The sequence below is a fragment of the Dyadobacter koreensis genome (genome assembly GCF_900108855.1).
In the GTDB taxonomy this organism is placed as follows: Bacteria; Bacteroidota; Bacteroidia; order Cytophagales; family Spirosomataceae; genus Dyadobacter; species Dyadobacter koreensis.
Window position 1 is genome coordinate 1 of sequence record NZ_FNXY01000007.1, and the last position, 230,686, is coordinate 230,686.

188 protein-coding genes, 3 tRNA genes and 5 pseudogenes (1 of these 196 cut by a window edge) are annotated in these 230,686 nt (G+C 41.7%); 80 read left to right on the forward strand and 116 right to left on the reverse strand.

Annotated elements, in window-relative coordinates; all coding sequences use genetic code 11:
- The 4 genes from BMY70_RS21380 to BMY70_RS21395 all read left to right on the forward strand — a co-directional run.
- Positions 1-251: ATP-binding protein (locus BMY70_RS21380; RefSeq protein WP_177197092.1), on the forward strand; the 251-nt coding region annotated here is incomplete at its 5' end.
- Positions 252-273: 22 nt separating this feature from the next.
- On the forward strand, positions 274-1,050 hold the full coding sequence (locus tag BMY70_RS21385) for a LytR/AlgR family response regulator transcription factor (RefSeq protein ID WP_229209742.1): 777 nt from the start codon (positions 274-276) through the stop codon (positions 1,048-1,050).
- 71 nt (positions 1,051-1,121) lie between these two features.
- The gene (locus tag BMY70_RS21390) at positions 1,122-2,141 is read left to right on the forward strand and encodes a neutral zinc metallopeptidase (RefSeq protein ID WP_090338353.1); all 1,020 of its coding nucleotides are present in this window, start codon (positions 1,122-1,124) and stop codon (positions 2,139-2,141) included.
- A gap of 39 nt (positions 2,142-2,180) precedes the next feature.
- On the forward strand, positions 2,181-2,849 hold the full coding sequence (locus tag BMY70_RS21395; protein ID WP_090338354.1) for a porin family protein: 669 nt from the start codon (positions 2,181-2,183) through the stop codon (positions 2,847-2,849).
- 143 nt (positions 2,850-2,992) lie between these two features.
- Here the strand turns inward: BMY70_RS21395 and BMY70_RS21400 are convergent, their stop codons facing one another.
- The 3 genes from BMY70_RS21400 to BMY70_RS21410 all read right to left on the reverse strand — a co-directional run bounded on the left by BMY70_RS21400 (position 2,993) and on the right by BMY70_RS21410 (position 5,590).
- Complete coding sequence (locus BMY70_RS21400; protein WP_090338355.1) at positions 2,993-3,745, reverse strand: SDR family NAD(P)-dependent oxidoreductase; 753 nt, start codon at positions 3,743-3,745, stop codon at positions 2,993-2,995.
- Positions 3,746-3,824: 79 nt separating this feature from the next.
- A complete protein-coding gene (locus BMY70_RS21405) occupies positions 3,825-4,775 on the reverse strand; it encodes a helix-turn-helix domain-containing protein (protein WP_090338356.1) in 951 nt (316 codons plus the stop codon).
- A gap of 71 nt (positions 4,776-4,846) precedes the next feature.
- The gene (locus BMY70_RS21410; protein ID WP_090338357.1) at positions 4,847-5,590 is read right to left on the reverse strand and encodes an SDR family oxidoreductase; all 744 of its coding nucleotides are present in this window, start codon (positions 5,588-5,590) and stop codon (positions 4,847-4,849) included.
- A gap of 91 nt (positions 5,591-5,681) precedes the next feature.
- On the opposite strand from BMY70_RS21410, the gene BMY70_RS21415 reads away from it, so the two are divergent.
- Both BMY70_RS21415 and BMY70_RS21420 read left to right on the forward strand, forming a co-directional pair.
- Positions 5,682-6,104, forward strand: coding sequence for a winged helix-turn-helix transcriptional regulator (locus BMY70_RS21415; protein ID WP_090338358.1), 423 nt, complete (start codon positions 5,682-5,684; stop codon positions 6,102-6,104).
- 601 nt (positions 6,105-6,705) lie between these two features.
- Positions 6,706-7,338 (forward strand): FISUMP domain-containing protein, encoded by a 633-nt coding sequence (locus tag BMY70_RS21420; protein WP_090338359.1) that lies wholly within the window; start codon positions 6,706-6,708, stop codon positions 7,336-7,338.
- A 501-nt stretch (positions 7,339-7,839) separates the two neighbouring features.
- On the opposite strand, the gene BMY70_RS21425 is transcribed toward BMY70_RS21420, so the two are convergent.
- On the reverse strand, positions 7,840-11,406 hold the full coding sequence (locus BMY70_RS21425; protein ID WP_090338360.1) for a carboxypeptidase regulatory-like domain-containing protein: 3,567 nt from the start codon (positions 11,404-11,406) through the stop codon (positions 7,840-7,842).
- A gap of 821 nt (positions 11,407-12,227) precedes the next feature.
- Positions 12,228-14,768 (reverse strand): excinuclease ABC subunit UvrA, encoded by a 2,541-nt coding sequence (gene uvrA / locus BMY70_RS21430; RefSeq protein WP_090338794.1) that lies wholly within the window; start codon positions 14,766-14,768, stop codon positions 12,228-12,230.
- Between the two features lie 668 nt (positions 14,769-15,436).
- Between uvrA and BMY70_RS31110 the strand changes: the two genes are divergently transcribed.
- A complete protein-coding gene (locus BMY70_RS31110) occupies positions 15,437-15,607 on the forward strand; it encodes a hypothetical protein (RefSeq protein WP_218148663.1) in 171 nt (56 codons plus the stop codon).
- A 546-nt stretch (positions 15,608-16,153) separates the two neighbouring features.
- Here the strand turns inward: BMY70_RS31110 and BMY70_RS21435 are convergent.
- The 7 genes and pseudogenes from BMY70_RS21435 to BMY70_RS21460 all read right to left on the reverse strand — a co-directional run.
- Positions 16,154-16,980: pseudogene (locus BMY70_RS21435) on the reverse strand (MFS transporter); the annotation flags it as partial.
- A gap of 136 nt (positions 16,981-17,116) precedes the next feature.
- Positions 17,117-18,388: a polysaccharide pyruvyl transferase family protein gene (locus BMY70_RS21440; RefSeq protein ID WP_090338361.1), complete on the reverse strand. Its 1,272-nt coding sequence runs from the start codon at positions 18,386-18,388 to the stop codon at positions 17,117-17,119.
- Between the two features lie 54 nt (positions 18,389-18,442).
- Positions 18,443-18,565 (reverse strand): RagB/SusD family nutrient uptake outer membrane protein, encoded by a 123-nt coding sequence (locus BMY70_RS31115; protein ID WP_143072143.1) that lies wholly within the window; start codon positions 18,563-18,565, stop codon positions 18,443-18,445.
- A 295-nt stretch (positions 18,566-18,860) separates the two neighbouring features.
- Positions 18,861-21,008 (reverse strand): outer membrane protein assembly factor BamB family protein, encoded by a 2,148-nt coding sequence (locus BMY70_RS21445; protein WP_090338362.1) that lies wholly within the window; start codon positions 21,006-21,008, stop codon positions 18,861-18,863.
- Positions 21,009-21,057: 49 nt separating this feature from the next.
- On the reverse strand, positions 21,058-21,963 hold the full coding sequence (locus BMY70_RS21450; protein WP_090338363.1) for a sugar phosphate isomerase/epimerase family protein: 906 nt from the start codon (positions 21,961-21,963) through the stop codon (positions 21,058-21,060).
- Between the two features lie 20 nt (positions 21,964-21,983).
- Positions 21,984-23,078, reverse strand: a complete 1,095-nt coding sequence (locus tag BMY70_RS21455; protein ID WP_090338364.1) for a Gfo/Idh/MocA family protein — start codon at positions 23,076-23,078, stop codon at positions 21,984-21,986.
- 10 nt (positions 23,079-23,088) lie between these two features.
- The gene (locus BMY70_RS21460; protein ID WP_090338365.1) at positions 23,089-23,922 is read right to left on the reverse strand and encodes a phytanoyl-CoA dioxygenase family protein; all 834 of its coding nucleotides are present in this window, start codon (positions 23,920-23,922) and stop codon (positions 23,089-23,091) included.
- Positions 23,923-24,084: 162 nt separating this feature from the next.
- Between BMY70_RS21460 and BMY70_RS21465 the strand changes: the two genes are divergently transcribed.
- Positions 24,085-24,972, forward strand: coding sequence for an AraC family transcriptional regulator (locus BMY70_RS21465; RefSeq protein ID WP_090338366.1), 888 nt, complete (start codon positions 24,085-24,087; stop codon positions 24,970-24,972).
- Positions 24,973-25,034: 62 nt separating this feature from the next.
- Here the strand turns inward: BMY70_RS21465 and BMY70_RS30980 are convergent, their stop codons facing one another.
- Positions 25,035-25,187, reverse strand: coding sequence for a hypothetical protein (locus tag BMY70_RS30980; RefSeq protein WP_177197099.1), 153 nt, complete (start codon positions 25,185-25,187; stop codon positions 25,035-25,037).
- Positions 25,188-25,531: 344 nt separating this feature from the next.
- Positions 25,532-25,968, reverse strand: a pseudogene (locus BMY70_RS31705) (GMC family oxidoreductase).
- A gap of 575 nt (positions 25,969-26,543) precedes the next feature.
- Between BMY70_RS31705 and BMY70_RS31490 the strand changes: the two are divergent.
- Positions 26,544-26,672: a hypothetical protein gene (locus BMY70_RS31490; RefSeq protein ID WP_262485753.1), complete on the forward strand. Its 129-nt coding sequence runs from the start codon at positions 26,544-26,546 to the stop codon at positions 26,670-26,672.
- A gap of 408 nt (positions 26,673-27,080) precedes the next feature.
- On the opposite strand, the gene BMY70_RS21475 is transcribed toward BMY70_RS31490, so the two are convergent.
- From BMY70_RS21475 to BMY70_RS21495, 5 genes are all read right to left on the reverse strand, one after another.
- Complete coding sequence (locus BMY70_RS21475; RefSeq protein ID WP_090338367.1) at positions 27,081-29,489, reverse strand: ABC transporter permease; 2,409 nt, start codon at positions 29,487-29,489, stop codon at positions 27,081-27,083.
- Positions 29,490-29,830: 341 nt separating this feature from the next.
- Positions 29,831-30,001, reverse strand: coding sequence for a site-specific integrase (locus BMY70_RS30985; RefSeq protein ID WP_177197100.1), 171 nt, complete (start codon positions 29,999-30,001; stop codon positions 29,831-29,833).
- A 40-nt stretch (positions 30,002-30,041) separates the two neighbouring features.
- Positions 30,042-30,398, reverse strand: coding sequence for a phage integrase SAM-like domain-containing protein (locus tag BMY70_RS21485; RefSeq protein ID WP_177197101.1), 357 nt, complete (start codon positions 30,396-30,398; stop codon positions 30,042-30,044).
- Between the two features lie 192 nt (positions 30,399-30,590).
- A tRNA-Lys gene (locus tag BMY70_RS21490) sits at positions 30,591-30,663 on the reverse strand.
- Positions 30,664-30,941: 278 nt separating this feature from the next.
- Positions 30,942-32,216, reverse strand: coding sequence for an MFS transporter (locus BMY70_RS21495; RefSeq protein ID WP_090338370.1), 1,275 nt, complete (start codon positions 32,214-32,216; stop codon positions 30,942-30,944).
- Between the two features lie 190 nt (positions 32,217-32,406).
- Between BMY70_RS21495 and BMY70_RS21500 the strand changes: the two genes are divergently transcribed.
- The gene (locus BMY70_RS21500) at positions 32,407-33,117 is read left to right on the forward strand and encodes a GNAT family N-acetyltransferase (protein WP_090338371.1); all 711 of its coding nucleotides are present in this window, start codon (positions 32,407-32,409) and stop codon (positions 33,115-33,117) included.
- A gap of 12 nt (positions 33,118-33,129) precedes the next feature.
- On the opposite strand, the gene BMY70_RS21505 is transcribed toward BMY70_RS21500, so the two are convergent.
- From BMY70_RS21505 to BMY70_RS21535, 7 genes are all read right to left on the reverse strand, one after another.
- Positions 33,130-33,969: an N-acetylmuramoyl-L-alanine amidase gene (locus BMY70_RS21505; RefSeq protein WP_090338372.1), complete on the reverse strand. Its 840-nt coding sequence runs from the start codon at positions 33,967-33,969 to the stop codon at positions 33,130-33,132.
- Positions 33,970-34,233: 264 nt separating this feature from the next.
- Positions 34,234-34,371, reverse strand: a complete 138-nt coding sequence (locus BMY70_RS30990) for a hypothetical protein (protein ID WP_177197103.1) — start codon at positions 34,369-34,371, stop codon at positions 34,234-34,236.
- 311 nt (positions 34,372-34,682) lie between these two features.
- Complete coding sequence (locus tag BMY70_RS30995) at positions 34,683-34,853, reverse strand: hypothetical protein (protein WP_177197104.1); 171 nt, start codon at positions 34,851-34,853, stop codon at positions 34,683-34,685.
- A 181-nt stretch (positions 34,854-35,034) separates the two neighbouring features.
- Positions 35,035-37,365, reverse strand: a complete 2,331-nt coding sequence (locus BMY70_RS21515; RefSeq protein WP_090338374.1) for a S9 family peptidase — start codon at positions 37,363-37,365, stop codon at positions 35,035-35,037.
- 789 nt (positions 37,366-38,154) lie between these two features.
- Positions 38,155-39,834, reverse strand: a complete 1,680-nt coding sequence (locus BMY70_RS21525; protein ID WP_090338376.1) for an ArnT family glycosyltransferase — start codon at positions 39,832-39,834, stop codon at positions 38,155-38,157.
- Positions 39,835-40,052: 218 nt separating this feature from the next.
- Complete coding sequence (locus BMY70_RS21530) at positions 40,053-40,823, reverse strand: oxygenase MpaB family protein (RefSeq protein ID WP_090338377.1); 771 nt, start codon at positions 40,821-40,823, stop codon at positions 40,053-40,055.
- 126 nt (positions 40,824-40,949) lie between these two features.
- Entirely contained in the window at positions 40,950-43,085 is a 2,136-nt protein-coding gene (locus tag BMY70_RS21535) for a hypothetical protein (RefSeq protein ID WP_090338378.1), read from the reverse strand.
- Positions 43,086-43,698: 613 nt separating this feature from the next.
- Here BMY70_RS21535 and BMY70_RS21540 point away from each other — a divergent pair.
- A pseudogene (locus BMY70_RS21540) lies at positions 43,699-44,874 on the forward strand (acyltransferase family protein).
- Between the two features lie 70 nt (positions 44,875-44,944).
- Here the strand turns inward: BMY70_RS21540 and BMY70_RS21545 are convergent.
- The 7 genes from BMY70_RS21545 to BMY70_RS21575 form a co-directional block, all read right to left on the reverse strand.
- On the reverse strand, positions 44,945-47,782 hold the full coding sequence (locus tag BMY70_RS21545; protein ID WP_090338379.1) for a M16 family metallopeptidase: 2,838 nt from the start codon (positions 47,780-47,782) through the stop codon (positions 44,945-44,947).
- A 245-nt stretch (positions 47,783-48,027) separates the two neighbouring features.
- The gene (locus tag BMY70_RS21550) at positions 48,028-49,521 is read right to left on the reverse strand and encodes a capsule assembly Wzi family protein (protein ID WP_229209719.1); all 1,494 of its coding nucleotides are present in this window, start codon (positions 49,519-49,521) and stop codon (positions 48,028-48,030) included.
- Between the two features lie 94 nt (positions 49,522-49,615).
- Positions 49,616-52,717, reverse strand: a complete 3,102-nt coding sequence (locus BMY70_RS21555; RefSeq protein ID WP_090338380.1) for an efflux RND transporter permease subunit — start codon at positions 52,715-52,717, stop codon at positions 49,616-49,618.
- A 9-nt stretch (positions 52,718-52,726) separates the two neighbouring features.
- Positions 52,727-53,824 (reverse strand): efflux RND transporter periplasmic adaptor subunit, encoded by a 1,098-nt coding sequence (locus tag BMY70_RS21560; RefSeq protein ID WP_090338381.1) that lies wholly within the window; start codon positions 53,822-53,824, stop codon positions 52,727-52,729.
- Between the two features lie 27 nt (positions 53,825-53,851).
- Positions 53,852-55,150 carry a TolC family protein gene (locus tag BMY70_RS21565; protein ID WP_090338382.1) on the reverse strand — a complete coding sequence of 433 codons (1,299 nt, stop codon included), beginning with the start codon at positions 55,148-55,150 and terminating at the stop codon, positions 53,852-53,854.
- Between the two features lie 108 nt (positions 55,151-55,258).
- Positions 55,259-56,611, reverse strand: a complete 1,353-nt coding sequence (locus tag BMY70_RS21570) for a sensor histidine kinase (protein WP_090338383.1) — start codon at positions 56,609-56,611, stop codon at positions 55,259-55,261.
- A gap of 337 nt (positions 56,612-56,948) precedes the next feature.
- Positions 56,949-57,455, reverse strand: coding sequence for a response regulator (locus BMY70_RS21575; RefSeq protein ID WP_090338384.1), 507 nt, complete (start codon positions 57,453-57,455; stop codon positions 56,949-56,951).
- Between the two features lie 160 nt (positions 57,456-57,615).
- Here BMY70_RS21575 and BMY70_RS21580 point away from each other — a divergent pair, with 160 nt between their 5' ends.
- Positions 57,616-58,071 carry a response regulator gene (locus tag BMY70_RS21580; RefSeq protein ID WP_090338385.1) on the forward strand — a complete coding sequence of 152 codons (456 nt, stop codon included), beginning with the start codon at positions 57,616-57,618 and terminating at the stop codon, positions 58,069-58,071.
- Between the two features lie 62 nt (positions 58,072-58,133).
- Here BMY70_RS21580 and BMY70_RS21585 read toward each other — a convergent pair whose 3' ends face one another.
- Positions 58,134-58,358, reverse strand: a complete 225-nt coding sequence (locus tag BMY70_RS21585) for a YtxH domain-containing protein (RefSeq protein ID WP_090338386.1) — start codon at positions 58,356-58,358, stop codon at positions 58,134-58,136.
- 499 nt (positions 58,359-58,857) lie between these two features.
- Here BMY70_RS21585 and BMY70_RS21590 point away from each other — a divergent pair, with 499 nt between their 5' ends.
- Both BMY70_RS21590 and BMY70_RS21595 read left to right on the forward strand, forming a co-directional pair.
- On the forward strand, positions 58,858-59,157 hold the full coding sequence (locus tag BMY70_RS21590) for a hypothetical protein (RefSeq protein ID WP_090338387.1): 300 nt from the start codon (positions 58,858-58,860) through the stop codon (positions 59,155-59,157).
- An 85-nt stretch (positions 59,158-59,242) separates the two neighbouring features.
- The gene (locus tag BMY70_RS21595) at positions 59,243-59,716 is read left to right on the forward strand and encodes an Hsp20/alpha crystallin family protein (protein ID WP_090338388.1); all 474 of its coding nucleotides are present in this window, start codon (positions 59,243-59,245) and stop codon (positions 59,714-59,716) included.
- A 137-nt stretch (positions 59,717-59,853) separates the two neighbouring features.
- Here the strand turns inward: BMY70_RS21595 and BMY70_RS31120 are convergent, their stop codons facing one another.
- Positions 59,854-60,060, reverse strand: coding sequence for a hypothetical protein (locus BMY70_RS31120; RefSeq protein WP_090338389.1), 207 nt, complete (start codon positions 60,058-60,060; stop codon positions 59,854-59,856).
- Positions 60,061-60,498: 438 nt separating this feature from the next.
- On the opposite strand from BMY70_RS31120, the gene BMY70_RS21605 reads away from it, so the two are divergent.
- Entirely contained in the window at positions 60,499-61,827 is a 1,329-nt protein-coding gene (locus BMY70_RS21605; protein ID WP_090338390.1) for a rhamnogalacturonidase, read from the forward strand.
- Positions 61,828-61,888: 61 nt separating this feature from the next.
- On the opposite strand, the gene katG is transcribed toward BMY70_RS21605, so the two are convergent.
- Positions 61,889-64,159 carry a catalase/peroxidase HPI gene (gene katG, locus BMY70_RS21610; protein ID WP_090338391.1) on the reverse strand — a complete coding sequence of 757 codons (2,271 nt, stop codon included), beginning with the start codon at positions 64,157-64,159 and terminating at the stop codon, positions 61,889-61,891.
- A 419-nt stretch (positions 64,160-64,578) separates the two neighbouring features.
- Here katG and BMY70_RS21615 point away from each other — a divergent pair, with 419 nt between their 5' ends.
- On the forward strand, positions 64,579-65,433 hold the full coding sequence (locus BMY70_RS21615) for a hypothetical protein (RefSeq protein ID WP_090338392.1): 855 nt from the start codon (positions 64,579-64,581) through the stop codon (positions 65,431-65,433).
- A gap of 92 nt (positions 65,434-65,525) precedes the next feature.
- Here the strand turns inward: BMY70_RS21615 and BMY70_RS21620 are convergent, their stop codons facing one another.
- Positions 65,526-66,389 (reverse strand): SGNH/GDSL hydrolase family protein, encoded by an 864-nt coding sequence (locus BMY70_RS21620; protein ID WP_229209720.1) that lies wholly within the window; start codon positions 66,387-66,389, stop codon positions 65,526-65,528.
- Positions 66,390-66,634: 245 nt separating this feature from the next.
- On the opposite strand from BMY70_RS21620, the gene BMY70_RS21630 reads away from it, so the two are divergent.
- Positions 66,635-67,093 carry a lipocalin family protein gene (locus BMY70_RS21630; RefSeq protein WP_143072144.1) on the forward strand — a complete coding sequence of 153 codons (459 nt, stop codon included), beginning with the start codon at positions 66,635-66,637 and terminating at the stop codon, positions 67,091-67,093.
- Between the two features lie 34 nt (positions 67,094-67,127).
- Here the strand turns inward: BMY70_RS21630 and BMY70_RS21635 are convergent, their stop codons facing one another.
- Both BMY70_RS21635 and BMY70_RS21640 read right to left on the reverse strand, forming a co-directional pair.
- Positions 67,128-68,879, reverse strand: coding sequence for a hypothetical protein (locus BMY70_RS21635; protein WP_090338395.1), 1,752 nt, complete (start codon positions 68,877-68,879; stop codon positions 67,128-67,130).
- Positions 68,880-69,151: 272 nt separating this feature from the next.
- Positions 69,152-69,940 carry a methyltransferase, TIGR04325 family gene (locus tag BMY70_RS21640; RefSeq protein ID WP_090338396.1) on the reverse strand — a complete coding sequence of 263 codons (789 nt, stop codon included), beginning with the start codon at positions 69,938-69,940 and terminating at the stop codon, positions 69,152-69,154.
- A gap of 182 nt (positions 69,941-70,122) precedes the next feature.
- Between BMY70_RS21640 and BMY70_RS21645 the strand changes: the two genes are divergently transcribed.
- The 3 genes from BMY70_RS21645 (at position 70,123) to BMY70_RS21655 (ending at position 72,489) form a co-directional block, all read left to right on the forward strand.
- Positions 70,123-71,109 carry a glycosyl transferase gene (locus BMY70_RS21645; protein WP_090338397.1) on the forward strand — a complete coding sequence of 329 codons (987 nt, stop codon included), beginning with the start codon at positions 70,123-70,125 and terminating at the stop codon, positions 71,107-71,109.
- 17 nt (positions 71,110-71,126) lie between these two features.
- Positions 71,127-71,513 (forward strand): sugar 3,4-ketoisomerase, encoded by a 387-nt coding sequence (locus BMY70_RS21650; RefSeq protein ID WP_090338398.1) that lies wholly within the window; start codon positions 71,127-71,129, stop codon positions 71,511-71,513.
- Positions 71,514-71,619: 106 nt separating this feature from the next.
- Positions 71,620-72,489, forward strand: coding sequence for a glycosyltransferase family 2 protein (locus BMY70_RS21655; RefSeq protein ID WP_090338399.1), 870 nt, complete (start codon positions 71,620-71,622; stop codon positions 72,487-72,489).
- Positions 72,490-72,491: 2 nt separating this feature from the next.
- Here the strand turns inward: BMY70_RS21655 and BMY70_RS21660 are convergent, their stop codons facing one another.
- The 3 genes from BMY70_RS21660 to BMY70_RS21670 are packed head-to-tail and all read right to left on the reverse strand — an operon-like array spanning position 72,492 to position 74,833.
- The gene (locus BMY70_RS21660; protein ID WP_090338400.1) at positions 72,492-73,199 is read right to left on the reverse strand and encodes a glycosyltransferase family 2 protein; all 708 of its coding nucleotides are present in this window, start codon (positions 73,197-73,199) and stop codon (positions 72,492-72,494) included.
- Positions 73,192-74,052 carry a glycosyltransferase family 2 protein gene (locus BMY70_RS21665; protein ID WP_090338802.1) on the reverse strand — a complete coding sequence of 287 codons (861 nt, stop codon included), beginning with the start codon at positions 74,050-74,052 and terminating at the stop codon, positions 73,192-73,194. The genes BMY70_RS21660 and BMY70_RS21665 overlap by 8 nt, the downstream gene beginning before the upstream one ends.
- Complete coding sequence (locus tag BMY70_RS21670) at positions 74,036-74,833, reverse strand: glycosyltransferase family 2 protein (RefSeq protein WP_090338401.1); 798 nt, start codon at positions 74,831-74,833, stop codon at positions 74,036-74,038. The genes BMY70_RS21665 and BMY70_RS21670 overlap by 17 nt, the downstream gene beginning before the upstream one ends.
- An 815-nt stretch (positions 74,834-75,648) precedes the next feature.
- On the opposite strand from BMY70_RS21670, the gene BMY70_RS21680 reads away from it, so the two are divergent.
- Together BMY70_RS21680 and BMY70_RS21685 are read left to right on the forward strand one after the other, a co-directional pair.
- Positions 75,649-75,864 carry a hypothetical protein gene (locus BMY70_RS21680; RefSeq protein WP_090338403.1) on the forward strand — a complete coding sequence of 72 codons (216 nt, stop codon included), beginning with the start codon at positions 75,649-75,651 and terminating at the stop codon, positions 75,862-75,864.
- 349 nt (positions 75,865-76,213) lie between these two features.
- A complete protein-coding gene (locus tag BMY70_RS21685; protein ID WP_090338404.1) occupies positions 76,214-77,092 on the forward strand; it encodes a DUF808 domain-containing protein in 879 nt (292 codons plus the stop codon).
- Positions 77,093-77,358: 266 nt separating this feature from the next.
- Here the strand turns inward: BMY70_RS21685 and BMY70_RS21690 are convergent, their stop codons facing one another.
- Complete coding sequence (locus BMY70_RS21690; protein WP_090338405.1) at positions 77,359-78,210, reverse strand: helix-turn-helix domain-containing protein; 852 nt, start codon at positions 78,208-78,210, stop codon at positions 77,359-77,361.
- Between the two features lie 233 nt (positions 78,211-78,443).
- Between BMY70_RS21690 and BMY70_RS21695 the strand changes: the two genes are divergently transcribed.
- Complete coding sequence (locus BMY70_RS21695) at positions 78,444-78,980, forward strand: carboxymuconolactone decarboxylase family protein (RefSeq protein ID WP_090338804.1); 537 nt, start codon at positions 78,444-78,446, stop codon at positions 78,978-78,980.
- 242 nt (positions 78,981-79,222) lie between these two features.
- On the opposite strand, the gene BMY70_RS21700 is transcribed toward BMY70_RS21695, so the two are convergent.
- From BMY70_RS21700 to BMY70_RS21725, 5 genes are all read right to left on the reverse strand, one after another.
- Positions 79,223-81,472 (reverse strand): response regulator, encoded by a 2,250-nt coding sequence (locus BMY70_RS21700; protein ID WP_090338406.1) that lies wholly within the window; start codon positions 81,470-81,472, stop codon positions 79,223-79,225.
- 13 nt (positions 81,473-81,485) lie between these two features.
- Positions 81,486-82,085 carry a DUF6436 domain-containing protein gene (locus BMY70_RS21705; RefSeq protein ID WP_218148664.1) on the reverse strand — a complete coding sequence of 200 codons (600 nt, stop codon included), beginning with the start codon at positions 82,083-82,085 and terminating at the stop codon, positions 81,486-81,488.
- 652 nt (positions 82,086-82,737) lie between these two features.
- Positions 82,738-83,091: a hypothetical protein gene (locus BMY70_RS21715; RefSeq protein WP_090338408.1), complete on the reverse strand. Its 354-nt coding sequence runs from the start codon at positions 83,089-83,091 to the stop codon at positions 82,738-82,740.
- A 15-nt stretch (positions 83,092-83,106) separates the two neighbouring features.
- Positions 83,107-84,501 carry a purple acid phosphatase family protein gene (locus BMY70_RS21720; RefSeq protein WP_090338808.1) on the reverse strand — a complete coding sequence of 465 codons (1,395 nt, stop codon included), beginning with the start codon at positions 84,499-84,501 and terminating at the stop codon, positions 83,107-83,109.
- 457 nt (positions 84,502-84,958) lie between these two features.
- On the reverse strand, positions 84,959-86,014 hold the full coding sequence (locus tag BMY70_RS21725; RefSeq protein ID WP_218148665.1) for an endonuclease/exonuclease/phosphatase family protein: 1,056 nt from the start codon (positions 86,012-86,014) through the stop codon (positions 84,959-84,961).
- 667 nt (positions 86,015-86,681) lie between these two features.
- Here BMY70_RS21725 and BMY70_RS21735 point away from each other — a divergent pair.
- From BMY70_RS21735 to BMY70_RS21745, 3 genes are all read left to right on the forward strand, one after another.
- Positions 86,682-87,023: an aldo/keto reductase gene (locus BMY70_RS21735; protein WP_090338410.1), complete on the forward strand. Its 342-nt coding sequence runs from the start codon at positions 86,682-86,684 to the stop codon at positions 87,021-87,023.
- Between the two features lie 264 nt (positions 87,024-87,287).
- Positions 87,288-88,106 (forward strand): SDR family NAD(P)-dependent oxidoreductase, encoded by an 819-nt coding sequence (locus tag BMY70_RS21740; RefSeq protein WP_090338411.1) that lies wholly within the window; start codon positions 87,288-87,290, stop codon positions 88,104-88,106.
- A 91-nt stretch (positions 88,107-88,197) separates the two neighbouring features.
- Positions 88,198-89,088 carry a helix-turn-helix domain-containing protein gene (locus BMY70_RS21745; RefSeq protein ID WP_090338412.1) on the forward strand — a complete coding sequence of 297 codons (891 nt, stop codon included), beginning with the start codon at positions 88,198-88,200 and terminating at the stop codon, positions 89,086-89,088.
- Positions 89,089-89,144: 56 nt separating this feature from the next.
- Here BMY70_RS21745 and BMY70_RS21750 read toward each other — a convergent pair whose 3' ends face one another.
- The 5 genes from BMY70_RS21750 to BMY70_RS21770 form a co-directional block, all read right to left on the reverse strand.
- Positions 89,145-89,798 carry a hypothetical protein gene (locus BMY70_RS21750; RefSeq protein ID WP_177197105.1) on the reverse strand — a complete coding sequence of 218 codons (654 nt, stop codon included), beginning with the start codon at positions 89,796-89,798 and terminating at the stop codon, positions 89,145-89,147.
- A 2-nt stretch (positions 89,799-89,800) separates the two neighbouring features.
- Positions 89,801-90,313, reverse strand: coding sequence for an RNA polymerase sigma factor (locus BMY70_RS21755; protein WP_090338413.1), 513 nt, complete (start codon positions 90,311-90,313; stop codon positions 89,801-89,803).
- A gap of 306 nt (positions 90,314-90,619) precedes the next feature.
- A complete protein-coding gene (locus tag BMY70_RS21760) occupies positions 90,620-90,988 on the reverse strand; it encodes a VOC family protein (RefSeq protein ID WP_090338414.1) in 369 nt (122 codons plus the stop codon).
- Between the two features lie 84 nt (positions 90,989-91,072).
- Positions 91,073-91,630 (reverse strand): Crp/Fnr family transcriptional regulator, encoded by a 558-nt coding sequence (locus BMY70_RS21765; RefSeq protein WP_090338415.1) that lies wholly within the window; start codon positions 91,628-91,630, stop codon positions 91,073-91,075.
- Between the two features lie 109 nt (positions 91,631-91,739).
- A complete protein-coding gene (locus tag BMY70_RS21770; protein WP_090338416.1) occupies positions 91,740-92,114 on the reverse strand; it encodes a hypothetical protein in 375 nt (124 codons plus the stop codon).
- Positions 92,115-92,408: 294 nt separating this feature from the next.
- On the opposite strand from BMY70_RS21770, the gene BMY70_RS21780 reads away from it, so the two are divergent.
- The gene (locus BMY70_RS21780; RefSeq protein WP_090338418.1) at positions 92,409-93,284 is read left to right on the forward strand and encodes an alpha/beta fold hydrolase; all 876 of its coding nucleotides are present in this window, start codon (positions 92,409-92,411) and stop codon (positions 93,282-93,284) included.
- Between the two features lie 117 nt (positions 93,285-93,401).
- Here BMY70_RS21780 and BMY70_RS21785 read toward each other — a convergent pair whose 3' ends face one another.
- The 6 genes from BMY70_RS21785 to BMY70_RS31380 all read right to left on the reverse strand — a co-directional run bounded on the left by BMY70_RS21785 (position 93,402) and on the right by BMY70_RS31380 (position 101,747).
- Entirely contained in the window at positions 93,402-94,457 is a 1,056-nt protein-coding gene (locus tag BMY70_RS21785; protein WP_090338419.1) for a proline iminopeptidase-family hydrolase, read from the reverse strand.
- Between the two features lie 89 nt (positions 94,458-94,546).
- A complete protein-coding gene (locus BMY70_RS21790; RefSeq protein ID WP_090338420.1) occupies positions 94,547-95,185 on the reverse strand; it encodes a Crp/Fnr family transcriptional regulator in 639 nt (212 codons plus the stop codon).
- Positions 95,185-95,997 carry an alpha/beta fold hydrolase gene (locus tag BMY70_RS21795; RefSeq protein ID WP_090338421.1) on the reverse strand — a complete coding sequence of 271 codons (813 nt, stop codon included), beginning with the start codon at positions 95,995-95,997 and terminating at the stop codon, positions 95,185-95,187. The genes BMY70_RS21790 and BMY70_RS21795 overlap by 1 nt, the downstream gene beginning before the upstream one ends.
- Before the next feature lie 154 nt (positions 95,998-96,151).
- Positions 96,152-97,012 carry a helix-turn-helix transcriptional regulator gene (locus BMY70_RS21800; RefSeq protein WP_229209721.1) on the reverse strand — a complete coding sequence of 287 codons (861 nt, stop codon included), beginning with the start codon at positions 97,010-97,012 and terminating at the stop codon, positions 96,152-96,154.
- A gap of 170 nt (positions 97,013-97,182) precedes the next feature.
- On the reverse strand, positions 97,183-98,544 hold the full coding sequence (locus BMY70_RS21805; protein ID WP_090338422.1) for a sigma-54-dependent transcriptional regulator: 1,362 nt from the start codon (positions 98,542-98,544) through the stop codon (positions 97,183-97,185).
- A gap of 20 nt (positions 98,545-98,564) precedes the next feature.
- Positions 98,565-101,747, reverse strand: a complete 3,183-nt coding sequence (locus BMY70_RS31380; RefSeq protein ID WP_090338423.1) for a sigma-54-dependent Fis family transcriptional regulator — start codon at positions 101,745-101,747, stop codon at positions 98,565-98,567.
- A gap of 326 nt (positions 101,748-102,073) precedes the next feature.
- Here BMY70_RS31380 and BMY70_RS21815 point away from each other — a divergent pair, with 326 nt between their 5' ends.
- From BMY70_RS21815 to BMY70_RS21855, 9 genes are all read left to right on the forward strand, one after another.
- Positions 102,074-104,386 carry a tetratricopeptide repeat-containing sensor histidine kinase gene (locus BMY70_RS21815; protein ID WP_090338424.1) on the forward strand — a complete coding sequence of 771 codons (2,313 nt, stop codon included), beginning with the start codon at positions 102,074-102,076 and terminating at the stop codon, positions 104,384-104,386.
- A gap of 176 nt (positions 104,387-104,562) precedes the next feature.
- A complete protein-coding gene (locus BMY70_RS21820) occupies positions 104,563-105,258 on the forward strand; it encodes a hydrolase (RefSeq protein WP_090338814.1) in 696 nt (231 codons plus the stop codon).
- Between the two features lie 4 nt (positions 105,259-105,262).
- The gene (locus BMY70_RS21825; RefSeq protein ID WP_090338425.1) at positions 105,263-107,044 is read left to right on the forward strand and encodes an amidohydrolase; all 1,782 of its coding nucleotides are present in this window, start codon (positions 105,263-105,265) and stop codon (positions 107,042-107,044) included.
- Complete coding sequence (locus tag BMY70_RS21830; protein WP_090338426.1) at positions 107,025-108,425, forward strand: alginate export family protein; 1,401 nt, start codon at positions 107,025-107,027, stop codon at positions 108,423-108,425. Before BMY70_RS21825 ends, BMY70_RS21830 begins: the two co-directional genes overlap by 20 nt.
- Positions 108,426-108,599: 174 nt before the next feature.
- Complete coding sequence (locus BMY70_RS21835) at positions 108,600-109,106, forward strand: nuclear transport factor 2 family protein (protein WP_229209722.1); 507 nt, start codon at positions 108,600-108,602, stop codon at positions 109,104-109,106.
- A gap of 146 nt (positions 109,107-109,252) precedes the next feature.
- The gene (locus BMY70_RS21840; RefSeq protein WP_090338428.1) at positions 109,253-110,116 is read left to right on the forward strand and encodes an alpha/beta fold hydrolase; all 864 of its coding nucleotides are present in this window, start codon (positions 109,253-109,255) and stop codon (positions 110,114-110,116) included.
- 125 nt (positions 110,117-110,241) lie between these two features.
- Complete coding sequence (locus BMY70_RS21845) at positions 110,242-111,225, forward strand: type I glyceraldehyde-3-phosphate dehydrogenase (RefSeq protein WP_090338429.1); 984 nt, start codon at positions 110,242-110,244, stop codon at positions 111,223-111,225.
- Between the two features lie 37 nt (positions 111,226-111,262).
- Positions 111,263-111,898 (forward strand): pyridoxamine 5'-phosphate oxidase family protein, encoded by a 636-nt coding sequence (locus BMY70_RS21850; protein ID WP_229209723.1) that lies wholly within the window; start codon positions 111,263-111,265, stop codon positions 111,896-111,898.
- Between the two features lie 428 nt (positions 111,899-112,326).
- Entirely contained in the window at positions 112,327-112,962 is a 636-nt protein-coding gene (locus BMY70_RS21855) for a hypothetical protein (protein ID WP_090338431.1), read from the forward strand.
- 321 nt (positions 112,963-113,283) lie between these two features.
- On the opposite strand, the gene BMY70_RS21860 is transcribed toward BMY70_RS21855, so the two are convergent.
- The 3 genes from BMY70_RS21860 to BMY70_RS21870 form a co-directional block, all read right to left on the reverse strand.
- Positions 113,284-114,609 (reverse strand): Gfo/Idh/MocA family protein, encoded by a 1,326-nt coding sequence (locus BMY70_RS21860; protein ID WP_090338432.1) that lies wholly within the window; start codon positions 114,607-114,609, stop codon positions 113,284-113,286.
- A gap of 563 nt (positions 114,610-115,172) precedes the next feature.
- Positions 115,173-116,234, reverse strand: a complete 1,062-nt coding sequence (locus BMY70_RS21865; protein WP_090338433.1) for an NAD(P)-dependent alcohol dehydrogenase — start codon at positions 116,232-116,234, stop codon at positions 115,173-115,175.
- 511 nt (positions 116,235-116,745) lie between these two features.
- Positions 116,746-117,141, reverse strand: coding sequence for a winged helix-turn-helix transcriptional regulator (locus BMY70_RS21870; protein ID WP_229209724.1), 396 nt, complete (start codon positions 117,139-117,141; stop codon positions 116,746-116,748).
- Between the two features lie 698 nt (positions 117,142-117,839).
- On the opposite strand from BMY70_RS21870, the gene BMY70_RS21875 reads away from it, so the two are divergent.
- The 13 genes from BMY70_RS21875 (at position 117,840) to BMY70_RS21940 (ending at position 134,241) form a co-directional block, all read left to right on the forward strand.
- Positions 117,840-118,280, forward strand: a complete 441-nt coding sequence (locus BMY70_RS21875) for a nuclear transport factor 2 family protein (protein WP_090338434.1) — start codon at positions 117,840-117,842, stop codon at positions 118,278-118,280.
- Positions 118,281-118,938: 658 nt separating this feature from the next.
- A complete protein-coding gene (locus tag BMY70_RS21880) occupies positions 118,939-122,097 on the forward strand; it encodes a SusC/RagA family TonB-linked outer membrane protein (RefSeq protein ID WP_090338435.1) in 3,159 nt (1,052 codons plus the stop codon).
- Positions 122,098-122,110: 13 nt separating this feature from the next.
- Positions 122,111-123,820, forward strand: a complete 1,710-nt coding sequence (locus BMY70_RS21885) for a RagB/SusD family nutrient uptake outer membrane protein (protein WP_090338436.1) — start codon at positions 122,111-122,113, stop codon at positions 123,818-123,820.
- A 78-nt stretch (positions 123,821-123,898) separates the two neighbouring features.
- On the forward strand, positions 123,899-125,401 hold the full coding sequence (locus BMY70_RS21890) for a glycoside hydrolase family 32 protein (RefSeq protein ID WP_090338437.1): 1,503 nt from the start codon (positions 123,899-123,901) through the stop codon (positions 125,399-125,401).
- A gap of 783 nt (positions 125,402-126,184) precedes the next feature.
- Positions 126,185-126,907: a hypothetical protein gene (locus BMY70_RS21900; protein ID WP_090338439.1), complete on the forward strand. Its 723-nt coding sequence runs from the start codon at positions 126,185-126,187 to the stop codon at positions 126,905-126,907.
- 49 nt (positions 126,908-126,956) lie between these two features.
- Positions 126,957-127,331: a DMT family protein gene (locus BMY70_RS21905; protein ID WP_090338440.1), complete on the forward strand. Its 375-nt coding sequence runs from the start codon at positions 126,957-126,959 to the stop codon at positions 127,329-127,331.
- Positions 127,328-128,536, forward strand: a complete 1,209-nt coding sequence (locus BMY70_RS21910; protein WP_090338441.1) for an MFS transporter — start codon at positions 127,328-127,330, stop codon at positions 128,534-128,536. Before BMY70_RS21905 ends, BMY70_RS21910 begins: the two co-directional genes overlap by 4 nt.
- A 17-nt stretch (positions 128,537-128,553) precedes the next feature.
- On the forward strand, positions 128,554-129,228 hold the full coding sequence (locus BMY70_RS21915; RefSeq protein ID WP_218148666.1) for a hypothetical protein: 675 nt from the start codon (positions 128,554-128,556) through the stop codon (positions 129,226-129,228).
- A 32-nt stretch (positions 129,229-129,260) separates the two neighbouring features.
- On the forward strand, positions 129,261-129,944 hold the full coding sequence (locus BMY70_RS21920) for a response regulator transcription factor (protein WP_090338443.1): 684 nt from the start codon (positions 129,261-129,263) through the stop codon (positions 129,942-129,944).
- The gene (locus BMY70_RS21925) at positions 129,941-131,263 is read left to right on the forward strand and encodes a sensor histidine kinase (RefSeq protein ID WP_090338444.1); all 1,323 of its coding nucleotides are present in this window, start codon (positions 129,941-129,943) and stop codon (positions 131,261-131,263) included. The genes BMY70_RS21920 and BMY70_RS21925 overlap by 4 nt, the downstream gene beginning before the upstream one ends.
- A 271-nt stretch (positions 131,264-131,534) precedes the next feature.
- Positions 131,535-131,990: a hypothetical protein gene (locus BMY70_RS21930; protein WP_090338445.1), complete on the forward strand. Its 456-nt coding sequence runs from the start codon at positions 131,535-131,537 to the stop codon at positions 131,988-131,990.
- Positions 131,991-132,003: 13 nt separating this feature from the next.
- Positions 132,004-132,273, forward strand: coding sequence for a hypothetical protein (locus BMY70_RS21935; RefSeq protein ID WP_090338446.1), 270 nt, complete (start codon positions 132,004-132,006; stop codon positions 132,271-132,273).
- Positions 132,274-132,534: 261 nt separating this feature from the next.
- On the forward strand, positions 132,535-134,241 hold the full coding sequence (locus BMY70_RS21940) for an alpha-amylase family glycosyl hydrolase (protein WP_090338447.1): 1,707 nt from the start codon (positions 132,535-132,537) through the stop codon (positions 134,239-134,241).
- A 15-nt stretch (positions 134,242-134,256) separates the two neighbouring features.
- Here BMY70_RS21940 and BMY70_RS21945 read toward each other — a convergent pair whose 3' ends face one another.
- Complete coding sequence (locus tag BMY70_RS21945) at positions 134,257-135,270, reverse strand: AI-2E family transporter (RefSeq protein WP_090338448.1); 1,014 nt, start codon at positions 135,268-135,270, stop codon at positions 134,257-134,259.
- Between the two features lie 210 nt (positions 135,271-135,480).
- Here BMY70_RS21945 and BMY70_RS21950 point away from each other — a divergent pair, with 210 nt between their 5' ends.
- From BMY70_RS21950 to BMY70_RS21965, 4 genes are all read left to right on the forward strand, one after another.
- Entirely contained in the window at positions 135,481-138,159 is a 2,679-nt protein-coding gene (locus tag BMY70_RS21950; RefSeq protein WP_090338449.1) for a cation-translocating P-type ATPase, read from the forward strand.
- A gap of 132 nt (positions 138,160-138,291) precedes the next feature.
- Positions 138,292-138,651: a cupin domain-containing protein gene (locus BMY70_RS21955; RefSeq protein ID WP_090338450.1), complete on the forward strand. Its 360-nt coding sequence runs from the start codon at positions 138,292-138,294 to the stop codon at positions 138,649-138,651.
- On the forward strand, positions 138,644-139,837 hold the full coding sequence (locus tag BMY70_RS21960; protein WP_090338451.1) for an acetate/propionate family kinase: 1,194 nt from the start codon (positions 138,644-138,646) through the stop codon (positions 139,835-139,837). Before BMY70_RS21955 ends, BMY70_RS21960 begins: the two co-directional genes overlap by 8 nt.
- Positions 139,838-139,846: 9 nt before the next feature.
- Positions 139,847-140,968: a phosphoketolase family protein gene (locus BMY70_RS21965; protein ID WP_090338452.1), complete on the forward strand. Its 1,122-nt coding sequence runs from the start codon at positions 139,847-139,849 to the stop codon at positions 140,966-140,968.
- A gap of 633 nt (positions 140,969-141,601) precedes the next feature.
- On the opposite strand, the pseudogene BMY70_RS21975 reads toward BMY70_RS21965, so the two are convergent.
- Positions 141,602-141,724: pseudogene (locus BMY70_RS21975) on the reverse strand (transposase); the annotation flags it as partial.
- Between the two features lie 562 nt (positions 141,725-142,286).
- On the opposite strand from BMY70_RS21975, the gene BMY70_RS21980 reads away from it, so the two are divergent.
- Positions 142,287-142,976, forward strand: coding sequence for a hypothetical protein (locus tag BMY70_RS21980; protein ID WP_177197106.1), 690 nt, complete (start codon positions 142,287-142,289; stop codon positions 142,974-142,976).
- 620 nt (positions 142,977-143,596) lie between these two features.
- Positions 143,597-144,136, forward strand: a complete 540-nt coding sequence (locus BMY70_RS21995; protein WP_090338456.1) for a hypothetical protein — start codon at positions 143,597-143,599, stop codon at positions 144,134-144,136.
- 200 nt (positions 144,137-144,336) lie between these two features.
- Here BMY70_RS21995 and BMY70_RS22000 read toward each other — a convergent pair whose 3' ends face one another.
- On the reverse strand, positions 144,337-144,777 hold the full coding sequence (locus tag BMY70_RS22000) for an energy transducer TonB (RefSeq protein WP_090338457.1): 441 nt from the start codon (positions 144,775-144,777) through the stop codon (positions 144,337-144,339).
- A gap of 582 nt (positions 144,778-145,359) precedes the next feature.
- On the opposite strand from BMY70_RS22000, the gene BMY70_RS22005 reads away from it, so the two are divergent.
- On the forward strand, positions 145,360-145,914 hold the full coding sequence (locus tag BMY70_RS22005; protein WP_090338458.1) for an antirestriction protein ArdA: 555 nt from the start codon (positions 145,360-145,362) through the stop codon (positions 145,912-145,914).
- Positions 145,915-146,108: 194 nt separating this feature from the next.
- Positions 146,109-146,432 carry a helix-turn-helix domain-containing protein gene (locus BMY70_RS22010; RefSeq protein WP_090338459.1) on the forward strand — a complete coding sequence of 108 codons (324 nt, stop codon included), beginning with the start codon at positions 146,109-146,111 and terminating at the stop codon, positions 146,430-146,432.
- Positions 146,433-146,753: 321 nt separating this feature from the next.
- Here the strand turns inward: BMY70_RS22010 and BMY70_RS22020 are convergent, their stop codons facing one another.
- The 5 genes from BMY70_RS22020 to BMY70_RS22040 form a co-directional block, all read right to left on the reverse strand.
- Positions 146,754-148,046, reverse strand: coding sequence for a site-specific integrase (locus tag BMY70_RS22020; protein ID WP_090338461.1), 1,293 nt, complete (start codon positions 148,044-148,046; stop codon positions 146,754-146,756).
- Positions 148,047-148,272: 226 nt separating this feature from the next.
- Positions 148,273-148,345, reverse strand: a tRNA-Lys gene (locus tag BMY70_RS22025).
- Between the two features lie 23 nt (positions 148,346-148,368).
- Positions 148,369-148,452: transfer RNA gene (locus BMY70_RS22030), tRNA-Leu, on the reverse strand.
- Positions 148,453-148,823: 371 nt separating this feature from the next.
- Positions 148,824-149,159: a cupin domain-containing protein gene (locus BMY70_RS22035; RefSeq protein WP_090338462.1), complete on the reverse strand. Its 336-nt coding sequence runs from the start codon at positions 149,157-149,159 to the stop codon at positions 148,824-148,826.
- A gap of 189 nt (positions 149,160-149,348) precedes the next feature.
- Positions 149,349-149,678 (reverse strand): hypothetical protein, encoded by a 330-nt coding sequence (locus BMY70_RS22040; RefSeq protein ID WP_090338463.1) that lies wholly within the window; start codon positions 149,676-149,678, stop codon positions 149,349-149,351.
- A 625-nt stretch (positions 149,679-150,303) separates the two neighbouring features.
- Between BMY70_RS22040 and BMY70_RS22045 the strand changes: the two genes are divergently transcribed.
- Positions 150,304-151,398 carry a PDZ domain-containing protein gene (locus BMY70_RS22045; protein WP_177197107.1) on the forward strand — a complete coding sequence of 365 codons (1,095 nt, stop codon included), beginning with the start codon at positions 150,304-150,306 and terminating at the stop codon, positions 151,396-151,398.
- 131 nt (positions 151,399-151,529) lie between these two features.
- On the opposite strand, the gene BMY70_RS22050 is transcribed toward BMY70_RS22045, so the two are convergent.
- The 5 genes from BMY70_RS22050 to BMY70_RS22075 all read right to left on the reverse strand — a co-directional run bounded on the left by BMY70_RS22050 (position 151,530) and on the right by BMY70_RS22075 (position 159,898).
- Complete coding sequence (locus tag BMY70_RS22050) at positions 151,530-152,744, reverse strand: MFS transporter (protein ID WP_090338818.1); 1,215 nt, start codon at positions 152,742-152,744, stop codon at positions 151,530-151,532.
- 240 nt (positions 152,745-152,984) lie between these two features.
- Complete coding sequence (locus BMY70_RS22055) at positions 152,985-155,174, reverse strand: sialate O-acetylesterase (RefSeq protein ID WP_090338465.1); 2,190 nt, start codon at positions 155,172-155,174, stop codon at positions 152,985-152,987.
- 483 nt (positions 155,175-155,657) lie between these two features.
- Positions 155,658-156,503, reverse strand: a complete 846-nt coding sequence (gene xth, locus BMY70_RS22065; protein ID WP_229209725.1) for an exodeoxyribonuclease III — start codon at positions 156,501-156,503, stop codon at positions 155,658-155,660.
- A 20-nt stretch (positions 156,504-156,523) separates the two neighbouring features.
- On the reverse strand, positions 156,524-157,408 hold the full coding sequence (locus BMY70_RS22070) for a DUF4249 domain-containing protein (RefSeq protein WP_229209726.1): 885 nt from the start codon (positions 157,406-157,408) through the stop codon (positions 156,524-156,526).
- Positions 157,409-157,510: 102 nt separating this feature from the next.
- Entirely contained in the window at positions 157,511-159,898 is a 2,388-nt protein-coding gene (locus BMY70_RS22075; protein ID WP_090338468.1) for a TonB-dependent receptor, read from the reverse strand.
- A gap of 571 nt (positions 159,899-160,469) precedes the next feature.
- Between BMY70_RS22075 and BMY70_RS22080 the strand changes: the two genes are divergently transcribed.
- The 4 genes from BMY70_RS22080 (at position 160,470) to BMY70_RS22095 (ending at position 167,508) form a co-directional block, all read left to right on the forward strand.
- Positions 160,470-161,057, forward strand: a complete 588-nt coding sequence (locus BMY70_RS22080; RefSeq protein WP_090338469.1) for an RNA polymerase sigma factor — start codon at positions 160,470-160,472, stop codon at positions 161,055-161,057.
- Between the two features lie 95 nt (positions 161,058-161,152).
- Positions 161,153-162,355 carry a FecR family protein gene (locus BMY70_RS22085; protein ID WP_090338470.1) on the forward strand — a complete coding sequence of 401 codons (1,203 nt, stop codon included), beginning with the start codon at positions 161,153-161,155 and terminating at the stop codon, positions 162,353-162,355.
- A 215-nt stretch (positions 162,356-162,570) separates the two neighbouring features.
- Positions 162,571-165,996, forward strand: coding sequence for a TonB-dependent receptor (locus BMY70_RS22090; protein ID WP_090338471.1), 3,426 nt, complete (start codon positions 162,571-162,573; stop codon positions 165,994-165,996).
- 30 nt (positions 165,997-166,026) lie between these two features.
- Positions 166,027-167,508 carry a RagB/SusD family nutrient uptake outer membrane protein gene (locus BMY70_RS22095; protein WP_177197108.1) on the forward strand — a complete coding sequence of 494 codons (1,482 nt, stop codon included), beginning with the start codon at positions 166,027-166,029 and terminating at the stop codon, positions 167,506-167,508.
- Positions 167,509-167,589: 81 nt separating this feature from the next.
- On the opposite strand, the gene BMY70_RS22100 is transcribed toward BMY70_RS22095, so the two are convergent.
- Entirely contained in the window at positions 167,590-169,746 is a 2,157-nt protein-coding gene (locus BMY70_RS22100) for a GH92 family glycosyl hydrolase (RefSeq protein WP_090338473.1), read from the reverse strand.
- A 500-nt stretch (positions 169,747-170,246) separates the two neighbouring features.
- Between BMY70_RS22100 and BMY70_RS22105 the strand changes: the two genes are divergently transcribed.
- Both BMY70_RS22105 and BMY70_RS22110 read left to right on the forward strand, forming a co-directional pair.
- Positions 170,247-171,662 carry a glycoside hydrolase family 125 protein gene (locus tag BMY70_RS22105; RefSeq protein WP_090338474.1) on the forward strand — a complete coding sequence of 472 codons (1,416 nt, stop codon included), beginning with the start codon at positions 170,247-170,249 and terminating at the stop codon, positions 171,660-171,662.
- An 83-nt stretch (positions 171,663-171,745) separates the two neighbouring features.
- Entirely contained in the window at positions 171,746-172,348 is a 603-nt protein-coding gene (locus BMY70_RS22110; RefSeq protein ID WP_090338475.1) for a short chain dehydrogenase, read from the forward strand.
- Positions 172,349-172,422: 74 nt separating this feature from the next.
- Here the strand turns inward: BMY70_RS22110 and BMY70_RS22115 are convergent, their stop codons facing one another.
- Positions 172,423-173,178 carry an MBL fold metallo-hydrolase gene (locus BMY70_RS22115; RefSeq protein WP_090338476.1) on the reverse strand — a complete coding sequence of 252 codons (756 nt, stop codon included), beginning with the start codon at positions 173,176-173,178 and terminating at the stop codon, positions 172,423-172,425.
- Between the two features lie 189 nt (positions 173,179-173,367).
- Here BMY70_RS22115 and BMY70_RS22120 point away from each other — a divergent pair, with 189 nt between their 5' ends.
- Positions 173,368-174,279, forward strand: coding sequence for a ThuA domain-containing protein (locus BMY70_RS22120; protein ID WP_090338477.1), 912 nt, complete (start codon positions 173,368-173,370; stop codon positions 174,277-174,279).
- 31 nt (positions 174,280-174,310) lie between these two features.
- On the opposite strand, the gene BMY70_RS22125 is transcribed toward BMY70_RS22120, so the two are convergent.
- A complete protein-coding gene (locus BMY70_RS22125; protein WP_262485754.1) occupies positions 174,311-174,832 on the reverse strand; it encodes a DinB family protein in 522 nt (173 codons plus the stop codon).
- Positions 174,833-175,080: 248 nt separating this feature from the next.
- Here BMY70_RS22125 and gap point away from each other — a divergent pair, with 248 nt between their 5' ends.
- The 3 genes from gap to abc-f all read left to right on the forward strand — a co-directional run bounded on the left by gap (position 175,081) and on the right by abc-f (position 178,866).
- Positions 175,081-176,061: a type I glyceraldehyde-3-phosphate dehydrogenase gene (gap, locus tag BMY70_RS22130; RefSeq protein WP_090338479.1), complete on the forward strand. Its 981-nt coding sequence runs from the start codon at positions 175,081-175,083 to the stop codon at positions 176,059-176,061.
- Positions 176,062-176,082: 21 nt separating this feature from the next.
- On the forward strand, positions 176,083-177,096 hold the full coding sequence (locus BMY70_RS22135; protein WP_090338480.1) for a GlxA family transcriptional regulator: 1,014 nt from the start codon (positions 176,083-176,085) through the stop codon (positions 177,094-177,096).
- A gap of 180 nt (positions 177,097-177,276) precedes the next feature.
- Positions 177,277-178,866 (forward strand): ribosomal protection-like ABC-F family protein, encoded by a 1,590-nt coding sequence (gene abc-f, locus BMY70_RS22140; RefSeq protein ID WP_090338481.1) that lies wholly within the window; start codon positions 177,277-177,279, stop codon positions 178,864-178,866.
- 77 nt (positions 178,867-178,943) lie between these two features.
- On the opposite strand, the gene BMY70_RS22145 is transcribed toward abc-f, so the two are convergent.
- From BMY70_RS22145 to BMY70_RS22160, 4 genes are all read right to left on the reverse strand, one after another.
- The gene (locus BMY70_RS22145) at positions 178,944-179,378 is read right to left on the reverse strand and encodes a DoxX family protein (protein ID WP_090338482.1); all 435 of its coding nucleotides are present in this window, start codon (positions 179,376-179,378) and stop codon (positions 178,944-178,946) included.
- Between the two features lie 98 nt (positions 179,379-179,476).
- A complete protein-coding gene (locus tag BMY70_RS22150; protein WP_090338483.1) occupies positions 179,477-179,905 on the reverse strand; it encodes a GNAT family N-acetyltransferase in 429 nt (142 codons plus the stop codon).
- A gap of 5 nt (positions 179,906-179,910) precedes the next feature.
- Entirely contained in the window at positions 179,911-180,564 is a 654-nt protein-coding gene (locus tag BMY70_RS22155; protein ID WP_090338484.1) for an FMN-dependent NADH-azoreductase, read from the reverse strand.
- Between the two features lie 70 nt (positions 180,565-180,634).
- Positions 180,635-181,081 (reverse strand): carboxymuconolactone decarboxylase family protein, encoded by a 447-nt coding sequence (locus BMY70_RS22160; RefSeq protein ID WP_090338485.1) that lies wholly within the window; start codon positions 181,079-181,081, stop codon positions 180,635-180,637.
- A gap of 95 nt (positions 181,082-181,176) precedes the next feature.
- On the opposite strand from BMY70_RS22160, the gene pdxR reads away from it, so the two are divergent.
- Positions 181,177-182,607 carry a MocR-like pyridoxine biosynthesis transcription factor PdxR gene (gene pdxR, locus BMY70_RS22165; RefSeq protein ID WP_090338486.1) on the forward strand — a complete coding sequence of 477 codons (1,431 nt, stop codon included), beginning with the start codon at positions 181,177-181,179 and terminating at the stop codon, positions 182,605-182,607.
- 1,115 nt (positions 182,608-183,722) lie between these two features.
- Here the strand turns inward: pdxR and BMY70_RS22175 are convergent.
- The gene (locus tag BMY70_RS22175; protein ID WP_090338488.1) at positions 183,723-184,061 is read right to left on the reverse strand and encodes a winged helix-turn-helix transcriptional regulator; all 339 of its coding nucleotides are present in this window, start codon (positions 184,059-184,061) and stop codon (positions 183,723-183,725) included.
- Between the two features lie 119 nt (positions 184,062-184,180).
- Between BMY70_RS22175 and BMY70_RS22180 the strand changes: the two genes are divergently transcribed.
- The 5 genes from BMY70_RS22180 to BMY70_RS22200 all read left to right on the forward strand — a co-directional run bounded on the left by BMY70_RS22180 (position 184,181) and on the right by BMY70_RS22200 (position 192,736).
- Positions 184,181-184,579 (forward strand): DoxX family protein, encoded by a 399-nt coding sequence (locus tag BMY70_RS22180; RefSeq protein ID WP_090338489.1) that lies wholly within the window; start codon positions 184,181-184,183, stop codon positions 184,577-184,579.
- 285 nt (positions 184,580-184,864) lie between these two features.
- Positions 184,865-185,824, forward strand: coding sequence for a response regulator (locus BMY70_RS22185; protein ID WP_090338490.1), 960 nt, complete (start codon positions 184,865-184,867; stop codon positions 185,822-185,824).
- Positions 185,825-185,945: 121 nt separating this feature from the next.
- Complete coding sequence (locus BMY70_RS22190) at positions 185,946-188,615, forward strand: tetratricopeptide repeat-containing sensor histidine kinase (RefSeq protein ID WP_090338491.1); 2,670 nt, start codon at positions 185,946-185,948, stop codon at positions 188,613-188,615.
- Between the two features lie 674 nt (positions 188,616-189,289).
- Positions 189,290-191,584, forward strand: a complete 2,295-nt coding sequence (locus tag BMY70_RS22195) for a TonB-dependent siderophore receptor (protein WP_218148667.1) — start codon at positions 189,290-189,292, stop codon at positions 191,582-191,584.
- A gap of 12 nt (positions 191,585-191,596) precedes the next feature.
- Complete coding sequence (locus BMY70_RS22200) at positions 191,597-192,736, forward strand: PepSY-associated TM helix domain-containing protein (RefSeq protein ID WP_090338492.1); 1,140 nt, start codon at positions 191,597-191,599, stop codon at positions 192,734-192,736.
- A gap of 142 nt (positions 192,737-192,878) precedes the next feature.
- On the opposite strand, the gene BMY70_RS22205 is transcribed toward BMY70_RS22200, so the two are convergent.
- The 12 genes from BMY70_RS22205 to BMY70_RS22260 form a co-directional block, all read right to left on the reverse strand.
- Positions 192,879-193,796 (reverse strand): helix-turn-helix domain-containing protein, encoded by a 918-nt coding sequence (locus tag BMY70_RS22205; RefSeq protein WP_090338493.1) that lies wholly within the window; start codon positions 193,794-193,796, stop codon positions 192,879-192,881.
- Between the two features lie 43 nt (positions 193,797-193,839).
- Positions 193,840-194,736 (reverse strand): SDR family oxidoreductase, encoded by an 897-nt coding sequence (locus BMY70_RS22210; RefSeq protein ID WP_090338494.1) that lies wholly within the window; start codon positions 194,734-194,736, stop codon positions 193,840-193,842.
- Positions 194,737-194,893: 157 nt separating this feature from the next.
- The gene (locus BMY70_RS22215) at positions 194,894-195,886 is read right to left on the reverse strand and encodes a pectinesterase family protein (RefSeq protein WP_090338495.1); all 993 of its coding nucleotides are present in this window, start codon (positions 195,884-195,886) and stop codon (positions 194,894-194,896) included.
- A 306-nt stretch (positions 195,887-196,192) separates the two neighbouring features.
- Positions 196,193-197,290: an NAD(P)H-dependent flavin oxidoreductase gene (locus BMY70_RS22220; protein WP_090338496.1), complete on the reverse strand. Its 1,098-nt coding sequence runs from the start codon at positions 197,288-197,290 to the stop codon at positions 196,193-196,195.
- A 4-nt stretch (positions 197,291-197,294) separates the two neighbouring features.
- Positions 197,295-197,684, reverse strand: a complete 390-nt coding sequence (locus BMY70_RS22225) for a nuclear transport factor 2 family protein (RefSeq protein ID WP_229209727.1) — start codon at positions 197,682-197,684, stop codon at positions 197,295-197,297.
- A 68-nt stretch (positions 197,685-197,752) separates the two neighbouring features.
- Entirely contained in the window at positions 197,753-198,499 is a 747-nt protein-coding gene (locus BMY70_RS22230; RefSeq protein WP_090338825.1) for an SDR family NAD(P)-dependent oxidoreductase, read from the reverse strand.
- A 23-nt stretch (positions 198,500-198,522) separates the two neighbouring features.
- Complete coding sequence (locus BMY70_RS22235) at positions 198,523-198,738, reverse strand: tautomerase family protein (protein ID WP_090338497.1); 216 nt, start codon at positions 198,736-198,738, stop codon at positions 198,523-198,525.
- 10 nt (positions 198,739-198,748) lie between these two features.
- Complete coding sequence (locus BMY70_RS22240; protein ID WP_090338498.1) at positions 198,749-199,285, reverse strand: YceI family protein; 537 nt, start codon at positions 199,283-199,285, stop codon at positions 198,749-198,751.
- A gap of 90 nt (positions 199,286-199,375) precedes the next feature.
- On the reverse strand, positions 199,376-199,954 hold the full coding sequence (locus BMY70_RS22245; protein ID WP_090338499.1) for a Crp/Fnr family transcriptional regulator: 579 nt from the start codon (positions 199,952-199,954) through the stop codon (positions 199,376-199,378).
- A 525-nt stretch (positions 199,955-200,479) separates the two neighbouring features.
- Positions 200,480-202,147 carry a PepSY-associated TM helix domain-containing protein gene (locus BMY70_RS22250; RefSeq protein ID WP_090338500.1) on the reverse strand — a complete coding sequence of 556 codons (1,668 nt, stop codon included), beginning with the start codon at positions 202,145-202,147 and terminating at the stop codon, positions 200,480-200,482.
- A complete protein-coding gene (locus tag BMY70_RS22255) occupies positions 202,137-202,436 on the reverse strand; it encodes a hypothetical protein (protein ID WP_090338501.1) in 300 nt (99 codons plus the stop codon). The genes BMY70_RS22250 and BMY70_RS22255 overlap by 11 nt, the downstream gene beginning before the upstream one ends.
- A 4-nt stretch (positions 202,437-202,440) precedes the next feature.
- Entirely contained in the window at positions 202,441-202,725 is a 285-nt protein-coding gene (locus BMY70_RS22260) for a hypothetical protein (RefSeq protein ID WP_229209728.1), read from the reverse strand.
- 504 nt (positions 202,726-203,229) lie between these two features.
- Between BMY70_RS22260 and BMY70_RS22265 the strand changes: the two genes are divergently transcribed.
- Positions 203,230-203,610 (forward strand): response regulator, encoded by a 381-nt coding sequence (locus tag BMY70_RS22265; protein WP_177197109.1) that lies wholly within the window; start codon positions 203,230-203,232, stop codon positions 203,608-203,610.
- Positions 203,611-203,862: 252 nt separating this feature from the next.
- Here BMY70_RS22265 and BMY70_RS22270 read toward each other — a convergent pair whose 3' ends face one another.
- Entirely contained in the window at positions 203,863-205,467 is a 1,605-nt protein-coding gene (locus BMY70_RS22270) for a MutS-related protein (RefSeq protein ID WP_229209729.1), read from the reverse strand.
- A gap of 426 nt (positions 205,468-205,893) precedes the next feature.
- On the opposite strand from BMY70_RS22270, the gene BMY70_RS22275 reads away from it, so the two are divergent.
- Positions 205,894-206,253 carry a response regulator transcription factor gene (locus BMY70_RS22275; RefSeq protein WP_090338505.1) on the forward strand — a complete coding sequence of 120 codons (360 nt, stop codon included), beginning with the start codon at positions 205,894-205,896 and terminating at the stop codon, positions 206,251-206,253.
- A gap of 14 nt (positions 206,254-206,267) precedes the next feature.
- Positions 206,268-206,777 carry a DUF892 family protein gene (locus tag BMY70_RS22280; RefSeq protein ID WP_090338506.1) on the forward strand — a complete coding sequence of 170 codons (510 nt, stop codon included), beginning with the start codon at positions 206,268-206,270 and terminating at the stop codon, positions 206,775-206,777.
- A 115-nt stretch (positions 206,778-206,892) separates the two neighbouring features.
- Here the strand turns inward: BMY70_RS22280 and BMY70_RS22285 are convergent, their stop codons facing one another.
- The 4 genes from BMY70_RS22285 to BMY70_RS31000 form a co-directional block, all read right to left on the reverse strand.
- Entirely contained in the window at positions 206,893-207,807 is a 915-nt protein-coding gene (locus BMY70_RS22285) for a helix-turn-helix domain-containing protein (protein WP_090338507.1), read from the reverse strand.
- A gap of 41 nt (positions 207,808-207,848) precedes the next feature.
- The gene (locus BMY70_RS22290) at positions 207,849-208,616 is read right to left on the reverse strand and encodes an SDR family NAD(P)-dependent oxidoreductase (RefSeq protein ID WP_090338508.1); all 768 of its coding nucleotides are present in this window, start codon (positions 208,614-208,616) and stop codon (positions 207,849-207,851) included.
- Between the two features lie 193 nt (positions 208,617-208,809).
- A complete protein-coding gene (locus BMY70_RS22295) occupies positions 208,810-210,510 on the reverse strand; it encodes a GH39 family glycosyl hydrolase (protein WP_090338509.1) in 1,701 nt (566 codons plus the stop codon).
- 50 nt (positions 210,511-210,560) lie between these two features.
- The gene (locus BMY70_RS31000; RefSeq protein ID WP_177197110.1) at positions 210,561-210,719 is read right to left on the reverse strand and encodes a hypothetical protein; all 159 of its coding nucleotides are present in this window, start codon (positions 210,717-210,719) and stop codon (positions 210,561-210,563) included.
- An 807-nt stretch (positions 210,720-211,526) separates the two neighbouring features.
- Between BMY70_RS31000 and BMY70_RS22305 the strand changes: the two genes are divergently transcribed.
- Positions 211,527-212,291 carry a helix-turn-helix domain-containing protein gene (locus BMY70_RS22305; protein WP_090338511.1) on the forward strand — a complete coding sequence of 255 codons (765 nt, stop codon included), beginning with the start codon at positions 211,527-211,529 and terminating at the stop codon, positions 212,289-212,291.
- Between the two features lie 174 nt (positions 212,292-212,465).
- Complete coding sequence (locus BMY70_RS22310; RefSeq protein WP_090338512.1) at positions 212,466-212,855, forward strand: DUF1398 domain-containing protein; 390 nt, start codon at positions 212,466-212,468, stop codon at positions 212,853-212,855.
- 323 nt (positions 212,856-213,178) lie between these two features.
- Here BMY70_RS22310 and BMY70_RS22315 read toward each other — a convergent pair whose 3' ends face one another.
- A complete protein-coding gene (locus tag BMY70_RS22315) occupies positions 213,179-214,150 on the reverse strand; it encodes a zinc-binding alcohol dehydrogenase family protein (protein WP_090338513.1) in 972 nt (323 codons plus the stop codon).
- Positions 214,151-214,507: 357 nt separating this feature from the next.
- Positions 214,508-215,113, reverse strand: coding sequence for a Crp/Fnr family transcriptional regulator (locus BMY70_RS22320; RefSeq protein ID WP_090338514.1), 606 nt, complete (start codon positions 215,111-215,113; stop codon positions 214,508-214,510).
- A 263-nt stretch (positions 215,114-215,376) separates the two neighbouring features.
- On the opposite strand from BMY70_RS22320, the gene BMY70_RS22325 reads away from it, so the two are divergent.
- Positions 215,377-216,051 carry a hypothetical protein gene (locus BMY70_RS22325; protein ID WP_090338515.1) on the forward strand — a complete coding sequence of 225 codons (675 nt, stop codon included), beginning with the start codon at positions 215,377-215,379 and terminating at the stop codon, positions 216,049-216,051.
- A gap of 386 nt (positions 216,052-216,437) precedes the next feature.
- Here BMY70_RS22325 and BMY70_RS22335 read toward each other — a convergent pair whose 3' ends face one another.
- From BMY70_RS22335 to BMY70_RS22395, 14 genes and pseudogenes are all read right to left on the reverse strand, one after another.
- A complete protein-coding gene (locus BMY70_RS22335) occupies positions 216,438-216,947 on the reverse strand; it encodes a heme-binding domain-containing protein (protein ID WP_090338517.1) in 510 nt (169 codons plus the stop codon).
- Positions 216,948-216,984: 37 nt separating this feature from the next.
- On the reverse strand, positions 216,985-218,085 hold the full coding sequence (locus BMY70_RS22340) for a VIT1/CCC1 transporter family protein (RefSeq protein WP_090338518.1): 1,101 nt from the start codon (positions 218,083-218,085) through the stop codon (positions 216,985-216,987).
- A gap of 57 nt (positions 218,086-218,142) precedes the next feature.
- Positions 218,143-219,276, reverse strand: a complete 1,134-nt coding sequence (locus tag BMY70_RS22345) for an efflux RND transporter periplasmic adaptor subunit (protein WP_090338519.1) — start codon at positions 219,274-219,276, stop codon at positions 218,143-218,145.
- Positions 219,277-219,283: 7 nt separating this feature from the next.
- Positions 219,284-220,519 (reverse strand): TolC family protein, encoded by a 1,236-nt coding sequence (locus tag BMY70_RS31710; RefSeq protein WP_374754721.1) that lies wholly within the window; start codon positions 220,517-220,519, stop codon positions 219,284-219,286.
- 81 nt (positions 220,520-220,600) lie between these two features.
- Positions 220,601-223,641, reverse strand: a pseudogene (locus BMY70_RS31715) (efflux RND transporter permease subunit); the annotation flags it as partial.
- 39 nt (positions 223,642-223,680) lie between these two features.
- Positions 223,681-224,244 carry a YceI family protein gene (locus BMY70_RS22355; RefSeq protein ID WP_229209730.1) on the reverse strand — a complete coding sequence of 188 codons (564 nt, stop codon included), beginning with the start codon at positions 224,242-224,244 and terminating at the stop codon, positions 223,681-223,683.
- A complete protein-coding gene (locus BMY70_RS22360; RefSeq protein WP_090338520.1) occupies positions 224,234-225,154 on the reverse strand; it encodes a DUF5777 family beta-barrel protein in 921 nt (306 codons plus the stop codon). Before BMY70_RS22360 ends, BMY70_RS22355 begins: the two co-directional genes overlap by 11 nt.
- Positions 225,155-225,160: 6 nt before the next feature.
- Positions 225,161-225,601, reverse strand: coding sequence for a Rieske 2Fe-2S domain-containing protein (locus BMY70_RS22365; RefSeq protein WP_090338521.1), 441 nt, complete (start codon positions 225,599-225,601; stop codon positions 225,161-225,163).
- Positions 225,602-225,867: 266 nt separating this feature from the next.
- Complete coding sequence (locus BMY70_RS22370; protein ID WP_090338522.1) at positions 225,868-227,241, reverse strand: sensor histidine kinase; 1,374 nt, start codon at positions 227,239-227,241, stop codon at positions 225,868-225,870.
- A gap of 10 nt (positions 227,242-227,251) precedes the next feature.
- Positions 227,252-227,920 (reverse strand): response regulator transcription factor, encoded by a 669-nt coding sequence (locus BMY70_RS22375; protein WP_090338523.1) that lies wholly within the window; start codon positions 227,918-227,920, stop codon positions 227,252-227,254.
- Between the two features lie 355 nt (positions 227,921-228,275).
- The gene (locus BMY70_RS22380; protein ID WP_218148668.1) at positions 228,276-228,863 is read right to left on the reverse strand and encodes a TlpA family protein disulfide reductase; all 588 of its coding nucleotides are present in this window, start codon (positions 228,861-228,863) and stop codon (positions 228,276-228,278) included.
- A gap of 310 nt (positions 228,864-229,173) precedes the next feature.
- Positions 229,174-229,317, reverse strand: coding sequence for a hypothetical protein (locus BMY70_RS31005; RefSeq protein WP_177197111.1), 144 nt, complete (start codon positions 229,315-229,317; stop codon positions 229,174-229,176).
- A gap of 244 nt (positions 229,318-229,561) precedes the next feature.
- Complete coding sequence (locus BMY70_RS22390; RefSeq protein WP_090338525.1) at positions 229,562-230,071, reverse strand: DUF6691 family protein; 510 nt, start codon at positions 230,069-230,071, stop codon at positions 229,562-229,564.
- Between the two features lie 384 nt (positions 230,072-230,455).
- On the reverse strand, positions 230,456-230,686 hold the final stretch of the coding sequence (locus BMY70_RS22395) for a YeeE/YedE family protein (protein WP_090338526.1). Its footprint extends 333 nt past the window's final position; only the last 231 of its 564 coding nucleotides appear in the window; its start codon lies beyond the right edge, outside the window; its stop codon occupies positions 230,456-230,458.

Genomic DNA, 230,686 nt, shown 5'->3' on the forward strand with positions numbered 1-230,686 from the left:
ATATCATGCTCTTTCCAGTAGAAAAAAGTCAGGCGGTCTCATTGTTTAACTTCATCAACCTGCTCTACGAGAAAACCTGTTTTATTATTACAACCAATAAAATGGCAACGGAATGGGCCAAAATGCTGGATGACGAAGTGCTTGCAACGGCTTTACTGGACCGATTGCTTTACAGATGCGACGTGATCAGTATGAGTGGAAAAAGTTACCGAATGAAAAACAGAAAGACTTTTTTTGAACCCCAAAATTAACCCATGTATATTTGCCAAAGTGGTGCATTCCTGTTGCCAATTTTGGTGCACTCCTAATTTCCATTTTTGGTGCATTGTTAGTTACCGCTTACAGCATGCCATCGATTTGTTGAAAGAACACATCACACATGTCCATTTTTTAAAATTAGTCGGCACGGCAACAAACCCGATAGAAGGTTTAGCAATGATTGCTGATCTCAAACCAGGACTTATTTTTTTGGATGTTCAAATGCCAAATCTGACCGGCATAGAAATTTTGAAGCTTATCGGCAATGACTGCCGTGTAATCATGACCACAGCGTATAAAGAATATGCACTTGAAGGATTTGAGCACGCCGTGGTAGACTATTTATTGAAACCGATCCCTTTTCTTAGGTTTCTCAAAGCTGTTAACCGCTTATGGACCATTCAGAATAACATTCGCCCAGTAAATGAACAGGATCATTATGTATTTGTAAAAACGGAGCAAAAGGGCAAGCTTCTAAAAATAGACTCCCGCAGAATCACGTATATCGAAGGTCAGGGCAACTATGCCACGATCCATATGAACGATCGGCGAAAGATAACCGCCTATTTAAAATTGAAAGAACTGGCAGAGCATCTTTCTTCAAAGGGTTTTGTCCGTATACACAAATCGTTCATTATTTCCCTTAGCCACTTAACCGCAGTTGAAGGCAATATGGTACGGATCGTGGACGAAGCACAGTCGATTGCCATAGGTGAAGCTTACCGAAAGGAATTCTTCGAGATGATCAATACCAAGCTGCTTTCCGTGCCACCCAATAATCCGACCGATTAAATGATTACCTCGTATTCCTCCTCCTTATTCACCCATTATCTTTTCCATTCTTAGAAATAAAAAATAATTTCATGAAACGTGTTAATCAATTTATGGCAGCCATTGCCATCTGTATCACTGTGCTTGTCGGTTGTCAGGATACGGATCATCCGGTCGTTCCGGACATAGTGCAGCCGACTCCCTGCGATGGAACCAGTCCTTCAAATGGATGGCTTTTGAAGCAAATTAATGGTTGGAGTAAAGAAGCCGTAAACATTCTTAGTAATGAGGAATCGGCAAAAATGGCCATCCTGGTGTCTATCTTTTCTGAAAATAAATCTGAAAACCAATCCTTTGGCCCCAATGGTGAATATACTGCGCAGTTGATCAGTACCTTTAAAGATCTGCGGCAATTTTGGGACATCAAGTCAGACAACATCCTCCTGGTTGCAGCGCATGGTTCCATGCTGCAGGACCGGGAAAAAGTTTTAACGGCATATAAAGCAGAATACGGGTATAGTGACGAGAAGGCTAATTACTATGCTGATTCGCTAGCCACGTTATTTAAAACCTATCCGGAGTATCTTAACGGAAGTCATCCTTTTTTTACCTTTAATGGGTATGCCCATCAGGAAAAAGAATACGCTGGCGTTGGTCGAATTCAGGACAAAATCGTTTTTGGTGATGCCCTCTTGCAGGCTTTCGATACACTTGGTTACGGAGATATCGCTCCGCAGGCTATTCTGGCCCATGAGTTTGCGCATCATATTCAATACGATCTGGGAATAAAAGATTACGCAATTCCTTTAACTCCGGCCGGTAACCGCCGGACCGAGTTGATGGCCGATGCATATGCCGCCTATTTCCTGTCCCACGCCCAGGGAGCAGCTATGGAGTGGAAGAGCATAGAGAAAGCCGCAGAAGTGTTTTCCAGTCTTGGCGATTGCCTTTTTGACAGTGAGTTGCATCATGGCACTCCTACCCAAAGGAAAGTAGCAACCGAATGGGCGTATAAGGTGGCTAGTGATATGCAACAACGCGGTCATATTTTACCTAGCCGGGAATTTGCGAAACTTTTTGATGCAGAACTTCCAAGCATTGTTAAAAATTAATCCTTTACAATAATTCCAATTTTTTTAAACAATATCCACATGAAAAACATGATGATTGCACTCTGTATGGTGACGATTAGCTATGCGGCAAATGCACAATACGACCCTGCATTTAGATTCGGAATCAAAGCAGGTGCCAACCTTTCCAATATAAATGGCAGTAATGATTTAAGCCTTTCACCAGGCGGCAACGCATTCAATTTCAAGGATAACGATAATCGTTCACTTGGTTTTACTGGCGGCATTTTTTTCCGTTTTGGCAAAACATTCTATATCCAGCCAGAGATTTTGTTATCTCAAAAAGGAGGTAAGTTTAATGTTTATAAGGACGGTGTGCTGAACGACGGAAAAGTCGACCTACGTTTTTCAAACATTGATGTGCCTGTACTTTTTGGCGTGCGCATTGCCAAGTTTTTTCGCGTAAATGTTGGTCCGATGGCGTCGCTAAGATTATCCGGCAATGGTAAAATCGGGGATTCATTTGACGCTGTCACGGGTGGAAATTCAGGAACAGAATTAAAAAACCGACTGGCATATGGTTACCAGGCGGGTGTTGGTTTCGATCTTGGAAGGCTAAGCCTGGATGTGCGTTATGAAGGAAATTTCACTGATATTCTGAAAATTCAGTTCGATAATACTACAACTGCATCACAATTTGGTAAAAAAAGTAATCTGTTCCAGGCAACAATCGGCCTTGCCATATTTTAATTAAGGATCTAAGTGGTGAGAAAATTAATTATCTCATTCTTGCGAGCGTTCAGAATGCAAAAGAACGAGCTGAAAGTGTTAGCGTATATAGCGGATAGATTCTTAACTATCATCTATATACGCTAACACTGCAAGCATTGATACTACAAGTTCATTCCACCGGTTAGTTCGATACGCTGACCATTAATCCATTTGGCATCTTCGCTGCAAAGGAATGCCACTACCCCACCAACGTCGTCTGGCAAACCGACGCGTCCCAGTGCAGTTACGCTGGCTATATGAGCTCGAATTTCTGGGGTATCCTCCATTGCACCGCCTCCAAAAATGGCTCCGGGCGCAACTACATTAGCAGTAATGCCACGTACGCCCAGTTCAAGGGCCAGAAACCTTGTATATACATCGACTGCCCCCTTCATTATCCCGTAGGCAGAGACGCCATGAAAGCTTACCCGCGATACGGCGGAAGAAATGTTGATTATCCGTCCGCCATCCCTCAGATGCCCTAGTGCTTTCTGAGTCAAAAAATAAACACCTTTTAGATGAATGTTCATCATCTCATCAAACTGATCCTCAGTTGTTTCCGTGACAGGTGCCGTAAGACTTGTTCCTGCATTGTTAATCAGAAAATCGAAACGATCTGTACCGAAAACAGTTTTTAATGCCGAGTCGGCTTTCAGGAAAAAATCATTAAAGCCGCCCGTATCGGCAGTGTTAAGCGGCAGGGCCACGGCCTTTCTCCCAAAAGATGTGATAGCACTGACGGTTTTCTCTGCTTCTGCCAGGTTGCTGTTATAAGTAAGTAAGACATCGATTCCCTTTTCTGCAAGTTTTATTGCAATTTCTTTACCAATTCCGCGGCTTCCGCCGGTTACTAATGCGATTCTTTGAGTTGTCATAAGACTATTTTATACAGATTAAAAACAGTACAAAAGTCCGTCAAATGAACAGGTGCCGGTTAGTTCCGGTCAATCAATTTTATGTATAATTCAAACTTTTTGTCTGACTGCGAAATGCACCGGGAGATAAGGAAGTTTCATTTTTGAAGAATTTGGCAAAATGCGCAAAATCGGAAAATCCGAGACTGTCAGCTATTTCAGCTATACTCCAGTCGGTGAGCCGTAGCAAAACACGCGCTTCCTGAAGAATCCTGCCGGCGATGAGCTCAGTGGTAGTAAGACCGGTGGTATCTTTCAGGACTTTGTTTAAATGATTGATATGCACGGCAAGATGATCGGCATATTGTTTTGCAGTCCGCAAAACCATTTTTTGTTGCGGACTTTCCAGCGGGAATTGTCTTTCAAGCAGCTCCAGAAATAAGGATGTTGTTCGTGCTGATGCACTGTGATTCGGATGCAGCATAACAGTAGACTGCAACTTCTGCCCAAGATGGATTAGCTCCAGGGCATAAGCACGGAGCAGGTCATATTTATATGCATAATTGGAACCAATTTCAGCGTTCATATTCTCAAAAATCCCTTGTACGCGAACAACGTCAGAATCTGAAAGTGCATAGACGGGATGTTCCGGAGATTTGAAAATCGGCAATTCGTCCAGAATTACACCGCTCGTTGACGGATGAAAGAATTCAGCTGTAAACACACAGGATTGTCCGGTCTGCCGACCTTCGGGAGACCATTCGTACGGGCTTTTGGGTGTTGTAAAAATCAATGTCGGCCGTGTTATCTCAACAGCCCGGTCAGGGTATTCTGCCAGGGAACGGCCCGTCAGTAAGCTGATCTTGTAAAATGCACGGGAAGCACAGGAAATTTTCGTTTTTTCCCGTGCTTCCGGCATAATATCTGTCAAATTAAATACATTGAAATGACCAACTTCTTTTTGTATCCCTTCGGGCAACAGTGCACTCAGGTCCGTTGAAGAGCCGCTGGAAAGGTGATAACAAAGATCTTCGAATGAGGTTTTAGGCATGGCTGTATTTTTGTAAAAAACAAAGTTAGCACGCTGCTTTCATTTTCCCATTTAAAAATGATATTACCGCTTTATTTTAGCGCGTAGCTATGGTAACCCCCGTCAACTGTAACCTCTGTTCCCGAGATAAAGCTTGCCGCATCAGAGGCCAGGAATAATACTGTTTTTGCAATTTCATCGGGATGGCCAAGTCTTTGCAACGCGGTGGATCCGGCCAAAAATGCTTTGGCTTCATCACTCGCGACACTATCCAAACCCGGTGTTGCGATTGGTCCCGGACTGACAACATTCACGCGAATTTTCCTTGAAGACAACTCGTTAGCTGCAATTTGCGCAATTTTATTTATTGCACCTTTGGTTGCGGAATAAACACTGGTTCCCAGATTTGCAGCCGCTGCGACCGATGAAGAAGTGAATATTACCGATGCGCCATCTGATAGATGAGGAAGTAATTTTTGCAGTGTGAAAAAAATCCCTTTAACATTGGTATTGAACTGTGCGTCAAAATTGGCTTCGGTGACTTTCTCGATTGGCTCAAATGTCCCGATTCCTGCATTCAGGAAAAGAACATCCAATTTCTTTCCGCTTTCTGAAAACGACTGTTCCAGAACCGAAATGTCAGCAATTTTTGAAGTGTCCGATACGACAGTAATTAGTTTGGGGCTATTCAATTCCGCACTGGCCTTTTGCAGATTATCTGCATTTCTTCCCGTAATCCAAACATTTGCCCCTGCGCCGATGAACGCTTTTGCTGTCGCCAGGCCTATTCCGGTTGTTCCGCCCGTGATAACGACGTTTTTATTTGTAAAGTCCATAATTAATTTTTAGTTATTTTTGTAATCTGTTTTATGAACTGCAAATTCAAAAAAGTAGTTCAAAAAACAGACTACTTTTAATAATAAAATTATGAAAACAACCGAAAGACGATCAACATGCCCTATTAATTATTCGGTGGAAATTTTCGGTGATAAATGGATGCTTCTCCTTTTGCGGGATATAATGTTTAATGGAAAGAATTCTTTCCTTGAGTTTCGTGCCTCAGATGAAAAAATATCCTCAGCCGTACTTACTGAAAAGCTAAACATACTGTTGAACGAAGGAATTGTTTCTAAGGTTACGTCCCCTAAAAACGCATCAAAATTTTTGTATCTGATCACTGACAAGGGTATCGAGTTAGTGCCGGTCATGGTGGAAATTCTTAAATGGGGCTCCCGTTACAACCCCGACGGAGGGCCTAAAACATGGCTTGACAGGATCAAATCAAATGAAAAGAAAGCAATAACTGAGTTGCAAGATGAACTAAGAAACCACAGGAATTCTTTTGCTTAAGACAAATATCTGCTAATTTCCATATCTAAAATCGGTTAACTTAACCTGAGTACAAACTTTACGTTTAAGGGCTGGTTTTCTATGGCGATAAATTTGGAAGCTTGACCTCTTAATGTTTGTAAAACGTATTTTTCAATTTTGCAGCATTGGTTGAGATAACTCAGCATTTTATTCAGAAGCGGTTGATATAGCCGTTTCAGGTAAAGATCTTTATTGTGTCGGTATCTGCTGTATAATGACAAGAACAGATCCTCAAGACTATGGAAAAACGATATATCCCTGAGCCTTCCATGGCTATTTTGGGTTTTCAGCTTTTTTTAATGATTACGTCTAGGTCGCAGGTGAAGGTTTTGAAACGGTATTAAAAGTCCGATGTATTTAAAAAATGTCGTACAGGTCATATTGCCCAACGATAGTAATGGCGGCCATTTGCCTGTTCGATATTTGTGAAAAAGACCTGGTGGTTGCACCATTCGATGTGGCAGGGATACACAAAGTACTGAAAAAGTCTCCTTTGAAAAAGACGAAATAATTGTTTGTATAAACTCGGTTTCACCCCATAGTTGGTAACATTATTGAGACATCAAACCTGAAAAAAAAGATGATACAGTACATCTTTACCGTCCTTGCTACCTTGTTTTTTTTACAAGCCGGAATTGCACAATCTCGCGGCACATTTACTGACCCGCGAGATGGTCAAACTTATAACACGATCAGCTTTAAAGAAGATTTGACGGGTAAAACCGTTATCTGGATGGCACAAAACCTGAATTATAAAGTTGAAGGCAGCTATGCTTATAATGACAATGAGAATAACAGGAAAGAGCTGGGCTTGCTTTACACCTGGGAGGCAGCGAAAAAGGCTTGTCCGAGCGGTTGGCATCTACCAACGGATAGCGAATGGGCTATGTTAGTGAATCAATTTGGCGGTCCGGACAAAGCCGGTGAAGCGCTAAAAAGTACTAAGGGTTGGAATGAAGACGGTAATGGCACTAACAATAGTGGCTTTGACGCGCCTGCGGGAGGTACAAGAAAACCTGATGGTAGATTATTGTTTCAGGGTACGCTTGGTTTATTTTGGACATCTTCACCTGCTGATTCGGTCAATGAGGCATGGGAATGGAACTTTCACTATGGCGGTCCCCCGAGTAGCAATAAACAAAATTTAAAAAAAGCGTTCCGTTTTAATGTCGAACTTTCTGCCGGACTCTCGGTTCGTCTGATTCAGGATTAAGTTATTTCAATATCTTTTACATAAATAAAGTTGCCGTCGCTCACTTATCATTCACGAATTTTCATTGCATAATATTCTGCTCACAACCTTTGATTAGAGCCTAAGCTTTTGATTTTACTAAACCAATTTCATTTGATTTCATTACCTTGAACAAGGAGCAGTTGAAATCACTACAACCCACTCTCTATTATAAAAAAACGAAGCTTATTGGCCGTCTGTACCCACATTGGGACTTTATCCAGACAAAAAGGAAGACGTTCTAAAAGTGAGAGGATATTTTTAAAAATGCTCCTTAGTACCTGAAACGCCAATAATCCCAAATAATCTCTATTTTTCTGGTAATATATTTGTTAGAGATATTTTCACAAAAATCAAGTTTTAAATCGACGTTTAGTAATACTTTTTTCCCAAAGGATTTTTCGCTTCTGATCACAAGCGGCTATGCCTACCTATTTTTTTTGGTTAAAAGAGTCGGTAATATCTGGTATATAAATCACAGCATTACTGAACCGGTACTAAGCGAACGCCAAATACCGGACGACCGTCAGCTGTAACACCTTGAATGACAACACGCAACATCCGAACGACGTCTGACAGCGGAAAACGAAGCTGGCTGTTTCCCTGATTGTCTGTTTGCATCATTGGCTTCCAGTTAAGTACATCCCGGTCATCCACAGAGCCTGAATCAGCGTTGCCCGCCACTTCCGTCTCGTAGCGTGGTACATAAAATTCACGTTGCACTCTTGGATAACCAATAAATTGAATCGGTGTCATACCCTCGCTCTGTTTTCTGCCTTCCTGCATATACCGCGCGCCTTTTGAGTAAAATGCAATCACGCCGTTACTCGCCCGAACTCCATAAATACCCGCCGTGCCAGCATTTTTCAGCACTTCGACACGTTCAATGTCTCTTGTATTGAAGTTCATCAGAGCGGTACCATCAGGATCTTGAATGGGCACGCCATCCATTAAAAACAAAGGTTGTGTTCCACTTTTATAGCTACCCATTCCCCGTATGGATACCTGATACCCAGGGGGTGATGGCGGTCCGCCAGGTGCTGGTGTAGTTCTCACGACCGTTACGCCTGCAAATCGCCCCTGAATCATTTCATATAGATTTGAGTAATTTGGTGATTTGTCATTGAAGGTGATCACCGCATCGGCGTCATTGTGCAGACTTCGCATTTTTATGTCAGCCGGCCTTTCATTGTTTTTCTGCGCCAGGACAGTCACTTCGCTTAACAATCTGGCCGCTTTATCGCGGTAAAGATCGGTATTGGCCTCCTGCCGTATCCGGGCAGCTTCGAGTTGAGCTTGCGGCACCAGCCAGTTTGGCACAGCATTCATTTTACCAAATTCCCATCCGGTTCCAGGCACTTGCTGAAACAGGAATGCTTCTTTCGCAGACATTTTTTTTCCGTTACTTCCTGCGATTTGCACGACTAAGTTTATCGTATCAACAATCGCCATACCCGCCATACGAAAATACCCGTTTCCGTCTGCGCCTGCCGATTTGACAAATGATTGTCCAGGACTTGTGGACGCCACTACAATCTTCGCGCCGGCTATTGGTTTATTTTCCGAATTCATAATGCGGCCGCGCAGCGATACGCCACCCAACGAATCAGTTTCTTCAGTGCCACTAACCCGTCGCCAGCCCTGCGTCAAAAGAAGGTCATCCAATGCTCTACGGGTCTGTATTGAATGGTTCATCACATAATGATTCGGGTTTTCTATTTGTCCACGCAGCTCACCAGTCAGCAACAGATGCGCCGGCAGCGTAGCACTAGTCGTATCTTCCGGAACTTTGCCGGCATCGGTGATTGACGCTGATAAAGCTGCCGATGCAGGAGAGCCATTATTGTTTAGGTTAACACTCAGAATAACCTGTTCGCGGGGCTGATACCTGGTCTTATTAAATTTCAATGTTACAGCAACAGGCGAAATGAATTCCGGCACAAAAAATAAACGCTCGCATTGTGGCTTAGCTTTTGCATCGTAAAGGGTTACTTGCGCAAGACCTGGCAACCAGCCCGTCATCGACAAGTTTATCTTCGCCACGCCATTATGTAACAAAACTTTTCGCTCGTCGACTAATTGACCGCGTTGTTGAATTAAAATATAAACAGAATCCGAAGCGGCGCGGCGAGAATTCATAATCGTTAATGCCAGACGAGTTGTATCGCTAATCGCATCGGCTGAAAGAAGCAGCCCCTCATTTTCGGGTTTTGGCAAAGGAACGTGTAGCAGTTGGTTGTTGTAGGATATATCTGCATAATAAGTCCGCTGAGCCTTAGGCTCAATTACCACACTGGTCATCCCCTGGAGATTGGTCTTAAAACGAACAATTTCAGCCTGACGGTCGTCGACAATACGGCCTTCAGTAGAAAATCCATGTCCCTTAGGTGTTAGGATTTTAATTCCCAGACGCGCTGGCAGTCCAGAAATCCAGCGACCACCTTCGGCCAAAATCTGAACATCCAGTGGCTGAGCGACAGAATCACCTGGCATTGTCGTACCGCTGCGAAATAAATTATGGATCGCAACAGACCGCTCAAAAGCTGGCCGTAGCTGACCATCGTCCTCGTCGGTATATGCGCGTAAGCGATAAGTTCCCGTCGTAAGAGTATCAGACAGACGAAAATTGCCCTGGCCCCGCCCGTCCACAATACGTATCCACTGATGCTGAACAAGTTTCCCTGTGGAAGTAAGAAGGTCGACTTGCACAGCAGTCTGACCATCGGGCCGCTGGTGGTTGATAGCATCGAGTAGGTAAGCACTCATCCAGAGCCGGTCTCCTGTGGCATAAAATGGTTTGTCAATGTGTAAAAACAACGTCGGTGCCAGCAACTTAAAACGCCGTTTAAAAGCTTCACTAATACTTCCCAGGCAGGTATCAGATGGCGCAAGTTTTCCCTGCGTGGCCATCGAACCGGCCGCAAGTAGCTCCGAATCAACCGCTTCCGGCCGCCAGTTTGCGGGCAACATCGTCGATAGCCTGTCATCCCCCATTGAACCTTCCGCCTCCATACCCTCAGGCATCGTGACCACGCCATCGACAGTCATGTGCATTTGTCCGCTGGGTAATTTTATTTCTGTGTAAGCGTAGCGGGCATCCGGATAGGGCGAGAAGCCAGAGGACGCTTTCGTATAAAATACAATTAATTTCATGGGCGAAACCAATCTGCGCTCGTTTGGTAAGCGGCCAGGTTGAATTATTTTAGAAACCTGAATGGGAACCAAGCGCTTATATTCACTTATCGCAGCGGCAAGCGTGATAATCCGGCGATCGACCGGAATTTGTTTACTGGCATCTTCCTGATAAACCAAAAATCCGGCCTGCTCAAAAGTACCGTCAATTAAGCTGGCCAGTAAATGCCGTGTAGATCCCCTATAGGCAGTCAACCGATTCCGACGATATCGGTCGGCCTGTCGGTCGTTTTCAGGTGTGAGTTCTTCGAATCTGGCAGTACCAGCTGAATAGACTTTTCGTGACAAAGTGGCATTAAAATGTTGCAAATCATAGATGAGCCTATATCCCAGTGCCTGGTTGTCAATAATCAGCGGCTCACTTGCAACAGCACCCAGGTTATCCTTATCTTCTTTTAAATTAATAACCTCCGGGTTGACAAGCACGCACTGTCCACCAAAGGGCTCTCCAAAAAGTTGTTTTTTAAACAGGCGTAAATATCTTTCTGACCGCTTCGAATTACCTCTTACTGTAACAGCATTCAGCACGTGTTCAATTGCGCTGAGCCTGAAATCGGCTCTTTGTGGAGAAGCATTTTCAAAACGTATTTTTTGAGTAGCTGACTGATAACCAACAAACGAAGCGGCTATTTCAACCATACCTAATGGAACGCCCGTCAACTTATAATAGCCCTTTTCGTCAGTAATTGCACCTTGCGTTGATCCATTAATATAAACGTGAGCGAACGGCATAGGTGTCCCTTCCTTAGCATCTGTCACGTTTCCTGTAAGTACAGCTGTCTTTTGTCCATAGGTCAACAGGCACGATCCAAAAAGCAAAACCAAAGTTATCCAGGCGGAGAAGAACCTATGATGCATAGATATTAATTTACTCGTAAAAGAATCTCGCTGGGTGTAATTTACTTAACTTACTGACCCGACTTTTTTCCGAACCGTTAATTACCTGTACATGCTCCTCGATGAGTAAGCCTCATAGATTTCTCACGGATCCAAGTCTCATATAAACCACCGCTTTGATCGACGTTCTATTTCAGGCGAAGCCTTATTTATACGCAGTAAGTGTTGACATTCTGATAAGTAATGCAACTCGTAGTCATATAACAACTTAAAAAATTATAGCATTGCTGCAACCGATATAACAATTAAAAATAACCGTTTACAATTTTCCAGAAACTTACGAACGCCTTCGAAAAAAAACAAACTGATATTTTTTCCTGCGAATAATTTGCAGTCTGGGGTATCCAATCAACTTTGTAAAAGGTTTCTTTCCGCTTCCGTTTTCCGTTCCGCGGCGATCCATCAATAAGTATTAATAAATTTGGTATTTTTTTAATACTTATTGATTTCGTATGTGAATAAAAATGATTTAAAAGCGCTCAAGCCGGATAGACATCCAAAGTTTATCCAGCTCAACCGGCAAAACTATTGCATGTACTTTCATTATTGGTTTTCTCAATGAATTACTAAAATCTGCCGCTACACTATAAGATCACCTGTGAAATCGTCTTACAGGTAATCTTATATTGTAGTGCGTTTTCTATGAACTTCTTGAATGACGCCCGGGTTTTCAAAACTGGCAACGAAAATTCGATAAAAAACTGCAGCCACTTGTGCCGATGCGATGATTTTGCTTGAAATTTCGAACAAATTTGTGATTTTAGCTGATGCATTATATTTCCCTAGGGCTTTCTTGAATCAATTTCATTTAGAAAAACTGATAGATATTTTCCTGTTTTACTTGCCGGATTATCAGCAACATTTGCTGCCGAACCACAAACAACTATTTTACCGCCTTCATCTCCGGCACCCGGCCCAATGTCAATCACCCAGTCGCTGTTTGCGACAACATGCATATCGTGTTCGATTACAATGACTGTATTTCCCTGATCAACCAACTTATTTAGCTGGACAAGTAGATTGTCCACATCGGAAGGATGCAGTCCTGTTGTAGGCTCATCAAGAATATATAACGTATTGCCATGCTGAGCCCGTTGCAACTCGGTGGCCAGTTTTATTCGCTGCGCCTCTCCTCCTGAAAGCTCCGTAGCCGGTTGCCCAAGGCGCAGATATCCCAGTCCAACCTGACGAACAACATCCAACGCCCTGTTGATTTGAAGTTCAGACTCAAAAAAGTCAAATGCCTCATCCACAGTCAGGGCAAGCACCTGAGCAATATTTTTGTCATTATAGGTAATTTCGAGCGTCTCTTCGTTGTAACGACTTCCATGACAGGTTGGGCATGGCGTATAAACACTGGGAAGAAATAATAGCTCAACCATCACAAAGCCTTCGCCTTCACAGTTAGGACAGCGACCTTTTGCGACGTTGAAGGAAAAACGACCTGCATCGTATTTGCGATCCTTTGCCATCTTGGTACTTGCAAACAATTTACGTACATAATCAAAAAGGCCTGTGTAGGTTGCCAGGTTTGAGCGGGGCGTACGCCCGATAGGCTTCTGATCTACCAGTATTAACCTGCGAATAGCACTTATCCCGTCCAGAATGTATCCAGTCGTTGTTTTTGGATTTTCTGCCTGAAAAAGATTATCTTCCTGATCATCTGAGCTAGGTATCTGCTGTCCTAATTTCTCCAGAACAAGCTCTACGAGCGCCTGACTGATCAGACTGCTTTTCCCCGAGCCCGATATGCCAGTGACACTGGTCAACACTCCTAATGGAAAGTCGACATCAATATTTTTTAAATTATTTCGGCTTATATCCCTTAGCTGCAGCCATTCTTTTGCCTGTCTGAAAGTCTTTTGGCCCTGATCCATGTTAAACAAATATCGCCTTGTAATAGATCTGTCGACCTTTTCCAATCCCTGCAAAGGACCACTATAAAGTATTTCACCCCCCTTTTCACCCGCGCCAGGCCCGACATCGACGATCCAGTCTGCATGGCGTATTATTTCGACCTCATGTTCGACAACAAAAAGCGAATTTCCAGCTGCTTTTAACCGGTCCAGCGCTCGTAGCAACGACTGCGTATCAGCAGGGTGAAGACCTGCCGACGGCTCGTCGAGTACATAGACAACCCCAAAAAGATTGGAGTGTATCTGAGTGCCCAGCCGCAAACGCTGCAATTCTCCCGGTGAAAGTGTCGGGGTGCTTCTTTCCAGGGTCAGATACCCCAGACCCAGATCTATGAGCACGTCCAGGCGTGATAAAAGATCATGACCTATCCGTTGAAGAACCAGGGCCTTTTCAGGATGTGCCTGATCCGGATCATTACTTTTCGATTTTAGGGAAGAAGAAATAATATCACATAAACTCTTGATATTCAACCGGTAAAATTCCGCAATATCCATCCCGGCATATTTCACAGATAAAGCCTCGGGACGCAGCCGCTTTCCATGGCAAACGGGACATTGTGCGCTCAACATAAATTTTGAAACACGCTTTTTCATCGCCTGGCTCGGCGAATTTGCAAATGTTTGCATCACATACCGTTTAGCTCCGGTAAAAGTACCCATATAGCTAGGTTCCATTTTTGCCTTCAGGGCTTGTTGAACCTGGGAAGCTGTCAGTCCGGAATAGACCGGGACAACTGGCTGCTCCTCTGTAAACAAAATCCAATCTTTGTCTTTCTGCGGCAGATCACGCCAGGGTATGTCCACATTGTAGCCAAGCGTCATCAATATTTCCCGCAGGTTCTGCCCCTGCCAAGCGGTGGGCCATGCTGCGATGGCTTTTTCCCTGATCGAAAGTGAATCATCGGGCACCATCGACTGCTCGGTAACTTCATATACAACTCCCAGGCCGTGACACTCCGGACAGGCGCCTTCCGGGGTATTTGGCGAAAATGATTCAGCATATACGATGGACTGACCGGCAGGATAATCTCCCGCCCTAGAATACAACATTCTGATCAGATTTGAAATCGTCGTGACGCTTCCAACAGACGAACGTGTACTTGTCGCTCCCCGCTGCTGCTGCAAAGCTATAGCCGGAGGAAGACCATTTATACTGTCGACCTGAGGAATGGACATTTGATTAAAAAGCCGTCTTGCGTATGGAGAGACCGACTCCAGGTAACGACGCTGTGCTTCGGCATACAATGTCCCGAAAGCAAGTGATGATTTACCCGAACCAGATACACCGGTAAATACCACCAGTGCTCCTCTGGGAATACTTAAATCAACATTTTTTAGGTTATTCTCTTTGGCTCCCTGTACTTTGACAAAATTGGAGGCAGGAAGCGATATTAATTCTTTTGACATTAGATCTGAGATAAAATTAACCCTAAAAAATAGTCCGACAGCTTGGTTAAAGCTTTTCTGAAATTTCGTGTTAGGCAAATCCGGCATTCTTATTTGATGCCGGTGCAATCTAATCTTAAAGTAGCTAACTTTGGGCATTAATTTAAGAATACCAAAAGCCCTTTAAAAGTAAGGATAAATCTGATGGGAGATCAGAAATACAATTAACTTGTAGGTACATGTTCCTGGTATTCAGCAAACCGAACAATGGTAGATTTGCTTTCGACATAAGGTTGGAAACTTTGCCTCAGGAAATTCTGTGAGAAATAATTCATCAGACCCTCCTGATTTCCCGCAGCATCATTTTAGCGGTCTGACAGTACCGTATTGCATTTGGGATAAGCCGGGCGCGTATACATCACTCTGAATTCCAATTCCTTTAAAGCACTATGTCGATCTCTCGTCAGAAACACATTCAAAAATATATACAGACAAGCCTTATACGAATGAGAGACCTTTCAGTCCCTACAAACTTTTTACAAATGAAGTATTCCGGGCACACCGACTCCTGCCTTCAAAATGGGCACTTGCAGGAGATAAATTAGATGCGGCTCCGTTATTTAAAGAGCTGCAAACTACTTTGATAAAGATTTAGATCATGTAGTGACTAATTCCTGGCTTGAAGACATATGCTGACATACGGCGGCTTTACATTCAGAAAATCTGGCAGTTTCATCTTTATCGGCGCAGCAGAAATACTTTCTCTCAAAATGATCAGCGGCGTTGCTTTCGGTGTAAAGATCCGATCGATCCTCCGAATCAACGGCAAAAAAGCGATTGTTAATACCTCGGATCTTTGAACAACACGGAATTCTCAGCCGGCCGTTGAAAATGTATGAGAAGAGTGTAAAAGACGACTTTTGCATTAACCATTGCCGGTTAACGGTAAGATATGTTAAAACAAATTTTGGCTGACCTACTTTCGCAAAAGGAAAACGTAAGAATCATATGAAAAAAGTCACTGAAAACAAATGCCTGATCTCCCAATTTGGTGTTACAGCAAAGATTACGCATGAAGTACCATCTTTATTATGGTAGATTTTTAGCGCGATATATGTTTGTAATAGTGACGTATAGTATCTACCGCATTTCTGGAAGATAAAAGTTCACTTGTTTGCATCTCATGCTCTGTCGGCCAGTTATATGGTCCTTTTTTTTAATAATATTTTAAGAATTGTGACCCATACTGCTCAGTAATTGTGTTTTGCTCTAAATCCTCTTTGTATGAACCTCGTAAAGGTGCAAATTGCAAGTACATTGAATCATTCTGAAAAAATGCAATAAAGTTGCTGCCTCCATCATTGTCATAAAGGAACGTCCGGTATAGCCCACATTTTCCGGCGTGATTGTCTTTGTCGGTGTAATTGGCTAATGAAACCGCTGGCAATATCTCCGGTGGAGAGCCCAACATAACACCACATGATAAAAAGGCTGGGTTGAATGGCCGGTGCGATACCGGGCGCGTCGCTAAACTCATTGCTGAACGTAGCTAAAATTTCGATTACAAACCATGTAGGTAGGCCAATACCAATGCAACGAAGATAGCGACCCAGGCGGTTTGAATTTGTGAACAAAGAAAGGAAGTTACCCATTTTGACATTCTTCTGGTTTTTCAGTTCTTTAAATACATTTGACTCAAACACGCCAGCCCGCAGCAGTAACAATCCACCACCCATAACGCCCCAATCAGGTAAGATGTCCGCCAATCCTGCAACTCGGTTGTAAAATATGCCGCGGCTGCACCTAAAAGCCCAATCCCTGCAACCAAAGAGTTACCGATAGCACGAAGACGTAGAGGAAGAATCTCTGAAACGAGGGTTACCCCAGCGCCCAGTTCGCCCGCCAGACCAACTCCTGCAATGAAACGGAGAAGCTTATAGGACGATGTACCCTGTATGAATTCACAGGCAATATTAGCGAGAAAATATGTTAAAATAGAGCCAAATAATACGGAAAGTCTCCCCTTTTTATCTTGAAGTATACGCCAGAGAATTCCACCTAACAAGAGACTGTTCATTTGCCAGTTGAGGATAGAGGCACCCACGATGGACACTTCTGATTCGTTCAGCCCGAAAGCAAGTAGTAAGTCATAGATATTTACAAAATAACACAAAGCAGCTACAATAACAGGAATACTAAAAGATGTTAAAAATTCGTTTTCGAAATGAAAAATCTATTTTTGGAGGTAATGACCACCAGCGCACCGAAGGTATGCATTGGTGGTTCTGAACTATTGTGGGAATAAGACTAACTTGCGGTTGGCCGAAAATCTTTCGGCTTACCAGGGATCAATCCTTTTGAAGCTCGATTTAAACAAGCAACTTTTTAACCAGCTCTGTTCCGGATTTATATATTCCGGCTACTTTGTCCATCCGGATTTTTAATTCTGCTTTGGATTTGTCATAGTCGTTCCAAACTTCCCGCAGGCGATCACTAATTTGTTTGCCAGTGGTCTGGTCGATTTCAAAGGTCCATTTATCGAATCCTAAATCGTAATACATTTGCCCTTTGATGGTATCTTCGGGTTGACGCAGATAAAAACATGGGGTTCCGTTGGCAGCGGCTATTATCGGCGAATGACATTCAAAACTCAATACTGTATGAGCTTTGGCATAAATGGAGGCTGCTTCATCTGGTAGCCAGTATCCTCGTTTTACGATAAATGGTTTCACATCGTCCGGCAAAGGATCAATAAGCAATTCATCCATAATTTCGACCTGATATGTCATCTCGGGACAAACAAGTACTTTGTTTCCCGTTTCCCTTACCCAGGCTATTATGGCTTCCCTCAATTTGGCATGGTCAACCTCTTTATATTTTTCGTTGGTTTCTTCCACCATTTTTATCCGGTCAGCATTCCACCCATTGTTGTTGGCGTTAAACTTATGATAGGGTGTATAGCGTAATCGAGGGATGGCGCAAATGAATTTTTTATCTTTCAGATCATTTTCTTTTAGAAATGAAAAAGCCTTTTTATCATCACGAATATTGATGAAGAATGTGGCATCCGGCGCAAATTGTACGTGTTCACCTGTGATTCCAACTTTTTTCAGATGTTCGATCGACTTGGTTTCACGGGTATAAATAAACGCAGCCTTTTGAAGAATACCTTGATGGTATTCGCTTGGGTTTTCAAGCGTAGTGCCGTAGATACCGAAGGGCTTGGCAGTATGTTTCATCCAGCTCGCAAGATTATCAGCACCAACCAGCAATGGCCCCGACCCGTGAATCATCACGTCAGCCGATTTAAAGGCTTCCATAACTTCGGGATTATCCACGTTTTTGTCTTTGTTTACGCTCCCATAAATAATTTTAACCTTTGGAAAATTTTTATTGAGTAATTTCTTCACCTCTTCTCCATTACTTCTTTTCCAGAGAATAATATTTGCGTCCGGTAAATAAGTCTGTAGGACATACAGCAGACCCGGGGTATGACCGATATCTCCGATGTTAACATCCTGCCAACCTGAAACCAACAAAATTGTTGGATTGGCTTTTGCAGACGCTTTTTTGATAAATGACGCTAATATTGAACCTACTGACAACAAGGCGGTTTGTCTGATAAACTCGTTTCTATTCATGATATGACTGATATTGTAAGAATTTAAAATGGGATTGTAGTTCAAAGCATCAGTTCAAACTAGCATCCTGTAAACAGACCAGGCACCGGGATATCCCGGATTTTGCTGTAATTTAATGTCGCGGTTGGCATCAATCGCGTTTGGAGGAACCGGCCAAAGCTCATCGTAAGGATTCATGGTCGCTTTGGCGTCCCAATTATAAATAATTGCTCATTTGTAAACGGAGCCCAACCGAACTCTACCACAAAGTTATTTTTTTAGCCGCTGTTCCTGAAAATAAAAAATAGTGGGACAATTTTCCTGGCCCCAGAAAAGATTTATACTTCGTTGTCATCAACCCTCAACTACCTTTATATCTATTTTATAATTAAATGTTTTAAAATTCCAGATTCATTTTTCTATCTCAGTGAAAAATATCCGACGTTATTTCAATAATATCCACATTTCAACAAAAACTTGCTGATTCCTTACGTTATTTCAAGCCAAAAGTGATATAACCGCCATAATAGCCCTTACCCGGATTTGGGCTAACCGCGACTGTGATGTATTGTTTTTTACCGATTGAATAAGTGGACGGCACCGCGGTCGCACTTCCGGGCAGTTCTTTTTCCCACAAGATTTTTCCGTTTTTCTGATCAAAAACACGAAACATCTGATCAACCGTTGCACCGATAATAATAAGTCCGCCAGCAGTAGCAATTCCCCCACCCCGGTTAAAGATCCCTGAATTTTTGATACCCTGTGCTTCCAGTTTTTTATCAAAACCCAGCGGGACCTGCCACAAAATCTCACCGGAATTCAGATCAATGGCATTCAGAGTAGAAAATGGCGGCTTGATGGCAGGAACACCATTCGGATCTTTGAAAAATTCGTAACCCGAAAAGCCATAAGGCTCTTTCGTTGCCGATTCATCAGCATCGGGCAGTTTCCCCTTATCTGCTACTTCATCGATCCCTTTCAGATAGGCGGTGATAGCATCAATCTGTTGCTGCGGTAAATGCTGAAACGAAGGCATCGGTTCCGCGCCTTTTTTGATAAAGTTTTCAAGGTTTTCCCTGACGTAACTCTTCACTTTTACAGAAATATCCGGCCCGAAATTGGTTCCCTTCTGATCCGCTCCGTGACAACTGCTGCAATACATTTTGAACAAATTTTCGCCACTTTCATCATTGTCTTTTTTTAACGACTTGATATCCTTCAACTGAAGAAACCATGGCATATCAATTGCATTGACAAACATGACACCCGTATTAGGATTGAAGGAAGCGCCGCCCCAGTTTGCACCGCCATGCGCGGCAGGTACGATAAGGGAACCATCAAGGCTCGGTGGTTCGTAAATGCCTGTGTTGTATTTATTTTCTGCGATCTGGTCTTTGATAAACTGTGTTACTTCCGGCGTTATAGTGCTGAAATATTCCGGTTTAAATCCCTGCCGCGAGAACGGAGCGGGTTTGCTTGGTATGGGCTGGGTGGGCCATGGTTTTTCTCCCGGCATTTCACTTCTGGTCGGAACCGCCACTTCATTGATCGGAAAAAGCGGCTTGCCCGTTTTCCGGTCAAACATGAAAACATAACCCATTTTTGTTACCAACGCTACACCATCGATTAGTTTTCCATTGTGTTTTACCTGCACAAGATTCGGCGGAGATCCGTTATCCCGGTCCCACAGATCATGGTGTGTCGTCTGAAAATGCCATATTCTTTTACCTGTTTTCGCATCCAGAGCCAGCAGACAATTGGCAAATAAATTTTCGCCCTCGCGGTCGGCACCGTAAAAATCAAAAGATGGTGAAGCAGTCGGAACGTAAACGATTCCCAATTTTTCATCCAGGGCCATACCGCCCCAGCAATTTGCACCACCGTTTTTCTGCCTGGCATTCTTTGGCCAAGTTGTATATCCAAACTCTCCTTCCCGTGGTATGGTATGGAAAACCCATTCCAGCCTTCCGGTATTGACATTAAAGGCCCTAATATCGCCAGACGTAGACGGAAGCTCATCAGGAACTTTGCAGCCAACAATGAAATAATCTCCATAAATGACTCCCGGCGCATTTGCAGTCACATGGACCCGCTTTTTCATCGACGGTTCAACAGAAAGTCCAGTATAAAAGTCTACCTTCCCCTGCTCTCCGAAATCTTTGATCAGCTTTCCTGTCGAAGCATCGATGGAATAAAGTGTTGAACCAAAAACGAAAAGCAAGGCATCGGGTCTTCCGTTTTTGCCGGGATGAAAAGTGACGCCCCGGGTCCAGGTGCTGACGTCGGTACTGTCAGGAATAAATTCCCAGATCAGCTTTCCGGTTTCCGGGTTAAGCGCTACCAGCTTATCGCTTGGCATAAAGGCAAACATGCTGCCTTTCACAATCAGTGGATTAAACAAAATACTGGACCCTTCCTTGCTGTCCTGATAATTCCAAACTTCCTTCAACTGACTTACGTTCTTCGTGTTGATGATCGAAAGAGGAGAAAATTTATTATTGGAAGCGTCATGACCATAATGGATCCATTCGTCATCGATGGAAGAACTCTGATGTTTTTCGGGTACGAAAGCAATGAGTAATGCCAGTAAAACTGCCACTCCTATTAAACCAGTAAGTGATTGGTAGTTATTTTTTAACATAATATTAAATGATATTCCTGTAAAGGTTAACCGCTGGGTTTGTCAAAGCTTACAAGCCGCTGGTCATTAACTTATCATGAATAAATTGCCTGGCCCGTGGCACATCTGTTTCTTCCAGATGCTCAATGATGATCGGGATATTCGGATGTTTCCTGGCAAGCCTTTTGAGATACAGATCATAATTAAGAGAACCAAGGCCTGGTGCGGGTAATTCGATCATGCCCACGCCACGAAGTGCATGTGCCTCATCGCCATCAATGTCGGCCATTACAACGCCAACAGAGCTAGAAGCCAGTTTTACATCCTTTGCATGGGCAATTTTTATTTTATCGGACAAAGCGTCAAATATGCTGTTTATTGTCAGATCAATGTCACCGATATTTTGCTCATCAAAATAATTGGTGGGATCCATCAGCAGGCCCAGATTTGGATGATCAATATCAGCAAAGAGCCGCAGTGTTTCATCAACTGATCCGATGACATTATTCACATAAGTTTCCACGCAAAATGTTACGCCATGCTGACTGGCGAAATCTACAAGTTCACCGATCACATCCCGGCATTCAGCATAACCTTCTTCCGTTTTATTTCTCGGATCCGAAACCCAGTCACTTTCCAAATGGTATGTCCCCGTTTCACTGATGACATAGGATGATCCTAACTCGTTGGCATACCGAATAATCTGCCTGAGATGGTTCAGGCTTGTCTTGCGTTTTTCCGGCACCGGGTGCACAAGATTGGTATACCCTGAAATACAGCATATTGGCAAATTATTATTTCTGAATGTGTCCCTGATCTTTTTGGCTTTTGCTGAATCAAGGGCGCTTGTCGACAAATCCATATCCTTAAAAGATACGTCCAGCTGCACGGTATTGAAATCAAGCGCCCTGATTCGGGCGGCTGTTTGTGCCAAATCGTAAGGAAAATAACCGGTAAAAATTCCAATCTGAATCATAAGATCATGACGTTATCTCTTCAAGAATATATTTCTGCAATCTCTACGGCCCGGTGCTCTCTTGCCGAAACGTAGCAGGCATCTACCAGTGCCATTGTTTTCAAATTATCCCTACCACCGATCTCCGGCTCCTTATTTTGTTCCAAAGCGACCAGCAATTGCGCCATTGGCCCCGCAAAGGCATCCGGAAACCAGGCCTCTTGCCAGCGCGGACGTTGCCAGCCGGAAATTTCTTTGCAGGTAAAATCCAGCGTGCTTGGGCTATGAGTAGGATAATTCGGCCAACCGATACTTCCCTTTGCCATACCGTCCAGGCCTTCCACACGGTAATTAATGTAAATATCTTCCTCCGCACCTTCGCGGGCGGGGCCTGTCCAGACATCGTCCCAGGAAGAGGCACGCATACCATTTTCGTATTCGAGAATATACAGTGCGATGCCGTCGTCATGGGCAAATTTTGAAACCGTCCTTGGATCCTGCGCGACACTACAATAAACACTTTTCGGGTCACCAAACCAGTAGCGGAATGTGTCCAGATGGTGAATGCTCATTACCCTTAAAGTAAGCCAGCCCATACCCGCCTGCCAGCCTGTCCAGTGTGGTATTGCCCGCATGTCGATTGAGCCGAAAATCGGTTTGCCAAGCAATCCTTTGTTTAACAGATCTTTGCAGGCGCGTACCGACTGGTCATAACGCATATTCTGGTTTACACCCAAAACGACACCTGCACCCTCACAGATCCTGACTATTTCCAGAGCTTCGGAATAATTCATCCCCAGCGGTTTCTGAGCCAAAATCGCCCTTATGTTCTTGTGTTTGACAGCCTCTTTGATAACCGCAATCTGCCCGTCCGGTGGCACAGCGATGTCAACAACCTGCACTTCGGGATCCGCAAACATTTGCCGGTATGAGGCGTAAAACTTTGAAATATTATGCCGCTGTGCCACTTTCTGGCTGTTGGCCAAGGTCCGTGACGTGATCGCTACCGGATTGAATCCGGCATTTCTATACGCTACGAGCTGGCAGTCGGCCATAATGAAACCTGCTCCTACACATCCGATACCGACGGATTTATTTTCAGGAAAAACAGGTAAATATTCAAGTTCAATATGCATCCCAAACCTGTTAAGAACGATTTAAATCCTGCAAAGTAATTTCTGCATCCTTGCTCAAAAAATCTGCTTGTTTGACAACCTGTTTGCCACTTTCCAGCAAAGCGCTATCCGCAACCATTTTTACAGGTTCAATACAAGACGTATTTTTTTCCCTGAAAGGTTTGTTGAAAGATAAATTATACGCCGAAATGACTGACCAGCGTGGTTTATCGGATAAATTAGCATCCGAACGGTGAAGAATATTGCTGTGAAAGAAAAGTGTATCACCCGCTTTGAGTTCCACATAAACCAGTTCACTGTTTTTCTCGGCTTCCGCTACAAAATCCGGATCGGCACCCTGCTGCTCGCCAACAAATGAATGCTCAAAACGCTGCATTTTATGAGTTCCTTTTAAAACCTGCAAACAACCATTTTCAATATTTGCGTCCGTGAGCGCAACCATTACCGAAATCATCGCTTCCGGATACAAAAACCCATTTTTATACCAGTACCCATAATCCTGGTGCCATTCCCAGGCGCCTCCCTTTTTGGGTTCTTTTTGCATGACCTTGGAATGAAAATGGCAAACTTCTCCCTGGTTCCCAAGCAGTTTTTCCACTGCTTTCACCATACGCTCCGACCTGGACATCAGCCCGAAAGAATCGTCGCCCGGCGTAAACCAAAGCGTCAGTTTCGTACGGTTTCCGTTTGTGTCTTTAAGATCAAAAGCATGACTCGTCACACTATCATCCGTTGCCAGACTATATAAAAGATTAATTTCTTCCTGACTAAAAAAATTACGTTTGATTATAAATCCATCTCTTTCGAAATCAGATTTTTCGGTAATACTAAGTTCTTTTCCCATGTTCAAATTACTCTATTATCAAAATATAGATAAATGTTCTTGAAATATTAACAATACAAAATAGCAGTATATTTTGACGCGTTTCTATCAGAATATCATTAGTTTTATATGTTATTTTGAATATTATAACCCAAATAATACCTTAATTTGATAACATACCAGATGAAACCACTTATCCAGAAGTTACCAATAGATAGTAGTTCATCATTTGTAGCCAGGACTTACACGACACCCTTTTTTGAAACACCCTGGCACCAACATGAAGAGTATGAACTCCTTATAGAAACTACGGGACAAGGCTCGGTATTTGTTGGCGACTTTATTGGCGAATATGACGCAGGTGATGTGTTCCTTCTTGGTAAAAACCTGCCGCATTGGTTTCGGAAAAAGGATTCAGAATCTACGGGAAGTGCTGTGGTTGTTCAGTTTAAGGAAGAAATTTTTGGAGAAACGTTTCTGAAACTTCCCGAAATGCAACAGATAAGCAACCTTTTAAAAAATGCGTCACACGGCATTGCACTAAAAGGCGACCTTAAAACAATGGTTGGTAATACCTTAAAATCAATAGAAACTCTGACAGGTTTTTCTCAGCTTTCGGCCCTGCTTAATTGTTTGAACCAGATCAGTATTTCAGATCAAATAACCTTCCTGACGAATTCGCCAATTATTAGTTTTTCTAAACAGGATCAGGACCGTATTCATAAGGTTTTCGAATACACGATGCAAAATTTTCAAAACAAGATCCTGCTTAAAGATGTTGCAGCCATAACCAACCAAAGCGAGTCGGCTTTCAGCCATTATTTCAAGAAAAATACCAAAAAAAATTACATTCAATTTTTAACCGAAATTCGGATTTCACATGCGTGTAATTTACTTCTGACCACAGAAAAGTCGGTTACTGAAATATGTTATGAAAGCGGATTTCATAATTGGTCGAATTTCAGTCAGCATTTTAATAAAATTATACAACAGTCGCCTATGAAATACCGAAGAAAATATACGCAGGCAACTGACAAAAAGAATCTCAGCAAACGAGCTGTTGACGCATGACTTCACGTCGAAATTCTAAAGCTCTGCGATACGTTGTTTACATTTTATTGCTGCGACAACAATCAGTGAATGACGTTCGAGAATAGGTATTCCGGATATTTTTTAGAGACTGCGGCATCTTTATCAATCAGCGAGTATCCGCGTTTGACAGAAAAAGATTTCATATTTACCAAAAATGGATTAACGAGCAATTCAGCCATATCTGATTGGCTCATTTCAGGACAGTTAAGCATCCTATTCCCGGCTATGCGGGCCAAGTCAAAAATGGCTTCCTTTCGCTTAGTGCCATTCTGGCAAACTTTTTAATAGTGGGATGTCAGATGTGCGGATGCCGGAAGGCCAACTGCTTTCTGTTTGTTATCGATACCCAATGAGATGTCGAAGCAACCAACCGGAAAAACGAAGTACGCCTTGCATTAAAATTGACATTTTTTTCTTTGCTACCTTAGAAAACAAAAAAATAATGTCGCTTACCAATTGCTATATATCGATACTCCAGACTAAATACCGCTTCTTTTATAATGCATTTAGAGATAAAAACAGGACTATGAAATGCAGTCTAAAAGTTCATCCTCTTCAATTCCTTTACCGCAAAATCTGCTGCGCGGGCAGTCATGGCCATGTAGGTTAATGATGGGTTCTGACAAGCAGAAGAGCTCATGCTTGCACCATCTGTCACAAATACATTTTTGCAGGAATGAATCTGATTGAAACCATTTAATACGGACGTTTTGGATCGCGCCCCATGCGCGCCGTTCCCATTTCATGGATCGCAAGTCCGGGATTCTGATGATTGTCATAAGCCGCTACTACCCTGATACCTGCATTTTCCATCATTTCCTGCGCCTGGGTTATCGCATCCGGCACCATTTTGTCTTCATTTTCACGCCACCGGCAGTCAATCTGAAGCGTGGGCATACCCCATTTATCTTGCTTCTGAAAATCAAGTGTCACCTTGTTATCTGCATGCGGCAACATTTCACCCATCGCGGTCATACTAAATGTCCATAAACCTGGTTTAGCCAGTCCTGATTTGAAGTCGGAACCGAAACCTTCTGCCGAATTTCCCCGCTCCCATCCCTGCCGCGAACCACCACAAGGTTATGTAAAAATTTTATAAACATTTAAATGATCCTTCTCATGATCAGACTGGAATCAAAAAGGAAATAAGCTGACATAAACGGCAAATACGATTATCCGGTACGGTTCACCAATTCCCGTGAAAGTGCTTTCGCTGGAAAGCAACCCTTAGCTGATACAACTGCATGGAATCAACTTTACAAAGATGGAACTTGGCTCGGTTTAGATTTTGTCCGAGTCGAGCCAGCCAATTAAGTTCTGAGCCAGAAAAAGTTTTTTTCGATTGGAATAATGAATAGCTCTCTTTCGCATACTTAACTGGTGCGAGGCAAATAAACGTAGACGTATCCTTACAACAAATGTGGGGGACATATCGCTTGGGAATGCACATCCGCAAGTGCATCTGTTCTAAGTTCGCCTAAATCCCTGGATGACTTTTCAAAAGGTTAAGTCATCCAGAAAAATGAAATACACTTGCATAAAATATCGGCATGACCAATGAACCTGCCGGCGGGCCCTGGGGATACTTGCGGAGTGCAGGCGGTAAAAAAGGCGCATCGATAATTGATGACTGGAAACAACTGCACCTGAGCTTTAAAAAAGGAAACAAGAGCTACTGAGCCCTTGGCTTCTGAAGGTTCCAGTGCCATCCGTTTAAAAGAATTGTCAAACTCCCACGGTCCACCGCGCGATCGTTTTCTCATAGTCAAATTTAGTTGAAATATTAAATCTGCCTATTTCTGCCTCCAAATAAATGTAGCAAAGGGACATCTACCTTAACAACTATGAAAAAAACAATTAGTTTTCTTATTCAATAAGGACTAAGGTATATTATTACCACAATAAAAAGTGAAGACACTCTAATTTTCAATGCCGTAACTTTCAATTCATTTAGTTTTTGCTAAAAAACCATCTGACATTTACTTCGTTTCGGCATCAGACGATGAGCCTAAACCGAAGTAAATGTCGGCTTCACGTAGAAATGTGTCAATATCAGAACGCACTTTACAAGTGCACAGGAAAGAAATTTATTCACTACGCAGACTTTTCACGGGATCGAGCAGTGCTGTTTGAATAACCTGATAACTCACAGTAATGAAAGTAATAGCGAGTGTCCCTAAACTTGCAAAAGCAAAAATCCACCAGGAAATCTGGGTATGATAAGCATATTTTTCTAACCATTGATCCATTGCATACCAGGCGATGGGCGTAGCAAGCAGACAGGAGACAACAATCAGAATTACAAAATCGCCTAAAAGAAGCTGCCACAAGCTAGTAATTGACGCACCCAGCACTTTACGGACACCTATTTCTTTTGTCCGTTGTTCTGTAATAAACGATGCCATTCCAAAAAGTCCAAGGCAGCTTATCAAAATTGCCAAACCTGCAAATACCGCAGCTAACTTATTGATTCTTTCTTCCGAAGCAAACTTTAACGCGTATTCATCATCCACAAACTGGTAATTAAATGGCAAATCAGGACTGTATTTTTTAAATACTGCTTCAATATTTTTTATTGCCGAACCTGCATTAGCGCCAGGGTTCAGCCTTGCAGTTATAAACCTGCCTCCTTTTGGATGAATAAAAAAGATTGATTTTTTGACCGGATCATACGGCGACTCCATGATCATATCCTTGATCACGCCGATAATTTTGAACTGTCTTCCATCCCAAGTTACCGTCTCGCCGATGGCATCCACTACATCACGATTACCCAGCCCCATAAACTTGACAGCCGCTTCATTCACAACAAATCCGGCAGAATCAGTAGAGAAATTTCTGGCGAAGTCGCGCCCTGCCACAAACTGCCAACCGACGGTTTTTCCAAAGTCATGAGAAATACCAACTGTTGCAAATTCGGAGTTCAGGCTTGGATCTTTACCCTTCCAATTGAAACCTACATTAGCAGAAAAAACCTCGGTAGGTGGCGCAACTGACTCTGCTACGGATATCACACTACCCGTTTTTAAAAGATCGTCCCGCATTGCATCGAAATGCCTGTGAATCTCCTGAGTATTCGCCAGCATGGTCACTAATCCTTTTCGGTTGTAGCCGATAGGGCGATCTTTTGCATGCAGAATTTGTCTGTACACCACGACTGTGCCGATAATAAGGGAGATGGAAACTGTGAATTGCAAAACTACCAGAATTTTCCTTGGTAGCGTCGCGTGAAGTCCCAGAGGGCTCCATTTTCCCTTCAGTGCTTTGATAGGCTGAAAGGACGACAAGTAAAATGCAGGGTAACTGCCCGCAATAAGCCCGGTCAGTATTGTGAACATGATGCCGCTCATCAAGAAATTAGGGTCGCCCCAAGGAATAAGCATTTGCTTGTCGGCAATTTCATTGAAAATTGGCATAGCCAGCCAGGCAAGTACCAATGAGAAAAAGAAGGCAAAAAATACAACCAGAAAAGATTCACTAAAAAACTGGACAACCAATTGAAGCCGGACTGAGCCGATCGCCTTCCGGATCCCCACCTCTTTGGCGCGTTTTTGCGAACGTGCGGTGCTCAGGTTCATAAAATTGATGCACGCCAAAAGCAACACAAATAAACCGATTATGCCAAATAGCCAAACAAATTGAATACGCCCTCCAATATTACTTCCGTTACTCCATTCGGAATATAAATGCCACTGGCTCATTGGATGCAGCAGGATTTGCGGCTTAAACTTTAATTCACCGTGCGTAGTCCTTTTTAGGATAGTGTTCTTTATTTTCTCAGAAACTGATTTTAAGTTGCTGTTTTTAGAGACCTGTACTAATATTTGAAAAGAACTGCTTTCCCATTCTCCATTTTCTACTGCATCTTTCACCCAAGGAGTAGACGAGACAAAAAGATCAAAAGGTACTATGAACGCCAGTTCCCGGAATTCTGAATTGTAAGGAATATCTTCATAAACTCCAACTACCCTAACAATCAAGTCTTTATTGAGTTTCATCATTTTGTCGATCGGGTCGGAATCCTTGAAAAACGCTTTTGCTACTGATTCGGAGAGCAAAATCGTCGCGGGATCTTTTAGTCCGGAAGTACTCCCGTTTAATATTTTTAGGGAAAGCATTTCTGCTGCACCAGCAGACATAAAGTTACCAGGCTTCGTAAAACTGGATCCGCCATAGGTCAGCACATGTCTTTGGAGCCATGAGGTGATGACCACACGGTCGAAATCCTCCTCAAAGTTAGTTTCCAAAATTTTCAACAACGGGGCTGGAACGTTATTGCCTGTGTTGATTTCTCCATCCAGGGTTTGCTGTTGCATTATCCGCGCAATTCTGCGGTAATTTTCGTGATACTTATTGTATGAGAATTCATCATAAATCCATAAGCCAATCAAGATGGCAACCATCATACCAACTGCAAGTCCACCAATGTTGATTACGGAGCAAGTCTTGTTTGCAGCGAGACTGCGCCAGGCTATTTTAAAGTAGTTACGGAGCATAATAGCGGATCAATTTACCAATCTTTGCCTGGATATTCATTACCTTGCGCCATAGCAATTTCATTCGTTAAAAAAATCAAGCCATTAAAAAAATAAAATATAAATAACTGATATTTAGATGATTAAAAATTATTGATCGCCACGAGATGTTCGATTTCGAACACGACTGTTCATTCAAGTACATAACAAACAAATCTCCGAAACACTCAATCATTCATTTAAATTGGTCAACTCTGACCAAAACTATTTGTCATCAATTTCTGAATTTGGGTGATAAATGGCTCCGAATTCTGGATCGGCACCATCACCGTTACATCTGTTTTGCCCCGGTCTTTAATCAGCTACTTCTCGCCTGCCCTGCCCACCCGGACAATATTGTCAGGATTAAGCTTATACATCTCCTGATAAGCAAATTCGATACAATATTGGAAAATAAAAGCGTCCCTGACTTCGGCTATACTGTCAATGGATATTTCTTTCTGATAAATTGCCTCCACTTCGTAAAGTTCCAAGGACTGCACTTACTTATTTCCACCGAGCAGATGAAACTTTCTAGCGGATTACTCGCGATAACTCTTTCTTCACGCCAATCTTCACAATCTGGCGCGTCCATTTTACCTGATTCCTGGCCGTAACTTCCGAAAGAGGCGGATACTGATGCAAGGTCAGATAGTCAAAAAACTCGTCAGCAAACATATGATCTATCTCTGAGAAATCCAGATCCCGCCGGTGGTACCGGTATGCGATGAAGGTCTCCACTTTTTTCCGGGTTGAGCGCCAGTGTCTGAGCGTTCCGCTGGAACTGATCCCCTCCTCCTTCTTCTTTTCAAAGGTGGCTATAAATTCATCAAAAGCATATAGCAGTGTGCTGCCTGGATTTTTGGCCCTGTTTTGAATACTTCGGATCAAGACCAAATGCTCTGGGAGAACCTTAAATCAAATCGCCTCAATCAAACATTCATTCGGTCACCTAATTTACCAAATTAAAACAGTGACCGAATGGTTTGATTTATCTTGATTCAGAATAACCTGCTTTTTTGTTAACTGTGCTGAAAATCAATGCATTTTAAATAAGAAAGGCACACTTTCGTGTGCCTTTTGTGATCCCGCTGGGATTCGAACCCAGGACCCATACATTAAAAGTGTATTGCTCTACCAGCTGAGCTACGGAATCCTACTTTATTCTTTGCAGTCTAAAATTGTCTTTTAAAAAGTCAAAGCTAAATTTAGAAAGCTTAAAATTTCATTCAATTTTGTTTCACTTACTTTTCGTGTCCCTCAATTGTGATGCAAAAGTATACAATTTGGTCTAGGTTCCAAATTTATTTACTTACTATTTCTAGGGAGTAATTATTAGATTTTTCTAAGTTTCTAACTTAGAGAATATTGACAATTAAAAAAAATAAATTTTTCATCAAAAAAAATGCTGATTTATGGAGTAGAATGTGTTTTTCATACATCTGAGAGAATATCGCTCTCTTTTTTGGCGGGCGAGTTGACGACAAAAATCGTGATCACAGCAGCGATGGCTAAAGAGCATGCCATCAAAATATAAGAAGACTCAAATCCTCCTGTGTTCCCGTTGAGATATCCCACGAGATACGACCCGACAAATGAGCCTAGTGCACCTATGCTGTTAATTAAACCTAAGGCCCCACCAACAACATTCTTGGGAAGAATTTCTGTTATCACAGCAAAGAACGGTCCGTACGGTGCGTAAAGAGCTCCTCCTGCTATAACCAGAAGTACGAATGAAAGCCAAAAGTTATATGTACCCAGAAAATAAGCTCCAAAAAATGAGAGGGAGGCAATAAGGAGAAATGGCCAAATAAAAATTTTCCTGTTCAACGTTTTATCGGAGAAAAACGAGGCTGCCAACATACCCGCTATCGCCAAAATATAAGGGATAGACGATAACCATCCCGTCTTGACAATATCCATATCCGGAGCCGCTTTAATTATTGATGGAAGCCACATGACAAATCCATACACTCCGAGGCTCCATAACAGATACTGGAAACACAATAAAATTACAGCCCTGGATCTGAAAGCCTCAGCATAATTTTTCAGCGGTTTAATCCCTATTTGTTCTAAAGATAATTGCTCCTCTACTTCGTCCTTTTCGCGTTCAGTCATCCATTTGGCATCTCTCGGTTTCTCGTCGATCATTTTCCACCATATGAAAGCCCAGATAATTCCAGGTGCTCCCTGAATGATGAACATCCACCGCCAACCCACAGACTCAATGAGATAGCCTGACAAGACTGACATCCATAAAACGGTTACCGGGTTACCCAAGATTAAAAACGTATTAGCTCTGGACCGCTCTTTTTGCGTAAACCACTGGCTTAATAAAATTAACATGGACGGCATCACAGCGCTTTCCACAACGCCGAGCATAAATCGAATGACAATAAGCGATCCAACGCTACTGACCATTCCGGTGGCAGCAGCCAGGCCCCCCCATAGAATCAGTGAGATAAAAATCAACTTTTTAGCACTCTTTCGGGCAGCATAGTGCGCCCCGGGAATTTGGAAAAAAAAATACCCTAAAAAAAATAAAGAACCTAATAAAGAAGAAGTGCCCTTCGTAATATTCAAATGGTCTGCCATCCCTCCTGCAATCGCAAATCCAAAATTAGCTCTGTCCAGATAAGCCAGACTGTAAGTTACAAAGACAATAGGAATTATTCGGTACCAGCGGGATGGAGCAAGTTTTGATTTCATCAACGGTCAGGGCTTAGCTTTATAACACAACAAAGACCGGATAACCAACATCATACCGTTCCCGGGTGGTATTTGATTTTCAGAAATTTCATTTATAGTAAATCAAGATCAATTAGCACCAAATTTAGATCTTGCGGCATAACAAAAATTTATTCCTATTTTTCTACTGTCACAAGACTTTATTGATTTAATGAATAACGATCTGTATTTAAATTTGGATAACCCCGTATGGCATTCTTTAACAAGCACGCACAGCCCATACGCATTGGGGGGAGACTTTGTAAAGCGATACCCGGTTGATATGTTGAGAATTTTAGGTTGTAAAACGCCTTTGACTGCCGATCTGGAACAAATCGAACTCTGGGTAGTTCCCGGCGAAAATTTCTTCGTAGTTGGAGAGTTGCCTGCCCTTCCCAAAAATTGGGTTTTACATTCCAAACTTGAATGTGTACAAATGATATGTAGCAAACTAAATACCTTAGATACTAAAAACGTTGCAGACATAGAGCCGCTAACCGAGGATCATCGAAGTGATATGCTTGAATTAATTGGTCTTGTTCAACCAGGATATTTTTTCCACAACACGCCCTTACTCGGAAATTATTTTGGAATAATCAAGAATAATAAATTAGTTGCTATGGCAGGCGAGCGCCTTAAAATGACAGGATTTACAGAGATAAGTGCAGTCGTTACGCATCCGGATCATACTGGACAAGGATATGCACAAAATCTTGTAGCGCATGTTTCCAAAAAAAACATTGAACAGAACGCTGTGCCGTTTCTGCATTTTGTCAATAATAACGTTAGAGCGAGAAGGGTCTACGAATTATTAGGTTACACGGAAAGAAAAACCATCAACTTTTGGCTAATTGAATTTAAAGGCCAAAAATTATCAGAATAGTTTGCTCAGTGATTAATCTTTTAAATATTTCCTGTACAAATTATTCAAGACAGATTTGTCCCACGCAGTAAGTATTGGCGTAATGTCAGTCTGGATGAAATGTCGCTTGAAAGCCACGATCGCGGCGTCAATATTCCTGACATCATAGCCTATAATCCTAAGCGCAATGGTTGAGTCCAAATCCATCGGAGCTGTTTCCAGTGAATCGTCATACCATAATCCGTATCCTTTCTCAGCAAGGTTTTTCCACGGAAAATTGTTCGGATCGGGCTTTCTTGCAGGTGCTATATCGGCGTGTCCTATAAAGTTCGCTGTCGGTATCCCGTATTTCTTTTTCAGGTTCGCCAGCAAAATGTACAGGCTGTTCATCTGCTGATCAGAATACGGCTCATTGCCATTATTATCCAGCTCAATACCTAACGATGACGAATTAAGATCGGTATTTTTTCCCCAGCGCGATTCGCCGGCGTGCTGAGCCCTCAAATAATCATTCACCATCTGTATTACTTTCCCGTCACGTCCAACCACATAGTGAGCGCTGACCTGCGTGCGTGGAATAGTAAATGTTTGCAAAGTCTGAGCTGTCGAATCTTGTGCGGTATGATGAAGAATTACAAAATTTGCCCTTCTGATGCCAAAATTCACAGATCCTACCCAAGATTGATTTTCAGTACTCATCGAATCGATGGCCTGATGATTTGGCGGTGCTGCCCGAATGATTTCGGCATATCCTTTTGCCAGATTTTTGTAAACCTTATTGGTTTTTGCGTATTTGGAAGATTTGCAGCTTATAGAAATGAGAAGGACCAAAAAAAGCAGAAAGTGATTCAGGAGTCGGTTTTCAGCTGACATATACAAAGTATTTGATGGAGATCGATAGCAGACAAAACAAATCTATGCAGATAAAAATGCAGGAACATATGCCTAGGCATTTTTACAGATATGAAATTCGATTGTATACAAAAAAAGAATTCCGGAAACCCGGAATTCTTATAAGTCTTACCCTCCTCTACACATTTAAAATGTGCATAATGGACAAATGTATAACAAAGTCATATTTAAACAAAAAAATTTTTAAAGAACTTCAATCGGCATCGCAACATTCCTTAAAAATCGTTAAGCATTTGTCGCAAACAACCCCAATAAGCCAATACCAGACACGCTAAAAGCATTTACCTTAAATAATTCAGCGGCAAATGTGCCAGTACCACAATTTTTCACTCTTGCTGGCGCGCCCGAATGAATATTTTTCATTTGCGGGTTGGATAAGTTGAAGCACATTCTTAACACTTTTAATAAATAACAGGTACCGCATCTGGTTAATTCTTGGACACCTGCATAAAACACGTTGATTTGTGATAGCTAATATCCATATTACAGTTCGTATCGAGCATATTTATTATCAACAAAGCCGGCTCCATTATTTCTCAGATAATTTATTTTTATCTGTATAAAAAAAGAGAAATCCCGATTTTAGCATGGAGGCTGAAATCGGGATTCCTTTCTTTGAAATGCAGACATATATTAATCCGCCGATTATTTAAAAAGTCTGTCAAAAAACAAAGCTATTTACTCTGCTTTTGAGTCTGGCTTTTATTTTCACTGCGATGTTCCTTATGATTATTAGTAATATGGTTTTTCTTAACCATTTCCTCTTCCTTATGTCTGCTGTCAATATTGTCCTTATTTTCTACCCTTGCCTTTGGCTGCGGACTAGATGTTTGTGACTGTTTCATAATTATAATGAATTGATTCTATCTTATAAATTATAAAAATGATGCCAAACGCTTGAAATATGAAAACTATTTTATTCCGATGTTATGGCTAGGCATTTATCGAAGGGTGTACAAACTTCTGGTCGAACCAATTCCTAAATATTCTAAAATGGCTATCGGCGCTTTTTATTATGTCTGGTTATTAGCGCACCGAATTCCTTGGATCGGTACTTGTCTGCAACAAATATTCTTTTGGCGGCTCTACACCTAAAAGATTTTTGACAAAATAATCCCAGCGTTTTCTCATCATATAAGGATTGTAAATGCCATAACCATGCGGACTATTAGGAAATATAACAAGATCATAATCTTTGTTAGCCTTTTCCAGCGCTTCCACCACGAGCATCGTATTGTATGGTGGGACATTGTCGTCCATCATTCCGTGGGCGAGCATCAATTTCCCTTTTAATTTTTTTGCATGGACCTGATTCGCCTGGTTCTCATAATTTGAGATTCCGTTTTCTGTTTTTGTTAAAAGTCCGATATATCGTTCGCCCCAATCATCTTCGTAATTTCTGTTATCGTGGTTACCTGATTCAGATATCCCAACCTTAAAAAAGTCGGGGAACATGAACATCGCACATGCAGTCGCAAAGCCTCCGCCTGAATGCCCGTGCATACCAACGCGGCTGGTATCCATCCAATTATATTTCGAAGCAAGTTCCCTGATGGCCGACACCTGATCCGGCAATGTGTTTTCTGCCATATTCCCATAATTCATATCATGAAAACTTTTTGATCTAGAAGGATTACTTGTGCCTTCAAGTTCCATCACCACAAATCCAAGTTCGGCCAATGCCTGGTTGTCTCTCCTGGAAGCATTGAACGCCCATGAGCCGATACTGCCACCCTGGGGTCCCGGATATATGTAATCAACGACCGGATACTTTCTGGTTGAATCCATGGTCGTCGGCGTATACAACAAGCCATATAAGTCTGTTTTTCCATCATGTGCTTTGACCGAAAAAGGTTTTGGAGCCTTCCAGCCAGCTTTCCGCAGGCGCGCTATGTCAATTTCTTCAAGCGTTAAAAGATGTTTTCCGACCGAATTCCGCAGAACTGTAATAGAGGGAACGTCCGGCTGAGAATAGGTATCAACGAAATAATTACCTGACGGCGAAAAAATCGGGGAATGTATACCAGGCTCAGGGGTAAGCGATATGAGGTTATTCCCATCAAAACCAATCTTATAAAAATGGCTGAAATAAGGATTTCCCGGTTCTTTTGCATTAGCCATAAAATAGACCGACCGGTTCTTTTCATCAATTTTGACAACCTGGGTTACCACCCAGTCACCTTTTGTAATCTGATTTTTCAACTTTCCGGTTGCCGCGTCGTACAGATATAAATGTCCCCAGTTGTCTCTTTCAGAATACCAGATAATTTCATTCGACGACGGTAGGAAACGCCAGCTGATCCCCTTCTGACCAGACTCAAACTGGGTATTTGAAGTCTCCTCAAAAACTTCCCGCACATCTCCTGTCAGTGCATCGGCAATTCTGATTTTTTCATGTTTATGGTCACGGGAAGTTGATACGAAAGCTATTTGGGTACCATCTCCGCTCCATTCCGCATCGCTCAGCACACCGCCTCTGCTGATATCGTCTCCCAAAGTTGCCCGGTGCGCATCAGGCGATATTTTCAGCTTCACCGTCGATGACAATTCTAAATTGATGATCACACGATGCAACATGGCAATGGCGGTATCGCCAGGCAAAGGATATTTCCAGGCTTCCAGTTCAGGATGTCCAACATTAGTCGTTACTAGAAACATATCTCCGACATTACGTTCATCTTGCTGGTAAGTGAAGATTTTTTTGGAATCTGGCGACCATAAAAGAACCGGACGGTTACTGTGCCTCCATCCTGCATTATCTGTTGCATAACCGAAATTCTTTACGCCATCAGTTGTCAACTGTTTCGATTGATTCGTTGCAAGATCCCTTAACCAAAGGTTAAAATCTTTTATGAAAACTGCTTTTTTCCCATCAGGCGATAACGATTCGTTTGCTGGGTTGTCATCTGATTTCCCTGCAACTTCTCCTATCTGGGTAAGTTTACTGGTTTTACGGTCAAATTTCCAACGCTTGTTCGCGTACGAAAAGCTTACAAACTTTTCGTCTTCTGAAAACTCAATTGTCTGGAATGGAAGCATAAAGGCCGAGTAAGCTTTCCCGGCTGCTGACGAAATAGCCTCGGCCAACTTCTGATGATTAAAAGCCGGAAGCCGTTTTCCCCTGGTAGCATCAACGACGATATATTCACTTCCCTGGGCAGTTAAAGTACGGTACCAGAATTTTTCACTGGAAAACCAGTTTTGCTTTCCCGCAACATTATCTATGAGATTCTGTGTGTTGTAAGCCAGGAACTTTTCCGCCCTTTTATAATCTTCGGAGGTAAGATCAGCTTGCTTCTGAGCAGTTGCATTCCCGGCCAGCAGCACGGATAAGACGATTACTGAAAATTTTTTCATATTAAATAGTCCATAGGTCAGGAGTTAAAGTTATTATTTACAGCGCGCAAAATAGGCATTTTATGCCAATCCGTTTTACATAAACCTCCCTTCAATCATTGTTTTACTAACATTTTATTTTTCTAAATTTTCCGATGACTATTATGGTCCGGTTTGAAGATTATCAAATATCTCAAAAACGTTTCTAATCAGAAGAGGTATGTACTGTTTGATGTAATCTCAACAGACGCGAAAGAAATTGAATTATCCATTGCATCAAACTTCTTTCATCAGCCGGATTTATTTTTTAGAAAACGGATGGAAAATTTTTATACGGGATTTTTAAATCCGGAACAGTCAGTTTCGATCTTGACGATTACGACTCTGACATCGCCTCAAACAAAAATGACGAGACATAAATACTTTCATATTATAATGACGAATCAGAAGAAAATCCTGAAATAAAATATGTTGCGATAATACACCGGTAAATTCATAATCTAGCCAAATTCAGACATCCCAAACTCCTCAGCTGACGACGCCTGCCCAACTTCTCATGGGAAGTCAATAAGGCTTATTCCGGTTCATACCATGCTTACAATTTCAGCACTTATTAAGTATCCGTACCTTAAAACGCGGCACCCTATATAACCGCGGAAAAACTGGTCAATACTAAATAACAAAAGTGGAGGAATCTATCAGGACCTTACGTCCAGAAACTTCACATGTACATGACGCGGCGGGATTACTGGAAAAAAATATAACCTGGTCAGGATATTTCAGATACTATATTTAACCCTCCTGCCAAATCTAGTCAACCGAAACCGGATCTTCGTCCAGGTCGTTGATGTAAAGCAGATAACGTTTCTGCACTTTAGTGTGACGGTTTTTATGGTCCAGAAATCCAAATTTCAATCTGGTAATGTGGAAGTTATCAGGCGTAGCCATAATTTCTGCGTCTACACCAGCCTTTATTAAACTATCTCCAATGGCTGCGGTTGTGTACAAAAAGCAGGGATCGTTTTTTAAGAAATGTCCAAGCTCATCATTCGTATTCAACAGGTTAACGTCTCCCGGAGTGTAGAATTCGAAGGAATAAGAAAATGACTGATAGGATGCAACCGGTATGTCATCATTTGTCACATGAATAACCTTCGCCGCCTCTCTGCCTGATTGATATTGCAGTAAAAATGGATAGAAGAAATGGAACAGGAATATATAAAGCATGGCGGCCATTGCATACCCTTTAAACAAAATTTGCTGCAAAGGAGACTCCGATTTTATAAAAGTCGCGCCCAGAGTAATCACCAAACTTATCGCCGCTCCAAATATTGCGTACTGGACATTCGTCAGGTACAATAGTCCCAGAATGGCGGCGCACAGGATGAACAGCAATACAGACTGAATCCTGACATATACCGATAAGCCTGCATCCTTCGATTTTTGGTATAAAAAGTAACCGGTTATGATTGAAAAATAGGGAAATTCTATTACAATATAATGCGGCAACTGGAACTTCGACAGCGAAAACATGACGAATGTAACAATCGTACTACCATAAATAATCCAGCGCAGCGGCTGCCGGTCTTTGTCATATTTTATTAAATAGACAACAGCAGCCAGAAGACCAATCGACCAGGGTAAAAAAGCCCACAAAGTTGTGTGCAGGAAAAAGGTAAGATCCCCTTTTCCACGAATAGGGCCGGTGTTAAAAAACCTTCCGAATTGGCTGTCCCAAAAGAAAAACTTCAATCCGGAAACATTGGTCTGACCAAAAACTACCTTTTCCGGGTGCAAGTCGAATTGGACATATAAACAATATAACTCCGGCAGAATGCAAATAAAAGTAAGACCCAGTAATAACCACCAGCGATAATTTACGAATTGATCCCACTGTTTGGTAATTGTCCAATATATTACCCAACCGGCACCCAGTGTGATCAATACAAAAATACCCTTAGTCATAATGGCGCAGCCTGCGAAAACAGCGGCAGCCAATATATGTATCCAGTGTTTTCTCTGGTAAATGCATAACATATGCCAGATCGTTGCAACTATACAGGCCGTCAGATATGGCTCAGCGCGGACATCGAAATTGGCCAGCGTGCTATGCAAAGCGACCGTATAGATCAAAACTGAAATTTTGGCAACCGACGAATTAAATAAATCCCGCGCTGTCAGATATGTATAAAGCAAGCTGACAAGCCAGAATATAAAGGCTGGAAGCTTATAAGAAAATCCATTTATGCCAAATATCTTATAACTCAAAGCCGCCATCCAAAAGGGAAAATGCGGCTTATCCAACCAATCCTGTCCGTTCCCGTAGAGATTAATCCAGTCATCGTGCTGAACAATCCGCTTGGCGATCGTTGCATACAATGCTCCGTCCGGCTCCATAATATCGAGCCATAATCCCGGTATGTTCAGCACGATACCTAAGAATAAAAGCCATGGAAAATACCGTTGAAGGGAAAGTTCTGCAGTGGTCATAAGTTAAGCTTTCGGGTTAATGTTCACATTTTAATCGTTTCATCCGAATAAAATTTCGATCCAGACAAAAAATCATGAAATGATAACATTAGCTTATACTCATCCGGACGTGTTTTTGATGCAAAAAATGGAAGTGACCTAGCAGAAATTCCGTCATATTGAAGAAATATGAATGGAGAATTTTATGATTTGGCCCGGTAAGTTCAGAAATTACTATTTCAGGAAAATATTTCAGCCGTATCAAGCGCGATTACCTGCTCCCTGTAATCCTGAGGTAGAATGGCATTCCGAATAAATTTTTCGAATCCGAAAAAACGAAATATCTTATAAGCGCCGAGCACTGGCCTGAGAAATTGAATTTTACCAAGTGATAACAGGTGATTGACTCGCCCAGGCACCACCATAATTTGTACCTGTCTCAACATCAAATATCTAAACGGGCCAAGATGTTTTCTATATTGTTTGTACAGATCAACTGTAAAATCACTGTTTAAAAGATTGTCTTGCAGATGCTGTTTTCTCATGATCTCCCATGATTCCAAAGTCATTGGAAGGCCGTTAATCTTCATCTGCTCTCCAACGGCAAGAAATGTTTGAAATAAATCATTCTTTTCTGCCCGGGTGAGTTTTCTTTCCAGTACTTCGAACGAGCGGATCGAATAATCGATGAGCATAAATAGGACATCACGGTATGCCCAATCAGGAATCTGTGCTCCCCGGCTATGCTCCACGTCACGATGGATAGAAGCAATTTTATCGATCGATTTTATTGCTGCATCATATTCCGAAAATACTATTTGACGGGCATAGGAAACAGTTGAAAAAAGTCTGCCCAGAGGATCAGCAGGCAATCTGCCAGTAAAATAAAGCCAGTCTACAGCTTTGTTCATGGCAAATTCAGCTGACGCACCGGCAAATATGAAAAGTATCGAATCTGCTTTGCCCCAGATTTCTCTTACAACCGAATCTTTTTCTACGAAATATTTCATCTGAAACGTTTACCTGGATCATCTCCTATAAACTTATTTCCCGGACAAAGGATTCCATCAGCTATATCCACCCGAGAAACTTTACGATCAGAGGGAACTATAATCTGGCTTCAAATATTTTGAGTATTATGGTTGCGGCTTCAAGCCTTCCCATTTAACATTCCATTTTCCATTCTTAGGGAAGCCAGGGTTTTCAATTTTATTATCATCCGAACCTGCGCACATCAGAGCAATTGCTGCCAGCAGTCCACCGTTTCCGGGAAGATAAATCGTGAGACGTTTGTCCTGGAAATTATGACCGTTCGGTAAATAAGTATTCGTCCGGATATTTTTGAAAAGCGCATCTATTGCATTTTCCGGTTTATTCAGCCGTGTGGCGGTCATCGCAATCATTGGAAAATCCCAGCCCCAGGTACGTTCCCAGTGCCAGACTTTTTCGATTGTATCATAAGTTTTCTGCATGACTGCTGTATCAACAACTCCGTTCGCCGGCAATGTACTCAACGCCGCCAGAACCGCCGGGTGATCGATCGTATATTTACTTGCTGAAGAATACGAATCGTCGACACTTTCCGCAGCTTTATAAACACCTTTTTCTTGCGCCAAAGGGGCAATTTTATCAATGACCTCCTGCCAGTCTTTATCTGGTTTTAATCCTGTACGCTCCCTCCATTTTTGCGCGACCTGTAAGGCCCATTTCCAGTATGCAAGTTCATAAGGCGAGTTGAAAGTCTCGAGAGGATCGTAACATTCCTGCGCCGGAATTATTCCTCTGCCAAGGTTGTATTTTTGCGTTGTCGGATCGAGATAAGCGAACGAAGCCATAAAATCTGCAGTCCCGAAAATCAGTTTTCGATACTTTTCTAAAATTTCTTTTGATGGGTTATTCCGATAAATGAGTTCTGCAAGATAAATGACATGAGGTTGCTGCCAAATCAAAAATGACCCAACGGATGACGGTGATTCTATGCCTTGATGATCCGTCATTTTTTGCCATCTGACCCCCTTATAACCTTGTCTTTCCGCAATCTCTCTTGCGCCATCATACACATCAAAATACCATTGAATTCCCTTTTCAAGCAATTCTGTTCTTCCCCATAAAGCATAATGTGCTGCGTGCCACCAGTACATTTCCATATGCGGCTTTCCATACCAGCTGTTGTAGGTCAAACCCGTTTCCTGAGGCGGAAAATTGCCGGCACATTGCACGCGCGTAAGATATTGAGAAAGAATAACACGCCTTTCAAGCTCTTTCGCGCGCGAATCTGTACTTCCTGCCAGGTCTATGGCCGCTCCTGAAAGCCAGAATTTATTCCAACCGTTTAAGCTGTTTCTTGCTACTTCTGAAAATCCTGGTATGCCTGAAAACTCGTTTTTGGATGAAAAGGCGACGGAAATTTCAAAATCATTCTTGATGACTGGTAAAAGTGTAAAATCATGGTCGGCGATTTTATCGATTGTTGCTTTGGCCGTCCACTTTGTCGATACATAATACTTATCGTTATCCAGTTTTCTGCTGAAAACTGCGCTGGACCCAGTCTGTTTTACAGTGGTTTCATGCGCTGAGCCGCTTTTGTAATTTGTCCCGACATCGGTAAATTGGTTTGATGGATAGGGAAATCTGAACCTGAACTTTATGCGTTTTTCTTTTAAGAGCTCCGAACTAATCTTGACTGAGACTATATCGTTTTCTGAATCGGCCGCTGTCAGAACTTTTACAGAGACACCTTCTACTGAAAAATTGCTTAAAATCTCACCTGTCCAAAGATTGAGCTCCTGATGAATATTTTCCAAATCCTGAGGTTTGGCGATGCTCCCGTCTTTTTTTATGATTTCAAGACCGAAATTTCCCAGTTGTAAACGAGCTGGATTTTCACGGAAATAACGTACTGCATTTTTATTCCTGGCAGGCTCGTTGATCTGTACGGAATATAGCCGGTCTGTTTTCCCGTTAAAATCATACGGTTTGAGTGTTTCACTAAACTTAAGATTTTCCAGGTTGGGGAACGTGTGCCACCCCCATTCAGATTGCGTGCCTAATGGCACTCCGTTTGCATAATATTCGGGAAATGACTGGAGTCCGGTAACGTCGACTGTATATGCAAATTTACCATTTCCAACAGTAAGCGAAGAGAGTGTATCGACGGATTTAACAACAACATTGTGTCTATACACCACCGCCTTGCGATCAATTTGACAAATGCCCTGATGCGTTTGAGAAAAAGCCAGGACAAACATGAGTAAAATATAATATCGATTCATCAACTTTTAACTGGTTACTGGAAAGTATCACTCTTCAAGTCTCCGTTTACCTAAACTTGACGGAGCCGGCGGTTAGTAGCCCGGATAGAATTATTCCTTGAATATTTCCCAACGGCCTTTCCCCTGTTCAAGTAAGTAAGAAACGATTTTAGCCATAACCAATGTCCGTTGTGATTTTTTCTATGCAACCGGTATCGGGAACGTTATCATTGATAAATACAAGCATAGAAATTTCAGCAGCAGAAAATAATTGAGCAACTGCCATTAAAAACATAGTTTAGTCCGAAATTTTCAGAATAGAACATTTCCAACATAAAGCTATATTTAACCCGCGCTGCAATACTTTTAGACCACTAGTTTCCAAATGATATTTTAAAAAAATTTATGCACTATTTTAATAGTCGATGTCATAAAAGTTTAAACTGCGGAAGGCAACAACCGCACTTCATTATCAGTAAAAAATCGCCGATAGCGCAAAATCGTACATCCATTCCCTTTCGCAGCTGCTTTGAACTTATTCTTTTGCTATGACAAGCCCAATAGTGAAGTTTTGGTATGATGCAACGTTATTGCCCCGTTTCTAACATCCAGTTGTTGTAACATACTCCCAATCGTGAAAACTATAACAAATCGCTTTCCCTGGCTAGACAATCTCAGAGGGTTTATCACACTTCTCGTTGTCGCTCACCATTCTTCATTAGCTTATACAACTTTCGCATCTTTTAACAAACAGGCATACATTACTTCAACACACGCGATTGTAGATAATTACAGATGGATTGGAATGGACATTTTTGAAGATTTTAATGACATCTTTTTTATGTCGCTGATGTTTTTGATCAGTGGAATTTTCATTTTTAATGGCCTTGGCAAAGGTGTTAAAATCTTTATCCGCGACCGATTTCTCCGCTTATTTGTGCCGTTTCTTATTGGTGTTTCTGTCCTGATGCCTCTCGCATATTATCCGGCTTATCTTCTGGCTTACGGGTGACACGACCTGAAACATTACATAATCGATTTTTTCACAGTTGAAGCGTGGCCGGTCGGGCCACCATGGTTTATCTGGGTACTTTTTTTATTTAATCTCATCTTTGCACTCTTTTTTCAGAGAATAAAAAGCACTGTTAGCAATTATGGAATTAAACTCGCGTCCCTTAAATCCAGACCTCTTAAACTCATCGTTTTGCTTTACCTGATCACCTGGCTTTTGCACATACCGCTGCTGCTCTTGGCCGGTCCGGGCAGCTGGACAGGAATTGGACCTTTTGATTTCCAGGTGAGCAGAGTGTTTTTATATTTTGGCTATTTCTTAATGGGTACGGTAATCGGAAGCACGAGTCTGAACGACGGAATTTTTTCACAGAACTCACCATTTCTGCGCAAATGGCTTGCCATGTTAATCGGATGCTTCGCTGTGTATGGGGTTCTAAAATTTAGCGAGATGCCTTTAAAACATTTGATAGAAACCCAACAAATCCCGATTTTGTGGGCAAGCTTACTCTACCGTTCGCTCTGGATACTTTCCTGTGTGATGAGCTGTGTTGCGTTTCTAACATTTTTTAGAAGGTTTTTGAACAATACAAATTCTGCATGGCAATCACTTTCAGCAAGCGCCTACGGGATCTACCTTATCCACTATATTTTTGTTTTGTGGGCACAGTTTCTATTGCTCGATTTTGAAATTCCTGTTATTGCGAAATTCATAATTACATTTTCAGTCTCGGTTTGCCTAAGCTGGGTGATTACTTACTATCTCAAAAAGATTGCTGCTATCCGGAGATATTTATGATGCAGTAAAAAAAATTCCGGCCCTTTCGAACAATTAACGAAAAGGCCGGATCAGTTTTTAATCAGAAAAATTACTTCACAGGTTTTCCCTCACGGTCAAGCTCAACGACGTCAAACCCCCTTGCTCTAATTTTGTCCATAAGTTTTGCTTTGTCTCCAACCAAAACGATTACCAGAGATTTTTCCTTCGGAAGATTTCCTGCTGCGAGTTTATTGACATCCGAAGCATTTAAGGTTTTCAAAATCTGGTTTTGTTTTTCAGTATAGTCCTGCGGAAGATCGTACGTTTGAATGTTACTCAAAAAACCAGTTTTTTGAAAACCTGTTTCATACTTTCTTGCCTCGCTTTGTGTGATCGAGCTCTGCGTAAATGCCAGTTCTTCAGCCGATATACCATTGGTTTCAAAATCTGTAATGATTCGCAACACATCAACCAGCGCACTGTCAGTTGCTTCTGCCTTGATGCCGGAAGTGAATGTATAGGTTCCGGTATATTTATCGCCGGCAAAATATGAGCGGGCACCATAGGTCCAACCCTTATCCTCACGCAAGTAAAGATTCAATCGGCTGTTAAATGAAGCTCCGAGTGGATAATTCATCACGTTCGACTTGTAATAATCTCCCAGTGCGTCGTACTTCAGACCTGTAACTTTTCCTACACGAAATTCCGTCTGTGCGGCGTTGGGGATATCCACGAAATAGACCTTGGTTTTCTCTACTTTCGGTGCGGCCGGAAAAGTCGGAAATGTGATTTCATTGCCAGGCATGTCATTCAGGAAAGCCAGTTTTGACAAAATATCCTTTTCTGCCACATCGCCTACAACTACGATTTCTGCATCTTTTCGTGAGAATTTACTCTTGTAATATTCTTCAACATCCGAAAGCTTAATATTACCGATGGTTGCCTGAGAACCCATTGAGGATCGCCCAAGTGGATTCCCTTCCCCTTGAAGCAACGCATTATATACAAGGTTTGCCACGTTGGCAGGCTGGTTTAAAGCATTCTTGATACTTTCAGAAAAACGCTTCTGATTTCTTGAAAAATCCTGTTCATTAAAAGCGGGACGCAGCAAACGTTCCTGCAAAAGTGCGATGGTTTTATCAAGATTTTTAGTGAGTGAACGGACCTGAACTTTTATTGCGTCATCGACCGCATAAATATCAATACTGCTTCCTAGTTCATCCAGTGCCACTGAGAAAGCCTCTGACGAATAATTTTTGGTATCCTCTCCCATCATTGCTGCGAATAAATTCGCCGTTCCTGATTTCGACGCACTATCCAAAAATGCCCCACCTTTAAAACTCAGCGACAAGTAAACAGCGGGTACTTCATTTGTTTTCGTACCAATTACTTTAATATCACCCATGTTACTTTTCCATAATTCGGGAGCTTTAACCACCACAGCACTGGCCGCAGACGGAATTTTGCTGCGATCAAATTTGTCTTTTGCTTTGTTATATTTCAATCCCTCATAGCCATAATCCGGCGCTTTGTAGCCTGCCTGGGATATGGTATAATTATCTTCTGCCGCTTTATTTTCTTCGTTTCCTTTGGTTAAAATGCTTAAAACAACAGCGTGTTTCCCTTTGATATATTGGTTGTACACGCGCATCACATCCTCTTTTGTCACGGATGCATAGTCCTTCAGAAACTTGCCGATATAATTTGGATTGCCAGTAAAAGTATAAAAACTGGCAAGCTGAGAAACCTTTCCTGAAACACTTTCAAGACCATAAATAACATTAGCCTCGCTCTGGCTTTTGAACTTGGAAATATCCTGATCGCTTACACCCCGTTTTTCGAATTCAATTAACGTCTCACGTACTGTTTTTTCAATGTCCGAAAGTTTCTGCCCCGGATAAGGAATTACCCTGAAACCAAATTCACCCGATAATTCGGTGGTACTGTTGTTCACAGACATATTAACGGCCTTATTCGCCTTGATCAGGTTTTTATACAAAAGAGAATTATTTCCCTGACCCAAAATTTCTGCCAGACAATCCAGTGCCGGCTCATCTTTGCTATATGTCGGCGTTGTTGGAAAAACCATATAGAACATCGGAAGCTTGGCATAATTATCCGTGTAGGAAACATAGCGATCTTTTTCCAGAACCGGCGCCGGAAGGATTACCGGTTTCACGGCAGGACCTTTCGGAATCGGCCCGAAATATTTTTCAGCCCATGCCAAAACCTGCTTTGGATTTACATCACCACCCACCGTCACAACTGCGTTATTAGGTCCATACCATCTCAGAAAGAAATTTTTCAAATCACCGACAGCTACACGGTTTAAGTCCTCGATATAACCGATAGTCAACCAGCTGTAAGGATTTCCATATGGATATAAATTTTTGGCCACCATTTCACTGGCCAACCCGTAGGGACGATTATCATAATTCTGACCACGTTCATTTTTAACCGTTGCACGCTGAACTTCAAATTTTTTCTGGGTGACTGCGTCTAAAAGAAAACCCATCCGGTCGGCTTCAAGCCATAACATTTTCTCTACCTGATTAGCCGGGATTGTCTCGAAATAATTCGTGCGATCACGGTTGGTACTTCCGTTTAATGTTCCGCCAGCTTCCGTGATCAGTTTGAAGTGCTGCTCATCCTCAACGTGATCTGAACCCTGAAACATCATGTGTTCGAAAAAATGGGCAAATCCGGATTTTCCAATTTCTTCCCGGGCAGATCCCACGTGATATGTCACATCGACGTGCGCCAGGGGATCACTATGATCTTCATGGATCAGAAGTGTGAGTCCATTCGGAAGTACATACCGCTCATAAGGAATAATTGTCTCCGAGCCTTTCCGGACTACTTTTTCAACTAATTTCGCCTGTCCGTTTACCGTTACAGGCATTTGCATGTACAGCAGAGCACTGGCTGCAATGATCAGTTTTTTCATTTTGAAACTGTTGGTTTTAAATCTTGAAACATTTTATTTTTCACAAATCCCAGCCATTGGACCTGAGCGGCCAGGAAGGCTGGTAAATTTGTTTGGCTGTTCGGGAAAACCCGTTTTAAAAACGTAAGTTCTTAAATACTTTCGATTTTACACGCTATCAGGCTTATTTTCCTGTCCGGATCAAATAACGCCGAAAAATATTTCAATTCAAACACCGATTAAAAAATGAATTTGGTCCGCAAACATCAGCGAGAAGTGAAATTTTTATGGAGACTAAAAGCAATTGCAGCCGTATTGGGATAGAGTTTTCCTTTATCCATCGCGAACGATAATTTCGACTCTGCTCCTCCCAGTATTTTCATTTTTCGCTCCAAAGAAAAAATTCCCGAAAACTGGTTTGGACTAGATATAAATGGCTCATCATAAGTTCCCTGATTACTGGAATAGGATACCTTGGTAGTCCAACCTAAATAGTTAAAAAAAGTACCGCTTATCCCTAAATGGACTACGGAAACGCGGTTATTGCTCGTAAAAGAGTCTGCGTAATTCGGCCATTTCCAGTTCGTGTCGGACGTTGGTATAATGAAAGCAGTTCCGATCGTCCGGTCATAATAGGACCAGCCATCACGAACCTGGCCATTATTAAAGTAGTTATCCCTACCGAGCACGTTTCCTAATTCCCAAATTGAACCTCCCTGATTTTTAGTGTATAGAAATTCAAAAACTACCTTGGTTATCTCGAAATTGGCCCCGTACGCGTTATTTTTTGTAATACTGATTCCATTCAACCCGTCAGAGATATTCAGAAGCTTCGAGAGCGATCCGTCCTCGTAAATATTCTGCCTGTATAAAAACCACGAATAATCGTGGCCTAAATACTGGATCGCCACGTCAATCGAGCCCAGATGATTCCCGATTCTATTATTGTAATCAAATTCAGTAAGATCCTCTCCAAGAAAATAGCGCTGGCCCGTTATCACGTTAATGTAGTTCCTGAACCCGTCCGGAAGATCGCCATCCTTGGTATAATAAGGAGATTTACCGCCCCATTGTACCTGGTGGTTGAAGCCGCCCATCAGTTTCAATCTGCTGTTTTTACTCCCGATTTTCAGATATAACGCCTTCTGGTGCAGCTTCAAACCACTGGTAACAGGTCTGTTCTTTTCAAAAAAACCATCAGAATAAAATGCGTTAAAAGACAGCCAGCCCCTTGTAAATGGTACTTCAATAAAACCGATAGTTCCAATTTGAATTTTAGGTAACGGCATAGCATTTCCAGACCAGGCATACGACCCTGTCCCCAACGTTGAATCGGCCAAACCGACGTATTGCTTTTTTCGACCTGCAAAAAATTCCCAGTTTTTGAAGCGCAGTGATGCGTATGATTGCGGGAAAAGTATTTTCGAGTTCCTGGTAACATTTCCGACGGCTTCTATTCCTATACCAGCGCGCCAGACGTTTCTCTTTCTGTTTGCCTCCGAACCAATTCGGATATTCTTCTCAAAATTACCTCGTACAGTAGCAACAGGCCTTGATTTTGGAACAACACCAAACTGATTGGCCTGCATCCAGAACGGAGTTCTCGAACCAGCACCTCCAAAGGCACTTATTTCAAAATACCTTGATGTTGAATCGAGATATGTGCGGGCATTTATATGCGGAGTCTGCCCCGAAACAGTGCCAGAACCGAAATAAAGAGAGAGCCAAAAGCAGGGCTTCAAAAACTTTTTGGGATGCATACCAGTGCGTGTTTAAGGCGAGATTTTCCATTGTTTCCGGAAAATTTTATAAACTTCATCAACCGGCAAAAGCCTGGCGATGAAGTTTATTCTATCATTTCGATAAATCAGTGTCACTCTTCCGGTATGCCCAGTAAAATATTTGAGGCAAAACGGTAAATGACAGAAACATACAGATCAGCAAACCTCCAACGATCATGATGGCGAGCGGTTTTTGAATTTCCGAGCCCATTCCATTGGAAAGAGCAGCAGGTAAAAGTCCTAGAGAACCCATAAGCGCGATCATAATAACAGGACGGATGCGGCCATAAATTCCTTCGGAAATAGCTTGTTTCAGAGGCAATCGGTGAATGAGATTTTCTTTCATCACATGGACCAGAATAATTCCATCAATCGTGCAGACACCGAAGAGAATAATAAAGCCGATCCCTGCCGAAATCCCGAAAATAGTACCTGTCATCCAGAGTGATAAGAATCCTCCAACAAAGGCAAACGGAATCGTAATCAAAGAAATCAGGGTGTCTTTTACGTTACCAAAATCCATGTACAACAGGAAGATGATCAGTACCAAAGCTGCTGGAATAATGACCGAAAGCTGCTTGGTCGCGCGCTCTTTACTTTCAAATTCACCCGCCCAGACAACCTTTGTATTCTTGTCAAATCTGACATTTTCCTTCACAACCTGCTGCGCTTCGGCTATCGTACTTCCAAGATCCCGGCCATCGATACTAAATCCAATTCCGATATACCGGCTGCTGCCCTCTCTATATATAAACGCGGGGCCGGTTTTAGTCCCAATGGATGCAATTTCTTTCAGTGGAACCTGATGGTCATCCAGTGAAGGAATCAGGATATTACCAATTTCTTCTTCCGTGTTCCGGTATGCTTCCTGAAAACGAATGGTGATATCGAACATGCGGTCATTTTCGTAAAAAACAGAAGCTGCTTTTCCGCCAATCGTCATTTCGATCACGGCCTGCGCGTCAGCCATGGAAACACCGTGACGTGCCATTCTGGCTTCGTCCAACTTTATTGCAAGCTCGGGAATACCAATATTTCTGTAAACCAGCACATCCGTGACTCCCCGAACATTCTCCAGATTTTTGGCCACCTGGTCGGCTTTGGACTCCATATCTACCAAATCATTTCCAAATATTTTCACCACCAGAGAGCTTTTCACCCCAGCCACATACTCTTCCACATTATCCTGAATAGGCTGGCTGAATCCAAAGGTAATTCCCGGAAAAGAAGCCAGAACAGCCTTCATTTCACCTAGTAATTCGTCTTTCTTAATGTGTCTTTTCCATTCATTTTCAGGCTTCAGCTGGATATGAAATTCATTATTGAAGAAACCAGTCGGGTCTGTCCCGTCATTTGGGCGGCCCGTTTGGCTCATGACAAATTTCACTTCCTTAAAAGAACGGAGCGTGTCGCGAAGCGCGTTTCCGGTTTTTACCGATTGTTCGAGATTAATACTGTTAGGTAGCGTCGCACGTACGTATATCGCTCCTTCATTCAGTTTCGGAATAAACTCGGTACCATACGTCATAAATTTAAAAACACACAGAAAAAACAGGCCCACGAATCCGGCAAGTACGAGACGTTTGTTCCGGTCACTCCAAAGGTAAAGTTTGAAAATATTGTTTCGGAAAAAGTTAACAACTGGGTTGCTCGTCTCTTTCACATTTCTCTTTAACAAGACTTTACACATGGCCGGCACGAAGGTCAGACTCAAAATCAAGGAACCAACCAGTGCATAACCCAAAGTAAATGCCAGCGGTGTAAACATTTTTCCTTCTACTTTTTGGAAAGAGAAAATCGGAAGCAGTGCTACGATCAGGATGATCTGAGCGAAGAAGATGTGAGAAGCCACGTTTTTCACGCTGCGTTTCATTAAGCCGAGCTTTGACATTTTGTTAAAGCGCTCGACGCCCAGCCTGAGCGAAGTCTTTTCCAGATCAACATATATTTTTTCAACAATGACCATCGTACCTTCGAGCAGCAGCCCAAAATCAATCGCGCCCAAAGAAATCAAATTGGCCGGTAATCCCTGAATACGCAGCATCGTAATCGCAAACAAAAAAGAAAGCGGTATTACGAGCGCAACGGTAACGGTTGTACGCCAGTTGAATAAAAAAATAAATACGATAACCGATACCAACACGATCCCTTCGGCCAGGTTATGGGTTACGGTATCAACAGTCGAATTAACAAGCTCGGTCCGATCAATTACGGGAACGATTTTCACATCATCCGGCAGTATCCGGTTATTAAGTTCATCGATCGTTTTTTGAAGTTTTCCAATTACCTCGCTTGGATTTTCTCCCCGCAGCATCACAACAATTCCTTCAACGAGATCCTTATCCTCTCCAAGTCCGACCTGCCCGAGCCTGGGTTTTGCCGTAATACTTACCTCTGCGACCTGTTTTACAAGTACTGGCGTCGACCCCTTGACATTTATTAGAATATTTTCGATATCATGAGTGCTTTCCAATAGGCCAACTCCACGCACGACGTAAGCCTGATCTCCTTTCTGAATGACATCACCACCCACGTTAATGTTACTTTTTTCAACTGATTCGTATACATCTAACGGCGTTAAATTATATTGCGCCAGTAACGCCGGGTTCACCCGAACCTCATAAATCTTTTCTTCGCCACCAAAGCTGGCAACATTGGCAACACCCGGCACCGCCACCATCTCGCGCTCAATCACCCATTCCTGCAATGCAGTAAGCTCTTTCAAAGGTCGGTCACTTTTTAACACATACCGAAAAATTTCACCTGTTGCACCGTAGGGCGGCTCGATTTCAGCTTCTGCACCTTTCGGCAGATCGATATTACGCAGCCTTGTGGAAGCATATTGCTGGGCGTAAAAATCTTCGACTTTGTCCTCAAACAATACGGTGACAACCGATAAGCCAAAAAGAGAAATCGAGCGAACTTCCGATTTTTTAGGAATCGTGTTCATCTCTTTCATTATCGGTAGCGTGATGAATTTTTCGATTTCCTCAGCACTTCTCCCGGGCCACTGGGTGATGATCCTCGCCCTCGTATTAGTCACATCCGGAAAGGCTTCAATTGGCGTATTGATGTAACTTACAACGCCTACGACAGCCAAAACGGCTGTCATAAAAAATATGATCATCGTATTTCGCAGCGAAAATGCGACGATATTTTGTGTTAATTTTTGCATGAAAGAATTTTATTTTTCAGAACTCAGCGCATCAGCAAAAAGCAGCAGCTGATTTTTAATGACCACTTTTTCGCCGGGATCGATACCATTTTTGAAAAAAGCCCTGTCATTATCCTGCATGTCGATGACCACTCTTCTCGGCTCCAATGATTTGTCCGGCTTTTGGATCAGGATATAATTTTCGTTGTTATAAAAAATAAGGGCGGAAACAGGTATACCAATTGCTGTGTCTTTTAGATTTTTCCTGACAACTGCTTCGATCGCAAGTCCTGGCTTCAACTTTAAATCTTTATTGGGCATACGAATCCGAGCCTTCAGCACACGTTCCTGCGGATCAAAAACCTGAGAAATTTCAGAGATTACACCATCAAAAGTTGCACCGGGATAGGCTTTGGATTTTATAACGGCGTTCATGCCTTTTTGTACAAAAGGAAGATCGACCGCATAGACATTTGTCGTGACCCACACATCAGACAAATCGGAAATAGTAAAAAGATCCGCGTCATTTCCATTGATCTGTGTTCCTCCGGAAATGTTATTTTCGACCACATAACCACTGACGGGCGCTTTTATCTGAAAAACCCCTTTTTCTGTACTTGCGTTATAAAGTGACAAATTTGCCTTCACCTTTTCAAGTTCCGTTTTCAGGATAGACACATCACTTTTGGCTTCAAATAAATCTTTTTCAGATGAAACCCGGTCGGCAAACATTGATTCAGCTATCGAAAGTTTTCTATTAGCCACAGTCAGTTGGGATTCCAGTGTTGCTGCCTGCGCATTAAGATCACTAAGCTCGCTGCTCCGCAGCTCCGCAAGAACCTGTCCTTTCGATACTTTGTCACCTAATGAAAAAAAAGTTTTGGTTACAATTCCATTGACGAGACTGGCATAATGAACCACCTGATTGGGATTATACTCAATTTGCCCGTTCAGGCGAATCGATTGCGTTATTTTTTCCAGTTCGGCCGTCATCGTTTCAACATCTGATGATTTTATAGATACCGATTCCGGCTTTTGTTCGGGCATTTGCTCCGTTTTCTGATCGCAGGAACACAGCCCTGCCGCCATGGAAAACAGCATAAATAAATAGCGGCTTGAAGTCGACATAGTTTAGATTATTATAATTTTGAAATATTATTGCAGCTCCGCACCTGTTGAAAAAATCAGTTCTTCCCGGCTGTCATGTACCTGTTTAAGGGTCAGCAGCATGGTACGCTTATTAGAAATATAGGCTTCGAAAAAGTCAAGATATTCCACCATATTAATTTCTCTTCCGGCAAAATACCGGGTGTATGCCTCAAACACCTGATCCAGATCCTGACCGTAGGCCGGATCCAGCTTTTGATATGCATCAAGGCTTTTTTGCAGATCCCGGAAAGCCTGAGTTACCTCTGCTTCTAATCCGATTATTTTTTGCTGCGACTCAACTCTCGACTTTTCGATACCAATCTTGCTTTCCAGGATATTTCCCTGATTCCGATTAAAAACCGGAAGGTCTGTTTTGAATCCAAAGCCGAAGAAGTTCAATAAAAAGTTACCGCCACGGTCATAATTCATGCCAAAAGTTAAATCCGGTTTTCTATGGGCATATTCCAGATCGTACTTTTTCTGCGCCCACGTTTGCTGCAAAAAACTGATTTTTGCGTCCGGACGAGCTAAACTGGCGGTCTCAATCAGGTTCGCGAGCGATAAACTTTTTAAATTAGTTAAATCCGGATTCCCGGCATTTTGAACAACCAGATAAGCGCTGGAAGGGAGGTTAAGCAGAATGCATAACTCCTTTTGAGACGCATGAACTTCCTTTTCTGCCTCAATAATCTGCTGGCCGAGGTCAAGCTTTAATGCCTTCAGACGGAACAATTCAGGTTTATTTAAATTTCCCTGCGCATACTGCTTTTCAAATGAAGTGAGTAAAGTCTGGAGGGCCCGGTCTTGTCCAGTCAGAACGGATAAAAAAGACTGATGATAAGAAAGTTCAAAGAAATTCTTTCTCAGATCAGTTTTAAGATGCCGGATTAGCTCCGAGAAATATTCTGAGGCAATATCACGTGATACCGATTCCAGGGCTATGCGTTTTCTTCGCTTTCCCGCAGTCTCGAAAACCTGAGTCAACTCGGCGGTGAATTCCCTGTTCTTTCCAAAATTTCCGAAAAGGGGCGGAATTGTCTCACCGGAAGACAGCTGGTTTTTCGTTGTCCACAAGTTCAGCTCGTCTATACTGAATTCCGGATTCGGCCATAGTTTTGCCTGAATAATCTGCGCTTCCGCCTGTCTGATGCTTAATTTCTGCGCAAGAAGTTCCAGATTATTATTTAAAAATAATCCTTCTGCCTCTTTCTGAGATATTTTCAATGTATCCTCAGCAGCCGGACTAGCGCGGGAAGCTAAATTTAGAAAAACCAGTATTAAGCCGGATAAAAGAAATGCCTTCACAAAATTTTTATTGTTGAAGGCACAAAATTAGGCTCGCAACATTAAGCTAACCTTTGAGGTAAATTAGATGTAAATGAGAGCTACATTAAAAGTACATTAGAGAAATTTTCAAAAAGTCAGCTTTATCCCGGTACCTTTTCCAAGTTCTGATGTAATATTTATTCCGATGCCGTGATTAGTCAAAATTTTTGATGCTATGGCCATTCCCAGCCCATTGCCGTTTGTTCTCGACACGTTTTTACCTCTATAAAACGGCTCACTGATATGCTGAATTTCCTGGTCGTCAATCCCTATACCCCGATCAAGGATCTGGATTTCCAAACGGTTTTCAACCTGAGAAAGAGAAATGTCAACCGGCTTACAATCAGAAAACTTAACCGCATTTTCGATCAGGTTATATAGTGCGATATAGATTTGCGTATGAACACAGCCATAATTTAAAATTTCACTGCTATCCTCCGGCAGGTTCCAGTTGACGTTGATTTTACTATCGGGATACTCTTTCGGCAATTGATCAAGAACTTCCCAAACAATTTCGTCGATCCGTTCCGGGCTGACTTTTATATTGTTTTTCTGATCCAACCCAGCAAGTACCAACAAATTATGAAGCACTTTTTCCAGACGTTCCGCGTCTTTCAAAACACTATGATTTACATTTTTATATTCTAAGATATCCCGATCTTTTTGGAGCAAAACTTCCAGATTCCCAACAATAGACGCCAATGGACTTTTCAGCTCATGGGACGCATGGTTTATAAAGTTCTTCTGTATCTGAATATTGCCGTAAACTTTTTCCAGCATCGAATTAAATTCCTTGAACAAATCTTCGAGTTCATCTTTCGTAGGCTGATATTTAAGCTGATGATTCTGACCGGTCATATCCACTTCCTTGACCTGGTCAATAATATTTCTGACTGGCGAATAGGCATATTTGGATAGTGAATAACTCAATGCGACGATCACAAACATACCAATCACCAAGGCAATCAGAAGTATCCTGATCAACTCCTTCCCTTGTGCTTCCAGCGCGGGATTTTTTGCTTTAATGATAATACTGAAAGAACCTTGATTATCACGGTAATAAATGGCGTAATAAAAAGCATTGTCAACCTTGAAATTATACTGACCTTTTGCCCGGATCGTCCTCAGGATTTTACTTGTAATGTTGGTATCCGGATCCGCTTCACCGTAGTGAATCTGTCCTGCTTTATCATATAAACGTATTTCCTGATTGACTGTGGAGGTCAGGAATTTTTTTTCGATCGGCTTATATTCCTTAGTGCTTAATTCATCCTCTTCAAGATAGAACATCGCGGTCAGTGAAGCGGTTCTGGACAATTCTTCGAAGAAAATACTTTCAGCCGATTTCGTAAAATTTAAATAAATAAGCACAGAAGCGACTGTAAAAACGAGTCCAAAAACCAGAGATGAATTTAGTGTAAGCTTATGCTGTATTTTCATTAGTCGGCGGCGATCTTATTATCCGCGGTTTTTGATTTTTTTAATCAGTTTCAAAAAAGCAATTTTATCAAACTGTTGGTCCGGATTGTAATAAAAGCTTCCACTAATTGCAGCTCTGGGCAACCAGCCGGAAAAATAACCATGATTTAGCGGGGAAAAGCAGATACCTATGAATTATAATAAAAATTTAAGGACTTTGCTTCCAGCAGGCCTTCGATCTCAAACCAATTTTATTTACCGGCATTTATTTTCTTGCCCCATTGTGTAGAGTTTAATCTACCTGCACAGGAAAAGGCTTTTCACTGGGCAAGGATCAAACTTGCCGACTATTATAAATTTAATAAGGCATATGATGACCAAGCCAATAGCGACAAATTACTTCAAACATTTCCGTCTGTTCCTTCAAGTCACTTGGTTTAGAAATTACCGAAGTTGCTCCGGCATTGTAGCAATTTACCGCCTGGTCGTTACTTGTGTCGTTCGTTAAGATGATAACCGGCAACGTTTTCCAGGGAATATTTTTAGTGTTCAGTCGCTGCCTGATTAATTTCAATAAATTCAATCCATCAATTCCGGGCATTTCCAGATCAAGCAATATAAGCCCGGGCATTCTTCCTTTATACGTGTTAGCAGACACCAGCATAAGATGTTGATATAAGGCCTGCCCCCGCTCAAAAACCTGCAATTTATATTCTGGTAAAAATTCAGTGAAGATTCTTCGGGCCAGATTACGATAATCTGCGTTGTCGTCTACGAGGTAAACTTCCTTGTTACCGGATGTCTTACTGCGAAACTCTCCGCTTTCGGTCAGACGGGCTGATGGGGGTAAGAGGTCAGAATTCATTATCTTGAGTAATTTACGTACAGTTTTCTTGAAATATTGATTGTAGACCAGACACAGGCAACACAATTTAAAAAAAGTTATACCAAACGATTCGTCCCCTATTCAGTTATGTAATCAACTGGAATGATTTTTTCCCGGTGAAGGTAAATAAACGGCAAACATGAAAACCTCAAAAGAATTGTACATCGTTGATGACTCAGAGGATCATCGCTTCATTATTCAGAATATTTTCAGCAAATTTCTGCCGTCCTACCCTGTCAGGCTTTTTCGGGGAGCAAAAGAGTTATATGAACTTTTGATTTTACAGGCAGATGTCAATTATCAGGGCGGTCTTCCGGGTCTCATTATCCTTGACATGAAAATGCCGGTAATTAAAGGTTCCGACCTGCTGAGGCTGTTGCGCCAGACTCCCGATAATGATAAAATGTCCTGGAAAACTTTCCCCATCGTAATGATGTCAAGTCAGTCATCTCCTCAGGAAATTGCCGAGTGTTACCAAGCAGGTGCCAGCTCGTTTTTCACAAAACCTACCGATTACGAAGAACTAAAAATACTTTTCCGGGTACTATGCAAATTCTGGCTGGATTATAATCGGCTTCCTTCGAAAATTTCTTAGACTTTTACAGAAGTGTCACAGGTTATAACTTTGTGGCACTTCTGTATAAGGCGAAATCGGTTCTACTCTACGATTACCAATTCATTATCTTGTTTGAATAAATCCCCGTTATACCTGCGGCCTGGCTGTTTATCCAAAAAATGTTTAAGTCTGAACCTTGTCTTCTTTCCTGACATTGGTGTGAGCAATACGGAGGCTGCAAAGCCATAAGCAGCCGCTAAGAGGATTCCCGCAAATATTTTTCCCGGAGAAATTGAAGCTTTCGTTTGATGATATCTGGATTTCATAGTGATGACATTTATTTTACAGCGTATCTGTTAAAAGTATGCCAATGTTTTTTGCCAAAGAAATCACTACAATCAGGAGATGACAACAGAATTATGCTCGCGTGGGATGATTCCAAAAGCTTATTCGTAATCTGTAACGGGCGCGAGACATCCCCCAAAAAAAAGTTCGTCCGCCGATTCCCTCTGGACAGACTGACTATTGAAAACATTTCCGCCGACGATTTCTAAGGGTCGAAATATAACTACCGGCCTTGCTCTTGCAAAATTTCGGTCATCAATAAAACTATAATTCACTTCGTCGATTTTTTAAAAGTCCACTTCATCTCCCGGCTAATTCTTTTAAAACTTACAAATAACTCGACTGTTAAAGCGCCGGCATGCGGATTCTATCTTTTAAAAAAAAATTTAAGTGATTATAAAGTAAAAATAAATCCGACGCGTCTACCCTAAAAAACAGTATTAATAAAATAAATCAGTTCAAAATCAATAAAAATAAATCATGAAAAATAAAGCCCGTTTCATTTTTCCCCGACTCATCGGCGCGACCATAATCGTTGGATTAGCTGCTTTAATTATCACCACCCTGTTTAAATTATTATTAGGAATGGTATTCGTAGCTGGCGCAGTTATGCTTGTTAAACGTTTGTTGTTCGAAAGCAGACAGGACGCATCCGTGCCTTACGAATTTCATAATGTGAGAAGCGGAATTTCCCCTCTTGAAAATAGAAATGGCGCCGGTCACGCTACCGCTGTGTCTCCCGTTTTTTCGAAAACCACTAATATCATCCCAATAAACTAGTTTCTTATCTTAAAGAAAGTCAAGGCCTACCGAGGCATTGGCTACCAAAATTTAAATATTTCAACCAGATAAAAATCAATTAACAATGTATAATCAAGCAAAAACAGACGCGCAAAATCAACGAGGTTTTGGATATAACGGACACGGATGCGGTCAATCCTTTAAAAGCCGGTTCGCAGAACGTTTTAGTCGCAAAAGTCGGTTCTACAAAATATTCAGTGAACAATTTACGAATCGTAAGGCTGCCAACATTCTGGAAAGCGAGTCATCGTTCATCATTTCACTTTATGCGGCAGGATTAAATAAGAATTATTTTAGGATTTCATCGCGTGAAGATATCCTCACTATTTCTTACACGGCTCCTGAAAATCAAAATGAGGAAAGATTGAATTTTAGTCATCAGGAATATGAATTCGGCTCCTTCGAACGCTCTTTCCAGCTAAATGGTAAGGTTTTGACAGACCAAATCAGTGCTTCTTATACCGATGGTGTTCTGAATATCACGCTACCAAAGAATCCTGTTACGAATACTCCTCCACAAGAAGTGCAGGTAGATTGATCGTTCAGAATCTGTTGAAAAATTACAGTTCAGTGATAAATGAAAAAGAAGCCAATTTCAGTTAGATGTTAACTGAAATTGGCTTCTTTTCTTAGATACATAACCATACCTCGCCTTAACAATAGCTTTGTCAACTGCTAAAATTTCAAATGCGAATTATTATGGTTTTTCCTATGCTCTTTTAGAAAAATAAAATGAAGTGTCATCATCAGTATCCCGATTGGGAAAAAGATCAGTGTCAATAAATCACCTTGCAAAGAATAATGAACAAGCCCTGCCACGATACCAATAACAAACGCTGGTATGAAAAATCTTTTGTACTTAATAATTTCCTTGCTTCCCATTTTTTCTTCATTAACAAGTTTCGGATCGTCGTCATCTGGTTCTTTGCCTGTCGTCTTTTAAGGTATCAAGCCACTTGGTAGAAACGTAAAACGGAGAAAGCAACACAAAAAGAAACCACTTCAATGCTGTGCCCATCATATTCTAAACGTTTAGTTAACAAGTAAATATAGCAAAAATAAATACAGAAATTTTGAAAGAATCGATCTTATAAATGTTCTAAAACTTGGACTGAATGGATTTCAATCAATTTCCCAGCCGGCAGTATCAAATTTAGCTACACCTGGTTTTGGCAAATTTAGTTTTGAATATATATCTCTTTGCGCCGCAAACATCATTGATTGCTCTCGTTTTATTATTTATCTGCATTAGATTCGCTGACTGTTGAATAAAGCAGGAAAATAATTGCAATTTGGGACGGTTATCAAACTTAGGTTTTTATGTCAAAATTCTGGTTACTTTTTTCAAACTTCCTGATCATCTCCTTTTTTTGTGTTGCACAAAATGAAAAATCAGCTTACTTCCCGGATGGAAGCAAAATTCCGGGATGGTTTTCAGACAGCGTAAAGATTAGGTTGAACGATCTTGGAAAACAATTTATAATCACTGACCATGGAGCAACAAATGACAGTACACTAGTCCAGACAGCAATAATTCAAAAAGTTATTGATCAGGCCAGTCGGCAAGGCGGCGGAGTAGTGGTTATTCCAAGAGGTACATTTCTAAGCGGCGCCTTGTTTTTTAAACCTAAAACCCATCTGTATGTTTCAGAAGGCGCCGTTCTTAAAGGGTCCGATAAAATTGCTGATTACCCGATCATGCCTTCAAGAATGGAAGGCCAAAGTCTGGATTATTTTCCTGCTTTGGTTAATGCGTATGAAGTGAATGGTTTTACAATTTCCGGAAAAGGAACCATAGACGGAAATGGATTGGGTTACTGGAAGGCGTTTTGGCAGCGAAGAAAAGAAAATCCTAACTGCACCAACCTGGAGGTATCTCGCCCAAGGCTCGTTTTTATTTGGAAAAGTGACGATATACAGGTCCAGGATGTCACACTTCAGAATTCCGGCTTTTGGACAACTCACTATTATCAGTGCAACAATATCAAAATTCTGAATGTTCATATCACGGCGCCTCATGAACCTATCAAAGCGCCAAGCACGGATGCAATAGACTTGGATGTCTGTAATAATGTGCTGATTAAGGGCTGTTACCTGGCTGTAAACGACGATGCCATTGCACTGAAAGGAGGCAAAGGCCCGTATGCAGATAAGGATCCGAACAATGGAGGAAATACAAATATAATTATCGAAGATTGTGATTTTGGCTTCTGCCATGCTGCCCTCACTTGTGGCAGCGAAGCGATCCATAACAAGAATATTGTTATGCGAAATTGTCATATCACCAACGCGATGCGGGTCCTTTGGCTAAAAATGAGACCCGATACGCCGCAGAGATATGAGTTTATCAGTGTTGAAAATATTGACGGATATGCTTACAGTCTGATTTATGTAAAACCCTGGAAACAGTTTTTTGACTTGAAAGGAAGAAAAGATGTTCCGCTCTCCTATTGCGACAACATAAGCCTGAAAAACATAACACTCAGGTGCGAAGTCTTTTTCGATGTGAGTCCGGGCGAATACGACAAATTAACCAGATTCAGATTTAAGGATCTTGATATTACCGCTAAAAATGCCTCCTATGACAAAACAGTGGTGAAAGACTTTTCACTTGCAAATGTGAAAGTTAATGGAAAAATCATTCAGTGATTTTATATGTAGATTCCCCCTTACCATTTGCGATAGTAAGAGGGAATCTTTGTTTTCGAAGCTATACTAAATCGAACCGATCAAGATTCATAACCTTAACCCAGGCTTTGACAAAATCTGTTACGAATTTTTCTTCGGCATCCCCGCTACCATATACTTCCGCGATGGCTCTCAATTCAGAATTGGAGCCGAAGACAAGGTCTGCGCGGCTTGCCGTCCATTTAGGCTGTCCGGTACCCCGATCACTTCCCAAATAAAGCTCCCTATCGTCCGAGATAGATTTCCAAGCCGTGTTCATATCAAGTAGATTAACGAAAAAATCGTTCGTAAGCTGTCCTGGACGGTTTGTAAACACCCCGTTTTTAGATCCGTCGAAATTGGTTCCCAGAGCCCGCATCCCGCCTACCAATACCGTCAATTCCGGTGCTGTGAGTGTAAGTAGCTGCGCTTTATCGATCAATAGCTCTTCGGTAGATACCGAAAATTTCGCTTTTCTGTAATTTCTGAATCCATCAGCAACTGGTTCCAGATATCCCATGGATTCGATGTCGGTCTGCTCCTGGGAAGCATCCATCCGGCCAGGCGCAAATGGTACAGAAACTGAATGTCCTGCATCCTGCGCAGCCTTTTCGATTGCAAAAGATCCTGCCAGTACAATCAAATCTGCCAATGAAACCTTTTTCCCATAAGAATCAGCACTGTTAAACTCAGTTTGTATACCTTCCAAAGTATCCAAAACTTTTTTCAACTGTGCCGGATTATTCACTTTCCAATCTTTTTGAGGCGCAAGGCGAACACGTGCACCGTTGGCGCCTCCTCGCTTGTCAGAACCACGGAAGGTAGAAGCAGATGCCCAGGCTGTCGAAACCAATTCTGAGATGCTTAATCCGGAAGCAGCTATTTTATGTTTTAAAGCTGCCATATCGTTTTCATCGATCAATGGATGATCCACTGCCGGTATCGGGTCTTGCCAGATCAATGTTTCCTCCGGCACATCCGGACCTAGATATCGCTCACGTGGTCCCATATCGCGATGGGTAAGTTTGAACCATGCTCTTGAGAAGGCCTCGGCAAATTCTTCCGGCTTTTCAAGGAAGCGACGCGAGATTTTTTCGTATGCCGGATCAAATTTTAAAGCAAGATCGGTGGTCAGCATTGTCGGTGCGTGTTTTTTCGAACTGTCGTAGGCATCCGGAATAATATTTCCAGCGTTCTTTGCTACCCATTGATGTGCACCTGCCGGACTTTTGGTTAATTCCCACTCGAACGCAAAAAGATTTTCAAAGAAATTATTGCTCCATTGTGTCGGCGTCGTGGTCCATATAACTTCCAGCCCACTTGTAATCGTGTCGGCGCCGCTGCCAGACCCATAGCTGTTACTCCATCCAAGCCCCTGCGATTCTACATCCGCCGCTTCCGGCTCTTTTCCGACATGATCAGAAGGAGCTGCACCGTGCGTCTTACCAAAGGTATGCCCACCTGCAATCAGCGCAACAGTTTCTTCGTCATTCATGGCCATACGACCAAATGTTTCCCGAATATCCCTCGCAGACGCTATTGGATCCGGGTTGCCATCGGGGCCTTCCGGATTAACATAAATAAGCCCCATGTGCGCTGCACCAAGCGGCTTTTCCAGATTTCGTGAATGGATATTACGTCCCGGATCTTCATCCGAAACCAGGACACCATCCGCATTAACACCTGGCGAACCATCTGCGTAGCGATGATCATTGCCCAGCCACGTAGTTTCAGATCCCCAATAAACGTCTTCGTCCGGCTCCCAAACGTCCGCGCGACCACCTGCAAAACCAAATGTTTTGAAGCCCATCGACTCCAAAGCTATATTTCCGGTAAGAATTAATAAGTCTGCCCACGAGATTTTATTGCCGTATTTCTGCTTTATTGGCCAAAGAAGTCTTCGTGCCTTATCCAGGCTGACGTTATCAGGCCAGCTATTCAGAGGTGCAAACCGCTGTTGCCCTGAACCCGCTCCGCCACGGCCGTCTCCAACCCGGTACGTCCCGGCACTATGCCATGCCATCCGGATAAATAATGGACCGTAGTGTCCAAAATCCGCCGGCCACCAATCCTGTGAATCAGTCATCAGTGCATGAAGATCTTTTTTAACTGCTTCCAGATCAAGGCTTTTAAAGGCCTCCGCATAATTAAAATCCCCCATGGGATTGGACAAAGAAGAATGTTGGCGCAAAATGTTAAGTTTTAATTGGTTTGGCCACCAATCGCGGTTCCTTGTGCCACCACCACCAACATTGTGCTGCATTGTACCATTGTGGAACGGGCATTTGCCGATGTCATTTGATTCTTTTTCCATTTTAATTAGTTCATGATTAAACAAACACTTATAGGCACCTTTCAATCAGTGCAGACCAATAAAGTTATAATATTCAGAAAAATAATAACAATCGATTAATTTTATGATGCAATAGGTAAAATCTATTAGTAGATGAGATAATTTGTTTTACGATCTAATTTATTTGATCACAATCTGTTAAATATGGGTTATGTTGATGCTTATAAAATTTAGAATAGAAAATGTAGAACAAATAATTATGACAAGTAGAATTATTTTAGCTATTTGCATACAACTTTTGCGTTCTTACCAGTGATGCGCCAGTTTCAGTGATTGACCTTCCTACTTAAAATTTAACTTGAAAGAAACTTATTCTAAATGCTGTTGTAACTAAGTTTAATAAGACAATTTTATAAGGATAATCAAAAACAAAACCAAGCATGAAAAATTTTTTCTATTTAGCAGTATTACTGGCCGCCATCTCATGCAACTCTAATGCGAATGAACCTGACCCGGTAGTTGCCATCAAACATCAATCACCATTTGGCACTGACACAATTGGCACAAAGCTGAAAAGTGTGACATTTAATGGGAAGTTGCTGATCGAATATTCTTATTCCCAAGGTTATCTCAGTGGCTACAAAAAGTACGTGGCTTTTTCTAAACCTAGATTTTTCCAAACAGGAATTTTTACAAGAATTGGTGGCGAACCGCAAAAAGCCGAAGTTTTAGTGGCTCAAATCACTCCTGAAACGGAATTTGTATCAGAAAAACAAGATCCCAGAATGACTTTGCAATATGCTGCCCCCAAAACGGATTCTATCCGGGAAGTAGCTGAACAGGATTTTCTGATGCCATCTACGACAAACAAAATCTACAAATTTAATAAAGATGGATTTATTGTAGAGGAAGTTGCCAGTCCGTCCAGCGGGGATGCATACTCGATTATTTTTGTAAGAAATGGAGAAAATAATGTTTCACAAACTTACAAAGTTCTAAAATCACAGTCAGCAAAAACTGACAAAGTTGAATTCATTTATGATACAAAACCTAATCCATTCTTTAATCTTGGAATCGATTGGGAAGGAAACTTTACAAATTATGCTGTAAGTCCTAACAATCCTTTGCAGGAAATTATTTACAATAAAGACAACGTAGGTGTAAAATCAACCTATGCATATGAATATCTTCCGAACGGATATCCTAAAAAAATAACCATTACGAGAGGATTCATAAACGTCGACGGGGTTGAAGAAACCGACAGCCCGATCGTCCTGGATCTTCTGTATTATTAAAAAAATTTCTGTCTGTTAAAAGCCCTGCCTGGCAAATGCCAGGCAGGGCTTTTAATTTGCAAATCGGTAAGGATGATCTGAAATAAGGATAATCATTTCAAGCCTTTCCATTTTTCAATCAGCATCTTTGCTATTATTTCATATCCCTTATCCGAAGGATGCAGTCCGTCGTATGTCATATTGATTGCTTCCACTGGATAAGGATAATCATCGGTTTCCGGGTCATATGGAACTGCCGTATATCCGGGATAGGTATAATTTTGATAAGTGCCCGTTTGAGGATCTTTCAACCGTTTAAAGTTTACCATATTTTCTACTGTCATACCGCTCTCGTGGTATAAATCTACAACGGGGTATTTTTCCAGCTTTCCTATTTCCAGTACTGCATCGGCAAACTTTTCAAGTTCCTGCTCCTTTTTGGTTCTATACGAGCCATAAGCATTATTTTTGGCATTGTTAATATACACAAAGTCACCTCGTTGCATAGGCGTAATCAGGATAATTTTTGCTTTTTTATTGAGTCCGCTTAGTTTATTATTTATAATACGAAATGCGCCATACACAGTTCCTGAACCAGTATTATTTCGGTAATCTGAAAGGTCGCCAAGCGGTTTTCCCTGCCACCAGTCATTAGTGCCAAGGAAAATGGTATAAACATCAGCTTTGACCAGACCGATTGACTCAATTTTATCTGCGATATTGATCGATGTCCAGCCGTTATGGCCTTGATTAACATAATCAATATTTTTGTATTCCTCCGTTATCAAGGTCATATAGCCCTTTGTGATTCTGTTGCCCGTTTCATCCTGATGATCATTGAGATAAGTAATCGAGTCTCCGATTGCGACCCATGTCACCTTTTTTGGAGCCGAAGCGACAGAGATGAAAAGTAAGAAACACAGAAACAGACTTTTAGCTACAAAATGCCGGCGCATATTCTTTTTAAGATTATTCATAATATATTTTATCTTCTCGTTTTCTCCCAACCAAATCCTGTCTGGTTACATTAAACAAGGCATTATCAAAAAAATACTCGTTCAAAGCAAGATTCCGGTATACATTTGACCGCCATTTAGCTGGCTGATTAACTTCCAGCAGCTTTGACGTATAATCTTTAGACGGATAGTAACTTTTTTGATTACGCAATTATCTTTGTAAGCCGAACCGATTATGGCTCCCTATCCAGTAAATTCAAATTTCAATGAGAATAAAACTATTTCCTGTCATGCTAATCATTGCTTTGATCAGTTGTAAGCAAAGCGATAATTCTCAACGCGATACTTCTTCACCTATTTTAGGAACATGGAAACTGATATCAAGTAAAATTATTGCGGACGAAGATACGACAGTAACTTTCCCGATTAAAAACCAGGAAATGATCAAAATTTTCAACAAAGACACGTTTGCTTTTTTCAAGCAGGATACCAATGCATCCAAGGGTGATTCTGCTGTATTTGATGCAGGTGCCGGAACTTACAAATTAAATGGAGAAGATTATTCGGAACATCTGGAATATTGCAATTATCGTGGATGGGAAAATAAAGATTTTAATTTTAAACTTCGGATTGCAAATGACACACTCGTCCAGACCGGAATTGAAAAAATTGATAGCCTGAACGTGAATCAGGAAATAATCGAAATTTATGTAAGGCGCAAGTGAGTAACACTCATTCTAAATTTGGCGAGACCGAATTTCAAACCTCAAAAGGATATTCTTTTATTTTGATAGTTTTGTTCGTCCGGAGCATTAACCTTTTTCCCCCTCTAACAATAAAAATATGTAACTGGTATAAACCCGGACTAAACCATTTCTTCTTTATCTCCAGTTTGCTGGCAGACTTATAGTAAATATGGCTTTTCACAAATTGCCGGAGCCCCGTTCTTTCCAGACGTAGCGGGTAAAGAAAGCATTTACTTTCGGAAACAAGATTCATATAAACACCATCTGTAATGGCAGAAATAACAGAAAATTGGAAGAAAATTCCTTTCACTCGAATTGTGAGATTATTTTCGCTATCTGCAACAGCGACCGTGTTACCATTGGAAAGTTCAGTCATGTTTATAACGCTCGGATCGGAATCCGGATTCAGGCGGACTGGCGGGAAACGAAAGCTATCTGAAGATTGCGACCAGATATTTTCATTTGAGTACTTATCAAGGCCCCGTTCCCAAAAGCGGGCATCTTTATAAAGAACCCATTTTCCACTCCTTTTCGAATTATACAATCCTGCCTGATAAATACGGACGTAATCTGCGATCTCCGCAGTCTGATACCAGTATTGAGCGACGCAGTAGACAAAACCCGTCCCGATTGCAGCAACCTTGAACCAATATTTGAACTTTACATTTTTCAATATCGAAACGACGAACATATAAATTACCGATAATAAAAGTGCCGAATAAAAGTGATATCTCGCTGCAAATCCATGAATTACATCTCCGCCTGTTCTCACACAACTTATCATAATAGAAGTCGCGATTACAAAAAGTCCGATTGCGCAAAGAAATAAGGTTAATTTTCGAGGCGGGATTTGCGGAAAAAATTTATTTGAATAACCGATCCTTTCAGCCATTAAAGAAATTGCGATGCCCAAAATGAATAAAAAAAGCAACAAACCGAAGACAATTGCCGGAAGCTTGTTCGCGGAAAATTCGGTTACTTCAATATTTGGAAAGAATATTGAACCGCCGTTGAATGCGCCAATGGAACTGAGCACAAAAAATGGCCGGTTCAATAAATTTTCAATTGGCGATGCCTCGCTGGTTTCGCCGGTTTTGTACTTGTAAAAAAAAAGAAAAAGCGAAATGCCCGACAGACAAAGCCAGATTAAAGCACGCTTGTATTTCTTCTGAAAAACTAGAATAAGCAAACTGATAATACAACACAAAATCCCGTTGCCGTGGGAAAACATCGCGAAAATGGATAACGTTGATGCAAAAACAAAGGAAGTTTTATTCTCATAAAAAGTGAGACAGTAAAAACAGCTAACGCTAAAAAAAATTGCCCAGGGAAATGCCATCCAGGTCGCAGCCCAAAATAACCCGTCAAAACCATATCCCGGGTGAACCGCAAAGAAAAGTATCGGCAGAAAACTTGCCACTGAATGTCCGCAGCGGGAGAATGCTTTGAATAGAATGGAAATCGTAGATAGCCAGATCAACACACCAACGCCATTTATCACATTGATATCCATCTTATCAAAAATTGCTTTGACCGCCAGCACAGTAAGCTTCATTGCTACCATCCGATGATCCAGAAATTGTTCTGTAAGCAAAATGTATTTTTGCTGAATCGTTCCCGCAACTGCCCAACGGTCCAAAAACTGAAACATCATTGGGTAGTCATCTGCCTGCGGAATTCCTGTCGAAAAATGAATTATAAAAATCAGAAAAAAAACGAAGATGACAACAGAAAATACTCCCGGAACGATCTTGGAAAAAGCCATAAGATTTCAACGGTATTTCAGGGGCAAAATGCCTCTGAGTAGGAGAAATTAAATTTATCCGTTGAGGTATATTAAGGCGTTAAAATTGTAGATTATTCAAATATAGACAGATTATTTTTTGCCCGCAATCTTCACCACAGCAACTTACTAAACGTAAAAACTTCTCATCAGGGAACACTGAAAACTTTATCCTTGCTGATCACAAATATTGACAGTATTTTATTTTCAAATAATAGCCATCATGAACATTTTGACTATTGATCTGCAAAAAATTACTTTTTTACAAGAAAAAATCCTTTGTCATATCCAGCCTTTACCTGATCGATTTCAATTTCTTGTTCGCCCGGAACGTATGATTCAAATTCCAACTTCAAATCGTACTCAGTAAAATGTTCGAGAATTTTTTTCTCATTGAAAAACCAGGCCGGATATTCCGCTTTATAAATATCAGGGGGAACAATTTGCAGCGTCAGCCGATCAGGCTGATCGTCTTTGATAAAAGAGGTTCTGTCAAAAAGTATATATTTAAAATCGTAAGCTTTGATTTCGTCCAGAAAATCGTGCGGCTTTTCCAGATATTGGATAACGCTTGACAACAATAAAATGTCCGCTTTTCTGGCCGACATACTTTCAGCGATATCGAAATGAAATTTTAATACATCATCCTCAAACAGCGATTGTCCGCATTTGACATATTCCTTTTGTTCAACAACACTCCAATGTGTTTCAACCGAAGAAGGAATGAGATCTCTGACCTGATAATAAGTACTGCCAAGTGAGCCGCCGAAGTCAATTATATTCAGTTTGCCTCCGCATTCAATCGCAGTGTAAAGAAGTGTCGAAATGATCGAATAAGGATATATTTTTTTGTCGAACAACACTGAATCCCGTTCATATACCGCCAGGCCATTCTTGATTTTCAGAAGTGAATTTTTGGTTATCTCGAGAATATTATCCGATTCATAACCTCCTGAAAGCGCTGTCAGCTCATCCCAGCTTTTATAATTCCCAAACCAGCCGTACAGGCTTTTTTCCTTTTTTTTCCGCTTGAACAATGACATATTTCCACTTTAAAATATGCCGCAAGTTAATGCTTAATTTATTGCGGCGGGCTCGTTTTTTCGTATAACAATTCACTTAAAAAAATAAATTTTTGATTTTATAAAATTTTAATAATTACATAAATAATATTCAGTAATATTTGTATTTACGTTCTAACCCGCTCCTATATTTTTTTGGTTTCATGCAGAATTTTTGCACTCTTTTTAATTCATTTTACCTTTCGCGGGGACTGGCGATGTATTATTCGCTGTTGAAACAAACTACTGATTTTCACCTATATATCTTTGCATTCGACGACGCTTGCCATGAAATACTGCTCAGGCTTCGGTTATCTAATGCTACTGTAATTTCTCTCCCCGAGTTTGAAACTCCGGAATTGCTTGCAGTAAAAACGAACCGAACACAAGGTGAATATTGCTGGACATGCACTTCCTCGACAGTCTGGCACTGTATCCATTCCTACAACCTTGACCATTGCACGTATGTCGATGCAGATTTACTGTTCTTTTCGGATCCGAAAGTGCTGACTGACGAAATGGGCGAAAATTCGGTATTGATCACCAGTCACCGGTATAGTCAGGAATACGATCAATCTGAGTTAAGCGGCATTTATTGTGTCCAGTTTGTGACTTTTAAAAATACTGAGGCTGGCCTGAAAGTTCTTGACTGGTGGAGACGCGCATGCCTCGACTGGTGTTTTAACAGATTTGAAAATGGCAAGTTTGGAGACCAGAAATATCTCGACGACTGGACTACGCGCTTTGAAGAAGTTCATGTACTAAAACATCTGGGAGGCGGTGTTGCCCCCTGGAACTCCAAAGATTACACTTATAAATGCAACGAAGGTACCGTTTGGGTTTCAGGCTGCGAATCTACAAAGCTTCCTCTTGTATTTTATCATTTTCATGATTTCAGGTATTGCGAGAACAGAAGTTTCCGATTTACGGCAGAACAATATTTTCTACCGAAAGAAGTGATTAATTTTATCTATATTCCGTATGTAAAAGCTATTCAAAACGCTGAGTATCAAATTAGAATAATTGATAAAAAGGCAGTTTTTCATGAAAATCCGCTTTTGCTCAAATGGATAAAGGTTAGTCTTACGCGGCATATCCACTTTTTGATTACAGGGTCGTACAAGAATTATTTTAGACAAAGCAAATTTTAACCCAATCTATATCTCCGGTGGCTCAGTTACTTAATTTAAAAACTTTCACAGACACGAGGGGAAACCTGACCGTAATCGAGCGTGTCATTCCCTTTGACATCAAGCGCATTTTCTACATCTACGGAGTAGACGATTCTGTCAGGGGTGGGCACAGACACAAAAAAACCTTCCAGGCTGCGATCTGCCTGAGAGGAAGCTGCAAAATTCTTAACCATACAGGCTTTGAAAAGCAAGAGTTTCTTTTGAATTCTGCCGATCAGTGCCTTATGCTGGATCCAACCGACTGGCATCAGATGCATGAATTTACTGAGGACGCCATTTTAATGGTGCTCGCGTCGGAGTTCTTCGATGCCGACGATTACATTTACGAATCGTATGAATGTCAGGCGCTATTGATTCAATGATCAGTATTCCGATTTCGGTGCATATGACACGAAACGATCATTGATCTTGTGCATTTAACTCTGCATCCAAAAGTGCCATCGCGATTGATTTTCCTGCTGATTGAATATGATTACAACCTTACCAAAAATTACAATTGTCACACCTTCGTATAATCAGGGAAAATATCTGGAAGACACGATACTATCAGTTCTTGAACAGGGATACCCAAATTTGGAATACATTATCATCGACGGCGGCAGCACGGATGAGTCTGTAAGTATTATAAAAAAATACGAAAGACAACTTGCTTATTGGGTTAGCGAAAAGGACGAGGGCCTGTATCATGGACTGCAAAAGGGCTTTGACAAGGCTAGCGGAGAAATTATGGCCTGGCTAAATGCGGATGACATGTATCACAAAAAAAGTCTTTTCAGGGCAGCAGAGATTTTTGCCAAATTTGAGGACGTTCACTGGATCATGGGCAGCAATACTTATTTCGACGAAAGCGGACACCCCTTTCTTTATGATGATCTCCCCTTCTCGCAGCGTTGGTCAGCATACCGTTTGCGTTTGTTCGACGGGAATTTCATACAACAGGAGTCTGTCTTCTGGCGCCGCGGCTTATGGGAAAAAGCAGGAGGATTTATTGATCAGCACTATTCACTTGCCGCGGATTTTGAATTATGGCTCCGTTTTTTTCGTTACGAAAAGCTCCATACAACTTCCTTCATGCTGGCGGGGTTCCGTTTTAGAAATGAAAACCAAAAAAGCTTTCATCAAAGAAACGAATATATTGCCCAGTTGAATTTATTATTAGAACGGGAGAAAAAGGAAGACGGAAGTTTCGTAAAGCTTACTATTCGCCATCAGCTGCTTCATTTGGCAAAATTAATCCCAAAAAGAAAATGGCGTATGCGGGTACGGGCGAAGATTCTTAACCTTCCGCCTAAAATCGTGTTCGACAGGCAGCATGGAATGATTTTTGAGAAAAGGTAATGTCAGACGCTCAACAACTTCGCTTTCAGCACTTTAAATTGAAACCTGAGAAATATCTTCATCCCAAAATATTTTAAGATCAGCCGTCCCTTCCTCTGTTCGAATACCGGATCTTTTTGAACAGAGGAGATACCGGTATCATTAAAAATTGCAATGTCAAAGTCTACAAACTTAAACCTGAATTTCTCATGTTTATTAAAACGCATGTTAAAAACATGATCTGCCGAAATTAGATAAGTTGTGTCGTAGCGATAAATTGAAAATATTTCAACCGGATAAATAATTGCCTGATGGTTGATGCCGGTCTTTGCCTGGTGATATGGTGCAAGTTTGCCCAAATATTTAACGCCCGCTTTTTGAACACTCCCGTAGTAAATAAAATTCGGATCCTTTAAATTTTTCGCGAACAATGAAAAGTCGGAAGTCAACATATCATCAGCACCCAGAAAATATATCCATTTGCCCTGGACGACATCCAGGGCTTTGTTCATTGCATCGTAAATTCCATCATCTTTTTCACTTTTCCAGAAAGCAATTCTGTCTGAGTTTTTTTCAATAATAGAAAGCGTGGCATCCGTACTGGCACCGTCCATTATGATAATTTCGATGCTGGGATATTCTTGTGAAAAGATACTGTCCAGGCAACGCTGCAGAAAATGCTCTGCATTGCGCGTAACGATTACGATAGAAATCAGTTGATCGCTAGCCATTTGCTACAAGGCTGAGTTCGTTCTCATATCTTTGCACAGGATCCAGAACATTAAAATACTGGCTTAATCCCTGGCTGCAATAAACCGATTTTTCCTGCATTGCATATCTCAGGTATTCATCATTGTCACGGCAACCGCCCCGGTCCGCTTCGCTGTGATGAATATGAAAAACGATTCCGCCAAATTTGATGGCACGTTTCCGAAGGCCGGAGTTAAGCAAGCGCACCGCAATCTCATTATCTTCCCTGCCCCATCCGTGGAAGCATTCATTGTAGCCATTGACACGCACAAGATCTTCTTTCCAAAAGGCCATATTGCACCCTCTCAATGCAAAAATATCATCCGGTTTGTAACGATCGGCAAAATAACGGGTTAACCAACTGATATTAAATCGATTGCATAAATTACCCAGCCCAGGTTCAAACAGTTGGACAGACGTTTTTTGCTGACGTAGCATTTTTGCTGAAAGATGCTGATCCATCAACACCCTGCTTCCGGCGACGAATGTTCCACGCTTGCTTAATTCGAGATGGTCTTTTATGAAATGTTTGTGTAAAACCAGATCTCCGTCGATTTGAATGATATAATCGCAGGAACTTGATGCAATTGCCTTATTACGAATTTTGGAAAGCTGAAAACCTTCGTCTTTTTGCCAGATATGTATGATTCTTACCGGAAAAGTTTCACGCATAGTATCAATAACCTGAACGGTCTGCTCCGTCGAACCATCATCAGCAATGATAACCTCATCCGGCAAGACCGACTGTCCCTTAACACTTAGCAGACATAATCGCAGTGCTTCCGGCCAGTTATACGTTGAAATAATAAGAGAGCTTTTAGTAGAGGTTTTCATATCCATTAAGGCAGATTTTAGATTTCGTGGTCAATGTCTCCTGTAATATTTGGCTGTGATGTGATTCGTTTACTCTTGATAATTCCTGATGGTGCAAGTGAAACTGCACCGCGCTTAACTTCACTATTTTCTTGGCGATGTTGTTATTAATAAATCGGGCTGCCAATTCCTCATCTTCGTGCCCCCAGCCATTCAGTGCATTATTGTAACCATTGATTTTGACAAAGTCTCTCTTCCAAAAAGCCAGATTACTACCACGTACATTGCGACTTTTCATTTCTTTACGCTGACCGAAAGACCGGAAAACAGGAAGTCGAACTGCGTTCAGCCGATTGTAAACTCCCCGGGAATAAAATCCGATATCTGTTTCGGCGTTGCCCAGCAAGGCCGTGGTTTTCGCAGCAGTCAACCTCGCACGGCTCCCACGTACAAAAGAGCCCGTTTCAGCGGCTGCGATATGGTCTTCGATAAACGACGGATGTAATATGACATCTCCATCTACTTGAATTATATATTCACCGCTACTTCCTAAAACTGCCTTATTTAGAATCTTTGTCTTCCTAAATCCAAGATCCTCATGCCATACATGAAGGATTGGAACAGGAAATTTCTCCTGAAACTGATGTATTAAATTGTACGTTCTTTCATCAGAGCCGTCATCTGCGATTACAACTTCTGCAGGCAGTTTTTTTTGACGGGCCACACTTAAAAGACAGCATCGTAATGCCTCCGGCCAGTTATAAGTAGCTATAACAAGGGTCGTTGCTGAAATGAAATTCATCAATCTTTCAGACTGTTTTTCTAATAAATAAATACATAGGCGCATCCCTGCATTCGCTGCCCAAACAACCCGCGCCTTTGTACCTTTCAAAGAAATAATAAAAGGGGCTCAGAGATATGAATAGCAGTTAATACAGCACAACTGGTATCAAACGAAACTTGTTCGGTTTAAAACGGAAGCTGCGCGTTCAGAAATGTGTGAAAAATAAGATTAATGACTGGACTTGACTCGAAACAACCGGTTACATAAGTGAGTATACGTTTGCCTCAGCATGGGTGGGGTCCAAGGAAAATAACCTGACAGTGGAGTTTTGGCGGAGAACATGTTATATGATTGTTAGGGATAATATATTTCTAAATATATAGATAACGTAAATATCGAAAAAGTACTGGAATTATTGAGAAGCGAATTCTAATTATTTTCTTATTTATTTCTAATTACTTATCAGGTGCTAAAAAATATCAAATTCAAATCACCAGCCTGGCGAGCATTTCAGCATTTAATTTCCTATGTCACAGTTGTCGAATTTTTAAATGCAGCGCTACCGCATTAGAAAAGCTGGAAAAATATTTTGCAAACGAACTTGTAAGAACTCAGGTTTTGAGTCTTCCCGGGATCTGATCTGGCTTGATACAGTAACCTATCAGGACATCCGAAACAGAAAGGAATATACCATTTCGCGAACAAAAAATCTGATATATAACGATAAAATGAAAAAATGTGCCCTCACTTATGGCCAATGGCGAAATTCGCCTTCAAAATCCCCTCAGCTTTTAAGAAAAACGCAGATCTGAAATGCTGTGTCGAGGCAGATTATGTCCGGAGTTTTATCCAAAGTTGGCCAAGCCTTGGAACACCGGCGACTAAAAAAGGATTCCGACTCCATTTCAGGTATAAGCCCTGTTAATATAGAGGCTTTCATTTACGAGTTCGATCCTGCGGGCGGAGCCGACAGTTTCAAAAAGGAGACTGCGCTGGACAGCGTTGGATTTATTCAGATACAGCTAATCATTCCTCATCTTACAAAATAATAAATTGCGTTTTGAAAAAGAAGATCGCCTTGCAGATGAGCTCCTTTTTAATTTCAAGCTTCGATGAATACAACAACAATCTTCAACGGTACATTTTTACAGGTTCCCCTTATTCAAAACAACCCTATCGAGAAATTAAAGTTAAGTAACTGTAATCATTACCACCAACGAAAAGGCGCTGTGGTGGTCTACAGTTGTCATAATTTTTCATTATAGAAAATGTTAATAGTCATTAAACACAGTTGTATGCTACCGGTTTATTACCTTCGCATTTGAACATAAGTCAGAGCTAACTCTGGCAGACTTGCTAATCGACAATTATATACAATTCTTACAAGGAAAATAAAATATGGCGTCAGGATTTTTTGCGATTTTAGATGATATTGCTTTTTTAATGGATGACGTTGCCATGGCAACGAAAGTGGCAACACGAAAGACCGCCGCAATACTAGGTGATGACCTGGCAGTAAACGCCGAGAAAGCTACCGGCTTCTTATCAGAACGGGAGCTTCCGGTATTATGGTCAATTACCAAGGGGTCATTATTGAACAAGCTTATTATTGTGCCGCTGGCGCTGTTGTTGAACGCTTTTCTGCCGTCAGCAATTACGTTTGTTCTGATCCTGGGAGGACTTTACCTTGCTTATGAAGGCGTTGAAAAGGTAGTTGAATACTTTTTTCCACACGAAACGAAAGAGCATTCGGTAAAAAAAGATGACGAACCGCTCAGTGAGGAAGCAGCGGGTGATTATGAAAAGGGAAAAGTGAAAACAGCCGTTATGACGGATTTCATCCTGTCCATAGAAATCGTAATCATTGCATTGGGCAGTGTTGCCGGACAAGATCTAGGAGTCCAGATACTAACAGTTTCTGCTGTTGCTTTACTTGCAACGGTTGGCGTTTATGGCATTGTCGCACTGATCGTCAGAATGGATGACGCAGGATTCAGGCTGATTAAAAAATCAGATAACAAGGGTTTCTTTTCCTGGCTGGGACATACACTTGTCAAGGCGTTACCAATGATGATCAGGGTATTAGGTGCTGTGGGTACGGTAGCTTTAATTCTGGTTTCGGGTGGAATTTTTGCTCACAATATCGAATATTTCCATCATCTCTTTCCTGAGCTCCCTGCAACTGTTAAAGAATTTGGGATCGGACTTGTCGTCGGGCTTGCCGCTGTCATACTTGTCACCATTTTCAAGAAATTGTTTGTAAAGGCTAAGCATTAATGGTATAAACAATTCTCCAAGCTATTTGCTAGTTGACTGGATAAAGATCCGCCAGGCATAAGAAGCCAGAGCATCGCAATGGTCAAATAAAGATAAGACTGCATCCCAAACCGACCGTTGAGAAGCAGTCTTATTTTTTGACTATATCCTACGAAGCTTTCATTCCACAATTTTCTGTAATCGCAGGGAATGATTCCACCGCCCCAGCTTATTTGGAAAAAAGGTTAAATTATGTGTTTTCACAAAGTAAATGTGCTTGATCAGATTTAAACGCTGACAGGTTTTGGCTCACCTTCCCATTTCTTGAAAGCAATGATATTTTGCCCCGTATTTTTTTTAAAAAAATGACTAAAATGCGCTGCATCCTCAAAACCAAGCTCATAGGCTACTTCTTTCGAAGACTTGTCTGTGTAAAACATCAGCCTTTTGGCCTCTATAATCAGTCTGTCATGAATTATTTTCAGCGGAGATTTATGATTCAATCTTGCAAACAGGTTTGACAATGTCTTTGGAGACTTATTTAACTCGCTTGCATAAAACTGTACTTCATGCTCCTCTTTAAATTTTTTCTCAACAAGCATATTGTATTGTCTTATGAGATCAAATTTATTATCTGGAAGCTGGTCACCAAATTGTTCCTTTGCCAGACGCGTTACGATGATGATCAGTCGCTTCAAAAGCCTCTGTAGCATATCAGTTTGAATTGTATCAGAGGTTTTGAATTCTTCAATAAAAATGTTTTTCAAGGTATGGAGTTTTTGCTGATGCAGATAGTCAAGTTTGATAAACAAATTTCCAAACGAGCCAAAGAACAAAAACCCTGCACAACCCACTTCCTTATCATGATCAATGATACAGTAAAAGTCCCGATTATACTGCCAGACAATAATATCGGCCGAATTCTCAAAAGAAAATGACTGGTTTGCGAAAAGCGCCAAAATGGTTTGACTTGGAAACTCATATTCGATAACATCAATAATTAATTTTTGGCTCGGTCCATGATTCAGGCACAAGGTGAAAACTTTTTCATTTCCTATACCTCTTTGATAAAAAAACGGCTCATTTTGAATAAAAACAATTTCGCCGCCTGTTCGAAAATCTAGATGTCTCAGTTTCATTATAAACGGCCGGGTTTAAATTTCCTTCTTATTTTCTGAACAAACTTCATAGCATAAAGATACTGTTGAGCCTGATTTTCTTCGCGGTACTAATTCTGGATTTTGTGGCATGAATTACTGTGTTTAAACAGGGAAATTTTGACAAATCTCAGGGAAAAATATACATTTCTTCAGGGATCAAGTCTGCGCAACTTTGCATTGTCAATAACGAAAAACGAAAATTCATAAAGAAGATGAAAACATTTGAAGTTCCTACAAAAGAACAAGTTAGTCCGTCTAACCAGGTTTTATTTGATAATCTAAAAAAAGGAATTGGTATGGTTCCGAATCTATATGCAGCAATGGCGCTGTCCGACCAGGCATTGGCAAGCTATTTAAACTTATCCACGGCCAAAACCTCGTTAAGAGCCAAAGAGAAAGAGATTGTTAATCTTGTAGTAAGCCAGGTAAATTCTTGTGACTATTGCAACAGTGCTCATACAGCTATCGGAAAGATGAACGGTTTTACTGATGAGCAAATCTTAGAGATCCGCAAGGGTGCTGCTTCTTTCGACTCAAAATATGATGCACTTGCGAAGTTTGCAAAAAACGCTGCTGAAGACAAAGGACATGTAGATGAAGACGTGATTGGCGCGTTTTACGCTGCTGGTTACACAGACGAGAACTTAGTTGATGTTTTACTTGTGATCGCAGATAAAGTATTCACAAACTATCTTTATGCGATTACTCAGGTTCCGATCGATTTCCCCAAAGCACCCGCCCTGAATTAAATTGCAAACCAGTTTGCCCGATCCTGTTACGAAACTCTTGTAAGATACTTTCGAAACAGGATCCTTTTTGTATCATATTTCCGCTAAAAACTTCTTTTATGATGATCAGCAATTATTCAAACCAAAACAGTCTTCCTGCACTTGAATTCAAAAAGTCATTTAAACAACTATAAGATTCCAGTATCCACTTTCGTTGTCAGCCGTTAGACTTGCAAATTTTACCAGACAAGTTGAAAGATTTTTCAATATTTGTCTTTAAAACTCCACTTTATGATCAGTTCTGTTAGCTCATCCAGTTTTATTGGCTTGGTAATATAGTCGTTCATCCCCGCGTCAAAGCATTCATCCTGTGTCCCTTCCATCACGTTTGCGGTTAACGCGACAATAATCGGCTGGTTGCTGACCGTTTTACGGATCATGCGTGTGGCTTCAAGACCGTCCATGACAGGCATTTGCATATCCATCAGAATAAATTCGTAACCCTTGAAATTCGCCGCTTCAACAGCTTCCTGCCCGTCATTGGCAAGATCGGGTTGGTAGCCCAGCCTTTGGAGAATTCGGACAATAACATGCTGATTAATGTGATTATCTTCCACCACAAGGATGCTGAAGGGATATTTCCGGGAAAACTCCTCTGATAGCTTGTTGACCACAGGCGCTTGTGTTTTTGCCATCAATTTTTTCTGTAACACATCCATGATGTGTCTTGCCAGAACATGTTGCCGGGTAGGCTTATGAAGTACAGATGCAAAAAGCCGGCGATCACTATCCCTTATCTCTTCTCCAATTGAACTTAGTAAAATAATCGGTAGATCTGCTGCGTAACGCTGGATATTTCTGCCCAGCGTAATACCGTCCATTTCAGGCATTTCCATATCAGTTATTACCAGATCAAGCTCCTGTCCGCTAAATAAAACCTCCATTGCCTTTTCCCCTGATGAAACCAGAATTGGCTGCAAATTCCAGTTTTCCAACTGCCTTTTAAGAATTTCGAGATTCGTATTGTTATCATCAACGACGAGTACTTTTTTACCACGATGTTCGTCCATGTCGAGATCGACCGGCGATTGCAGGGTTTTTACTCCCTGAGTTGTTTCCAAGGTAAATGAAAAAGTCGATCCGTGTTCTACTTTGCTTATAACACTGATTTGCCCGCCCATAAGCTGCACGAGTTTTTCTGATATGGCCAATCCCAATCCTGTCCCTCCATATTTTCGGGTTGTTGATGAATCAACTTGTGTAAACGCTTTGAAAAGATGCTGAATTTTTTCGTCTGGAATCCCAATTCCGGTATCACGTATATCAAACCGCAGCTGAAATTTCTCCGGACCAGTTGATTGTTCCCGACTTACATAAATACAAACTTCACCATGCTGGGTAAACTTAATTGCATTTCCAACAAGGTTTATCAGAACTTGCCTCAGGCGTAACGGATCGCCGACAATTTGAAGCGGGACGTCCCGCTCAATCTGATACACGAGATCCAGACCGATTTTAGCCGCCTTGCTTCCAAAAATATCAAGCACATCCTCGATATTTTGACGAAGATCAAAGTCATTTTTCTCGAGCTCCAGATTTCCGGACTCGATCTTTGAAAAGTCAAGAATATCGTTGATCACATTAATCAGCGTATCGCCGCAATTGGCAATTGTGTCAGTAAACATTCGTTGCTCTTCATCAAGCTGGGTTTCCTGCAATAACGCTGCCATACCGATCACTCCATTCATGGGTGTACGTATTTCGTGGCTCATGGTAGCCAAAAAAATACTTTTGGCCTGATTAGCCTTTTCTGCCTCTGAACGAGCTTTGACAAGCTTCGCGTTAGATGCCCGAAGCCTCTTATTAGCCTTGCGCTGCATTTCTTCTTTTTGTTTCTGAACCCTCAAAACCTGCGCTTCTTTTTGAAGTTCAGCGACTTTCAAATGCTGAGCAATTTGAAGTTCATAATATTTATTGAGTAGATATGACCATAAGCCGCATATGAAAAAAATCGCGAGGGCAAGCAGCATATGGATGACAAAAGTCAGCATGTCAAAATATTCCAGCCGGGTAAAATAAATCTCGGTCATCCCGGCATTTTGTAAATAACCGAAGACCGCATGATGAATCAAAACAACCATCAACATAGGAATCTGCAGCTTCCAGTTCTGATAGGTAATAAGTACCGCGCTTCCGATAAACGCAAAAAAATGCATCTCAAACATCCCATGCATTTGAAAGATAAACTGCGCCATATAGACACCTAATACCGCACTCAGCACGTACTGGTAAAGGTCTGAATCCGGCAAAGCTTTTTTTACTGAATAATACGCCATCAACAGAATTCCCCCAACGCCAAAAGCAACGGACCAGGTGTCATAAAAGAAGGCCAAGATCAGACCAATGACGAAATAGCTTCCTAAAAAATAATTCATCGCATGATCCGACCGCTGCTTATTTACTGATCGAAAATCACTCACCGAACCGGTTGATAAGATTTTAGTGTGTTCCATAAAAATACCCTGATTAATTTTTACAAAGGGGAATGGTGCACCCGTAAGATTTCATCGCCAGAACGTTCGCCGCCGGCAGAGACTGACTTTTTAAAAGACCTTCGATTGCAATTCTGGCATATGCAGTTTTCTCCTCAGTACAATATCGGCTGGCGTTATAGTTACCTCTGTAATAAAGCCTTTGATCCCGACCTATGATGGCGGCCTGGGGCGTAGCATAAACACCGCACTGTTCGGCAACTGTCTGATCAAAAATAACAGGAATTTTCAGACCTATTTTATCCTGTATATAATCGACTGTGTGGGTTTCATCAGATAGTACAACTACTACGAATTGGACATCTTTTCCATAACTATTCACAAGGGTCTTGAAGTGATTTTTGTTGAACCTAGAACAAGGACAATGAGGATTATAAAAGTGTAAAAACAGCGGTTTATCTGATTGTCCGGGAATCTTCGATTTGAAATCAATCCTGGTTCCATTGGCCACAGGCCTATAATTTGCAGGAACAGGCGTTGGCAATTGGTACTTCCAATCATTATACCAGAAGACAGCTGCAACAATGCCAGACAGCAGTGTCAGCCACCCAACCACAAAGCCTTTTTTCAACATCTTATTTCAGAAGATCTTATAGTATTTATACAATTAATTCGAGGGCATGTAAAATTACCCAAAAATCTGAAAATCACAAGTATCTGATGCACCCATGGTGACACATGTCGGTCAGAAAGCAAACGATCACTAAGACATCCGTTTGAAAAATATTCAAAAACGCTATCTTCTTCAGGCATCGGGTTATCATGAAACAGGAAGAAAATCGCCTTTGCCAAATATCATTAAGACAAATCTATTCCAATGAATTCAATACTAATTCACATTAAATACTTTAAAATAAATAAGATTCGCATGGGCAGACCAAATACACTTTAACAACTGGACGGTTGTCAATCATAAACGTTACGTCTAAAAACCGAAGAAAATATGAACAATAAGCCGGTTGAAAAGAAAATAATTTCCTGTTCAACCGACTTTAAGAAAGGGATGAGATTTTTAATGAGTACTGGTGATGAAAAGTTTTGGCTGCATTATCCAAATAAAAGTTGTTCTGATCAGGCGGATACTACAGTGGCGTTGTATCTTACAGAAAGCGTATCTCCCCGTTTTTTTGCAGGAAGGCCGGCTCCCTCACAGAACGAAATTACTTATCACTTCTAAAATGTACGAAATTTAGATTTTGGCGTAAACCATTGCATCTTTTTTCTACCTAGTGTACACAGCCTGCACGAGCAACCTGATTTGGCATCGTTGCACTTGCCAGCGTAAGCGGATGAGCATAATAATATTGCTCAAACTCTTTAACCGCCAACCGGATTTGCTTGGCTGATATACCACTGTATTTAATTTGCATATCCTTCACCTGGTGCGGCTCCAATCGTTTCAGTTTCCAATATTTCGGATGACTTTCTCCGATGACCTTATGAAAATCTTCATCATGCGAATCCTTGATAAGCACGTCGATATCGACGTATACCTTTGTAAAATCCTCCGATAGATCCCCCTGAATAATCACTTGGATTGACCTGCCATTCGGATGTTTGTAAACTTTAAATCTTTTCATTTGATATGTTGACGACTACTTATTTGATTTTCTCTGCTTATACTTTAAAAACCGTTCATTGTATTCTTTCAGGTCTGCTTCTTTAAAACGCTTCTGCAGATCCTCAGGCAGATTCAGACGCTCCTGCATTTTTAGCGAACCTGAAAGTTCCACCAAAGTATTTTGTCCTTTCTGATCTTTCACAAGATCGAAAGCATCATAGGTGTCGCCATTCACGGTGTAAGCCTTAAAAGATAGTTTGTTGTGGTTTACATCCAAAACCTGATAAAGCTGAGTGTTGGAAGCAGCCCTGTCCATCCAGTTTTCCAGTCCGAGCTCATACATTTTAGGGCCGCTTACCGACACGACGTAAATCGGGCCATCAGGTTTTTTTCTGACCTGTCCAAGAGGAATATTGATCCCTCGGGCATACGTATGGTCATGGCCCTGCAAAACAATATCAACGTGATACTTTTTATAAAGAGGCTCCATTTTTTCTCTCCATTTCGCATTGTCACGCCCATTTGCCGTAGAATAGATCGGATGATGATGAAACACGACGGTCCACCGGTTTGGATTATCTTTAATGTTTTCCTCAAACCACTTCGCTTGTTTTTCCATCACATCTGCACTGTTTATTGCTTCCTGAGAATTCAGTGAGATAAATCTTACGCCCTGATAATCCACAAAGTAAGCGGTTTCGTCCAGACCTTCCGGACCATTTTCCGGTAAGGCAAACTGCGGCCGCCAGTGTTTAGAAAGTACTCCGTTTTGGTTTGCGTCCTTATAATATTCATGGTTGCCCGGCGATGATAAACTTGGAATCATCCCATTGATCCAGCCTCCCGCCTCAAACCATTCGCCCCACTCGTAATCTATATTGGCACGATTGATCAAATCTCCTGCATGAATGATAAGATCAGCTTTCGGAAGCGTAGTGAATGCACCGCGAATGGCTCGTGACCAAAGCGAGCGGACATCATTTTGGGCATCTCCAAAATAAAGAAACGATACCGGATCATTTTTCTCAGAAGCTGTCTTGAAATGATACCATTCGCTCCACTGTGTCCCATTTCCTACACGACACACATATTGTGTGGCCGGTTTAAGATCTGTAAAATCAACTTCATGATAATTCACCAGCCTGCCATCGATCTCGACTTGCTGGGTTTTGGCTTTGATAAGTTTTGCATTTTTCTGAAAATCAGGAGACGGATCTGCTTCATGGATCGCTGCAACAGCTTCCAGTACGGTTGAATCGGTACGCCAGTTTACAGCTTGCGAAAAAGCAGGATTGCCCTTGAACCCCAGGATTACACGGTCGGGAAATAAAGACGCAGGATATGATTTGCTGACTTGTCCATTAACTACCGAAGGTGATAAACTTATTGCTATAAAAACGAAAAGGAAGGGCTTAAAATAGAGGTTCATTTTGAAAAGTATCATTTTAATGCGCAATAATAGGCGATTCAAAATAAGTTTTTCCAAAAAACAGATTAACAAAATGTGAATTCCGAAAATCCACTTTTAATTCTTTATCTCAGGCATTACAGCCTGTAAATTGCTTAATTCCCAAAGTTGTTTTCCCAACTTTTTTAAGTCGATCACGTCCTCACTGGCTTGTAGTTTACAAAGTTTTCTCATGATAAATTTTCGGTATCCGGCGCAGTTTGGAGGTCAAGAAAGGTGCGGCACCTTGTAAGGCTGCTTTGAAACAGGACAATTCAATATGATATTGTATCCTTTTCGATAATTCAAAGCGTTAAAAAAAGCCGATTTCAGGAACAGCAACTCTGAGATTAAATAACAAGGGGCATAACCTTATATGATTAAGACACAATATTTTTTATTTATCAAAGAAATATTAAACAACACGCTTTCCTGATGACTATGCGGACGCCACGCCAAAATTTTCCAGCAACTTTTGTTTTAAATATTCGGTCGAAAAATCGATTTTGATTTCTACCCACATCGGTAGATGATCTGACATTTGGAATGTCTTCCAGTTTTTATAATTAAGCGTTCCCGAGATGAATGGTTTGTAAATCTCGCTCTCAGACTCCTTGAAAACATATTGAAAAAAATCGAAAATACCTGCTCTGTCTTTAGACCGGAAACGATTGTCATCTACTTTCAATGCAATCTGATCATAAAATTTATTTTTATCCGCGTTACTGCCGGGGATTTCATCTTTTGTCAGCGCGGCCGGAACCTTAAACCCTGCATCGGTTAAAGCCTTCATCGTCGCATCGCTTCGCTTGAAGATATTGAAATCGCCCAGAACAATCCAATTGGGCGTACTGGCAGTTTTCTCCTCGCTCCGTTTTTTGATAAATCCGGCGACATCAATAATTTCCTGCAGTCGCCTTGGATCTTCGGCGACAGAGTCTCCATAATATATATGTACAGTCGCCAAAACGAAATCCGTCCAGCCGGATTTAAATCCACACATAAAAGGCGTTCTCGAAAACTGCACACTCTTTGGCGGAAGGACGATTTCCCCTGTCAGACCGCTGAGCTTGACTTTTCGGGTATCAAATACAAAGGCCATCCGTTCCATATTCCCTCCCCCTTTCGAATCGGAAACATCTGTAAAAACACATTGCCAGTCGCTACCCAGTATCCGCAGAACCTGGTTAATTGCGCTTAGATCATCGCGTACTTCCTGTACAGCGACCAGATCAAAAGCCGCGATAATTTCGGCAATGTAAAAGTAGGTATCCAAAAGTCTTTCCCCACCTTTGTTTTTAGGTCCAAATTCACGGATATTCCAGGTTGCCAACAGAAGGCTCTCGTTCTGACTACGCTCCGGAATCTTCTCCTTCGCGAACCCATCCCGCAGGCTGATCAGACCTTGTATAATCCGAATGCGGTCTTCTTTTTTAAGTCGGTCCATCGCGGTTTCTATCGGGCTGGCAATGACAAGATCTTTGTAAAAAGGCATGGCTAAAATTGGTTAACGACTTATGGTGCCCGGATGGTCCGGATCATAAATTTACCATTCCATAGTCACATTCAGGTTATTCAACTTATAAAGTTACTATCCGGCAATGGTATCGGATCAGGTCCATGAACTGTATTTCAGCACTAATGATACCCTCCGGCAGCATCGGCCAAATGAAGCGCAGAAAATCAATGAAAAATCCTTCAGTTTCAAAACCTTAAATTTGCAGTCAGTCAATAAGGAACAGAATCTATCAAAATGGCGGGATATATTTTCAGAATTATTGATAAAAAAGTCTTACAAATCACGGTTCAGAAAAGAATTTTACCCAACTAACGATCTTTATTTATATACGAATTTTCTAAAAAAAGTCGATATGAGAAAATCGCCGAGAATCCCGAACCGGAAGATCCTATATTCATAAGAAAAATTTTATAAGTAATTGTGTGTTTAATTCGATTTGTCCCCTGCTCAAAACCGATAATGGCATTTTCAACCGAAATGAGGCTGCATTGGAAATTCATAAAAACCGGAACCATTTTTTATACCGATCGTTATATTAAAAATTACCAGAATTTCGGACAGAAAGTTGCAGGAACGAATATTTGACTGATCTATGCGCTTTGAAATCAACTTAGAAAAGATCTATGCGCATCATTTGTGATAATTGAAGTTCATTTACAAGGAAGTTAAATCTATTTTTTTTGTAATTAATATAACGATCGTTATTTTTTTAATCATGGACTATAAAGTTTTTGGACAAAAATCGGGAGTTCATGTCTCTACCTTAGCGCCAGGTACTGGAAACTTCGGAACCGTCTGGCCATTTGGGGCATCAAAAGAGGCAAAAACTGTTTTCGACCGTTATGCCGAAGCTCGCGGAAATTACATCGATACCGCCGATGCCTATCAAGGTGGTCGATCAGAGACTTATCCGGGAGATGTTCTTACCAGTGAGCGCGACAACTTTGTTATCCCTTCGTTACCATCATCAGCCCCCGTAATTTGAAACAATTGGAAGATAATCTCGGCACGCTTGATCTTACGTTGAACGCGGAGCAGGTTAAAAGTTTAAATGAAGCAAGTAAAATCAGCCTCGATTCACCGCACAAGATTATTTTCGCGTCTAAAAATAATAAAAATGTCCTGCAGCCTGCTCCCATTTGACTGCGATTTCTTAAATCCACGAAATGTGTCAGCAATCCCTGATTTTGTGTCAAAGCCACTGCCAGGACCCGCGGTACCTTTGTAGTGTATTAAAACGATAAACAAAATGTCAAAAATAATTTTAATTACCGGTGCCTCACGTGGTTTTGGTAAACTTTGGGCAAAAGCACTTTTAGAACGTGGAGATAAAGTAGCAGCAACGGCGAGAAATACAGAAGATCTTAGTGATCTGGTAGCCGAATTCGGTAATGCAGTTTTTCCGGTTGAGCTTGATGTCAATAACCGGGAAGCGTGTTTTGCTGCGGTTGAGAAAACGAAGACACAGTTCGGCCGCATCGATGTCGTGATCAATAACGCGGGTTTCGGTTTGTTCGGTGCGATAGAAGAGACAACAGAGAAGCAGGCCCGGGACCAAATGGAGACCAATTTTTTTGGGCTTCTCTGGATTACCCAGGCGGTCCTTCCGGTGATGAGAGAGCAGAGAAACGGGCACATCATCCAGGTTTCCAGTTTTCTGGGACTTGTTTCGCTTCCCGTCCTGGGACTTTACAATGCATCAAAGTATGCGGTTAACGGTTTAAGCGAAACGCTGGCGAGTGAAGTAAAAGATTTTGGTATAAAAGTAAGTTTAATTGAGCCCAACGGATTCTCAACCGACTGGGCCGGAGCGTCAGCTTTTCAGACCGAGCCAAACGAGGCTTACGGGCCGGTTAAAAAAGCATTTTTTGAAAATGCTACACCCGATTCATGGGGAAAACCGGAATCCACGGCTGGTGCTGTTTTACAATTAATTGATTCAGAAAATCCTCCGCTGCATTTTTTATTAGGTAAAGTTGCCTATCCTGCTGTAAAACAAGTCTATCATCAGCGTCTGAATGAGTTTGAAACCTGGAAAGAAATCTCGGCCCAGGCGCATGGCCACTAACCAATTTTATTTTGAAATACGACAGTGCAATCTACATTTCTAAACATGTTGATTGTACTGTTATTCTTTGAATATTACATTAGTCCACCATATGAAACACTATAAAAATTTGAGTGAGCTGCACCGCGAAAACGGAATGCCACCGGCTGAAAATCCATTATTCAGTATTTACCAATGCAATAAAGTCTGCACGCTTGGGGACCGTGCCTTCACAAGCGACTTTTATATGATCGGATTTAAAAAACTAAAATCAGGCGTGATCCTTTATGGCCGCACGAGATACGATCATGATTGCGGGTCTATGATGTTTGTCAGGCCGCGTCAGATCATTGAAATGAAGAATCTCCATCTGGATGAAGACGGATTTCTTCTGTTCATTCACGAAGACTTTTTAAATGGTCATAATCTTCACACGGAAATCAGGAAATATCACTATTTTGATTACGAAACTAACGAGGCGCTGCATCTTTCTCCGAAAGAAGAAGGTACCGTCTGGGATCTGTACCGAAAAATTGAGAGCGAATACTATAACAATCAGGACGAATACAGCCGTGAAATTATATTGGCAAATGTTGATACGCTACTAAAATATGCGCAGCGTTATTACAAAAGACAATTTATAAATCGGTCAGAAATATCCGGCAGAACAGTCAGTAAATTCATTTCCGAAATGGACTCCTATGTTTCAAATGGTTTACTCGCCAGCAAAGGCCTTCCATCTGTTCAGTATATGGCAGAAAAGCTGAATATTTCACCTGGCTATTTATCGGATGTCTTAAAGCAGGAAAGTGGAAAAACTGCGCTTGAACATATCCACATTTATTTGATGTCCGAAGCAAAAAATCTTCTGTTGTCAGAAAATAAAACAGTGTCAGAAATCGCATATGCAATGGGATTTGATAACCTTTCCTATTTTTCCAGACTCTTCAAAAAGGAGGTCGGCATGACGCCTGTTCTATTTAAAAGACAATCTTTTAACTGAAAATATATCAAACCTTTTTATTTTGCACAACCTACTCAGGGTATAAACATCCTGGTTTACCGATACCGATCATCTGACTGATATTCTTCAATTTCTTTTAACATTTCCATGGATTGAATTACCGGGTCCCATTCCTTACCTCTAAAGATATAGCGAAACCACTTTTTACTCCGGTTCTCATAATTTATGTTGACGAAAAACCAGATAGCTAAAATGACAAATATGGTCGTAATTGAAAGCTGGATCATTAGCCAAAAAGGATTTTCAAACATTCTTTCGCTAATGCTGAATGTGGACCAGACAGGTGCGTGCAAAAACATTAATCGTGCTATCAATAACGTAGAACTCTTCAATCTCGCCAGCCGGTATTGAGTCTTGAAAAGAGGCTCGCTGATATCAGTCTGATAAATCAACACAACCTGGTAAATGTAGATTCCGATTACCACTGTGATTGTCACGACATGTATAAATATTGAAATCCAGAAAAAGGGACTTGCGAAAGAATAAGTCCGATACAATACAATACTTAGAAAAGTGGCCCACATCAGACTTGCAGCAATAATAAAAATCTTCATTGGAGCCATGGAACCTAACAGCGATTTGATTCGGATCAATGTGATCGCCGCCGCATTTTGACGGTTTAAAATAAGGCTGTCGTGAAGTCTTTTGTCGAACGAACGCCACAGCGCGACAAGCTCAGAATCTTCCATGCTTATAAATTTTTCAGGGTTGCGAATTTTTGTCTTAATTGTTCTTTGATTCTGGAAAGCCTGGTAGAAACATTGGAAGATGTTATACCAATGATTTCCGCAATTTGCTGCTGACTTCGCTCTTCCAGGTATAGCAAAATGAGCGCCCGGTCAAGTTCTTTTAATTCTCTGATAAACCTGTAAAGCACGGCTAGTTCGGAATCTTGTTCCAGAGGTTGGTCGTCTGTAACCAAACTCAATATATCTGCGCTCAACGGCTGATTTAATTTGTCCCGGGTCGTCTCTTTTCTATAAAAAGAAATTGATACATTCAGCGCTATCCGGTACATCCAGGTCGTTATCATAAACTGACCGTTGTATTTTGGGAAGGCGAGCCACAGCTGTAAAATAATTTCCTGAATGAGATCCTTTCGGTTTTCATTGTCACGGCAATAGGCATTCGCTACTTTGTATATAATGCCTTTGTTAGCCTCAATTACATTTAGAAAACTGGCGGTATCTCTTGGAAAAAACATTCGGCTGTTCGTCTTGAGATTAAGAATCGATTATGTTTGTTACAGTCAATTATTCGCAGCTCTGACTCGAATGTCACATAAAACAGAGATTTATTTGAAATTTATATCTGTAAGATACCCGACCGCCAATCTTCCCATTGATGAATTATAACCCAAAAGTGCTCGTCCGGCAAGACAAGTTTGCCCGCACCCAGGCGATGAAGTGCAGCTTAATTTAGCTGAACTTTTACATACCAATCCTCCGGGTGAACGGAGGCAATTTTTAATTTACGGCTTTACTTTTTATTTATTTATTTATTTAAAAAGTCATTTCCCGAAAAACTCCCCGAAATGCCACAAAATTCCAGACGGATCATGAAGAAAACATTCGCTGCCCCAGGATTCGCTTCGGATCGGAAGCAGTCGAACGTTCTTGTACTTCGCGGTTAAATCAAGTGAAACGAGCTTTTGCCAGAACGATCCCACATCTTCAACTTCCAGAAAAATCATTGTATTGTCTATCCAGTCCTTGACAGATGCATTTTGCAGATAAAATCCCAAATTTGAAGTTTTAAATAAGGACATATCTGGCGTCAAAATCACTTCCTGAAAGCCGAGGTCCCGGTAAAAGCTTCGAGACAATTCAAAATCATTAGCACCTATAAAAGGCCTTATGGATACTGCTGTATATTCCATATTTCTACGCTTTAAAATTTAAATTCAAAATCAAAGTTAGGCTGTTACACCAATTTCACCACTTGATTCCGATCAAGAAATATGCTATCCTCTGGTGATCTTTTCCCTGACCCTGCTTAGTGTCTCCGGAGATATTTTCAGGTAAGAAGCAATCATCCTTAGTGGGAATAATTGAACCAATTGAGGCCTCGTTTTCAGTACGAATTGATATTTCTCCATCGGCGTCATCGCATGGTCAAAAAATTGAAGCCTTGATACAGCTCCTTCTAAAATCCTGTTTAACTGCAAAAATGCCAATGATTTTCCGGTGAGATAATGTATAACATCAAGACTCACTTCCAAAACAATACTTTCTGTAAAGGCTTCGATAAATAACTCGGAAGGCTTTTGACCGGTGAGGCTCGCGTGATTAAAAAACCATTCATTTGAAATGTTCAGCTCAATAATCTCACGTTCGTGTTCAATGTTGTGTCGATATTGAAAAACTGCCCCTTCGACAATAAACGAAACTGATTTTGCGACTTGCCCTTCTCTCAACAAAACTTCCTTTTTCCCAACCTGACGTAAGCTGATGGATTTTTCAAACAATTCTATTTCGTAGTCGCTGTATGTCCCGGTTGACAGTAGAATTTTTTCAAACATAAATCAGACTCAAATATAATCAGGAATGGAAAAATATTGGAAAAAGTATTGCTATGCTTTCAAACATGGAAATAGGCCATTTTGTTGTACTATATGATAATCGACTGCATTAATCCGGACGCATTGCAGCCTTAAAAACCTGAATATCCTTTTCAGTAGGCGGATAAATTTCAGAGATTTCTTCTCCGTTCATTGTGTAGGGTCTTGTAAAGATTTTGGCCCTTACCGGCTTGTTATGCTTTTGTGCAGACCTGATCATGTTAATGTATCGCTCACTGTTTTTAATTTTCAAGTCTAAATAAAAGACTCTGGCGCTGGGGTAAAGCGCCACAAGTGCAGTATCATTTTTGACATGTCGAAGCTCAGGCAAAACAGGCCCGGTATCGTAGGTTGCGCCTTCCTTTTCGGGAGTACCAACAACGTAGTCGTTTCTCTGACATGCGCTAAAAAATATCAGTATACTGAAAAAAAGAAAATATTTCATGGCTATACTTTCAAGGGTTTCACGTTTCACTCAAATTAAAATATTTGTACCCGAAAAACAAAGATTTGCCGACTTTCAGAAACAAAATTCAAAAAACACCATTGTAAAAAACTCCTCGTCGCATATACATTTTAACCAACTAAATTTTTCTGGGCAGTACCCCGATCGATATATTTTTTGATTGAATCAGAATTATACAAGGCTTAACTGCATAGATACATTTTAACAAAAGCTCAGATGAAATAGCTTTGAAATTCGGTTTTTAATTAATCTGCAAACTATTTTTCGCTATCTATGACGACTCAAAACGTTACTTACAAATATCAGGAAGTGAACGGTCTGAATATATTTTACCGGCAGGCCGGCGATCCTTTAAAACATACCCTGGTGCTTCTCCACGGGTTTCCGACCTCATCGCATATGTATCGGGAAGTCCTTCGCGAACTGTCAGATGAGTATCACCTGATAGCTCCCGACTATCCGGGTTTTGGAAACAGCGACTTTCCGTCGCCCGATAGTTTCCAATACACTTTTGATAATTTGGCAAACGTGATAGATCTTTTTCTGGAAAGTCTGAATATTTCCAGCTACACACTAATGATCCAGGATTACGGAGCTCCGATCGGGTACCGCATCGCAACAGCTCATCCTGAAAGAATTAAAGCCTTGATCGTTCAGAATGGGAATGCATATGAAGAAGGCCTGAGTGAGGGTTTTGCAGAATCGCGGAAATTCTGGCAGAACCGCACACTGGAAACAGAAATGCCTATGAAGGCCATGTTTACGCTGGAAAGCATTCAGTGGCAATACACTTTCGGTGCTAAAAATCCCGAAACAATCAGTCCCGATAACTGGAACCTGGACTATGCAAAACTTTCCAGGCCGGGAAATGAGCGCATGCAACTTGACCTGCTTTATGATTATCAAAATAACATAAAGCGCTATGCTCAGTGGCAAAAATATCTGAGGGACAATCTGCCGCCGGTGCTCATAACCTGGGGTACAAACGATCCATTTTTTCCGGAACCAGGTGCAAAGGCATATCTTAGGGATGTTCCGGACGCAGCAATTTATCTTTACGAAACAGGACACTTTGCTCTTGAAGAAGCATCACAACAGATCATTGAAAATATCAGAACGTTTATGCAAAAAATATTGGTGACAGCATGAAATCTTGCTGTTTCAGTGGATCTTACGACTAAGCAAAAAAAAAAGAGTGCCAAAGTTAAACAATGGCACTCTTTGCTTTTACAAAGCTATTTTTTCCAAAGTCTTTTGCTTGTTTTGCTATTCGGAAACTTCCCGAAGGAATTCGATCACCCCGTTCATGTAAAGCTGCTGCTGATCGTACATGCTCAAATGACTTCCCTCGTCGCAGTACAGGTATTTCCCGTCGGCTACCTGGCGGCTCATCCATCGGATATGACCAGGATCCATCTCGTCATACCTGGCTCCAATCATCAGCGCAGGAACCTTAATCTGTTTTAAACGGGTGGATATATCCCAGTCTTTCAGACTACCCACGATCCCAAATTCACTCGGTCCCTGCATAGCCATATAGTATGGCTGGTTAAGTTTCCCAAGCGTTCTGGTAAAAGGTTCGGGCCACTGCTGCACGGGGATACGACACACAAACTGACTGTAAAAATGCTGGGTCACCAAAGCCGAATACCTCGGATTGGTGTAATCTCCCCGTACCGAAAGCATGTTTATGCTGTCCAGTGCAGCAGCAGGGATTTGTTTGACCAGCACATCCTGAATATAACGGTTAAACTCCTTACCGCTCGCACACATGTTTGAGACGATAAGTGCTTTAACATGCTTTTGATATTTCAGCGCATATTCCATCGCAAGCACCCCCCCCCAGGAATGCCCAAAAAGATAAAAATTCTCTTTGCCCAGACCAAGCGCAGCACGAACCTGTTCGAGTTCCTCAACAGCGCTCTTCACCGTGAACCGGGTTGTATCCGAAGATTTATCCGAGTTACCAGAGCCCAACTCGTCGTAATAATAAAATTCAATTCCTTCCTTTGGAAAAAAACTTTCAAACACCTCCAGATAATCATGCGGAAATCCCGGGCCTCCGGCCAACAGTAAAACCTTAATTTCAGGATTGTTTCCAATCCGCTTTGTCCAAACCTTAAAAGTACCCGAAGATGTTTTGACCGGAATCATTCTGACACCTGCGGTTTGAATTTTCGCAGTGTCCAGGCCGTAATATTCTGATAAATTCTCACGAGCCCCTTTGCCCGTACATGACACAACAGCTACGGCTGATAAAATAAACAGATAATTGATTTTTGCTTTAAAATAGATTTTTAGTTTTTCCGGAAAAGCTTTCATATTGTCTTCAAAATTGTTTTCGCAAAACTGCCGCCAACGAACTTAAAAAGCATTCACCCAGGGTAATAAATACGGATGCTTTCCAAAGGTCATTTACTCTTTCCCGGACCTAAGCCAACGCCCTTTTTACTGAGCCTTGCCCTGATCCTGCTGAGGGACTGTGGCGTAATGTTCAGATACGTTGCAATGTGATAATTCGAGAACAAGTCAAGCAAATAGGGCTCATCCCTTAATAACTGTTCGTAACGCTCGGTGGCAGAAAAAATTAACAAGGTGGCAATTCGATTGTAAGCCATGATCAGGCTTTTCTCATTCAGTTTTGCAATCCAGGTTTCCAAGATATCTGAACCCTCAGTCAGCAACTCAATTTGTCGTTTTGTAAAATGTATAGCTATGATTTCCGAGGTAGCCTGAATGGAAAGATCCGATGGACGATCCGATAAGAAACTGCGGTAATCGACTGCAAAAATATTCTTAACCTGCGCATCCGGACTGTTAAAATGAAAAAACCAGGTTGTAGTTTTTCCTTTGGTATCTGTGAAATATGATACTCCGCGCCCTTCGACAATAAAGTAGACATCGTTGCATACCTGGCCGTTGTTTAAAAACAGCTCCCCCCTGGCTACCCTGACAAGCCTGCAATGACGGCTGATAAATAATCTTGTATCGTCATCAAGTTCAACTTCATTACCGATAAAATCAAAAAAACTGTCTAGGTATTCATTCATTATTTAATGGCGGCAGCTTTTAAAATAATCTCAGCTACCTTTTCAGGCTTTGACAGCATAACCACATGACTTGCAGGAATGTGAAAAACAGTTGCATGAATTTTAGCGGCCATTTCACCTTCCAACTTGGGAGAAATGATCTGATCATTGTCCGAAACAATGTAAAAAGTTGGCTTACTTTTCCATGCAGGATTTGACACCTTAGCGCCCAATGCACTCACGTGAAGCCGCCCCTGCCCGGCCGCGATCAGCCTCGCCTGCTGCGCCGGCAAATCTTGTGCGAAGTACTTTACGATGGTTTCTTCTTTCAGCCTGATATAGCCGTCAGAAACGATAGGATCTGCAAAACCAGGTACATTTGGTATTTTCCTGACTTCGTAGGCATCTTTACTGATGCTTTCGAGGCTTTGGTCCTGATCCAATGCGTAAGCAGCGATATAGACCAAAGCCTTGACTTTTTCTGCGTTTCCAGCCTGAGAAATGACAACACCTCCCCAGGAATGACCAACCAAAATTACACTCCCCTTTGCTTCATTAATCGCCCGCTCCACAAAGGCAACATCATCTTGCAGGGAAGTAAGTGGATTTTGAACAGCGATAGTTTGGTAGCCTTGTTTTTGTAAAATGGGTATCACATTGTTCCAGCTCGAACCGTCTGCGAACGCACCATGCACCAGAATTATCGTAGGTTTATCATCCTGTTGATAGAATAAATTAAAATTAAAATCTTTTGCAAATCCGTTCAGCGAAACATGGAGTGAAAGAAATACGATACAGGCAAGGCAAGCCCTAATTTGTCTTTTTGGTTTCATAAGATTTTTGATTTTTAAAGGAGTTTTTAATGAACTTGGACCTACGGAATGTTACTTATCAGCAGACATTATATCTAAACTATGGTATATAAACGCAGAAAAAAATAAGGCAACACGGCAGGAATTACATGGCGATCCTCTTGACGCTTTGGCATCAGCTGGGGCATCTCTTTCGGTATGTTGTAAAATTGCAACCACAGCCCATTTTGAAAAACTTGCTAAAATGAGCCAGATCATCAAATCCTAATTTGTAGGCAACAGTCTTCATATTGACGTCTTGAAGAAGCGCCATCCGTTTCGCCTGCAGTAACAAACGGCTTCGGATATTTGCACTGACCGACTTTCCGGTTTCCTGCTTGACTACATAATTCAGATAATTCGGGGTAACAGCTAATTGATCGGCGTACTCGCTCACTTTCTTGTTGACATGATACCGCCTTTCGAGTAGGTCAAAAAATTTCTTTGCCAATGTTGCCATATCGGCTTTGAATGAAGTGCGCAGCACAGTTGACTGCTGTCTGATCAAATAGATCAAAACGATCCTGAGATATCCCGATAAAACCTCTGTTTTCTGACTGTGGGAAGTCGACAGTTCGCAGCCTATACACTGGAAAACCCTCATCAGCGTCATTTTCGTGGTCGTATCGACATCAAATAACCGGGAAGTGCCAAAGGTCCCGCTAGGAAATGGCGACTCAGAATCTGCCCAGACCACATTCAACGGAAAGCGGACCGAAAAACCTTCCAGCCCGACGGCTGAGCCAATGTAAAAAGCCTGGCCGGGTGCAAGCAAAAGGATCATTCCTTCCGACACGGAATAATTTTCCATATCCAGCAGAAGCTGAAAACTTCCTTTCGTAACCCAGATAATCTCACCAATCTGCTCCTGTCCGGGTTTGGATACGGAAAAATTTTCAGCGTTAAGCATTTTTATTTCGAAAGGCTCATTATGTCCATAAGTGATGGGCAGAGGCAGCCTGAGTGCCTGATCTTCAAAGAAATTAAGGTTTTTCATAAGAATCACGTTACCAATGGTTCGTGATAGTCTATTAAAAACTCTTGCCAATCATCAATCAATTGTTTATGAGATACTTAGAAATAAAATTCAGTTTAAATTTTAGTGTTATATCGCTGAAAATGAAAATTAGCGACATATCGTTTCCTAAAAAATGATGAAAAGGCGTTTTAAATACCCAGTTTTTTCATTCTGGATTTTAGTGTTGAGGCATTAATATCCAGCAGCTCGGCGGCGCCGCCAGGACCATATATTTTCCAATTGCATTCCCGGAGTGCTGACAAAATAAGGTCTCTTTCGCTTTCTGTGATCGTCTTAATCTTCAGGTCCGCACCCGCCTCGCCAAGTTGATGAACCTTCGGAATTTGTACGTCTGTGATCTGGCTGCCAACACATAGAAGAATGGAGCGGGTGACCAGATTTTCGAGCTCACGAACGTTGCCGGGCCATTGATAACTGACTAACATTTGTTTTGCCTCGTCCGAAAATCCGGTAATTTCTTTGCCGAACCGGTCAGCCTGTACTTTTAAAAAATGTTCGGCAAGTGGAAGTATATCAGCTTCTCGCTGTCTCAATGAGGGCAATTGTATCGGAAAAATGTTTAGTCTGTAATACAGATCCAGACGAAATCTTCCGTTTGCCATTTCTTCTTCCAGGTTACGATTTGTCGCCGCCAAAATCCGGACATCCACTTTTCTGCGTTTCCCTCCAATCGGTTCTATTTCCGTCTCCTGTAATACCCTTAAAAATTTAACTTGCAGATCCAGGGGCAGCTCTCCAATTTCATCCAAAAAGACGGTACCACCGTTTGCCTGCTCAAATTTACCGATTCGCTTTTCGGTCGCACCGGTAAAACTCCCTTTCTCGTGACCGAATAATTCGGATTCGATAAGATGTGGCGGCATGGCAGCGCAATCCACAACGACAAGCTTGCCGCTACGGCGATGGGAAAGCTCGTGGATAAGTTTGGCAATCAGTTCTTTTCCTGTCCCGCTTTCACCTAGCAGTAAAACAGGAACGTTTGTTTCTGCTACGGTTTCCACATTCCTCAGAACAGCCTGAATCGAATCGCTTTCACCCACAATCTTTTTCAGCTCTCCGTCCTTGCTGATTATGTTTACGGGGTTTTTATGTTTCGACTCACTCTCCCTGACCATATTTTTTTGGGAATGATGATACCAGGCGATATCGAGCATCGCCAGCACATCGCGCTCACGGAAAGGTTTGATCAGAAAACCGTAAGGGCCAGTCATTTTCGCAGCGGTAAAAACACTCTTATCTGAGTTTGCTGACAGATACACAAAGGCTATTCCTCTCGCTTTTAGTATATGGGCAAGATCTATTCCTGTTCGCTCGCCTTTCAGAAATATATCTAATAACACCAAATCAGGCACTTGCACATCAATGATTTCAAGCGCATCATCCACAGACCGGGCGATAGGCAAAACACGATACTCAGCCTTTAAGAGAATGATTTTCAAGTTATTGGCTTCGATGAATTGATCCTCAACAATTAATAAGGTATCCTGCATGAATTTTATTGCTGATAAAGTTAATTTTTGGGCTTGATCGTATTTTTATTGATATCAAGCCGCTTCATTTTAGAATTTAAGGTACTTGGCGGTATTCCCAGAAGAGCAGCTGCCCCATTCTGTCCGGTGACCCTGCCCCGGCACAATTTAAGAATCCTGATGATATGATCCCGCTCGTTTTCGTCCAGCGTCTTTATTTTTTTTTCAAGATACATACTTTCATTCGGCATATCAGAATCTGCCGTGGGAATGTCCACAACGTTGAGTGTATCACCTCGTGTAAGCAGTACTGCCCGTTCGATCATGTGTTCTAATTCTCTGATATTGCCTGGCCAGTTGTATCGCTGCAATTCCCGGAGCACCTTCCCGCTTAAAGATTTTATATCTTTGCCCGCCTTTGCAGCATACTTCGATATAAAATGACTGGCTAACAAAGGGATATCGCTGGTACGGTCGCGAAGAGGTGGCAGACGGATCGGAAAAATATTGATCCTGTAAAAAAGATCGCTTCGGAAATTTCCCAGGGCTACTTCTTTTTCCAGGTTTCGGTTAGTGGCTGCAATGACACGAACGTCTACTTTGATCACAGTTTTTCCCCCAACACGTTCGATTTCCTTTTCCTGCAGAGCACGGAGAAGTTTGCCTTGCAGATCCAAAGGCATTTCCCCTATCTCGTCAAGAAATAATGTTCCATTATTTGCAAGTTCAAACTTTCCAAGCCTTCGTTCAACAGCGCCCGTAAAACTCCCCTTTTCGTGTCCGAAAAGTTCGGATTCAATCAAATTCGCCGGCAGCGCAGCACAATTTACTTTAACCATCAGCTTGGATTTGCGTGGCGAATTCGTATGAACGGAACGTGCAACAAGTTCTTTTCCGGTTCCTGTCTCACCTAAAATCAATACCGAACTATCCGTATAGGCAACCTGCTCAATCAGTTTATGGACAGCCCTTATTTCTTGGCTATTGCCAATCATATCAGACTTATTTACAGATATCTCCAGCTCCTGTTGCAAATAAATCTTTTCATCTTCCAAGCGCTCTTTGAAACGGCTGATTTCCGCCAACTGCTCAGAGATCTTCTCAGTTGAAAACAGGTTGGATGCCACGATTGCAAGCTGCGAACAAATACTTAGATACAATTCTTCTCTTTCTTTTACCAAATGGATATGCTGACTTGAAAATGTCAGAATACCAACGACTTCATTACCCACCCGCAAAGCATTTCCACCAATGCATGTCTGATCCGCCAGCTGGGCCGGTTCATAAAAAAAGGGATGTCCTGTGTCTTCTGCTTCCAGCTCACCGGCATCAAAATAACATACACCCGCCTCTTTTAATATATCATTGTAAATGCCTCCCTCATTTTTCAGGTAATGCTCTTTAGGAGTCCTGAAGTCGGGTTGACGATCAAATAGTGCGTTTTCGTCAAAAAGAAACGGCGACCGGAATTGTTGGTCATGAGATAGGGACCAAACAAGGAAATTGTCTATTTTGAATAATTCTCTAAGATGCTCTTTAATTGTTTCAACGAGCTTACTTTTATCTTTGATTGCGACGATGGAACTGTTAAACTGCATCAAGCGGTCACGCTCTTTATGCTGGCGCTCGTGCTCGATATTGACTAAATTGTTCTGGACTGCAACCGACAGTTGTCTTGCAACGTCCCGGATCATAAGCAGCACATTTCTGGAAATTGTGTTATTGTGATCAAATGCTAATATCCAAAAGCCAAATAAATCTTTCTCTTTCGTGAATTTTGTCATCACTACCTGACGAATCCCCCTGTCATAGTTGATCTTTAAATAACCCGGCAGAGGACGCGTAATGGCAGGATTTTCCAGGTCAAAAACCAACGGTTCGTCGCTTAGCAGCACCTTCCCTATAAATCCATCATCTATCGAAGGTGATCCGGAAAGAAGATTTGAATAATCGTAATGCTGTAGAGCGGCCAGACAAGGATCAACAAAATAAGTATCGATACTTGACTTGCCATTGTTGATTACCGCCAGATTCGTATGCGTAAAGCCGATTACCTCTTGAAGACTCTGATGAATTTCTTCCAGCAGCTCTTCATTGTTTCGCACAGACGCGAACCGTATTCCCAGTCCAATCAGCATATCCTTTTGCTCCAGACGTATTCGTACTTGCTCCTGATCAATTGTATAAAGGATGGCTTTGGAAAACTGTGACAGGATCAGTTTTATATCCGAGTTATCCAGATCGATCTGCACGTTGGAGCGGGCCCGGTTAAAAAACAGATATCCTATTTTAGAATCTTCCAAATAGATCGGATAAGTTGCTTTCTCGCAAATTCCATTTTGTTTTTCAGCATGAAAGAATGCAGGTTTGGTCATCTGGCTTGCCAGGCCTTCCATGCTGAAGATGGTCAGTTTGCAATCATCATTGGTGTTTTGGTAGCAATACTCCTGCACAGGAAATGGCCCGCTGTAAACGTCTTCATCTATCTGCTGCTCCCGTGATTCAGGCCGGATTACTCTCATATAACACCGGTGTAATTGCTCTTCACTCTTCAACATTACCACGCAGCTGTCGGCTTCAAACATCGGCAAAATTATCTCGGACACAACTGAATTTAAGCCTTCAATGTTTTGTACACCTGTCAGCGAATAACTCAGATTGAGTAGTTTTAAATGCTGATCGTTATTTCCGGGCAAGAGTATACGCTCCTGAGCAAGAACGCGGATCACAGCCATATTGATGTTAATGGCAAGCAGCTTCAAAAGGTTTACTTTATCAGAGCTGAAATCAGATGCATTTTGAAAATGCAGAAACAGATTTCCGATAAAATCGTTTCTGTCACGCAGTGGAAAAACTAAAATCCGAGAACCATTTGCCGGAGTATCAGAAATATATTTACGGCACCTAGCGTGCTGCCAATTACCCTGGACCAAAAACTCGCCAAAACCGTCAAGCTCCTGACTATCTGCCAATAATACCTCTTCTGCGGAAAGTTCTTTGAGATCTACTTCTGCTAAAAAAAAGTGTTCTTGCCCTAGTGGCTCCTCGTTGTGAAACAAATTGCGAAGCAGATTAGATTCTGTATCCAAGATAAAGATCGCGGCTTGCGCATATCTGAGACTGGATTTGAGGGTGGTGTTAAAAATTCCGCTAAGATGCCCCATACGCTTCACCGATAAAAGTTCTGCGCCCACTTTCTGTATTAGATTGCTGTCCTCTTTCATCTTGCTTTTTTTGCAGGCTTATCAAATATTAACTTTTAGCATTTAATTTTCTTTGTAAACGGAAGATTTCATCCCAGTTATGTTACAAATTCCTTGCCAAGAATCAACACATTAACTACCAGATAATTAGATAAATACAAGTGAAAAAACATCATGATATATCGTGATTTTATCCCTTTCGATCATGATATTTCGTGATTCATCAGGTCAGTTTATAGACGGTATTTTTTTGTGCTCAGATTAGTCTGTTTTCCTTTGTAAATGATTTTTTTAGTAGTTAACTTCTCGAGTATTTTCGATTTGACAGCCTGAAAACCGGAATAATCATGTCAAAGCAACTGCTACCCCGCAATATTCTTTTTCCTATGAAATGTTTTTTTACACTGGCTATAATCTGCGCTTTCCCATACTTGTGTCTCGCACAGTTTTACCCTGCTCAGCCCGTGGTGCCCGAAAGCGATCTTCCAAAACTATTAGCCGTAATTCAAAATACATCTGAAAATATCCAGGATCGCCAGAATGCGCTGATCTCACTGGCAAATCTATACTACAACAAACCACGTAAGCGCTACGAGGATTTGGATAAATCAGCCGCGTATGCACAAATGGTACTGAAAGAAAAGAAGTCTGAGCAGAGACCCCGCACCTGGCAAGAAGCCATCACGTTCGCTGCACTGGTAGATATAGATAAAAAGGAATTTGAACAAGCTGAAAATTTACTTCCACAGCTGAACGGAAGCTTCAAAATTGAGCTGATGCTCCGGCTAGCCTATGCATACTGCGAAGCCGATCACGATGACAGAAAGCACGACTGGGCCAGAGCTACCGAGCTGGCCAACGAGGTTATCCGGAGCAATCCGGAGATCCGAAGTACCATCCACGAGATCCAGGCCAGACAGATCATCGCTCTGGTTCACGCCAAACAACAGCAACCTACGGCAGAAAAAGAGCTGCTTGATATTGTTGCACAATTTAAAAAAGCGGGTAGCAGGAATTACCAGACTACCTTATCGGCGCTGAGCGAGTATTGTTTTCATATCGGAGATCAGTCTAGGGCACTGTTTTACTCGCTTGAAGCGGTAAAGGCGATGAAAGCTTCAAAAGATTCCAGTATGGCAGGAGATATTTATGCCAATCATGCGATGATGTGGACCGACAACGACGAATTTGATAAAGGGGTTAGCTATATCAACTTGGCAATCAAGCACTACGCACAACGCGCAGGCAGATACAATCTTTCTGACCCTTTGTTTCTTTTTGATGTAGAATATATTTATGGCAAAACCAGCAGGCATCAGCAGGATCTAAAACAAATGAAAAAAATGCTGGCAGCTGCTCCGCCTCAAACAGTTTCGGACCGGATTTATCACAATGTAATTATGGGCCGTATATACCGGAGGCTGAAAAAATTTGACAAATCGGAAATTTATTACAAAAAAGCATACAGTATCAGCAAAAAGTATGGAGTCGCTGTGCAGCGTACAACGGCTGGACTAGCTCAGCTTTATGCGGATTCAAAGCAATTTGCCAAGGCCAGGCCATTTTTATATCAGGAGCTGAAATTTCCGAAATACTTTTTCAACAATGGCTCATTCAGACACCTTCATTATATGGTTTATTTAACTGACTCAGCAACCGGTAATTATTATGATGCCATTAAACACCTAAGTATTTACAGTAATATCAGTCACTATGATCTGACCCAGTCCAGAGAACGGGAAGTGCAAAGGTTGCGTATTGCATTCGAAGCCCAGCAAAAAGAGGATGAGATTCAGATTAAAAATCAAAATATAAAACTGCTTGGGCAAAATGCAAAAATTCAGGAAGAGAGGCTGCGAAATGCAAATTTAAGTGCAGTAATGGCGGCCGTCGTGGCTTTATTCCTCATTCTTGTTTCAGTATTGATTTTATCCAAGTACAGACAAAATGCCCGAAATAGCCGTGAAATTGAGCATAAAAATACGGTGATCACCGAGAAGAATCAGATTCTGGAACATCTGCTGAATGAAAAGGAATGGCTTTTAAAGGAAGTCCATCACCGGGTAAAGAACAACTTGCACACCATTATTTGCCTTCTTGAAAGCCAGGCGTCGTATCTGGACAACGAGGCGCTGCAAGCTTTGGAAACCAGCCAAAACAGGATTTATGCCATGTCTTTAATTCACCAGAAGCTTTACCAGTCCGACGATATAAAAACCGTTGATATGAAAAGTTACTTTGCTGACTTTCTGCTTTTTCTCTCAGAAACTTTTGGTACATCCCAACATATCGCGATTATCCAGCAGATTGACCCCGTCAATCTCCCAACTTCACAGGCTGTACCTCTGGCCCTGATCGTAAATGAAGGGGTAACAAACGCCTTTAAACATGCGTTTCCATCGGAGCGGGATGGTGTTATACGGGTCTCACTTCACCAGTATGATGGACGGCTGTCGCTTATGATTGAAGACGACGGAATTGGCTGGAATGAAGAAAGTTATGATACTGTTAATTCACTGGGCATCCAGCTGATGAAGGGGCTGAGCGATGATCTGGGTGCTGAAATCTTTTTTGAAAATCATGCTGGTACAAGAATATCACTTGTGCTTAAATTCAATGCGACCGAAAGAGAAGCAACCCATTCTTCGCTTTTTGCCTGAGGTGCAAACAGATAATAAATTCAACCAAACTCTTAACTTCATTTTTTCACCAATACAACAATTCTCCCGATACATACATTGAATCAGGGGCCTGATTAGAGGAATTTTGTCATAAGCAATTGCAAACTCTTTCTGTGTAGGAAAGATCAAATTCCAGTATGACAAACCATTCCATCATGAGAAAAAAACTCGCCTTCGTGTTCTTATTCAGTTTAAGTATCTGTTTAGAGATTTCCGCTCAAAAACCCGCAGAATCACTTCTAACGCCCGCAAACCATTCCCTGGTATTGGTTGATCATGAAAGCCAAATGGCATTTCCTGTTAAAAACATTACGATTGATCAGTTAAGGACTAATGTTGCACTGATTGCCCGCGGCTCAAAAATATTTAGTGTACCAACAGTGGTAACCACAGTTGCGGAGAAGTCATTCAGCGGCCCTGTATTTCCGGAATTACTGGCTGCTTATCCGCCAGCATCTTCCGGCTACCTGGACCGGACTACCATGAATCCCTGGGAAGATGTTAATACCTACAAAGCCATAACCGGAAAAGGTAAAAAGAAAATTGTTTTTGCAGGATTATGGACAAGTGTCTGCATCGTGAGCCCTGTGCTTTCCGCGCTGCAAGAAGGTTATGAGGTTTACGTGATAACCGATGCCTGCGGTGATGTAAGTGCGGAGGCACATGAAATGGCAGTCCAGCGTATGATCAAAGCTGGCGCAACCCCTATGAATTCGATGCAATACGTTCTTGAACTGCAGCGCGATTGGGCTAGAAGTGCGACTTACAACGCCGTAACGGATCTGTTCAAAGATTTTGGTGGTACTTACGGGATCGGCATTCAGTATTCAAGAGAGATGATCAAACACTAATTTTATGAAGACCTTTTGCCGACATCTTTTCGTACTATTCTTCCTTGGGTCTTCCAGTTTCACTTTCGGACAGCCCAGGGCCGATCTGATCATTATTAATGCCAAGGTCCATACCATGGCAGAAAAGGGTCAAATTGCCCAGTCGGTGGCTATTGCCTCTGACAAGATACTGTCTGTTGGCAGCAATGCCCAGGTACTAAAATCCAAGGCTAAAAATACAAGGATCATCGACGCAGCTGGAAGAACAGTCATTCCCGGCTTGTTTGATAGTCACCTGCATGTGATTCGTGCAGGCCGTTTTTACAATGCGGAGCTTCGATGGGACGGAGTAAAAACTTTGAAAAGGGCGCTTGATATGCTTGGAGAGCAAGCTAAACGCACGCCAAAAGGCCAGTGGGTCAGAATTGTAGGTGGTTGGAACGAGTATCAGTTTGAAGAGAAAAGACTACCGACGCTCACCGAAATCAATGAAGTGACAGGTGATGTGCCAACTTTTATTTTGTATCTGTATGGAAAGGCCTTACTAAACAATGCAGCATTAAAGGCTCTGCAAATCGATGCGGATTCACCTAATCCTCAGGGCGGTCTGATCGAGAAAGATGAATCAGGAAATCCGACCGGACTTTTGCTTGCAGAACCTAATGCATATATTCTTTATTCCACGCTGGCCAAATTACCCGAGCTCACGGAGAAGGAAAAAATTAATTCTACCATCCAGTTCAATACAGAGCTTAACCGTCTGGGAGTAACCGGCGTTATGGATGCAGGAGGAGGATTTCAAAATTTCCCGGATGATTATGTGATAACAGATTCGCTTTACCAACAGAAAAAACTCACCGTACGCCTTCCCTATTTTCTGTTTGCACAAAAAAAAGGCGCAGAACTTTCTGACTATTCCCGCTGGATTGATATCGTTGATGCAGATCATGTTCACACTGTCAAAACTGATAACGAAGGTTATCGCGTCGCCGGAGGTGGTGAAAATCTGATTGCAGAAGCAGCCGATTTTGAGAATTTCCTTTTTCCAAGACCTGAACTTCCGCCGACAATGCCGTCAAATCTGATACCGGTGGTTGAACTTTTGGCTAAAAATAAATGGCCATTCAGGATTCATGCGACATATGATGAAAGCATTTCCCAGGTTTTAGATGTTCTCGAAAAAGTTAATAAAAATATTTCACTGGAAGAAATTCCGTGGTTTTTTGATCACGCAGAGACAATAACTGAACAAAATATGCGACGTATCAAAGCGCTCGGCGGGGGCATTGCAATTCAACACCGTATGGCCTATCAGGGCGAATTATTTGTCAAGCGATACGGAAAAAAGGCAGCATTTGATGCTCCTCCCGTGAAGAAAATGCTCGAAATCGGCTTGGCCGTCGGGCTCGGCACAGATGGCACGCGTGTGGCCTCATACAATCCCTGGATAGCACTTCAATGGCTTGTTACAGGCAAGACGATTGGAAATACGCAGGTGATGAACCCTGAAAATACCGTCGACCGCTTTACGGCACTTCGCCTCCTTACATCGGGAGCCTACGCACTGATGAAATATCCGCCCCAGGGAACGATTCAACCCGGCAGGGCCGCTGACATAGCGATTCTTAGCGAGGATTATTTTACGATGCCTGTTGACAAGCTGCATTCCATCACGGCGTACATGACCGTTGTGGATGGCAAAATCGTTTGGGCTGATAAAGAATTCAGCTCACTTGGACCCGAAAAACTACCAGTGATTCCCGAGTGGAGTCCAGTCAGGTACTACGGTGGATACCAAACAAAGTAACGCATGGCTGCAAAAAAGCCTCTTTTCCGCTTTTGTTCTTTTGTCAAGTGCACAAGGATTGCTTGCCCAGAATATTGAAATCAAACAGCCTCGGTATGTAGAAGGTTACAGCAAAACTGATTCTGATACATCGGGTAGTACTCATAAGAAAATAAAACATATTCCCATCGGAACTGGCAAGATCTATATTTCTCTTGGTGGCGAGCTGCGCTATCAATACTTCCGGTACAAAAATCCAGGATGGGGAACAGAGCCCCGGGATAACGACGGTTTTGTGCTAACCCGGTTTTTGAGTCATACAGACATACATTTGGGAAAACAAATCAGAGTATTTGCTCAGTTACAAAGCAGTCTGATCGCAGGCAGCAATAGTCAAAACAGTCCGGTTGATGAAAACCCTCTCGATGTCCATCAGCTGTTTATCAAGCTTCCGCTAATTGCAAAAATGCAAAAACAGCTCGTATTTGAAATCGGCAGACAAGAGCTTAGTTACGGTTCACAGCGCCTGATTTCCATTCGAGAGGGCCCTAACAACCGTCAGGCTTTTGATGCCTTTCGGGTTGTATTCTCTCAAAAGCAGGTTCGGACAGACCTCTTTTATTCCACGTACGTCAATGCTGGAAAGAAAATTTTCGATGAACGGTTCTTCGATCATTCCAGGCAGCTCTGGGGATACTATCTGACGTTGACACCAACGACCAGTGTACCGAACATGGATCTTTACTATCTTGGCGTTAAAAATCAGGCCATTTTTATTGATGCATCAGGCACGGAAAGACGACATTCCACGGGCACAAGAATTTGGAAAAAAGCGGGTATTACTGACTATGATTTTGAGGCTGTATATCAATTTGGAAATATATCCCGGCTTCCGATCCGTGCATGGACTATTTCGCTCAATATTTCTTCCAAGTTAAAATCAATCCCTTTTGCTCCGGTATTTGGTTTGAAAACAGAGCTGATCAGCGGAGACAAAAGACCTGATGATCACCTGCTCAACACATTCAATCCGTTATACCCGAGAGGGGCCTATTTTGGATTGGCATCTTTAATTGGTCCATACAACTTGTACGATTTTCATCCTTACATTCAAATTGGTATTGGACGTACGCTCACCTGGTCTGCGGATTTTGATTTCTTTTGGCGAATGAGCCGTTACGATGGCTTGTATGCTGTAAATGGAAAAATACTCAGCGATCGCGTAACGGTCGGCTACAAACACATTGGAAATCAATCAGGTACAAACCTGAGCTTTCATGCAAATTCTTTATTCAATCTGGGGATAGAATTTACTTGGTTTGACTCCGGACAATTTCTGCGTCAGGCAGGAATGAAAAAGGATATTTATCTGGCAGGAATCACAGCAACGCTTAAGTATTAAGAGCGTGTAAAAATACACTAAATGCGTTGTTTAACACATTGACTAGCCTTCGCCCCGGCCGTAGCTTTACGGTGAAAATTACCTCATGCAGCGCTGAGAATTCTAATGATCTGTAAGACGATAATCTTCAAAGATCCGTCAATTAACGCTTTAATTACACTTTTATGAACCCCTATGATGAATCAATCTGACGAGCCGCTATTCACCAGTGATGAGTGCGGTGACACCCTCTGGAATGAGGAAAACTTGAATCCGCCTGCTTTAGAAAACTATCAGCGAGCTCCGCTACCTCCGTTTACCCTGGAAACTGCACTTAGAAAAGTTCAAATTGCAGAAGATGCATGGAATAGTAAAAATCCGGAACTTGTTAGCCTGGCATACACGGTTGATACCGTTTGGCGTAACAGGGCACAGTTCATTAACGGCCGTCAGCAGGCTAAGGAATTTTTAGAAGGAAAGTGGCAAAAAGAGCTTAATTACCGCCTCAAAAAGCAGTTATGGAGTTTTTCAGAGAACAGAATTTCTGTACACTTTCACTATGAATGGCACAACGCTTCAGGGCAGTGGCATCGAAGCTATGGTATTGAACTTTGGGAATTCGACGAACACGGCCTGATGGCTAAACGTTTTGCAAGTATTAATGATGCTCCTATTGAAGAGCGTGAGAGAACTCTTTTTTAAGATCAAGGGAAAATCAGACTTCTCAACGTTCATCCACATCCGGCACCTTAAGCCCCCTGCGGGAAACTAAAACTTTGCCAGCTCGTTCCGGGAGCACCAATGGCCGTAAAATTCATTTTTTTTTAATTAATAACCGACCAAACAAAATGAAAACAAAGCATCAAACCGTCAAAATCAAAGGAGTGGATATTTTTTACCGTGATGCAGGCCCTTCGGATGCGCCTGTTCTGGTATTGCTGCACGGCTACCCAACCTCATCGCATATGTTCCGCAATCTTATTGAAAAGCTTTCGGACAAATATCGACTGATCGCTCCCGATTATCCCGGCTATGGACGAAGTGAGCAGCCAAAAATATCGGACTTCGAATACACGTTTGCCAACTACGCAGTAATTGTCGCAGAATTGCTAAGCACCCTAGATATCGACAGGTTTAGCCTTTATCTTATGGACTACGGCGCACCGGTTGGGTGGAGAATCGCTTCTTCAAATCCTGAAAAAATCCAAACTCTGATCGTTCAAAACGGGTGCGCTTATGAAGAAGGGCTTGAAACATTCTGGGACCCTTTCAAAGCTTACTGGAAGGATCGGAGTGATAAAGCGGCAGAAGATCAACTCAAAACTTTCCACTCTCCGGATGGACTGAAATGGCAGTATACGCACGGAGTTCCTGATACGACCGTGGTGAGTCCCGACAATTGGGAAATCGACCTTCGCCATCTGGAACGTGAAGAAAACGGCCAGATTCAACTGGATTTGTTTTATGACTATCGCACCAATGTCGTACTGTACCCTCAATGGCAGCAGTATCTCAGGGATCATAATCCTCAGATGTTAATCGTTTATGGAAAGAACGACTATATTTTCCCGGTTTCAGGCGCGGAAGCCTACAAAAAAGATGTCAAAAACCTAGAATATCATCTCTTTGAAGCAGGGCATTTTGCTCTTGAAAGCGTTGTCGACGAGATTTCCGACAAAATAAGAGATTTCCTCAATCGAAAATTGTCATAACCCGCCGATTGCTTTAATTTTAAAGTGAATCAGTGAAATAATTCAGTCTCAATATATCCTGCACAGCAAACTTTAACTTCTAAAAAGAGAATTTTAGAAAACACTGCATTTTCCAGCAATAAGTTATGAAAAAAATAGCAATCAACGGCTTCGGACGCATCGGACGCGCCGCACTTAAGGTAATTTTCGAAACTGATGATCTGGAATTGGTTGGGATCAACGACTTGATGAGTATCGAAAACGCGGCCTATCTACTTAAATATGACAGCAATTACGGTAAGTACGAAAAGAATGTTCAAATCGAAGGCGAAACCTTGGTTATCGACGGCAAAGCAGTAAAGTATCTAAGCCTAAAAGCTATTGAAGCCCTCCCATGGAAAGCGCTTGAAGTTGATGTGGTGATTGAAAGCACCGGCATTTTCACCAACCAAGCTGACGGGGAAAAACATCTGGTGGCTGGTGCTAAATTCGTACTTATCTCAGGCCCGACAAAAGATACGCCAACAGTTGTCCATGGGGTTAATACCGGGGATGGTAAAGTTTCAGTATTCTCCTGCGCAAGCTGCACTACCAATAACATCAGCCCAATCATCGAAATTTTGGGTCGGAGGTTAGGTATCAAAAAGGCGATCCTGAATACAACCCACGCCTACACGGCTTCTCAGACCCTGGTCGATGCGCCATCAAAACGAGAGCCCCGTATGGGTCGGGCGGCCGCTGTTAATTTAGCGCCGGCCGCTACCGGGGCCGCCTTAGCGACCACAAAGGCATTACCAGAGTTTGCAGGAAAATTTGACGGCATCGCAGTAAGAACGCCTGTGCCTGTTGGCTCGATTTCAGATATTACCTTCATTGCACAGCGCGATACAACAGTCCAGGAGATCAATAGGATTCTTACAGAGGAAGCCGCGACGAGCCGGTATGAAAAAGTAGTCTACGTCACAGATGAACCCTTGGTTTCAAGTGACATAATTAAAAATCCATTTGCAGCCACTGTCGATTTGGAAATGACCCGGGTGGTCGATGGCGATCTGGTTAAAGTGATGGCATGGTATGACAACGAGTGGGGTTTTACAAATCAAATGATCAGACAAATTCAATCCATTTAGCATAGCGCGGCTTCGGCCGCGCTTAAAAGTTATCGTCATGAACTATTCCGAACTTGCATTTTCCGATGACATTAAGGCCATTCAGGAAAGAATGGGGAGCCGCAGTACCTATGAACGGGTCGAAAAAATGAGTTTCGTCAAGGGCCTGACAGCTGTTGAAAACCGATTCATTAATGAGATGGACAGCTTTTATATAGCCTCTTTTGGGATAAATGGCTATCCATACATACAGCACCGCGGCGGTCCCAAAGGCTTTTTAAAAGTAATTGATCATCAAACGATCGGGATTGTTGATTTCAGCGGAAACCGACAATACATTTCAGCTGGCAACGTTGTAAAAAACCCAAACGTTTCACTGATACTTGTTTCCTATCCGCTCAGAGCGAGACTAAAAATGTATGCTGAGGCAGAAGTCGTAGAAATTAATGACAACCCCGTGCTGTATGAATTTCTTAAACCGGAAAATTACAAGTTCAAACCCGAAAGGTTACTGCTATTTCATATAAAAGCTTACGACTGGAACTGCCCGCAGCACATTACACCGCGGTACAGCCAGGCCGAAATTGAGAAAATAAACGAAGCCCAAACTCTTTACACCGAGCAGCTGGAAAAAGAGATAGCATTGCTGCGGGCTAAACTCAGCTCAAACAACGAAAGGAACTTAGAAGATTAAATTTAATGAGTGAATCTGTCTCACTTCTGAATTTTATAAGTTTTAAGCCGCTGATGCTTTATTATTTCCTGGTAAGTTACTGGATTTGTTATAACTTCCTGGTCCGTCTTAATACATATAACTAATTGTATATAGGCCAATTAAGACGCCAGAGAACTGCTATTTTTTGAAAAGCCTCAGCGTCTTTTTTCTGAACAATAGTAATGCCTGTTTCCTATGGCTGAGTGATTTCTATGGCTGTCTATGGAATGAAGAGAGTTGACGAGCTAATATTCGACATAATTTTAAGAAAACTGTAATATCCCTGTCACCTGTATAGGGGTTAACTGGTTCAGAGTTGTCTAACAGATAAATTGATAATATCACGCAGCGCTGCGTCAAACTTTTTCAAATTTGTTTAAATTACAGCCTGATAAAATCTTACAGCCATGAAAAAAATCTGTGTACCTATTTTTATTTTACTGGCAGTTTTGGGCTGCAAACGAAGTTCCGATCCCGCGGAAGAGATACAGACTAAGGAATCAGCGAAAATTGAGCTACTGCAACAGAAATTCCATGGCAAATACCGAATTATCAGCGCCTTAACTAACACACCAGTAGATGTTAATATGGATGGGGCCGCTTCTGCTGATTTACTTACAGAAATACCCATTCTTGATTATAGACAAAATTATCAGTTCAATCTTGAGCTGCGCATTTATGCCAATTCACCTCTGAGTCCAAATCCAACATACCTGTTGTCGCAGTCCTGGCCCGAACAATACATATGGCTGGGGGACAAAGAGTGGGATGGCGGTAAACCTCTGAGCTATGACCCGGCCTATTCTGTCTCACTTGTTAACCAGGGCACCGGCAGGCTTTTTAATTTTTCGGACGACCTGAAGCAAATTATCGTCCATCCTGGTGAGAACGAAAATCCCAACAGGTGGGTGATACCCAAATCCATCGTGATTGATGAACGACAAAGACTGCATGTTGTTAACGTTAGAAATTTTTATACAAGCGAAGGCGTTAAACAAGCTACGGTCACTACTGTTTATGAACGCTTTACAAAAGACACTTAACTCGCTTTGGTCTTGCCAACGAGTTGTTCAGCATTTATCACGCTGCCAAACTATCTGAATCGGGATGACGGCCTTTATTTAATTTATCATGATCCAGGATAACCAGTATTTATCAAATCAACTAAAAATCCACCCTTGTTAAGTAAAAAAAGTACACCCTCGTGTACTTTTTTTACTTCGTCATACCGGTGCACTCTTGAACCACTATTGTGATAATGTAATGCCAGGGACAACATTGCCAACGGGTATATTTTAACCGATTGATTACAATTTTTCTCACCAGGCAACAAGGAGTAGATGAGAAGAACCTCGCTTAGCAGTCTAAAATTTTCGATACATCCCACCCAAGTATTGATTGGCATCCTCTTCCGCGAACTGCGCCTTTTTAGCGTCCCAGTGTAATGTTTTATTGGGAAAACGGCCGGCAATTACGCCTAGTAATATGGTTTCGGTAAGGCGGGAAGCATACGAAAAAGGCGCGCTGCATGTAGCTTTTCCCAAACATGCATCCACAAATTCATGATAATGCTTGTGCACTTCCGAACTGTATTCCCGGACAGGCTCACTCAATTTGAACTGCGAGATATCAATATCTTTATAACTTCCATCAACGATTAGTTTAGGCATAACCTGGAAATGCGGAAGATAAAGTCTGCCTTTTTCTCCAATGAACATGGCTCCCTGGTCATGCAGATCAGCTCCGTCAGGAAGCATCAGATCTTCACGTTGCTTATCAGCACCAACACCGTCATACCATACCCATTTCAAAGTATCGGCCGTATATTTTGTCCCCGGGAACTCATAGGTTACCATGTTTTTTTCAGGATATCCAAACCCGTTCGGTTTTCTGCAATTGTTGATAATGGTTCTTGGCACATCCAGCTGTAATGCATTATACGGTGTATCAAAAATATGCACACCCATATCTCCCAGCGTAGCACAGCCATAATCAACAAGCTTCCGCCAGTTGCCAGGATGGTAAAAACCATCTTTATAAGGCCTTTCAGCAGATGTTCCCTGCCATAAATTCCAATCGAGGTTTGATGGTACAGGATCCCCGGTTTCAGGTACAGGGCCGTTGTATCCCCAGTTTTTTGGTGACCAGGCTCTTACGGTATGTACTTTTCCAACAATCCCGGATTGGATCAGCAAGGTGGCCAGCTTATAGTCATAAAATGAATGCACCTGAATACCCATTTGCGTTACCAGTTTTTTATCCTTGGCAATTTTGTCCATCGCTCTCGCTTCTTTGACATAGTGCGTGAGCGGCTTCTGGCAGTAGACGGGCTTATTCATTTCCATAGCCATGATCGATGCCGGCGCATGGGTGTGATCCGGCGTGGACACAATCACCGCGTCAATATCTTTACTCATTTCTTTCAGCATCTCACGGTAATCCTTATAGGTCTTTGCTTTCGGGAACTTGGAGCTAACCTCAGCCAAAACAGTAGAATCAACATCGCAAAGTGCTACTACATCCACATTACTATGTATCGATATGGAAGCCAGATCGGCCTGGCCCATTCCGCCTAAACCAATATGGGCGGTTCTAAGTCGTTTGTCAGCAGAAAAAGACCAAGATTCGGCAGGCATAATGGCCAGGGAAGATAGTGCGGCCGCGTTTTTAAGAAACTCTCTTTTATTCATGAAAAGGCAATTTTTTAGGGTTAGAATTTAAGTGTACAAAAATACATAAAGGAAATTGTGATATCTTCTAAACCAGCAGGTTCAACAACTGGCTACTGAAAAGCCTAAATTGAGTCGTTTTTAGATCAATTCCAAAAATAGGGAAAGTGTTGGCGCGAATTTCTTAAAGTTATTGTTCTGGAGTAAGGACACAGTTTTTTGCTGGAAGTATTTTTGGCGCATGGAAGGTGCTAAACGGTTGGAAAAAACTCGGTAGCTCAACTTTGTTCGAGCAAGAACAAAGCGCTGAATATATTGACACTAAAACCTTTGACTATTAGTGACTTACAATAATTTTACATACTTGTAATAGCCAGGCTAACGTAGTTTTGGTTTAGCCATAATGTTTTTCGGGGTTTGACACGCACCCTGATTTAATAGATTTGTTTGGATTAATAAAAAAAGCAGCCCAATAGCAGCCTCTAGAATAAATTGTCGGATATAAAGGGCCCACCTAAGCTAAACGTTTTCTGATTGATACGACCGGCTGACGAAATATCGTTCAACCGATCATATCAATTCGACTACCCTTTTAACGTGGCCATATCTATTACAAAACGATACTTCACATCTCCGTTCAAAAGTCTCTCATACGCCTCATTGATCTGATCCATACGAATCATTTCAATATCTGCTACGATGTTGTGCTTGCCGCAGAAATCAAGCATTTCCTGCGTTTCAGCAATCCCGCCAATCATAGAACCGGCAAAGCTTTTGCGTCCTACAATCAAACTGAATGCAGCAACCGGCAGCGGGTGTTCCGGCGCGCCAACAAGGGCGAGAGAACCATCCACCCGAAGCAAATTAAGATATGCATTAATATCATGTTGCGCAGAAACCGCATCAAGAATAAAATGCAGCTTTCCTTTGTAAGCTGCCATCTGATCTTCATCTTTCGACAAAACTACTTCGTCAGCCCCGAGGCGTTTGGCTTCGGCAAATTTAGCCTCAGATGTGGTAAATGCAACAACTTCTGCGCCCATTGCCTTAGCGATCTTGATACCCATATGACCCAAACCGCCGATACCGACAACACCTACTTTTTGGCCCGGTCCCACATTCCAGTGATGAAGCGGTGAATAGGTGGTGATACCAGCGCAAAGCAAAGGAGCCACAGCCGCCAGATCCATATTTTCAGGTATACGCAAAATATAATTTTCATTCACTACAATGCGCTCAGAATAGCCGCCAAAAGTTGGCGAACCTTCAAAATGAGGATCTGGTGAATTATAGGTGTTGGTCATACCCTTTTCACAATATTGCTCCAGATCTTCCTTGCAGTATTGGCATTCACGGCATGAGTCTACCATGCAACCCACCCCTACTAGATCATCAGTCTTGAATTTTTTCACATGATCACCCACTCTTACTACCCTACCCACAATTTCGTGACCGGGAACACACGGATACATTGACGGTCCCCATTCACTTTTTGCTGTATGCAAATCGGAATGACATACACCGCAAAAGAGAATTTCTATCTCCACGTCATGCGCAGTAGGTACTCTGCGGTTAATCTCCATTGAATTCAATGGTTTTTCGGCTGCTTCTGTTCCGAAAGCTTTAACACTAGTTGTTTCAGTCATTTTATTGAATTTTTAAAAAATATCCTTAGCGTTTAGTACGTTACCATGTTGGCGGCTATCACTGTGTAAACAAATGTCATGCTTCAAGGGTTACTCACTTCAATCACGAAGTTTGCACAAATTTCAATACGCAATATGTCACGTTAAATAATGATGCCATCGTAAGGAAATAAGCAGGTATTTCCAGTATCACGATCTGTATTTTTGATATTACTACCAAGTTAATTTAAAGTATCTGAATACTTCCGTCCGACGGCAAAGTTGGACATTATTTGTAAAACAATATAAGTTATTTGAATTAGATAACATTAATTCCCGGTCAGAATCCTTTAGGATCGGATCAGCGCCCGGCAAATCATCAATTGAATATAACGGGAAATGTGGCCAGTTTTATCCACCGCGTATATCAGCCGGTTTTATCATATTCAATCGTGTTATTCGCTTTCAAGTCTTCAAAAACAGGAATCGACAATATATTTGCGTCAGTCCTTCAAGCATCAAGTAAGGTTGGTTATGCGGCTTTATCTCCGGAAAACTCCTTTTTGATTTTTTCCTTATGCTGCTTACCCCATTCGACCAAGGATTCAACAACTTTTTCAAGAGTTTGGCTATATGGAGTAAGTTCGTATTCAATCAATACAGGATACCCAACAGAAACCTTTTTTACGACAATGCCATTTGCCTCAAGCTCTTTGAGCTCACTCGACAATACCCTTCCGGATATTCCGGCAATTTGGCGCTGGAGCTCGCTGAATCGCTTATTTCCCCGGGCAATTGAAATAACAATTCGGAGCTTCCATTTGCCTCCGATAGCGTACATGGCATCACCTACTGCGTTCAATACCAAGTTACACTCTTCCGTAAATGCCCTCTCCGTTTCTCCTTCTTTTCGGCTTGTTTTCATCATCAGTACGATAAAATAACTTACTAACCTATTAGTAACTAGTAATAAAATGTAACCAAATATACTATACTTTTGCTTGCAACAAACCAGATATCAAAATGCCCAGACAAACAGATTTGAAAGGATTAGAAAATAGCCGGCCGGATTAGGGCCAGGGAGATTCTTCGCGGATTGATTTTAAAACTTCCAATAGATGGTGAAAGCTTCTTATCATTTTATGTCAAAAAGAGATGTGGTAGAGAGGTCTGGTTCCAACCTGGACTGTTTAATAGAATACATCGAAGCAATGAAAAAGTATAGAACTACCCGTTCAGACTACCGGCAGCTTTTGTAATGGCGGAAAAGAGCTTGTGAGGCGTATAGATTTGCACGCACTTTGCACAAAATACCCGGAATTGCTTAACACCGATTATTAAATATTAGCTATTCAGGAATCAGTAAGGTGATCATAGTAACATTCCGCGGAGCGCGTTCAATTCAAAACAAGCTTTTTTTAACTGTACAAACTAAAGAAACACACCTGCTTAACCATCAAATGAAATAAATGTACAGGGTTAACGGCTCTGGCTATTCGGCAGCGCATGCTTGGTGACTGAAATATTTTAAAACGGCCGAACAGAACGGATCCGGCTATGAAGAATTGGCACGAACAAACGATTAATGCAATAAACAATCAATTTAACTTCTGAATAAAAACAATTATGACAAAGGAAAACGTAAGAATCAAAGAAGAATTAAGGAATCTGATCGATGCGTACGCACTTTTAAGTGACGAAAAAAAGATTGCTGATGTGGTGCACCTGTTCACCGAAGACACGGTATATGAGTCTTATATCAATGGAACCTCAGCTGGGAAGGTATCGGGCCGGAAGGAAATGGAAAAGGTATTTAACGGCCACGCTTCTTTTGTAAAAACCTATTTCACGCTTAATGGCCAGCATATCGTCCAGATAGATGAGGATACGGCAACCGGCATTTCATTTGCACAGATAAAAATGATACGGGAGCCGGAGGGCAAAAGTGTTTTGTCAGATTACAGTGTGAGATATGATGACAAGTATGTTTGTCAGGATGGAAGGTGGCTCATAAAAGAGCGTAGCGGTTACTTTATTTTAATTGAAGAACGGGTATTAAGAGGCTAACCGCTCGTCCCGCACAAAAATCAGATAGGATTTTTAGCCATACCAGAACTCACTCGAAAGGAAAGCACTAGCAGTTTTTCGAGTAGAATACTGGCATGGCTACATCCATCTGGTATTGTGAAATTTTAATAAATTTTTTAGAAGCTCGAACTCTCCGGCCTATGTATGACGATGGTAAAAATTGCCTATTTGCAGTTCCGTTCAACATTAAATTTTGAAAAAAACGTCGTCTTTTCCTTCATAACGCGCTTCGAAATAGAGCAGCCTTATCCGGGTATCTTTAACAGCTGACCTGCCGTTTAAAATATGACCCGATGTCCATAAAAATATACTGGATTTAAAGTCACCTTGTTTATATTAAAAACAATCCCTTTATCATCCAATTAAACTGATTTCTTCATATCCCGCTTGTATCAAATTTGAAAGACACGGTATCAATACTGAAAGAAATATAAAGATTCAAAATTTAAATAAAGGCTTAATTCACTGATTATCATAATTATATAGTCGTAAAATACAACTGTATCAAAGTTTAACTTTTTTGAGATATTATTTAGTTATTCCCAGTGGATATCGGTGGTAGTTTTGACAAAATCTCGTGCTAAGCCCAATGACTTAGAAAAAGCGGGATCATTTCTTACTACCAATCAATACTTCCATGAGAACAAGATTACTAATGATGACCATTGCCCTGCTAACCTGTATGCAGTTAGCTTGGGCACAAAGCAAGGGAACGCTGACAGGTACAGTTAAAGCTTCCGACGGGCTGAGTCTGCCAGGGGTGAGCATTCTTGAAAAAGGAACGACCAACGGCGCCATTACAGATGTAGATGGAAAATATTCCATTTCCGTTTCACCGACCGCAATCCTCGTATTTTCTTATGTAGGCATGATCGCACAGGAACTTCCAGCCGGAAACAGCTCTAAACTGGATGTCACCCTGGAATACGATTCTAAAAATCTGGGCGAAGTAGTTGTGGTAGGTTATACTTCTTCCAAAAAGGAGGATCTGACCGGAGCGATTGCGGTTGTGGATATGGCGCCGCTAAAAAATATCAGTTCAGGAAATCCAATGCAAGCGCTGCAAGGACGTGTTCCCGGCTTATACATTGAAAAAACAGGTTCGCCAAACGGTACGAATTCGAGAATCCTGATTCGGGGGGCTAACACGCTTGGAAACACCGACCCGCTTTACATCATTGACGGCGTGCCTACCAAAAGACCGGAAGTTTTTCAGGGATTAAATCCTAATTCAATTGAGTCGATACAAGTTCTGAAAGACGCCTCTGCTTCTTCTATCTACGGTTCAAGGGCTTCGAACGGTGTCATTATTGTTACGACCAAAAATGGTGCAAATACCAACGGAAAGATTAATATCGATTTCAATACCAGCATTTCAGCGCAATCAGAAAAATACGCCCGGTTCAAAATGCTTAATGCAGCAGACCGAGGCAGGGCGTTATGGAAGGCATCTGTTAACGACGGTGTAAATCCCGAAGACGGTTATGGCGCGCTATACGCATTCTACTGGAACAAGGATTTCAAAAATCCGGTGTTAAACAGCGTCACGGTTCAGCCTTTTGTGGGTGGTAACCAGAATATGCCGGCAGGCGATACGGATTGGCAGAAAGAAATGTATAAAACCGGAATTGTTACGAATAACGAATTAACCATATCCGGAGGTAACAAGACGTCTTCTTTGCAGGTAAATCTTGGTTATTTCAAAAATACAGGCATGCTACGTTTTACCGATTATGAAAAGATCAGCGGCCGCATCAATGCTTTAACCAGCGCCTTTGACCAGAAACTAAAAATCGGCGCAAATGTGCAGCTGGCAACTTCCAATGAAACGCTGGCTTCCACTGACATCGGCGGCGCGCTTACGCCCGGTTTGGCTGTGACACTTGCACCGACTATTCCGGTATATGCAAAGGACGGCTCGTGGGGTGGAGCGATCGGCTCGGGTTACTCTGACAGAAATAATCCTTTGCATATGCAGGATATCAACAAGTGGGATAATACGAACCGAGTTACGCTTTTTGGCAATGTCTTTGTCGAAATTCAGCCGATAAAAAATTTGTTTATCAAAACAAGTTTAGGGGCAGACAATGCAAACTACCGCTTCAAAAATATTGAACAGGCCTTCGAGGAAGGTTCTTTTGGACGCACCAGCAACAGTTTGACACTTGATGAAAACCGTTATTTAAGTCTGACCTGGACCAATACAGCGAGGTATAACCTCGATCTTGGAGATCACCACATGAAATTTCTGATCGGTACCGAAGCAATTAAAAATACACTCGACAACCAGATTTCAAGAAAAGAAGGATTTGCAGTACAAACGGAGGATTATTTTGTTCTTAATGCGGGAACGGGGAATACCAACGTTACCGGCACCGGAACAGGAAGCAGGTTATTATCACAATTCGCCCGGGTTGATTATGGTTTTTCAGACCGCTATCTGGCCGCAGTAACCATCCGTCGTGATGGATCCTCCCGGTTTGGCAGCGCGAATGCGTACGGTATTTTTCCGGCAGCTTCCGTGGGATGGAGAATAGACAGAGAGGGTTTTTTCAAAAACGTAAAGAAAATCAGTAACCTGAAACTACGCGCGGGTGTTGGACGCGTTGGAAATCAGGAAATTGGAGATCTGGCTCGTTTTGGCTTGTATGATACCCGTTATGGCACAAGACAATCGCAGTTTGCAAACGGCCACAACAGCTTTTTTGATCAATATTATAACATAGGGACAGCTTATGACCTGAACGGAGCGAATACAGGAAATCTTCCATCTGGAATCGTTTCTATTCAAGGGGCTAATCCTAATTTGAAATGGGAAAGCACCAACGAAGCCAACATAGGTGTCGATTTCGGCTTCCTCGATGGAAGCATACAAGGTTCATTTGATTATTTTACCCGCAAAACCAGTGACATCCTGATCACACCTCCGATTGCCTCCGCAGTTGGGGAAGGCCAGCTGAAAGTGGTAAACGGCGCTGCAAAATCAAACCGTGGTTTTGAGTTTTCAATGGGATATTATGCCAAACCGAAAGGCGATTTTACCTACAATATCATGACCGGTATCAGCCGCTTCCGAGATAAAATCACTGAACTGCCGGAAGAAGTCAGAGCTGCCTATGCAGGAAATGTACTGAACACGATCCTTGGACACTCTCAGTTTGACCTTTTTGGCTACAAAACCAACGGTCTCTTCCAGAATCAGCAGGAAGTCGATGCAGCACCGACGCAGGTGGGAGCTGGCCCTGGTCGCATCCGGTATGTAGACACCAATGGTGACGGAAGAATTGATGATCTTGACCGCGTTTTCTTCGGTACTACGCTACCGGCCTTCGAGTACAATCTGAAAGTGGAAGTATTTTACAAAAACTTTGACCTGTCTGTTTTCGGGTCCGGTATTGCCGGCAGAAAAGGTTTTGATTCATACACATTTTACAACAATTTCATTCGGGGCCGCGACAACGTAGGTCCGGGTGTATTCGACGCATGGTCAACAACCAATACAGGTTCGAAAATCCCTGCACTTTCTTTGTCTGATTCCAATAACGAGACACGGACTTCGGACTATTTCAATGTGAATACCTCCTACTTCAAGCTTCGAAATGTTCAGGTGGGATATGCGCTTAATACTGCTTTCGCAGAAAAGATCAAACTGCAGCGTGTACGGATCTATCTCATGGCAGAAAATCTTTTCCTGGTCAAATCCAAAGGTTTCCTTGGACCAGATCCGGAGCGCACTGATATCAATGCCATTCCCATTCCCCGTACGCTTACTGTTGGACTAAATGTTTCATTTTAATTCTTTTCGAACAATGAAAAATAAATATATATACACGTTTGCCCTCGCTGGCAGCTTGCTGATCACTTCGTCCTGCAAGGACTACCTCGACTATGAACCCCAGGGGTTATTGTCATCAGAAAATGTTAAATCAGCCTCCGCTGCGGAATCTTTGGTAACTGCCGCTTATGCAGGTATTGGAAATGACGAAATGATCGGGCCGATGACAAGCATGTGGGTTTACGGCAGTGTACGTTCGGACGACGCCTATAAGGGAGGCGGTGGCGTATCAGATGTTGCAGAAATTGATTTCTATGAGCATTATAATCTGACGAGACCCGATCTGACTTTCATGCATCCGTATACATGGGAGAATTTCTATAAAGCCATTTCAAGAGCCAATGCCGCGCTGACGAGTTTGAATGCTGTGACCGAAGCAGAGTTTCCTTTGAAAAAGACACGTGAGGCTGAGATGCGCTTCCTCCGCGGGCATTCACATTTTATGCTTAAAATGTTGTTCAAAAACATTCCTTACATCACGGAAACAATGAGCAGTGAGGATATTCTGAAAGAGTCAAATGTGCGTTATAAAAATGACGAATTGTGGAATAAAATCGGGGAAGATTTCCAGTTTGCCATCGACAATCTCCCGCAGAAACAAAGCCAGATTGGCCGCGCAAATAAATTATCAGCCGCAGCTTACCTTGCAAAGCTAAGATTGTATCAGGCTTATGAGCAGGACGATACGCACAAGGTAATAAATATTAACAAAACCAGATTGCAGGAAGTAGTAACGCTTACACAACAGGTGATCGCTTCTGGTCAATATAGCCTGCAGCCTGATTTCGCGGAAAATTTTATCGCTGAAACAGAAAATGGCCCGGAATCGATTTTCGCCATTCAGTATTCAATCAACGACGGAACGGCTGCCGGCAGATTAAGTTATGTAACAGGGTTAAATTATCCCCACGGTGCACCTCAATACGGTTGCTGCGGTTTTCATCAGCCAAGTCAGAATCTTGCAAATGCTTACAGAACGGATGCAAATGGCTTGCCTTTATTTGATTCGTTCAATGACAAAAATGTTGATTTCAGTTCTGAAACCGTAGATCCGCGGGTTGATCATACCATTGGAATTGATGGCCATCCCTACAAATATGATGCGACCAAACCTTTCAGCAACAGTTGGATCCGTGACCCGGGCGTTTATGGCTTTTTCCACACTATGAAGGAACAGCAGCTGTCAACAAGCGCTTCATATCATAAAGAAGGTCCTTTCATTGGTTCTTCAAAAAATATTGATATTATTCGATACGACGATGTAATTTTGATGCAGGCAGAAGCTTACATTGAACTGGGGCAACAGGCTTTGGCACTTCCGCTGATCAACCAGATCAGAAGACGGGCGGCAGCAAGCACCGGACGGTTGAAAAAGACAGACGGAACCTTTGCTTCCAGATACAACATCAAAGAGTATGCGTCTGGCTGGACACAGGATTACGCAAGAAAAGCGCTGCAGTGGGAAAGACGCTTGGAATTTGCAACTGAAAGTCCACGGTTCTTTGATCTTGTCCGCTGGGGAATAGCCGAAAAGACGCTTAATGCCTACATTGACAAGGAAAAAACAAGAAGACAGTTCTTGGCGACAGCGAAATTTACCGCAGGGAGAGATGAATACCTTCCGATCCCGCAGCGAGAAATCAGCTTCACAAAAGGTCTTTACCAACAAAATCCAGGATTTTAATACGGCTATCGGCTGTCAGCGTTCAGTCATCGGCTGTTAATTGCTGACAGCCGACAGCCAATTCAAACCAATTCATTCATGAAAAAAACAATTATTTGCTTTTTGCTGATTTCTGTTCTTGCAGGATCTTCGATCATGGCACAGGAATTCAAGGAAAAATATCGTCCGCAGTTTCACTTTACACCAAAAGCCAACTGGATGAATGACCCGAATGGTATGGTGTATCACAATGGCATTTACCATCTTTTCTATCAGTATTACCCCAACGACAAGATATGGGGGCCGATGCACTGGGGACATGCAACAAGTAAGGATATGATCTCATGGAAAGAGCAGCCCATCGCTTTGTACCCGGACAGCCTAGGTTATATTTTTTCCGGAAGTGCGGTTGTGGATAAAAATAACACCGCAGGGTTTGGAAAAGATGCAATGGTAGCCATTTTTACCCATCATGATCCGATACAGGAAAAGCTAAAAACAGGTAAGCATGAAACACAAAGTATTGCATACAGCCTGGACGAGGGCAAAACCTGGACGAAATATAAGGGAAATCCGGTGGTTCAAAATCCGGGCATAAGCGATTTCAGGGATCCCAAGGTAAGATGGTTTGAAGCCCAGAAAAAATGGATCATGACACTGGCGACCAAAGACCGCATCACATTTTATTCCTCACCTGACCTTAAATCATGGACTCGTGAAAGTGACTTCGGCGCAAACGAAGGCGGACATGGCGGCGTGTGGGAATGTCCGGATCTGTTTCCTATCAAACACGAAGGAAAAGAAATCTGGGTCCTCATTGTGAATATCAATCCTGGTGGCCCTAATAAGGGCTCGGCAGGTCAGTATTTTTTAGGAGATTTTGACGGAAAAACGTTTACTTCTAATTCCAAAGAAACTAAATGGCTGGACTATGGAACGGACAATTATGCGGCCGTTACCTTCGCCAATACCGGTGACCGAAACATTCTGATGGGCTGGATGAGCAATTGGCAATATGCTAATCAGGTTCCGACTGATCCGTGGCGTAGTGCAAATACGATTGCCCGAGAGCTAGGTCTAAAAACAGTTGGGAAGGAAATTTATTTGACCTCAGTTCCGGTTAAAGAGCTTGATGGATTAAGTTCAACAGGTTTTTCAGTAAAAAATGTTAAGATCAAAAATGAATTGGACCTAACGGACAAAGCGAACAACAAGTCAGGATTATTCCGATTAGACTTAACGACTGAAAGTACGGCAGACATTTCCATCGTACTGGCTAATGAAGCTGGTAACGAGCTCATCGTAGGATACGATAAAGCTGCAAATCAGTACTATGTTGATCGTTCTAAATCAGGTAAAACAGATTTTGAGAAAGGGTTCGGAGAAAAACATCTTGCATCACGGTTTGCCCCCGGAACGAAGATTTCGTTAACCCTGGTTGCAGATGTAGCCTCGGTTGAGCTTTTTGCGGACAACGGATTGACGGCGATGACTGACATTTTCTTTCCTGAAACCCCAATGTCAAAACTTGCTATAAAATCTGTTTCCGGCTTAACAATTCAGTCGATAAAATATACTGTTTTGACACCTTCAATGAAGTGATAGTTTCCTGAGGCCTTAATCTTTTAAATTGCAAATTAATGGCAGGAATAAAAATGGCAGGAAAGTAGGTTAATTACTTTCCTGCCATTTTTTTAGTCCACCGACTTCTGTTTTTAAAGTTTTAATAAGCCCGGGTTATGGATCATAAAACCATGACAAACCTGAAAGTTATCATTTGAAAATCCGTTAAATGATAACGATTTAAACCATGTCAGCTTATCTCCAACGCAGTTATCTATTTCAACACTTCGTTGTTCTCGCAGCTGCAAACTTTTTCGTGAATTAAAGCCAGCCCCGTGCTGTTGCCTATATTTCCCAAACCGCTCCGTAACTTTGTGTATATCCCTAGCCTCCTGAGCAGATTTACAACAGCGCTCCCAGAAGCGTCCGTGCATTTACACTCCTTGATAGATCACTGATAACCTGCTCATTCATCCTTTTTTGTATAGCCGCTTCGGAAGGTAAACAATTGCTGATTTCTACAAATGTTGCTATAAGATACAAGGTTGTAACAGAAGTTCTTATTCGCTCCCCGGGCTTATTATCCTTATTCTCGCTATCCTAGCACTGCCCTTTTTAAATGCTGTTTTCGATATGATTAATTCGTAAAAGCATTAAAATTTCTGACCACAGAAAAGACCGATCCCCTCCGACTATTAAAAGTTACCATATGCTTTAATGACGCCAGATAAGGAAAAATTAATTTCCCGCTCATATCAGCTTTAGACATCAGTACTACCTTCGATTCGAAATAAATAAAATCACTTTTTAAAAAATCGACTCATGAAAAAATTAGCAATGGCTGTTCTCGCAATTTCAGCCCTGACGTGCAGCTTTAATGCATTTGCCCAAATACAAGGACCCGTCGCCGGTCCGCCCCTGGCAGGTCCGGCAGGCCCGGGACCACGTCCGCCTTTGGGTGCTCACGGTTCCAACACACATGGACTTTTAGCAGTAAACACCTTGCAGGGAAAATTTGTAAAACTGCAAGGCAATGATGACTTTGTCATAGACGGCTTCTATATACTGAGTTCAGCTGATTCTGTGCTTGTGAAATTTCCTTCTCACATGGGAACACAGGTATCAGCGATCGCGAAACAAAATGGACAGGTTACCGTTTCTGGTGTTTATGAAAATGCTGGTCCCGGGCCAAAAGAAATGCGGCTGGTTTCTATGACAGCATCAGGCAAAACGCTTACCGAAACGCCGCCTGCCAGCCTTCCCGAGCCTTCTCAACAAAGTGTTGTTACCGGAACAGGAAAAGTCACTTCAGTGCAAACGGATCGTGAGGGGCGAATCAATGGCCTTTTTGTTGACAACAAAACAATTCTTCGCCTGCCTCCGCATGTGGCCACGCAGCTTGGCAATTCGGCTGCGAAAGGAACATTGATTTCCTTTTCGGGCAGTGTTAGAGAAAAGCAACAGGGTGAGGTAATGCTTGAAGATTATAAGGTGGTACGATGCAGCACAATCACGGTAAATGGGCAACAGTATCTGGTAAGATAATTTTTAACAGATCAGGTGGCGGTGCTGCCTGATCTTTCTCCAAACTTTTATGAGCAAATATATTTCGACAATCGGACTTTTGATTCTTTCTAACGCCTTCATGACCCTTGCATGGTATGGCCATCTTAAATTTTTCAACAAGGAAGGCGGTCATGCGTCCACCCCTTTATGGATGATTATCCTGCTCAGCTGGGGACTTGCCTTTTTTGAGTATTGTTTCCAGGTCCCGGCCAACCGGATAGGCTCCTCCGAAATGGGCGGTCCCTTTTCACTTGTCCAGTTAAAAATTATTCAGGAGGTTATCACGCTTATTGTGTTTATGATTTTTTCTGTGACTGTTTTTAAGAATACGCAATTTACTATTAACCACCTTATCGGCTTCATCTTGCTGATTGGGGCGGTATATTTCATTTTTAAGGCATGAACAGCGGATTAAAAGCCCGGTCGCTGAGAGGACTGGATTTCATAAACTTTACCCTGGCCGACGTCCGCGATGGTATCGGACCTTTCCTAGGCATTTACCTGCTTTCTTCTCAGCACTGGAATTTGAAGGATATTGGTCTGGCCACATCGATCGCAACTTTCGCTGGTGTTATGGTGCAAACGCCGGCAGGCGCTTTTGTAGACCGACTAAAAAATAAAAAAATCATCGTTGCGATTGCCAGTCTTCTAATCGGTTTCGGCACGCTGATTATTTTGATTCAGCCCAGTTTGACAGTGGTTATTATCAGCCAGGTGGTCGTCGGTATAGCGGCTACTTTCATAGCGCCGTCGATCGCCGCGATGACCCTGGGACTAGTTGGATATAAAAGGCTCGAAAAGCGCACCGGACGGAATGAAATGTTCAATCATGGAGGAAACGTCACATCGGCCGTTCTTTCGGGTTTGATTGGATACTACATTGGATTGAAGGGAATCTTCATATTTACATTACTATTATCGCTGGCAAGTGTATTTTTTCTCCGTTTTATCGACAATGACCAGATCGATTATCAACTTTCCCGCGGCAGTCTTTCACAAGACAAAAAAGATATCACCAGCTCCTGGACAGGAATTATTTCAAATCCGCTGTTTCTGATTTTTACGGCGTGCTGCGTGCTTTATCATTTTGCCAATGCGGCAATGCTGCCTCTGGCTGGTCAGTACATCGTCTCCGAAAACAAGGTAAATGCCTCTGTTTACATGTCAGCCTGCATTGTAATCGCACAGCTGATCATGGTTCCTACGGCAGCCTGGTGCAGCGCAAAATCTACCCGGGGAAGAAAATCGCTGATGCTGCTTTGCTTTGCCGCATTACCGATTCGCGGCCTGCTTTACACGCTAAGTCCTAATCCATACTTTATAACCTCTGTTCAGATTCTGGATGGCTTTTCGGCCGGTATTTTCGGAGTGGTAAGCATATTGATCATCGCCGATCTCACAAAGGGTTCAGGTCATTTTAATTTAGCGAATGGTATCCTGATTACTGCAGTAGGACTTGGCGCTTCGCTCAGTAATCTTGCAGGTGGTTATATTGCCAATTTATTTTCCTTCCGGTACGCTTTTTTGTTTCTTAGTGCCGTGGCAGCTTTGGCCTTTATCATCTGTCTGATTTTTATGAAGGAAACCTACGAGCCGGACGCAAGGTGAAAAGAAAATTTTCGAAATTGAAGGCATTACTTCTGTTGCTGATCATCCTGGCAGCAGGAGCACTTTTATACCAGTCAAAGCAGAAACGAACCCATTCTTTCGTCGCAAATCCTATTGATAACGGTCCCCGGGAAACGTACGAACTTAATGGACAGGTACTGCAATACGGGAGTAACCATGATGGAGATATTGATAAAATACTTCTTCTTACAGCCAAGGAAAAAATTTGGCTTCATTTTCCGCCGCATACCGCTCGGCAAGTCACTGGCGCAGCACAGCTTAACAGTACCATTGAGGCGATTGTCGAAAAAAAACCGCATGCCCCTCATGATCCTGAAAGCGTTTATGAGTTAAAATATTTAAGCACCAGGCAGTCTCAACATCAGATTGACCTGACAAAGCTGCCTGCGCCGGTTCCCAGAAAAGGAATTGAAGTAGAACTCACAGGAAACCCTCCCTACAAATTCGGCTACGAAAAAGAAGAACAGAGCGTTCTGTTTCTTTCAGGCCGAACAGTACTTTTTCCAGCACACATGGCACGTGAATTATTTCCGTTAATGAGAAAAGCAAAAATGATTCTGGTGAAAGGCTATATGCGTGATACAGCCGAAGGCTTTGTTACAGCTTCGGGCCGCGCTGCCGTTAAGCCTGGCACAATTCAAATTGACAGTATTACTTATAAAATTCGTTAACAACAATTATTTGCCCAACGCAGTCAGCCAAGATGAAAATATTAGTCGTTGAAGATGAGAATAAACTGGCCGGATTTATACAGCAGGGCCTTCATCAGGCAGGGTATATCGTTCAGCATTCAGATAATGGTTCTGAAGCGTTACGCAAGGCGGCGTCTGAAACTTTTGACCTGATCCTTCTGGATCTTATGTTGCCGGGCATGAACGGCATCGAGGTTTTAAAAAACCTTCGCGCCTTTAAGATCCTGAGTCCCGTAATTATTGTCAGTGCATTGAGCGGGACTTCCCAAGTCGTGGAAGGACTGGATCTGGGCGCGGTTGATTATATCAAAAAACCATTTGAATGGGAAGAATTGCTTGCCCGTATCAGGATACTGCAACGGAAAATTTTTACGGCAGAAACCACCAGAATACGTGTAGAGGATCTGGTTATTGATCTGATGACTCGTCAGGTGGTGCGTGGAAACCAACAAATTCTGCTGACAGCGAAGGAGTTTGCTCTGCTTGAATATTTGATCCGAAATACAAACAGGGTTGTAAGTAAAAATCAGATTCTCGAAAATGTCTGGAATATGAGTTTTGACCCGGAAAGTAATGTCGTGGAAGTTTTTATGTATCAGCTTCGGAAGAAGGTCGATAAAGATTTTGATAAACCACTGATTGAAACTGTTATCGGTGTAGGCTACAAATTATCAGGTACAAAATCTTCTTTGTGAAAACGGCCGCTCCCTACCCTTTCTATACAAGTCTAAGGTTTAGGTTCGGCCTGATCTTTGGCCTGCTATTTCTTTGCTTTCTTTTGGCAACCGGGGTACTTCTTTATTCTTTCGTAAAAGGCCAGTTCGAAAAAAGTTTTGCAAAACGGTTGCAAACCCAGGCAAGCCTTATACTTCAGGAAACTGAAATCAATCCTTTAACTGTTCCGCTACCTGCTGCCGGCGAGTTTTTCAGACTTATCTATCAAGCCAACGCTCAACAGGACACACTCTTTGACAATGTGCCTGAATTCTTTGAAAAGAAAAAAGATGAGACAGATCCTGAGCTGTGGCGGTATAAATACATGAGTCGTGCGCTCGAAACAGGTGGCTTCATCCGTATCTTATATTTACTTCCTGCTCAGGAGCTTACCAGCGATATCAATCAGGTAAAGCTTATCCTATTTCTCTACTTCCCGCTTTCATTTCTGGCGGCATTGATTGCTGGATATTTTCTTTCAGGATTCCTGCTTCGTCCGATCGAAGAGATCGTCAAAAAAGCAAATGATATCAGTCTTCAAAATCAAATAAATCTGCTTGAAACGCCTTCTGTCCGAGATGAGCTTCATAAATTGACTGACTCGTTAAATCAAATGCTGAGCAGAATAAAGACTCAAGCCCGGAACCAGAATGCTTTTTTTGCTTCGGCCTCACACGAACTCAGAACACCGCTCAGCGTGATGCTGACTGAACTGCAGGTTCTTGAAAAAAAAGGGCTTTCACCTGAAATTAAATTGATTGTCGAAAATCAGATCGTAGAAGTCCAGCGCCTTAATAAACTTGTCAATGATTTTTTAATGATGAGCCAAATTAAATCCGGCGCGTTAGGTTTAACCAAAACATCAGTCAATCTTCCTGAACTCACCTTTGAAATTTTAAATCGCCTTAGCTCCACGGCTGAGTTGAAAAACCAAACATTCAAGGTCCGGATAACTCCGGAGAGCGGTTTTTTTGAAATTCAAAACGACCCCTCGCATCTGGTTACAATACTTATAAACTTAGTTGGCAATGCCATAAAACATGGCCAGCGACACTCGGCAATAGATATCTGGATACTGGATAATTCAGATAATGTGGCTTTAGAAATCAGGAATCTATCCGGTTCAAAAATTATCAATCCGGAATTAATTACCGATGATTTTACAAAACAGGATTTACAAGGCGATGGTTTCGGGCTGGGTCTCTGGATTGTAAGTCATCTGGCAGAAAGTATCGGGGTAAAATTTCAAATCGTCTATGAGTATCCCGAATTTACCGCAATACTTAATTTTAAAAGGTAATACTATTATCCGCAGTCTTAGAAAAGCTATCTGAACGAATTAGTAAACTGGTTTATTTAGCTGGCTTCCCTTATCATGACCAATCGTTGCTCGACATCGCGTTAACCTATACAAACTTCCCCGCTTAGTTCCACTTTGATGCATCAGGTCATTTAAAATCATGATACCAGTCATTATACCGGGGTTCATTTATGCCGAAATTTGTTATGTACCCGGGCTGAGTTGAACTTCATTTTGAAGTGCAAAGCCTAAAAGCAACTGAAACAGGATTATGAAAAACAAATGGATGATTGTCGCACTTGGCTTATTACTTTCAGTACAGTTATCTGCACAGGTCGTATCAAAAGACTCAATCAGCACCTTGAATGAGCAAAAACATGCGCTTAAAATAGGTAAAGATCTTAATGAGCAGAAAATTAAACTGACCAAACTTGAAAATCAGCTAGCGGTTAAAACCCGGCTAGTCGATAAAACAGCTGAACAGGCTCAAATTTCAGCAGATAAAAATGGGACTGCCGCCGACAGATTAACTGAGGATGCCCAAGATAAGAAAAAAGCGAGCAGAGCAAATAACTCAGCCAGACACGCTCAGCATGATGCAAAAAAAGCAAGAAAAGCTTATGATGATCTCGAAAACCTGAATAAAGATATAGAGTCGTTAAAATCCAAAATTGCAGACGATGAAATAAAACTGGCAGCAATACCGGGTTATCCATTTTCTAACTAAACCATTGATCCATATGAATATAGAAAAGAGATTTCTGTTTCGAAACGGGAGAATTGTAAGTGTAACAAGAGCTCCAACCAAAACAATGGAAGTATTAACCCCATCAGGCCTTGACGTTTCCGTGAAAGAACCTCTTGATGAGTTTTTTCATGCACCAATAGGGCAAGCGCATCCAAAATACTGGAAACTTAAATCACTGGATCCAAATCAACAGCGCATGCTTCAATTAAAATATAGTGGCCTGAACAAGACAGAAATAGGTATCGCGGTAGCTGACCTGTAGTCGCAACGATTATTACAGGCCCACTTCACCGTTTTAAAATCCCGGAAATTTCATTGTAACCTGGAGCATCAGAAAAATTAGATAAATTTTTAAACCTGTGTTTTATGCAAGAAACACAGGTTTTCATGTAACGACTGTAATAACAAAGCGAGCCACCTTTGCACTTTCCAAAACATTGTATCAGGCTGCCCAAACAAATTTCATCGAACATGTTACATGAAGAGAATTCTGATAATGTTTAAAATCTTTTGAAAATAGACTATGATCCAACAAAACGCTATCAGCTCTGCTACGGAAATTAGCCTAACTCCTAACCCGGGTAAAACTTATTGGAAAAATTCAGGCAGAGAATGGCGGGAAGAATTTATCTACTTTTTGCTGGTCGACCGCTTCCACGATGACCTCACAAGAAAACCGGTTACAGATGATATAAGAAGAAGCGGCTTTGGAACGTCCGATCAATTACAAAAGATATGCGGCGGCACGTTAAAAGGGATCACGAGGCATCTTGATTACATCAATGAACTGGGTTGCACCGCTCTTTGGCTTAGTCCTGTATTTGAAAATAATCCTTCATCTTACCACGGCTACGCAATCCAGAATTTTTTAGATGTCGATCCGCGTTTTGGGACAAAACAAGACCTGGCAGATCTTGTGGATGCTGCCCACGCATTGGATATCAGAGTATTTATGGATATTGTATTGCATCATAGCGGCGATAACTGGTCTTACCCTAATGATGAAAATTATTACTATAACCAGGGAGCCGTATTCCCGTTTGGATCCTGGCGATATCAAAACAGACCTTTACCCATTGAGCTGCGAAATCCGGAAATTTATTCAAGAAAAGGCCAGATAAGAAACTTTGATACTTACCCGGAAACAAAAGATGGGGATTTTTCGACCTTAAAAAGTTTTAAAAATGATAACTCGCCCGAGGCTCTGTATTTGCAGCAAATGCTTACCAAAATTCATTGTTACTGGATAAAAGAAGTGGACATTGACGGCTTTCGCATCGATGCGGTAAAACATATGAGTGAAGATCATGTCAGCCAATTTTGTTCCCATGTAAGAGAATACGCCTACACACTCGGGAAAAGCAATTTCTTTTTATTCGGAGAGCTTGTAGGGCCGGAAGAAATGTATAACAAATATATTGGCCCAAAGACTTCTGTGGTTGTGGAAGATAAAGCTATCTATTTTGGACTTAATTCAGTTCTCGATTTTCCTCTATATCATATCCTTGCGGATGTAATTCGCGGCATAGCCACACCGGACAAGCTGATTGCAAGATATGAATCCCTGCGAAAAAATGCGATGAATCGTGGCGAATTTGGTGAATTTCTGGTAACCTTTATAGACAACCACGATCAGGTTGGACAAGTTTATAAAAAACGTTTTGGAAACGGCGCCACTGAAAACCAGGTCATTGCCGGAATTGGCTTTTTGCTTTGTTCCTTGGGCACTCCATGTATTTATTATGGCACAGAACAGGGTTTTGATGGATCAGGCGAAAATGATTCCAGTATCAGAGAGGCGATGTTCAGCCTGGAAGATGCTTCTTTAAACGCATTAAATAAAGCTTCACATACTTATAAAGAAATTGCCTTTATCGCGGCATTTCGAAAAAGAAGCCCGGTATTAAAATTTGGACGGATGTATATGCGTGAGCTTTCAGATGATGGCAGGAATTTTCATCTTCCTTCATTTAAAAAATGCCTTCTTGCGTTTTCAAGGGTTCTATATGATCAGGAAATTATAGTTGCCTACAACAGCTCTCTCACTGATCAGGACGAAGAATACGTATTGGTAGATCCGCTGCTGAACCCGGAAGGAAGCAAGTTCAAATTTGTATATGGCCAATCAGGCCACATAAGTGTGTTACGCAACGAAGAAGGAAACCGGCATTTTATCAAACTGAAACTCGAACCTGCACAATTTGTCATTTTGAGTAATAGTGAACCGTAATTCTTCTATTAAACATTACTTGTTCAACGAACCAAACTCACTTGCATAAATCCTGACCAATAAAAGAAAATAACTAATCATAAGAGGACCAAAAATAAAGCCCCAGAAACCGAACAGTTTGAGTCCGACAATTAATCCAAGTACGGCGATGACAGGATGAACGTTACCAATTTTCTGAAGCAGGGTTACCCGTGCCAGATAATCAACATTACCGGTTACAACGATACTGTAAATAGCCAGTCCAATAGCATGAGCACTTTCACCAGAAGCATATAAGTAGATGATTAATGGAATCCATATTAAGGCGGTACCAACAATAGGAAAAAATGCAAAAATAGCTGTAATAAAGCCCCATAATAAATAATCCTTTACACCGAAAATCCAGTACCCGAGAATGGCAATAACTCCCTGAACAATAGAAATCAATGGAATTCCCAAGGCATTGGCACGAACCATATTTTTTGTTTCAGCTGCCAATACATCAACGTTTTGCTCTTTTAAAGGGATAATACCCGAAATCTTTCTCTCCATCTCAGTTCCGTTAGTAAGCATGAAAAAGAAAAGAAAGAGGATCATGATCAGATTGCCCGCAACAGATGCAGAACTATTAAGGAAAGAAGGAATAAAATTGGTGACTATTTTTTGGATTTCGCTCAGGCTCTGGTCAGTCAAAATGTCAAAACCGGTCCATTGCTTGATTTGAGCAGAAGCGGATTTAAAAACCACAACTACCTGATCTGAATTATGTATAAGTACATTAACCTTGGACGAAATCAGATGAATTGCAAAGGATGCTGGCAAACCAATACCAATAAGAAAAGCAAGCAAGAATAACAGTGCAGTTCCGGTTTTATTCCAATGCTTCCGGATGGTTAAGAAAAAATACCACTCCCGGCTTAGGATATATAAAGTAAGCGCTCCTAAAAAGCCGGGAAGAAAACCATTCAGTTCGAATAAAAGTAATAGTGCCAAACCTGTGAGGATTATAAGTAATCCAATTTGTCTGATCTGGTTGTTGAACGTTGGCATTGAATAGATGTTGAGTGCTCAAAGCAGTAACTGCCTTTCGGTCAAAGAACGTCACAATAAGCCGAACACCAACTTAAAATAATGAAATACAAACATTTATATTTTCACATAATATTTACGAAGATCACTTAGCAGATAGAATTCATTGATCACACGGACAACCTGAAACATTGCAGTCAGTTCAAAATCTCCGAAATCTTAAATAGCATCATGTCAGAAAAATCCCACCAAATTACGTCTGAAAAGCCTGGAAAGCTTGATACAACAGATTTGAAAACCGGCCTCACCAGCCAGCAAGCGGCCCAGCGCCTAGAGCAATTTGGTCTAAATGAGTTAGAACAGGTAAAACCTGAAAGTATCTGGTCAATTCTTCTACGGCAGGTCAACAGTGTCATCGTTTGGATCCTGACTGCCGCCGCAATCGTTTCCTTTTTTCTGGGCGACGACCTTGAAGGCTTTGCTATAATTGCTGTCATCCTGATCAATGCGGTTACTGGTTTTATGCTTGAATACAATGCCAGGCAATCCATGGAGGCGTTGCGCAAACTGGACACTACACCAGCAAGGGTACTGCGAGACGGAAAAATCAAAGAGATACCTTCCGATCATCTCACTATAGGCGATATCCTGATTTTGGAAGCGGGAGATTTGATTCCTGCCGATGCGGTCATTATAGAAGTTAATCAGCTGACTATTGATGAGTCGGCACTTACCGGAGAATCTATTCCATCTCAAAAAACCACGGATAAATCTCCAGAAGATGCGCCTCTCGGCGACCGGCATGACCGCCTATTCAAGGGAACTGCCATAACCAACGGAAATGCAAAGGCTGTTGTCACCAGTATCGGCCAGGCCACCGAATTCGGTAAGATTGCTACCATGGTTAGCGAAGCCAAGCGAACTGCAACACCCCTGGAAGCCAAATTGGATGCTTTGGGAAAAGTATTGATCTGGGTTACACTTGGCATGGCCTCATTATTTTTAATTGTAGGAATTGTTAGGGGCCAAGAAATCAAACAGTTGATAGAAACAGCAGTCGCGCTGGCTATTGCTGCCATTCCGGAAGGAATGTCTGTGGTTGCAACTGTCGCCCTGGCCTATGGAATGCTTCGCCTGGCTAAAAAGAAAGTAATCGTAAAACGGCTGTCAGCTGTTGAAACACTGGGAGGAACCAACGTTATTTTCACTGACAAAACTGGAACGCTAACCCAGAATAAAATTGAGGTACAGGCATTGCGCGCTGCTGGCGAAGATCTTACCGTTCACATTGATTTAAACAAGGAAGTAGGCTCTTCGATGCTTGAAGTAACCAATGGAGATCCGGAGCTGATCCATCAGCCAGAATTTAAAATACTCTCCAAAATAGGTGCTCTGGTGAATAATGCACAGCTGGACTCGAAGAAATCAGATCGTAAAGAATTGGGCGATCCCGTCGAAGTTGCGCTGCTTTTGTATGCACGGGCGGCTGGTCTAGACCTGCACCAGTTACACCGCGATCACAAGCGACAAGCGGAACAGGCATTCAGTTCTGACACCCGTATGATGGCTACACTCGACAAGGTTGGTTCAGGCTATTTCATCGGGGTCAAAGGTGCTGTGGAAGAAGTGTCTGCACTTTGCAATTGGCAAAACCAGGAAGACCGAAATAAAGAGCTTGAAATTTCTGAGCTGATGGCGGCGGACGGGCTCCGTACACTTGCTTTTGCTTACCGGCAAACAGATGAGAAACCGGATGATAACTTTACACAAGAGCAAAAACTGACTTACGCCGGGCTTATAGGATTTTTGGATCCGCCGCGCAAGGAAGTGATTAAGTCATTAATCGCCTGTCACAAGGCTGGGATAAAAGTCATTATGGTTACAGGGGACCACCCAGCAACTTCGCTGAAAATTGCTAAGCAGGTTAACCTGGTCGGTTCTTATGAGCAGCTGGTCCTTACCGGTAAAGATCTCGAATCTTTTGACTTTACTTCTGCCGCTGATCAGAAAAAAATGATGGAATGCCATGTATTTGCCCGTGTAAATCCTGCTCAGAAACTGGATATGATTGATTTCTATCAAAAGCAAGGCGATATTGTCGGCATGACCGGTGATGGAGTGAATGATGCGCCAGCATTAAAAAAATCAGATATCGGTATTGCCATGGGACTTCGCGGAACAGCTGTTGCCGCAGAAGCCGCCGATATGGTTTTGAAGGATGATTCATTTGCATCCATCGTTCATGCCATTGAGCAGGGACGGGTTATTTTTGAAAATATCAGGAAGTTTATTGTCTTTCTGCTATCCTGTAATATGAGCGAAATTTTCGTCGTTACTTTTGCTACCTTTCTAAATGTTGGCAGCCCGCTCCTACCCTTGCAAATTCTTTTCATCAACATCATAACCGATGTTTTTCCTGCACTTGCTCTGGGTGTTGGAAAGGATAATGAGAATCCGATGAAAATGGACCCAAGAGATCCGAGAAGCCCGATTTTAGAACGGGTGGATTGGCTACGGATTGTATTTTATGCCTTAGTAATGACAGCTTCTGTTTTAGGTATCTATTGGTATGCGATCAGTCAGTTAGGAATGATCCCACAGCAAGGAAACACCATAACTTTTTATGCACTGTCACTTGCACAGCTGCTTCATGTATTCAATATGTACTCAGGCAGACTGCATCTTTTTAACAACGAAATCACAAGAAACAAATTCATCTGGATGGCGCTGATATTGTGTTTAATGATAATGGCAGCAACCTACTACTTCCCATTCTTACGACAAATACTTTCGCTTGTAACGCTTGATAGGGAGTCATTAAAATTGATTTTAATTGCTGGAATTGCTCCTGTTTTAATAATTCAGACTGTACGATTATTATTCCCACAAAGTAATAAAGGTATTTTATAATCAGTGAATGATGCAACTTGTAGCAGAGCATCTGTAACATCTTGTGCCCGAATAGCCTCAACTTTATGGTACGTACTTATTGATAGTCATTAGTAGTGACTTACAAACAAGTATACTAAATGATCTCTCATTATGGATAGCAAAGACAGAAAAGAAAATGACACTGAAATTGAGAAATCGAACGCGCATATCATAGTTGAAATCATAGAATATGTTCCAAACGCCGTGTTAAGCAGAACGATTATAAGGAAGACAACTGGTAATATCACCGTCTCTTCATTTGATACAGGAGAAGAACTGGCAGAGAAATCATCCGCCTTTGACACCTATATCCAGATCATTGACGGATCTGCCGAAATTGTTGTAGATGGCCAAAACCACGAGCTCAAATTGGGCCAGGGAATTATCATTCCGGCCCATGCCAGGAATTCATTTCGTGCCAAAGAACAGTTCAAAATGATTTCTACGGTGATAAAAAGCGGTTATGAGTGACCCAATAAATCATATACTCACGATCAATGGAGGCTCATCCAGTATCAGGTTTGCCATTTATCAGGCGAAGCCGGCTTTCAAAATACTGCTTTCCGGAAAACTTGAAAATATTGGAAATAAAAACACCCGGCCACTATTAACACATACTGAATCTAAAAAGTCGGAAAGTATAAAAATCAAGGAAAATACGTATTCGTATGCCGCAAGTTTCCTGATAGATTGGCTTGAAAAGCATCCATCGTTTTCCAGTGTTCTGGCCATTGGCCACAGGATCGTTCACGGTATGCAGCATACTCAGCCTCAAGAAATCACACCAGAGTTACTTGACTATCTTAAAAAGATCAGTCCTTACGACCCCGAGCATCTACCGGAAGAAATCAAGATGATAGAGCTTTTCAGCAAGCAACATCCGGCTATAAAACAAGTTGCCTGTTTTGATACAGCGTTTCATGCTAGTATGCCAGCTGTTGCAAAACGATTGTCTGTACCACGACGCCTTCAGGAAAAAGGTATTCAACGTTATGGTTTCCACGGCCTGTCATACGCTTATCTCATGCAGGAACTGGAAAGTCTGGCAGGAAAAGAAGCAGCAAATGGAAAAATCATATTGGCACACCTTGGTAACGGAGTAAGTTTGACTGCTGTAAGCAAAGGGCAAAGTGTCGATACCAGCATGGGTTTTACCCCGGCTTCCGGCGTTATGATGGGAACCCGTAGCGGAGACATTGATCCAGGGATCGCCTGGTATATGATGCAGTTTGAAAAGCTCAGTCCAAAGCAGTTTAGTCATCTGGTCAATCATGAATCAGGACTTTTAGGCGTGTCTGAAACAAGTTCTGACATGCGGGACTTGATTGATTCCTCAAAATCAGATCAACGGGCCGAAGAAGCAATCGAGTTGTTTTGTTATCCGATAAAAAAGTCGATCGGATCATTTGCTGCTGTCCTGGGCGGCGTTGATACCCTTGTTTTCTCAGGAGGAATTGGTGAAAACATTCCTGAGATACGTAACCGGATCTGTCAGGATCTCAGCTTTTTGGGAATAGAGCTGGATGACAAACAAAATCAAAAAAATGATCCGATTATTTCAACCTCTTCCGGAAAAGTGAAGGTTCGGGTGATTGCGACAAATGAAGAATTATTGATCGCCAGGCTGGTCAGTCAGGTTATAAATCACGTCATCTAACGAAAAAAAATGGAAATCCAAGATATCACAGTTGAAGTGAAAACATTATCGCCGGACTTACTACGAAAAATGAACGCCTATTGGCAGGCAGCCAACTATCTGTCAGTTGGCCAGATATACCTGTATGGAAATCCGTTACTTAAAGAGCCCCTGACTCTTGAACATATCAAACCACGTCTTTTAGGTCATTGGGGCACCACGCCAGGACTAAATTTCATTTATGTTCATCTTAACCGCATTATCAGGCAGTATGATCTGAATATCATTTACGTAACGGGCCCCGGTCATGGGGGACCCGGCCTGGTGGCCAATACCTATCTGGAAGGAACTTACAGTGAAGTATATCCAAATATCGGTGAGGATGAACATGGAATGCAGAAACTTTTCAAACAGTTCTCATTCCCTGGCGGCATCCCAAGTCACGTGGCGCCGGAAACACCTGGCTCTATCAACGAAGGTGGCGAACTTGGTTATTCACTCGTTCATGCATTTGGAGCTGTGTTTGATAATCCATACTTAATCGCAGCTTGTGTGATTGGCGATGGCGAAGCTGAAACCGGTGCTCTGGCAGCGAGTTGGCATTCCAACAAATTTTTAAATCCTGTCCATGACGGCGCTGTACTTCCAATCCTTCATTTGAACGGTTATAAAATTGCAAATCCCACCATCCTGGCAAGAATTCCAAAAGAGGAGCTGGAGCAGCTTTTCCGCGGATATGGTTATCATCCTTATTTTGTAGAAGGTGACGATCCGGATACCTTACATGAGCTGCTCGCCAGAACTTTGGATATTGTCGTGGAAGAAATCCGGCAGATTCAAAGTGACGCTCGGGTTTATGGTTTCAAAAAACGCCCGGTTTGGCCAATGATTATTTTCCATACACCCAAAGGATGGACAGGTCCAAAGGTAGTAGACGGCCTGCAAATTGAAGGAACCTGGCGTGCACATCAGGTACCACTGGCCGAACTGGCCAGCAAACCTGAACATCTGCAAATGCTTGAAACCTGGATGAAAAGTTATACACCCGATATGCTTTTTAACGAAAATGGAAAGCTGATTGCCGAACTGGCATCCGGTTCCAGATTTTATACAGATTCCCTTTTAAGTTCTTCTCAAAATCAATTAGAGTGACCTTATCAATACCCGCAGAACCTTTATTGGCTTTGACACGTAGATAGGCTTGCCAAACAAGCTGTTTCGAAATTTTAAATGACTTTACAGTCTGCATTAACTCCTCCCAATTGCTTAGTTGATCAATATAAACTGCTAAATAAGCTGACCGCTTCGCTCCACTCCCATTACAGAAGCTTCGACACTACTACCAGTCAGTCCGCCCCTGTGTCTGACTTCGGTACTTTTATCCTTACAGGATCACTGCTTTGGATGTTTCCCTTGCCATTCAGACGACAGGTTCCTATGTTCCACGTAAAAGCCGCTGTACAGATCGTGCCATCTATATGCAGGATGCCGCCTAAGCAGTAAGCAGGTAGCTCTTAGGCCTATCCCCACTAAACTGGAGTAGCAGGTTTTGACATCGTCTCTAATATTTCGACACCTCGTCGATGGTTTCTTTTCAGTCACCTTCTGTACAGTCACCTGGTAGTTAAAAACTACTGTTACATGTATCGCTCACGACCTTAACTCTTAATTAAAGCCGCATACATCGGTTTGAAACCAGCTCCTGTAAGCCGATTCCGGAAGGCCTTCTTCCATCTTCTACGCAGCTCCTCTTGATTGTTCCCAATCAAAAGTTCATAGCACACTCCAGTTGTAATAGGTGGCTTCACTCACACCCATTTTTCGGCAAACTTCTGCCACCGGGACGCCAGTGTCCGCCTGGCGCAGTGCAAAAATGATCTGCGCTTCTGTGAATTTTGTCTTTTTCATAAGCGATTTTTCTGATGGTTAAATTATCAAAATCGCCCGATTTTCTCTAGTTTTTAATTGTCCAGTTTTCCGGGGGGAGGTCAGTTAATCTCAATCGGATGGCCTCAAAATCCTGTTCGGCTTTACGAAGGTCATAGCTTTTCTGGGGTCGGTCTCTTCCGATATATTAGCCCGTTTAACGTTGCTCAGACGCTTCAGATGTTCTAATACCTCGGTTGTTTAATTGATGCTCAATATGTCGATTGGCGGACAGATTTTGGAGTTAGTGGACATATAAAACGGGAATATCATCGACATCATTCGTTGTGACGATGCGATTATCCTCGTTGCGATTCGCATGCGTAATCCCCTAGTTTACTGCCGATCAATATACAACTCCGAAACACATATTTCGATTCTATATATATCTTTGCAAAATTTTAAACAGTTCACTTTCAAACTTTCAATGAAGTTTTTTCTCTCCTGCTTAGCCACTACTCTAATATTGTTAATTGCGATCGCATGCAAAAAACACAAGGATCCAAATCCCCAATTTGCGGATATAACGGCCACTCCCTGCAAGTTGGCATCGTATCGAGACAACTATTACACCGTTGAATATACCGATAATGGTCAAATTTCGAAGATATTTGAGAATTACCGTGACTACGTTGATCCGTCCATTATGAGGACAAAGTTGCACCTGCGATTTCAGTATGAGAATGGATTTTTGAAACGGACATTAACTGATCGTCCGCATGCTGTGGATACTTCCAGCGCTGAAGCCTATACGTTACGAAAGTTTGAGTACGGTCCTCATGGAATCGAAAGAGTGGACACTTACGACTACGGTCTTCAATACCGTTATGATTTTAAATATGATGGTTCGAATAGGCCAACTTCAATGACCATGTATGTGAATTTTGACAATACGCATACTCGTGAGGATTTAAAGCAAACCGCTACATATCAATACGACTACGATGAAAACGGTAACATCGTGAAGGAGTACTGTCAGCAACTTCACACTCCCAACAACTACATCGTAAATTATCGGTATGACAATGCCCCTAATTCTATAAAACTGTTTGAAAGCTTTTATTTCCTGAGCAGCAGCGCAGCTCCCGTTTTCTCCAAAAACAATATTATAGAAAGTCAAATAGTAGACAATGATACCGAGCGCGAGAAATATAATGACACCCAGTTTGATAGTCAGAACAAGCTCATAATTAAATACCGAGCTTTCGACGGGATTGTATGGGATTGCAAATAGCGCTTACCAAGCTGATTGCTATATTCAATCGCAATTTCAATGGTTTCGCGTTTTCAATGCAAATCCTTACCAAACACTATCAAACTACTGGTCGATATACAATATCAATCCACAACAGTTATTTTCTTGCTGGCGTAGCTGCTATTCGCATATTTAACTCATACAGGTACCATCAACATATCAGCCCATTGGCGTCGATATTCACCATTGGATACCTTTTACCAAATGCTACTCCATCGACCGATGCAAAATATTGATTATCAACAGCCTACAACGATCAAATACTCATATTACAAAATAAGCTATGCAAGAAAAACTATTTTCAAAACAGGACATCGAAAAAATAATCAAAGAGGCTACTACTCGTGAAAAACGATACCTTGATACTATTGTAATTGACGGTAAAGCTACAGACACTTCTATTCATACCATTTCACCTATTAAACGTGTGATCTTCGCCGAAGGAAATGAGCACACTGGATATAAGCATATACGAGAGCGACATAGCCGACATGTTTACAAAAACTACTGGATCACTGCTGAGAATGGAGTAATAAAGTTGGATCGGCCCAGCAAATTTCATCCTGATATAACTCCGGTATTTTACACATGTGTAGCGGATGCAATTTTTCAGTCTTGAAAATAAAGATGTAATTAAAAACCATCGCCCTGAGCTTTTCGACAAATATACTGGACTGTACACACATGAAGATAATCCTCCGGAGAAACTTCATTTGCTCACCTATAAGGATACTAGAATTGTGCATACAATGTTTCCTGATAAGAAAAAGCACAATTTAAAAGCAGTCGCAAAGTTCGGAAAAGGGCACGTGAAATCCACTAGACTATTTCCTGAAAATCATGCCGATTTAATTGTTCCCTACCAAGACCAAAATGGAGGAATCCGTTATACGATTCTAATCCGTAAATACTATCAGGAGCAGATGGAACGGGTTTTCATACAAGAGCATGATGAAAATGGAGAAGCTGAATACTTGATTTTATTGGGCGAACGGAAAATCAGTGACTTTGATTCTTTCGACCATAATAGGATGTCTGATTTTCAGCATCGTGATTTGATCGATTATGAACGCATCATTAACCAGCTAGCCGAAGGTGTAGAAAGCATTCAAATCGATCCATCAATATTCAGGTGGTGATTTAGTTATTCAGGCTATTAAATTCATAGGAAAAAGACGGGGAATGTGGTTCGAGGTGCCATACAAAATCCTCCTTGGCAATATCACCATTCGTTCACACATTATGAAAGTCTCATAAACTTAGTTTCTTGATATAGCAGTTATTTATAGCATTCTCAGAAAAACGACCGTTTCGAAAGAATTTTTCGCTCGACAACTGGTTATCTAAATTCAATTGGTTGATAGTATCTCACACTTACAGTCTTTCCAGATTGCACCGCTGGAATCCACTTCGGCATTGCTTTCACAACTCTAAGGGCTTCTTTATCATACGCGCTATGCAAACCTTTGACCAATGAAATGTCTCGGAGGCTCCCATCTACACTAACCACCAATGACACAAACACCTTTCCATTGATTTTTTTGGTGTTGTTAGGAGTGGCCAGATTTTGAGACAAGAACTTTTTCAAAGCCGCTACCCCTCCCGGAAATTCTGGTTGCTGTTCTATAATTAAGACACATTCGACTGTTTCATTTCTTAGTTTATAAACTTCTAATTCTCTCTGTACAGTCTGGCCAAAGACCAAATCGTTGATTACAAAAAAAATCATCATTAAACAGAAGTTGACGAATATGTAGCGACCGTCTTTTATCTTCTTCATTATAGAGTGGGGATTAATGGTTACTAAACTAATGTCCGATTAGTTATACCAACACGGACTTCGCAAAATACCAAAAATTGCATATATAAACAAATTGTATATAAGAGCACTTTTGATTGGAAAATCCACGAGATGTGATTATTCCCAAGAATCCCTAGCCAATGAGACAGATCTAAATTCATGGCTGCTGATCTGATCTCAGATATACCACCGTTTTCTGGAATTTTGGTAAAAACTTAGAATCGCTGATTTGCAGTTTCAAACAAGAATCCATAACGATTTCACAGTATCAAGGTCAACTTCTCCGAAACTAAAATGACAATCAGAATAAAGACCATTTCAAATCAGCCTTTTGTAAAACAACCCAGCCGCACGTTTAGCAGTCAGTGCAAACGAAAGTTACAAAGTAAAAAATGACGGCTTCAAGTCCATCCTTCTATTTACCGCGGTAGTCACCGCTCCTTAAACCGCAGGCTGAACTTGCAGCCAGGGGGACGAAAACCCCGTCATTTTTTCTTTGAGTGGCAGGCAGCGATTGCCCTGAGCACCAAGCCGGGCTTAACCACTTAAAGCCTTTCGATTATGAAACTTTCAGAAAACACGCCAAGAATCCACGTTGGTACTTATGGAATGTACAACAATGGATCCCTATATGGTAAATGGTTCGACCTTTCAGACTACTCCGACGCAGAAGAGTTCATCAAAGACTGCTATGAATACCACAGAAACGAATTCCTTCCCGAGCTTATGTTTCAGGACTGGGAGAATATCCCGGATTCGCTGATCAGTGAGTCAAGTCTTCATGAAAACGCATTCAAATATTTTGAAGCCATTTCTGAAATGGATGACGATAATGCTGAAGCTTTTCAGATCTACTGTACACAGATTGTCAACTGGCCATACAATGGAAATGATCTTTCCGAAACACTGGAAGGCTTTCAAGAATCTTATCAGGGATATTTCGGCAAAAGAAATGATCCGAAAACAGATTTTGCTTACCAATATCTAGAAGACACAGGACTTCTTTCTGGAGCTCCTGAAATCCTTGAAAGATACTTCGACTATGAAGCATACGGAAGAGATTTGTTTTTGGAAGGATACTCAGAATATGAAGGATATGTTTTTATAGATCAATAAACGATTTATGAGCCGCTTATTGGTCAGCGGCTCTTCATTGTTCCTTCTTTTTCTTCTGAAAAGAACGTTAGGAAGCTTTCCTAAAAAACACTTTTTTACTTTTAGCGGGTTAAATATCTTCTGGCCAAGTGTGAGCTGTAACTTACCTCGCCTGAAAGCCAGCTTAATCTATTCAATCATTAAACTGTAAAGAAATGACCACGAAGAGAAAGGAAAGTGAGAAAAGAGATGTCTTGTTCAGAGACCAGCTTATCACAGCAGCCGATCTTGAAAATTTCAAGACCGATATGCTCGAAGCAATTCAGAAGATGATTAAAAGTGATCAGGGGCTACCAGCTAAAAAATGGTTGAAATCCAGCGAGGTCAGAAAAATGCTTGATATCTCACCAGGGAAATTGCATATGCTGCGGGCAAGTCGAACGCTAGCCTTTATGAGGCTCGGCGGCATAATCTATTATGACCGGGAAGACATCATTAAGATGTTTGAAAACAATAAGACACCGGTTTCCAAAAATTAAATTAACATATGAAGTTAGCTTTGGCTGGCTTGGGTGCACAGGTGCCTCCCAACCGAAAACATGTTGAGATCTATTTTATCCAGGCAGGTCACTGCCAGAAGACCGCTCAACAGTTTTACCAGCACTACTCAGAAAAACGTTGGCTCAATCCTGATGGAAAATTGATTGCCGATTGGAAACGGTGTGCTTGGCAATGGATTTGGAATAGGTAATCAACATTAACCTGTAAGTCAGGCGCAAGAACTGATGCCGGTTATTGATGCTCTTCCGTCTCTATCTTAAAACCCACCGCTGCCGTTTTGGCATCGGTGGGTTCCTTTTTTAAGCCACCGCTTTGAGCTTACCTGTTTTGGTAAAAAGTTTACTTTTCACTTTCGCCATATTTTCACTGATCCGGTTTTTTCGGACACGGGCATACCGCTGTGTAGTCCGGATATTTCGGTGGCCCAGCATTCTACCAACATCTTCCAGCGGTACACCACTGTTCAGCATGATATCTGCAAACGTGTGTCTGGCCAAGTGGGTGTTCAGATCCCTGCGGACTCCACAGATCACGGCCAGTTCTTTAAGGTATACATTGTAGCGGTAGTTGCTATTCACCGGAATTAACCGGTTGTTGATTTTGCAATACGAATGGTTCTTATACTTGTCGATCAGTTCCTGAATGATCGGAAGGATCGGCACCATCTCCGTTACATCTGTTTTACCCCGGTCTTTAATCAGCCACATCTCGCCTGCCCTGCCCACCCGGACAATATTCTCCAGGCTCAAATTATACATATCTTGGTAGGCAAAGCCGGTAAAACATTGGAAAATAAAAGCGTCCCTGACTTCGGCAATACGGTCAACGGATAGTTCTTTCTGATAAATCGCCTCCACTTCGTAAAGTTCCAAGGGCTGAACCTCTTTATTGCCACCCGAGCAGATGAAACCTTCGAGCGGGTTACTGGCGATTACTTTTTTCTTCACGCCAATCTTAACAATCTGGCGCGTCCATTTGACCTGCTTTTTGGCCGTAGCTTCCGAAAGTGGATGCTCCTGATGCAACGTCAGATAATCATAAAATTCGTCAGCAAACATATGATCGATCTCTGAAAAATCTAAATCACGACGGTGGTACCGGTATGAGATGAATCCCTCAACTTTTTTTCGGGTAGATCGCCAGTGCCTGAGGGTTCCGCTGGAACGGATCCCCTTCTCTGTCTTCTTTTCAAAGGTGGCTATAAATTCATCAAAAGCATGTAGTAGTGTGATGCCTGGTTGGGGGCTTTGACTTGAAGACTTTTTTTCCTGCATGGCAGGTATACCTAAATAGACATTTTTTAGCATCGCAGGCGTGACCCGTTCGAACTGGGCTTGCAGCATCATAAAGTGCCTTTGAAGGTCCGTCTGTGCCTGCATGATCTTTTGATTGATCATTTTCGCTTCCAGTCCTGCGCTCCTGACCTGTTTAGCCTCTCCATCCCAAAAATCAGGATGAATTTTCTGGCCTAGCGAAATGTCAGTGTCCAGCCCGTCAATGGTAATGCGCAAATAGATCGGAGCTTTTCCGTCTTTGGATGCTTTTCCCCGATAGAGCCATAGCAGCAGGGATAGGTTTTGTTTGAATTTCATTCTCAACACATTTTAAGGTTAGAAATAAATGCTCTGGGAGAACCTTAAATCAAATCGCCTCAATCAAAAATTCATTCGGTCACCTAATTTACCAAATCCAAATGGTGACCGAATAGGTGACCGAATGGTTTGATTTATCTTGATTCAGAATAACCTGCTTTTTTGTTAACTGTGCTGAAAATCAACGCATTTTAAACAAGAAAGGCACACTTTCGTGTGCCTTTTGTGATCCCGCTGGGATTCGAACCCAGGACCCATACATTAAAAGTGTATTGCTCTACCAGCTGAGCTACGGAATCTTTTATGGTATATTGTAAAATCGTGTCCAAGAGGAGAGTCGAACTCCCATACCCAAACGGGCACTACCCCCTCAAAGTAGCGTGTCTACCAATTCCACCACCTGGACATACTGAGGAAATTCTGTAAGTTGGATTTAAACATCTAGTGCAAGCAAAAGCTATTTTATCTCCGAACTACTCTTAATTAATTACAATTCTAATTTTTTAAGAGCTTAAATTTCGTTTCACGTTATTACCGTGTCGCTCAATTGTGATGCAAAAGTATACATTTAGTTTTATGTTCCAAATCAATTGACAAAGTAATTTTATAAAAAATATTGAGTATCTCCCTAAACTACTAAATTTGAGAAACTTGACGAATAATAATATTTTTAAAATAATTCTGTGTATCCTGCCTGAAAGAAAAAGCTGTCTTTTTATCGCTCCTGGTTTTGCGACAGTTACAAGATTGATATATAAGAAAATTTATAATTTGCGATTATTCCATTTCCAGTTTTACAAAATCTTCCCTCACCGGCGTAAAACAATCAATTACTTTACAAGTTGTGCGAGCTGTTGCCGAATGCGGTGCCCAGGATGGGATGAATGCAGTCATCCCTGCGGTCAATAACTGGCTATCTCCGTTGATGGTGAATTCCAACTCTCCTTCGAGTACGTGACACCACTGCTCATGGATATGACTGTGCTCCGGGAGGACGGTTCCGGATTCAATAGTAAAATGCCCAAAAGTTGAATGCTCGGAATGCGCGAGCGTGCCGGAGATACCGTCCCAGATTTTTACTATCTTCCCGGTATTAAAATTTACAAATGGCATCTTGACTGGTTATATTAATGACAGTAAATCGTAAATATAAGAAAGACGCGGGTATCTGCTGACAAAAATTAAAACATCGAAAACTTAAAGGAGTTTCTTTCACGCAAAATAGAATAAACACCCCTAACAGGCGTCGGGGGTGTTTAGGATACTACTATCCACAAATTTGGTATATATACTCAAAAAATCTTATTCAAATTCCTGCATAACTTTGTCCCGGAGACTGATGATTCGCATCGCCAAAGCGATACATTCCTCAGAGGACATTTGTTCTATTGTGTTCAACACTGCGTTTGAAACTATTCTTCCACTCTCGTCCAATTTAGGCCCCTTATGTTTTATCACTTCAATAATACTTTGCCATTCCGGACTCAGCGCATCGGAAAAATACTTTGGCGGTATGATGTTGAAGTAACCTGCTTGGGATTTTAGATATTCCTTTGACAACAATATGTTCGTCGTCAGGTTAGCAACGAGCTTGGACAGCTCGATATGAACGAAGATGTTTGACTTATTCACGTTAAGTAATGATGAGGGTTTGTATCTTAAAAGTTACAAAATCAGTAACTTCAACGGAAAATTACTCAAATTACGTTATTGAAGCAATATTTTATCTTAAGGACAACAAAATATATTTATTATTAAATTATTACCAAAAGCGCCCTGGTACTTTTTAATAACCATAATCTATGATTGAAAGAAAGTATATCACTGTTATAATCTGTGATTTACCGATCAGAACATGGAAAATTTGATATGCCTTTTGGCACTTGAGAAAAAAGAGCACTTTCACCTGTAAACGTATTTAACTGACCTTTATAGATTTTTTTAATTAAGAAAACGCAAAAAGCATTAAGCGATTATCTGTATTTTGTATGATTAAACTTCTAAAAATTATAACTTAGTCGAAGAGAAGAAATTGGCTGCTTGACGTCATACGAAAAGCTTACGCAATTTTTGTCTTTTAACTTTTCGCCCCGAAGCTTTTTATCATGCCACCATTATGCGCCTTAAATGCTTCACATTGTTTTTTGTATTACTGTTTTTTACAAATTGTGTGTCGACCTTATGCGCGAAAGCTCAAAGCTTCAATTTGGCAGACCATAAAAAACGAGTAACAATTCCGTTCAAAATGGTTCGGAACATGGTTGTCATTGAACTAAAAATAAACAATAACGGCCCATATAACTTCATTCTCGATACAGGCGTTGGTTTAATGGTTATTACCGAGCCCCGATTGGTCGATTCAATAAATATATCGTACAAAAAGACTGTTCAATTATATGGCCTTGGCGACGGTGAATCTTTCGAAGCCTACATCGCCTCTTCCCTCAATATTTCAATGCCTGATGTTTACAGCAATGGTATCGGCGCGGTTATTTTTAAGGAAGATCATTTCGGACTCTCAAATTATACCGGAACGCATATTCATGGTCTACTGGGCTACGAATTTTTCAATAATCTTGCAGTCGAAATTGACTTCACAGAGTATAAACTTACCGTCTGCCGTCCAAAGGACTTGAAAGTTGGCAAAAGACGGGATAAAATTCCTATAACAATTGAGAACAGAAAACCTTATGTTGAAGCGCATCTGGTTTTACCGGACGGCACAAAGAAGAAAAGTAAGCTTGTCGTTGATATTGGGGCCGGACATTCACTTTCCTTAGAAGACGCCGCGCATCATGAGGATGGGTATCCTAAGCTCGCAATGGCAAACTTGGGAATGGGGTTTACTGGTCCGATCAGCGGTTTTATCAGCCGAATCAACAGAATAGAAATTGGCAAATATAAGTTCAGACATGTACTCACCGCATTTCCGGAAATGGACGCATTTAAACGAGAACGATTGATCGTAAAACGTGATGGAAATCTGGGTTTAGGAATTTTAAAACGTTTTACGATAACTTTAAACTATCAAGACCATGCCATGTATCTGAAACCGACCCAGCGATTTGGCGATCCATTTGAGCATGATATGAGCGGGTTAGAATTTTTTGCCGGCGGCCCCGATTTCAGGCACGTGATTATTAGCAGAGTAGAGCCAGGTTCTTCGGGCGACCAGGCTGGCTTGCAAAAAGACGACGAAATATTATCCATCAATCTGAAACCTGTGTCAGGGATGTCTTTGGAAGAAATTGATGAGTTTTTCAAATCTAAAAATAACCGCAGCATTTTGCTGGAAATTTTCAGAAATAAAAAATATCAAAATATATTCCTGGTATTGAAACGAAGGATTTAAGTCTGAATGCAGTGTGAAATTTATTGGATTTGTAATTCTTAAATGTTTGAAGCTTTGATAGAGAACTATTATCGGATTTCGGTCATTATTCGATGATGAGTGGATATTCTTTGATAAACACTTTTCAAAAATTAAGAAAGACCGTCTTTTCTGGACCGCAGGACAAACATTACCAAAACGGAAGCCAGAATCAGCAAAGCATAACTATATCCTAAATTATATTCATCTTTCGCTGGTAATAAAAAAACAATTCCATAACTAAGAAATGATACAATCACGTAATTGATACCACCGCTTAGTCCGCTGGCTATACCTGCGTTTGTTGGGAAGCGACTCAAACAATAAGTAAAAAAATTGTTAAAAGTAAAACCAGCGCAGACATGAATGATGAAAGCGAAAAATACTAATGAATAAAGTCCGGAAATAAACTGGATGCTGGCTAACATCACCATTACAAAAATAACCTGCAACCCAATATTAAGAGAGATTCTCCGGAAGAACGGTTTGTTGATCGTTGCTTTGCCTATAAACCCGCCGACAAGCCATGCAAACCCCAAAACCAATGAACTATAACCAGATACAACGGGTGACATATTCAGCTCATGCTCGATGATGAACGGACCTGTCATATTATAGATCATCACCATACTGTACGCAAGGCCGATCATGAATAGGCCAAGTGTAAAGCTGGATGTCCCGATCATATTTCCATATATACCTGCTATCTTTTTAATGTTGAAATCTGAAAATTGCCGGAGCGTTTCTCCGCTGAAAATATATTCAAGAATCGCCATGATGGCTGCAAATAGTGCAAGAAAATAAAAGTTCGATTCCCAACCGAGTGAGGTTTGCAGATACCCGCCCAGGAACGGTGCAATGATTGGGCCGGTAGACCATATTATGGAAAAAAGGCTTAAATAATGTTTGAGCTGCTCTCCTGAAAAAAGGTCGATGAAATAGGCACGTTTTGATACAACGATCGCCCCAACGGTAATTCCATGGACAATACGCATTACATAGATCATGTAAATATTATGCGTGTTGGCGATAACAATACTTGCTAATGCGAAAATAACTAAACCATAAAGACCAATTTTATAACGCCCGAAACTATCGAGTACACTTCCGATAAATAGTTGGGTAACACCGTAACTGATCAAAAACAGGGTTAGTGTAAGCTGAACCTGAATGTCGGTCGCCTGCAAAGTCGCTGCCATCGACGGCAATGAGGGAAGGTATATGTCAGTAGCAAATCCTGACAATGGAATTAAAGCGAAGGCTAACAGTGTGGCGATCCCCTTGCGCTCTTCTCTGATATACTTCGGCGACGAAACTTGTGTTAACATTTTTACTCTTTTAAATACTATGGGATAAAACTCTGTTCCCAATAAATCAATTAATAAGCGCGCAGAGGCCTCAGTGCTGATTTGCATCCGCGCGTTTACTCAACATGAATAATAGAAAACAGGTTTCTTGTCCGTACTTTCAAGCGGAAACTCCTGCGAGAAAATATTTAATCCACTCACAACCAGTAAAGTGTAATGAATAAAAAACTTTTACGAAAAATCAGCCGCAGATCAAAGGTTTCATAGAACAACAAACGGCCTGCTTACACTGCCATTTCCACCCTTTATCCGTATCACATATTTCCCTGGCGCCAGATTGCCCACCGGAATTTTTATCTGGCTTCTCAAATCCCGATTAATTGTCATCATCGTCTTCCCATGGAGATCATAAACCGTTATTTCTGCACCCAAAATACCTTCACGGGATTCCAAATAAATCTCATCACGAGTCCCTGGATTAGGAAAAACTACAATATCCGACGGACCTTCCGTTACGATTTCCAGTTGCTCCGAATAAGGAGAATAGCAGGTCAAGGTGTTACTCTCCAAGATATATGTGACAGCCACACTTGCAGCATACTTTCCGGTTTGCATTGTCCGAAGTGTGTTTCCTGTTGAAGAAAGAATAATTTCATCTCCGCGTTTCCAATCATATTTTTCGTTTAGATCAGATTGATCAATAAGTGCTTCTGCTGTAAACGGGCCTGTTCTTTCAGTAATGGGTATAGGAAGTATGGGACGGATATTCAACGAAGACAATTCAGAATTATCAGATAAACAGCCAAAGACATTTTCACTTCTCACAAAATAATTCCCGCTATTCAAAACGATCAGTTTAGTACCAGTCAGCAGACTTTTTTCTTCGCCCTGCCTGAACCAGTTGTAAAGATCATTTCCAGCATTAATTGAAAATGTGAAAGATGAATCTGCGCAGGCTTGCTGCGAGCCGATTTCCCGGATTGTTGGCTTCGCAGGTTTTACAGAACCAGTGATGACCATTGTCTGTGTGCGTACCGCGTTTCCAAAAACATCTTTCAGCGTCGCCATGTATCGTCCTGGCCCGTTGACACTTATAGATTTTCCTTTGACTGAGCGAACATTCCCATTTACTTCTACGGTCCAGTCGTATGACATGTAGCCGTCTGGCAAGGAGAGGTTAACGAACAAATTATTATCAGCACAAACACTCAAAATTTTTGGTTCATCCGAAGGGCTGACCGGCCTAACTTTTGAAAAAAAATCGTCGTTCAGATTATCGTTCCATGCATTTGCTAGAACCGTCAAAGCGGTCGCTCCTAAAAAGTGGGTGCCGTCTTTTCGCTCGGCCGGCAAATTGTCTGTCTCCGGGCCGGGATAGGTTATTTCCGGAAGTTCATTTAATACTGCATTTTGACCTGCAATAACATTTGAATTGGCAACAGAGATGCCCGAAGCATTGCCGGCCTTCGAAGCCCGAGCAATTACCCAAGTAGTATTTTGACCAATATCAGAGGCTAATTTAGATATTACTGATTTCATATCATCCTTGTATGAAGAGCTCGCTGTATTTAAAGGGTAATTGTCAGCTTCGCCCTGCATCCAAAGAATTGCCCGGGCACCGAATGGTTTTACGTAATACTGCATGGCCAGTTTCAAATTGGCGTAAGGCATTTGAAAAGGCAACTGATATGTCGCAGAATATGGACTCGTTGTGACGATTCCCTGGCTGCTCTCGCGCCAGTTCCTGATCGATGTTCCTGACCAGGCAGTATTGATGAACAGTACGGGAACCTTTAAACGTTGTACAAGATAATCGCCCAGGATTCCCCAGCACCATGCCGTATGCCCTCTGGGTCCCATAATATTGGGGTTCTGGCTTTGATCAGTCCAGGGCGTTTGCAACTGCAAAGGCTGAATATTGGCGACGGGTGTTTCGAGCCAGTTATTTATTGCATCATTATCATAAACGATATAATTAACACGGTCATCTTTGGCAGGTGGAGGAAGAGCTAAAGACCGGTCCGTTTCATCTTCGCCCTGAGCGTTGGACTGCCCCGAGATAATAAACACCTCTCCCACCCCGACTTTGGATATTTCGTCAATATTACCTACTTGAATACCTGACTTACTTGCCCGAACTTCAACCTTATACCATCCTCCGGACATTTTTACAGTTCCGCTGAACAATCCGCCAGACGGTTTGTCCTGTAATGTTGTCCAGGAAATTTCTTTTCCTTGTCCAGCCATAACCGGCGTTGCCCGAAATTCAATTTTATCAACAGGTATGGCATAATTCCCACTGATTGTTACGTCGGCCGAACCGCCGAGATCACGCTGAAAAACTGACCTTTCCAACGGAGATGTCACATCAATCTGCGCTTTTGCCTGTACATTGGAAAAAATAAAAAAACTGAATAATAGAATTCGAAGGGAAAATAAACCTTTGTTCACCTGATCTTTTTTACTGTTTTAAAATTTACCGTCAACATTAATTCTGATGGAAGTCGCAGTTATGTACCATAACTTCATCTTTTTTTGACCGGTATGCAGTAAAAAACAAGTATTCTGACTCTAACTTCATGACTATTTCATTAATGAGGGAAATGCAAAAATATATTTTATTATACTGCCGGGCACATAAAATTTTACAATTATTCTTAAAATCTATAAAATCAACCTGGGGCATCATCTGAGCACTTGAACTATGGGCAGGGCAAAATTTGGATTAATAAAATTGACCGGCAACAACTTCCAATCCGGGAATAATCTCAATCCGGAAAATAAGCTTTCTTGAGAGTACGTATCAGTTTCAAAAAAGTCACAAATATATTTTTAGGTTATCTTGAAACTAAAAAAAGCTTACAGCCAGTTTCTACCGCGTGGGGAAGAAACTGGCTGTAAGCACAAATTACTTGCTTTATATATCAAAAGAGCTTAATCCGTAAGCTCAATCCATGTAGGCGCGTGGTCGCTGGATTTTTCCCAACCTCTGACATCTTTGTCAACACCTGCTTGCAGAAGACGGCTTCCCAGTTGAGGGCTTAATAGAAAATGATCAATTCTTAAACCGGCATTTCGCCCGTAGGCATTTCTGAAATAATCCCAGAACGTATAAATTACCTCATCCGGGTATATCTTCCTTATTGCGTCTGTCCACCCCTGTCCTACCAGCGTTTCAAAAGCAGCACGAGTTTCCGGTCTGAACAAAGCATCATCGATCCATCTTTCCGGTTTGTACACATCATGTCCGGTAGGAATCACATTATAATCTCCGGCAAGCACAACGGGAATTTTCTCGGAAAGCAAGGAAGCAGCATGAATTTTAAAACGTTCAAACCAGGCAAGTTTATAGTCGAATTTAGGTCCGGGCGCCGGATTCCCATTTGGCAAATAAAGACATCCAATCAAAATTCCATTGATGATTGCTTCAATATATCTGCTGTGCATATCTTCCGGATCGCCCGGAAGCGCGCGCCGGACTTCTTTAATTTCGTATCCTTTGGAAAGAATTGCCACGCCATTCCAACTTTTCTGTCCCTGCCAGATTGCCTTATATCCGGCATCGTTGATCGCCTGCTCGGGAAATTTTTCCTGCGGCGCTTTCAATTCCTGCAGACAAACTACATCAGGTTGCTTTTCTTCCAGCCAACGCAGTAAAACCGGCAAGCGGCCATTTACACCATTGACGTTATAGGTTGCAATTTTCATAATTCCAAGGTAACATCTGAACAAATCTATATCCTGGTCTGCTAACAGAACCAGGCCAAATCCGGTTCTCATTACGGGCTGATTTAACCTGTTCAGGGTTTTATACTTAGACTTCCTACGTTGTAAGCCCCGAAACACCCTAGTCCCCCTTCGATATTCGTATAAATGAGTGTCGGTTCTACGAATGGATTGTCATTATTTTGAATGTCTTTTAGCGAGCGGTGGAACTTGTAATAGTTTTCATCCAAATTAAGTATTTCAACATAAACCTCCTTAAATTTTGGATCAGAGTAAGCGGTTGCAAGTTTCCCGCTGTCGTCAACATACTGAAACATAAAATTTCTGGGTAAATAAACATAAAAAATTGGCGCATTGAAGGTAATCCCGTCCAGATTGATATCATTGACAAGATACTCGCTGTCAATGTCCAGCCTGCTCTTATTATCACTGCGAACCGGGCCAGACCCTCCCGTCTCCGGAATGTAGCCTGGATAAGTTTGTTCCGTAATTGAAAACCCTCTGACTGTATAATAATTAGTTTCACCTTTGATATCGTCCCAGGACAGCCGAACCCTGGCAACCGTATCTGTCGAAAATCTCGGCCCGGGAATCGTATCGATAACATAACTTTTGACAACAGCCTTTTTAGCAGGTACCACACAACTTGCTTTTACGACCCGTTTTCCGTCGTCTACCAGGAGCGTGTACTTTTTACCTGCTTCAACTTTGAATTTACTGGCTGGAATAATATAAGCACCCGTGGAATCGATAAAAGGAATTTGAACGGACGTTGTTTCTCCCGACAAAGTAACAGCCGCATTTTTTATTGTAACCGGTTCAAAAGTTGACGGCCCAAACAGGGGTTGCGAAGCCGTTACCCTGACAATAATTTGTTCGGACTGCGGGGAAATATAACACTCAACGGCCAGCTTGGATTCTATATGAGGCAGCTGGTCTTCGTCCAGATCGTTTACCATGTTTTCACATCCGAAGAGTATTGCAAGGCAAAAGCAGATTATGAAGTATTTATATAAATGCATAAAAAGTTTATTCGAAATTGATAACAACCGGCCTGACTGTCAAAATTTAAAATTGTAACTAAACGAGGGCAATACCGGAAAAAGAGAGTAACGAGTCAGTACATTCACATACTCATTTGGCTTATTTCCTTCCTTGCGATCTATATTATAAAAAAATGGGTTTTTCCGATTATAGGCATTATAAAGCCCGAATTCCCATGTCCGCTCATGCCTCTTTTTCTTTTTATGAAATTGAATGGCTAAGTCCATGCGATGGTATGCCTCGGCCCTGAATGAATTTTTCTTGTCATATTCGGTCGTAGTATTGGGATAATAATTACTGAATCCATTAACAAAATATTCATTTCTGTAAGTCGTAAACCTTGAAACCGGTAAGGTGAGCGCATTTCCTGTCCCATATACCCAAGTGGCTGAAAGGGTTATGCGTTTACTTAATTCGTAGATACCGACAACCGATATATCATGACGCCTGTCGTAACGCGGAAAAAACGTCTCACCGAAATTCAGTTCAGGAAACTTCCACCTTGTCCAGGACAGGGTGTAACCAATCCATCCGGAAAGCTTCCCCGTTTTTTTCTGAACCATGAATTCAGCTCCGTAAGACCACGCTTTGCCGGCTGTTACATTATCTTCCCAATTCAGTTCATTGGCATTTTCCCCATCCAGACTGATGAAAGACGATCCTTCTTTGTAGCTGATGATATTGTTCATCTTTTTGTAATAACCTTCCAGCGTCAGAGCAAGTCCAGGCTGCTCCAAATCTTTAGCAAATCCGACAGCCACCTGACTTGATTGTTGTGGCGCGACACGGTCCGTTGTCGGAACCCATAAGTCGGTCGGCAATCCAAGTCCTGTGTTACTAAGCAAGTGGACATACTGATTCATTTTCGCATAAGAAGCTTTCATAGAAAAGTCGTTTGCCAGTTTCCAGGCAGCAGAAATTCTTGGCTCCGGGCGAACGTACGTTTTGGTTGAGGTCTGGAAAGTACTTAAACGAACGCCAGCATTTACTTTAAGACTTTTGAAAGGCTGCCAGGTATCTTCCACATAAATTCCCGATTCATAGGTGTAAATTGGCTTTGCCTGTAAATTCAAATCATTGTTTGAGAAATCACCCGCAATCGCCAATGCCGAAGGGACAAATTTATGAGCTGTTGCCTGAACTCCGAACTTCATCCAGTGTTTGGTATTGGGGTAAAAGTCAAAATCGGTCTTTAAACTGAAATCACGGATAAGACTATTATAATCAAGACTGAATTGATCCGTAACGACGCCGTCTTTCAAATCTTTTTCATTAGAAAAAATACCGAAATTGAAATGACTGTATATGAGAGAGGTGTTTACAAAAAGTTTCTGGCTGATCAGATGATTCCAGCGCAAGGTCGCCGTAGCATTTCCCCAGTCCAGCCCCGATTTATTTTCACTATCCGTTTCCTTTTCACTGACCTTGAATCTGTCCTGTCCGAAATATCCGCTGATATAAACCTTATTTTTTGCTCCAAAATCATAATTTATTTTAGCGTTCAGATCGTAGAAATAATAGCCAGGCTTGACTTTCGTATTACTACCAACCTGCTGCTGAGCAATCAAAGGAGCAGCAAGGACATCAATGTAAGTCCTCCTGGCTGAAAACAGAAATGATGCTTTTTTATTTGCCAGCGGCCCTTCCAGAGTCAACCTAGAAGAAATCAGGCCTATTCCTCCTTCTCCGTGAAGTTTATCTTTTGCACCTTCTTTCATGTTCATCTCAACAACAGAAGAAAGCCGTCCGCCATAACGCGCCGGAAAACCTCCTTTTGTGAGCTCGACGCTTTTTAGTGCATCCCCATTAAAAACAGAAAAGAATCCAAAAAGATGGCTCGCATTATATACAACCGCATCATCCAGAATAATCAGATTTTGATCCGGCCCGCCACCTCTTACGTATAAGCCGGTTTGCCCTTCGGTTCCCTTCTGTACACCTGGCATAAGCTGCAGGACACGGATAACGTCTTTCTCACCAAAGAAAGCAGGCAGTTTTTTAATCTGGGAAATCGGCACCTCAATTTTGCTCATTTGAACGGACTCGCTTACCTTCTCGCTTGTGCGGCGCTCAGAGACCAGAACCTCCTCAAGCTGATTGGCAGAAAAAAGCTCGATGTTTAATTGCTTATCAGATTTTGCGGTGATAGGTATATTTTGCTTTTCATAACCTACAAAAGAGTATGAAATTAGAATGGAATCAGATTTAGGAATCGTTAATGAATAAAATCCATAAGTATTGGTGGCAGTGTTAAATCCTGAATTTTCTATATACACGTTGACACCGGGAAGTAATTCCCGACTTCCGCTTTCTCTGACAAAACCACTAACGGTGATCCGTTCCTGGCCAAAAGTTTGGAATGAAACAAAAACAAGAAGTAAAAACTGGTAAAACTTTTTTTGCATTGGAGAAAGTTATTGAATGAAGTGACTCTAATCTATATTTAAAAATCTACTATTCAGGAATTATTTAAAATAATCATTAGTACATACTATCTGCGGATAAAATTTTTGGATGTTTTTTCCGTAATATAAAGAGCATTTTGATCCATGTCACTACAAAGAGCTAAAAGGAATATAAAAGGTTGTATACTGTTAACATTTAATTTAAAAAAGGAATAATAGAAACTTCCTCAGAAGCTGGATTTGCTCACTGAAAACAAAAACAGGCCGGGCATATGCAGCTTGGTCGAAAGTAGTACCAAGTTTTCAGTCAGCCGATCATCTTTCCTTTCGTGTCCGACAGCCAAAAAAAGATCATCTTCGAAAATTGTGGTCTTGCCGGTTAATCCGGCCGCTGCTGTTGATTGCGTTCACGTCCGCCATGCATCCGTAATTTTCGTCTGTATCAAGCGCGCTTCAGCTCCGATCAGACTTTAATTATAAAAAATTTATTATTTTGTCAAGTTTCATTTACATTTGTCTTGATGTTGAAGAATGATTCCGGTTACAATAACCCAATGACACCATTTGACAAATGTCATACCCAGCTCTAACCGTAGACGAAAGAGAAATTTTACAGCTAGTCGCCAATGGCGATGAGAGAGCATTCCGATGGTTATTTAATCATTACCACCAAAGGCTGGGTGGCTACATTTACAACATTACCAAATCGCATGAGCTGGCCGAAGAAGTTGTTCAGGACGTTTTTTTGAAGATATGGACAAACAAAACAGCTCTGGCTGATGTTGCAAACTTCAAAGCTTATCTTCATGTTGTTTCAAAAAATCATGCGCTCAATTGTCTCAAAAAAATGGCGCAGGATAAAGCTTTAACCAAAGAATTGGCCGAGGTTAGTTACGAAATCGGCGCAGAGGATTCCGGAGAGGAAAGTGAACGTTATATTCTTGTCGACGAAGCGATTGACCATCTTCCGCCGCAGCAAAGACTTGTTTATTTGCTAAGCCGTCATGAGAGACTTCAGTATACGGAGATCGCGGAACGTCTGAGCCTTTCCCGCGAAACCGTAAAAAAATATCTTCAAATTTCCACAGAATCAATCACATGTTATATTCGCAAGCGATTGACTATCAGTCTGTTAATTTTTATATCCAATTTTATTTAAAAATAATCACATTCCGATACCCCCTTTTTTAACAATTTTTCTGTCTTGTGTACAAACACAAACGTTTCGTGTGCGCCAGATCTAATTGTTAAGCTATGAGCGAATTTTCTACCCGTCTGACTTATCTGTTCAACCGTTACTACTGCGGGGAGGCGACTTCTTTGGAAACCGATGAACTGATGGCGATCATTAAGGAGGCAAAAAGCAATCAGGAACTTAACGAATTGCTCCAAAGGGCCTGGGATCAGACAGCGGGCGACCAAGATTTTTTCTCGCCACAGCAAAGTGAAAAAATCTTCGACTCGATCATTAGTCTGGCAACTAATGGCCATCATGAAGAAGAAGATATGGAACCGCCGGTTTTGCGAAGCTTTTACTGGTGGAGATATGCCGCAGCAGCCATAATCTTGATTTTCGGATTTGGTGCATTGTACAAGTTCCGGTCAAAATCTGAAATACAAACTGTTGGCTTGGTGCAACCTGTCACCAAAGACGTGCCACCTGGCGGCAACCGCGCAATGCTTACGCTTTCTGACGGCTCGACAATCATTCTAGACAGTGCAGCAAACGGAATTCTCGCCAGGCAAGGCTCTACCGAAGTTAGTAAAAAGGAAAACGGGCAGCTCGTTTACAACTCATCAAAACAAGATAACACAAAGATTACTAACCAGATAAACACTTTGTCAACCCCAAAAGGCGGACAGTACCAAATTGTTTTGCCTGATGGAAGTAAGGTTTGGCTGAACTCTTCTTCGTCTATCAAGTTCCCAGCCTTCTTTTCAAAAAATGAAAGGAAAGTTGAAGTTACCGGCGAAGTTTATTTTGAGGTAGTAAAAGATAAAAGCAAGCCTTTCAAAGTTCTGTTTCAAGATACTGAAATAGAAGTTTTAGGCACAAGCTTTAACGTCATGGCTTATCGGGACGAAGCATTCTCTAAAACTACGCTGATCGAAGGCTCCGTTTCTTTAACCAATAAAAACACCAACAAACGTCTAAGGCCTGGTCAGCAGGCATCTGTTGGCAGATCCGGAAATATCACGACCGAAGAAGTAGATATTGATGAAGCGATTGCATGGAAAAAAGGACTGTTTTTCTTCCGTGATGCAAGTATTGCCGAAGTAATGAAAAAAGCAGGAAGATGGTATGACGTTGAAATTGAATACCAGGGAGCCATACCGGTGAGACAGTTTACAGGCAAAGTTTCGATGGACGTGAATATTTCCGAGCTGCTTACTATGCTAAAATATGCAGGCGTTAATTGCAGAATTGACAATAAAAAAATTATAATCTCACCCTAAACCCATGTCGTATATTGTATACCGTTTAATATTCCATTCAATTACTTAACCTCTTGAATCCATGAATCAGCTAGTTAAACCACCAACCTAGTTTGTTTCCCGGCCTGAAATGAAACGGGGAAAATGCTACGAACATTTCCCCCGGTACAATTCAGGCAGGACAACCAATTTTCTGTTCGGAAAGCGATTATTCTTTACCTAAATCTTGCAAATATATGAAAATAAACTTTTTACTCCGGCGTGGAAAATCTAACCGGTTAGCCATACCTGCTAAACTAGTATTGACAATGAAACTGGTAACGCTACTGCTTATGGCAACTTTGTCGCAAGTGACTGCGATCGGGTACAGCCAGAAAATTTCACTGGAAAAACGCAACGTGTCGATTGAGGCAGCTTTTAAAGCCATCGAAAATCAAACGGATTATCTATTTTTATACGATAAATTAGACTTGCCTCCGTCCCGCCTTGTTTCAGTTAGCATAAAAAATGCTACAATAGATCAGACATTGACTCAGCTTTTTCAGGATCTGCCTCTTTCGTACAAGATTTTCAAGAAAAATATTGTGATAAAAAAAGAGGTAAAAATCAAGGAAGAATCTGTTGTGGCACCGATGGAAAAGCCATCTTTCTTACAGGCTCTGAATGGAAAAGTTACCGATGAAAAAGGCGAAGGTTTGCCAGGTGTCAATATTGTCATAAAGGGAACCTCGAAAGGTGCAACAACAAATACTTCGGGAGAATATCAGATTGACATCACCGATAAAGCTACCGTTCTGGTATTTTCATTTGTTGGATATTTAACTCAGGAACTGGAAGTTGGAAACAGAACCACATTAGATGTAACACTCAAAGTTGACGACAAAGCACTGGAAGAAGTGGTTGTTGTCGGTTATGGAACTCAGAAAAAAAGTGACCTTACCGGGGCAATCTCATCAATCAAAGCCGAAGACCTGAAAAAATTGCCGACGACTTCCTTCGATCAGGCAATCCAGGGTCGCGCTGCCGGTGTGCAGGTAACCCAGGCATCTTCCGCTCCTGGCGGACGCGTTTCGATCAGGATCCGCGGTGGTAATTCTTTAAGCAGCGGCAACGAACCGCTCTATGTAATTGACGGTTATCCGATAACTGCCGGTGGTACAGCGGGCGGAAACGGTGCAGGACAAAACCCGTTGGCTTCCATTAACCCGAGTGATATCGCTTCAATGGAAATTTTGAAAGATGCTTCTGCCACAGCTATTTATGGATCGAGAGGTGCAAATGGCGTTGTTCTGGTCACAACTAAACGGGGAAAGGCTGGAAAGACGTCCGTGACTTATGACGGTTATTACGGTGTTCAAAAAGTGATCAAGAAACTTGATCTGATGAATGCAAGAGAATTTGCGACGCTGGTAAACGAGGCGCGGGCTAACGATGGCGTAGCCACTCCTGTTTATCCCAACCCTGCTGATCTTTACAATTTCCCGGACCCTGCAACGATGGGCGAAGGGGTTGATTACCAAGATGAAATTTTCCGTTCTGCTGCAATTCAAAACCACACACTAAATATCTCCGGAGGTAACGACAATACAAAGATCGCCGTATCAGGAAGTTACTTTGACCAGAAGGGAGTACTCATCGGATCAGATTTCAAGCGTGCTTCGATCCGGGCAAATATTGACACGAAGTTAAGCAAGAATATTATGTTCAGTACAAACCTCACCGGAAGCAAAGTTTGGGGGAATAACGGACGCTCGGAAGGTGATGGCGGAGGTAATGCCAACACGGTCAACGCTGCTTTGATCATGCCGCCTACTGTGCCGATTTTTCAAAAGGATGGAACCTATACGCGCCTAAATCCAACTCCGGGAGGCTCCACCGTTCATAATCCTGTTCCTATTGTGCTGTTTAACAAAGATTTTCAAAATGTTGACAGGTTAATGGGAACGATGGCGTTTACATGGAACATTATTAGTGACCTGTCATTGAAAGTATCCGTCGGTACAGATATGTCCAATGCGAACCGTGAGACGTATGAGCCCCGCGAAACTGTAAATGGTTATAACGCAAATGGCAGAGCTGGCCAGGCGAACCGTCGCTCGATGTCTTATCTGAATGAAAATATCCTGACTTACAACAAAGCTATTAACAAACATTTGTTCAATGTTGTAGCCGGATATACCCGCCAGATGGACCGTGATCAGCTTTTCAGCGCATCTTCAAGTAACTTTCTGACTGATTTATATGAAGCGGATAAACTGGATGCAGGCGCGGTATTTGCGAGCCCTGTTTCCTGGAAAAATCAGAGTCAGCTGGTTTCTTATCTTGGACGTATCAACTATACTTTTAACAACAAATATCTGCTTTCTCTTACCGGCCGTTCGGATGGAAGTTCGAAATTTGGAGCGAATAATAAATGGGCATTTTTCCCGTCCGTTGCGGTGGGTTACCGCTTGTCAGAAGAGAAATTTATCCAGTCTATCGACGCGATCAGCAACTTGAAAGTACGTGCAAGTTTTGGAAAAACGGGAAATCAAAATATCGAAAACTACCGTTCGCTGGCGCGTCTTAATGTTTACAATTACGATCTGAGCGGCGCGCTCGTTTCAGGCCTGGCTCCGGGAAATATTGCCAATCCGGACCTTCGCTGGGAAACAACCGCAACGACCGACGTAGGAATTGATCTGGACCTGTTTGGCAATCGGCTGAATTTCGTAGCGGATTATTATTACAAAAAAACAACTGACCTTCTCTGGAATGTCAGTGTTCCACAAACTTCCGGTTTTGCTTCTATTTTCAGAAATATTGGAAGTCTTCAGAACAAAGGGCTTGAACTTAGTTTGGGCGGAGAAATATTTGTGAAGGAATTTAAATGGAATTCGCAGCTTAACTGGTCAATGAACCGAAATAAAGTGCTGGATATTCCGGGTTATACTCCAACAACACAAAACGAAATTTCTGGCCACTTAAAAATAAACGGAAGCTGGCTGGAGCCGGGTTTGCCTGTTGGTGTTTGGAATTTACTTCAATATGACGGAGTTTTCCAGAACCAGGAACAATTCGATAAAGGCCCGCGCTCTGCGGCAAATGATAAACTTGGCGATGCGCGTTTTATCGACCGCAACGGAAATGGCTCCATTAACCTGGCCGAAGACCGGATGATCGTTGGTGATCCAAATCCTGATTTTATCTACGGCTGGTCGAATAATTTCTCTTACAAAGGATTTGATCTGTCGGTGTATATGCAGGGAACTTTTGGGAATGATATCCTGAACGTACAACGCGCGGAAAGCAATGTTTCAGGACCTTGGGGAAATCAAAGAAAAGAAATTGTGGACCGCTGGACCCCAACCAACACGACTTCCAATATTCCCCGTGCCCGTGTAACTGTAAATCCGCTTCTCTTGCAATCGTCCTGGCTGATTGAAGACGGATCTTTTTTACGTGTAAAAACGGCTTCACTTGGTTATACATTCAAACCTTCCAAAGGTATAAGTTCCTGCCGGGTTTATGTGACAGGCCAGAATTTACTGACCTTTACCAAATATTCCGGCTTTGATCCCGAAGTTAATTCTCCTGGCAACAGCAACCTTCAGTTGGGCGTGGATTATAATGCCTACCCGGCTGCCCGGACTTTCCTGGTCGGTGTTAATGTTGGTTTTTGATCCGATATAAAAGCTATTAAAAATATGACGATGAAAAAGAATTTCAAAATATGGATATCCTCGGCTCTGTTCCTGACAAGTATGTTTGGATGTCACGAGAGCTTTCTGGAAGAAAAAGTTTACGATACGCTTACGCCTTTGAATTTTTACAAAACGGAAGCCGATATGCAGGCAGGAGTTATCTCTGTTTATAACGCAATGCATTCGAATGACTGCTGGGGAAGACAGGTCTGGCTGGCAGCGGAATATCCGGGCGAATCGTCCTGGCCGAATAATTCAGGAGAAGCATGGCGGTCAGAACTCGACCAATATACCTGGACTCCAAGTTCGACAGGATTCAAAACGATCTGGGCAGGTTTGTTCCGAATGGTCAATCGTGCCAATACGGTGATGCAATATGCAGATGGAATCACGTATGCGACACCTGCAAACAAGGATCAGATTTTAGCAGAAACAAGATTTCTGCGTGGTCTTGCATATCTAACACTCGTTCGTTTTTTTGATCATGTTCCTTATGTAACCGTTGAAAACACCAATGATCTTTACCCAACCAATGCTAATACCGACGATCAGGTATGGGATCTGATTATTGATGATTTTAAATATGCGCTTTCGGTTCTGCCACCTGTCCAAACGGGCAGAAATATTGGCCGGGCAACTTCCGGAGCAGCGCAGACGATGCTTACAAAAGCATATCTGACTAGAGCTGGCAAGCCTTGGAACAAAGCTGAATATTGGCCGCTTGCCGCTGAGGAGGCCAATAAAATTATTAATAATGCTGCTTATGGCTATGGCTTACACGCAAATTATGAGGATGTGTTCTCCATCGCAAATGAACATGGGAAAGAATATATTTTCAGCATGGAACTGGAAAGCGGAATAAATCTTGGAAAGGATTTGCCAACATTTACGGGTATTCGGAGTGGAAATCAGTTGAAGCTGGACGGCTGGTCCTCACTGGTTGCAGAGACTAAATTCTTCGACTCCATGGATCCAAAGGATAAAAGACGAAATAAAACTTTTGTGGTTTCTTACAATGATATCAGAGGCAACGGCACAGTTTACGAATATCCGAAGACGATCACGCTTCCCCATTTCAACAAACTCATCAATGCCGATGATAACAAAGCGACTGGGACCGGCGATTACGCAACGAACCTGCCCATCACGCGCTATTCAGATGTTCTTCTGATGCATTCGGAAGCTGAAAATGAATCGAAAGGACCAAGTGCAGAGGCTGTAAAAGGTATCAACATGGTTCGTCAGAGAGCAGGCCTGACTCCTTTGACGGCCGGTTCAATGACGAAAGAATCGCTGAGGGATGCCATTATTCAGGAGCGTTCATGGGAGCTCTGTGAAGAAGGACACGCATACTTTGACTTGAAACGCCAGAATGCGATTATCAAGCGAATAACAAATTTCAAACCTACAGAAAAAAGCTATGCGTTCCCTGTTCCTCAGGACGAACTGGACGTGAACCCAAACCTGCAGCAGCACCCTGCTTACAAGTAATCTTTTGAATTTTGTTTTTCTCAACAAAAAAGAGCGTTGAATGTCAGGCCATTCAACGCTCTTTTTGACAATGATCAATCACTATTTGGTTAAAATTTCAACCATCCCTCCGTTTTTAAACAGATCGTGTGAAATAAAATAACCTTTGTTTTCTTTACCATTTACCTTGATCGATGTCAATCCCCTGCCCTTTCCCGGCTTGCTGATTTTTATAAGTTTTCCATTACTGGTACGCCAGGTAACCTCGTCAAAAAGTGGAGCCGTTACCAGATATTCAGCATCCGTTGCAGAGAAGGGATAGAAACCCAAAGCGCTGAAAACATACCAGGCAGACATTTCGCCAGCATCATCCATCCCGCAAAGCGCGAGTCCTTCGTCACCGATACCGTAGAGATTATTTAAAATGTTATCCAGTATTTTTTGCGATTTTTCCGGTTTTCCAATAAAGTGATATGAAAATGGCGCTTCATGATCCGGTTGGTTTCCGTGGCAATATTGTCCGATCATTGTTTCTACATTCCTCGCGATATAACTTGGATTCCAGGGCACTGTAAATAACGAATCAAGCTTGGATTCGAACCCCTGAGCGCCTCCGTAAAGCTTGATCAAACCCTTCATATCGTGTGGAGCAAAGAAAGAAACCTGCCATGCGTTCGCCTCTCTGTACATATATTCGTAGTAAGGATACTGCGGATTGAACGGCTTTATCCATTCCCCGTTTTCCAGTCGACCTCTCATAAAACGGGTCTGGGGATCAAACATGTTTTTATAATTTTTCGACCTTGCCATCAGAATCCGATAATTGGCTGTATCACCCAGACTTTTTGCCAGCTGCGCCACAGAATAATCATCATATGCATATTCAAGTGTTTTTGAAACACCTGCTTTGGCCTTCGTTTCCACTTCCGGGTTTGCAATATCAGGATCGGAGATGTAACCTTTTTCAATGTATTCCTTAATGTGAGGTCTTGCCCCTTTGTCTACATTAGCGTTTTTCAAAAGAATTTGGTAAGTCCCCTTTACATCAAAATTATCGATTCCCCGCAGATAAGCGCCCGCGATTGAGGAGGCGCCATGGTCACCATGAAAAAAAGTAGGAATAAAACCTGTTTTGTCACCGACATCTTTCATTGACTTAATCACATCCAGCGTGACCTGGGGAGAAATTAAGCCGAGAAGCACGTCTTTATTTCTATACGTGTCCCACAAAGACGGTTCTGTATAATAATCAAAATCTGCTTTAACAACATTTTTCTTCGCATCAGTATATTCACCGTTCACGTCACTGCGCAAAGCAGGCCATAAAAACGAGCGGTAAAGGCACGAATACAACATCTGTTTTTGCTTTTCTGTGCCGCCCTTTACCTGAACGGAGGACAATAAATTTTCCCATCTCTGTGTCGCTTCATTCCGTACGATATCGAAGGTTTTGTCTCCGATTTCCTTTTCCAGATTTTGTTTCGCGTTATCGACACTAACAAATGAAAGTCCAATTTCAAGCTCGACAGGTGCTGAATTTCCATCTTTTAAATGGACAATCGCAAAACCGGATTTACCACCCTGCTCCTTCTTTGCAAGCTTCTCAATTTCCGTATTCAGCTTTGCATAAAAATATACTTTCTCACCTGTCTGCTGATACCCCTGCACTACATTATTTCCAACCTGCTCAATGTTCCAGTCCGATACCTTATTATTCGCCCGGGCAAGATCAAAAAGAATCTGGCGCGACTTATTGTCTTTGTATTCATACTTATGAAAACCTGAGCGAAGCGTGGAAGTCAGGCTGACATTTACCTGATAATCATCCAGATAAACCTGATAAAATCCAGGAGCTGAATTTTCTTTTTCATGAGAAAAAACGGAACCAAACTTACTTCCAGGTTTGGAAAGCGGCAGAATTGGAATATTACAAAGGTTCCAGTGACCTTTGTTGGTATGCGTAAAACCTAAAATGACCGAATCTTCATATTCGTATCCGGCACCAGAGCCGTATTCTGTCATAGGGCTCAACTGGACCATTGCATTCGGCAGAGAACTTCCCGGAAAAGTAAGCCCAGCCCAGGAGCGCCAGCCATCAGGCAACTTGTAGCCAAGAATTTTCGGATCCGTCAGCGGCGCAGTTCCAATTAAAGTGTTGACATATTTGGTGTAAACTGCCTTCGTCTGAGCTTTTCCGGGCATCGAAAAACACAAGGTCAGCATTAAAATTCCAAATAGACTTTTGGTTTGAGTATTCATTATGTAAAATTTAATTTAATTATTTTCAAGTTTTTTAAATGAATATCAAACATCTGAACGATGAAAAAATCCATTACTGTTTTACCAATTATTTAGCAGAAAAAACGATTTAGCATTTTCATTTTTGACTTCATCAAGAGGTTGAAACTTTAATATAAAGACATTTGAGGCAATGTTCTATTCGAAAAAATTACTTGTTTATCATTATTTCTGTTATCCGTGACAGCAGCCAGAAAAATTAATCTTAACGACAGTGGTTTATTTATTTTTATCTGAAAAACTTCGAAGGTCAGGAAAATCAACATGGAGAATATTGGCTTTCAGAGCGTCAAAGATTTCAGTGAGCTGACAATTAGTTAATTAATTCAGAAAATACTCAAATTGTTTATTAGCACCCATGACCTGTAAAAGCCGAAAGTGGTATATTTTCTCCGTAAAATACTTTGTATGTAATACCTTTGAGCTGACTACTTTCCTATTATATTAACATATTCATTTGAATGAAAAGAAGCGTATTTTTGAAAAACACCGCATTACTCAGTACAGGTCTGTTACTTAGCAAATTCCCTGCTTCTGCCAATGCCGAATATCCAACCGTAAGAACTCCTGCCGGGCAGCGCAAATTCAGCAGTAAAGTCATCGAGGATTCCATCTCTGAATTTAAGTCTGCTGTAAAAGATAAAGAGCTTGGCTGGCTTTTTGAAAACTGCTTTCCAAATACGCTTGATACTACCGTAACGCACAAAATGAACGGATCAAAGCCGGACACTTATGTGATTACCGGAGATATTGATGCGATGTGGCTTCGTGACAGCAGTGCCCAGGTTTGGCCGTATTTGCATTTTATTAAAAAAGACAAATCGTTGCAGGATTTAATCGCCGGCGTAATCAACCGCCAGAGCCTTTGTATCTTACGAGATCCTTATGCAAACGCTTTCTACGACAGCCCGGATAAGGTCGGCGAATGGGCTTCCGACGAAACGGACATGAAACCTGGTTTGCATGAGCGGAAATGGGAAATTGATTCGCTGTGTTATCCGATCAGGTTGGCATATCGTTACTGGCAATTGACCGGCGACACATCACCGTTTGACGACAAGTGGAAAGAGGCTGTGATGCTTACTTTGAAAACATTTAGAGAACAGCAGAGGAAAAATGATGATGGCCCTTATCACTTTCAACGCAAAACATCTTGGGCAACGGATGGTGTCCCCATGGCAGGTTATGGGTATCCCGTTAAACCGGTCGGTTTGATCTGTTCTGCATTCAGACCTAGTGACGATGCGACCATTTATTCCTTTCTGATCCCATCGAATTTTTTCGCCGTTGTGAGCCTTAAACAAGCTGCAAAAATGATAGAAAAAATTGCAGGCGATAAAAAGGCTGCAACTGAACTAAACGCACTCGCCTTGGAAGTCGAAACGGCCTTGAAAAAACATGCTGTGGTAAATCACCCGGAGTATGGGAAAGTTTATGCATACGAGGTAAATGGATATGGAAGTTATAATCTGATGGATGACGCGAATGTTCCAAGCCTTTTGGGTATGCCATACCTGGATGCAATGCCGGTTACAGATCCAGTTTATCAAAATACCCGAAAAATGCTTCTGTCTTTGAATAACCCTTTCTTTTTTAAAGGAACTGCCGGGGAAGGTATTGGTGGACCACACATCGGAAAAGACATGATCTGGCCGATCGCAATCACGGTACAGGGTCTTACCAGCATTAGCGATAAAGAAATTAAGACCTGTGTGGCAATGCTTAAAAACAGCAACGCCGGTACCGGATTCATGCACGAATCATTTCATAAGAACGACCCTAAAAAATTCACCAGATCATGGTTTGCCTGGGCAAACACGCTGTTTGGCGAATTTTTATGGGAAACATATAAAGCTAAGCCACATCTGCTGGCATAGAATCTTTCGTGCATCATTAGAATTAAATAAGGAGTAAGCTTTTAAAATCAGTAAAAGTCTCAATCTCATTTAATGCTGAATTTATGAAGATCATCATTGTGGGTGCCACTGGCACAATTGGAAAACCAGTTACTGAATTTTTGGAAAAAGATCACGAGATTATTAAAGCCGGATCTAAAAGTGGAGATCTGCAACTTGATATAACTTCTCCGGATTCCATATCGAAATTTTTCGAACAAGCAGGCACTTTTGATGCACTCATCAGTGCAACGGGCGGCGGACATTTTGGACCCATAACTACCATGACCGATACTGATTTCAGAACCGGTATTGACAGTAAATTAATGGGACAGATAAATCTTGTTCTGATCGGGCAGCATTTTGTAAATCCGAACGGATCATTTACCCTGACTTCCGGTATTCTGAGCAGCGACCCGATTCAGGCAGGTGTCAATCTCAGCACTGTAAACGGTGCGCTTGATTCTTTCGTAAAGGCGGCGGCTATTGCTTTGGAAAAAGGAGTTCGCATCAATGCAGTCAGTCCTGACGTGGTCGAGGGATCTCCGCAGTATTTTTCATTTTTCCCCGGTAATATTCCGGTGACAATGGCTCAGGTGACGCAGGCATACGTGAAAAGTGTCATGGGACGACAGACAGGACAGGTGTATAAAGTGCATGGTTCCTGATTAGAAAATACAGTTCTGATTACATTTTGCTAAAAGTCCTCTGCCATATTAAATTGACAGAGGACTTTTTTCATCTACTTCTTAGAATACCAGTTACGCAATCTTACATCAATCGACTTGTTTCCGTCGTTAACCGTTTTCTTAAAAGCTTCCGTATCACTTAATCCATTTGCTCCTCGGTAATGATATGGATATACAATTTTTGGTTTAAAATCGAGCACCGCAGATGCAGCTTCCGGAACATCCATCGTGTAAGGTAGATTCATACAGACAAAAGCCACATCGATATTTTTCAATCCTCTCATTTCAGGAATTCCATCGGTGTCTCCACTAATATAAACGGTTTTCCCTCCCATCTTCAAAACATATCCATTGCCTCTTCCTTTTGTGTGTTTAGCATCGGCAGATTCAGGAAGATTATACATAGGAATGGCTGTAATCGAAATATCCAGCTTGCTGATAGTTTGTCCGTTCCCCACGACAACCGTTTTTGCTTTCAGTTTTTCAGACATTTTATCTGCTACCGCTTGTGGTGCCACAACAATCGAATGTGATAAATCCAGCGCGTCCAGAGTTGCAGGATCGAAGTGATCACCATGAATATCGGTTATAAGAATCAGGTCAGGAGCAGCTATTCCGTCAAATGTTTTTGCGCCTTCATATGGATCTGCACAAATCGTTTTTCCATTCCACGTCAAAGCCAGTGTTGCATGGTTGAGAGGCTGAATTTTAAGTGGTCCTTTCGAGGTTTTAACTTCATCGGCTGCCGGAATCTGGGCAAATGAAACGCTGCATATCAGCATTAACAAAAAAGTGATTTTCAATTTCATATTTTGATGGATTTTCGTTTTTCTCAAAGATAGAATACCGGTGGCTTTCTTTCATCTGCGGTGCTGCCTTTATTTTCTCTTTAAAGTACCCAGGAGGGATTTCAAAATTCCTGGCCTAGTTTTTTACCAAATAATATAGGTTTCCAGGAAACTTCGTGAGCATCTGGTTTTACTCAAAATATGTGATTTATGCCATCCAAATATTTATCAGGGATATTTATTTTCTTAACCATAGCAATGAATGCATCGGCTGTAAAGTCTGTGGCGCAGGAAAAATACACATCTGATACAAAGAAAATAGTTTTCATCGCAGGTCCGGACAGTCATGGAAAAGGGGAACATGAATATAATGGCGGCGTAACTTTTCTTGCTCGGAAATTAAAAGAAGCATTACCAGAAACTGATACCGTCGTTTTTCATAATGGCTGGCCAAAGGATCCCGCTGTTTTGCAAAAGGCAAGTACAATTATTCTTTTTTGCGACGGTGCCGAAGGACATATCATCATTCCGCATCTGGCTGAGGTTGAATCACTGATGAACAATGGGACCGGATTCATTACGCTTCACTTTACGATGGAAGTCCCGAAAGGCAAAGATGCTGACAGATTTCGTGATCTGGCAGGCGGTTATTTTGAAACGAACTGGTCCGTAAATCCTTTCTGGACACCTCAAATAAAAGAGTTACCGAAACATCCTGTCACCAATGGCGTAAAACCGTTTGCCATTCGAGATGAATGGTACTACCATATGCGCTTTGTGAAAGATGACAAAAACATTACGCCCATTTTGAAAGTACTTCCCCCCGACTCTACTCTGAGCCGGCCAGAAGGAAGCCACACCAACAATGTTTATGTACGAGCGTCCGTTTTGCAAAATAAGGAACCTCAAACTATTGCGTGGGCCTACGAGCGCCCAAATGGCGGAAGAGCATTTGGTTTTACAGGTGGGCATGTGCATGCCAATTGGCAAAATGATAGTTTCAGAATGCTGGTCTTAAACGCAATCGTGTGGACGGCGAAAGGAAAAGTTCCTTCAAAAGGTGTCAGGACGACTACACCAGATTTGAAGGAACTTGAACTATTGACCAAACCGGCAAAGTGATTACACATGCGGCCAGTTTTAAGATGAAAATTTAAAACTGTCTATCATCCGCCGACGGTCCGTAAATGGATGGAACAGGAATATCATTCAAGCGCATATAGACCGTCAGTTGTCCGCGGTGATGCACCCAGTGGTTGATGGTTTCAGCGATATTGTCTCTGGTTTTTATTTCGTAAACAACTTCTCCGTTATTTTTCAGATAAAAAGTTCTTTCCAGCTGTTCTTCCGTAACGGTTTCGAGTGATTTTACTGCAGCCTGAAAATTTTCTTCAAAGTGAGCAACCAGATCTTGCGCCGTCGTTAACTCAAAATGATCATAGGTTGCAAAGTCAATTTCCCCTTTGTCAATCATCACCGTAAGCCACTTGGGTATTTCGGCCACAAGCAAAGACAAATATCCCATATTGGTTGACCTTGGGTGCGGCTTATATTCATACAAGGATTCTGAAATTCTCTCCAGACATTTTTTTGAGGCTGTGTATTCTGCCTGTAATTCCTTTACATAAGCAGAAATAAGTTCGTTTTTTTCCATAGCATATAGTTTTTGGTACATGTTTTAAAAAAACAATACCATTCATCTCATTGACAGCAAGATGACAAATACGCGATCTCAATAAAACTGCATTAAATAGTTTGCGCAGACCGTTTTTCTGGAAGCTAAGATGTTTTACCAAACCACAATCTGGCAGATTTTGTATATTTTTTGTCATTGCAGACAAGTCCAAAATGGGGTATTTTTGTACTAAATCAAAGTGGTTCAGTAGAGCAAAACTTTACGATTAAAACTAAAAAACACAGATCATGAAAATTGCAATAAACGGTTTTGGAAGAATTGGACGCATGACGTTGCGAGCTTTACAGAACAAGGAAAATGTCGAAGTTGTGGCGATCAACGATTTAACGGATATAAAAACACTTACTCATTTGTTAAAATACGATTCTTCGCATGGTCATTTTCCTGGCCAGGTTTCCGAGGATGGGACAAACATTATCGTAAATGGTAGAAGTATTACACTCCTGAGCGAAAAGGATCCGGCAAAATTACCCTGGGGAAATTTAGACATCGACGTCGTTATCGAGTCCACAGGGAGATTCACCGAAAAGGAAAAGGCTCAGGCGCATATTAATGCAGGCGCAAAAAAAGTACTGATCACGGCGCCTGCAACAGGTGGTGTACAAACAATCGTCAGCGGTGTCAATAACGAGGTTATTAATTCCGAAGACGCTATTTTTTCAACGGCGTCCTGTACGACAAATGCAATCGCGCCTGTACTGCATATTCTGGACAAGGAATATGGTATTGAATCCGGTTACATGAGCACCGTTCACGCATTCACAGCGGATCAGGTTTTACAAGACGCGCCGCACCGTGACTTACGCCGAGCACGTGCTGCAAGCCAGTCCATCATACCTACTACCACCGGCGCAGCAAAAGCGATTGGCGACGTTTTGCCAAATCTCAAGGGAAAACTTGATGGTTTCTCCTACCGTGTACCAGTCGTTGACGGGTCGATTGTAGATTTATCTTTAAATTTGAGCAAAGAAGTATCTGTCCAGGAAATCAACGATTTGTTCAAATCTTACGCAGAAAATCAATTAAAGGGCGTACTTGAATATACCGAAGAACAGTTCGTTTCTGTCGACATTCTTGGGAATACCCACTCTTCCATCGTGGACGGAACATTAACAAGAAGCATTGGTAAAATCGTAAAAGTGGTTGCCTGGTATGATAATGAAGTTGGTATTTCAAACCGTATCGCCGAGCTGGTTTCAGAAATTTAAACAGCTGCCGTAAATTAACAAATGGATTCATTGCCACACACAAAACTGGTTGTAATCGTCGCGTTCCCGAACCTGCCTTTGTTAGAGGTCGCAGGTCCCGGGGATGTGTTTTTTCACGCCTCAAAAGCGATATTCGAAAAGACGGGAGTTGAAGATACGTATCATGTAATTGTCATAGCAGCTGATGGTACGGATCAAATCCTGACACGGTCAGGTATTACAATTGCTACCCCTGTGAAAATCGATGACATTAATCAGCCTATCGATACAATGCTGATTGCCGGTTATAACTTCGAGAATTCAATGATCGAATCTTCTGATTTTTACAATTGGCTGGCAGATATTTCTGCAAAGGTGAGACGCATCGGATCGATCTGCGTCGGCACTTTTGCACTCGCAAAAGCAGGGCTGCTCTCTGGAAAAAATGTAACTACGCATTGGGACAAAGCGGCAAGACTCCACCGAGACTTTCCTGATGTACATGTCGATTCATCACAATTTTTTATAAAAGACGGCAACATATATACTTCCGGCGGAGTTTCGTCAGCAACAGATTTGTCGCTGGCACTGGTTGAAGAGGATTATGGACGCGAAATCGCCGTTACCGTGGCGCGTCATCTTGTATTGTATCTGAAAAGACCCGGATATCAGTATCAATTTGGAGATTTGCTTCCGGTAAATGAATATGAACAAGGCGTACTTAGTAAAATTCAGGAATGGATGGTCACAAATCTGCATAGAGATTTGAGTGTCGAACAGCTTGCGGCACACAGTAATATGAGCCCCAGAAATTTTGCCCGTGTTTTTCTTAAAGAAACTGGACTCACTCCTGCTAAGTTTGTTGAGAAACTGCGTGTCGAAATGGCCAGAAAATTACTTGTTGAAAGCGATCTTTCTATCGAGCAGATTGCAGAAAAAACAGGCTTGGTCAGTATGGTTTCCATGCGGCGGATATTTTTAAGAAATCTCATGGTGACACCCAGTCATTACCGCAGAGCGTTTAAAACGACGCTGAATGAAGTCGAGCTAACATAGCCACAATACTCCAGTTTATGCAAGTATAAACCAGGCAACTGCCCGATATTCATAATTTTATTATATTTGCAGCTGTAACAAAACACTGCACAGGTTCATGTGAGATCTCATTTCTTTCAGAAAAAACAATAAACAGGACTTTTTAAGCTCCTGTAATTATTCATTTTAGAAAGAAATAAGATGCTTATTTTACAGAATATAACCTACATCCATCAGGATAAGGATTTATTGTTTGGAAACATAAATCTTACTGTAAACAGACAAGACAAAATTGCGTTGATCGGCAACAACGGTTCAGGGAAATCGACGCTGCTGAAAATACTGGCAGGATTACTGAAACCCGCCGAGGGCACAGTTAAATCAGAAGATTCCATTTATTATGTTCCTCAGATTTTCGGACAATTCAATGATCATACAATTGCGCAGGCGTTAAATATTGACAAAAAAATAAAGGCGTTGCGGGAAATTCTGGATGGCCGAATGACTGAGGCGAATCTCGCTGAACTTGATGATGACTGGACTATTTCCGAGCGCAGCGATGAAGCTCTTTCGCATTGGAAACTGGAACACCTGGACTTATCACAGCGAATGGAAAGCCTCAGCGGAGGACAAAAAACCAAAGTTTTTCTTGCCGGCATCTTAATTCATAAGCCTGAGATCGTGCTTCTGGATGAACCGAGCAATCACCTTGATAATCAAAGCAGAACGATTCTTTACGATTACATCCGATCCACTAACAACACCCTGATAGTTGTAAGTCACGACAGAAAATTATTAAATATATTGGACACCGTTTATGAACTGAGCAAAAAAGGCATATCGGTTTATGGCGGGAATTATGATTTCTACGCAGCGCAAAAAAATATTGAGATTAGCGCGTTGAATGAGACTTTAAGAAACAAAGAAAAAGAACTTCGAAAAGCCAAGGAAATCGAGCGGGAATCCTTGGAGCGGCAGCACAAGCTTGATGCGCGTGGTAAGAAAAAGCAAGAAAAAGCTGGCTTGCCGACAATTGTGATGAATACCTTAAAAAATAATGCAGAACGCAGTACGTCACGCATGAAGGATATTCATGCCGTAAAGGTTGATGCGATTGCACACGATTTGAGCCAGCTGCGTGGCGCATTGCCCGATGTCGACAAGATGAAAATGGGTTTTGATAATTCCTCGATTCACAAAGGAAAAATACTTGTGACAGCCGAAAATATCAATGCCGGATATAACGGCGGGCTACTATGGAAAACGCCCTTAGATTTTCAGCTGATCAGCGGAAGCCGGATTTCAATTCAGGGTGTTAATGGTTCAGGAAAAACGACGCTGATTAAAATAATACTCGGCCAAATGATACCCCGGGCCGGTGTCCTGCACAGGACAGAGAATAGCGCAGTTTACATCGATCAGGATTATTCTCTGATTGATAACAGTCTCAACGTGTATGAACAGGCGCAGCAGTTTAACTCCGGAATCTTACATGAACACGATATAAAAATCCGTCTTAACCGGTTTCTATTTGGTAAAAATGATTGGAACAAACAATGTGTAAATCTCAGCGGAGGAGAAAAAATGCGGCTGATGTTATGCTGTCTGACCATCAGCAATCAGGCGCCGGATATCATCATACTCGATGAGCCAACAAATAATTTAGATATTCAGAATATTGAAATCCTGACCGCTGCGATCAATGAGTATCAGGGGACATTGCTGGTCGTTTCTCATGACAGCTACTTTTTGGAGCAGATCAATATTGAGAAAGTTATTACATTAAATTAAGCAACGGAAATATGACCATATTCAGCCAAGGATTTTCTTGACCTGAATATGGTCGTAATGATTATTAATTTTGAAGCTTAGGTCGCCAGATCATCCAGACTCCATTTAAATTTTTCAACACAGGAAAGCAATATTCCACCTCCGGTAAAAACAAATACAGGATATCCGAAAGGCGCATAAATACCCAGGAAAATTGCCATCAAAATTCCAAAAATCAGCGTAAGTAAAGCACTCCCAAGGGCCATTAACCGGGTTTTGAAACCAAGTATCAAACAGAAACCAAACACCACTTCGAGAATCGAAACGATAGCTCCCAAAAAGTTCGCAACCGCAGGGCTTACAACCGGAAGTATAAGATTGGTATAATTGGCAAAATTTTCCCAGTTCCCCCAATTGACATTTTTTTCTCCCGGAGCGCCCAGTATTCCCAGACGATCACAAACGGGAAGTAAAAATCCGATTCCCAGTGCCAGTCTTAAAACCAACTGAGGGTATGTATCTGCATTTTTCATTCAATGAAGATTTAATGTTCACATCATGGTTACCAATAAATTATTCAGCTGGCCTTTAAAGCTAAGTCTGGCAGATCACCTGCATTCAGAGACTAAAATCACCCGATCATTTTTGCAAAATGATTGCAGGCCAGGTGATAACCCTGATTAAGATAAAGGCGGTGCGCATCATGCAGCATATAGCCGCTATCAAGATGCACGGCGTTAATTCCCATTTTTTTTCCTTCGTCATCAACAAAGTCGAGCAATCTTTTGGCATAACCTTTTCCCCTGCATTCAGGCGAAGTATACAGGTCATCAATATAAATGATTGGCCCAGTGCGAAGCATATTGATGATACGGTATCCCGTAATTGCTACGGCTTTTGTTTCCAGGTCGTCACTGATATAGGCCAATGTAAAGCCATCCTCCATCATCTGTGAAACCTGAGATACGAAATTTTCCTCATCAACATTTGGGCGAAAAGCGAGTACTGCTTCTTTGCAAAACTCTATTTCCTGACTGGTTTTTGCGATCTTAACCTTCATGGTAATTATGCTAACTGCTCAGTATTTTTAACTATTTCAATGTTTAGCTTTTCAACGGTTTCTTTAATCTGCGCCTCTGCTTTGGCAATGGCAACCGCCCTTTCCTCCGCCGCCGCGAACTGCACGGGATGTACGTCAATAAATGTAATATCAGTTAACCCCATGAAACCAAAAACTACTCTTAAATATGGTGTCAGCTGATCCATAATCGTCATATGCGCAGGTGCAAAATCGCTACCGCGGGTGTTGATCACAAACACCTTTTTATTGTTCAGAAGTCCCACAGCGCCTTGTCCGCCAAGCTGAAAAGTTCTGTTAATCCGGACGATATTATCAATAAATGTCTTGAAATTTGACGGGACCGAAAAGTTATACATCGGCATTCCCAGCACATAAATATCAGCATCATGCATTTTATCTACCAGGCGTTCAGACTCTTCAAGTTCGGCAATCATTTCCGGGGTTCTTTCACCCGGCGCTAAATAGTTTCCCTGAATGAATAACGCAGACGGGTGACTGGGCGTATTTATTGATAAATCCAGATAATCGATTTCCACATTTTTGAATTTTTCAGTCAGCTCGTTGACGAAAAGTTGGGATAACGCTTTTGAAACGGAACGTCCGTTGCGAATGCTGCTGTCGATATGAAGTACTTTCATTATAATTTGATCATTAAAGTTTATCAGAATCTGGGGGACTTTAATACCGACCCAATCCTATTTTTACATTTTATTTAAATTCGGGCTGCATTTTCAGGCTGACTCCGACGCGGTTCCAGGCATTTATTACCGTAGCGGCCATGATAAGCTGTGCGGTTAATTCCTCTCCAAAAAGACGAACGGCGTCAGAATAAACGTTGTCGCTCAACCCGTCCTCATGAATTAGCGTAATTTGTTCTGTCAGCTGCAAGATGGTTTGCTCCTGCTCAGTGAAATGATCCGTGGCTTCTTTCCATACCGGAATAAGATTGATTTTTCTAGGATTAATATTCAGGGAAATTGCATCCTGCGTGTGTTTGTCCACGCAGTAAGCGCAGCCATTCAAATGCGACGCCCTGATCTTTATTATTTCCTGATACCACTTGTCAATCTGCGAATCGCGGATAACGTTATCCAGGGAAACTAACGATTGAAAACCTTGATGAAACTTATTGTTAATAGCAAGTCTGGCACTCATAATTTTTGGTGTTTAAATTAGATCTTAACAAAAATAATGATTACCTGTACTACCTTTGCCGTACAGTTTAAACGTATTTCATAGTACAGATAACCATGTATAACATTCTTCTGAAAATTGATAGGGATTCGTCACAACCTATTTATGTTCAGCTTGCTAATGAGATGATCCAACTTATTCGCAGCGGTGTTTTAAAGCCGGGAACAAAACTTCCCTCAATAAGAAACATGGCAAAAGAGCTTGACGTACATCCCAGAACAGTAGTAGCTGCTTATGACGAGATCGCCGCGCAAGACTGGATATGCAGCAAACCGCGCTCAGGCATGATTGTCGCAATGAACCTGCCTGAACTAAAACCAATCAATTTCCAGTCAGATACAGAACAACCTGCTGCAAAAAATATCTTTTCGGAAAGTCATGATACATTTCGGTATAAGTTAATCATCAATGATGGTTTTCCTGACCACCGGATTGCTCCTTTTGAACAAATCATGAAGTATTATAAACAGGCTTTTTATCAAAACGAATCCGAAAAAATGTCCATGTACAGCAATTCTTCGGGCAGCTTCCGGCTCCGAAAAGCATTTTCCGCATATCTGGGTGAATCAAGGAGTTTAGCTGTTAATATGGAAAATATATTAATTACGCGAGGCGCCCAAATGGCCATTTATCTTGCGGCTTCGCTACTTATTAAACCGGGAGACGAAGTACTCGTCGGCGATCCCGGCTATTTTCTGGCGAACGCTGTCTTTGAACAGTTAGGTGCCAAGCTGACAAAGATTCCCGTTGACCAGGACGGGATCGACGTGGACATGATTGAAAAAGCATGTAAGCGAAAATTTAAACTTCTCTACATTATTCCTCATCATCATCACCCAACCACAGTTACCCTCAGCGCTGCCAGGCGTATGAAACTGATTTCTTTGATTAAGCAGCATCAATTTAAAGTTATTGAAGATGATTATGACTACGAGTTTCATTATGCACACCGGCCAATTCTTCCACTTTCGAGCGCCGAGCACGATGGTCATGTTCTCTATATTGGTTCGGTCACAAAAAGCCTAATTTCTTCAATGAGAATGGGTTATCTGATCGCGCCTTCTGAACTAATTTCCAAGGCAACACATCACAAACAACTGATGGATATCCGCGGCGATCTGTTATTTGAAGACGCGTTAGCCAATCTATATGAAAATGGCACCATGCAAAGACACATCCGAAAGTCCCTCAAACTTTATCAGCAGCGACGTGATATTTTTTGCAGGCTTTTAAAAAATGAGATTGGCAATGAAATCTCCTTCAAAATTCCCGACGGAGGAATGGCCGTTTGGGTGGTTTTTGACAAAAAATATAATCTTTCAGAATTATCTTCTAAGGCTGCTCGTCAGGGATTACGTCTGTCAGACGGCTCGTTATACAATTCGTCCACGGCCAACCTAAACGCTGTCAGAATGGGATTTGCTTCGCTTGACGAGACAGAAATGATCGCTATCGTTGCCATCTTACGAAAAATTATGAATGTTTAAAATTCTCACAATACATTAAATATTAACAATTTAGAAATATGCCATTTTATCCAAATCCTCCGTTATACCTCTTCCTGGAATTTTGCGTTGAAATCGCTTTTAATATCAATCGGACAACTACTTCAGGCACCTGATTTTTTTTGTCCGGGAATTCTCTAAATATTTCAAGACAAAAAGTGAAGCAGTGCAGGAACTATGAAAGCAACTGCACACCAGCGATCTTTATACTGATTTGGTTGAAAATTAATGAGCCTTACAAAAGCTCATTAATTCTAATTACTATCTCATCTTGCATTTTAATTAAACGCAATGTCTTAGAAAGCATCTTGCCGCTATAATCTCCCCAAAAAACGCGTACAGGTAATTTTCTTAGTTGGTTACTCACGCCAAAAAGCTCTGAAAAAGTGTAATTTTATGAACCGTTGCTTGTATTTAGATAAAACTTCGATCAAAATGTTCTTTTCAGATATATAGCCGAGAGAATATATTTCTGCCCCTCTGAACAGAAAAAAAATACTAACCTAAATCTGTATACGTTAATAAGAATCAAATATTTTAGTATTGCCATTTTTCGCTTAGTTCTGTCATTTCGCTAATCAGCAAATCATTAAGTCAATAGAGGTTTTTCTGAATCCGCATTTCTTCAAAGATCAGCTCTTTTATTTTTTCTCTTATGCTCCTTGTTTTAGGCCTGACCTTCGTTTTTTTATGAGTGTGTTTTTTATTAATATCATGATAAATAGATTCTCATATCCGGATAATATTCATCGATTTGACGAAATTCACTTTACTGAATTTCATTATTCAAAAGTAAATCTAAACCCTGGCTACTTCAAGGTACATTTTCCCTTAAAATTAGTATATATGACGGGTTGTTTTTTAGTAGATCTCAAATGATGAACGGAGTGTTGTATCATGCTTTCAGCAAGTAAAACAATAAAGGGAAAACGCTCCAATATGTTTATTTCGAAAACTGTACATACTCAGGAATTAACTGAAATTCTGCCGCGACCTAAAAGAAAAACCTTCGGCGAGGTGATATGCACCGCGGACAAAATCCCGCCAGGGTATCCACTTTCCCGGGTCGTTATTAAACGAATGAAAATTTAATATTATCAATTACCCATAATTTCTCTTCGGTGGGCCAGTCCCCAATAATGCAGTTCTTCCATAACTTTTTCGAGCGACTTACCGTGAGCTGTAATTGTATATTCCACAGTAGGAGGAAAAGTGTCGTACACCTCTCTTTTGATCAGTCTGTTCCCTTCGAGGCTTTTTAATTCCTTCGAGAGCGTCTTATCGGTTATTCCGATAACTTCTTTTGAAATTTGCTTAAAACGCTTCGGGCCAGACGACAAGGTAAATAGTATTAATAATTTCCATCTTCCTTCCAGCGCCTCCAGCGCGTCTTTAATTGAAAGGGCATTTTTGGGACAGCCACCAGTAGTTAACATTGTTGAAAGCGATTGAATTTACGATACTATCCAGTTGGAAAGCGCTATCCAAAGTGGAAGTGCTTTCTGTTGGATAGCAAATGTAAATACTTTTGACCGTTCAATAAAAACAAAATATCATGAAAAAATCAGCGTCGTTTAAACTTATCAATACTGCTCTTTGGGTGGCACAAAGCCTTCTGGCGATCTGCCTGGCATGGTCAAGTTATATGAAACTTTCTCAACCTGTTGAGAGATTGTCTTCTATGTGGTCTTGGACTGCTGAGGTATCCCCTCTGCTTATCACTTTTACAGCCATTGTGGATTTATGTGCCGCATTAGGTTTGACCCTCCCCTCCTTGCTTCATATACAGCCCCGTTTGACACTCATTTCAGCTGTTGGCCTGATCTTGCTCATGATTTGCGCAAGTGTATTTCATATTTTACGAGGCGAAACAGCCGAGATCGGACCTAATATCATTTTTGCAATGATCGCTGTATTTATAATCTGGGGAAGGTCTGGAAAAGACCGATACTGACCAGGTAAGGGATTCTGAAAATATGACGATTATAAAACCATTCGCCACATCGTTAGACTCTGTTAATCAAGTAAATAAATAACTTATAGGATTATTGAAGATAGTTGTTGTTTAACTGTTTTTCAACAAAATAATATAGTAAATTAGCTTATCATTTTACTTGCAGGAAATAGCAGCATTATCATCAACGTACAAAAGTTAAATTAAGATTCACCTAGCGAGATTTAAAGCCTGCCGGGTGTATTCTGTTATTTTGTATTAAAGAAAACTCAGCTGGTTTGAACTATGGAGCCTACATCAAATATTTCGATAAGCTCAACATCTGATTATAAGATTTTAATCGTCGAAGACGAGTACATTATCGCCAATGACCTCGAAATTATACTTCATTCTGCCGGCTATCCGGTGATTGGGATTGCTAAATCGGTTTCTAAGGCCAAAGCATTAATTGAAGAAGAAAGGCCGGATATGGTATTGCTTGATATCTATCTTAAAGGTGGGGAAACGGGCATCGAACTGGCAAAAGAACTTGAACAAAGCAATATACCTTTTATTTACACATCGGCTAACGACAATCAAAGCGTGCTGGAATCGGTCAAAGACACCAAACCGAGTGGATATATTGTCAAGCCTTTCCGAAAAAAGGATATTCTTTCTGCACTCCAAACTGGAAGAACACTTCATGCACAGCGCTCAGAACCTGTCGAAGGTGAAGTAAAAGTGCTGGAAAACGAACTGATCAATGCGTCATCTGATACGGAAAATTGGGATGATAATCTGTTGACTATTGCCAGATTAATTCAAAAACATGTGCCCTTCGATCTATTTACAATCCGTCGTCACAACCAGGCAAAAGCAGACATTTTCAATTATCATCGCGTCGGTTTTGACGAATATCAGATTTTAAGCGTTCACGCCATCCAGAAGATGACAGTTTCGAGTGCCTCCATCGGTTCACTTTCTTCCCAAACGTCTAAACCTGAATCAACATCTGTTTACGGGGCGGATCAGCTCTGCATCATTTGCAGCAAGGATTCGTACATTGAACTGCTTGTAAAGACATTTAAGATGGAATCGGCATTGGCAACCCAGCTTAGGACCGGCAGCGGAGATTCGATTTCAGTTTGTTTTTTAAGTAAAAAACCAGATATCTATAATCCTCATCACCAGCTATTTTTGGATAATATTAACCAGTCATTGACTGTAATCGCCGAAAGTATTTTAGGCCGGCAAGTAGTAAATTAAAAGACACGAAAGACAGGCTGAATATTTAGTTAAAAAAGTTGAATCATTCCTTGAAGGTCAAAATTTGCAGAATTAACCCAGCCAGTTAATCTTTAACAAGATTACGACAATCAAACATCCTATGCATCCCAGTCAGGTTTATGACTTAATATATTTTATTTTAAGTCGGCTAAGATCGATTTCCTTTTTTCTTTGTGCGTCGTATCTGACCCTGCTTGCCGGATTTGCAAAAACGCAGCCTATCTCAACAGCGACGGCTCGAAGGTTAATAAAGGAGTTTGAGTTGGTAAAGTCTGATACCATCCGGGTGAACGATCAGTTGGTTTTAGGCAATTATTATCTAAAAAAAACGCTGAATCCCCGAAAAGATCTGGATAGCGCTTTGCTCCTTGCAACACAGGCATACGCGTTAAGTCTTCGCTTAAAATTTGTCAAAGGGTTGGAGAACGCTTCTGTTTTGAAAGGCAAGATTTATATAAAACAAAGAAACACTGCCCCTGCGATACGTCTTGCAAATACTTTAAAAGATACCAGTCGCATCAAACTGCTGATTGAGTTGGGAACAAATTACCTGCGGCCAACTTTCACTCAAAAAGCAAAACGTGACAGCGCAATGCTGTTATTTCAGCAAGCTGAACGAATCAGCATGAAAATTGGTGATCAAAAATGGATCGAAGAAAGCCAATCGATGATTGGAACCGCTTATTTATTAGGAAAAGATTGGCAGAACGGAAAGGCTGTTTTTTCGAAAGTAATTGAAGCCAGGCAGAGAGCGGGCGACAAAGCTGGTGAAATAAACGCTCTCTTAAGACTGGCTACGACCACCTTTTGCGATGATTGCCGGGAGAATTTGATAGCTTTGGAAAAAGCACTTTTGCTGGCACGACAAATCGGTAACCCTGCGCAGGAAATGATTATTCTGATGGAAATGGGTTATGAATATTTTCAATTAAACGAAGGAGATACCAGAGAAGTAGAGCAGAAAGCATTGCAAGTGCTGGCCATCCAGAAAAAGTTTGGTTTCAAACCGCTTAATCAGGCCTATCGTGCACTGGCAGAAACTAGCGTTTATAAAATGCCCGGGGAATATGGCTATCTGTCAAACGCCTATTACCTTCTGTCAGATGTCAGTCAGGCAAAAGGTGATTTAAATCAAAAGCTTTTTTATGTTCTTGAAGTTGTTAAAAGTATAGAAAACAGCGGATTACATGATGAACTCGACTATACATACTATAAACTTGGAAATGCCTATTATGAGCTGGGCCGATTTGATAAAAGTATGGAATATCATCAAAAATCGCTGGAGCTCAGTCATAAAAAAGGACAGCTTTTTATCCAGGTTGGGCTGGCAACCAGAATGGCAATGACTTTGCTAAGGCAGGGAAAAGCATCAGAAGCACTGGCCATGTTACGCAATATTACAGGTAAAAACATGACGTATGCTTATGAAGATAACCTTTTGCTCGCCCAGACTTTTGGCGCGTGCTACAAAGCCTTAAAACAAAATAAACTTGCAGAGAAATATTATTTGGAAAGTGTGGAATGGAGCAAAGAAACGACATCCTATTTTCAGTATATGGCGTGGCGGAGCATAAGCCAGTTCTATGTTACAAGCGGACAATATAAAAAAGCAGATATCTATTTAAACAGACTTCTTGCGGCACCTTCCACCAAGATAATTCCGAGCCATCAGATCGAAGTCCAGTTGATGAGTTTCAAGGTCGACTCTGCACAGGGAAATTATCCTGATGCTATCAGACATTATCAAAAATATCAGGCGCTTAACGACTCTATTTTCAATGAACGGAAAAGTAAGCAGATAAGCCAATTGAGTATCCAGTACGAAACAGAGAAAAAAGACCAGGATCTCAAACTAAAACAACAGGCAATTCAGCTTTTGACTGAACAAAGTCAGCTTCAGCAAAACCAGCTGGAACAGGCTGCTACGCTGCGGAACGGCGTGATTGCGGGTGCTATTTTGCTAATTCTGCTATTGGTACTCGGATTCAGCAGCTACCGCCTCAAACAGCAGAACAACAGGTTGCTCGAAGCAAAGCAGATAGAAATAAATCGCAAAAATCATTCACTGGAACTTATTGTCCAGGAAAAGGATCATTTGTTAATTGACAAAGAACAGCTTCTTAAAGACAAAGATCATCTTTTAGAGGAACGGGAATGGATGCTGATGGAAATGCACCATCGTGTAAAAAACAATCTACAGATTATTTCCAGCCTGCTGCACTCTCAAGGTTCCTTTTTAAAGGATAAGGTTGCGCTGAGCGCGATCCGAGAAAGTCAGAACCGGGTGCACGCAATGGCTCTGATCCATCAGAAATTATACCAGACAAACCGTTTGTCAAGCGTTCCAATGGTTACTTATGTAAAGGAAATTGTTGATTATTTAATCAATTCTTTTAATATGGCAGAAACTGTTCATAAGGAGATTTCAGTAGCACCGATTGATTTGGATGTAACTTTCGCCGTTCCGCTGGGACTAATTCTCAATGAAGCGGTAACAAATTCCTTGAAGTATGCATTTCCCGGCGGCCGGACGGGCACGTTACAAATTGAATTTATTGAAGAAGGAAACAGAACTTACCGCCTTGTAATCGGGGATAACGGAATTGGATTTCCGGCTGATCTGAATCCTTCTAAAAGCCGAACACTTGGAATGAGTTTAATTCGCGGCCTGAGTGAACAGATTGACGGCATACTTCACATCAGCCAGCAGAATGGCGTACAAATCAGTTTGACATTTGTGGAAGAAAAAAATGTGCGGGTACAAGCCTGAAATTTTGAAAAATATATCAGGCTTGTACCCGCACAGAACCTGACTATACTTTCTCATTTCAGCGATTAGCCCGCTTCGCATTAGAAAGTCAAGGCGGATCTATTTAAGTTTTAAAGATGGATATTGCCATAATCGTTGCTTATCATTATTTCTGGCCCTCATTGCTGATTTTTCCATAAAACCAATCCTCCGGTAACGACCTATTTGTGCCGGAATCGCTTGTTTTAATCATTTTTTCAGCGTTTTGCCTGATACTAAAATAACTAAAAATTTCCTTGCTGTGCTGTTGCCTTCAGATTTGCTTTCCCTTTCGAAGGGTTAGCAAAGGCTACATCTTCAAGAGTTATTTTTTCAATTTACGGTTGGGAGCGAAAAAAAGCTAAACTATTAACAGCCAATACCTACACTATTCGAAAATGAGATTTGCCATATTAAAACCGGATTAAAAATTGTGTACAGATAAATTAAAATCAACTGTAACTGCCCAGTATACGTTTTTTTGTATTTATTTTGTAATTAGTCTAAATAATAAAAATTTCGGTACTAAGTTTATGGTTTTATATTTATTCGTAATGAACACTATCAGCATTGCTAAAATCTCTCTAACTGATTTCTGCTTTAAAGGCAAATCGCCTTCCTTTTTTTTTCTGATATTGTTTTCAATCACAACCTTCATGGCCAGGGCGCAGTCTGATCAGGCTGGAATTATTAAAGGGATCGTTACCACAATTGACGGAGCACCCGCACAAGGTATAGCTGTGAAACTAAGAAACACCTCAAAGGGTACCATAGCAAACACAAGTGGCAGCTTCGAATTTAAAAATCTTCCGATAGGTGATTACGTCGTAGAATTTTCAATGATCGGTTACGAAACATCAACCGCAGAGGCTTCAATCACGGAGGCGAAACCAATGGCCGATCTTTCCGTTCAACTTGATTTTACTTCCCGAAAACTTGACGAGGTGATTATTAGTAGTGGCGGGAACCGGTTTGCAAAAAAAGAAAGTGACGATGTTTCCAAAATGGCGATATCAAATATGGAAAACCCGCAGGTTTACAGTGTAGTTAGCAAGGAGCTTATGAAAGAACAGATCGTCACAGATTATAACAGCGCTTTCAAAAACGTTCCCGGCGCAGGAATTGCTGAAATTCGTAACCAGGGAAGAACTACCTCCATATCCAGAGGTTTTGCGACGCCTCAACTTGTTCGTAATGGCGTAGGAAGTTTTACCTATTCTTCAATTGACCCGGCGAACCTCGAACGTATAGAGGTTATCAAGGGTCCTTCCGCAACTTTATTTGGAAGCACACTATCTTCTTTTGGGGGATTGTTCAATAGGGTTACTAAAAAGCCATTTGACACTTTCAGGGGAGAAGTTTCATTCTCTGCCGGTAGCTGGGACCTCAACCGACTCACACTTGATATCAACACCCCGCTCAACGAAGACAAATCTGCTTTACTGCGCGTCAATACCGCCATGCATAGCGAAAGAAGTTTTCAGGATGCAGGCTTTGCACGTAATTTTCTTATAGCGCCTAGTTTTTCTTATATCGTAAATGATCGCCTTACTTTGCTGTTGGATGTGGAATTCAGCGGATATAAGTCGACGTCTCCAATGCGTGTCACACCATCAACGAGGGGAAAAGCCAGAAGTGTTACTGAACTTGGAATACCGTATAAATTGTCTTTTGCCAATAATACCATTAATTACTCGGGCCAGCAGTATAATATTTTCGCCCAGATCAAGTACAAATTATCACCCCAATGGACCTCGCAAACGGTCGTGTCAAGAACAAGATCTTCTGCTGACGGAAATGTAGTTGGTCTGACCATCCTTACCGATTCAACGTTACGCCAGACTGTTACCAATCAGGATTATCCTTACTACGGCACCAATTTCCAGCAAAACTTCATCGGAGATTTTCATGTGGGCCCGCTGAGAAACCGTATTGTAGCCGGAATCGATGTTTACAGTCTACGCGCTAGCAGAAACGATGCTTCGGTAAACATGCCCGCAATCAATTTTAAGAAACCAGGAAGTGCATACAATAATTTTAACTTATCGAAGGTCACGCCATTGCTAAATGCAGCTACTTTCACCAATTTTGTTTCCATCAACGAACGAACGTATAGTGCATATGCGTCAGACGTATTGAATATTACTGATCGGCTATTGGCAATGGCCAGTCTTCGCGTTGACCGTTATTCGAATCTTGGAAGTTATTATCCTGCCACGGATTCCACCGGCGGAGATTTTAAACAAACAGCATTGTCGCCAAAGTTTGGAGTTGTCTATCAGATCGTTAAAGATAAAATATCCATTTTCGGTAATTACATGAATGGATTCAGCAACGTTAGCGGATCTGACTTTTTTGGCAATACATTTAAACCAAACCAGGCGAACCAGATTGAAGGTGGGGTAAAACTGGATTATCGTTTCATCACGGCAACGTTCAGCTACTATGATATCTCGGTTACCAACGTTACCCGCGACGACCCCGAGCATGCGAACTTTTCGATTCAGGACGGAACTCAGCTAAGTAAGGGTTTTGAAGCTGAATTAATTGCTAATCCTGTATCAGGTCTGAATATTGTGGCTGGTTTTACCTACAACGATAGCAAGTATACCAAGAGTAACGAAAATATTCAGGGATATCGCCCTACAACCGCAGGCCCTCCCCGCATGGCTAACTTGTGGATCAGTTACCGACTCGTAAAAGGAGCCGTAAAGGGGCTGGGCTTCGGCTTTGGCGGAATCTACGGCAGCGAGTCATACCAGAGCAATACCAAGGCATTTACTTTCACTATTCCATCCTACACAGTATTGGATGCGTCTGTATTTTATGATAAAACCAGATTCAGAATTGGATTAAAAGCTGATAACCTCACCAGTGAAAAATACTGGTCCTACCGTCTGGCGGCTCAAAACCCTTTAAGAGTTACGGGTAATATTACTTTTAAGTTTTAATAAAAAGGGTCTGTGACTATAAAGAAAGCAATTGCACAAATACACCTCTGGCTTGGACTTGCGTCCGGGCTCGTCGTGTTTGTAATCGGCCTGAGCGGAGCGACGTATGCGTTCGTGGATGAACTCAGGCCGATAATTTACCGCGACAGGCTTTTCATAAAGCCTGAACAAACGGCTGTCTTGCCGCTTGATACCTTACTTTCCGTTGCAAAAAAGGCACTGAATAACCGGCCAATTGCCAGAGCAGAAATAAGTTCGCAAACTGATCACACCTACATGTTCCGATCCCAAAAACTTGATCCGAACGGACTCACCTACTGGGATTATTACCAATATTATTACCGGGTTTATATCAATCCTTACAACGGAAAAGTTGTTAAAATCGAAAATACAAAATATGAGTTTTTCCAACTTGTGCTAGGTTTGCATATGCGGATGATGTTTGGTGAAAAGATCGGGCATTATGTCGTTGGCGGATCGGTGTTGATGTTTGTCGTCCTCTTAATCTCCGGCCTGACGCTCTGGTGGCCAAAGAAATGGACGAAAGCTGGCCGCGACAAAAGTTTCAAAGTCAAGTGGGGAGCCAGTTTTAAACGTGTCAATTATGATCTTCACAATGTTTTTGGATTTTATGCCTGCTTGATTTTGTTGATTACGTCGATAACCGGGCTGATCTGGATTTTTGACTGGGTAGAAAATTCTGCAAGATTCGTAGCTAACGGCGCGACAGTCGTCGCTAAAACAAAACTTCCAACGTCGGATTCTACGTTTTCTTCCCATAAATTGGGCATTGACCAGGCCTTGCTCACAGCGCGCAAAAGGAACCCCGGAGCACGCTCGTATCTACTGATCTTTCCCACTAAATCAAACGGAACAATCAACATTTCGTCTTATATGAAAACCTGGAATCGCTACAACCGTTCGCAGGAAAACTATGACCAATTTTCCGGAAAATTATTGCGATCTGCTTCCTTTTCCGAACTCAATTCCGGGGACCAGCTTTACCAGCTAAATTTTGATTTGCATACGGGAGCCGTGCTTGGGCTTCCTGGGAAAATACTGACATTTTTCGCAGGGTTGATTGCAGCTGGTTTGCCAATTACGGGGTTTATTATTTGGCGCGGACGAGCAAAAAAGAAAGTGAAGATTTAAGACTAAAGAGTATTTAGTCGATTTTGTGAGAAGTCAAAACTCTTACATTTCTATGGAATTAAATACAGATTCCTGACAACTGGCTGTTAAAAAAATTTAGAATTGCGACGTCAGTTTTGCTAATTGAATGGTCAAATTCCAATCATTTAAACGACTGCCGAAATTCCAAAGGCGACTGTTCCGTTTTATTCTTAAACAATTTGCTGAAGGACTGTGAATGCTCAAATCCAAGAGCGAAAGCAATCTCGCTAACTGACAAATCCGTACCGGCCAGTTTTTGTTTTGCAATTTCTATAAGCTTGCCGTGCAAGTGTTGTTGTGTATTTTGCCCGGTCAATACTTTCAGAAGGCTGCTCAGGTAATTCGGTGAAATATTTAATTCCCCAGCGACCTGTGCAACCGTTGGCAGCCCCTTTTCTGTTAGAGCGGAACTGTTGAAATAAGAGTCTAAAACTTTTTCCAGGCGTTCGAGAATTTCATGATTTGCGATCTTTCGTGTAATAAACTGCCGCTGATAAAACCGGTCCGCGTAAGTCAGCAATAACTCCAATTGGGCAATAATGACCTTCTGACTGAACTGATCGATATTGGAATGGTACTCCTGCTTCATATTTTGTACGATCCCATTCATCATCGTTTCTTCTTTTTCTGAAAGAAATAGCGCTTCATTTGCAGCGTAACTAAAATATTCATACTGCCGGATGGTTTTGGCCAGCGACGTATTCCAGAGAAAATCGGGATGAATCAACAACATCCATCCCGATTGTTTTATCTGTGCGTGTTTGTCAAAAATAAGCTTGAAGGGCTGTCCTGGAGCCATAAAAAACATAACGCCCTCGTCAAAGTCATACGCATTCTGACCATATTTGAGTTTATAGTTCAGGTTTCTTTTCAGAGCAATGGAATAAAAATCCTTGATCAGATGAAGCTCTTCTACGCGGAGATCATTCATCAGTTCGACGTTAATTATGCTGATCAAAGGATGCTCCGGTCTTGGCAACTCCCTGAATTCATGAAATTCGGTGATCGTTTTGAACCGGCGAGGGTGGATGTTCGACATAGTACAATATATCAATTATTTCTGTGGGATCATAAAATCATTTCTATTTGAAATACCCCCCGAGCTCTATGTCTTCAATCAAACCGGCATGCACAGGATTCCATCCCAGCATTTCTTTTGTCCTTCGAGACGAAGCAGCACAATCCATGCCGGCGAAATGATTAAACCAGGTAAAATGTTCTGCTGTCTGTTCCGATGATTTACTTTCGGCGGGAATATTCGCCCCCTTTCCAACTGCTCTGGCAATATCCTGAAAAAGGATTCCTTCCTCTGCAACGGCATGATACCGTACACCACAAACAGAAACTTTTTCCAGCGCTAATCGGTACAAGGTTGCAGCATCAAGGCGATGTACGGCCGGCCAGCGGTTTTCTCCCCGTTCTTTGTACACGGAGACGCCCTTTTCTCTTGAAATTCCAATAATTATCGGCAGGAAACCGTGATCACCTTCACCATGTACTGTCGGCGGAAGGCGTAAAACAGACACGCGTACACCCAGCGCTGCAACGGCATCCGCGGCTTTTTCAGAAACGATTCTTGGATTTGGGTTTAAATCGGATGGCATATCCTGCTCAGTTGCCAATCTGCCTGGCGTCGTGAGTAAACCAATACCGGAAGTGACAATAAACGGACGGTCAGACCCAACCAGCTCAGAACCTATTGCTTCGATAACTTTTCCGTCAAGTTCACACATTTCCTTGAAACGCGTAAAATCGTGAATAAAACCCGTATGGATCACGCCTTCGCAGGATGCTGCACCGTTTTTCAAACTTTCCAGATCCCGCAGATCTCCCCGGTATACCTCAGCACCGGCAGCAATAAGTGATCCTGCTCCGTCATCAGAACGTGCAAGACCAAGAACCTGATGACCATTACGGATCAACTCCTGAACGACTGCGGAGCCGACAAAACCAGTCGCCCCTGTTACAAAAACTCGCATATGACTAAAAATTTACTTTTTGTTTATGCAAAAGTCCTGAACTGTAAACAGAGTTAGGTAGTCAAATCCATCGTTGCTGTAGTCAAATCCAATATTTTTTCACGCGTAAAAAAATTTAAAGCGCAACAACAGATCCCTGAATGTGAGTAATCGCTTTTCACTGCTGGGAAGGGATCCAGTCTGAGAAGATATTTTGGAGCGTATATTTTTCACGTTCTTTTTTTGAAAGTTGGTTAGACCATGCAACGCGATTTTTCGGATTTGCGCCATCGCCAGAGCTATTGAATTCTGCATAAAATGCTGTTTTTTCTTTTTCAGGGAACATATTATCGCCCTTCCAGGGATCCCAGCCCTGACTCACAATATGTTTACCCATTTCTGTATCAATAAAAACAGTCTTACAGTAAGGTCGCCAGGGCCTTCCGAGATAAACTTTGTTTGCCTCATCAGAAGCGGTCAGCTTGCAGTTTAGAAAGACATAACCAAAAGCCTGATTTTTCGTTGTGGAAGCAGCGGTAATGTAGGAATCTGCCAGACTTTTGATCACGCAGTTTTGAAAAACTACCGTCGCTTCTCCAAAAATAAAATCCGTTGTTCCTGCAATGAAACAATCCCTGAAATAATTTCGCCCATCTTTCGAGGTATACAGTGTATCCTGATTTCCTAAAATATCACAATTATGAACATCAATCCTGTCGGCTTCGGTAGCCAGCGCAACAGCCTGCCCAACCCGACCAGCTGTGTTTTCTATTGTCAGATTTTTGAGGCTGCAATCGTTCGCCTGGATTAACAGCGTGTAAGAGGTATAGGTACTAAACTTGCCATTTTGTGTAAAATCTTTGCCCGGAAAATCTTTACCCGAAAAATCACCATTGGTGATTACGGTTTCTTCTTTACTCTCTCCGATTAATGAAATGTTCTTTTTCCATGCCGGAATAACAAGTTTCTCTTTGTAAATTCCCTTTTTGACTAAAATAACTGCCCTGCGCTCGGAGTGATCTCTCACAGCATTTACAGCTTCCTGTATAGTCTTATAATTTCCGCTGCCATCTTGCGCAACGGTAAACTTTTGCTCAATCACTTGCACCTGAGCGTGAGTGATAGTACAACATAGTAATGCAAAAAACAGAATTCCGGCTTTCTTGAACATGATATAACTCGTTGCTTTTATTAATATTACAGACCTAAGAATGAATAGAAATTTTAATTTCGAACAGGGATTTTTTTACTTTAATATTGAAAATTTAATTTCAACGCATATTGTTAAGTTTTTTCATCCAGTTAGACAGACTATTAGTATAGTCGAATAAGCATCCTGGTAACCGCAAAAAAAAGTTAAAATAGCTATATAACACAAAGCAATATCAGCCCAGATCAAGTCAGGAGCTGATATTGCCTTGAAAATCAATTATAGATTAGAAGAGAGTCAGGCGCGAAATCGTCAACACAAATAATCTTACTTTCCGTTACGAGTTGATTCTCTACTTTTTAAAATCTTCTCTGTGTCTGCGATCAGTTCTTTCATCAGAACTCCTGCGCTTGTGCGTTTCAAGTTACAGGTATTCTGACCAGACCAAAAATTTAGCAGATCAGTTTTTCCCTGAGCAAGTGCAGCTTCTCTAAGTGGCCCTATCAAACGGGTCTGCAATGGAAATGGTAAAACAGGTATTTGGTTTGGAACATCTTCCGTGATACGATTACGGATCATCCTGCCCAACCGGCCCGTTAAGGATTTGGAAAGAACCGTATATTTTGCCTCATCAGACAAAAGTGCAGCCTTATGAAGTGGACTCGCATTTGATTCGTCCGTTAACAAAAAGGCAGTACCAATTTGTGCAGCATCAGCGCCCAAAGTGAGGGCAGCTGCGATTCCTCTTCCATTCCCAATCCCGCCTGCGGCAATAACAGGGATCCTAATTTTAGCCTTGATCTGCTGGATCAGCGTGAATGTCCCGGTAAGAGAATCCTGTGCTGGTCGAAGAAAAGATGGCCTATGCCCTCCTGCCTCAAAACCAGCGGCAACAACGGCATCAATTCCTGCGTCTTCTAAGGCCAGGGCTTCATCAAGCGTAGTGGCAGCGCCGACTGTTTTTATGCCTAATCTTCTCGCTTCCCGAAGTATTTCTACTGATGGAATACCAAATATAAAACTGAAAACGGATGGCCGGATCTCAAAAACAGCATCGACTTGCTGCTCGAATTTTGAAGGTATATTCATATCCAACACAGGCAATTCAGCACCCAGTTCATCAAAGTAGGGTTTAAAAAGTGCTTCCACTCTTTTCAGATCTTCCCACGCGTCGTTACTCAGACTTAAATCTACGTCGGAAACCCACAAGTTGATATTGAATGGCTTATCGGTTTTATTCCTGATAGCTTTTGCCATTGCAATTATATCGTCCGGACTAAACGTGTAGGTTCCAACGCTACCCAGTCCCCCAGCATTTGAAACCGCAGCTGCCAGTTCAGGTGTTGAAAATCCCCCGCCCATGGGACCCAAAAGTATTGGATAACGAATACCAAAAAGTTCGGTGATTTTTGTTCGGTTCCACATGGTTTTAAAGGCTTACATTAGTCAATAATTTGTTAACAATAACCCATTTCCCCTCAGCCTTAGTCAGAGAAAGCAGATCATAATAATTAAAGTCGAACATAGGCAGACGTACCTTGGCAACCGCAATGGAATTAATTATTTCAATTGAAAGTATTTCCATCCGAAACTTTTCATTGAGCTCAAAGGGACTTTGCCGGTTTTCAACTCCGTGGAGGTATTGTGCCAAACTTTTAAAATAAGAATGTCCGTTGATATCTCCCGCTACCAACGCTTCCGGATGAAAGACCTGCCTGAGCAGCGATGTATCTCCGGTAAAGACACCTGTAAAGTAATTGTTTAATACAGCAGACACAGCCGCTGCATTGCTTGAATAATTGTCCATTTTTTTATCCATGACAGGAAGGTATGCGCCGGGCTTGACACCCTTTGCATACCATTAAAAAGTTTTAAATTTACTTGCTGTTACGCCATATGATGTCCGGCAACATGTCCGCCATCCAGATTAATAATCTCACCGCTAACAAAATTACTTTTTGCCAGATAAAGTGCCAATTCAGCGACGTCCTGTGTTTCGCCGATACGGTTCAGCAAGTGAAGACCCGCAAGGCTATCTGGGTTGTTAACACCGGTTTTTGCCTGGAGAGGACTTCTGATAATTCCAGGTGCTATTCCGTTGACACGGATATTGTATTTCCCAAATTCAGTGGCCAGTTGTCTGGTCAAAGCATGAATACCGCCTTTGCTCGAAATAGGCGCAGTCGCTGGAAAACCTCCGATCGCATGATCAACAAGCACAGTACCGATATTGATGATCGATCCTCCTCCCTGGTTTAACATCTGTTTTATCGCCGCTTGCGACGTAAAATAAGTACCTTTCAAATTGATGTTCAAAAACTTGTCCAGATAATTTTCGTCGACTTCCAAAAAAGATTTAGGCTCAAAAATACCCGCGTTATTCACGAGCACGTCCACTGCGCCGAATTTACCGACAGCCGTCTCGACCAATAATTTGCCAGTCGCGGGAATGCTTATATCACCAGCTATCATCGATAGCCGATCATGGTGACCGAGTTCAATAAACGTTTTCCTCAGATTTGCCTCATTCGCAGCATTGATAACCACGTTAAATCCATTCTCCAGGAACAATCCTGCCATTGTTTTACCAATTCCAGTCGACGCGCCGGTAATGATTATGGTTTGAGTTTTCATAATTTTCATGATATTTTAGAAAATCATTTGTTGGCTGTGATCCCCCTTTCCCGCAAGACAGATACCTGCTCACCGCCATAACCCCAATCATCCAGATCAATTTCCTGTATAACCACGTGAGTAAGATTAGGATCTTTGTTCAGTATTTCAGTGAGCACATTGGTCACCCCAGCTATCAAAGCTTGTTTTTGCTGACGGGTAACACCTTCACGGGTTACCTCAATTTTTACGTATGGCATGGCTATCTGGTTAGAAGCTGATGGTTGCGGTCAGCTTTACGTCAAGTTCAAATTCGTTATAAATCAACGTATCACCGAGATTGGCGAAAAAGTTTCCGGAGCGAAACTTCATATCGTACTTGGTTCGATCAACGATAATTTTGCCAGATGCGGTGACAACATCATCCAGAATGTTAACCTGAGCAAGGAAACTTACAGGATGTGTAATCGCCTTAATGGTCAGATTTCCAATAATCTGGTACTTATCATCTTCCACGTAGGTGGAACTGATTATCTCAAAATTTGCTACGGGAAAACGTTCGGCAGAGAAAAAATCATCCGATAACAGATGCCCGGCAAACTGTGCATTGGTATCGGGATCAGTGACGTCCAATATTCTGATAGATCTGACATCGATCGTAAAATCTCCACCGCGAAGCTTGTGCCCGCTAACAACAAATGTCCCCGCCGCAATGTCGATTGTGCCATTGTGAGCTCCTGTAATTTTCTTTCCTGTCCAGTCGATGCTGCTCTGAGCGCCATCGACTTTGTAGTTTTTTGATTCCATTTTTTTGTTATCAAGATTAAAATTTGATAACACAAAGGACCGCAAGAAACGGCAGGGCCTTACGTGATCTACATCACATTCGTATCGGAATTATCGGTGGCCGTTGTAAAGCCGGCTGAGCGTCTCGCGCGAGACACCGAGGTATGCGGCAATCAGATGTTTTGGAACAAGATTATAAAGTTGTGGATACATGGCGAGTAGCTCTTCATACCGTGCTTTTGTGTCGTTGTTCATAAAGGATAGCAGCCTTTTTTGAGACGCAAGATATCCCCGGTTGGTACGCCAGCGAAAAAAATGTTCTACCTCGTGAAGCTCCTTACACAACTTCTCGCGATCTTCATTGGAAATCCGCAAGACATCTGCGTCAGTAATGCAATCCACATTAATTGTCGCCTTTGTCTGATTATATAGTGCACCATAATCAGAAGTCCACCAGGTAGGCATTGCGAACTGGAGGATATACATTTTAATTTCATCTGTGATGTAAAAAGCCTTTAAGCAACCGGAAACTACGAAATATTCATGGTTTACCTTCTCACCCTCACTGATTACAGCCTGCCCTTTTTTGTAAGCCTGCATAGTGAAATGTGAAAAGACGTAATCGAATTGGTCTTCGCTCAAAGAAACTGTTTTCGCTATATGCTGTTTTAAAAGTTCTTTCGCTTCCATACTGGATCTTTGGTATTACAAGATTCATGTTGTCTTCAATTATAACCTGAAAAAAGTAAAATACGAGAAATTTCACACCGGCAGATTCTCTAACATCGATAGATCTTTAATTCTAAGCAATAATTAGTATCTTTTTAGACATTACCTACCGGTATGATGATCATCTAAATCCGTTAAAAATCTTTCCCTGGCAAGAAACGGCTTATTCTCAAAGATGGAATGTAGATGTCGTCCACCAAATAAAATGACGCGGAACACTTATGTTTCTGTTAAGGATAAATTTGTCGGGGATAGTGATTCCCACTATCTATAAAATCAAAAACATTACCCAAAAGACGGCTCATTAAATAACGGTACGCTAGCTCAGTACCTGTGCAATGATATTCTTCGCATTTATATCACCCCGGAACCAGAACCGGATGTTCTTACAAATCTAATGCTGAACAAAGACCTATTTAACAAATTGCCCCTGTCTTGTTAAACATAATAGTGGCAATTTAATTAATGAAAGGTATGCAATTATCTCTAAACCATTTTATTAATCAGAGTCTTTTCCTCACGTTTCTTAAAACTGAGAATTGAGAACGATTTGGCCTGAAGTCTCACCTTCCAATAAGAAAAAGCACAAAGGAGCGCCAGGATTAAAAACAACAAGTCGATAAACAAGATATCAAATGCTCCTTGTTTCCATGTATTCCACACCCATAAGTTCGTCGAAAATCCGTTAGCCAAAGGAACACCAAAACAAAGAACAGTTGAAAATAATAATGTTTGTCGGTTCATAAGCGGAAGATTTCTTCTGGCAACGAAATATAATCCAAGAACCAGCCAGCTATAAAAATATACGCGATAGATGACCGACTGATCGACATGGGGGAGCACTTTCAGCATTATAAATGTAAATGCCGTAACCGGCAACATGCTAAGGCAGGCAGCCATGAAAACATTGCTTGCCCAGAAATTAAATTTACGCTTGTAGGCAGGAATATTAGTCTTGTCCCGGGCAACAAGCCAAATCATAATTCCGGATGTGATCACTACACAACCCATAAGCCCAAGAACAAAAAAGACAATTCGAAGTGGAATTCCACCGAAATCACCGAAATGGAGGTGATAGATCAATCCCTTCACCCAGTCAATGTAATTTGTGCCGGCAGCCAGCGATTTCTGTTCCAACACTTTCCCCGAAGCGATATCCACTTTAACAAATCCTGATCCGGCGAAGCTTACTTTTGGATCTGGCTTCGTATCCATACTTACCTGCATATTCTGATCCAGGTAGCTTCCAATATGAATCCTGGATATCTGACCTCCTTTAATTTCTTTTTGCCATTTTGTCACAAAAGCATTCATATCAAACGAAGACGCCATCGGTTGGTAACTATATTCCGTATTCATGGACCTACTGTACTGCAGGCTTTCATAAAGCTTTTCGGAATCTCCATTGTATAGCAGCTTACTGAATGGAGAAATCAGCACAACGTTTACGATCAGCACAAGGCCAGTGACCGCATATATCAATTGAAAAGGAAATCCTATGACACCCAGAGCCGTGTGCATATCAGTCCACACCGTTTTCCATTTACTCCATGGTCTGAAAATAAAGAAATTAGATTTTATCTTGTCCCAATGCAACAGCAGACCGGTTATCAGGGCGAAAAGGAACATAAAAGAGACAATTCCCGCAATAAGGTAACCGAACGGGGTACCAATATTGATCCCAATCTGGTTCAGCTGCGCGAGAAAATGAAGCCGATACAAAAATTCTCCCATATCATAACCTTCGGCGTAAGAACTTGGCGTTTTATCGCCAAAATAGAAAAGGAAATAAGCCGAATCGTCGTCGCCTCCACGCCTTCCCCTTCCACGCTCTTTCTTCTTTGGCTTAGGCTTGCTTATCGTAGTGTCCTGTGAAGCACTCATATTTACATAAGTACCATGTCCCTGACGCAGCACATAAAAATCAAAATTTCTTCCGCGTAGATTATGATGCTGGGCGAGCGAATCAAAAAGATAATTGTAGTCGGCCGTTATTGTTTTTGCAACCGCAGACTTTCCCTTCTGCCAAGCAGAAATATCGTCTTTAAAAAAAGAAAAGGATCCCGCAAAAAATATGACATACAACAAAGCAGCAATGATGATCCCACTGATGGTATGCGTGTGAAAATAAATATTGTACTTTCTAGTATCCATGATGCAGATTAAATTTCAGTAGATAAGGCAAGGCAAATAGTGCGGTGAGCATAATGTAAATTCCCCAAACCCGCCATACATTCTGCGCGATAAAGGCGTAAAGCAGCAAAAATGCCCACAGCAAATACCCCGTAAAAAACGCAGTCGCAATGACTTCTTCTTTCGGAAGAAATGCCATCAAAAAAAGATGAAAACTTAGCATTACTACATATCCTCCCGCCGTTCCCGCGAGAATTTTACTAAACCTAATCCAGGGAGATTTTGTCAGATATTTCTTATTTGCTGGCATATTTCTACTTAAAAATAATTTCAGACACAACACCAAAAACATAAACAAGGCCTATGGTCCTGGTTCCAAAATAGCGGAAAGGGAAAAACAAAACGCAAACGGACCCTGCCATCATCAGGATTACAAAAGCAGCAAAGATTCCGCTCCCAATACCCAACAAACCAGTCAGCAAGACAGTGGCCAGAAGGAAAAGTGCACATGCCAAAAACTTGCTATACAGCGGCTTTCTCACCATGTAGTTCATTACCGGATTCTTCTCCGGCCAGCTTATACGCCGTGAAGTATTCATCCAAAAGATAAATCCTATAAAAAATAACAGACAAATTGTGCTAAACATTTTCACTCAATTAATGATCATTGTATTCTTTCTTTGAAAGACAATTGAGGGCCCTTATTTACAAACAAGCTCCCTGGACAAGCACAAAAGTAACTTAAATTTTTATTTAGAACTGGTATAATTAAATTTTATTTAAAATAATTATTGCTCTTGCGGTGCAAGATCACTCAGCGTGGTCATACTAAATGCCAGCATATGATGCTTCAATAGGTCATATTGCGCCTGGGCAGGATTAGCTGGTATATGGTTTATGCTGGAAAAATGTTCTCTTGCGATCCGGATAGTTTAGGAATTCAAATCCAGTTTGATAAACAATTGCGATTTCGTAAAACTAATTCTATATTAGCATCAAATATAAACTACAATTGGAAGTTGATTAATCCCGTCATCATTTAACCTCACTCCCGAATGCAAGGCTCTTCACATTTGGAAAATCTTTATAATAAAAGAACGCAAATGAGAAAATTTTATATCGTTGATGATGATGATGATGACCGAATGTTTCTGAAAGAAGCAGTTCATGCTGTTTTAGGCAATGTAGAAATCGTTGAACAAACGGATGGGCAGGATCTTCTGAAGGCGCTCGAAATAGATGACTTCGATAAAAAGCACATTGTGATTTGTACCGATATGAACATGCCTAAAATAGATGGTTTTGACGTCATAGAATTTCTCCAGTCGCAGAGCGAATACCGGAATATACCTGTCTTCATGATTTCGACTACCACATGCAAAGAACTTATTGAAAAAGCTTACAAGCTTGGCGTCCGAAAATATTTTGTCAAGCCTTACAAAATTTGCGAGTATAGTAGTATCGTTCAGGAAATAGCTTCCTGAATTTGAAATAACTATTTACTGAACAAAGCGTTTTTGTCAACAACAGCATTTTTTGCACAAGACTACCCTACTAGTTTCAAGCCTGAATGATGGAAGGACTCTACACCCTTTCTTGCTGAATATAACCATATCCGGTATCTGTTTTTAAGAAGCCTTAAACTTCTTTGAGAAACCGGCGAAGGCAGATAATGCCCAAGACAATACCGCCAGATTCAAATTAAGGTGTTATTACAGGGTTGGAAAATCGTTCACTTAACGACTTGCAGCTTTTTTAATATTGTAAATGCGGTTTGCCAAAATCGTTGCCTCATCCGTTACTTCTCTGGGGTATCCGTTCAACTCCAAAATCCTTATTGCATTTGTATTTCTTAAATTTCCGGTTTTGATTTTATAGTCAAAAGCGATGGCGCCGTCCTGAACGACCTCTGTAAAATGATATAGCGAAAATTTATTTTCCAGCAATTCGGCAAGTTCAAGGTCATGCGTGGCTACAAAAACAATATTTGGCCCTTTATCCAGATAGGCTAAAACTGCTTTTCCTGACGCGATTCTCTCCACCGTATTGGTGCCCTTGAATAGTTCATCAAGCAGAAATAAGTTCTGAAAACCAGAAGTGCTCTCTTCAAGTAAATACTTGACGGTCAGCACCTCTTCAAAATAATAACTTTTCTCACTTAAGAGGTCGTCTGATATCCTGACTGCCGAATGAATTTTCAGGACGGGGGAATTAAATTCTTCTGCAAAACAAGTATTGATTGTTTGGGCTGTGATCGCATTGATACCAATGGTTCGAATAAATGTCGTTTTCCCTGACATATTCGACCCAGTTAACAGCGCCGATCTTTCATTCAGATCAATTGAATTCGGGATCGATTGATAGATTAGGGGATGGTAAACCTCTGTGGCAGTTATTCGCTTTTTCTGGCTGGTAAGCTTGGGAAAACAAAAATAAGGCACATCGTTACGTAAAAAACTTATAGACATGGCAACATCCAGTTCCCCGATGAATTCATAAACCTGCTGAACTTCACTCCTTTTTGAGTCGAGTTCCTTCAAAACATTATAAAGCACCAACGGCTCAATCAGGAAAAGTGCTTTTACGAGCTCAACCAGATACTCCACTGCCAGACCGATCTCACTTTGCAATTTCACCTCCAATTTAAAAAGTGACATTTGCATACCCAGGCCGTTTATTGCCCTTATCGAATCGGAAACCTCGGGACTTACTCGGCTGCTCATTACAGGCAGTTTTGCAATTCTCCCGGCGATCTGGTTCAATAAAAGCAGCTGTGGAATCGATCCGCTGTACTTATATAAATTTATTTTATTCCAATAATGAACACCAAAGTTGACCATCAGTAACAAAACCAAAAAAATAAGTATCTTGGGAAATAAAAAAGATGCTAAAACTGAGGAGAAACTGATAAGGGAAAGAACTGGAATTATCCAATACCAGTTGGGCTTTGGGATATGATTTTCGAGAAAAAGTGAAGAAATATAATATGCATCTTTATTAGTCAATAAACTAAGTTCCAGCATTATCTGGTCCCTGATCTCAGGGTTCGCGTTCAAGACATTTATGATTTCCTCAAATTTATCACACCTTTTACTATTGCCGGGAATAGTTCTCAACACGCTATACAAAAACTGCTGCCCTATTCTGGAAATTGTCCGGTCAATAAACATGAATACCTCACCCATATCCAGGTCCTGAAAAGTCCGGTCCTGGATTACCTGGTAAAACTTCCTTTTGTCGCCTAGAAGAAAGAAACGCTCAATTTTACTAAAATCAAAAGTGTCTGTCTTTATCTTACCAAAGTCGGCCTTTAATTGATCAAATTGTTTTCTTCTTGACATAACCAATGATAGTTTGAACGCGATCTTGTCTGGTCTTCAGTATATTTCGTTTTGATCCTGCTCCTTCCAGCCTTTGCCTGACCACCCGCAAGTTCTTCAATAATACTTTACTTACCTTTTTTTTACTAGCGTTCAGAGTGTTTTATCTTAAATAATTAATTTCTGCCAGGTTTAGATAAAATTCCATTCGTTTGTACCGGAATTTTAGTCCACAAAATATCCTCCACTATGGTGCTCAGATCAGTATGACATTCGTCAATGAAAAATTAACTCTTAAAGCTTTGTAAATAATAGATAATTAATTTCATGGAGGAAAAACAACATAATTTCTGCTTTACTTTTATTAGTATTATTATAATTTACTGGCCTGATATTTTAGCTAATTATCCCGATTGAAATATATAAACCCTACGGCAGCCCTGATGTATGAAAAAAATACTTGTAATTGATGACGACAGGGACATACTTGAACTTTTGAAAATTGTTTTTCGTGATTCCGGACATGAAGTCATTTTCTCCGAAACTGAAATGGGAACAAATGATATTTATGTTCTCCATCCCGACCTTATTTTGTTAGACGTTCGAATCAAAGGCTCATCAAAAAGCGGAGCAGAAATATGCCGTGAACTGAAAGCTGATACAAAAACAAGAAATTTTCCGGTTGTTTTGTGTTCCGGAGAGTATAATCTTCATGATATAGCCAGAGAATGTGAAGCCGATGTTTACCTTGCCAAGCCTTACAATCTAACAAGTCTTTTGACTCAAGTAAACAGATTTATTTCCTGAAAAATGTAATAATTATGTACCAAGAGGATAATATAAGCCTGAATAAGAGCGATCTGGAAGAATTTTTCATCCATCATCTGAATAAAATCTATGCCGCAAAAACATTACTTGTTTCCGAACTGCCCGAACTTTTCGACAGTGTATACTTTTCGGATTTGCGGGAAGGAATACTCGATACCATCGAAGAAGTAAAAAAACAGATATCCCGTATGGACGAAATATACGATATATTAGATATATCCTATATTGATGCAAATCCAAACGGTTTAAAAGGACTCATTGAGGATTCTTTTCAGGATATAAAACAGCATAGTGAAAATCCTGAATTAAGAGATATGTCGATTCTCTTTTATCTTCATAATATTGAAAGTATTGAAATGGCTTCTTTTCAGATCCTTGAAATGCTCGCTGTAAAATTGAGAATTAATAAAATAAAGCAGCTCATCCAAGATAATTATGAGGATGCGAAAGCAAGCCGGACTCTCTTATTGCTTATTAATGCAAAGTATATTTCGACCGTTTAGTAAGGCTGGATGTCAAATTTGCATTATTTTAGGGGAATTCATTCCCCAGCAAATGTTTGTCTTACCGAATTTTTCGGACGCTAAAATTGGTTGAATAATAAAAAAACACCAAAAATTAAGACGGGTTAGTACTGACCTGACTCTGATTTCGAAAATCACGTGGAGAAAATCCAGTTCTGTTTTTAAAGACTTTTGTGAAATGCGATGGATGTTCAAAACCAAGATCGTATGCTATTTCGCTAATAGAGTTTTCTGTGCTCCAAAGTAAGGTTTTTGCTTTGTCAACCAGTTTTATCTGGATGTGTTCATAGGTCGATTTGCCGGTATACCTCTTTAAAAGATCCGAAAGGTAATTGGGAGATAAATTCAATCTGTCTGCAAAATAACCAATGTCTGGAATACCCGACTCGATCGGAGAAGTCTGAGAAAAGTAATCCGTCAGCATTCTTTCAAATTTTTCCAGCAAATCACTGCTCGATTTACCTCTCGTCAGGAATTGACGATCGTAAAATCTGGCACAATAAGACAAAGCAAGTTCCAAATTCGTTAAAATAATATTGTAAGAATGTCTGTCCAGATTTATAGAAATCTCTTTCCGGATATTTCTGGCACAGTCTTCGAGCACTATTTTTTCGGTTTCAGAAATGTGCAGTGCTTCATGTATATCATAGCCGAAAAAAGTATGACCGGTCAAAATACTTCCCTTATTGCTGGCTTTAAAAAAGTCGGGATGAATATAGATTCCCCAGCCTTTTACTTTATTTTCCAGGCCGGGATTTAATATTTGATCGGGTGCTGTAAACATCAGCGTGCCTTCGGAAAAATCATAGCTCGTCCGGCCATATTTGAATTCTCCTTCTATCACCTTGCAGGCGATCGAGTACAAATTCAGGCGGTAACTTACCCCTGGTCTCCGGTGCGAACGATCTACCTTTTCCAAATCAACGACCGATATTAAAGGATGAAGCGGCTTCTCATGGCGAAAAAAATCGTGCAGCTCCGAGATAGAGTCAATAGCTATAAATTCCATAAGCCAGTTGTTTTACCTATAAACATATTAACCTAAATAATTCAGATATAAATCCCCCCTCCAACTTCAATACGTTGCCCATTCACAAAACGACTATCATCCGAAAGCATCGACGCAACGAACAGACCGATATCATCTGCTTCCCCAAGACGCCCAAGCGCAGTCATGCCGGCTATTTGCTGACGGTGATTTTGATCCCCTTTTCCTCCGCCGAATTCGGTATCGATAGCTCCCGGCGCAACAGTATTTACCCGGATTTTTCTGTCTGAATATTCAATGGCAAAATATCGGGTTAATCCTTCTATTGCAGATTTAAGAGCGCCATAAACGGCTACTCCCGGAAAAGCAAAACGTGCAAGCCCGGATGAAATATTTATGATCTGCCCGCCATCGATCATAAGTGGAATCAACTTTTGCGTAAGAAAAAACACACCTTTGAAATTTACATTGACCAAATCATCAAAGATGCTTTCTGTTGTATCCTTAATAGCAATTCTCTGAGCAATTCCGGCGTTGTTAACGAGATAATCAAAATTATCACGACTCCACTCTTTGGCAAGCACATTTGAAACTTGTTTAGTAAAGTCGCCAAACGAACTAACGTTCATGACATCTAATTTTAACGCCACAGCACTGCCGCCATTTTGCAGAATTTCATCGGCCACCGCTTTTCCCTTTTCAGCATTTGCGTTATAGGTAAGTATCACGCCCAGCCCTCGTTTTGCTGCATTTAATGCGATACTTCGTCCGATGCCACGGCTCCCTCCGGTCACCAGTACAATTTTTTTGTTTCTATTTTCTGTGTCCATAACTTAGATGTTTAGGACACAAATTTCATGCATATTCCGGGCGATTATTTAAACATAAAAAGGCAAGACTTATACATTTCCCTGATTACGACAATTTCGTAGAATAGACACAGTCCAATGGCATCAAATCGCGAGTTCATTTCCCCACAATATTTTCATAGAAATTTCTGATTTTATAAACAAACTACCTAGTTCACCATTTAAAATGAAGAAGCGAAACAGCCTGACGCGGAAGCTGCATTTCGATAATTACACTCCCGTCTTTTGGTGTGATCCATTCGGGCGAGGTAAGCAATTCGAGCTGTCCGGCTTTTTCAAGCAACCGGATCTGTTCTTCCGAAGGTTGTTTTGGCGAACCCATACTTTTCCAGGCTTCGTAGGAATTGCTGTTTTCTTTATCAATACGGTAATGATTAAGCTGTACCTTTTGAGACGGTAGTCCTTTGACTGCAACCTTGACTGCTGCGTCTGGTGATGGCACATTATCATCATGATAATTCCATACCATTACGGCCGCTGTACTTGCACTTTTTGAAGCAAGGCCATTGATGTCGGCCTGTCCGCGGACGCTCTCATCTCTCACCTTTTTGAAATCGTAGGCCAGGTTCTGTTTTACTTCAACTCGGTTTCCCTCCATCATGCCAAACATCCTGAAAACATTCAGCACGGGCTTATCGACCCCATTAGTTGCCAGGTCACGAAAACCGCGAAACCAGGCTTGATCCTCGAACTCAAACGACCAGCTCACGGCACCAAGAAGGTTCACGCCTCTGGCTTCTGACATCTCATATTTCCTGGCGAAAGATGCAGCGGTATAACTTGAATACATGGTGCCATTCCTGTAGGCATTTTGCGGACTCATGTCTTCCGAACAAGCGGCACATCCTTCCGGGTCTGACTCTCCAATAATAATCGGAAGCTTTTTCAAAGCTGGATATGAAGCAACGATTTCGAAACCTTTGTCCAGGTCACGCAGCTGCGTTCCCATGTTCATTTGTACATGGCCATCGACAAGTTTAGGAGCTCCTTTGGCGTGATAGGTGATAAAATCAATCGGTGAACCTGTTTTTCCCGTCACATAATTCTTGCCCTTCGTGATATGGTCCAAAAAGGTTTTCATAAACAATTCCGATTTGTCCCACGATGGCCCGGTAACTTCCGGACCTCCCATTCTTGCTGTCGGAAGAGCACGTTTTACCGCATCGGCCGTGTAATCGTACAGTTTGATATATTCTTCCGTAGTACCTTTCCAATAACTGATATTTGGCTCATTCCAAAGTTCCCAATACCAGCTTTCCACTTCCTTCTGACCATATTTTGCGACCGAATGTTTCACCCATTGATAAACAAGTTCAGCCCATTTTTCATAATCTTTAGGAGGATATGCCCATCCCAGATAAATGTCGTTATAGTCATCGCCTGGTTTCCAATGATGGCGATAAGGCTCTGGCTTGCTTGATAGGGCCTGTGGCATAAATCCGATCTGCGCGATCGGTTTCATTCCTCTTTCCAGAAATGTATCGAATATTTTATCAACGATCGTCCAATTGTACACCGGTTTTCCCTGCGCATCCTCGGTATAAGCGTTGGTTGAACCCCATTTCAGTGCAGCTTCGCCATCACCGGTAACCAGAAGACTGTGAACCCGCACATAAACCGGCACTTTACTTAACTGAGAGATTTCGGTCAGTAGTTTTTTACCGTCTTTCATGTAAGTATAATTAGGCTCGTCATAGCCAAAAAATGCCCAGATTGGTTTCATAGGCGCTTTTACGGTGCTCAGATTTACTTCAATTTGCACAGGTGTCGGCTGAGTTTGAGAAAAACAGGCAGTTGAAAACGCTGAGTAAAAAGCGGCATTTATCAAGAGAATTTTCGTCGTTTTAAAAAACATGCGATCAGATTTAAGCGTTAGAATTATATCCCGGATTCTGGTTAATCAAATTATTTCAGCTGATTAGCTGTGTAAGGAGGTGCAAGGACCTTCTCCCACAAATTCCTGTGCGTGCTCTTTATTGCATCAAGGAATTCATCCTTTGTAAGACCAGACAGGTCGGGATATACTTTAACCGTTTCTTCAAATGCTGTTCTGAAAGCTTTCACTCCTCTCCTAACCCTGTTAAATACTTTCATCGCACGGCTGAAGGGCTATCAATTTAATTGACCGCCATCGGTCACTAGTAAGTAAAATATCTGCATACCGGATCTAAGGATAATTCACCTGTTCTTTGAAAAACCCAATGGCAATTGCACTATTCTCGTAACAGTCGCTGGCGTTGATAATATGTAAGGCATTTAATGCATTTATACCATGGTTTTTGCCAAACAAGAAACCTGCGGCTTTATGTGTGGGACCCGGGCCATAAAAGTTTTTTGAGCAGTCAAGCTTAAAAACCTGTTACCCATGCATTCGATAACCAATTGCTTTTTCCGCGCTAATTCGGCATCATCCGTCAGTTTCTATATTTTGATTTAGGAAATGTTAGTGTTTCAGCGATGGCGTTGCTGACGATCCTGATGTGGATTGAAACCCTGACCGGTTGAAGTTTCACATCTTCCGGTAAAAGTTAGCAGCAGACCTTGAGGTTTTTTTGCCGTATATTAACTTTCATAGAATTATTAACTTTCAGGCAGAAAATTGATCTTGTCGATATTTATCTCATAACCCGAGTTTGCGAATCAGCCGGTAGATATCCGGATAATAGCGTGCGGGTAGAAGTTTGATATGCTACTTGAAAGAAACAAATTTATAACATAAAAAGAGTTTATTTACATAATCAATTACAAGACAATTAGCCAAGTCAATGCTAGGATACACTATGCTCTTTTCTTAAACAGAATCTATTTCTTCTGTACTCCTCAGTAAGAAGCCAGTGCTTAACATTTGCAGCTAATATTGCGCACGAACAAATGAGATTTGAAAAATTCATACCGACAGACCAGCTAAAACCCTATATCAAATACTTTATTGTGTCAGAGAATGAATTGGAAAACGAGTATAAAGTTTTCCCTTTATCAGGTCTTGTAATCGGTTTCCAATACAAAGGAAAACTTTCAACCATAAAAGATAATAAAGAAAGCAGACTCACTTCCGCAGGAATAACGGGTATTACAGATGGCTACAAAATCTTCAGGAATTCGGCTGATATAGCAACGATATTGGTTTATTTTAATGAAACCGGCTTTGTTCATTTCGCATCACATCCCGTGAATGAACTTTTCAATTTAAGCCTTTCATTGAATGATGTTTTTGATAAAAACAGAGTAGCCGAAGTTGAAGAGAAATTGGCGGTTGCAAACACAGACAAACTACGAATAAAGATCGTTGAGCAGTTTTTGGTATCACAGCTTAAAGACATTCAAACAGACAAATTGATAATTGAGGCGGTCAGACTCATTTATCAAACAAATGGCAAAATCCGTATAAAGGAGTTGAATGAAAAATTGTGTATCAGCCAAAGTCCATTTGAAAAGCGTTTTAGAAAAGTGGTAGGAACCACAGCTAAAAAATTTGCTTCAATAGTTCGTTTCAATACGGTTCTTGACAATTTGAGCGAAAGAAAATCGCTAACAGACATTTGTTACGAAAACAACTTCTTCGATCAAGCACATTTTATAAAAGACTTCAGACAGTTCACAGGCGACACCCCGGAAAATTTCAAACGTTTCTTATAGGCAAGAAAACGATTTTTTACAATTACAGCCATTTTAAGGGTTGCACCTTTGCATAGTGATTGTTATGCAAAGGCAATCAATCAATTAAGTTCAAAATAGCTGATATTTTGAGACCTTTTAGCATTTTAGTTACGTATAGGTTAACTGTTTTTTAAAAATTTAAATTTCAAAACAATGTTTACAGTGGAACAAATCAAGGAGGCTCACAGTAAGGTGCAATCAGGCGCAGACTTTCCCGCATATATCCGGGATATTAAATCATTAGGTGTTACCCACTATGAAGCCTTTGTAGCAGACGGACATTTGGATTATCATGGTACCAGCAATTATACTGTAAAAGTGCCCGCGAAGTATGACCAACTGGCTATTGGTGACACCTCACAAGTTAAAGAATTTAAAGCTGAGTTAGTTGCTCACCAACAAGGCAAAACAGATTTTCTTACGTTCATTAAAATGTGTGCGACGTTTGGTATTGAAAAGTGGGCAATTTATATGGATAGCATGACTTGCACTTACTACGACAAAGCAGGAAATGAAGTCCTGGTGGAGCAAATTCCGCAATAAAACTACCTAAAAAATCAGCCTGGTATTATCCAATGGCGTGTACGGGTACAGAATTGCTGTGCATCAGCCGGCGGAATGTTATTCACATTCAAAACCAGAAAATAACCACCCCATGTAATTCGAATAATGACATCGCTTGTTCAGGCATTTGGAATTATTTCCTGTCCCTCAGCCAGATATACAGCCCGGACTTTTTGTGTAAGTAAGCTAAAAATGAACTCATTCAAAAGTATTCCCGGAGATACCAACCGGCATATAACTGAATGATTTACCTTGGCGGGTATGTTTATGCAAAAGGTTCTTAAGTATGAAAACCCGTTATATCAGTCGGTAGTAACTACAATTTTCCCGCTTGCCTTGTTGCTATCCATCAGTTTGTGCGCCTCAACGATATTGTCGAGCTTGAAAACGCCACCAATGCTTAATTTTATTTCACCGCTTTCCACCATGGATATAAATGACTGAAATATTTTTTGTCCGACGCTTATTTGTCCGGTGTCATATACAGTCAGATTTACTGCGGCAGGGATATAGTCCATCGGTGCAAAATCCTGAATAGTCCAGGTTTCAGAAAGCATGCCGGTCATACAAACGCTTCCTCCCGGTTTAGCGCAGGAAAGCGAATCCTTTAATGTATTGGCTCCTACAAGCTCTAATATTTTATCGACTCCCCCCGGATATAGCTGATCAACCTGTGCTTTAAGATTACCATCGTCAATCAGCACTTCATCGGCACCTCTTTCAATCAAAAACTGCGTTTTCTCTTCGCTGCGACTCGTTGCAATCACATTAAGTCCTGCATGGCGGGCCAGCTGAATGGCCAGAAGCCCGACTGACGACGTACCACCGCGAATGAGAATACTTTCCCCGTTCTGTATGCGCAGCGCAAGATGCAGAGAACCATAGACGGTCTGAAACATTTCTGGAATTGCGCCAAGTACGTCCCAGGATAACTTACTGTTAAACGGATAGATAATCGAGCCGGGTAAGACAGCATATTCAGCGTAGCTCCCGTCATAATCTCTGCCCATTCCACCCATACAAGCAGCAACTTGCTGTCCGGGCTGCCATTTACCGCTGGGATCAGCAATGATTTCACCCACACATTCAATGCCCAATATCCTCGGAAAGTTTACGCCGGGTGAATATCCTTTTCGGGTCATCAGCTCAGAACGGTTTAGTCCGAAAGCCTTTACACTTACCAGCACTTGTCCCATATCCGGCTCTGGCACCGACCTGTCTTCAATTATCAACCGTTCTGGCCCTCCCGCATGGTGAATAACTGCTGCTTTCATAGAATCTTTGATTTTTTAAAAGAATTAAAATGTAGCATGCCATTTTTCAATAAAATCTTGTCAGGTCTTTTATTGTCACAAGGCGATGCGGCATGAAATATCCGTCCTTCCCATACAAGGTTGCAATTGCAGCAGAATCACTATTGATGAGCGTGGCAGAATAGGCATTCAACAATTCTTTAATTGTGCTCTGCTTGTTTCATTATAATCAATTGTTAACCTGCTTTCAGATGGCTCAGACTCAATATTATCTCCCATAATTATTCTACGGATTCAGACCGGGAGTAATAAGGCAAAGTTCTGACCAAATGTAAAAACTCACCCATAAACAACTGTAAGAAAAACCCTTAAACTATATTAAGATTTCTCCCTTGAAACGATTGACTTTCGGATTTTACTCAGGAATTCAGGTGTAATTCCCAGATAGGATGCAATCTGGGCATTCGGCAGCCTGTTCGCCAAATGAGGATACTGGGCCAGAAATGACTGGTAACGCTGCTCACCTGTGGAGCTGATGTTTTCCAGGACCCTGTTTTGCAGCTCCATATATTTTTGCTCCGTAATGATACGGAAGTTCCGGTCAAACTTGTGATGATTGATAAAAAGGTAGAGAAGATCTGCCTTTTTAATTTGTAGGATTGTAGATGGTTCCATCGCCTCAATGTACAAATGGCTAGGCTTTTCTGAATAAAAGCTGCTCAAATCGGCAATCCATCGGTCTGCCGGCCTGCCATTTTCAGCAACGAATTGCAAATTATGCTCCACACCCTTCTGATCCACGTGATACATCCTGAAACATCCGGATACGACAAAAGTATAATACTGGCACAAATCTCCCTGCTGCAGTATAAAATGGCGACGCTTTACCTTCTTTTCAATAAATAACCGGATAATTTCAGACTGTTCGCTTTCATCAAGCGGAAAATATTGTTTGAAATATTCAATAAGTTGAGATGTTGCCAAGATTGCAGACTATAGAAGGAACCATAAATTAGTATTATTCTGATAACAATATTTTTTTTCTTTTGTTACCTGCAGATATAGGTTTTGTACAAATATTTACAATGAAAGAGATATATCTCGGCTTTGAACTACCAGTTTCATAACTTAGTTTAGGAGTATTTCTTAAACTAAGTTATGAGTATACCTTGCTGAAAAGAGCAAATTTTGTCAGGGAATTACTGGCCCGAGAAATCAAAGTCCACAAAGTGTGTGAAGATCTAACCATGAAACCAACCGTACTGATATTATTGATCTGCCTGACGCTACTCAGCTATGCGCATGCGCAAACCATTAAGCTTGACCTGAAAAGACTTGAACCAATCCAGGCATCAATGTCCATTCAGATGATCGGCGGCAAGCAAGTGCTTCGTGTCTTGAAGGATACCACAGTGAAGGAAGTAGATGAACCTACGTTTGTGAAAGTGAAAGGGGTAAACTTTCGCAACGGCAGCATTGAGGTAAAAGTACTAAGCAGGTTACTAAAAGATGCACCTGAATATGCCAGAGGTTTTATAGGTATCGCTTTTCGTGTCAATGAGCAAAACTCAAAATATGAGAGTATCTATATCAGGCCGACTAACGGCAGGGCCATGGATCAGGTGCGCAGAAACCATTCTATTCAATACTATTCATATCCGGATTATAAGTTTGATATACTCCGCAAACAATCGCCTGAAAAATACGAATCTTACGCAGATATGGAGCTCAATAAATGGATCACGCTGCGAATTGAAGTAAAAGGCGCTCATGCCAAATTATTCATTGATAGAATTTCGCAGCCGCCTCTGATTGTCAATGACCTTAAATTAGGACCCGATGCATCAGGCGGCGTGGCCCTGTGGGTGGAAGTGGGCACGGAAGGCTTTTTTTCCGATCTGAAAATTATAAAGCAAGATTGACACGAGGTAACACCGAATAATTATCAGTTAAGCTTAAATTAATACTGTCTGCTGTTACTGGCCTAAATGCTAGTGAACAAGATCTGAAAGACCTCATGGATTTCGCGCGGCAAGGCCAATCCGCCGGGACTGCCATACCTTTTGGAATCAATCCCAAGGCCAGCCATTATCTGAAATCGGTGATACCAGAATTTAATATGAGGGATATTGCAAATAAAATCTTGGTGATCTTAAATGTTGGCATGTTTAATTTAACTTCTGAAATGGGACTGTTTATGGATAACGTTTCCAGGAATTATAAAGTGATAGCAGTATCAACCAGCGGACGCGGAAAGTCAGAAATAGGAATTTCTGGGTCTAACCATTACAGTGGTTTCACTTAAAATTCAGCTTTCAGCCTTCGGCATTCTTCTTTTCATTTTCAGACTATCCGCAGGATATTCATTTTTCAGCATTGTCATTTGCTGCTTTGCCCAGTTGATGATCAGCTGGCGCTGCTGATCGGTAAGATTTGCCTCCTGATGCAGCCCTAAAGATGTATACGATTTCAGCGGCATTTCTTTTTCATCCACCATTTCAATGATCTCATCAAATTTATGGTTCTGCACAGCAACCGGAAGTTTGGTGAAAGTGGAGAAGTTCAATTCTCTTTTTCCTTCCCGAACGTGATTATCCAGAAACCAGGCCACTGGCTGAATATTGACATACCAGGGATAAGTTGTTTTGTTACTGTGACAATCATCGCATGCCACCCTTAGAATTTCCTTTACTTCGCCGGACACCGGGTACTTCAGCGCAACGTTGCCCGTCTGATCATCGGAAAGATTTTTTTCCGGCCTGAATAATTGTATGATTACCAGGATGGCAAGCAACCCGAGTGCAATTTTTTTGAACATAATAGAGAAAATTTATGGTGAATAAAAGTCATTCGATTTAACCTGCGACAGAAACACCAATCAGTCTCCCAATGCCAAAAGTGACAGCGGCAGCTGCAAGACCGAAAAGAACTTGTCTGAAACCAGAATACAAGACACTTTTCCCGGTAAACAAGGTAATGGCTGCCCCGATCAGAAACAATCCGAATGCGCTAAAAACAGTACTTGCCAGTATCGCCTGAGTACCGCTTAGAAAAAAGTACGGAGATACCGGAATGATTGCTCCAACTGAAAACAAAAGAAAGGAAGTCACAGCGGCTTCCATGGCAGAACCTTTCAGATCTTCCACGTTAATACCGAGTTCTTCTTTGATCAGGATTGCCATTGTGTCTTCCTTGTTTGACATGATTTCCCGGGCCATTTCCAGAGCTTGTTGCTGTGGGATGCCTTTTGCCTGATAAATCAGTGCAATTTCTTTTTCTTCACCGGCAGGATTGGTTTCGAGTTCGTCCATTTCCAGCTGCATCTGATTCTCACTCAGTTCCTGAGAACTTTTCACAGAAATCCACTCGCCCAGAGCCATCGATAAAGCACCCGCCAGCAGACCTGCAAGTCCGGTAAGCAATATTTCCTTTTGCCCGATGGCTGCACCCGCTATCCCCATGACCAGACTAAAATTGGAAACAAGTCCATCATTTCCGCCTAAAACGGCAGCCCGCAACGCATTCCCTCCCACTGACCTGTGCCTTTTTTCAAATCTGGTGAGCGTCGACCCGACAATTTTCGGGTTGTTTTCCAGTATGTTATTCAAAATCGCTACATGGGCGGTGTCTGAGATTGAACTGTGCGATCTGTTCTTGTTTCTGGCATTGGCTACGGAAGACGAAATACTCTTTTCAGTATCCAGAAGCACCCCCAATATGTAGTCATATCCCAAAATTTTACCGATCGTATTCAGGATTTTCGCTCTCGCAGACGGGCCAGGTAGTTGCGACAAATGCAGTTGATTTTTAGCCATAAATGCCGCTGCATGCCCATGCTCTATTTCGCTCATCTGGCTGAAAACGCTTGCCACATTTTCGTCTTCTTCGTTTTTGGCGAGAATCCCGTACAGAAAACTGGCGTCGATTTCGGTTTGTATGTTTTTAAGACTGACCATGGTTTGTTTACAATTTAAAATTGATGTGCGAAGAAATTTTACTTTAATAGTCAAATACTACTCCTCCGATTTATTCTTCAAAGACATCAGAAGCGAATAGGCACCGTTGACCACACAGAGCTGGTTGTCAAGTTTTTCCTTTGAAATAATTTCCGTAAATCCGCTCTCGGAAGTCCCGGTCCGGACCTGTTTCATTTCAAAACTGCTTTTTCCTTTTGGAAAAAAAATATACTGTTTGTCATCGTATGTAACAATGGCGTCGTCGGGCAATACCAGCACGGAACGGCTGTTGAGCTGGATGTCGGCATTCATAAACATTCCGGGTAAAAGTTCGGGCTCATAACTTCCAAAGTGAGAATGTACCTCGGCGGTTCTTTCCGGCGATAAATCTTTGCTGATCAGGATAATTTCGCATTGATATTTTTTATCTGGCATGTTGTTAGTGTAAGCCAGAATCTTCTGGCCAATTTTTATTTTATCCAGATCCTTTTCAAAAACTTTGAGGGCCAAATGGATGTCGGTCGGATTGATCAGTTCGAAAAGCACTTCGGTTGGTGACACATACCGGCCAATATTGACGTTGACTTTTGATACATAACCATTAATGGGCGAATAAATGCTGATACTTCTGGTAATATTATCTTTTGTTAAATGATCGGGATTGATGCCAGCCAATTTGAGTTTTTCATGCAACGCTTTCATCATTACCTGTTGGCTCTGGTAGTCAGATTCAGCCTGCTGAAATGTCTTATCACTGCTGGATTTGCTTTTATTCAAATCTTTCTGGCGTAAATAATCATTTTCAAGAAAGACAATCCTTGCTTTGCCGGTCAGATAATCCTGCTGTAACTGTATGTATTGCTGATCTTCCATGACAGCCAGCACCTCTCCTTTTTTGACACGGGTTCCGGGCAATAATTTTGTAGTTTTCAGGTATCCACCCAGTGGCACACTGATCGAAACGATGTTTTGCGGCGGAACGTCAATTTTTCCATTTAGTTTTAGAACCGAAGAAATCTGTTTTTTCTCTGGCAATGCCGTTTTAATACCCGCATTTTCAATCTGCTTTTCATTGAGAGACGCAACATTAGAATCAGTACTTTTTTCAGTCGTTATTTTTTCATTTTCAGCCTTTTTAGAACAGGATGACGAAAGTAAAATCAGTAAGCTATATATCAGATATTTCATCATGGCGATGTTAATTTTGAAGGTAATAATTAAGTTCAATGGCTTTGCTGTTCAGACTCATCACCGCATCCAGGTAAAGGCTACGGATAGAAGCGGCATGGTTGATCAGCTGTACCCACTGCAAATAATTGATGCTGCCGCCCGCCAGCTGTTGATTAGCCGTGATGGTGATCAAAGCCGCATTCTTCAGTCCGCTTGTTTCGTAATAATGCACGGTGGTCAGGAATTTCCGATATTCTGTCAAGGCTGATAAATACTGTGATTTCAGCATCTGCGCACCTGCCTGATAACTTTGCCGGCTAATATCCTGGCTGATCCGGGCCGAATTGATACGGGCCTTCTGAGCTCCTGTAAAAATGGGAATACCAACCCCGATCTGCCCGGACTGGAACCGCTGAGAACTGCCGTAGGTCCTGTCATCCGCACCGGTGCCGCGCATACTCATGTTGTTGTATCCTACGTTAATCTGCGGCAAAAGTTTTGCCTTTTCAACATCAATATTGGCGGCTGCAATCTGCTGCTGCTGCGAAAGAAACCGCATCTGAGGGTGATTTTCGATATTGGCTGAATCGGGAACTGCGACCTGATTATACAGATTACCGTGTAATTCCGGCTCGAGATTATCCTGCGTGTTAAGCAATAGTTGAAATTGCAACCTCGATAAGACTATATCGGATTCGAGCTGCTGCCGCTGCGTTCTGATATCCGCAAGCTGGGTTTCCACCATCGTTTTTTCAAGAATATCACTTTCTCCCTTTTCAAAGCGCTGCTGTGCTCTTTGATAAAAACCAGCATAAAGGCTATCCAGAGAAATGAGCAATTCTTCCTTTTTCTTTTGATATAAAAACAAGTAAAAAACCTGCGCGACGTTTCTTCGCAATTCATTTTCTCTTACCGCTACATTGAGAACACTGGCTGAAAGTTCGCTTTGCAAAAGCGTTTTTTGTCTGACATAAACAACCGGCAAACTCAGTGATTGTGTAATGTTAAAGCGGGTGTCTGTATAAAAACTATTGATCTGGCCGGCCTCTACCTGAACGCCCGTTTGAGGTAATACCACGGCTGTTTTTATCATCGCTGTCTGGTACTGGGTTCTGAGTTTTTCCGTTTTTAAATTCTGATTGTTGGCCAGAGCAAGCTCCTGGGCTGTTTTCAGATCGATTTTATTTTGAGAAAAAACATTTGCATGATTGAGCAGCAACATCGCTGGAATCAGCACTGATACTAATTTCGCTTTACCATTCATTTTAAACTTAAAACCATTTTCAAAAAACAGATAAAGCACCGGAAGTACAAAAAGTGTCAGAAACGTGGCAACCAAAAGTCCGCCGATCACGACCGTAGCCAGCGGCCGCTGCACTTCTGCCCCTGCACCATTACTGATTGCCATTGGAAAAAAACCAAGTGACGCGACAAAAGCGGTCATAAGCACCGGACGAAGTCGATGTTGTGTACCTTCCAGAACAGCTTGTTTAATGTCCTTTTGCTCTTCTTTTCTGATTCGGTTGAACTCTGCAACGAGTACGATACCATTTAATACTGCTACGCCAAACAGCGCAATAAAGCCAATTCCGGCACTGATACTGAACGGCATACCGCGAAGGGCAAGAAAAAAAATCCCTCCAATAGCAGACAATGGTATGGCTGAATAAATCAACAATCCGTCTTTCACTGAATTAAAGGCAAAAAACAATAGCACAAAAATAAGCAGCAGTGATACCGGTACGGCAATCATCAGCCGCTGTTTGGCAGCGTTCAGGTTTTCAAATGAACCGCCATAGGTAATATAATAACCTGTTGGAAGTTTCAGATTTTGGTTGACTTTGGCTTGCAGTTCGTTCACAATCGTCTGCACATCCTTTCCGGCAATATTGAAACCTACCACAATCCGTCTTTTTGCGTCTTCCCGCTGAATTTGTTTAGGCCCGTCCTGGATTTTAACTTCGGCAAGCTGATAAAGTGGAATCTGTGTTCCGTTGGGTGCGGCTACGAGCAGGTTACGGATATCTTCCAGATTTTTCTTGCGCTCACCACTCAGTCTCACCACCAGTTCGAACCGTTTTTCTCCTTCAAAAACCATCCCCGTACTCTGTCCGGCCAAGGCAGTATTGACCGTTTTATTTATCGCTGAAATGTGAAGACCATACTGCGCCAACGCACTGCGATTATAATGTATCGTGATCTGCGGCATACCAGAAACAGCTTCCACATACAAATTTTTTGTGCCTTCAACCTGATTAACCATCACACCCAGTTTCTTTGCATAAAGTGCCAGCGTGTCCAGGTCTTCACCGAAAATTTTACAAACCACGTCCTGGCGTGCGCCTGTCATCAGCTCATTAAAACGCATCTGTACAGGAAACTGAAACCCGGCTGTGATACCCGGGACTTCTTCGAGCGCCTCTCCCATTTTTTTGGAAAGCTCAGGAAAAGTTTTCGCTGATGTCCAGTCTTTTTTATCTTTGAGTATCACCATCATATCACTGGCTTCCATCGGCATCGGATCGGTCGGGACTTCACCGCTGCCTATTTTTGTGACCACTTTTAATACCTCAGGAAACTGCGTTTTCAAAATATGCGCTGCTTTTGTTGTATTTTCTATCGTCGTTGTGAGGCTGCTTCCGGTGAGAACACGAGTGTCCACAGCGAAATCCCCTTCTTCCAGTGCAGGAATAAATTCGCCGCCCAAAGTAGTAAACAGGTAAAGTGCTGATCCGAAAAGGATCAGCACCGACATCAGAATCATTTTGGGATGACCGATTACCCGTTCAAGTGCGTAGCGATATTTTTTGGCAAGTTTGTCCATAATCCGGTCCGAAAAGCCTGGCTCCGTTTTAATTTTTTTGCTCAGAAACACAGCACTCATCATAGGAATGTAGGTCAACGACAAAATGAATGCACCCAGTAATGCAAAGGCGACGGTTTGTGCCATAGGTTTGAACATCTTTCCTTCAATACCCTGCAAAGTAAAAATCGGCAGGTACACGATCAGGATAATGACCTGGCCGAAAACGGCACTATTCATCATCCGGTCAGCCGACTCATTCACTTCTTCGTCCATCTGCTGCTGAGTAATCCGAGTCAGACCGGCAAATTTTTTGTTATGGGTAATCTGATGCATTACTGCTTCAACAATGATAACAGCCCCGTCTACAATTAATCCGAAATCGAGCGCTCCAAGGCTCATCAGATTACCGCTCACACCAAAAGTATTCATCATAATCACCGCAAAAAGCATGGCGAGCGGAATCACCGAAGCGACCAGCAAACCAGCCCGGAAGTTTCCAAGAAAAAGCACCAGGACAAAAACGACGATCAGTGCCCCTTCAAGCAGGTTTTTTCAACGGTACCAATGGCATTATTAACCATTTTCGTCCGGTCCAGAAAGGGTTCGATCACCACACCTTCGGGCAATGTTTTCTGGATTTGGGCCACACGCTGTTTTACATTTTTGATAACCTCACTGCTGTTGGCTCCTTTGAGCATCATAACTACGGCGCCGGAAACTTCTCCTTTGTCATTGTAGGTCATTGCGCCGTATCGGGTAGCAAAGCTGGTCTTCACGTCGGCCACGTCACGGATAAATAACGGCTGACCATCGGCAAGGGATTTAACAGCGATATTTTCGATATCGTCCAGATTTTCCACCAGTCCTTCGCTTCGGATATAAAGTACGGTCGGGCCTTTTTCGATGTACGCACCTCCGGTATTCTGGTTGTTATTTTCTAATGCCGTAAAAACATCATTGATCGTAATATTATAAGAGAGAAGTTTTTGCGGGTCAATTTCAATTGAAAACTGCTTTAACTTCCCTCCCAAGCTGCTCACTTCCGCAACGCCTTTCACCCCGAGCAACTGACGACGCACAATCCAGTCCTGGATCGTGCGCAGATCTGTTTCATTATACCGGTGTTCGTAACCTTCTTTCGGGCGAACCACATACTGATAAATTTCTCCGAGACCGGTACTGATCGGCCCCAGCTCAGGCGTGCCAATACCTTGCGGGATAATAGTCTGAACTTTTAAAAGCCGCTCTGAAACCTGTTGCCTTGCCCAGTAAATATCAGTGGCATCGTCAAAAACTATGGTCACAAGCGACAAACCAAAGCGGGAAAAACTGCGTATTTCTTTTAGTCCGGAGATGTTGCTGTTGGCCTGTTCGATGGGGAAAGTTACGAGGCGTTCTATATCCGTCGCTCCGAAAGAAGGGGCCACGGTTATCACCTGAACCTGGTTATTGGTAATATCGGGCACCGCGTCAATCGGAAGCCGGGTAAGCTCGTAGCTTCCGTAGCAGATCAGGGCTACGACGAGCAGGCCGATGATAAGCTTGTTGCTGACAGCGATGCCAATAATTTTATTGAGCATATCGATATGGTTTGGCCTATTCTGGTTTCGCCAGATACCTCAGGTTGACTTTTTTGGCAGCAGTACAAACCTGTTTTTAACAGCAACGGCTTCGGCGATCTTTGCGATCACCAGATTTGGAACTTCTATTTTGTGGTCTGCAAGCTTCACATCAAAATCGGAAGTCATTATAATCTGTCCGCCCTTTATAACCAGTTGCCCTTTGAGTGTCCGGTTCTGTTTCACACCGTGCATGTCTATGATTCCGTCTACACTTACTTCATAACTGCCGTCTTTGCTGTAATCTATTTGCTCCTTAATTTTTCCTGTAAAAACAGCCGCCGGATATTTCTCGGTTTCCATGTAGTTTTCATTGAAATGTTCTTCCATGAGTTTATTAGGAAAATGAAATCCGCGCTGCTGCATTTTAATAGCAATTTCTCCATTTGCAGTGTTCAGAATAACCAGCACCTGTTTATTGACTGCTGCGATATTTTCAAGCGGTGTTTCGGAGAAAAAACTTGTCTCACCTGTCCTTGTCATGTATAATTGCCCATAACAGGTAACGGCAATGAGCTGGCTGATCATTACGATCAGCATCAGTTTAAATGTTTTAGTATCCACTCGATTTACGTTTTTTACTTTTGTCAAAACTGAATGTACGTGCTACGTTGAAGCCATAGAAAATATCGCCGCTGTTCCATTTTCCGGTGGTTTGTCCAATGAATTGTTTCTCGATCATGCCTCTTGAATTTGTCAGGTGCAGCTGGAATACGTGGCCACCGGTTTCAATATCAAAACCAAGTGAAAGGGTATTTGTAAATCTGGGATCCCGCTGTGTTGTTCCTGCGAATGTTTTTGGCGTATACCAATATTCAACGTTGAAAGAAGTCCTTTTGGTCAGTTTGTAACGACCTCCCATTCCCAAGGCGTAGAGATTATTGGCATCAATCTGATTTTCAGCCAGGTTCCGGTGCAATACAGTCGGGGTTATTTGCAATGAAAACTTCTCGCTGAACTTACGGGCAATGAGTGCCTGAAATGTGTACGTCTGCCGCTGTGCGATTGTGTAAAAAGGAAGTTCTGTTGATGAAGTGCTTGCATTATGTGCATCGCTGACAAAAAGCGTTACCGATACTGGCATATTTTTGAATCCTGACGATTGCTTTAAAAGGCGGTATTTTACGAAAACATCGATCGTTTTTTGATAGCTACTTCTTCCGATTCCGACCATCAAGCGATCGGTAAGGCCGTATTCCAGAGCCAGCCTGATTTGTGATTCATCCAGTCCGAAGAAATTATTCGCACCGGAATTGACAGCGCCGAACCGGTGAGAAATAATAAAATCCATGTTATTTTTCCCGACCGTTTCAACGGAATGCCCGTTGATAATGCGGGTTCCTTTAAAAGTTGCCGCACTGTAAACGGTCGCAGAATCCTGAACCTGATCCAGTTGTTTTAATAAATCTTCCTGCGCAAATGCTGACGAGCCAGTGAGCAACATCGCAACGGCTATAATTTTTTTCACTCTCATGTTAGTTTAAGCGGTGATGGTCAAAATATTGCCTGTCAGACTTGTTGTATAAACCCGGATACCCTTTTTCCCTTCACTGTTCAGACCTTTGCCGGAATTGTCATATTTGGCTCCGTGGGCGGGGCAGTAAAAATGATCAGACTGATACATGATCTGGTTTTTTCCTTCGTGGCTGCATGTAAGCGTGGCGGCAATATATTCGGCGGTATTACTTTTGGCAATTACCACACCGTCTTTGACTACATAACCTCCGTTATTTTTCAACGCAGCATTTTCCGAAGCAGTTAAATCCAGCGTCAGGTTAGTTGGTACAGGACTGACGCGTTCATTCGTACAGGATTGCAGGTTAGCGCCAAAATAAACAGCTGCCAGGGCAGATCCGGCAAAACCTATTTTTCGTAAAAATTCGTGACGGTTTATATTGTCCGTTTTAGTGGTATGGTTCATAATTGTAAATGTTTGATTGTCGTCTGAATGATGTCTCAAATGTATTCTGAGCCACCTTAGCGTTTCCTCAAGATATTCTTAAGGTTAGCTTAAGATTTGAAAACCAGAAGAAATTATGATTAACTAAAATGGGAAAGCTACAACTTTTAACCTTAACAAAGGTACGGAAGACCACATGAGAAAGTTTACACATAACAAGCCATAAGTTGTATATACCACAGATATGACTAAAAGCCGTGAAATAACTTTTGGGTAAGCTATAAATGTTAAAAAAGAAGTTCGGCAGTGGTACCGTGCCCGATCTGACTCTTTAATTTAAAGCTGATCTGCAAGAGCTGACACATCCTTTTCACGATGGAAAGTCCCAACCCATTGCCTTTGATCTCGGGATGGTTTAAGGGACTGGAGCGGTAAAAGGGTTCCTGAATTTTATCTATTTCATCGGCAGCAATACCAATTCCGCGATCGGCAACCGAATAGATTACGTTTTGACCTGCCTGGCTGATCGTAATTTTGATACTTTCCTTCCTGATCGAATATTTAACGGCGTTGGAAATCAGATTTTCGATGACGATATCAAGCATATACGGATCAGCATAAACGTCAGCGTGATCATCGGTTATCAGTTCTACTGACAATTCCTTTTCCAGAATTTGTTGCTGCTGCCGTTGCAGAATAGAACCTGTGAGTTCGGACAGATCCACATGTTGATAATCCATCGCTTTTTTCTGACTTTCAAATCTTGCCAGAAGCAATAATTGATCAACCAGATAACTGATCCTGTCAATCTCTTTGATGGCCAGAGCGACTTTCTCCACGTATTCCTCTGCGGTTCTAGGCTTACGGATCAAAACTTCCAGCGTGCCCTTAATTACTGCCAGTGGTGTTCTCAACTCATGCGAGGCATCCGAAGTAAATTGTTTTTCCCGTTCAACAGCGTTTTCAATCCGGTCCATCAGATCATTGATCGTTGTAACCAATTTTGTAAGCTCGTCTTTCCCGCCCGTCAGAGGAACGCGTGCTTTAAGATTTTCATTGGTTATTTTACCGGCCGTATCGATCACGCTTAGCACCGGCTGAATACTTTTCCCGGCTATAACTCTTGTCACAAAAAAGAGAACGATCAAAACAAAAGGAAAAGCAGTCAACAGCACTGACTTAAGATTGTCCAACACGCGTTCCGACTCGGTTATGGGAATAGCGACAATCAGATAACCAGCAATTTTTCCTTTATCTTTTAATGCAACCTGAATCTGGGCAATGGAAAGTCCTTTCAGTTTGTTTTGAAAAAAAACCTTATCCTTTTGAGATAGATCGGCAGTTAAAAAATCGAGTTTCAGATTTGGGGACCTTTCAATTAATGAACCATTTTTATCCGTTATCTGAACAAATACAGGATTTACTTCCAGTTCACGATGCTCCCTTTCGAACCACTCTTCCTTATCAGCAATGTAAGGTTTTCCATCCTTTACACCAACCTCGTAAAAATGTTTGTCAGCCTGAAAATTCACTTCCTTCTCGAGGCTGTTAAAAACCGTGATATTAACACTATGATAAATGACAAAAAAAATAACAGCCACCAACAACGCCGTGCTTAATGTGAAGTTAAAGGCAATTTTATTTTTAAAGGAAGTCGTCATATTTTCATGTTCAAATCTCTTTGGCAATGTATCCTATTCCACGGATGGTCTGAATATAATCTTCTTCTTTTGCGAGTTTGAGTTTTTTTCTTAGCGCATTCATATAGACATCGATCACACCTGTGTTGTAGTCGAAATGGATATCCCAGACACTCTCAATAATACGGCTTCGTCTGCAAACTTTCCCTTTATTTCTCAAAAGATACTCCAGAAGAGCAAATTCCTTTTGTGTTAGTTTTATCTCCTCCGTTTCTCTGAAAACCTGATGAGACAACGTATCGATGCGGATAGGGCCAAGCGTGAATTCTGACTGCTCGCCAGTAAGCGGTCGAAGCTGAACCTTGATCCGCTCTAAAAGTTCGTCGAAGCTAAAAGGCTTTTTAATGTAATCATTCGCCCCGGACTGCAGTCCAAAGATAGTATCCTGAACCGTGTCCCGGGCAGTTAGAAATATAACAGGAATTTTCGTGAAATTCTTTCTGACCTCACGGCAGATCTCGACACCACTTTTTCCGGGCAACATCCAGTCTATCAATAACAAATCGTACTCGCCGGTAAGTGCCATATCAAGACCGCTTGTACCGTCCGAAGCAGTATCCACAGCGTAAGACTCTTCTTCCAGACCCTGTTTTAGAAAATTCAGTATTCCGATTTCATCTTCTATTATCAGGATTCTCATAGGTTTTTATTCAAGTCTGGTTCGACGATTGTACGTAAGCTAGTTAGTCGTGACTAAATCAGCATGTAAATTAAGAGTTATAAATCTATAAATTGACTTAAATATTTCTTAAAATTCCCTTAAATTTTGCCAGAATCAGCATGCATTTCAGCGGACTTTGATCAAATTTTTCTTATCGATATCCGCTGTCTGTTTTATAGCTAGTATTTTCTTGATTTTAAGCTTCTTCGCGCCAGGTGATTGTTGGCAAATTTATCTGAACTGAATCTGAGATATTAAGTTAAATATCTTTCCAAACTGATTTTTCAAAACTCATTAATCTGTCCTGCTAGTTAGCGACACTTGCCACAGATAATTATTCAGCCATTTTACTGATCATATCCACCAGCTCGGTACTATTATAATCTGCTGCTCCTTCCTGCCGGTAAATCATTTTACCTTCTCTATCAAGGATTACCGTGGTAGGAACAGCCCCCTGCATAAACACGGGCGGTATCTCGCCAGTCGCGCTCACCACTTCCAAAGCGTACTGGTGCTTTTTCATGAAGCTGTCCGACTTCTGATAATTTCCATCCACGTCAACCATCAGAAATGCAACATTTTCGTGATCCTTGAATTTACCATACAGCGCATTGATCGAGGGCATTTCAGCGATACAGGGCGGACACCAGGTTGCCCAGAAATTAATAAATATAACCTTTCCTTTCAATGAGGAAAGATCAATCGTTTGTCCATCACCCTTCCGAAAAAAAACATTTGGTAAAGCTTCCATCGAAGCTGTATCGGGCTTTTTATTGATTCTGGGCTGGAACAGGCCTACCTTCATCAGCGCCTGGATTGTCCATGCTTTCACCTCGGGCTTTATGACCATGGCAGCTAAAAATACCACCATCACTGCCGTAATGATATTGGATACAGAAAACCATTTCTTATTCATCTCCATTCATTGGTAAAGATTTTTTTACAATACTGTTCTAACCTCCCGACACGCTTTCGCACCATTCCAAAAATTGTTTCAAAATCAGATACGATATCACCTATTTTCCCGATTACATATAATCTGTTATACTTTATAACCGCCGTCCGGATTATGTTTGCATTCTTAGCCAACCCAGGCGATTGACAGAATCAACCGCATCATAAGCAGATTTGTTTTGGATGATATCCTGGCGGCACGGTTATATGCAAATCTTCCCAGGCAAAAACGTCATGCCCAAAAGTAGCGTACCGAGGTATTGAATCCCTGGCAATTCTTAAACAACAGCGATTTTCCACACAAAGTGCCTGCGGCATGTGCGGAACACAGCATCGGCTAAAACGATCAGTGTACCCAGAAGCAAAAATACATTTTGAGAGCCAGCTTTTGTCGCCAGGCAACTTTTTAGGATTGCTATCATGTATTAAAAGAACGGATTTACTGTCATCCGAATGGCCGGGCAGGTTGATGCCCTTCAATGCAATCTCTCCGAAGGCAAGGGCATCTCCCTCGTTGAAGGGAGTCAATTTGTAAGCAGACTCAATTTTTCACGCGTATGAATCTCAGGCTGGTCCTTAAAAAGCGACATACGTAACACCAGTCAGTCCACTTCCATTGAGAATAGAAACTGTTTAGGTAGTTCCCTTACTGACGTGCATAGAGTCCTAGTGAGGTAGTTGATCTCTGAATTTGCCATATACCCATGTACCTGTAATCGCACTTACCAAAGTGACAATAACAACAGTAGCCCCCATTCCGATCTGTGCAAACAACGGCCCTGGACAAGCTCCAGTCAAACCCCAACCCAGGCCAAAAAGCAATCCTCCGTAGATCTGACCCTTACTAAATTTCTTATCGGTAAAAGTAATACGCTCCCCGGAAATGGTTTTGATACCAAAACGCTTGATAAGCCATACTGAAATCACTCCAACCAACACTGCACTGCCGATAATTCCATACATATGAAAAGATTGCAAACGAAACATTTCCTGGATACGGAACCAGCTTATCACCTCAGCTTTCACAAAAATTACTCCAAAAAAAATTCCAACTATCAGATATTTCAGGTTGTAATACCACTTGTGCTGCTTATGACTTTCGTTTATGCAAATTGAATCCGTTGCGCGAAGATCGTGTTCGTTTGCCAAAGTCTGATCTGTTAATAAATTTGCCATATTTCTTATTCTTTTGTTTTAATAAAATGTGCAAAAAGAAATTTTGCACTTGATTTAAAGGGTATATAATGGTCTGCATTAAAACAGTTTTTCACCGAAACCGACACTTTGAAAGCGTTGGCCACAGCAGGCATAACTAATCAGAACACGGGCAATTCACTACATCCCCCGGAATCAGACATCGGGAACCTTCCCAGAATCGGCAGGCCGTTTGTTTCTATGATTTCAACCGGGCTTCTATACTATCCTTTTGCCGGGCTGTCGTAACAAAAGGAAAGGGTACCTTAATCACACCAGTTACATCGCTTTACCGGCTTAAAATCAAGCAGGTTATTGACCCAGCCAGTTGATCTTTTTCAGACTTCTCTCCCAGCCATTTTTTGTTTAAAGCATCAATATGAAAGGTAATATCCAAGTAGCCATCACGTATCCACCGATCATAAAACAGATTGTTGCTACCAGGGAAGGCCATTGCAACGTCGAAAGGCCCATGATCGCATGTCCGCTGGTGCATCCGCCTGCATAGCGTGCCCCAAATCCTACCAGAAAACCACCGCCAGCTATCATGATGAATCCAGGAAGTGTTGCTAACTTATTCCAACTTATGAGATCAAC

What these genes read in the sequence shown, in the direction of transcription:
- BMY70_RS21865 (WP_090338433.1), bottom strand. Translation starts at nt 116,234, where the DNA reads ATGACTGAAACAACTAGTGTTAAAGCTTTCGGAACAGAAGCAGCCGAA.
- BMY70_RS22000 (WP_090338457.1), bottom strand. Translation starts at nt 144,777, where the DNA reads ATGAAGAAGATAAAAGACGGTCGCTACATATTCGTCAACTTCTGTTTA.
- uvrA (WP_090338794.1), bottom strand. Translation starts at nt 14,768, where the DNA reads ATGTCAAAAGAATTAATATCGCTTCCTGCCTCCAATTTTGTCAAAGTA.
- BMY70_RS22045 (WP_177197107.1), top strand. Translation starts at nt 150,304, where the DNA reads ATGGTTGTCATTGAACTAAAAATAAACAATAACGGCCCATATAACTTC.
- katG (WP_090338391.1), bottom strand. Translation starts at nt 64,159, where the DNA reads ATGGAAAAAGAATCAAATGACATCGGCAAATGCCCGTTCCACAATGGT.
- BMY70_RS22115 (WP_090338476.1), bottom strand. Translation starts at nt 173,178, where the DNA reads ATGAAATTGAAAATCACTTTTTTGTTAATGCTGATATGCAGCGTTTCA.
- BMY70_RS21750 (WP_177197105.1), bottom strand. Translation starts at nt 89,798, where the DNA reads ATGGAAGATTCTGAGCTTGTCGCGCTGTGGCGTTCGTTCGACAAAAGA.
- BMY70_RS21440 (WP_090338361.1), bottom strand. Translation starts at nt 18,388, where the DNA reads ATGAATAGAAACGAGTTTATCAGACAAACCGCCTTGTTGTCAGTAGGT.
- BMY70_RS22050 (WP_090338818.1), bottom strand. Translation starts at nt 152,744, where the DNA reads ATGTTAACACAAGTTTCGTCGCCGAAGTATATCAGAGAAGAGCGCAAG.
- BMY70_RS21875 (WP_090338434.1), top strand. Translation starts at nt 117,840, where the DNA reads ATGACAAAGGAAAACGTAAGAATCAAAGAAGAATTAAGGAATCTGATC.
- BMY70_RS22175 (WP_090338488.1), bottom strand. Translation starts at nt 184,061, where the DNA reads ATGTTAACTACTGGTGGCTGTCCCAAAAATGCCCTTTCAATTAAAGAC.
- BMY70_RS22315 (WP_090338513.1), bottom strand. Translation starts at nt 214,150, where the DNA reads ATGAAAGCAGCAGTTATTCACCATGCGGGAGGGCCAGAACGGTTGATA.
- BMY70_RS21740 (WP_090338411.1), top strand. Translation starts at nt 87,288, where the DNA reads ATGTCAAAAATAATTTTAATTACCGGTGCCTCACGTGGTTTTGGTAAA.
- BMY70_RS22105 (WP_090338474.1), top strand. Translation starts at nt 170,247, where the DNA reads ATGAAAAGAAGCGTATTTTTGAAAAACACCGCATTACTCAGTACAGGT.
- pdxR (WP_090338486.1), top strand. Translation starts at nt 181,177, where the DNA reads ATGTATAACATTCTTCTGAAAATTGATAGGGATTCGTCACAACCTATT.
- BMY70_RS22085 (WP_090338470.1), top strand. Translation starts at nt 161,153, where the DNA reads ATGAGCGAATTTTCTACCCGTCTGACTTATCTGTTCAACCGTTACTAC.
- BMY70_RS22235 (WP_090338497.1), bottom strand. Translation starts at nt 198,738, where the DNA reads ATGCCATACGTAAAAATTGAGGTAACCCGTGAAGGTGTTACCCGTCAG.
- BMY70_RS22360 (WP_090338520.1), bottom strand. Translation starts at nt 225,154, where the DNA reads ATGAGAGTGAAAAAAATTATAGCCGTTGCGATGTTGCTCACTGGCTCG.
- BMY70_RS31710 (WP_374754721.1), bottom strand. Translation starts at nt 220,519, where the DNA reads ATGAATGGTAAAGCGAAATTAGTATCAGTGCTGATTCCAGCGATGTTG.
- BMY70_RS22005 (WP_090338458.1), top strand. Translation starts at nt 145,360, where the DNA reads ATGAAACTTTCAGAAAACACGCCAAGAATCCACGTTGGTACTTATGGA.
- BMY70_RS30995 (WP_177197104.1), bottom strand. Translation starts at nt 34,853, where the DNA reads ATGAAACAGTCACAAACATCTAGTCCGCAGCCAAAGGCAAGGGTAGAA.
- BMY70_RS21880 (WP_090338435.1), top strand. Translation starts at nt 118,939, where the DNA reads ATGAGAACAAGATTACTAATGATGACCATTGCCCTGCTAACCTGTATG.
- BMY70_RS21575 (WP_090338384.1), bottom strand. Translation starts at nt 57,455, where the DNA reads ATGAATTCTGACCTCTTACCCCCATCAGCCCGTCTGACCGAAAGCGGA.
- BMY70_RS21965 (WP_090338452.1), top strand. Translation starts at nt 139,847, where the DNA reads ATGGAAATCCAAGATATCACAGTTGAAGTGAAAACATTATCGCCGGAC.
- BMY70_RS21460 (WP_090338365.1), bottom strand. Translation starts at nt 23,922, where the DNA reads ATGGGAAAAGAACTTAGTATTACCGAAAAATCTGATTTCGAAAGAGAT.
- BMY70_RS21515 (WP_090338374.1), bottom strand. Translation starts at nt 37,365, where the DNA reads ATGAAAAAATTTTCAGTAATCGTCTTATCCGTGCTGCTGGCCGGGAAT.
- BMY70_RS21960 (WP_090338451.1), top strand. Translation starts at nt 138,644, where the DNA reads ATGAGTGACCCAATAAATCATATACTCACGATCAATGGAGGCTCATCC.
- BMY70_RS21570 (WP_090338383.1), bottom strand. Translation starts at nt 56,611, where the DNA reads ATGAAAATACAGCATAAGCTTACACTAAATTCATCTCTGGTTTTTGGA.
- BMY70_RS21695 (WP_090338804.1), top strand. Translation starts at nt 78,444, where the DNA reads ATGAAAACATTTGAAGTTCCTACAAAAGAACAAGTTAGTCCGTCTAAC.
- BMY70_RS21840 (WP_090338428.1), top strand. Translation starts at nt 109,253, where the DNA reads ATGAAAACAAAGCATCAAACCGTCAAAATCAAAGGAGTGGATATTTTT.
- BMY70_RS21945 (WP_090338448.1), bottom strand. Translation starts at nt 135,270, where the DNA reads ATGCCAACGTTCAACAACCAGATCAGACAAATTGGATTACTTATAATC.
- BMY70_RS22210 (WP_090338494.1), bottom strand. Translation starts at nt 194,736, where the DNA reads ATGCGAGTTTTTGTAACAGGGGCGACTGGTTTTGTCGGCTCCGCAGTC.
- BMY70_RS22310 (WP_090338512.1), top strand. Translation starts at nt 212,466, where the DNA reads ATGTTTACAGTGGAACAAATCAAGGAGGCTCACAGTAAGGTGCAATCA.
- BMY70_RS21885 (WP_090338436.1), top strand. Translation starts at nt 122,111, where the DNA reads ATGAAAAATAAATATATATACACGTTTGCCCTCGCTGGCAGCTTGCTG.
- BMY70_RS22335 (WP_090338517.1), bottom strand. Translation starts at nt 216,947, where the DNA reads ATGTTCAAAAAAATTGCACTCGGGTTGCTTGCCATCCTGGTAATCATA.
- BMY70_RS21585 (WP_090338386.1), bottom strand. Translation starts at nt 58,358, where the DNA reads ATGAAATCCAGATATCATCAAACGAAAGCTTCAATTTCTCCGGGAAAA.
- BMY70_RS21805 (WP_090338422.1), bottom strand. Translation starts at nt 98,544, where the DNA reads ATGCAGGATACCTTATTAATTGTTGAGGATCAATTCATCGAAGCCAAT.
- BMY70_RS21790 (WP_090338420.1), bottom strand. Translation starts at nt 95,185, where the DNA reads ATGAATGAATACCTAGACAGTTTTTTTGATTTTATCGGTAATGAAGTT.
- BMY70_RS21955 (WP_090338450.1), top strand. Translation starts at nt 138,292, where the DNA reads ATGGATAGCAAAGACAGAAAAGAAAATGACACTGAAATTGAGAAATCG.
- BMY70_RS21795 (WP_090338421.1), bottom strand. Translation starts at nt 95,997, where the DNA reads ATGAAACCAAAAAGACAAATTAGGGCTTGCCTTGCCTGTATCGTATTT.
- BMY70_RS22230 (WP_090338825.1), bottom strand. Translation starts at nt 198,499, where the DNA reads ATGAAAACTCAAACCATAATCATTACCGGCGCGTCGACTGGAATTGGT.
- BMY70_RS21800 (WP_229209721.1), bottom strand. Translation starts at nt 97,012, where the DNA reads ATGAAAAACCTTAATTTCTTTGAAGATCAGGCACTCAGGCTGCCTCTG.
- BMY70_RS21410 (WP_090338357.1), bottom strand. Translation starts at nt 5,590, where the DNA reads ATGGACTTTACAAATAAAAACGTCGTTATCACGGGCGGAACAACCGGA.
- BMY70_RS22305 (WP_090338511.1), top strand. Translation starts at nt 211,527, where the DNA reads ATGAGATTTGAAAAATTCATACCGACAGACCAGCTAAAACCCTATATC.
- BMY70_RS21950 (WP_090338449.1), top strand. Translation starts at nt 135,481, where the DNA reads ATGTCAGAAAAATCCCACCAAATTACGTCTGAAAAGCCTGGAAAGCTT.
- BMY70_RS22340 (WP_090338518.1), bottom strand. Translation starts at nt 218,085, where the DNA reads ATGGTCAGTCTTAAAAACATACAAACCGAAATCGACGCCAGTTTTCTG.
- BMY70_RS22295 (WP_090338509.1), bottom strand. Translation starts at nt 210,510, where the DNA reads ATGTTTTTTAAAACGACGAAAATTCTCTTGATAAATGCCGCTTTTTAC.
- BMY70_RS21780 (WP_090338418.1), top strand. Translation starts at nt 92,409, where the DNA reads ATGACGACTCAAAACGTTACTTACAAATATCAGGAAGTGAACGGTCTG.
- BMY70_RS21835 (WP_229209722.1), top strand. Translation starts at nt 108,600, where the DNA reads ATGATGAATCAATCTGACGAGCCGCTATTCACCAGTGATGAGTGCGGT.
- BMY70_RS22375 (WP_090338523.1), bottom strand. Translation starts at nt 227,920, where the DNA reads ATGAGAATCCTGATAATAGAAGATGAAATCGGAATACTGAATTTTCTA.
- BMY70_RS21390 (WP_090338353.1), top strand. Translation starts at nt 1,122, where the DNA reads ATGAAACGTGTTAATCAATTTATGGCAGCCATTGCCATCTGTATCACT.
- BMY70_RS22010 (WP_090338459.1), top strand. Translation starts at nt 146,109, where the DNA reads ATGACCACGAAGAGAAAGGAAAGTGAGAAAAGAGATGTCTTGTTCAGA.
- BMY70_RS22245 (WP_090338499.1), bottom strand. Translation starts at nt 199,954, where the DNA reads ATGGAAGCGAAAGAACTTTTAAAACAGCATATAGCGAAAACAGTTTCT.
- BMY70_RS21605 (WP_090338390.1), top strand. Translation starts at nt 60,499, where the DNA reads ATGTCAAAATTCTGGTTACTTTTTTCAAACTTCCTGATCATCTCCTTT.
- BMY70_RS22240 (WP_090338498.1), bottom strand. Translation starts at nt 199,285, where the DNA reads ATGGAATCAAAAAACTACAAAGTCGATGGCGCTCAGAGCAGCATCGAC.
- BMY70_RS21935 (WP_090338446.1), top strand. Translation starts at nt 132,004, where the DNA reads ATGAATATAGAAAAGAGATTTCTGTTTCGAAACGGGAGAATTGTAAGT.
- BMY70_RS21495 (WP_090338370.1), bottom strand. Translation starts at nt 32,216, where the DNA reads ATGAAATCAAAACTTGCTCCATCCCGCTGGTACCGAATAATTCCTATT.
- BMY70_RS21845 (WP_090338429.1), top strand. Translation starts at nt 110,242, where the DNA reads ATGAAAAAAATAGCAATCAACGGCTTCGGACGCATCGGACGCGCCGCA.
- BMY70_RS22075 (WP_090338468.1), bottom strand. Translation starts at nt 159,898, where the DNA reads ATGCAAAAAAAGTTTTACCAGTTTTTACTTCTTGTTTTTGTTTCATTC.
- BMY70_RS21665 (WP_090338802.1), bottom strand. Translation starts at nt 74,052, where the DNA reads ATGAAAACCTCTACTAAAAGCTCTCTTATTATTTCAACGTATAACTGG.
- BMY70_RS21420 (WP_090338359.1), top strand. Translation starts at nt 6,706, where the DNA reads ATGATACAGTACATCTTTACCGTCCTTGCTACCTTGTTTTTTTTACAA.
- BMY70_RS21645 (WP_090338397.1), top strand. Translation starts at nt 70,123, where the DNA reads ATGCAGAATTTTTGCACTCTTTTTAATTCATTTTACCTTTCGCGGGGA.
- BMY70_RS22125 (WP_262485754.1), bottom strand. Translation starts at nt 174,832, where the DNA reads ATGTACCAAAAACTATATGCTATGGAAAAAAACGAACTTATTTCTGCT.
- BMY70_RS21445 (WP_090338362.1), bottom strand. Translation starts at nt 21,008, where the DNA reads ATGTTAAAAAATAACTACCAATCACTTACTGGTTTAATAGGAGTGGCA.
- BMY70_RS21815 (WP_090338424.1), top strand. Translation starts at nt 102,074, where the DNA reads ATGTCAAAGCAACTGCTACCCCGCAATATTCTTTTTCCTATGAAATGT.
- BMY70_RS21615 (WP_090338392.1), top strand. Translation starts at nt 64,579, where the DNA reads ATGAAAAATTTTTTCTATTTAGCAGTATTACTGGCCGCCATCTCATGC.
- BMY70_RS21770 (WP_090338416.1), bottom strand. Translation starts at nt 92,114, where the DNA reads ATGAAATATTTTCTTTTTTTCAGTATACTGATATTTTTTAGCGCATGT.
- BMY70_RS21405 (WP_090338356.1), bottom strand. Translation starts at nt 4,775, where the DNA reads ATGCCTAAAACCTCATTCGAAGATCTTTGTTATCACCTTTCCAGCGGC.
- BMY70_RS21690 (WP_090338405.1), bottom strand. Translation starts at nt 78,210, where the DNA reads ATGAAACTGAGACATCTAGATTTTCGAACAGGCGGCGAAATTGTTTTT.
- BMY70_RS21620 (WP_229209720.1), bottom strand. Translation starts at nt 66,389, where the DNA reads ATGAATAATCTTAAAAAGAATATGCGCCGGCATTTTGTAGCTAAAAGT.
- BMY70_RS22285 (WP_090338507.1), bottom strand. Translation starts at nt 207,807, where the DNA reads ATGGAATTTATAGCTATTGACTCTATCTCGGAGCTGCACGATTTTTTT.
- BMY70_RS22345 (WP_090338519.1), bottom strand. Translation starts at nt 219,276, where the DNA reads ATGATGAAATATCTGATATATAGCTTACTGATTTTACTTTCGTCATCC.
- BMY70_RS21560 (WP_090338381.1), bottom strand. Translation starts at nt 53,824, where the DNA reads ATGTCGACTTCAAGCCGCTATTTATTTATGCTGTTTTCCATGGCGGCA.
- abc-f (WP_090338481.1), top strand. Translation starts at nt 177,277, where the DNA reads ATGCTTATTTTACAGAATATAACCTACATCCATCAGGATAAGGATTTA.
- BMY70_RS22205 (WP_090338493.1), bottom strand. Translation starts at nt 193,796, where the DNA reads ATGTCGAACATCCACCCTCGCCGGTTCAAAACGATCACCGAATTTCAT.
- BMY70_RS21720 (WP_090338808.1), bottom strand. Translation starts at nt 84,501, where the DNA reads ATGAACCTCTATTTTAAGCCCTTCCTTTTCGTTTTTATAGCAATAAGT.
- BMY70_RS22365 (WP_090338521.1), bottom strand. Translation starts at nt 225,601, where the DNA reads ATGAACCATACCACTAAAACGGACAATATAAACCGTCACGAATTTTTA.
- BMY70_RS21890 (WP_090338437.1), top strand. Translation starts at nt 123,899, where the DNA reads ATGAAAAAAACAATTATTTGCTTTTTGCTGATTTCTGTTCTTGCAGGA.
- BMY70_RS22070 (WP_229209726.1), bottom strand. Translation starts at nt 157,408, where the DNA reads ATGGTAAACGATCTGGACGAAGACCAGCTGCCTCATATAGAATCCAAG.
- BMY70_RS21630 (WP_143072144.1), top strand. Translation starts at nt 66,635, where the DNA reads ATGAGAATAAAACTATTTCCTGTCATGCTAATCATTGCTTTGATCAGT.
- BMY70_RS21425 (WP_090338360.1), bottom strand. Translation starts at nt 11,406, where the DNA reads ATGCATCATAGGTTCTTCTCCGCCTGGATAACTTTGGTTTTGCTTTTT.
- BMY70_RS31115 (WP_143072143.1), bottom strand. Translation starts at nt 18,565, where the DNA reads ATGAATCCTTACGATGAGCTTTGGCCGGTTCCTCCAAACGCGATTGAT.
- BMY70_RS31110 (WP_218148663.1), top strand. Translation starts at nt 15,437, where the DNA reads ATGCTGACATACGGCGGCTTTACATTCAGAAAATCTGGCAGTTTCATC.
- BMY70_RS21940 (WP_090338447.1), top strand. Translation starts at nt 132,535, where the DNA reads ATGATCCAACAAAACGCTATCAGCTCTGCTACGGAAATTAGCCTAACT.
- BMY70_RS21765 (WP_090338415.1), bottom strand. Translation starts at nt 91,630, where the DNA reads ATGTTTGAAAAAATTCTACTGTCAACCGGGACATACAGCGACTACGAA.
- BMY70_RS31380 (WP_090338423.1), bottom strand. Translation starts at nt 101,747, where the DNA reads ATGAAAGAGGACAGCAATCTAATACAGAAAGTGGGCGCAGAACTTTTA.
- BMY70_RS22390 (WP_090338525.1), bottom strand. Translation starts at nt 230,071, where the DNA reads ATGGCAAATTTATTAACAGATCAGACTTTGGCAAACGAACACGATCTT.
- BMY70_RS21475 (WP_090338367.1), bottom strand. Translation starts at nt 29,489, where the DNA reads ATGCTCCGTAACTACTTTAAAATAGCCTGGCGCAGTCTCGCTGCAAAC.
- BMY70_RS21820 (WP_090338814.1), top strand. Translation starts at nt 104,563, where the DNA reads ATGAGAAAAAAACTCGCCTTCGTGTTCTTATTCAGTTTAAGTATCTGT.
- BMY70_RS21700 (WP_090338406.1), bottom strand. Translation starts at nt 81,472, where the DNA reads ATGGAACACACTAAAATCTTATCAACCGGTTCGGTGAGTGATTTTCGA.
- BMY70_RS22180 (WP_090338489.1), top strand. Translation starts at nt 184,181, where the DNA reads ATGAAAAAATCAGCGTCGTTTAAACTTATCAATACTGCTCTTTGGGTG.
- BMY70_RS31490 (WP_262485753.1), top strand. Translation starts at nt 26,544, where the DNA reads ATGACCAATGAACCTGCCGGCGGGCCCTGGGGATACTTGCGGAGTGCA.
- BMY70_RS22255 (WP_090338501.1), bottom strand. Translation starts at nt 202,436, where the DNA reads ATGCCAGCAAATAAGAAATATCTGACAAAATCTCCCTGGATTAGGTTT.
- BMY70_RS22100 (WP_090338473.1), bottom strand. Translation starts at nt 169,746, where the DNA reads ATGAATACTCAAACCAAAAGTCTATTTGGAATTTTAATGCTGACCTTG.
- BMY70_RS21660 (WP_090338400.1), bottom strand. Translation starts at nt 73,199, where the DNA reads ATGGCTAGCGATCAACTGATTTCTATCGTAATCGTTACGCGCAATGCA.
- BMY70_RS21525 (WP_090338376.1), bottom strand. Translation starts at nt 39,834, where the DNA reads ATGACCACTGCAGAACTTTCCCTTCAACGGTATTTTCCATGGCTTTTA.
- BMY70_RS21590 (WP_090338387.1), top strand. Translation starts at nt 58,858, where the DNA reads ATGAAAAATAAAGCCCGTTTCATTTTTCCCCGACTCATCGGCGCGACC.
- BMY70_RS30980 (WP_177197099.1), bottom strand. Translation starts at nt 25,187, where the DNA reads ATGAGCCAATCAGATATGGCTGAATTGCTCGTTAATCCATTTTTGGTA.
- BMY70_RS22370 (WP_090338522.1), bottom strand. Translation starts at nt 227,241, where the DNA reads ATGACGACTTCCTTTAAAAATAAAATTGCCTTTAACTTCACATTAAGC.
- BMY70_RS22035 (WP_090338462.1), bottom strand. Translation starts at nt 149,159, where the DNA reads ATGCCATTTGTAAATTTTAATACCGGGAAGATAGTAAAAATCTGGGAC.
- BMY70_RS22150 (WP_090338483.1), bottom strand. Translation starts at nt 179,905, where the DNA reads ATGAAGGTTAAGATCGCAAAAACCAGTCAGGAAATAGAGTTTTGCAAA.
- BMY70_RS21450 (WP_090338363.1), bottom strand. Translation starts at nt 21,963, where the DNA reads ATGATTCAGATTGGAATTTTTACCGGTTATTTTCCTTACGATTTGGCA.
- BMY70_RS22260 (WP_229209728.1), bottom strand. Translation starts at nt 202,725, where the DNA reads ATGAATACTTCACGGCGTATAAGCTGGCCGGAGAAGAATCCGGTAATG.
- BMY70_RS21550 (WP_229209719.1), bottom strand. Translation starts at nt 49,521, where the DNA reads ATGCATCCCAAAAAGTTTTTGAAGCCCTGCTTTTGGCTCTCTCTTTAT.
- BMY70_RS21505 (WP_090338372.1), bottom strand. Translation starts at nt 33,969, where the DNA reads ATGTCAGCTGAAAACCGACTCCTGAATCACTTTCTGCTTTTTTTGGTC.
- BMY70_RS22185 (WP_090338490.1), top strand. Translation starts at nt 184,865, where the DNA reads ATGGAGCCTACATCAAATATTTCGATAAGCTCAACATCTGATTATAAG.
- BMY70_RS22135 (WP_090338480.1), top strand. Translation starts at nt 176,083, where the DNA reads ATGGATTCATTGCCACACACAAAACTGGTTGTAATCGTCGCGTTCCCG.
- BMY70_RS22160 (WP_090338485.1), bottom strand. Translation starts at nt 181,081, where the DNA reads ATGAGTGCCAGACTTGCTATTAACAATAAGTTTCATCAAGGTTTTCAA.
- BMY70_RS21850 (WP_229209723.1), top strand. Translation starts at nt 111,263, where the DNA reads ATGAACTATTCCGAACTTGCATTTTCCGATGACATTAAGGCCATTCAG.
- BMY70_RS22220 (WP_090338496.1), bottom strand. Translation starts at nt 197,290, where the DNA reads ATGTGGAACCGAACAAAAATCACCGAACTTTTTGGTATTCGTTATCCA.
- BMY70_RS21580 (WP_090338385.1), top strand. Translation starts at nt 57,616, where the DNA reads ATGAAAACCTCAAAAGAATTGTACATCGTTGATGACTCAGAGGATCAT.
- BMY70_RS21715 (WP_090338408.1), bottom strand. Translation starts at nt 83,091, where the DNA reads ATGAAAAGATTTAAAGTTTACAAACATCCGAATGGCAGGTCAATCCAA.
- BMY70_RS21555 (WP_090338380.1), bottom strand. Translation starts at nt 52,717, where the DNA reads ATGCAAAAATTAACACAAAATATCGTCGCATTTTCGCTGCGAAATACG.
- BMY70_RS22215 (WP_090338495.1), bottom strand. Translation starts at nt 195,886, where the DNA reads ATGTTCAAGAAAGCCGGAATTCTGTTTTTTGCATTACTATGTTGTACT.
- BMY70_RS21910 (WP_090338441.1), top strand. Translation starts at nt 127,328, where the DNA reads ATGAACAGCGGATTAAAAGCCCGGTCGCTGAGAGGACTGGATTTCATA.
- BMY70_RS21455 (WP_090338364.1), bottom strand. Translation starts at nt 23,078, where the DNA reads ATGCATATTGAACTTGAATATTTACCTGTTTTTCCTGAAAATAAATCC.
- BMY70_RS22280 (WP_090338506.1), top strand. Translation starts at nt 206,268, where the DNA reads ATGTACCAAGAGGATAATATAAGCCTGAATAAGAGCGATCTGGAAGAA.
- BMY70_RS22020 (WP_090338461.1), bottom strand. Translation starts at nt 148,046, where the DNA reads ATGAAATTCAAACAAAACCTATCCCTGCTGCTATGGCTCTATCGGGGA.
- BMY70_RS21530 (WP_090338377.1), bottom strand. Translation starts at nt 40,823, where the DNA reads ATGAAATATTTCGTAGAAAAAGATTCGGTTGTAAGAGAAATCTGGGGC.
- BMY70_RS21395 (WP_090338354.1), top strand. Translation starts at nt 2,181, where the DNA reads ATGAAAAACATGATGATTGCACTCTGTATGGTGACGATTAGCTATGCG.
- BMY70_RS21725 (WP_218148665.1), bottom strand. Translation starts at nt 86,014, where the DNA reads ATGCCTTTTTACAAAGATCTTGTCATTGCCAGCCCGATAGAAACCGCG.
- BMY70_RS31120 (WP_090338389.1), bottom strand. Translation starts at nt 60,060, where the DNA reads ATGGGAAGCAAGGAAATTATTAAGTACAAAAGATTTTTCATACCAGCG.
- BMY70_RS30990 (WP_177197103.1), bottom strand. Translation starts at nt 34,371, where the DNA reads ATGAAAAATATTCATTCGGGCGCGCCAGCAAGAGTGAAAAATTGTGGT.
- BMY70_RS21705 (WP_218148664.1), bottom strand. Translation starts at nt 82,085, where the DNA reads ATGTTGAAAAAAGGCTTTGTGGTTGGGTGGCTGACACTGCTGTCTGGC.
- BMY70_RS21595 (WP_090338388.1), top strand. Translation starts at nt 59,243, where the DNA reads ATGTATAATCAAGCAAAAACAGACGCGCAAAATCAACGAGGTTTTGGA.
- gap (WP_090338479.1), top strand. Translation starts at nt 175,081, where the DNA reads ATGAAAATTGCAATAAACGGTTTTGGAAGAATTGGACGCATGACGTTG.
- BMY70_RS21995 (WP_090338456.1), top strand. Translation starts at nt 143,597, where the DNA reads ATGCAATTTTTCAGTCTTGAAAATAAAGATGTAATTAAAAACCATCGC.
- BMY70_RS21900 (WP_090338439.1), top strand. Translation starts at nt 126,185, where the DNA reads ATGAAAAAATTAGCAATGGCTGTTCTCGCAATTTCAGCCCTGACGTGC.
- BMY70_RS21415 (WP_090338358.1), top strand. Translation starts at nt 5,682, where the DNA reads ATGAAAACAACCGAAAGACGATCAACATGCCCTATTAATTATTCGGTG.
- BMY70_RS21785 (WP_090338419.1), bottom strand. Translation starts at nt 94,457, where the DNA reads ATGAAAGCTTTTCCGGAAAAACTAAAAATCTATTTTAAAGCAAAAATC.
- BMY70_RS21745 (WP_090338412.1), top strand. Translation starts at nt 88,198, where the DNA reads ATGAAACACTATAAAAATTTGAGTGAGCTGCACCGCGAAAACGGAATG.
- BMY70_RS21905 (WP_090338440.1), top strand. Translation starts at nt 126,957, where the DNA reads ATGAGCAAATATATTTCGACAATCGGACTTTTGATTCTTTCTAACGCC.
- BMY70_RS22275 (WP_090338505.1), top strand. Translation starts at nt 205,894, where the DNA reads ATGAAAAAAATACTTGTAATTGATGACGACAGGGACATACTTGAACTT.
- BMY70_RS21685 (WP_090338404.1), top strand. Translation starts at nt 76,214, where the DNA reads ATGGCGTCAGGATTTTTTGCGATTTTAGATGATATTGCTTTTTTAATG.
- BMY70_RS21930 (WP_090338445.1), top strand. Translation starts at nt 131,535, where the DNA reads ATGAAAAACAAATGGATGATTGTCGCACTTGGCTTATTACTTTCAGTA.
- BMY70_RS22325 (WP_090338515.1), top strand. Translation starts at nt 215,377, where the DNA reads ATGAAACCAACCGTACTGATATTATTGATCTGCCTGACGCTACTCAGC.
- BMY70_RS22080 (WP_090338469.1), top strand. Translation starts at nt 160,470, where the DNA reads ATGTCATACCCAGCTCTAACCGTAGACGAAAGAGAAATTTTACAGCTA.
- BMY70_RS22250 (WP_090338500.1), bottom strand. Translation starts at nt 202,147, where the DNA reads ATGGATACTAGAAAGTACAATATTTATTTTCACACGCATACCATCAGT.
- BMY70_RS22095 (WP_177197108.1), top strand. Translation starts at nt 166,027, where the DNA reads ATGAAAAAGAATTTCAAAATATGGATATCCTCGGCTCTGTTCCTGACA.
- BMY70_RS22155 (WP_090338484.1), bottom strand. Translation starts at nt 180,564, where the DNA reads ATGAAAGTACTTCATATCGACAGCAGCATTCGCAACGGACGTTCCGTT.
- BMY70_RS22265 (WP_177197109.1), top strand. Translation starts at nt 203,230, where the DNA reads ATGAGAAAATTTTATATCGTTGATGATGATGATGATGACCGAATGTTT.
- BMY70_RS22270 (WP_229209729.1), bottom strand. Translation starts at nt 205,467, where the DNA reads ATGTCAAGAAGAAAACAATTTGATCAATTAAAGGCCGACTTTGGTAAG.
- xth (WP_229209725.1), bottom strand. Translation starts at nt 156,503, where the DNA reads ATGAGAACCGGATTTGGCCTGGTTCTGTTAGCAGACCAGGATATAGAT.
- BMY70_RS21680 (WP_090338403.1), top strand. Translation starts at nt 75,649, where the DNA reads ATGTCCGGAGTTTTATCCAAAGTTGGCCAAGCCTTGGAACACCGGCGA.
- BMY70_RS21920 (WP_090338443.1), top strand. Translation starts at nt 129,261, where the DNA reads ATGAAAATATTAGTCGTTGAAGATGAGAATAAACTGGCCGGATTTATA.
- BMY70_RS21860 (WP_090338432.1), bottom strand. Translation starts at nt 114,609, where the DNA reads ATGAATAAAAGAGAGTTTCTTAAAAACGCGGCCGCACTATCTTCCCTG.
- BMY70_RS21655 (WP_090338399.1), top strand. Translation starts at nt 71,620, where the DNA reads ATGATTACAACCTTACCAAAAATTACAATTGTCACACCTTCGTATAAT.
- BMY70_RS22380 (WP_218148668.1), bottom strand. Translation starts at nt 228,863, where the DNA reads ATGGAGATGAATAAGAAATGGTTTTCTGTATCCAATATCATTACGGCA.
- BMY70_RS22145 (WP_090338482.1), bottom strand. Translation starts at nt 179,378, where the DNA reads ATGAAAAATGCAGATACATACCCTCAGTTGGTTTTAAGACTGGCACTG.
- BMY70_RS21755 (WP_090338413.1), bottom strand. Translation starts at nt 90,313, where the DNA reads ATGTTTTTTCCAAGAGATACCGCCAGTTTTCTAAATGTAATTGAGGCT.
- BMY70_RS22225 (WP_229209727.1), bottom strand. Translation starts at nt 197,684, where the DNA reads ATGGATAAAAAAATGGACAATTATTCAAGCAATGCAGCGGCTGTGTCT.
- BMY70_RS31005 (WP_177197111.1), bottom strand. Translation starts at nt 229,317, where the DNA reads ATGATAGCAATCCTAAAAAGTTGCCTGGCGACAAAAGCTGGCTCTCAA.
- BMY70_RS22190 (WP_090338491.1), top strand. Translation starts at nt 185,946, where the DNA reads ATGCATCCCAGTCAGGTTTATGACTTAATATATTTTATTTTAAGTCGG.
- BMY70_RS21870 (WP_229209724.1), bottom strand. Translation starts at nt 117,141, where the DNA reads ATGATGAAAACAAGCCGAAAAGAAGGAGAAACGGAGAGGGCATTTACG.
- BMY70_RS21825 (WP_090338425.1), top strand. Translation starts at nt 105,263, where the DNA reads ATGAAGACCTTTTGCCGACATCTTTTCGTACTATTCTTCCTTGGGTCT.
- BMY70_RS22120 (WP_090338477.1), top strand. Translation starts at nt 173,368, where the DNA reads ATGCCATCCAAATATTTATCAGGGATATTTATTTTCTTAACCATAGCA.
- BMY70_RS21855 (WP_090338431.1), top strand. Translation starts at nt 112,327, where the DNA reads ATGAAAAAAATCTGTGTACCTATTTTTATTTTACTGGCAGTTTTGGGC.
- BMY70_RS21535 (WP_090338378.1), bottom strand. Translation starts at nt 43,085, where the DNA reads ATGAATCGATATTATATTTTACTCATGTTTGTCCTGGCTTTTTCTCAA.
- BMY70_RS21670 (WP_090338401.1), bottom strand. Translation starts at nt 74,833, where the DNA reads ATGAATTTCATTTCAGCAACGACCCTTGTTATAGCTACTTATAACTGG.
- BMY70_RS22090 (WP_090338471.1), top strand. Translation starts at nt 162,571, where the DNA reads ATGAAAATAAACTTTTTACTCCGGCGTGGAAAATCTAACCGGTTAGCC.
- BMY70_RS21760 (WP_090338414.1), bottom strand. Translation starts at nt 90,988, where the DNA reads ATGGAATATACAGCAGTATCCATAAGGCCTTTTATAGGTGCTAATGAT.
- BMY70_RS22290 (WP_090338508.1), bottom strand. Translation starts at nt 208,616, where the DNA reads ATGGACACAGAAAATAGAAACAAAAAAATTGTACTGGTGACCGGAGGG.
- BMY70_RS21640 (WP_090338396.1), bottom strand. Translation starts at nt 69,940, where the DNA reads ATGTCATTGTTCAAGCGGAAAAAAAAGGAAAAAAGCCTGTACGGCTGG.
- BMY70_RS22195 (WP_218148667.1), top strand. Translation starts at nt 189,290, where the DNA reads ATGGCCAGGGCGCAGTCTGATCAGGCTGGAATTATTAAAGGGATCGTT.
- BMY70_RS21400 (WP_090338355.1), bottom strand. Translation starts at nt 3,745, where the DNA reads ATGACAACTCAAAGAATCGCATTAGTAACCGGCGGAAGCCGCGGAATT.
- BMY70_RS21635 (WP_090338395.1), bottom strand. Translation starts at nt 68,879, where the DNA reads ATGGCTTTTTCCAAGATCGTTCCGGGAGTATTTTCTGTTGTCATCTTC.
- BMY70_RS21545 (WP_090338379.1), bottom strand. Translation starts at nt 47,782, where the DNA reads ATGAAAAAACTGATCATTGCAGCCAGTGCTCTGCTGTACATGCAAATG.
- BMY70_RS21465 (WP_090338366.1), top strand. Translation starts at nt 24,085, where the DNA reads ATGAAACCACTTATCCAGAAGTTACCAATAGATAGTAGTTCATCATTT.
- BMY70_RS21500 (WP_090338371.1), top strand. Translation starts at nt 32,407, where the DNA reads ATGAATAACGATCTGTATTTAAATTTGGATAACCCCGTATGGCATTCT.
- BMY70_RS22110 (WP_090338475.1), top strand. Translation starts at nt 171,746, where the DNA reads ATGAAGATCATCATTGTGGGTGCCACTGGCACAATTGGAAAACCAGTT.